This is a genomic window from Mesorhizobium sp. P2_E9, assembly GCF_056403815.1.
This window is the reverse complement of the sequence record NZ_JBFUET010000009.1, coordinates 334,397-529,874: the sequence shown is the minus strand read 5'-3', so window position 1 is coordinate 529,874 and position 195,478 is coordinate 334,397. Positions and strand designations below refer to the sequence as shown.

The 195,478-nt window shown below is 63.7% G+C and carries 195 protein-coding genes, 1 tRNA gene and 1 pseudogene (1 of these 197 only partly in view); 84 read left to right on the top strand and 113 right to left on the bottom strand.

Annotation, left to right across the window (positions count from 1 at the left end):
* From AC1D05_RS19085 to AC1D05_RS19045, 9 genes are all read right to left on the bottom strand, one after another.
* The coding region (locus tag AC1D05_RS19085; protein WP_477438159.1) for a transposase at window positions 1-194 on the bottom strand (194 nt) is incomplete at its 3' end.
* Window positions 195-293: 99 nt separating this feature from the next.
* On the bottom strand, window positions 294-701 hold the full coding sequence (locus AC1D05_RS19080) for a F0F1 ATP synthase subunit epsilon (RefSeq protein ID WP_477442903.1): 408 nt from the start codon (window positions 699-701) through the stop codon (window positions 294-296).
* Between the two features lie 111 nt (window positions 702-812).
* A complete protein-coding gene (gene atpD / locus AC1D05_RS19075) occupies window positions 813-2,408 on the bottom strand; it encodes a F0F1 ATP synthase subunit beta (protein WP_477442901.1) in 1,596 nt (531 codons plus the stop codon).
* Window positions 2,409-2,478: 70 nt separating this feature from the next.
* Window positions 2,479-3,363, bottom strand: coding sequence for a F0F1 ATP synthase subunit gamma (locus AC1D05_RS19070; RefSeq protein ID WP_477442899.1), 885 nt, complete (start codon window positions 3,361-3,363; stop codon window positions 2,479-2,481).
* Between the two features lie 34 nt (window positions 3,364-3,397).
* A complete protein-coding gene (gene atpA / locus AC1D05_RS19065) occupies window positions 3,398-4,927 on the bottom strand; it encodes a F0F1 ATP synthase subunit alpha (RefSeq protein ID WP_477442897.1) in 1,530 nt (509 codons plus the stop codon).
* A complete protein-coding gene (locus AC1D05_RS19060) occupies window positions 4,927-5,487 on the bottom strand; it encodes a F0F1 ATP synthase subunit delta (RefSeq protein ID WP_477442895.1) in 561 nt (186 codons plus the stop codon). The genes atpA and AC1D05_RS19060 overlap by 1 nt, the downstream gene beginning before the upstream one ends.
* A gap of 246 nt (window positions 5,488-5,733) precedes the next feature.
* Window positions 5,734-6,129, bottom strand: coding sequence for an AGROH133_08824 family phage infection protein (locus AC1D05_RS19055; protein ID WP_069090425.1), 396 nt, complete (start codon window positions 6,127-6,129; stop codon window positions 5,734-5,736).
* A 95-nt stretch (window positions 6,130-6,224) separates the two neighbouring features.
* Window positions 6,225-6,920 carry an aspartate/glutamate racemase family protein gene (locus tag AC1D05_RS19050; RefSeq protein ID WP_477442893.1) on the bottom strand — a complete coding sequence of 232 codons (696 nt, stop codon included), beginning with the start codon at window positions 6,918-6,920 and terminating at the stop codon, window positions 6,225-6,227.
* A gap of 50 nt (window positions 6,921-6,970) precedes the next feature.
* Complete coding sequence (locus AC1D05_RS19045) at window positions 6,971-9,154, bottom strand: primosomal protein N' (RefSeq protein WP_477442891.1); 2,184 nt, start codon at window positions 9,152-9,154, stop codon at window positions 6,971-6,973.
* 89 nt (window positions 9,155-9,243) lie between these two features.
* Here AC1D05_RS19045 and fsa point away from each other — a divergent pair, with 89 nt between their 5' ends.
* Window positions 9,244-9,900 carry a fructose-6-phosphate aldolase gene (fsa, locus tag AC1D05_RS19040; protein ID WP_477442889.1) on the top strand — a complete coding sequence of 219 codons (657 nt, stop codon included), beginning with the start codon at window positions 9,244-9,246 and terminating at the stop codon, window positions 9,898-9,900.
* Between the two features lie 88 nt (window positions 9,901-9,988).
* Here the strand turns inward: fsa and AC1D05_RS19035 are convergent, their stop codons facing one another.
* From AC1D05_RS19035 to leuS, 3 genes are all read right to left on the bottom strand, one after another.
* Window positions 9,989-12,571: a DNA translocase FtsK gene (locus AC1D05_RS19035; RefSeq protein WP_477442887.1), complete on the bottom strand. Its 2,583-nt coding sequence runs from the start codon at window positions 12,569-12,571 to the stop codon at window positions 9,989-9,991.
* 256 nt (window positions 12,572-12,827) lie between these two features.
* On the bottom strand, window positions 12,828-13,412 hold the full coding sequence (locus AC1D05_RS19030) for an LPS assembly lipoprotein LptE (RefSeq protein WP_477442885.1): 585 nt from the start codon (window positions 13,410-13,412) through the stop codon (window positions 12,828-12,830).
* The gene (gene leuS, locus AC1D05_RS19025; protein ID WP_477442883.1) at window positions 13,399-16,023 is read right to left on the bottom strand and encodes a leucine--tRNA ligase; all 2,625 of its coding nucleotides are present in this window, start codon (window positions 16,021-16,023) and stop codon (window positions 13,399-13,401) included. Before leuS ends, AC1D05_RS19030 begins: the two co-directional genes overlap by 14 nt.
* 156 nt (window positions 16,024-16,179) lie before the next feature.
* On the opposite strand from leuS, the gene AC1D05_RS19020 reads away from it, so the two are divergent.
* The 4 genes from AC1D05_RS19020 (at window position 16,180) to AC1D05_RS19005 (ending at window position 18,825) form a co-directional block, all read left to right on the top strand.
* The gene (locus tag AC1D05_RS19020) at window positions 16,180-16,842 is read left to right on the top strand and encodes a YggS family pyridoxal phosphate-dependent enzyme (RefSeq protein ID WP_477442881.1); all 663 of its coding nucleotides are present in this window, start codon (window positions 16,180-16,182) and stop codon (window positions 16,840-16,842) included.
* A 53-nt stretch (window positions 16,843-16,895) separates the two neighbouring features.
* Window positions 16,896-17,150, top strand: coding sequence for a type II toxin-antitoxin system Phd/YefM family antitoxin (locus tag AC1D05_RS19015; RefSeq protein WP_477442879.1), 255 nt, complete (start codon window positions 16,896-16,898; stop codon window positions 17,148-17,150).
* A 150-nt stretch (window positions 17,151-17,300) separates the two neighbouring features.
* Window positions 17,301-18,350: an aldo/keto reductase gene (locus AC1D05_RS19010; RefSeq protein ID WP_477442878.1), complete on the top strand. Its 1,050-nt coding sequence runs from the start codon at window positions 17,301-17,303 to the stop codon at window positions 18,348-18,350.
* 166 nt (window positions 18,351-18,516) lie between these two features.
* The gene (locus AC1D05_RS19005) at window positions 18,517-18,825 is read left to right on the top strand and encodes a hypothetical protein (RefSeq protein ID WP_477442876.1); all 309 of its coding nucleotides are present in this window, start codon (window positions 18,517-18,519) and stop codon (window positions 18,823-18,825) included.
* 35 nt (window positions 18,826-18,860) lie between these two features.
* Here AC1D05_RS19005 and AC1D05_RS19000 read toward each other — a convergent pair whose 3' ends face one another.
* Entirely contained in the window at window positions 18,861-19,586 is a 726-nt protein-coding gene (locus tag AC1D05_RS19000) for a neutral zinc metallopeptidase (protein ID WP_477442875.1), read from the bottom strand.
* A gap of 123 nt (window positions 19,587-19,709) precedes the next feature.
* Window positions 19,710-20,615 (bottom strand): LysR family transcriptional regulator, encoded by a 906-nt coding sequence (locus AC1D05_RS18995; RefSeq protein WP_477442873.1) that lies wholly within the window; start codon window positions 20,613-20,615, stop codon window positions 19,710-19,712.
* A gap of 139 nt (window positions 20,616-20,754) precedes the next feature.
* Between AC1D05_RS18995 and AC1D05_RS18990 the strand changes: the two genes are divergently transcribed.
* The 3 genes from AC1D05_RS18990 to AC1D05_RS18980 are packed head-to-tail and all read left to right on the top strand — an operon-like array spanning window position 20,755 to window position 24,363.
* Window positions 20,755-21,942 (top strand): MFS transporter, encoded by a 1,188-nt coding sequence (locus AC1D05_RS18990; protein WP_477442871.1) that lies wholly within the window; start codon window positions 20,755-20,757, stop codon window positions 21,940-21,942.
* A gap of 60 nt (window positions 21,943-22,002) precedes the next feature.
* Window positions 22,003-23,283 carry an SGNH/GDSL hydrolase family protein gene (locus AC1D05_RS18985; protein WP_477442869.1) on the top strand — a complete coding sequence of 427 codons (1,281 nt, stop codon included), beginning with the start codon at window positions 22,003-22,005 and terminating at the stop codon, window positions 23,281-23,283.
* Between the two features lie 45 nt (window positions 23,284-23,328).
* Entirely contained in the window at window positions 23,329-24,363 is a 1,035-nt protein-coding gene (locus AC1D05_RS18980) for an aldo/keto reductase (RefSeq protein ID WP_477442868.1), read from the top strand.
* A 160-nt stretch (window positions 24,364-24,523) separates the two neighbouring features.
* On the opposite strand, the gene AC1D05_RS18975 is transcribed toward AC1D05_RS18980, so the two are convergent.
* Window positions 24,524-24,796 (bottom strand): usg protein, encoded by a 273-nt coding sequence (locus tag AC1D05_RS18975; RefSeq protein WP_477442866.1) that lies wholly within the window; start codon window positions 24,794-24,796, stop codon window positions 24,524-24,526.
* Between the two features lie 303 nt (window positions 24,797-25,099).
* On the opposite strand from AC1D05_RS18975, the gene acs reads away from it, so the two are divergent.
* The 3 genes from acs (at window position 25,100) to AC1D05_RS18960 (ending at window position 28,785) form a co-directional block, all read left to right on the top strand.
* Complete coding sequence (gene acs / locus AC1D05_RS18970; RefSeq protein ID WP_477442864.1) at window positions 25,100-27,055, top strand: acetate--CoA ligase; 1,956 nt, start codon at window positions 25,100-25,102, stop codon at window positions 27,053-27,055.
* Window positions 27,055-27,804: an MOSC domain-containing protein gene (locus AC1D05_RS18965; protein ID WP_477442862.1), complete on the top strand. Its 750-nt coding sequence runs from the start codon at window positions 27,055-27,057 to the stop codon at window positions 27,802-27,804. Before acs ends, AC1D05_RS18965 begins: the two co-directional genes overlap by 1 nt.
* A 162-nt stretch (window positions 27,805-27,966) precedes the next feature.
* On the top strand, window positions 27,967-28,785 hold the full coding sequence (locus AC1D05_RS18960) for a sugar phosphate isomerase/epimerase family protein (RefSeq protein WP_477442861.1): 819 nt from the start codon (window positions 27,967-27,969) through the stop codon (window positions 28,783-28,785).
* Window positions 28,786-28,804: 19 nt separating this feature from the next.
* On the opposite strand, the gene AC1D05_RS18955 is transcribed toward AC1D05_RS18960, so the two are convergent.
* The 3 genes from AC1D05_RS18955 to AC1D05_RS18945 form a co-directional block, all read right to left on the bottom strand.
* Window positions 28,805-30,067 carry a class I SAM-dependent methyltransferase gene (locus AC1D05_RS18955; protein ID WP_477442859.1) on the bottom strand — a complete coding sequence of 421 codons (1,263 nt, stop codon included), beginning with the start codon at window positions 30,065-30,067 and terminating at the stop codon, window positions 28,805-28,807.
* Window positions 30,068-30,445: 378 nt separating this feature from the next.
* Complete coding sequence (locus AC1D05_RS18950) at window positions 30,446-31,807, bottom strand: pilus assembly protein TadG-related protein (RefSeq protein ID WP_477442857.1); 1,362 nt, start codon at window positions 31,805-31,807, stop codon at window positions 30,446-30,448.
* 311 nt (window positions 31,808-32,118) lie between these two features.
* Entirely contained in the window at window positions 32,119-32,988 is an 870-nt protein-coding gene (locus tag AC1D05_RS18945) for a transglutaminase-like domain-containing protein (RefSeq protein WP_477442855.1), read from the bottom strand.
* A 166-nt stretch (window positions 32,989-33,154) separates the two neighbouring features.
* Here AC1D05_RS18945 and AC1D05_RS18940 point away from each other — a divergent pair, with 166 nt between their 5' ends.
* Window positions 33,155-33,820 (top strand): HAD-IA family hydrolase, encoded by a 666-nt coding sequence (locus tag AC1D05_RS18940; RefSeq protein WP_477442854.1) that lies wholly within the window; start codon window positions 33,155-33,157, stop codon window positions 33,818-33,820.
* Between the two features lie 154 nt (window positions 33,821-33,974).
* Here AC1D05_RS18940 and AC1D05_RS18935 read toward each other — a convergent pair whose 3' ends face one another.
* The gene (locus AC1D05_RS18935; protein WP_477442852.1) at window positions 33,975-34,196 is read right to left on the bottom strand and encodes a DUF1674 domain-containing protein; all 222 of its coding nucleotides are present in this window, start codon (window positions 34,194-34,196) and stop codon (window positions 33,975-33,977) included.
* Between the two features lie 105 nt (window positions 34,197-34,301).
* Here AC1D05_RS18935 and htpX point away from each other — a divergent pair, with 105 nt between their 5' ends.
* The 3 genes from htpX to AC1D05_RS18920 all read left to right on the top strand — a co-directional run bounded on the left by htpX (window position 34,302) and on the right by AC1D05_RS18920 (window position 38,561).
* Window positions 34,302-35,321, top strand: a complete 1,020-nt coding sequence (gene htpX / locus AC1D05_RS18930; protein WP_477442850.1) for a zinc metalloprotease HtpX — start codon at window positions 34,302-34,304, stop codon at window positions 35,319-35,321.
* Window positions 35,318-36,700, top strand: a complete 1,383-nt coding sequence (locus AC1D05_RS18925; RefSeq protein ID WP_477442848.1) for an RsmB/NOP family class I SAM-dependent RNA methyltransferase — start codon at window positions 35,318-35,320, stop codon at window positions 36,698-36,700. Before htpX ends, AC1D05_RS18925 begins: the two co-directional genes overlap by 4 nt.
* A gap of 136 nt (window positions 36,701-36,836) precedes the next feature.
* Window positions 36,837-38,561: a heparinase II/III family protein gene (locus AC1D05_RS18920; protein WP_477442846.1), complete on the top strand. Its 1,725-nt coding sequence runs from the start codon at window positions 36,837-36,839 to the stop codon at window positions 38,559-38,561.
* A gap of 26 nt (window positions 38,562-38,587) precedes the next feature.
* Here AC1D05_RS18920 and AC1D05_RS18915 read toward each other — a convergent pair whose 3' ends face one another.
* The gene (locus tag AC1D05_RS18915) at window positions 38,588-38,896 is read right to left on the bottom strand and encodes a putative quinol monooxygenase (protein WP_477442844.1); all 309 of its coding nucleotides are present in this window, start codon (window positions 38,894-38,896) and stop codon (window positions 38,588-38,590) included.
* Window positions 38,897-39,046: 150 nt separating this feature from the next.
* Between AC1D05_RS18915 and purH the strand changes: the two genes are divergently transcribed.
* Entirely contained in the window at window positions 39,047-40,663 is a 1,617-nt protein-coding gene (gene purH, locus AC1D05_RS18910; RefSeq protein ID WP_477442842.1) for a bifunctional phosphoribosylaminoimidazolecarboxamide formyltransferase/IMP cyclohydrolase, read from the top strand.
* A 38-nt stretch (window positions 40,664-40,701) separates the two neighbouring features.
* On the opposite strand, the gene AC1D05_RS18905 is transcribed toward purH, so the two are convergent.
* Window positions 40,702-42,078 (bottom strand): MFS transporter, encoded by a 1,377-nt coding sequence (locus tag AC1D05_RS18905; RefSeq protein WP_477442840.1) that lies wholly within the window; start codon window positions 42,076-42,078, stop codon window positions 40,702-40,704.
* A 200-nt stretch (window positions 42,079-42,278) separates the two neighbouring features.
* The gene (locus AC1D05_RS18900; protein ID WP_477442838.1) at window positions 42,279-47,069 is read right to left on the bottom strand and encodes an NAD-glutamate dehydrogenase; all 4,791 of its coding nucleotides are present in this window, start codon (window positions 47,067-47,069) and stop codon (window positions 42,279-42,281) included.
* 136 nt (window positions 47,070-47,205) lie between these two features.
* Here AC1D05_RS18900 and AC1D05_RS18895 point away from each other — a divergent pair, with 136 nt between their 5' ends.
* A complete protein-coding gene (locus tag AC1D05_RS18895) occupies window positions 47,206-47,769 on the top strand; it encodes a peroxidase-related enzyme (protein ID WP_477442837.1) in 564 nt (187 codons plus the stop codon).
* A 136-nt stretch (window positions 47,770-47,905) separates the two neighbouring features.
* Window positions 47,906-48,232, top strand: coding sequence for a YciI family protein (locus AC1D05_RS18890; RefSeq protein ID WP_477442835.1), 327 nt, complete (start codon window positions 47,906-47,908; stop codon window positions 48,230-48,232).
* Window positions 48,233-48,241: 9 nt separating this feature from the next.
* Here AC1D05_RS18890 and AC1D05_RS18885 read toward each other — a convergent pair whose 3' ends face one another.
* Window positions 48,242-48,856: a LysE family translocator gene (locus AC1D05_RS18885; RefSeq protein WP_477442927.1), complete on the bottom strand. Its 615-nt coding sequence runs from the start codon at window positions 48,854-48,856 to the stop codon at window positions 48,242-48,244.
* Window positions 48,857-49,055: 199 nt separating this feature from the next.
* Between AC1D05_RS18885 and AC1D05_RS18880 the strand changes: the two genes are divergently transcribed.
* Together AC1D05_RS18880 and AC1D05_RS18875 are read left to right on the top strand one after the other, a co-directional pair.
* Window positions 49,056-49,841 (top strand): alkaline phosphatase family protein, encoded by a 786-nt coding sequence (locus AC1D05_RS18880; RefSeq protein ID WP_477442833.1) that lies wholly within the window; start codon window positions 49,056-49,058, stop codon window positions 49,839-49,841.
* Between the two features lie 445 nt (window positions 49,842-50,286).
* On the top strand, window positions 50,287-50,913 hold the full coding sequence (locus AC1D05_RS18875) for a DUF1062 domain-containing protein (protein ID WP_477442832.1): 627 nt from the start codon (window positions 50,287-50,289) through the stop codon (window positions 50,911-50,913).
* A gap of 63 nt (window positions 50,914-50,976) precedes the next feature.
* On the opposite strand, the gene typA is transcribed toward AC1D05_RS18875, so the two are convergent.
* The gene (gene typA / locus AC1D05_RS18870) at window positions 50,977-52,806 is read right to left on the bottom strand and encodes a translational GTPase TypA (protein WP_172222479.1); all 1,830 of its coding nucleotides are present in this window, start codon (window positions 52,804-52,806) and stop codon (window positions 50,977-50,979) included.
* Window positions 52,807-53,002: 196 nt separating this feature from the next.
* On the opposite strand from typA, the gene AC1D05_RS18865 reads away from it, so the two are divergent.
* Window positions 53,003-53,287, top strand: a complete 285-nt coding sequence (locus AC1D05_RS18865) for a hypothetical protein (protein ID WP_244571407.1) — start codon at window positions 53,003-53,005, stop codon at window positions 53,285-53,287.
* A 211-nt stretch (window positions 53,288-53,498) separates the two neighbouring features.
* Here the strand turns inward: AC1D05_RS18865 and AC1D05_RS18860 are convergent, their stop codons facing one another.
* Window positions 53,499-54,782 carry an MFS transporter gene (locus AC1D05_RS18860; protein ID WP_477442830.1) on the bottom strand — a complete coding sequence of 428 codons (1,284 nt, stop codon included), beginning with the start codon at window positions 54,780-54,782 and terminating at the stop codon, window positions 53,499-53,501.
* A 72-nt stretch (window positions 54,783-54,854) separates the two neighbouring features.
* On the opposite strand from AC1D05_RS18860, the gene AC1D05_RS18855 reads away from it, so the two are divergent.
* Both AC1D05_RS18855 and AC1D05_RS18850 read left to right on the top strand, forming a co-directional pair.
* Window positions 54,855-55,472 carry a TetR/AcrR family transcriptional regulator gene (locus AC1D05_RS18855; RefSeq protein WP_477442828.1) on the top strand — a complete coding sequence of 206 codons (618 nt, stop codon included), beginning with the start codon at window positions 54,855-54,857 and terminating at the stop codon, window positions 55,470-55,472.
* 44 nt (window positions 55,473-55,516) lie between these two features.
* Window positions 55,517-56,110, top strand: a complete 594-nt coding sequence (locus AC1D05_RS18850) for a hypothetical protein (protein WP_477442826.1) — start codon at window positions 55,517-55,519, stop codon at window positions 56,108-56,110.
* Here the strand turns inward: AC1D05_RS18850 and ppa are convergent, their stop codons facing one another.
* The 7 genes and pseudogenes from ppa to AC1D05_RS18815 form a co-directional block, all read right to left on the bottom strand.
* Complete coding sequence (ppa, locus tag AC1D05_RS18845; RefSeq protein ID WP_172222467.1) at window positions 56,111-56,644, bottom strand: inorganic diphosphatase; 534 nt, start codon at window positions 56,642-56,644, stop codon at window positions 56,111-56,113. It abuts the gene before it with no gap.
* A gap of 201 nt (window positions 56,645-56,845) precedes the next feature.
* On the bottom strand, window positions 56,846-57,352 hold the full coding sequence (locus AC1D05_RS18840; protein ID WP_010912199.1) for a GNAT family N-acetyltransferase: 507 nt from the start codon (window positions 57,350-57,352) through the stop codon (window positions 56,846-56,848).
* 269 nt (window positions 57,353-57,621) lie between these two features.
* Window positions 57,622-58,260, bottom strand: coding sequence for a TPM domain-containing protein (locus AC1D05_RS18835; protein ID WP_477442824.1), 639 nt, complete (start codon window positions 58,258-58,260; stop codon window positions 57,622-57,624).
* A gap of 4 nt (window positions 58,261-58,264) precedes the next feature.
* A complete protein-coding gene (locus AC1D05_RS18830; RefSeq protein WP_477442823.1) occupies window positions 58,265-59,158 on the bottom strand; it encodes a TPM domain-containing protein in 894 nt (297 codons plus the stop codon).
* A 4-nt stretch (window positions 59,159-59,162) separates the two neighbouring features.
* Complete coding sequence (locus AC1D05_RS18825; protein WP_477442925.1) at window positions 59,163-59,939, bottom strand: TPM domain-containing protein; 777 nt, start codon at window positions 59,937-59,939, stop codon at window positions 59,163-59,165.
* A gap of 82 nt (window positions 59,940-60,021) precedes the next feature.
* Window positions 60,022-60,492, bottom strand: a pseudogene (locus tag AC1D05_RS18820) (TPM domain-containing protein); the annotation flags it as partial.
* 51 nt (window positions 60,493-60,543) lie between these two features.
* Window positions 60,544-61,182, bottom strand: a complete 639-nt coding sequence (locus tag AC1D05_RS18815; RefSeq protein ID WP_172222459.1) for a LemA family protein — start codon at window positions 61,180-61,182, stop codon at window positions 60,544-60,546.
* Between the two features lie 163 nt (window positions 61,183-61,345).
* Here AC1D05_RS18815 and AC1D05_RS18810 point away from each other — a divergent pair, with 163 nt between their 5' ends.
* From AC1D05_RS18810 to AC1D05_RS18785, 6 genes are all read left to right on the top strand, one after another.
* Window positions 61,346-61,597 carry a hypothetical protein gene (locus AC1D05_RS18810; protein WP_475456011.1) on the top strand — a complete coding sequence of 84 codons (252 nt, stop codon included), beginning with the start codon at window positions 61,346-61,348 and terminating at the stop codon, window positions 61,595-61,597.
* A gap of 13 nt (window positions 61,598-61,610) precedes the next feature.
* Window positions 61,611-62,495: a pyridoxal kinase PdxY gene (pdxY, locus tag AC1D05_RS18805; protein ID WP_477442821.1), complete on the top strand. Its 885-nt coding sequence runs from the start codon at window positions 61,611-61,613 to the stop codon at window positions 62,493-62,495.
* Window positions 62,492-63,262, top strand: a complete 771-nt coding sequence (locus AC1D05_RS18800) for a DUF429 domain-containing protein (protein WP_477442819.1) — start codon at window positions 62,492-62,494, stop codon at window positions 63,260-63,262. The genes pdxY and AC1D05_RS18800 overlap by 4 nt, the downstream gene beginning before the upstream one ends.
* Before the next feature lie 136 nt (window positions 63,263-63,398).
* Window positions 63,399-64,043, top strand: coding sequence for a carbonic anhydrase (locus tag AC1D05_RS18795; protein WP_477442818.1), 645 nt, complete (start codon window positions 63,399-63,401; stop codon window positions 64,041-64,043).
* Window positions 64,040-64,474 (top strand): nuclear transport factor 2 family protein, encoded by a 435-nt coding sequence (locus AC1D05_RS18790; protein WP_477442816.1) that lies wholly within the window; start codon window positions 64,040-64,042, stop codon window positions 64,472-64,474. The genes AC1D05_RS18795 and AC1D05_RS18790 overlap by 4 nt, the downstream gene beginning before the upstream one ends.
* A gap of 98 nt (window positions 64,475-64,572) precedes the next feature.
* A complete protein-coding gene (locus AC1D05_RS18785) occupies window positions 64,573-66,627 on the top strand; it encodes a M3 family metallopeptidase (protein ID WP_477442814.1) in 2,055 nt (684 codons plus the stop codon).
* A gap of 168 nt (window positions 66,628-66,795) precedes the next feature.
* On the opposite strand, the gene AC1D05_RS18780 is transcribed toward AC1D05_RS18785, so the two are convergent.
* The 4 genes from AC1D05_RS18780 to AC1D05_RS18765 all read right to left on the bottom strand — a co-directional run bounded on the left by AC1D05_RS18780 (window position 66,796) and on the right by AC1D05_RS18765 (window position 71,726).
* Window positions 66,796-68,271, bottom strand: coding sequence for a M81 family metallopeptidase (locus AC1D05_RS18780; protein ID WP_477442813.1), 1,476 nt, complete (start codon window positions 68,269-68,271; stop codon window positions 66,796-66,798).
* 81 nt (window positions 68,272-68,352) lie between these two features.
* Complete coding sequence (locus AC1D05_RS18775; RefSeq protein ID WP_027047521.1) at window positions 68,353-69,177, bottom strand: carbohydrate ABC transporter permease; 825 nt, start codon at window positions 69,175-69,177, stop codon at window positions 68,353-68,355.
* Window positions 69,174-70,043 carry a carbohydrate ABC transporter permease gene (locus tag AC1D05_RS18770; RefSeq protein ID WP_477442811.1) on the bottom strand — a complete coding sequence of 290 codons (870 nt, stop codon included), beginning with the start codon at window positions 70,041-70,043 and terminating at the stop codon, window positions 69,174-69,176. The genes AC1D05_RS18775 and AC1D05_RS18770 overlap by 4 nt, the downstream gene beginning before the upstream one ends.
* Before the next feature lie 450 nt (window positions 70,044-70,493).
* The gene (locus tag AC1D05_RS18765; protein WP_477221577.1) at window positions 70,494-71,726 is read right to left on the bottom strand and encodes an ABC transporter substrate-binding protein; all 1,233 of its coding nucleotides are present in this window, start codon (window positions 71,724-71,726) and stop codon (window positions 70,494-70,496) included.
* A 182-nt stretch (window positions 71,727-71,908) separates the two neighbouring features.
* On the opposite strand from AC1D05_RS18765, the gene AC1D05_RS18760 reads away from it, so the two are divergent.
* From AC1D05_RS18760 to AC1D05_RS18750, 3 genes are all read left to right on the top strand, one after another.
* Window positions 71,909-72,679 (top strand): SDR family NAD(P)-dependent oxidoreductase, encoded by a 771-nt coding sequence (locus AC1D05_RS18760; RefSeq protein ID WP_477442809.1) that lies wholly within the window; start codon window positions 71,909-71,911, stop codon window positions 72,677-72,679.
* Between the two features lie 2 nt (window positions 72,680-72,681).
* Complete coding sequence (locus AC1D05_RS18755) at window positions 72,682-73,749, top strand: ABC transporter ATP-binding protein (RefSeq protein ID WP_477442807.1); 1,068 nt, start codon at window positions 72,682-72,684, stop codon at window positions 73,747-73,749.
* Between the two features lie 65 nt (window positions 73,750-73,814).
* The gene (locus AC1D05_RS18750) at window positions 73,815-74,696 is read left to right on the top strand and encodes a MurR/RpiR family transcriptional regulator (protein WP_477442805.1); all 882 of its coding nucleotides are present in this window, start codon (window positions 73,815-73,817) and stop codon (window positions 74,694-74,696) included.
* A 9-nt stretch (window positions 74,697-74,705) separates the two neighbouring features.
* On the opposite strand, the gene AC1D05_RS18745 is transcribed toward AC1D05_RS18750, so the two are convergent.
* Both AC1D05_RS18745 and AC1D05_RS18740 read right to left on the bottom strand, forming a co-directional pair.
* On the bottom strand, window positions 74,706-75,023 hold the full coding sequence (locus AC1D05_RS18745; RefSeq protein WP_477442804.1) for a DUF167 domain-containing protein: 318 nt from the start codon (window positions 75,021-75,023) through the stop codon (window positions 74,706-74,708).
* 7 nt (window positions 75,024-75,030) lie between these two features.
* The gene (locus AC1D05_RS18740) at window positions 75,031-75,327 is read right to left on the bottom strand and encodes a YggT family protein (protein ID WP_477442802.1); all 297 of its coding nucleotides are present in this window, start codon (window positions 75,325-75,327) and stop codon (window positions 75,031-75,033) included.
* A gap of 146 nt (window positions 75,328-75,473) precedes the next feature.
* Here AC1D05_RS18740 and AC1D05_RS18735 point away from each other — a divergent pair.
* The 6 genes from AC1D05_RS18735 (at window position 75,474) to AC1D05_RS18710 (ending at window position 79,102) form a co-directional block, all read left to right on the top strand.
* Window positions 75,474-75,549 (top strand) — tRNA-Ala (locus AC1D05_RS18735).
* A 327-nt stretch (window positions 75,550-75,876) separates the two neighbouring features.
* Window positions 75,877-76,626 carry an XRE family transcriptional regulator gene (locus AC1D05_RS18730; RefSeq protein WP_477442800.1) on the top strand — a complete coding sequence of 250 codons (750 nt, stop codon included), beginning with the start codon at window positions 75,877-75,879 and terminating at the stop codon, window positions 76,624-76,626.
* A 509-nt stretch (window positions 76,627-77,135) separates the two neighbouring features.
* Window positions 77,136-78,194 carry a SagB/ThcOx family dehydrogenase gene (locus AC1D05_RS18725; RefSeq protein WP_477442798.1) on the top strand — a complete coding sequence of 353 codons (1,059 nt, stop codon included), beginning with the start codon at window positions 77,136-77,138 and terminating at the stop codon, window positions 78,192-78,194.
* A gap of 67 nt (window positions 78,195-78,261) precedes the next feature.
* The gene (locus tag AC1D05_RS18720; protein ID WP_027042964.1) at window positions 78,262-78,513 is read left to right on the top strand and encodes a hypothetical protein; all 252 of its coding nucleotides are present in this window, start codon (window positions 78,262-78,264) and stop codon (window positions 78,511-78,513) included.
* Between the two features lie 64 nt (window positions 78,514-78,577).
* The gene (locus AC1D05_RS18715; protein ID WP_477442796.1) at window positions 78,578-78,757 is read left to right on the top strand and encodes a hypothetical protein; all 180 of its coding nucleotides are present in this window, start codon (window positions 78,578-78,580) and stop codon (window positions 78,755-78,757) included.
* Between the two features lie 27 nt (window positions 78,758-78,784).
* Entirely contained in the window at window positions 78,785-79,102 is a 318-nt protein-coding gene (locus AC1D05_RS18710; RefSeq protein WP_477442794.1) for a hypothetical protein, read from the top strand.
* Between the two features lie 6 nt (window positions 79,103-79,108).
* On the opposite strand, the gene AC1D05_RS18705 is transcribed toward AC1D05_RS18710, so the two are convergent.
* The 4 genes from AC1D05_RS18705 to AC1D05_RS18690 are packed head-to-tail and all read right to left on the bottom strand — an operon-like array spanning window position 79,109 to window position 82,351.
* A complete protein-coding gene (locus AC1D05_RS18705) occupies window positions 79,109-80,059 on the bottom strand; it encodes an energy transducer TonB family protein (protein WP_477442792.1) in 951 nt (316 codons plus the stop codon).
* Entirely contained in the window at window positions 80,056-80,520 is a 465-nt protein-coding gene (gene exbD / locus AC1D05_RS18700) for a TonB system transport protein ExbD (protein ID WP_477442790.1), read from the bottom strand. Before exbD ends, AC1D05_RS18705 begins: the two co-directional genes overlap by 4 nt.
* Before the next feature lie 7 nt (window positions 80,521-80,527).
* On the bottom strand, window positions 80,528-81,502 hold the full coding sequence (exbB, locus tag AC1D05_RS18695) for a tonB-system energizer ExbB (RefSeq protein ID WP_477442788.1): 975 nt from the start codon (window positions 81,500-81,502) through the stop codon (window positions 80,528-80,530).
* 57 nt (window positions 81,503-81,559) lie between these two features.
* Window positions 81,560-82,351: an ATP-binding cassette domain-containing protein gene (locus AC1D05_RS18690; RefSeq protein WP_477442786.1), complete on the bottom strand. Its 792-nt coding sequence runs from the start codon at window positions 82,349-82,351 to the stop codon at window positions 81,560-81,562.
* A 273-nt stretch (window positions 82,352-82,624) separates the two neighbouring features.
* Here AC1D05_RS18690 and AC1D05_RS18685 point away from each other — a divergent pair, with 273 nt between their 5' ends.
* Complete coding sequence (locus AC1D05_RS18685; protein WP_477442785.1) at window positions 82,625-83,296, top strand: cysteine hydrolase family protein; 672 nt, start codon at window positions 82,625-82,627, stop codon at window positions 83,294-83,296.
* Window positions 83,297-83,317: 21 nt separating this feature from the next.
* Here the strand turns inward: AC1D05_RS18685 and AC1D05_RS18680 are convergent, their stop codons facing one another.
* Together AC1D05_RS18680 and AC1D05_RS18675 are read right to left on the bottom strand one after the other, a co-directional pair.
* A complete protein-coding gene (locus tag AC1D05_RS18680; RefSeq protein WP_477442783.1) occupies window positions 83,318-84,259 on the bottom strand; it encodes an LLM class flavin-dependent oxidoreductase in 942 nt (313 codons plus the stop codon).
* Between the two features lie 175 nt (window positions 84,260-84,434).
* Entirely contained in the window at window positions 84,435-84,590 is a 156-nt protein-coding gene (locus AC1D05_RS18675; RefSeq protein WP_477442781.1) for a hypothetical protein, read from the bottom strand.
* Between the two features lie 297 nt (window positions 84,591-84,887).
* Here AC1D05_RS18675 and AC1D05_RS18670 point away from each other — a divergent pair, with 297 nt between their 5' ends.
* Window positions 84,888-85,655: an SDR family NAD(P)-dependent oxidoreductase gene (locus AC1D05_RS18670; RefSeq protein WP_477442779.1), complete on the top strand. Its 768-nt coding sequence runs from the start codon at window positions 84,888-84,890 to the stop codon at window positions 85,653-85,655.
* 226 nt (window positions 85,656-85,881) lie between these two features.
* On the opposite strand, the gene AC1D05_RS18665 is transcribed toward AC1D05_RS18670, so the two are convergent.
* From AC1D05_RS18665 to AC1D05_RS18635, 7 genes are all read right to left on the bottom strand, one after another.
* Window positions 85,882-86,826, bottom strand: coding sequence for an ABC transporter permease (locus tag AC1D05_RS18665; RefSeq protein WP_477442778.1), 945 nt, complete (start codon window positions 86,824-86,826; stop codon window positions 85,882-85,884).
* A complete protein-coding gene (locus AC1D05_RS18660; RefSeq protein WP_477442776.1) occupies window positions 86,823-87,878 on the bottom strand; it encodes an ABC transporter permease in 1,056 nt (351 codons plus the stop codon). The genes AC1D05_RS18665 and AC1D05_RS18660 overlap by 4 nt, the downstream gene beginning before the upstream one ends.
* Window positions 87,878-89,389, bottom strand: a complete 1,512-nt coding sequence (locus AC1D05_RS18655; RefSeq protein WP_477442774.1) for an ABC transporter ATP-binding protein — start codon at window positions 89,387-89,389, stop codon at window positions 87,878-87,880. The genes AC1D05_RS18660 and AC1D05_RS18655 overlap by 1 nt, the downstream gene beginning before the upstream one ends.
* Window positions 89,390-89,562: 173 nt before the next feature.
* Window positions 89,563-90,594, bottom strand: coding sequence for a BMP family protein (locus AC1D05_RS18650; RefSeq protein ID WP_477442772.1), 1,032 nt, complete (start codon window positions 90,592-90,594; stop codon window positions 89,563-89,565).
* Between the two features lie 154 nt (window positions 90,595-90,748).
* Entirely contained in the window at window positions 90,749-91,954 is a 1,206-nt protein-coding gene (gene pcaF, locus AC1D05_RS18645; protein ID WP_477442770.1) for a 3-oxoadipyl-CoA thiolase, read from the bottom strand.
* Window position 91,955: 1 nt separating this feature from the next.
* Window positions 91,956-92,762 (bottom strand): CoA-transferase subunit beta, encoded by an 807-nt coding sequence (locus AC1D05_RS18640; protein ID WP_477442768.1) that lies wholly within the window; start codon window positions 92,760-92,762, stop codon window positions 91,956-91,958.
* On the bottom strand, window positions 92,759-93,616 hold the full coding sequence (locus AC1D05_RS18635) for a CoA transferase subunit A (protein ID WP_477442766.1): 858 nt from the start codon (window positions 93,614-93,616) through the stop codon (window positions 92,759-92,761). Before AC1D05_RS18635 ends, AC1D05_RS18640 begins: the two co-directional genes overlap by 4 nt.
* Before the next feature lie 120 nt (window positions 93,617-93,736).
* On the opposite strand from AC1D05_RS18635, the gene AC1D05_RS18630 reads away from it, so the two are divergent.
* Window positions 93,737-94,507, top strand: coding sequence for an IclR family transcriptional regulator (locus tag AC1D05_RS18630; RefSeq protein WP_477442764.1), 771 nt, complete (start codon window positions 93,737-93,739; stop codon window positions 94,505-94,507).
* Window positions 94,508-94,523: 16 nt separating this feature from the next.
* Here the strand turns inward: AC1D05_RS18630 and AC1D05_RS18625 are convergent, their stop codons facing one another.
* The 4 genes from AC1D05_RS18625 to AC1D05_RS18610 are packed head-to-tail and all read right to left on the bottom strand — an operon-like array spanning window position 94,524 to window position 99,613.
* Complete coding sequence (locus AC1D05_RS18625; protein ID WP_477442762.1) at window positions 94,524-95,822, bottom strand: NAD(P)/FAD-dependent oxidoreductase; 1,299 nt, start codon at window positions 95,820-95,822, stop codon at window positions 94,524-94,526.
* 2 nt (window positions 95,823-95,824) lie between these two features.
* Entirely contained in the window at window positions 95,825-97,195 is a 1,371-nt protein-coding gene (locus AC1D05_RS18620) for a glutamine synthetase family protein (RefSeq protein ID WP_477442760.1), read from the bottom strand.
* 5 nt (window positions 97,196-97,200) lie between these two features.
* Entirely contained in the window at window positions 97,201-98,484 is a 1,284-nt protein-coding gene (locus AC1D05_RS18615) for a glycosyltransferase (RefSeq protein WP_477442759.1), read from the bottom strand.
* Window positions 98,485-98,494: 10 nt separating this feature from the next.
* The gene (locus AC1D05_RS18610) at window positions 98,495-99,613 is read right to left on the bottom strand and encodes a GntR family transcriptional regulator (protein WP_477442757.1); all 1,119 of its coding nucleotides are present in this window, start codon (window positions 99,611-99,613) and stop codon (window positions 98,495-98,497) included.
* A 56-nt stretch (window positions 99,614-99,669) separates the two neighbouring features.
* Between AC1D05_RS18610 and AC1D05_RS18605 the strand changes: the two genes are divergently transcribed.
* The 9 genes from AC1D05_RS18605 to AC1D05_RS18565 all read left to right on the top strand — a co-directional run bounded on the left by AC1D05_RS18605 (window position 99,670) and on the right by AC1D05_RS18565 (window position 107,605).
* Window positions 99,670-100,734, top strand: coding sequence for a polyamine ABC transporter substrate-binding protein (locus AC1D05_RS18605; protein ID WP_477442755.1), 1,065 nt, complete (start codon window positions 99,670-99,672; stop codon window positions 100,732-100,734).
* 94 nt (window positions 100,735-100,828) lie between these two features.
* Window positions 100,829-101,671, top strand: coding sequence for an ABC transporter permease (locus tag AC1D05_RS18600; protein WP_477442923.1), 843 nt, complete (start codon window positions 100,829-100,831; stop codon window positions 101,669-101,671).
* Window positions 101,672-101,854: 183 nt separating this feature from the next.
* On the top strand, window positions 101,855-102,646 hold the full coding sequence (locus AC1D05_RS18595; protein WP_477442753.1) for an ABC transporter permease: 792 nt from the start codon (window positions 101,855-101,857) through the stop codon (window positions 102,644-102,646).
* The gene (locus tag AC1D05_RS18590) at window positions 102,643-103,716 is read left to right on the top strand and encodes an ABC transporter ATP-binding protein (RefSeq protein ID WP_477442751.1); all 1,074 of its coding nucleotides are present in this window, start codon (window positions 102,643-102,645) and stop codon (window positions 103,714-103,716) included. Before AC1D05_RS18595 ends, AC1D05_RS18590 begins: the two co-directional genes overlap by 4 nt.
* A 12-nt stretch (window positions 103,717-103,728) precedes the next feature.
* Window positions 103,729-105,003 (top strand): nucleotide disphospho-sugar-binding domain-containing protein, encoded by a 1,275-nt coding sequence (locus AC1D05_RS18585; protein WP_477442749.1) that lies wholly within the window; start codon window positions 103,729-103,731, stop codon window positions 105,001-105,003.
* Window positions 105,000-105,350: a cupin domain-containing protein gene (locus AC1D05_RS18580; RefSeq protein ID WP_477442748.1), complete on the top strand. Its 351-nt coding sequence runs from the start codon at window positions 105,000-105,002 to the stop codon at window positions 105,348-105,350. The genes AC1D05_RS18585 and AC1D05_RS18580 overlap by 4 nt, the downstream gene beginning before the upstream one ends.
* A gap of 17 nt (window positions 105,351-105,367) precedes the next feature.
* Entirely contained in the window at window positions 105,368-105,709 is a 342-nt protein-coding gene (locus AC1D05_RS18575) for a cupin domain-containing protein (protein ID WP_477442746.1), read from the top strand.
* Between the two features lie 22 nt (window positions 105,710-105,731).
* On the top strand, window positions 105,732-106,076 hold the full coding sequence (locus AC1D05_RS18570; RefSeq protein WP_027059488.1) for a cupin domain-containing protein: 345 nt from the start codon (window positions 105,732-105,734) through the stop codon (window positions 106,074-106,076).
* A 20-nt stretch (window positions 106,077-106,096) separates the two neighbouring features.
* Window positions 106,097-107,605: an aldehyde dehydrogenase family protein gene (locus AC1D05_RS18565; RefSeq protein ID WP_477442744.1), complete on the top strand. Its 1,509-nt coding sequence runs from the start codon at window positions 106,097-106,099 to the stop codon at window positions 107,603-107,605.
* Between the two features lie 38 nt (window positions 107,606-107,643).
* Here AC1D05_RS18565 and AC1D05_RS18560 read toward each other — a convergent pair whose 3' ends face one another.
* The 5 genes from AC1D05_RS18560 to AC1D05_RS18540 form a co-directional block, all read right to left on the bottom strand.
* Window positions 107,644-109,716, bottom strand: coding sequence for a 3-hydroxyacyl-CoA dehydrogenase NAD-binding domain-containing protein (locus tag AC1D05_RS18560; protein WP_477442742.1), 2,073 nt, complete (start codon window positions 109,714-109,716; stop codon window positions 107,644-107,646).
* 130 nt (window positions 109,717-109,846) lie between these two features.
* Complete coding sequence (locus tag AC1D05_RS18555) at window positions 109,847-110,794, bottom strand: ABC transporter permease (RefSeq protein ID WP_477442740.1); 948 nt, start codon at window positions 110,792-110,794, stop codon at window positions 109,847-109,849.
* A gap of 3 nt (window positions 110,795-110,797) precedes the next feature.
* On the bottom strand, window positions 110,798-111,778 hold the full coding sequence (locus tag AC1D05_RS18550) for an ABC transporter permease (protein WP_477442738.1): 981 nt from the start codon (window positions 111,776-111,778) through the stop codon (window positions 110,798-110,800).
* A gap of 1 nt (window position 111,779) precedes the next feature.
* Window positions 111,780-113,249, bottom strand: coding sequence for a sugar ABC transporter ATP-binding protein (locus AC1D05_RS18545; protein ID WP_477442737.1), 1,470 nt, complete (start codon window positions 113,247-113,249; stop codon window positions 111,780-111,782).
* A gap of 49 nt (window positions 113,250-113,298) precedes the next feature.
* Window positions 113,299-114,312, bottom strand: a complete 1,014-nt coding sequence (locus AC1D05_RS18540) for a substrate-binding domain-containing protein (RefSeq protein WP_477442735.1) — start codon at window positions 114,310-114,312, stop codon at window positions 113,299-113,301.
* 196 nt (window positions 114,313-114,508) lie between these two features.
* Between AC1D05_RS18540 and AC1D05_RS18535 the strand changes: the two genes are divergently transcribed.
* The 8 genes from AC1D05_RS18535 to AC1D05_RS18500 all read left to right on the top strand — a co-directional run bounded on the left by AC1D05_RS18535 (window position 114,509) and on the right by AC1D05_RS18500 (window position 123,757).
* Window positions 114,509-116,917, top strand: coding sequence for a glucan 1,4-alpha-glucosidase (locus AC1D05_RS18535; RefSeq protein WP_477442733.1), 2,409 nt, complete (start codon window positions 114,509-114,511; stop codon window positions 116,915-116,917).
* Between the two features lie 55 nt (window positions 116,918-116,972).
* The gene (gnd, locus tag AC1D05_RS18530) at window positions 116,973-117,989 is read left to right on the top strand and encodes a phosphogluconate dehydrogenase (NAD(+)-dependent, decarboxylating) (protein ID WP_477442732.1); all 1,017 of its coding nucleotides are present in this window, start codon (window positions 116,973-116,975) and stop codon (window positions 117,987-117,989) included.
* A gap of 22 nt (window positions 117,990-118,011) precedes the next feature.
* Entirely contained in the window at window positions 118,012-119,388 is a 1,377-nt protein-coding gene (gene zwf, locus AC1D05_RS18525; RefSeq protein WP_477442730.1) for a glucose-6-phosphate dehydrogenase, read from the top strand.
* A gap of 14 nt (window positions 119,389-119,402) precedes the next feature.
* Window positions 119,403-120,107 (top strand): ROK family protein, encoded by a 705-nt coding sequence (locus AC1D05_RS18520; RefSeq protein ID WP_477442728.1) that lies wholly within the window; start codon window positions 119,403-119,405, stop codon window positions 120,105-120,107.
* Between the two features lie 212 nt (window positions 120,108-120,319).
* The gene (locus AC1D05_RS18515) at window positions 120,320-120,778 is read left to right on the top strand and encodes a Ros/MucR family transcriptional regulator (RefSeq protein ID WP_477442726.1); all 459 of its coding nucleotides are present in this window, start codon (window positions 120,320-120,322) and stop codon (window positions 120,776-120,778) included.
* Window positions 120,779-120,901: 123 nt separating this feature from the next.
* Entirely contained in the window at window positions 120,902-122,002 is a 1,101-nt protein-coding gene (locus AC1D05_RS18510) for an aminotransferase class I/II-fold pyridoxal phosphate-dependent enzyme (protein WP_477442725.1), read from the top strand.
* Between the two features lie 159 nt (window positions 122,003-122,161).
* The gene (locus AC1D05_RS18505; RefSeq protein WP_477442723.1) at window positions 122,162-123,400 is read left to right on the top strand and encodes an MFS transporter; all 1,239 of its coding nucleotides are present in this window, start codon (window positions 122,162-122,164) and stop codon (window positions 123,398-123,400) included.
* Window positions 123,401-123,448: 48 nt separating this feature from the next.
* Entirely contained in the window at window positions 123,449-123,757 is a 309-nt protein-coding gene (locus AC1D05_RS18500) for an NIPSNAP family protein (RefSeq protein WP_477442721.1), read from the top strand.
* Window positions 123,758-123,825: 68 nt separating this feature from the next.
* Here AC1D05_RS18500 and AC1D05_RS18495 read toward each other — a convergent pair whose 3' ends face one another.
* Window positions 123,826-124,671: an alpha/beta fold hydrolase gene (locus tag AC1D05_RS18495; protein WP_477442720.1), complete on the bottom strand. Its 846-nt coding sequence runs from the start codon at window positions 124,669-124,671 to the stop codon at window positions 123,826-123,828.
* Between the two features lie 8 nt (window positions 124,672-124,679).
* Complete coding sequence (locus tag AC1D05_RS18490) at window positions 124,680-125,573, bottom strand: NAD(P)/FAD-dependent oxidoreductase (RefSeq protein WP_477442718.1); 894 nt, start codon at window positions 125,571-125,573, stop codon at window positions 124,680-124,682.
* 174 nt (window positions 125,574-125,747) lie between these two features.
* Between AC1D05_RS18490 and AC1D05_RS18485 the strand changes: the two genes are divergently transcribed.
* Window positions 125,748-126,395 (top strand): TetR/AcrR family transcriptional regulator, encoded by a 648-nt coding sequence (locus tag AC1D05_RS18485; protein WP_477442716.1) that lies wholly within the window; start codon window positions 125,748-125,750, stop codon window positions 126,393-126,395.
* Window positions 126,396-126,435: 40 nt separating this feature from the next.
* On the opposite strand, the gene AC1D05_RS18480 is transcribed toward AC1D05_RS18485, so the two are convergent.
* The 6 genes from AC1D05_RS18480 to hemC form a co-directional block, all read right to left on the bottom strand.
* Complete coding sequence (locus AC1D05_RS18480) at window positions 126,436-127,152, bottom strand: glutamine amidotransferase (protein WP_477442715.1); 717 nt, start codon at window positions 127,150-127,152, stop codon at window positions 126,436-126,438.
* Window positions 127,153-127,171: 19 nt separating this feature from the next.
* Window positions 127,172-127,651, bottom strand: a complete 480-nt coding sequence (locus AC1D05_RS18475; protein ID WP_477442713.1) for a tellurite resistance TerB family protein — start codon at window positions 127,649-127,651, stop codon at window positions 127,172-127,174.
* Window positions 127,652-127,703: 52 nt separating this feature from the next.
* Complete coding sequence (locus AC1D05_RS18470; RefSeq protein WP_477442711.1) at window positions 127,704-129,305, bottom strand: heme biosynthesis HemY N-terminal domain-containing protein; 1,602 nt, start codon at window positions 129,303-129,305, stop codon at window positions 127,704-127,706.
* 10 nt (window positions 129,306-129,315) lie between these two features.
* Complete coding sequence (locus AC1D05_RS18465; protein ID WP_477442710.1) at window positions 129,316-130,791, bottom strand: COG4223 family protein; 1,476 nt, start codon at window positions 130,789-130,791, stop codon at window positions 129,316-129,318.
* A gap of 110 nt (window positions 130,792-130,901) precedes the next feature.
* Entirely contained in the window at window positions 130,902-131,618 is a 717-nt protein-coding gene (locus tag AC1D05_RS18460; protein ID WP_477442708.1) for a uroporphyrinogen-III synthase, read from the bottom strand.
* 1 nt (window position 131,619) lies between these two features.
* Window positions 131,620-132,546, bottom strand: a complete 927-nt coding sequence (gene hemC, locus AC1D05_RS18455) for a hydroxymethylbilane synthase (RefSeq protein ID WP_477442706.1) — start codon at window positions 132,544-132,546, stop codon at window positions 131,620-131,622.
* A 98-nt stretch (window positions 132,547-132,644) separates the two neighbouring features.
* On the opposite strand from hemC, the gene tsaD reads away from it, so the two are divergent.
* The 7 genes from tsaD to AC1D05_RS18420 all read left to right on the top strand — a co-directional run bounded on the left by tsaD (window position 132,645) and on the right by AC1D05_RS18420 (window position 137,439).
* Window positions 132,645-133,733 (top strand): tRNA (adenosine(37)-N6)-threonylcarbamoyltransferase complex transferase subunit TsaD, encoded by a 1,089-nt coding sequence (tsaD, locus tag AC1D05_RS18450; RefSeq protein WP_477442704.1) that lies wholly within the window; start codon window positions 132,645-132,647, stop codon window positions 133,731-133,733.
* Window positions 133,730-134,746, top strand: a complete 1,017-nt coding sequence (locus AC1D05_RS18445; RefSeq protein WP_477442702.1) for an NAD(P)H-dependent glycerol-3-phosphate dehydrogenase — start codon at window positions 133,730-133,732, stop codon at window positions 134,744-134,746. Before tsaD ends, AC1D05_RS18445 begins: the two co-directional genes overlap by 4 nt.
* A 37-nt stretch (window positions 134,747-134,783) precedes the next feature.
* The gene (locus AC1D05_RS18440; protein ID WP_258588613.1) at window positions 134,784-135,080 is read left to right on the top strand and encodes a YciI-like protein; all 297 of its coding nucleotides are present in this window, start codon (window positions 134,784-134,786) and stop codon (window positions 135,078-135,080) included.
* A gap of 40 nt (window positions 135,081-135,120) precedes the next feature.
* Window positions 135,121-135,546 (top strand): EVE domain-containing protein, encoded by a 426-nt coding sequence (locus tag AC1D05_RS18435; protein ID WP_477442700.1) that lies wholly within the window; start codon window positions 135,121-135,123, stop codon window positions 135,544-135,546.
* A complete protein-coding gene (locus AC1D05_RS18430) occupies window positions 135,501-136,199 on the top strand; it encodes a class I SAM-dependent methyltransferase (protein ID WP_477442698.1) in 699 nt (232 codons plus the stop codon). Before AC1D05_RS18435 ends, AC1D05_RS18430 begins: the two co-directional genes overlap by 46 nt.
* A gap of 70 nt (window positions 136,200-136,269) precedes the next feature.
* Window positions 136,270-136,686 (top strand): DUF1761 domain-containing protein, encoded by a 417-nt coding sequence (locus AC1D05_RS18425; protein WP_477442696.1) that lies wholly within the window; start codon window positions 136,270-136,272, stop codon window positions 136,684-136,686.
* A 15-nt stretch (window positions 136,687-136,701) separates the two neighbouring features.
* Window positions 136,702-137,439, top strand: a complete 738-nt coding sequence (locus AC1D05_RS18420) for a glycosyltransferase family 25 protein (RefSeq protein WP_477442694.1) — start codon at window positions 136,702-136,704, stop codon at window positions 137,437-137,439.
* 28 nt (window positions 137,440-137,467) lie between these two features.
* On the opposite strand, the gene gcvA is transcribed toward AC1D05_RS18420, so the two are convergent.
* The gene (gene gcvA / locus AC1D05_RS18415) at window positions 137,468-138,397 is read right to left on the bottom strand and encodes a transcriptional regulator GcvA (RefSeq protein WP_477442693.1); all 930 of its coding nucleotides are present in this window, start codon (window positions 138,395-138,397) and stop codon (window positions 137,468-137,470) included.
* Window positions 138,398-138,563: 166 nt separating this feature from the next.
* On the opposite strand from gcvA, the gene AC1D05_RS18410 reads away from it, so the two are divergent.
* The gene (locus tag AC1D05_RS18410; protein WP_477442691.1) at window positions 138,564-138,803 is read left to right on the top strand and encodes a hypothetical protein; all 240 of its coding nucleotides are present in this window, start codon (window positions 138,564-138,566) and stop codon (window positions 138,801-138,803) included.
* 114 nt (window positions 138,804-138,917) lie between these two features.
* On the opposite strand, the gene AC1D05_RS18405 is transcribed toward AC1D05_RS18410, so the two are convergent.
* The gene (locus AC1D05_RS18405) at window positions 138,918-139,454 is read right to left on the bottom strand and encodes a L,D-transpeptidase family protein (RefSeq protein WP_477442921.1); all 537 of its coding nucleotides are present in this window, start codon (window positions 139,452-139,454) and stop codon (window positions 138,918-138,920) included.
* 144 nt (window positions 139,455-139,598) lie between these two features.
* On the opposite strand from AC1D05_RS18405, the gene AC1D05_RS18400 reads away from it, so the two are divergent.
* Window positions 139,599-140,282: a response regulator transcription factor gene (locus AC1D05_RS18400; RefSeq protein ID WP_010912284.1), complete on the top strand. Its 684-nt coding sequence runs from the start codon at window positions 139,599-139,601 to the stop codon at window positions 140,280-140,282.
* Between the two features lie 122 nt (window positions 140,283-140,404).
* Window positions 140,405-140,860, top strand: a complete 456-nt coding sequence (locus AC1D05_RS18395) for a cyclic nucleotide-binding domain-containing protein (protein ID WP_477442689.1) — start codon at window positions 140,405-140,407, stop codon at window positions 140,858-140,860.
* Between the two features lie 2 nt (window positions 140,861-140,862).
* On the opposite strand, the gene AC1D05_RS18390 is transcribed toward AC1D05_RS18395, so the two are convergent.
* The 7 genes from AC1D05_RS18390 to tesB all read right to left on the bottom strand — a co-directional run bounded on the left by AC1D05_RS18390 (window position 140,863) and on the right by tesB (window position 149,603).
* A complete protein-coding gene (locus AC1D05_RS18390) occupies window positions 140,863-141,480 on the bottom strand; it encodes a GNAT family N-acetyltransferase (protein ID WP_477442687.1) in 618 nt (205 codons plus the stop codon).
* Between the two features lie 121 nt (window positions 141,481-141,601).
* On the bottom strand, window positions 141,602-142,408 hold the full coding sequence (locus tag AC1D05_RS18385) for an exodeoxyribonuclease III (protein WP_477442685.1): 807 nt from the start codon (window positions 142,406-142,408) through the stop codon (window positions 141,602-141,604).
* Between the two features lie 159 nt (window positions 142,409-142,567).
* Window positions 142,568-143,248: an outer membrane lipoprotein carrier protein LolA gene (locus tag AC1D05_RS18380; RefSeq protein WP_477442683.1), complete on the bottom strand. Its 681-nt coding sequence runs from the start codon at window positions 143,246-143,248 to the stop codon at window positions 142,568-142,570.
* A 134-nt stretch (window positions 143,249-143,382) separates the two neighbouring features.
* Complete coding sequence (locus AC1D05_RS18375; protein WP_477442682.1) at window positions 143,383-146,046, bottom strand: DNA translocase FtsK; 2,664 nt, start codon at window positions 146,044-146,046, stop codon at window positions 143,383-143,385.
* 664 nt (window positions 146,047-146,710) lie between these two features.
* Complete coding sequence (locus AC1D05_RS18370; protein WP_477442680.1) at window positions 146,711-148,072, bottom strand: ammonium transporter; 1,362 nt, start codon at window positions 148,070-148,072, stop codon at window positions 146,711-146,713.
* Between the two features lie 31 nt (window positions 148,073-148,103).
* Window positions 148,104-148,442, bottom strand: coding sequence for a P-II family nitrogen regulator (locus AC1D05_RS18365; RefSeq protein ID WP_010912291.1), 339 nt, complete (start codon window positions 148,440-148,442; stop codon window positions 148,104-148,106).
* A 300-nt stretch (window positions 148,443-148,742) separates the two neighbouring features.
* Window positions 148,743-149,603, bottom strand: a complete 861-nt coding sequence (gene tesB, locus AC1D05_RS18360) for an acyl-CoA thioesterase II (RefSeq protein ID WP_027042889.1) — start codon at window positions 149,601-149,603, stop codon at window positions 148,743-148,745.
* A 99-nt stretch (window positions 149,604-149,702) separates the two neighbouring features.
* Here tesB and AC1D05_RS18355 point away from each other — a divergent pair, with 99 nt between their 5' ends.
* The gene (locus tag AC1D05_RS18355; protein ID WP_477442678.1) at window positions 149,703-150,962 is read left to right on the top strand and encodes a ubiquinone biosynthesis hydroxylase; all 1,260 of its coding nucleotides are present in this window, start codon (window positions 149,703-149,705) and stop codon (window positions 150,960-150,962) included.
* Here AC1D05_RS18355 and AC1D05_RS18350 read toward each other — a convergent pair.
* The 4 genes from AC1D05_RS18350 to AC1D05_RS18335 form a co-directional block, all read right to left on the bottom strand.
* Window positions 150,959-151,357: a GFA family protein gene (locus tag AC1D05_RS18350; RefSeq protein WP_477442676.1), complete on the bottom strand. Its 399-nt coding sequence runs from the start codon at window positions 151,355-151,357 to the stop codon at window positions 150,959-150,961. The two genes, AC1D05_RS18355 and AC1D05_RS18350, sit on opposite strands and share 4 nt — an antisense overlap.
* 278 nt (window positions 151,358-151,635) lie before the next feature.
* Window positions 151,636-152,163, bottom strand: coding sequence for a hypothetical protein (locus tag AC1D05_RS18345; protein ID WP_475455827.1), 528 nt, complete (start codon window positions 152,161-152,163; stop codon window positions 151,636-151,638).
* Between the two features lie 151 nt (window positions 152,164-152,314).
* Window positions 152,315-152,671 carry a YciI family protein gene (locus AC1D05_RS18340; RefSeq protein ID WP_477442674.1) on the bottom strand — a complete coding sequence of 119 codons (357 nt, stop codon included), beginning with the start codon at window positions 152,669-152,671 and terminating at the stop codon, window positions 152,315-152,317.
* Window positions 152,668-153,111: a hypothetical protein gene (locus AC1D05_RS18335; protein ID WP_477442672.1), complete on the bottom strand. Its 444-nt coding sequence runs from the start codon at window positions 153,109-153,111 to the stop codon at window positions 152,668-152,670. The genes AC1D05_RS18340 and AC1D05_RS18335 overlap by 4 nt, the downstream gene beginning before the upstream one ends.
* Window positions 153,112-153,147: 36 nt before the next feature.
* On the opposite strand from AC1D05_RS18335, the gene AC1D05_RS18330 reads away from it, so the two are divergent.
* The gene (locus AC1D05_RS18330) at window positions 153,148-153,573 is read left to right on the top strand and encodes an OsmC family protein (protein ID WP_477442670.1); all 426 of its coding nucleotides are present in this window, start codon (window positions 153,148-153,150) and stop codon (window positions 153,571-153,573) included.
* 167 nt (window positions 153,574-153,740) lie between these two features.
* Here AC1D05_RS18330 and AC1D05_RS18325 read toward each other — a convergent pair whose 3' ends face one another.
* The 7 genes from AC1D05_RS18325 to AC1D05_RS18295 form a co-directional block, all read right to left on the bottom strand.
* Window positions 153,741-154,370 carry a YceH family protein gene (locus tag AC1D05_RS18325; protein WP_477442669.1) on the bottom strand — a complete coding sequence of 210 codons (630 nt, stop codon included), beginning with the start codon at window positions 154,368-154,370 and terminating at the stop codon, window positions 153,741-153,743.
* A gap of 78 nt (window positions 154,371-154,448) precedes the next feature.
* Window positions 154,449-155,228, bottom strand: coding sequence for a succinate dehydrogenase iron-sulfur subunit (locus AC1D05_RS18320; RefSeq protein WP_010912301.1), 780 nt, complete (start codon window positions 155,226-155,228; stop codon window positions 154,449-154,451).
* Window positions 155,228-155,665, bottom strand: coding sequence for a DUF3052 domain-containing protein (locus tag AC1D05_RS18315; protein WP_477442667.1), 438 nt, complete (start codon window positions 155,663-155,665; stop codon window positions 155,228-155,230). Before AC1D05_RS18315 ends, AC1D05_RS18320 begins: the two co-directional genes overlap by 1 nt.
* Before the next feature lie 2 nt (window positions 155,666-155,667).
* On the bottom strand, window positions 155,668-157,503 hold the full coding sequence (sdhA, locus tag AC1D05_RS18310; protein ID WP_477442665.1) for a succinate dehydrogenase flavoprotein subunit: 1,836 nt from the start codon (window positions 157,501-157,503) through the stop codon (window positions 155,668-155,670).
* A 1-nt stretch (window position 157,504) separates the two neighbouring features.
* Window positions 157,505-157,900 (bottom strand): succinate dehydrogenase, hydrophobic membrane anchor protein, encoded by a 396-nt coding sequence (gene sdhD, locus AC1D05_RS18305; protein WP_477442663.1) that lies wholly within the window; start codon window positions 157,898-157,900, stop codon window positions 157,505-157,507.
* 2 nt (window positions 157,901-157,902) lie between these two features.
* Window positions 157,903-158,322, bottom strand: a complete 420-nt coding sequence (gene sdhC / locus AC1D05_RS18300) for a succinate dehydrogenase, cytochrome b556 subunit (protein ID WP_477442661.1) — start codon at window positions 158,320-158,322, stop codon at window positions 157,903-157,905.
* 255 nt (window positions 158,323-158,577) lie between these two features.
* Window positions 158,578-159,018 carry a hypothetical protein gene (locus AC1D05_RS18295; RefSeq protein WP_477442659.1) on the bottom strand — a complete coding sequence of 147 codons (441 nt, stop codon included), beginning with the start codon at window positions 159,016-159,018 and terminating at the stop codon, window positions 158,578-158,580.
* A gap of 250 nt (window positions 159,019-159,268) precedes the next feature.
* Between AC1D05_RS18295 and AC1D05_RS18290 the strand changes: the two genes are divergently transcribed.
* Window positions 159,269-159,631 carry a hypothetical protein gene (locus AC1D05_RS18290; RefSeq protein ID WP_477442658.1) on the top strand — a complete coding sequence of 121 codons (363 nt, stop codon included), beginning with the start codon at window positions 159,269-159,271 and terminating at the stop codon, window positions 159,629-159,631.
* A 63-nt stretch (window positions 159,632-159,694) separates the two neighbouring features.
* Here the strand turns inward: AC1D05_RS18290 and AC1D05_RS18285 are convergent, their stop codons facing one another.
* The 10 genes from AC1D05_RS18285 to rplS form a co-directional block, all read right to left on the bottom strand.
* Window positions 159,695-160,906: a GGDEF domain-containing protein gene (locus tag AC1D05_RS18285; RefSeq protein WP_477442656.1), complete on the bottom strand. Its 1,212-nt coding sequence runs from the start codon at window positions 160,904-160,906 to the stop codon at window positions 159,695-159,697.
* A 74-nt stretch (window positions 160,907-160,980) separates the two neighbouring features.
* Entirely contained in the window at window positions 160,981-162,177 is a 1,197-nt protein-coding gene (locus tag AC1D05_RS18280) for a GGDEF domain-containing protein (protein ID WP_477442654.1), read from the bottom strand.
* Window positions 162,178-162,339: 162 nt separating this feature from the next.
* A complete protein-coding gene (gene leuC, locus AC1D05_RS18275; RefSeq protein ID WP_477442653.1) occupies window positions 162,340-163,749 on the bottom strand; it encodes a 3-isopropylmalate dehydratase large subunit in 1,410 nt (469 codons plus the stop codon).
* A gap of 82 nt (window positions 163,750-163,831) precedes the next feature.
* Window positions 163,832-164,098: a hypothetical protein gene (locus AC1D05_RS18270; protein WP_477442929.1), complete on the bottom strand. Its 267-nt coding sequence runs from the start codon at window positions 164,096-164,098 to the stop codon at window positions 163,832-163,834.
* Between the two features lie 66 nt (window positions 164,099-164,164).
* Entirely contained in the window at window positions 164,165-164,800 is a 636-nt protein-coding gene (locus AC1D05_RS18265) for a class I SAM-dependent DNA methyltransferase (RefSeq protein ID WP_477442651.1), read from the bottom strand.
* Window positions 164,801-164,854: 54 nt separating this feature from the next.
* Window positions 164,855-165,670 carry an amino acid ABC transporter permease gene (locus AC1D05_RS18260; protein ID WP_477442650.1) on the bottom strand — a complete coding sequence of 272 codons (816 nt, stop codon included), beginning with the start codon at window positions 165,668-165,670 and terminating at the stop codon, window positions 164,855-164,857.
* Between the two features lie 108 nt (window positions 165,671-165,778).
* Window positions 165,779-166,579: a transporter substrate-binding domain-containing protein gene (locus AC1D05_RS18255; protein WP_477442648.1), complete on the bottom strand. Its 801-nt coding sequence runs from the start codon at window positions 166,577-166,579 to the stop codon at window positions 165,779-165,781.
* Between the two features lie 158 nt (window positions 166,580-166,737).
* Window positions 166,738-167,274, bottom strand: coding sequence for a MarR family winged helix-turn-helix transcriptional regulator (locus AC1D05_RS18250; RefSeq protein ID WP_477442646.1), 537 nt, complete (start codon window positions 167,272-167,274; stop codon window positions 166,738-166,740).
* A complete protein-coding gene (locus tag AC1D05_RS18245) occupies window positions 167,271-167,684 on the bottom strand; it encodes an organic hydroperoxide resistance protein (protein ID WP_477442644.1) in 414 nt (137 codons plus the stop codon). The genes AC1D05_RS18250 and AC1D05_RS18245 overlap by 4 nt, the downstream gene beginning before the upstream one ends.
* 155 nt (window positions 167,685-167,839) lie before the next feature.
* Entirely contained in the window at window positions 167,840-168,385 is a 546-nt protein-coding gene (rplS, locus tag AC1D05_RS18240; RefSeq protein ID WP_027042867.1) for a 50S ribosomal protein L19, read from the bottom strand.
* 330 nt (window positions 168,386-168,715) lie between these two features.
* Between rplS and AC1D05_RS18235 the strand changes: the two genes are divergently transcribed.
* Window positions 168,716-169,468, top strand: a complete 753-nt coding sequence (locus AC1D05_RS18235; RefSeq protein ID WP_477442643.1) for a sulfite exporter TauE/SafE family protein — start codon at window positions 168,716-168,718, stop codon at window positions 169,466-169,468.
* Here the strand turns inward: AC1D05_RS18235 and trmD are convergent.
* Together trmD and rimM are read right to left on the bottom strand one after the other, a co-directional pair.
* Window positions 169,450-170,148 carry a tRNA (guanosine(37)-N1)-methyltransferase TrmD gene (gene trmD / locus AC1D05_RS18230; protein ID WP_477442641.1) on the bottom strand — a complete coding sequence of 233 codons (699 nt, stop codon included), beginning with the start codon at window positions 170,146-170,148 and terminating at the stop codon, window positions 169,450-169,452. The two genes, AC1D05_RS18235 and trmD, sit on opposite strands and share 19 nt — an antisense overlap.
* Window positions 170,145-170,744: a ribosome maturation factor RimM gene (gene rimM, locus AC1D05_RS18225; RefSeq protein ID WP_477442639.1), complete on the bottom strand. Its 600-nt coding sequence runs from the start codon at window positions 170,742-170,744 to the stop codon at window positions 170,145-170,147. Before rimM ends, trmD begins: the two co-directional genes overlap by 4 nt.
* Before the next feature lie 120 nt (window positions 170,745-170,864).
* On the opposite strand from rimM, the gene AC1D05_RS18220 reads away from it, so the two are divergent.
* Entirely contained in the window at window positions 170,865-171,803 is a 939-nt protein-coding gene (locus AC1D05_RS18220; protein ID WP_477442637.1) for a tyrosine recombinase XerC, read from the top strand.
* A gap of 383 nt (window positions 171,804-172,186) precedes the next feature.
* Complete coding sequence (locus tag AC1D05_RS18215) at window positions 172,187-173,257, top strand: TraB/GumN family protein (RefSeq protein WP_477442635.1); 1,071 nt, start codon at window positions 172,187-172,189, stop codon at window positions 173,255-173,257.
* Here the strand turns inward: AC1D05_RS18215 and AC1D05_RS18210 are convergent.
* From AC1D05_RS18210 to AC1D05_RS18150, 13 genes are all read right to left on the bottom strand, one after another.
* The gene (locus tag AC1D05_RS18210) at window positions 173,254-173,736 is read right to left on the bottom strand and encodes a DUF2867 domain-containing protein (protein WP_477442634.1); all 483 of its coding nucleotides are present in this window, start codon (window positions 173,734-173,736) and stop codon (window positions 173,254-173,256) included. The genes AC1D05_RS18215 and AC1D05_RS18210 overlap by 4 nt on opposite strands.
* Before the next feature lie 684 nt (window positions 173,737-174,420).
* The gene (gene lpdA / locus AC1D05_RS18205; protein WP_477442632.1) at window positions 174,421-175,827 is read right to left on the bottom strand and encodes a dihydrolipoyl dehydrogenase; all 1,407 of its coding nucleotides are present in this window, start codon (window positions 175,825-175,827) and stop codon (window positions 174,421-174,423) included.
* A gap of 23 nt (window positions 175,828-175,850) precedes the next feature.
* Window positions 175,851-176,606 (bottom strand): SDR family oxidoreductase, encoded by a 756-nt coding sequence (locus tag AC1D05_RS18200; protein ID WP_477442630.1) that lies wholly within the window; start codon window positions 176,604-176,606, stop codon window positions 175,851-175,853.
* The gene (locus AC1D05_RS18195; RefSeq protein ID WP_477442628.1) at window positions 176,603-177,082 is read right to left on the bottom strand and encodes a hypothetical protein; all 480 of its coding nucleotides are present in this window, start codon (window positions 177,080-177,082) and stop codon (window positions 176,603-176,605) included. The genes AC1D05_RS18200 and AC1D05_RS18195 overlap by 4 nt, the downstream gene beginning before the upstream one ends.
* Before the next feature lie 98 nt (window positions 177,083-177,180).
* Window positions 177,181-178,464 carry a 2-oxoglutarate dehydrogenase complex dihydrolipoyllysine-residue succinyltransferase gene (gene odhB / locus AC1D05_RS18190; protein WP_477442626.1) on the bottom strand — a complete coding sequence of 428 codons (1,284 nt, stop codon included), beginning with the start codon at window positions 178,462-178,464 and terminating at the stop codon, window positions 177,181-177,183.
* Between the two features lie 30 nt (window positions 178,465-178,494).
* Entirely contained in the window at window positions 178,495-181,482 is a 2,988-nt protein-coding gene (locus tag AC1D05_RS18185; RefSeq protein WP_477442624.1) for a 2-oxoglutarate dehydrogenase E1 component, read from the bottom strand.
* Window positions 181,483-181,618: 136 nt separating this feature from the next.
* On the bottom strand, window positions 181,619-182,521 hold the full coding sequence (sucD, locus tag AC1D05_RS18180; protein WP_027042853.1) for a succinate--CoA ligase subunit alpha: 903 nt from the start codon (window positions 182,519-182,521) through the stop codon (window positions 181,619-181,621).
* A 12-nt stretch (window positions 182,522-182,533) separates the two neighbouring features.
* Window positions 182,534-183,031, bottom strand: a complete 498-nt coding sequence (locus AC1D05_RS18175; protein WP_477442622.1) for a DUF1579 family protein — start codon at window positions 183,029-183,031, stop codon at window positions 182,534-182,536.
* Between the two features lie 2 nt (window positions 183,032-183,033).
* On the bottom strand, window positions 183,034-183,405 hold the full coding sequence (locus tag AC1D05_RS18170) for a cupin domain-containing protein (RefSeq protein WP_477442621.1): 372 nt from the start codon (window positions 183,403-183,405) through the stop codon (window positions 183,034-183,036).
* 4 nt (window positions 183,406-183,409) lie between these two features.
* Window positions 183,410-184,603 (bottom strand): ADP-forming succinate--CoA ligase subunit beta, encoded by a 1,194-nt coding sequence (gene sucC / locus AC1D05_RS18165; protein WP_477442619.1) that lies wholly within the window; start codon window positions 184,601-184,603, stop codon window positions 183,410-183,412.
* A gap of 65 nt (window positions 184,604-184,668) precedes the next feature.
* The gene (gene mdh, locus AC1D05_RS18160) at window positions 184,669-185,637 is read right to left on the bottom strand and encodes a malate dehydrogenase (protein WP_477442617.1); all 969 of its coding nucleotides are present in this window, start codon (window positions 185,635-185,637) and stop codon (window positions 184,669-184,671) included.
* A gap of 352 nt (window positions 185,638-185,989) precedes the next feature.
* A complete protein-coding gene (gene zapE, locus AC1D05_RS18155; protein WP_477442615.1) occupies window positions 185,990-187,195 on the bottom strand; it encodes a cell division protein ZapE in 1,206 nt (401 codons plus the stop codon).
* Between the two features lie 80 nt (window positions 187,196-187,275).
* Window positions 187,276-187,815, bottom strand: a complete 540-nt coding sequence (locus AC1D05_RS18150) for a protease inhibitor Inh/omp19 family protein (RefSeq protein ID WP_172222184.1) — start codon at window positions 187,813-187,815, stop codon at window positions 187,276-187,278.
* 279 nt (window positions 187,816-188,094) lie between these two features.
* On the opposite strand from AC1D05_RS18150, the gene AC1D05_RS18145 reads away from it, so the two are divergent.
* From AC1D05_RS18145 to AC1D05_RS18105, 9 genes are all read left to right on the top strand, one after another.
* Entirely contained in the window at window positions 188,095-189,114 is a 1,020-nt protein-coding gene (locus AC1D05_RS18145) for an MBL fold metallo-hydrolase (protein ID WP_477442613.1), read from the top strand.
* Window positions 189,115-189,185: 71 nt separating this feature from the next.
* Window positions 189,186-189,419: a hypothetical protein gene (locus AC1D05_RS18140; protein WP_477442611.1), complete on the top strand. Its 234-nt coding sequence runs from the start codon at window positions 189,186-189,188 to the stop codon at window positions 189,417-189,419.
* 37 nt (window positions 189,420-189,456) lie between these two features.
* On the top strand, window positions 189,457-189,753 hold the full coding sequence (locus AC1D05_RS18135) for a hypothetical protein (protein WP_477442609.1): 297 nt from the start codon (window positions 189,457-189,459) through the stop codon (window positions 189,751-189,753).
* Window positions 189,754-189,954: 201 nt separating this feature from the next.
* Complete coding sequence (locus tag AC1D05_RS18130; protein ID WP_010912345.1) at window positions 189,955-190,116, top strand: DUF1328 family protein; 162 nt, start codon at window positions 189,955-189,957, stop codon at window positions 190,114-190,116.
* Between the two features lie 73 nt (window positions 190,117-190,189).
* Window positions 190,190-191,074, top strand: coding sequence for a diaminopimelate epimerase (gene dapF, locus AC1D05_RS18125; protein ID WP_477442607.1), 885 nt, complete (start codon window positions 190,190-190,192; stop codon window positions 191,072-191,074).
* Window positions 191,074-192,414, top strand: coding sequence for a tRNA (N(6)-L-threonylcarbamoyladenosine(37)-C(2))-methylthiotransferase MtaB (gene mtaB, locus AC1D05_RS18120; RefSeq protein WP_477442605.1), 1,341 nt, complete (start codon window positions 191,074-191,076; stop codon window positions 192,412-192,414). Before dapF ends, mtaB begins: the two co-directional genes overlap by 1 nt.
* A gap of 12 nt (window positions 192,415-192,426) precedes the next feature.
* Window positions 192,427-194,364 (top strand): signal recognition particle-docking protein FtsY, encoded by a 1,938-nt coding sequence (gene ftsY, locus AC1D05_RS18115; protein WP_477442603.1) that lies wholly within the window; start codon window positions 192,427-192,429, stop codon window positions 194,362-194,364.
* Between the two features lie 44 nt (window positions 194,365-194,408).
* Window positions 194,409-195,083 (top strand): septation protein A, encoded by a 675-nt coding sequence (locus AC1D05_RS18110; protein ID WP_477442601.1) that lies wholly within the window; start codon window positions 194,409-194,411, stop codon window positions 195,081-195,083.
* Between the two features lie 24 nt (window positions 195,084-195,107).
* Window positions 195,108-195,478, top strand: partial view of a pyridoxamine 5'-phosphate oxidase family protein gene (locus AC1D05_RS18105; protein WP_477442600.1) — the 5' portion only. 250 nt of this gene lie beyond the right edge of the window; 371 of the gene's 621 nt are visible here — the first part of the coding sequence; the start codon lies at window positions 195,108-195,110; the stop codon falls past the right edge of the window.

The following is a 195,478-nucleotide window of genomic DNA, read 5'->3' as shown; positions in this document are numbered from 1 at the left end:
AGAGCCTTGAACATCAAGGTCGGGTCGAGCGGCGGGCGGCCATTGTCGGGGCAATACAGCGGCGCGGTCAGATCGTGGATGAAGGAGAAATCGATCAAACGGTCGATCTTGCGCAACAGGTGATCAGCCGGAACCAACTGATCCAGCGTTACCATCTCGAGCGCGGTCTGTTCAGGGGCGGGTCGCTTCAACATGGCCCAGTGAATCAAAAACCCCCGGCAAATGCCAGGGGTTTGTCAGCAGTCTGAAGCGGGGCAAAGCCCCGCTTTTTATCAAGTCATTTGAAGTGGACCTCAAGCCGGGAGCAGCGCGCTTTCCAGCGTGGTGAGCTGGCTAAGGAACTGCTCCGCCTTGCTGCGCGCCTGATCGTCCTTGGCGTCGGCGGCATCTTCCTTGGCTTCCTGGATGCGGCGCGTGAGATCGGCGCGGTCGACATCCTTGACCGCAACAGCCGATTCCGCCAGCAGCGTGCAGCCGGCCGGGACGATATCGGCGAAGCCGCCGAACACGACATAGCGTTCTTCGCCGCCCGACGCGGTCTTCACCGTGACGACACCTGGCTTGATCGTGGTCATGACTGGCGCGTGATGCGCCATCACCGTCATCTCGCCTTCGGCACCCGGAATGACGACGGATTCGACCTGCTCGGAAACCAGCAGGCGTTCCGGCGAGACCAGTTCGAACTTGAAAGCTTCAGCCATGTCAATTTAGTGAGTAGGGAATAGTGAGTAGGAAGTAGGGAGAAACGGCAACTGCCCCGATCACCCGGCTGCTATTCACTACTGACTACTGACTACTCCCTATTCCCTTGATTAAGCCGCTTCAGCCGCCAGGCGCTGTGCCTTCTCGACCGCTTCCTCGATGCCGCCGACCATGTAGAAGGCGGCTTCCGGCAGGTGATCGTAGTCGCCGTTGCAGAGACCCTTGAAGCCCTTGATGGTGTCGGCGAGGTCGACCAGCTTACCCGGCGAACCCGTGAACACTTGGGCGACGAAGAACGGCTGCGACAGGAAGCGCTCGATCTTGCGGGCGCGGGCGACGGTCTGCTTGTCCTCTTCCGACAGCTCGTCCATGCCCAGGATGGCGATGATGTCCTGCAGCGACTTGTAGCGCTGGAGGATCGACTGCACCTGGCGGGCGACGGCATAGTGCTCTTCGCCGACGACCAGCGGGTCGAGCATGCGCGAGGTCGAGTCCAACGGATCGACCGCCGGGTAGATGCCCTTTTCCGAGATCGCGCGGTTCAGCACCGTCGTCGCGTCAAGGTGGGCAAACGAGGTCGCCGGCGCCGGGTCGGTCAAATCGTCGGCCGGCACATAGATCGCCTGCACCGAAGTGATCGAACCCTTGGTCGTCGTGGTGATGCGCTCCTGCAGCGCGCCCATGTCGGTGGCGAGCGTCGGCTGATAGCCGACGGCCGACGGAATACGTCCGAGCAGCGCCGACACTTCCGAGCCCGCCTGCGTGAAGCGGAAGATGTTGTCGACGAAGAACAGCACGTCCTGGCCCTGGTCGCGGAAATATTCGGCGACCGTCAGGCCGGTCAGGCCGACGCGGGCACGCGCGCCCGGCGGTTCGTTCATCTGGCCGTAGACCAGCGCGGCCTTGGAGCCTTCGCCGCCGCCCTTCTGGTTGACGCCGGACTCGATGAATTCGTGATAGAGATCGTTGCCTTCGCGGGTACGCTCGCCGACGCCGGCGAACACCGAATAGCCGCCATGCGCCTTGGCGATGTTGTTGATCAGTTCCTGGATCAGCACCGTCTTGCCGACGCCGGCGCCGCCGAACAGGCCGATCTTGCCGCCGCGCGCATATGGTGCAAGCAGGTCGAGCACCTTGATGCCGGTGATCAGGATCTGCGCTTCCGTCGACTGTTCGACATAGGATGGGGCCGGCTGGTGGATCGAGCGCATCTCGATGCCATCGACCGGGCCTTGCTCGTCGACCGGCTCGCCGATGACGTTGATGATGCGGCCGAGCATGCCAGGGCCGACCGGCACTGTGATCGGCGCGCCAGTGTCATAGACGTCCTGGCCGCGGACCAGACCTTCGGTCGAGTCCATGGCGATGCAACGCACGGTGTTTTCACCGAGGTGCTGGGCGACTTCGAGCACCAGGCGGTTGCCGACATTGGTCGTCTCGATGGCGTTCAAAATGGCCGGCAGGTGATCCCCGAACTGCACGTCGACGACGGCGCCGATGACCTGGCGAACCTTGCCGACCGCGCCGGTTGCCTTGGTGGCGAGAGCCGAAGTCTTGGGGGCCGCGGCCTTGGCGGGCGCTGCCGCCGCCTTGGCTGGAGCCGCCTTCGCGGCTGCTGCCGGAGCCTTGGCCGCCTTCGCGGGCGCTGCGGTCTTCGCGGCTGCGGCCTTGGGGGCCGCCGTCTTGGGGGTCGCTGCTTTCGCCATCGTCTTTACCCTTTTTCGTCCTTTGTTTCTCACGCAGTCCGGTAGCGGGCCGACGGCCCGCAGACCGCGCCTAGAGCGCCTCGGCGCCCGAAATGATTTCGATCAGTTCCTTGGTGATCTGCGCCTGCCGCTGGCGGTTGTAGGTGATCGACAGCTTGTTGATCATGTCACCGGCATTGCGCGTCGCATTGTCCATGGCGCTCATCTTGGCGCCCATTTCGCCGGCGGCGTTTTCGAGCAGCGCCCGGAAAACCTGCACGGAGATGTTGCGCGGGATGAGGTCGGAGAGGATTTCGCCGGGCTCCGGTTCGTATTCATAGACGGCATTGCCGCCGTCCACCGCTGCGGCCGGAGCCGAAGCAACGCCGGCCGGAATGATCTGCTGTGCGGTCGGGATCTGGCTGATCACCGACTTGAACTGCGAATAGAACAGCGTGCAGATGTCGAAACCGCCCTCGTTGAAAAGGTGGATGATCTTCTTGGCGATCGCGTCCGCATTGACGAAGCCGAGCGTCTTGACCTCGCGCAAATCGACACGGTCGATGATCATCGACGCATAGTCGCGGCGCAGGATGTCGAAACCCTTCTTGCCGACGCAGATGATCTTCACCTGCTTGCCATCGGCCAAAAGCCGGCGGATGTGGTCGCGGGCAAAGCGGGCGATCTGCGAATTGAAGCCGCCGCACAGGCCGCGCTCAGCGGTGCAGACGACGAGCAGATGCACGGCATCCTTGCCGGTGCCGGTCATCAGCGCCGGGGCATCGCCACCGCCACCGACGGCCTGGGTAATGTTGGCCAGAACCGCGCCCATCCGCTCGGAATAGGGACGCGCCGCTTCCGCCGCTTCCTGCGCGCGGCGCAGTTTCGCCGCGGCAACCATCTGCATCGCCTTGGTGATCTTCTGCGTCGCCTTGACCGAGGCGATACGGTTACGAAGGTCTTTTAATGAAGGCATGCTTCAAACCTGATCCCGTGCATCCGGCTTCTTCTCAAGCAAAAGTCTTCGCGAAGGCATCGATCTCAGCCTTCAGCTTGGCGCGCAGATCGTCCGACAGCGCCTTTTCCTTGCGGATGCCGTCCAGCACGTCCTTGCCGGCTGCACGCATGTGGCTGAGCAAGCCATGCTCGAACTTGCCGACCTGGTTGAGCGCCAGCTTGTCGAGATAGCCGTTAACGCCGGCGAAGATCACCGCAACCTGCTCTTCGACCTTGAGCGGCGAGAACTGCGGCTGCTTGAGCAATTCGGTCAGGCGCGAACCACGGTTGAGCAGGCGCTGCGTGGCGGCGTCGAGGTCGGAGCCGAACTGCGCGAAGGCAGCCATTTCGCGGTACTGCGCGAGCTCGCCCTTGATCGAACCGGCAACCTGCTTCATCGCCTTGATCTGCGCCGACGAACCGACGCGCGACACCGACAGGCCGACGTTTACCGCCGGACGGATGCCCTGGAAGAACAAATTGGTTTCGAGGAAGATCTGGCCGTCGGTGATCGAGATCACGTTGGTCGGGATGTAGGCCGACACGTCGTTGGCCTGCGTCTCGATGATCGGCAGAGCGGTCAGCGAACCGCCGCCCAGATCGTCGTTGAGCTTGGCGGCGCGCTCGAGCAGGCGCGAGTGCAGGTAGAAGACATCACCCGGATAGGCTTCGCGGCCCGGCGGGCGGCGCAGCAGCAGCGACATCTGGCGATAGGCGACGGCCTGCTTCGACAGATCGTCATAGCTGATCAGCGCATGCATGCCGTTGTCGCGGAAATATTCGCCCATGGTGGCGCCGGTGAACGGCGCCAGGAACTGCATCGGCGCCGGATCGGAAGCGGTGGCGGCGACGATGATCGAATACTCAAGCGCGCCGCGCTCTTCGAGAACCTTGACGAACTGCGCAACGGTCGAACGCTTCTGGCCGATGGCGACGTAGACGCAGTAGAGCTTTTCCTTCTCCGGGCCGTTGTCGTGCACCGCCTTCTGGTTGAGCATCGTGTCGAGAATGATGGCGGTCTTGCCGGTCTGGCGATCGCCGATGACCAGCTCGCGCTGGCCGCGGCCGACCGGGATCAGCGCATCGATGGCCTTGAGGCCGGTCGACATCGGCTCATTGACCGACTTGCGCGGGATGATGCCGGGCGCCTTGACGTCGACGCGCTTGCGTTCGGTCGCCTTGATCGGACCCTTGCCGTCGATCGGGTTGCCGAGCGCGTCGACGACGCGCCCAAGCAGGCCCATGCCGACAGGCGCATCGACGATTGCGCCGGTGCGCTTGACGATGTCGCCTTCCTTGATGTCGCGGTCGGCGCCGAAGATGACGACGCCGACATTGTCGGCTTCGAGGTTGAGCGCCATGCCGCGGATGCCGCCGGGGAATTCGACCATTTCGCCGGCCTGGACATTGTCGAGGCCGTAGACACGGGCGATACCGTCACCGACGGACAGCACCTGTCCAACTTCGGAGACCTCGGCCTCCTTGCCGAAATTCTTGATCTGGTCTTTCAGAATTGCGGAAATTTCCGCGGCGCGGATGTCCATCAGCCGACCTCTTTCAGTGCAAGCTTGAGCGAATTGAGTTTGGTTTTGAGCGACGTATCGATCTGGCGCGAGCCCATCTTGACCACCAGCCCGCCGAGCAGCGACGGATCGATGGTGACGGAGATGGCCACATCCTTGCCGGCAACGCTTTTCAGCGCGGCCTTCAGTTCTGTTTGCTGGGCCGCCGTCAGCTCATGTGCCGACGTGACATCGGCAGTGGTCTCGCCACGCGCTTCGGCAGCAATCTGACGGAACGCCTTGATCATGCCGGGAATGGCGAACAGCCGCCGGTTCTGGGCGACGACGCGCAGGAAATTCCCGGCGAGGCCGGTAATCCCCGCCTTGTCGGCGAGCGCAGCGATAGCCTTGGCCTGGTCCTCGCTGGAGAACACCGGGCTGTTGATCAGGCGGGTAAGGTCGGCACTGCCTTCGAGCATGGCTTCGAAACTGTTGAGGTCGGCCTCGACCTTGGCGACCGAATTTGCCTGCCGGGCGAGTTCGAACAGCGAACCCGCATAACGTTCTGCAACACCTGAGATTGGCGATGACGATTGAGCCACGGACCGTCTTTTCTCTTGTCTGACAGGCCGCAGATTGTTGGCGCGAGCAAAAACTCTGGCTAAATCTTTGACCTTACTGCATTTTTCCAAGCACGGAGACGCGGCTTCCGCTATCCCCGGCCGAAAGTCGATTGCCGTCTAGCACAGGCATTTTAAGACCGCAATGCGTCGTTCCGCATGGTTTTCAGGCACTATTGTCGCATCCGGCAAAAGAGTCCCGTCTCGCGCCCCGGAATAGCTAAGGATTCAAGGCACAAAGCCGAAGGCAAAGGCGAGCGGCAATGCCGCCAGGACCAATTCCACCACAATGGAAACCCAATTGAAAGGTGTGTTGGCGCCATCCGACATCATCGACAGCAGCCGGCCGAAGGCGGTGAACAGCCAGGAGAAGCCGAGCGCCATGTAAACCAGCGGCTGCGCCAAGAGGATGCAGCACAGGCCGACGCCGAGATAAAAGCCCGACATCCTGCCGCGCCCCTCGGCGATCGCCGCCGCTTTCTCGGGCTTGGCCTGCAAGCGCAGGATGCGGAAGGCCAGGCCAGGCGCCAGAAAAAACAGAAGGCCTAGCAGCACGGTGAAGACGGCGCTCGACCAGGCCAGCCATTCACCCTGGCTCGTCGGCCATGGAAGCGCAAAATCCATCTTGTCCCCTCGAAATGCCTGTTTTGAAATTGCGGGCATTCTAGCGGAGGAAAACCGCCGCGCCAGATGGTTCAGGGCACTTTAGGAGCAGCGCATCAGCCGAGCGCGAATTCCACCGCCGCCTCGGCATGGATGCGGGTGGTGTCAAAGACCGGAATGTCGAAATCACGCTGTCCGATCAGCATGGTGATCTCGGTGCAGCCCATGATGATGCTGTCGGCAGCCTCTTCCCGGCGCAGGCGTTCGGCTTCTTCTATGTAAGCCGTCTTCGAGGCGTCTGTGACGATGCCCTGGCAGAGCTCGTCATAGATGACGCGATGCACCATGTCGCGCCCAGCGGCATCGGGCACCACTGGCGAGAGGCCGTATTTATCAGCGAGCCGGCCCTTGTAGAAATCCTGCTCCATGGTGAAGCGCGTCGCCAGCAATGCCGGGCGCTGCATGCCGGCAAGCTTGATCGCGGCCGCAGTGGCGTCGGCGATGTGGATAAGCGGGATGGATACGGACGCCTGCACCTGGTCGGCCAGCTTGTGCATGGTGTTGGTGCACAGAAGCAGACCTTCCGCACCACCCGCCTCGAGCTTGCGCGCCGCTTCGACAAGCAGCATGCCGGCGCCGTCCCAGTCGCCATGATGCTGCCGCTCGGCGATCTCGGCGAAGTCGAACGACCACAGCAGCAATTTCGCCGAATGCAGCCCGCCGAGGCGCTCGCGCACGATCTCGTTGAGCAGGCGGTAGTAGATGGCCGTCGATTCCCAGCTCATGCCGCCGAGCAAACCAAGGGTTTTCATGTGATCTTCCGTTTCTCGCTGGCCTGCACCGTATCGCCGATATCGCGACCTTACAAAAAGCTCTGCGGGTCGATATCGACCTGCACCCGGACCGAACCACGCTGTTTCGGCCCATTGGCCAGCATGGCGCGGATGAAACCTTGCATGTCGGCGCGCCGTTCGCCCTGGATCAGCAGGCGGAAACGATGGCGGCCGCCGAGCAGGGACAGTGGCGCCTCCGCCGGCCCCAGCACGAACAGGTCTGACGCCTCGGGCGCGGCGCGGCGCAGGCCGCGTGCATGGCCTTCGGCTTCCGCCCGCGTCACCGCGCTGACGATGACGCCGGCGAGCCGGCCGAAGGGCGGCAGGGCCGCCCGTTCGCGCTCGGCGATCTCGCGCTCGTAAAAAGCCTCGGCATCGCCGGAGACGATCGCCCGCATGACCGGATGGTCGGGCTGGAAAGTCTGCAGCAGGCCAAGGCTCTTCTTGCCGGTGCGGCCGGCGCGGCCGGTCACCTGACTAAGCAATTGGAAAGTGCGCTCGGCGGCACGCGGATCGCCATTGGCGAGGCCGAGATCGGCATCGACGACACCGACCAGCGTCATATTGGGAAAATTGTGCCCCTTGGCGACCAGCTGCGTGCCGATGACGATATCGGCCTCGCCATCGGCGATCGCCTCCAGTTCCAGCCGCAACCGCCGCACCCCGCCCATCAGGTCGGATGACAACACGATGGTGCGCGCATCGGGGAAATGCGCGACGACCTCCTCGGCGATGCGTTCGACGCCAGGTCCGCAAGCGACCAGATGATCGAGCGTGCCGCATTCCGGGCAGGCTTCGGGGCGGCGCTCATTGTGCCCGCAATGATGGCAGACCAGCTGGCCGCGAAAGCGATGCTCGACCAACCAGGCCGAGCAGACCGGACAGCCGAAGCGATGGCCGCAGACGCGGCACAGCGTCAGCGGCGCATAACCACGCCGGTTGAGGAACAGCAGCGATTGCTCCTTTCTCTCCAGCGTCTTGCGCATATGGTCGAGCAGCACCGGCGACAGGAAGCCGCCCCGAGCCGGCGGCGCTCGCCGCATGTCGATCGACTTCAGCTGCGGCAGTGCGGCCTCGGCGAAGCGGGCGGAGAGAACGGCTCTGCTGTATTTGCCTTGGCTCGCATTGACGCGGCTTTCGACCGATGGCGTCGCCGACGCCAGCACGACCGGAAAACCGCCGATGTGACCGCGCACCACCGCCATGTCGCGCGCATTGTAGAAGACGCGGTCTTCCTGCTTGTAGGCCGGGTCGTGTTCCTCATCGACAACGATCAGGCCAAGCTCCTTGAACGGCAGGAACAGCGCCGAGCGGGCTCCGGCAACGACGCGCACTGTGCCTTCCGCCACTTGTCGCCACACCTTTTCGCGCATCCTGGGCGGCAGGTCGGAATGCCATTCGCCCGGTTTGGCGCCGAAGCGCTGCTGGAAGCGTTCGAGGAAAGCGTGGGTCAGCGCGATTTCCGGCAGCAGGATCAGCACCTGCTTGCCCTGGTCGAGGGCTGCCGCCACCGCCTCGAAATAGACCTCGGTCTTGCCGGAGCCGGTGACGCCGTCGAGCAGCGCGACATTGAACACGCCGGCCGCGACATTGGCGCGCAGCATCGATGCGGCGTCGCTCTGATCAGGCATAAGCTCGGGCACGACGTAGCTGGAGTCAGGCGCCGCCACCACCGGGCGCGGCGGGATCATCACCGTCTCGAACACGCCTTGCGCCTTCAGCCCTTCGATCACCGTCGACGACACGCCTGCCGCATGCGCCAGGCCGGACCGCGTCCAGGCCAGCCCGCCCTCGGCCGTCTCCAGCACGCGCGCTCGTGCGTCCGTTATGCGGTCGGGAACGATGAGCGTGCGCTGCAGCCCCTCGATCCAGGGTTCCGGGTCAAAGGCCTCCGGCGCACGCAGCAGCATGCGCGCCACCATTCCGGGTGGTGACAGCGTGTATTGCGCCACCCAATCGACGAAGCGGCGCATGGCGCGGTCGATCGGCGGGCAGTCGAAAACCTGTTCGATCGGACGCAGCTTTTTCGCGTCGATGTTCTCGACCGCGCCATCCCAGACGATGCCGGCGACCTGGCGCGGCCCGAGCGGCACGCGCACGATCGACCCCGGCACCACGCGCATGCCGGCCGGCACGGCATAGGTATAGGGGCGTTCGGCAGGCATCGGCACCAGCACCGGTGCGGCTGCGACAAAGGGCGAATCTTCGATCATGAGGCGTGACCTTGCCCCGACTTTGGTCTAGATCAAAGGGCAACCCCGAATGTGCATGCCATGCACATGAAAATCTTCAGGAGACCCCCATGAAATTTTTTGTCGACACCGCTGACATCAAGGACATCAAGGAACTGAACGATTTGGGGCTGCTCGACGGCGTCACCACCAATCCGTCGCTGATCCTCAAATCCGGCGGCAAGATCGCCGACGTCACCAAGCAGATCTGCGACATCGTCGCCGGCCCGGTCTCGGCGGAAGTCGTGGCGACCGAATACAAGGACATGATGGCGGAAGCCGAAGTACTGGCCAAGATTGCACCCAATGTCTGCATCAAGGTGCCGTTGACCCTGGACGGCCTGAAGGCCTGCAAGACCATTCGCACCCAGATGAACCGCATGGTCAACGTCACGCTGTGCTTCTCGGCCAACCAGGCGCTGCTCGCCGCCAAGGCCGGCGCCTCGTTCATCTCGCCCTTCGTCGGTCGCGTCGATGACACCGGCTCGGACGGCATGGAGCTGATCCAGGAGATCCGGCAGATCTACGACAACTACGATTTCCAGACCGAGATCCTCGTCGCCTCGGTGCGCACGGTGAACCATGTCAAGCAGGCGGCGCTGATCGGCGCCGATGTCATCACGGCGCCGCCGGCGACGCTGAAGGCGCTGGTCAAGCACCCGCTGACCGACAAGGGCCTGGAACAGTTCCTTGCCGACTGGGCCAAGACCGGCCAGAAAATCGGCTGAGGTCGCATTGCTCCAATGAGAAAAGGCCGGGCGACCGGCCTTTTTTATTGCACTTCCGAAGAAGCCTTGCCGCCCAAAGGGCTGCCACTCAATCCGTGCTCTCGTCGTCAGGCGCGGCCACCGGCGGACGCCGCCCCATGATGATCTCGCGCTTGCCGACATGGTTGGGCGCGCCGACCAGCCCTTCCTTTTCCATGCGTTCGACCAATGAAGCCGCGCGGTTGTAGCCGATGCCGAGGCGGCGCTGGATGTAGGATGTGGAACATTTCTTGTCGCGCACCACCACCTTGACCGCCTCGTCATAGGCGGCATCGCTGTCTTCGGCTGCCACCGATCCCTTGTCGAAGACCGCGCCCTGGTCGTCTTCGATTTCTTCCTCGTCCTCGTCGGCCGTCACGGTTTCCAGATATTCCGGGCGGCCCTGCGCCTTCAGATGCGCCACGACATGCTCGACCTCCGCATCGGAAACGAAGGGGCCGTGCACGCGCGAAATCCGTCCGCCACCCATCATGTGCAGCATATCGCCCTGGCCAAGCAGCTGTTCGGCGCCCTGCTCGCCCAGGATGGTGCGGCTGTCGATCTTGGAGGTGACCTGGAAGGAGATGCGGGTCGGGAAGTTGGCCTTGATCGTGCCGGTGATGACATCGACCGAGGGGCGCTGCGTCGCCATGATCAGGTGGATGCCGGCGGCGCGCGCCATCTGCGCCAGGCGCTGGATGGCGCCTTCGATCTCCTTGCCGGCGACCATCATCAGGTCGGCCATCTCGTCGACGATGACGACGATGTAGGGCATCGGCGCAAGATCGATTTCCTGCTGCTCGAACAGCGGCTCGCCGGTGCCCTTTTCGAAACCGGCCTGCACCGTCATGACGACCGCCTCGCCCTTGTCGCGGGCTTGGGCGGCGCGCTCATTGTAGCCGTCGATGTTGCGCACGCCGAGCCGCGCCATCTTGCGATAGCGGTCCTCCATCTCGCGCACCGCCCATTTGAGCGCAGTGACCGCCTTCTTGGGATCGGTGACGACCGGGGTCAGAAGATGCGGGATGCCGTCATAGACGGAGAGTTCGAGCATCTTGGGATCGACCATGATCAGTCGGCACTCCTCCGGCTTCAGCCGGTAGAGCAGCGACAGGATCATGGTGTTGATGGCAACCGACTTGCCGGAGCCGGTGGTGCCGGCGACGAGCAGATGCGGCATTTTCGCCAGCTCGGCAATGACAGGCTCGCCACCGATCGTCTTGCCGAGGCAAAGCGCCAGCTTGCAGCTGGTCTTGCGAAAACCTTCCGATTCGATCAGTTCGCGGAAATAGACGGTCTCGCGCGTCTCGTTGGGAAGCTCGATGCCGATGACGTTGCGTCCAGGCACGACGGCGACGCGCGCGGAGACCGCCGACATGGAGCGGGCGATGTCGTCGGCGAGCCCGATGACACGCGAGGATTTGACGCCCGGCGCCGGCTCGAACTCGTAGAGGGTGACGACGGGACCCGGGCGAACGTGGATAATCTCGCCGCGCACACCGAAATCCTCCAGCACGCTTTCCAGAAGATCGGCATTCTGCTCGAGCCGCTCCTGCGACATGTAGAAGCCCTGTCCCTCCGGCGGCTGCTGCAGCAACTCTTCCGAGGGAAGTTCGTACGCCTCGCCTGTCGAGGCCGGCACGATCTTGCCGACCAGAGGCAGTGGCGCAGACACGCGCATGGCCGGAGCTTGCACGCTCTCCTCCGCGGCTTGCGCGACCTGTTCTGGAACGCCGTTGCCGGCAGCGGACGGAATTGCAACCTTCACCCGGGTCCGTTGCGGTGCGCTGCTCGCTGCCGGTTGAACCACGGCTTCGTTCGAGTTGGCGGGGCGGACTTCCGGCAAGGTCGACGGAGCCTGCTGGCCTGGAAGGCATTCGATGATTCGGAACAACGCGGTCGGATCGGCCGTGGCGGGGCGGATGTCGACCCGTGGGGAGACGACCGGCACTGCCGGCCGCGAAGCCGGAACCGGCCGCGGCGCCGGCAACGGGCTGTCGATCATGTAAGGCGCCATGAGTTCGAAGAAGACGTGATTCGACAGATAGGGCCAGCGTACGGTTTCGCGGCCTGGTGTTTTGACTGGCGCCGCCATTGCCTGGGCAGACGATGCCGGTGCGGACGCGCGTGCTGTCACCGCTGTTCTCGCACCCACCGGCGCAGCAGCCCTTGCATTTTCGCCAGCATGCCTTGGCGGAACGGCTGCCGCGCCCAATGCTGGCGGCCTCTCATGCGTCACGGCTCTGTTGCTGGCAGGCGGCTGAGTGGGTTGTGGAGCCGAATTCCGGCCTTTCATCGTCGCCGACAATAACGGGGACGAGACTGCGGACGACGTCGCAGCCGCAGCAGGCTGTGCGACGGCTTGTCGCGCCGGCAGCGGATGCGATTCGCCTTGCTCAGAGGCGATCTGGCGCGGCTGGCGTGTGTTGGCTTCATAGTCCGGCGTGCGGGTGAACCGCACGTTGGGCGCCAGGAAGAAATAGTCCTGCCAGGCCGGGCTTTCGTTGCCGCCGAGATCGACAGGCGGCGGGGAATTGCCGGCCCTGGACGCGCCGATTCGCTGGCCATCCGGCTTGTTGTTCAAACGCTCACCCTCGGGATTATCGGGCGAAACTGTCACTGAATTGACCCGAGGAAAACGCTTGGATTCCATTCTCAAGACTCACGCTGAACCGTCTGCTGAGCAATAGGGAGCGAGTGGTTAACAGTTGCTTCCCATCAGCAACGTTGGAGCGACCGAAATGTATCTTTCGCAGCGATGACGGACGAGCCGGATTCTGGCCGCGATCGTCACCCACGATCACCTGCTCATCGACACGCGGAGGGCCAAAAAAGAAAGAGCCTTCGGCAAGCGCAAAGCGGGCCGAGCACTAGGGTCGAGATGGCGTCTTCCGTGAAAGGAAGCGGCGCTAACCAGTCTTCTTGCCGTGCCGGACCAGATCCTGGGCGATCGACAGTTGCAGCGCTTCGGCCAGTTCACGCGCGGCGCGATTTTCGGCGTCGATCTGCGCCCGGTACGAGGCAAATTCCTGGCGCGGCCTGTCGAAGGACGAGGTGATCGCGCGCTTGCCGACCGTGACGACGGCGCCGGTTGTCGCATCGGTCAGCGTATAGCTGGCGGTCAGTGTCACCGAACCGGCGGTCGGCTCGTCCTGATCGGTTTGGACCTGCACCAGGGCCGAGGATTCGACGGCCTCGGTCACGGTGAGATCGAGCGAATAAGCCGGCGAGGCCGGTTCGCCGGCGCCACGCCCGAAGCCGAAGATCAGATTGTTGCGCACCTGCTGGGCATAGCGCGTCTTGACCGGCTTGATGGCGATCGACGCCAGTTCGGAATTGGCTGTGGCGTTCGAGCCGGGCGACAGCAGCGCGTTCGAATAGAGCGGCCGCACCGTGCAGGCCGAAACCAGCGCCAGCGAGCCGATCAGGCCGGCAAGCGCGGCGCGGCGCAGCAAACGGCTCAGCTCTGTCTTTTCCCGATCAGGCAACGACATTGACGATCCTCTGCGGCACGATGATCACCTTGCGCGGAGCCTTACCTTCGAGCGCTTTCTGCACGAAGTCGAGAGCCAATACCGCTTTTTCGACCGCACCTTGGTCCGCGTCGCGGGCAATTGTCAAATCCCCCCGCTTCTTGCCGTTGACCTGCACCGGATAGGTCACTTCATTGTCGACGACCAGTGCCGGATCGAAGACCGGCCACGGCCGTTCGGCGACCAGATCGGTGCCGCCAAGCGTCTCCCAGCACTCTTCGGCCAGATGCGGCATGACAGGTGCGACCAGATGCACCAGGATCTCCACAGCCTGGCGGCAGGCGCCTTTGAGTGCCGGATCGGCCTTGCCCACCGCCACCGTGTTGAGCGGCGTGGTCAGCACATTGGCCAGTTCATAGATGCGGGCGATGGCACGGTTGAAGCCGAGCTTCTCGATGTCCTCGCCGACTGCCTTCAGGATTTTGTGCGTGGCCTTCGATACCGCTCCCGCCTCACCGGCGTCGGCCGCGGCAGGCTTGACGCCTGCCAGCGTCTCGGCCGCCGTCGCCACCAGCCGCCAGATGCGCTGCATGAAGCGATGCGCGCCGGCGGCGCCATCATCGGTCCATTCCACGTCGCGCTCGGGCGGCGAATCCGACAGCATGAACCAGCGCGCCGTGTCGGCGCCGTAGCCGTCGGTGATGTCTTCCGGGCTTACCGTGTTCTTCTTCGACTTCGACATCTTCTCGAGCGGGCCGATGGTAACGGTCTCACCGGTAGCGATGTCGAAGGCGCGGCGTTCGCCGTCGAGGCCCTCCAGCCGCACCTCGGTCGGCGCCAGCCAGCGGCCGTTTGATGCCGAGCCGACACGGTAGGTCTCGTGCACCACCATGCCTTGCGTGAACAGGCCCTTGAACGGCTCGGCCAGATCGACATGGCCAGTCTCGCGCATAGCGCGGGTGAAGAAGCGCGAATAGAGCAGATGCAGGATCGCGTGCTCGATGCCGCCAATATACTGGTCGACCGGCAGCCATTCATTGGCCGCCTTGGGATCGGTCGGCTCATGTGCCCAGGGCGCGGTGAAGCGGGCGAAATACCACGACGAATCGACGAACGTGTCCATGGTGTCGGTTTCGCGGCGCGCATCCCCACCGCATTGCGGGCACTTCACATGGCGCCAGGTCGGATGCCGGTCGAGCGGATTGCCCGGCCGGTCGAAATCGACATCGTCCGGCAGCTTGACCGGCAGGTCGGCCTTCGGCACCGGCACCACGCCGCAATCCTCGCAATGGATCATCGGGATCGGGCAGCCCCAGTAGCGCTGGCGCGAAATGCCCCAGTCCCGCAGGCGGAAATTCACCTTGCGCTCGGCCATCGGCCGGTTGCCGATCGTCTTCTGCTCCAGAAGCTTCGCCACCTCGTCGAAGGCGCGATCCGGCTTCATGCCGTCGAGGAAGCGCGAATTGATCATCACGCCGTCGCCGACATAGGCTTCCTCGGTGATCTGGAAGGTCTTCGCATCGGCGCCTTCGGGCATCACCACCGGAATCACCGGCAGGCCATACTTGTTGGCGAAGTCGAGGTCGCGCTGGTCGCCGGACGGGCAGCCGAAAATGGCGCCGGTGCCGTACTCCATCAGCACGAAATTGGCGACGTAGACAGGCAGCGTCCAGCTGTCGTCAAACGGATGAACGACACGGATGCCGGTGTCGAAACCCTTCTTCTCGGCCGTCTCCAGCGCCGCCACCGAAGTGCCCATATGGCGGATCTCTTCGATGAACTTCGCCAGTTCTGGATTGTTCTCGGCGGCTTTCTTGGCCAACGGGTGGTCGGCGGCAACGGCCATGAAAGAAGCGCCGAAAATGGTGTCGGGCCGCGTCGTGTAGACTTCCAGCTCATGCTCGCCTGCGATCGGCTCGGCCAGCGGCCAGCGGATCAGCAGGCCTTCCGAACGGCCGATCCAATTCTGCTGCATCAGCTTCACTTTTTCGGGCCACTCGTCGAGGCCGTCGAGTGAATCCAGCAGGTCCTGCGCAAAATCGGTGATCTTGAAGAACCACTGCGTCAGCTCACGCTGTTCGACCAGCGCGCCCGAGCGCCAGCCGCGCCCGTCGATGACCTGCTCGTTGGCGAGCACCGTCATGTCCTCCGGGTCCCAGTTGACCTTTGAGGATTTGCGCGTCACCAGCCCCTTCTCGACGAAATCGAGGAACAGCATCTGCTGGCGGTGGTAGTAATCGACATCGCAGGTGGCGAATTCACGCGCCCAATCCAGCGACAGCCCCATGACCTTGAGCTGCTCGCGCATGGTGGCGATGTTCTGATAGGTCCATTCCTTGGGATGGACCTTGTTCTGCATCGCCGCGTTTTCGGCCGGCATGCCGAAGGCGTCCCAGCCCATCGGGTGCAGCACGTTGAACCCCTTGGCCCGCTTGTAGCGCGCCACCACGTCACCCATCGTGTAATTACGGGTATGGCCGATATGGATGCGCCCCGACGGGTACGGGAACATTTCCAGCACGTAGTATTTCGGCTTCGGGTCGTCATTGTGCGCTTCGAACAGCTTCTTGTCGGCCCAGGCCTTCTGCCATTTGGGCTCTGACGCGCGCGGATTGTATCGTTCGGTTGCCATGGGACGTTTTTCACTTAAAAGCAGGCGCGAACCGCGCGCGACTGGCTCGGCGGTTCAGGGAATGTGGTCCGGGTGTTCACCATGGTTTGGCAAACCCGTCAACCATATGGGCATCGCGGCGGCTAAAAACGCGGGTCAAAACAGCGGGATTTGCATATGGGTGACACCGTTCAGCAGTTTTTCGCGGTCAAGGCGAAGATCGCCGCCGCCGAGAAGGAGGCCCACCGCGAAGCTGGCGCGGTGACGCTGGTCGCCGTCTCCAAGACCTTTGAGGCCGCCGACATCCAGCCGGTGATCGAAGCCGGCCAGCGCGTCTTCGGCGAGAACCGCGTCCAGGAGGCGCAAGGCAAATGGCCCGCGCTGAAGGCGGCATTCCCGGATATCGAACTGCATCTCATCGGCCCGCTGCAGTCGAACAAGGCGAAAGAGGCAGTGGCGCTGTTCGACGTCATCGAAACGGTCGACCGCGAGAAAATCGCCGCCGAACTCGCCAAGGAAATCGCCCGGCAAGGCCGCACCCCAAAACTCTATGTCCAGGTCAACACCGGTTCCGAGCCGCAGAAGGCCGGCATCGAGCCGCGCGACGCCATGGCCTTCGTCACCCGCTGCCGCGATGTCCACGGCCTCGCCATCGAAGGCCTGATGTGCATCCCGCCCGCCGATGAAAACCCCGGCCCCCACTTCGCCTTGCTGGAAAAGCTTGGGCGTGAGGCCGGCGTCGCCAAACTGTCGATGGGCATGTCCGGCGACTACGAGACGGCCATCGCCTTCGGCGCCACCAGCGTTCGCGTCGGCTCGGCGATTTTCGGCAGCCGGTAGTCCCTCCGCAGCGTCTGATATATGCTTGCCAAGCTAATCAGCGAGCAGTCCTCATGAACTGGGATATTCAGAGCGCAAAGAGCAATCTCTCGGAGCTGTTAAGGCAGTTGCGAGAAAAGGGGCCGCAAACCATTTCGGTGCATGGAAAGCCAGCTGCCGTCGTGCTGGCTGTTGAGGACTATGAACGGTTGATTGGGGCAAAACCTTCGCCAGCGGAATATCTTCTTTCGGGTCCTGAGTGGGATGACGGCTTCGCCGAGGAGGTCAATCGCCGCTCCAACACGATGATCCGAGTCATCGATCTCTGATAAATTCTGACACCGCCATCATAAATGCAGCGGTAGTGACGGTCGACTGTGGATGGTCCAGGCAGAAAGGCTCATTGCACCACCACTTGAAACGAAACGTACCGTTCCTATTTGTTTTGTGTCATCACATAGTCTACTGGAGCCTTCGCCATGCGTTACAACCAGCTTGGAAATACGGGGATGTTCGTCTCCGAACTGTGCCTTGGCACCATGACCTTCGGCACCGCCGGCGAAAATGCCCAATGGGGCCTGATCGCCAGCCTCGAGCAGAAGGGTGTCAACGAGATCGTCGGCCGTTCGATCGCCGCCGGGGTCAATTTCTTCGACACGGCCGACGTCTACTCCTTCGGTCAGTCCGAGCGTCTGCTCGGCCAGTCGCTGCGGGATCTCGGCGTCGCCAGATCGAGCGTGGTCATCGCCACCAAGGCGCACGGCGCCATGGGCGATGGGCCGAACCAGCGCGGTTCGTCGCGCGGCCACATCATGGATGCGGTCGATGCCAGCCTCGAACGGCTGCAGCTCGATCACGTCGATCTCTATCAGCTGCACGGCACCGATACGGTGACACCGATCGACGAGACGCTGCGAGCGCTCGACGATCTCGTTGCCAGCGGCAAGGTCCGCTATGTCGGCGTGTCGAACTGGGCGGCGTGGCGGATCGCCAAGGCTCTCGGCATCGCCGACCGCAAGGGCTTTGCCCGCTTCGAGACCATCCAGTCCTATTATTCGATCGCCGGCCGCGACCTCGAGCGCGAGATCGTGCCGCTGATCAACGAGGAGAAACTTGGCCTGATGGTGTGGTCGCCGATGGCCGGCGGCCTGCTCTCCGGCAAATACGGCCCCGGCGCGCCCGGCAATGGCGAAGGTCGCCGCGCGTCCTTCAATTTCCCGCCGGTCAACGAGGACCGTGCCTGGGCGGCGGTCGCCGTCATGCGCGAGATCGCGAAAAAACATGATGTCAGCGTTGCCACGGTGGCGCTGGGCTATGTCCTGGCCAAGCCTTTCATGATGAGCGTCATCATCGGCGCCAGCCGCATGGAGCAGCTCGAACAGAATCTTGCCGCGACTGAACTGAAGCTCGACGCTGACGATCTCGCCAGACTCGATGAGGTCAGCGCGCTGCCGTCCGAATATCCCGGCTGGATGCTAGAGCGCCAGGCGGCTGGCCGGCGCCCTGCCCCCTTCGTGCCGAAGGCGTAATCCGTCTTCGGCTCGAGGCGATTTTCCGTTTTTCCGCAAGCCGCGTGTCCCTTCGGGCGCGCGGCTTTTTCGCGCTTTCGTCAGGGCCGCAGGGTCGCCTTGTACCGGACACGATTTCGCAGCTACCATCATGACGCCGGGGCAGCATACCGGGATGTCAGGGGCGATGATCGCACCATCCGCTGAGCAATTTCGAGAGAGGATTGTCGCGATCATGGCTGATCGCCAAGCCGCGGCTTCTGCCAGCCCTTACGATTGGAAAGTGTGCGTCGGCGCGGTCAGTGCCGCGCAGGCCGAATTCGAGAAGGTCGTTGTCGATGGCACCGCGCACGACTACGGAGCCGCCGTCATTTCTCGTTTGGAGCGGCTGCGGGACGCATATTATGACCCGGATGGAGAATACACGTCAGGGCGATCGGATATCGGGACCGTCATTGAAAACATCAGGAAAGCATTGAGGCTCGTCGGCCAGTGATGGCCCAACTCAGCCGGTGACGGACAGTCCCAATGTCACGGCGGATTGGCAGAGGTATTGCAGTCCGCGATCGCTTTTCCGGCTAGGCCCCGATCATACCAGCGGATCCTCTGTTCTGAGGTGCCGTACCGCTTTGCCGTCGAATTATTTGAGGCATTCGCGACCTGATCATCTCCGAGAGATCGCAGCAGCGCCCTGGCCTCAGTCAGATCGGTGTCGTCCAGCAACCCCTTGTCCCAGACATAGCGGCTCCATAGCCCGGCAAAACAATCGGCCTGGAGCTCCACCTGTTCCGATCGGATGATGGCGGCTTGCTGGTCGCCGGCGGTGACATCAAGGTGCGGAACGCCAGAGACGTTCTGCACGTGGTGCCCAACCTCTCGGGCCACAATCAACGCCTTGGCGAAATCTCCCGTCGAACCGATCTGTCGAAGCTCGGGGAACGCCGGATCGAGATAAATTTTGTGGTCCGCCGCACAGTACAATGTCCCTGAAACAGGGCCGCATGCTGTGGCGATAGTGCCGGTATACAGCACCAGCTTGGGCTCCTCATATTTCAATCCGCCGGCTTTGAAGGTGGCGCCCCAGAAATCCTCGGTTTCAGCCAAAGCCACGGAAAGGAGCCGCTTGACGTCATCCGGTTGGGCGTTTGGAGCGGGCACCGCAGCTGTCGAGACCTCGGCTGCCTCGGAGATCGTTGAAGCATGCAGCAATGTCGCGATGGCAAGCAGGAATGCCGTGACCAAGGACAAGCGGACCAATTCACGCCTCCTGAATTGCCAACGCTCCCGGAGCCTGAGCGCCGAGGCGCCTGCGATGACCGGACGGGAGTCCATATCTTGCCCCTGTTGGGTTGTCGAACAGGCCTTGAAAGCCGCGCTTCGTCAGAGCCGCGCAGTCTCGGCCAGGAAATCGAGAAAAGCCCGCACCCGCGCCGGCAGGTGGCGGCCCTGGCCGACATAGACGGCGTGGGTCGCCTCCTCGTCGCCCGGATTGAAATCCTCCAGCAGCGGCACCAGCCGACCGTCGGCGATATCGGCCGCCACGTGCCAGCGCGCCAGCCTGGAGATGCCGGAACCGGCCAATGTCATCAGCCGCATCGCCTCACCGTCGCTGACCAGCGTGTTGCCGATGATCGGGATCATGATGGCGCGGCCCTCCGCGTCGCGGAACGGCCAGCCGTCGATATGCCTGACGAAGCCGAAGCCCATGCGGTTGTGGCTGTCGAGATCGGCCGGCGTCAGCGGTATGCCATGCGTTTCGAGGTAGGAGGGTGCCGCAACCACGACCACCGGGCTCTGCCCGAGCTTGCGCGCCACCAGCCGTGATTCGCCGAGCGGACCGGCGCGGATGGCAACGTCCGCGCGTTCGGCCATCAGGTCGATGACGCTGTCGGTCAGCACCAGATCAACCGAAATCTCGGGGTAGCGTTCGAGGAAACGCGGCAGCAGCGGGATCAGCCGGTGCACCCCGAACGGCACATAGGTGTTGACGCGCAGCCGCCCACGAGGTGCGGCACCCGCCGCCGCCTCGCGCTCGGCCGCCGCCATATCGGCCAGGATACCCAGCCCGCTGTCGTAGAAAGCCGACCCTTCCGGCGTCAGCTGCAGCTTGCGCGTCGAGCGGCTGACCAGCCGCGCGCCAAGCCGGGCTTCCAATCGCGCGATCAGCTTGCTCACCGCCGATGGTGTCATGCGCAGCGCACGCGCCGCGGCGGAAAAACTGCCCGCCTCGACGACGCGGACAAAAACTTCGATCTCGCCGGAGCGGTTGATGTCGGATCTCGCCATCTGTGAATCTATTTCACAGAAAATGTGCCCAACGCAAGTCTGGTTCATAGAGCGTGGCGGCACGATCTTTCGGGTCGGGGCGCGGGTTTGGACAAGGCGCTCGTCGCCTTAACGGCCCGTCTTGGAAGTGGAAACAGCCATGCCTCTTGCTCTCTACGCCCTCGCCGCCGGTGCCTTCGGCATCGGTGTCACCGAATTCGTCATCATGGGTCTGCTGCTCGATGTCAGCAAGGATCTCGGCGTCTCGATCTCGGCCGCCGGACAGCTCATTTCGGGCTATGCGCTGGGCGTCGTCATTGGCGCGCCACTGCTCACCATCGCCACCGGCAACTGGCCGCGCAAGACCGTGCTGCTGGCGCTGATGGCGATCTTCACGCTGGGCAATCTCGCCTGTGCGCTGGCGCCCGACTACTGGACGCTGATGGGCGCCCGCATCATCACCGCCTTTGCCCACGGCACCTTCTTCGGCGTCGGCTCGGTCGTCGCCACCGGTCTGGTCGCGCCCAACAAGAAGGCCTCGGCGATTGCATTGATGTTCACCGGCTTGACCATCGCCAACATCCTCGGCGTGCCCTTCGGCACCTGGCTCGGCCAGGCCTTTGGCTGGCGTGCGACCTTCTGGGCAGTGACCCTGGTCGGCCTGGCGGCCTTCGCCGTCATCCTTGCGCTGGTACCGCGCAGCCAAGAGGCCCCCGAGAAGAGCGATCTGCGCGCCGATCTCGCCGTGCTGCGCCGCACGCCCGTCTTGCTCGGCCTCGCCACCACCGTGCTTGGCTATGCCGGCGTCTTCGCCGTCTTCACCTACATCGCTCCGCTGCTGACCGAGATCAGCGGCTTCAAGGAAGCCGCCGTATCGCCGATCCTGCTTGTCTTCGGTGGCGGTCTCATTGCCGGCAATCTCGCCGGCGGCAAGGTCGCCGACCGCTGGCTGGTGCCGGCCGTGCTCGGCAGCCTCGTGGTGCTGGCCCTGGTGCTCGCCACCATGAGCTTCGCCATCCACAGCCAGGTCATGGCCGTGATCTATGTCGGCCTGCTCGGAGCCGCCGCCTTTGCCACGGTGGCGCCACTGCAGATGTGGGTGCTGGACAAGGCGCAAGGCGCCGGCCAGAGCCTAGCCTCGTCCTTCAACATCGCCGCCTTCAACCTCGGCAATGCCGCCGGCGCCTGGCTTGGCGGCGCGGTGATTGCCCATGGAATGGGGCTCGGTTCCCTCACCTGGGTCGCCGCCTTGCTGCCGGTCGCGGCGCTCGGCGTGGCCGGACTGGCCCTGCGTCTCGACAGACGCGAAGAGCGGCTGCTCCCGGCAACGGCCACCTCCATGGAATGACGGCGGACCCAGGACCCACCTTCGGCATGACGGAAGGCAGAACCCAAGAGGAGAGCCCCAATGAAACATCCTATGCGCCGTACCATCATCATCTTTGCGGCAAAGCGTTTGACCCTCGCCGCGCTCGCCTTGGCGACCACGTTGATCGTCAACCCCGCAATGTCAGGCGAAAGACAGGACTGGGTCGGCACCTGGACCGCCAGCCCGCAACCGACATGGGGTCCCGACTTCGCCTTGCCGGTGAAGATCGCGCCGAAGCTTGAGAACCAGACCATACGCCAGACGGTCCGCACCAGCATTGGCGGCAAGCAATTCCGCATCGTGCTGTCGAACGAATATACCAACACACCTATTCAGATCGGTGAAACGCATGCCGCGATTGCAGGTGAGGGTTCGAAAATCGTCGCCGGCACCGACCACGTCGTTACCTTCGGCGGCCAGACCAGGGCAATAGTCCCGGCGGGGGCACCTCTGGTCAGCGATCCGGTGGACCTGCCTCTCGGCGCTTTGAGCCATCTGTCCATATCGATCTATCTGCCTCGGGTGACGCCGATCACCACCTTCCACTGGGATGGCAAACAGACCGCCTATATCAGCGACGGCAATCAGACGGCTTCGGCAGCACTCGTGGCCGCGAAGACCACCGACGCACGTATGCTGGTCAGCGAAATCCTGGTCGATGCGCCGGCAAATCATGGGGCGGTGATCGCGATCGGCGATTCGATCACCGACGGCAATGGCGCCACGCTGGACGGCGACAATCGCTGGCCGGACTTCCTGGCGAGGCGTCTCGCTTCGAAGCATATTGCGGTGCTCAACGCGGGCATATCAGGCGCGCGGCTGCTCGACGACGCGATGGGCGTGAAGGCGTCGGCGCGCTTCGACCGCGACGTGGCGGCCCAGCCCCGCGCAAGGGCGGTGGTGCTGCTCATCGGCATCAACGACATCAGCTGGCCCGGCACGCCCTTCGTGTTTGGAAAGTCCCTGCCATCATTGGCGGCACTCACCGACGGTTATCTGCAGCTCGCCGCCCAGGCTCACGCCCACAATCTCATCATCCTCGGCGGCACATTGACACCTTTCGAGGGCGCGCTGAGCGGCACGCCGCTCGACGGCTACTACACGCCGGAGAAGGACGCGCTGCGCCAGAAGGTCAACGACTGGATCAGAACCAGTGGCGCCTTTGACGCGGTCGTCGACTTCGATGTGCTGCTTCGCGATCCCAAGCATCCGACACGCCTGCTGCCGGAATTCGATTCCGGCGACCATCTGCATCCGGGCGAGAAGGGAAACCGGGCCATGGCCGAGGCCATCGACCTTGGCCAACTGATCGGGAACTGAGCAGATCGGCACCCGGCTTAGAATTGCAATTGAAAGGATAAAACCATGGATTATCGACGTCTCGGCGCATCGGGCCTGAAAGTGCCCGCGCTCTCGTTCGGTGCGGGAACCTTTGGCGGCTCCGGCCCGCTGTTTGGCGCCTGGGGCAACAGCGACGCCGTCGAAGCGCGGCGGCTGATCGACATTTGCCTGGAGGCCGGCGTCAATCTGTTCGACACGGCCGACGTCTATTCAAACGGCGCTTCCGAAGAGGTGCTCGGCGAAGCGATCAAGGGCCGCCGCGATGCCGTGCTGATCTCGACCAAGACTTCTTTGCCGATGGGCGACGGCCCGGCCGATTACGGCTCGTCGCGTTCGCGGCTGATCAAGTCGGTGGATGCCGCGCTGAAGCGCCTCGGCACCGATTACATCGACCTGTTGCAACTGCACGCCTTCGATGCGGGCACGCCGATCGAGGAGGTGCTGTCGACGCTGGACGACCTCGTGCGCGCCGGCAAGCTGCGCTATGTCGGCGTTTCCAATTTCTCCGGCTGGCAGGTGATGAAGTCGCTGGCCGAGGCCGACAAGCATGGCTACCCGCGCTACGCCGCACATCAGGTCTACTACTCGCTGGTTGGCCGCGACTATGAGTGGGAACTGATGCCGCTCGGTCTCGACCAGGGCGTTGGCGCGCTGGTGTGGAGCCCACTCGGCTGGGGTCGCCTGACCGGCAAGATTCGCCGTGGCCAGCCTCTGCCGGAAAAGAGCCGGCTGCACGACACGGCAAGCTTCGGTCCGCCGGTCGAGGACGAACATCTCTACCGGGTGATGGATGCGCTTGACGCGGTGGCGCAGGAAACCGGCAAGACCGTACCGCAGATCGCCATCAACTGGCTGTTGCGGCGCCCGACCGTTTCCTCCGTCATCATCGGCGCCCGCAACGAGGAACAACTGCGCCAGAACCTCGGCGCCGTCGGCTGGTCGCTGACGCCGGAGCAGGTGAAGAAACTCGACGCGGCAAGCGAAGTTACCGCGCCCTACCCGTACTTCCCCTATCGCCGCCAGGAAGGCTTTGCCCGGCTCAACCCGCCGGCGGTGTGAGCGCCACGCGCCGAAGCTAAGGCGTGTTGAGATTCAGGTCAGGCCGAGTCGAGAATGGTGGCTTCCGAGAACCGGAGCGGAGCGTACTTTTCGTACGTGAGCACCGGAAGCGCAGGAAGCCGCCATTCGCAGGCCGGCCTCACCTGAATATCGACATGCCTTAATGCAGCACGAACTCGCCATCCACCTTGCGCCATTCATTCGGCGCGATCAGCTTCTGGTGCGTGTAGACAACCGAATGCAGCGGCCCGTCGAGCTTGGCCTGCCAGAATTCGATGAACTTGATCAGCACCGGAAACTTCGGCGCCAGGTCGTAGTCCTGCCAGATGAAGCTCTGCAGCAGGTGCGGATGATCGGGAAAATGATAGAGAATCTTGGCCGTGGTCAGCCCATAGCCTTTGAGCATCAGGTCCATTTCGGCATGGTCGCGCATAGCGGTCCCCAGGTTGATTAACCTCGCCTCCCAACGCAACATTGTGCGCGCCGTTGCTTAACTGTCTATTGATTTTTCCTGATCGAAACAGGCTTTTCGACGCGAAAACATACAGTTAGCAGCGAGCTAACCCGAGTGCTGACAACCTATGACAATGCCCCTGCGGCATCCCGCCGCGCGAATCCAACGTCTAATGTTGCCGTCACGGCGGAACTGGTAATAATGCCGCCAAATTCGCGGCCGCTTCGCCGCGATCCCGCCGGAGGTTCAAGCCGGCGGATTGGTTCGGGAGGAAAATCAGGAATGTCCGAAGTTCATGTCCATCGCGTCCAGCCAGCTTGGAAGAAGAACGCGCTAATCGACAACGACACGTATCTCAAATGGTATGCCGACAGCATCAAGAACCCAGACAAATTCTGGGGCAAGCACGGTAAGCGCATCGACTGGTTCAAGCCCTACAGCAAGGTCAAGAACACCTCCTTCGACGGCAAGGTGTCGATCAAATGGTTCGAGGACGGGCTGACCAATGTTTCCTACAACTGCATTGATCGCCACCTGAAGAAGCGCGGCGACCAGACCGCCATCATCTGGGAAGGTGACAACCCCTACGACGACAAGAAGATCACCTACAACGAGCTTTACGAGCATGTCTGCCGGCTCGCCAATGTGATGAAGAAGCACGGCGTCAAGAAGGGTGACCGCGTCACCATCTACATGCCGATGATCCCGGAAGCCGCCTATGCGATGCTCGCCTGCACGCGCATCGGCGCCATCCATTCGATCGTCTTCGGCGGTTTCTCGCCCGACGCGCTGGCCGGACGCATCGTCGACTGCGAATCGACCTTCGTCATCACAGCGGACGAGGGCCTGCGCGGTGGCAAGCCGATCCCGCTGAAGGAAAACACCGACAAGGCCATCGACATCGCCGCCAGGCAGCATGTGATGGTCAAGAACGTCGTCGTCGTGCGCCGCACCGGCGGTAAGATTGGCTGGGCTCCGGGCCGCGACGTCTGGTACCACGACGAGGTCGCGACGGTGAAGGCGGAGTGCAAGCCTGAAAAGATGAAGGCGGAGGATCCGCTGTTCCTCCTCTACACATCGGGCTCGACCGGCAAGCCGAAGGGCGTGCTGCACACCACCGCCGGCTATCTCGTCTATGCCTCGATGACGCACCAATATGTCTTCGACTATCATGACGGTGACATCTACTGGTGCACCGCCGATGTCGGCTGGGTCACCGGCCACAGCTACATCGTCTATGGCCCCCTCGCCAACGGCGCCACCACACTGATGTTCGAGGGCGTGCCGAACTATCCGTCGCAGTCGCGCTTCTGGGAAGTCATCGACAAGCACAAGGTCAACATCTTCTACACCGCGCCGACGGCGTTGCGTGCGCTGATGGGCGCCGGCAACGATCCGGTGACGAAGACCTCGCGCAAATCGTTGCGTGTGCTCGGCTCGGTCGGCGAGCCGATCAACCCGGAAGCCTGGGAGTGGTATTTCAACGTCGTCGGCAACGGCAAGGTCCCGATCGTCGACACATGGTGGCAGACCGAGACCGGCGGCATCCTGATCACGCCGCTGCCCGGTGCCACCGATCTCAAGGCAGGCTCGGCGACGCGGCCCTTCTTCGGCGTCAAGCCGCAGCTGGTCGACGGCGAAGGCAAGGTGCTGGAAGGGGCGGCAGACGGCAATCTCTGCATCACCGATTCCTGGCCTGGCCAGATGCGCACCGTCTATGGCGATCACGACCGCTTCGTGCAGACCTATTTTTCCACCTACAAGGGCAAGTATTTCACCGGCGACGGCTGCCGTCGCGATGCCGACGGCTATTACTGGATCACCGGCCGCGTCGACGACGTCATCAACGTCTCCGGCCACCGCATGGGCACGGCCGAAGTCGAATCGGCGCTGGTCAGTCATGACAAGGTTTCCGAGGCCGCCGTGGTCGGCTATCCTCACGACATCAAGGGCCAGGGCATCTACAGCTATGTCACCTTGATGAAGGGAGAGGAGCCGACCGAGGAATTGCGAAAGGAGCTCATCGCCCATGTCCGCAAGGAGATCGGCGCCATCGCGTCGCCCGACAAGATCCAGTTCTCGCCAAGCCTGCCCAAGACGCGCTCGGGCAAGATCATGCGCCGCATCCTGCGCAAGATCGCCGAGGATGATTTTGCCGCCCTTGGCGACACCTCGACGCTGGCCGATCCCGCCGTCGTCGACGACCTCATCGCCAACCGGCAGAACAAGAAGGGTTGATGCGGGACGAGGCGGCATTGGGCTCTGTCACCCAGTTGTGGCGCTATCCGGCGAGTTCGCTCGCCGGCGAGCGTCAGGATGCCGTCGTGGTCGGACCGGCGGGCATGGCGGGCGACCGCATGTTCGGCCTCGTCGATACCTCGGACAACGAGATCGCACGGCCCGACCGCGAGCCGAAATGGCACAAGGTGCCGCGCATCCGCACCCGGCTGACCAATGATCGCGACCTGGAGGTCGCCATCCCCAATGGCGATTGGCTGAGCGCACCCAGTGTGGAATGCGACCACGCGGTATCGGCCTATCTCGGCTTCGCTGCCTCGATCCGGCCGTTCGGCCGGGAGAATGCGCCGCCGGCCTATGCCGGTCCGGTGACCGCGGCCCGCTATACCAAGGCGCCGATCCATCTCTTGACCACGGCCTCGCTGGCGCGCTTGAAGGCGCTGCATCCGGATGGCGCCGCCGACCCGCGCCGCTTCCGCCCCAACATCGTCGTCGACATGGCAGCGGTCGAAGGTTCGTTTCCGGAGACGGAATGGATCGGCCGCAAGCTGGCGATCGGCGAATTGCTGCTGACGATTTCCGAACCATGCCGCCGCTGCGGCTTCACCATCATCAGCCAGGACGGCTTCGAGCACGATCCCGGTATCCTGCGCAACCTGGTCCGCCACAACGCCCACAATCTCGGCGTCTATTGCACGGTCGACCGGCCGGCCCGCGTCGAGATCGGCGCGCCGATGCGCTTCGTCTAAATCATATCGCCAACGCCAGGCCACATAGCGGCGGCATGACCCCTGCACCTCGCGGAGGCTTGGCACGGCGTGTAATACGCATGACAGAAAACGGCGTCATACAGCCTCGGCCCGATCCGTCTTGCCGCCCGACACCTTGAAATCACACCACTCGGAGTGCCTATGACTTCCCTGCCCATTCTTGGCGCCGCCATGACCCTGGACGACCTTGAAATTCATCGCGACTGGCTCTTCGAAAAGCAGCGCGACCTGGAATTGCAAAGTTTTGCCGAGGCCAGCGTTCTCAATGGCGACTGGGCACCGCTCGCCGCCCGCGCCAGAAAGCTTCTCGACGGCCATCAGGGGCGGCTCGGAATTCACGGCCCTTTCTGGGGTTTCACCATTGCCTCGCAGGACCCCGATATTCGCGATGTCGTCAGCAAACGGCTGGTCCAGGGTATCGAGGTCTGCGCCGCCATCGGCGCGACGCAGATGGTTGTCCACAGCCCGTATTCGACCTGGTCCTATAACAATCTCGACAACAATCCCGGTGAGCGCGAGAAAATCGTCGGGTATTGCCAGCTCACCTTACACGATGCCGTCAGGCGGGCGCAGGACATCGGCTGCACGATGGTCCTGGAGAACATCGAGGACAAGGATCCGCATATTCGCGTGGCGTTGGCCAACAGCTTCAACTCCCCCGCGGTCGCCGTCTCGATCGACACTGGCCATGCCTACTATGCCCATGGCTCGACCGGTGCTCCGCCGGTTGATTACTATGTGCATGCTGCCGGCAACCGCCTGCAGCACATCCATTTGCAGGATGCCGACGGCTACGCCGATCGTCACTGGAGCCTCGGCGAAGGCACGATCCAATGGCGCTCGGTCTTTGCCGCGCTGGCGAAGCTCGAAAGCAATCCGCGCCTGATCATCGAGATCAGGGACAAGTCCAAGATCCCCGCTTCGGCGGCGTACATCGCCTCACTTGGCATCGCCGAGTAAGGCGCGAGCGTGTCTCGCACTACCGGTACAGATCGGCCCGCGTCGGCGGCAGGCCGCTCGGGCCACGCGCGCGCTTGGTGACGACGGTCTGGAAAATCTGCGCCGAACCGCGATCGAAAGTGATCGAACAGCCCGTGAGGTAAAGCAGCCAGAGCCGCGCCTTGGGTTCGCCGACCTCGGCGATCGCCTCGTCGAAGCGGGCGTGCAGGCGCTCGGCCCACAGCCTGCAGGTGCGGGCATAATGCTCGCGCAGGTTCTCGACATCGGCGACGAGAAAACCGTGCGCCTCGAGATTGCCAAGCGTCATGCCGATCGTGTCGACCTCGCCGCCAGGGAAGATGTATTTGATCAGCGCCTTGTATTCCGCGCCCTTGCGCAGCGTCTTGCGCGTGCCGCCCTTGCCGCGCCTTGTAATGGCATGATGCAGGTAGATGCCGCCCGGCTTCAAGAGCCGGTGGACGGTCGAGAAATAGGTGGCGTGGTTGGCGAGACCGACCGCCTCGAACATGCCGATGGACGAGATCTTGTCATAGCTGCCGTCGAGATCGGTGTAGGACTTGATGTCGATGGTGATCTTTTCCTCCAACCCCTCGGCGCGGATGCGCTCGCGCGCCAGCCGGGTCTGTTCCTCCGACAGCGAGACACCATGGCCGATGGCGCCATAGTGCTTGGCGGCATGGATCAGCATCGCGCCCCAGCCGCAGCCGATGTCGAGCAGCCGGTCGCCCGGTTTCAGCCTGAGCTTGCGGCAGATATGGTCGAGCTTGTCCTGCTGCGCCTGGTCGATGCCATTGGCGAAATCGGTGAAGTAGGCGCAGGTGTAGACCATGCGCTCATCGAGGAAGAGCCGGTAGAAGGCATTCGAAATATCGTAGTGATGTTCGATCGCCTGCTTGTTGGACCCGCTGACGAAGGGATTGCGGCCGGCCAGATCAGCCCGTTTCGTCATCTGTCGTCGCGAGAACAGCACGGCGGGCAGGTCGCGCAGGATCGCCAGCTTCGGCAACGCCTTCAGCCTCAGCTTTCCCTTCGAAGGCAAGGCGTAGAGGTCGAACAGCGACCCGTCCTCGACGTCGATCGTCCTCGAAATCCACATCTCCAGCAGCGTCGAGAAATTCGGCCGGCGGGCCAATTGCCAGACGATGTCCTGATCGTTGATGGCAAGCACCGGTCCGTCGGCGGGACCGATCCGCTCCCCGGTCCACAGCCGGACGGCAAAGCCCGGCTTCAGCGCCTCGATCACCGTTCGAACGATGCGCGCGGCTCTTTCGGTGGCGTCCATGCTCCTTCCCCCACGGCCCGATGGGACGATCTTGTCCGTTTGGGCCATGGATCGCAAGCCGCAGCACGTGGATCAGGCTGGGCGGCATTTTCGGCAGGTTGCCTTTTTCAGTCAGGCATCTTGTCATTTGCTGCAACGCACCCCATCATGTCTGTGTGTTCAACAAATCGAAAGGAGGTGATCCGATGTCGAGTGATTTCGTTTTCCAGAACGTGGCCTCAGCGGATTGCACTTTCGGGAAGCAGTCTTCCCGTTAAGGCGCGAGATGCGCGGCAGGTAACCCGAAGGGGTTGCCGCCACAGGCCGCGCCATGGACGGAAACACGGAAGGCCGCCGGCTTCTAAAGAAGCGGCGGCCTTTTCCTTTTGGGCCTAGGCCTTACTTCGTCAACGCAAGGGTTTCGATGTTGCGGGCGATCGTCTGGAAGGCCGTATCCAATTCGACGCCGTCGGCGGCCTGGTAGAAGTGCTTGGCCGAACCGGTATCGGGACTGGCACAGGTTTGCAGTGTCGTAACTGCATTGGCCTCTTCAAGTTTGAAGCCGATCGTGAAGATCTCTATGCCTTTGTCGCGCATAGCGGCGCAGAGTTTCGTCGCTGCCGTGCGGGTCGTTTCCTTGCCGGCATCGTTGTAAACCCCGTCGACATTGCTCGCGTCGAAATAGGACAGGTTGAACTCGCCGTCCGTCATGAGGATCGCGTACTTGCCAACCTTCTTCGGATCAGCCTTGGCCGGCCGCTGCGAAGCATTGAGCACGCTGCCCCAGCTTTCCGAGAGCATGTACCAGGTCCACTGGACGCCGATGTGGCCGGCGGTGCCGCCAGAGGCAACAAGATCCTTGATGACATTCTTGAGTGTGGCGGCGTCGGCCGTCAAAGGCACGAGCGCTGCTACCGGGCAAGCAGCGGTGCGTGTGTTCGCTGCAAAGCCTGACAGCAGATAGTCGCGATTGACCATGCTGGAGTCGGGACCCGCGTCCGAATATTGGTCGGCACCCTTGCGTTCGGTGCCGCAATTGTCGGGGCGCGGCGACGCCGAAGCAAGTTGGGCGCTTGCATTGCCGGGCGCCTGCTTGCGCTGGCTGGCGTTGGTTTCGACGTAAACGCTGCTGGCGGCAAGCTGACCGGCATTGACCGAATTGGCATAGGGCACGATCGAAACGCGCACCCGCGGCTTGTTCGGATCCTGGTTGCCCAGGAAACTGTCCACCGCATTGGCCGCTGCGGTCTTCAGGTCCTTGATCTTCTGACCGGCCATGGATCCGGTCACGTCGAGCATCATCGCCACTTCGATGGTCTTGTCCGAATAAAGCGATGTCGTCGACGCGGTGACACGCTTCGTATCGCCCATGCCGAAAATCGGGAAGAACAGGCCGACATCGACATGAGCGTCGACCTGGACCGTTTTCGCGATCTTGTCGACGATCAGCCGGTCAAGGACGACCTGGCCTGCCTGCAGAATTCCAGCGGTGTCGTTGGCGTCGAGAAAAGCCTTCACCGAATTGTTGGCATCGGCTTCCTTGATGACCCCTGTCGTCAGGTCGCGTGCTGTCGATGTCACCGCCGCGTCGACCACGCTCTGCAGGCTCGATTTGGCATTGTAGAGTTGTGAGACGTTGACCGAGAAGCCGCCCGCTAGCGCCAAGACCGAGGCAGCAAAGCCGAACAGGACCGCGAAATTTCCACCGCGATCTCTGGCGAACCCGCCGACCGCGTGAACAAGACCCCCGTAATTTCGCATCCTACAGCCTCCACATGCCTCGGCCTCGTCGCCGCAATGAGGGAAATGCAGGATTCCAGCCGAACGACGCGGGTTATGCGCCGGAGCTGGGCTATCAATCTCAACACATTGTTTTTGTTGAATTTCACCGCGTGCAAAGGTGAACGACTGGTAAACGGGAACCGCGGTTTCGGCGGTGTTTACGGACCGCTTACCATGCTCGAATCCAGGCAGTTGCGGGATGCTCAGCGACGTCCTGTTGCGGCACAGGGGCTATGTGCCGATCCGGAGCAACTGTCCCGAGATTGCGGGACGCGAAACGGTGCGATGGACTATGCTAGCATCTGCGCGCTGGCAGTCCGGTCGATGCCGTGATGGGGCGGATTGAACAGATTGCGTTCCTGTTCATAGGTCCACACCTTGAACAGGCTGAGCCGGTGCGGGCCGAAGCTGTGGAGCAAAGGTACGTCGGTGGCGTCGCGACCGCGCGCGATGACGACGCGGCCGGTCCTTGGCTGGTTGTGGCGCGGGTCGAACGTGTACCACTTGCCGTCGAGGAAGACTTCCATCCAGGCCGAGAAATCCATCGGCGCCGGATCGACCGGCACGCCGATATCGCCGAGATAGCCGTTCACATAGCGCGCCGGAATATTCATGCAGCGGCAGAGCGTGATCGCCAGATGGGCAAAGTCGCGGCAGACCCCCACCCGTTCCTCGTGCGCCTGCGCCGCCGTGCGGGTCGAACGGGCATAGCCGTAGCCGAACGATAGCCGGTTGTGGACATAGTCGACGATCGCCTGCACCCGCGCCCAGCCGGAGGGCAGATGACCGAACAACTGCCAGGCGAGATTGCTGAGGTGATCCGTCTCGCAGTAGCGGCTGCCAAGGAGATAGCCGAGCACCTCGTCCGGTAATTCGGCCACCGGCACTTCCCTCGCCAGTGTGTTGACCGCGTCCGTCTCGCCACTGTCTTCGATCACCGCATCGTAAAGAATGCGGAAGGTGCCGGCTGGTGCGGTGAAGCGGCGGCAGCCATTGCCATGCAGGTCCTGGTAGAGCTTGGTCGGCACCGAAGGCGATGTCAGCACCCGCGTCTGCCGCTTGATGTCAGCCTGCCTGTCCTTGTGGATCTCGAGCAGCGAAATCACCGGAGTGGCCTCGATGCATTCAATGGCTATTTCGTAGCCGAGCCGGATCAGCATTGCAGGTCCCCTTCGATCGTCATGGAAAATAGTTTTGCTCAAACGTCGCAGCTGTGCCCTGGTTCCCTGGATCGTCCCAAAATACGCCTCGTGCCTTTCCATGTCAGCACCTTGACGTTACGGTTGCGTCCTCCCTCGACACACTCCCCGGACTTCAAGGAAAATCATGTTTGCTGGCAGAAAATTCGCCGCCTTTCTTTTCGACATGGACGGCACCCTCATCAATTCCATCGCCTCGGCGGAGCGGGTGTGGAGCGATTGGGCACGCCGGCACGGCCTCGACGTCGCGGCCTTCCTGCCGACGATCCACGGCGTGCGGGCGATCGAGACTATCACCAACCTTGCCCTTCCAGGCGTCGACCCGGCGCATGAGGCCGACCTGCTGCTGAAGGCCGAGGCCGCCGATCTGGATGGCATTGTCCCGATCCCCGGCGCCGTGGCGTTTCTCAAGGCGCTGCCGGGCGAAAGCTGGGCGATCGTCACCTCGGCGCCACGCTCTTTGGCGCTTGCACGCATGCAGGCTGCCGGCATTCCTGTCCCTGCGGTCATCGTTGCGGCGGAAGACGTTTCCCGTGGCAAGCCGGCCCCCGACTGCTTCCGGCTTGGCGCACAACGGCTCGGCGTCGATGCGCGCGACTGCCTGGTGTTCGAGGATGCCCCGGCCGGCATCGCGGCGGCTGAAGCGGCGCAAGCTTCGGTCATGGTGATCAACGCCACTCACGCGCACCCACTGCCAACCCCGCATGCCGCGATCGCGGGCTATGACAATGTCGGCATCACCATCGACGAACGCGGCTGGCTGGCGCTCGAAGCACAGCGCAGCGCTGCCTAAGCAGCGTTGGCCAGGGTGTGATGAGATTCAGGTCAGGCCGAGCCGAAAATGGCGGTTTTCGAGAACCGGAGCGGAGCGTACTTTTCGTACGTGAGCACCGGAAGCGGAGGAAGCTGCCTTTTGCAGGCCGGCCTCACCTGAATATCAACGCACCCTAGAAGTCGCTGGTCAGGCCTTTGACCTCCCAGTCGCCGTAGCGGCCGGGCTCCTTGCCACCGCGGCCGCCGATTTCCCGGGGCAGTGTGGCTTCCTTCTCGCGATACTCGGTACGCCGGGCCTCGGCCTCGGCCAGCGCCCGTCGTGCGGCGGGCGTCAGCTCCTTCGGCGAGGCGTCGCCATCGGTTTCAGCGGGCGTTTTACTGGTTTCGTCGGTCATGCGATATTCCCCACGGATTGAAACAGGGGCAGGCGTTTACCATCATATAGCGATGAACCCACAGGGATCGACCCCCTTTCACCACCGGTTGGACAGGAGCAGACGATGAACACTTTGCGCACCGCCATGCTTCTTGCCGCGATGACGGCGCTGTTCATGGGCGTCGGCTTCCTGATCGGCGGTTCGGGCGGCATGATGATCGCATTTGTGATCGCCGCCGGCACCAATCTGCTCAGCTACTGGAATGCCGACAAGATGGTGCTGTCGATGAACCGCGCCGTCGAGGTCGACGAGAAGAACGCGCCGGAATATTACGCCATCGTCCAGGCGCTGGCCAAGCAGGCCGGGCTGCCTATGCCCAAGACCTATCTGATCGACAATCCGCAGCCGAACGCCTTCGCCACCGGCCGCAACCCGCAGAACGCCGCGGTCGCCGCCTCCACCGGCCTGTTGCAGCGGCTGACCCATGAAGAGGTCGCGGCTGTCATGGCGCACGAGCTCGCCCATGTCCAGCATCGCGACACGCTGACCATGACCATCGTCGCCACCTTCGCCGGCGCCATCTCGATGCTTGGCAATTTCGCCTTCTTCCTCGGCGGCAACCGCGACAACAACCCGTTCGGCTTTGTCGGCGTGCTGGCGGCGATGATCGTGGCGCCGTTTGCCGCCATGATCGTGCAGATGGCGGTCAGCCGCACCCGCGAATACGAGGCCGACCGGCGCGGCGCCGAAATCTGTGGACACCCGCTCTGGCTGGCATCCGCGCTTGACAAGATCGCCCGTGGAGCAGAACGCATCCCCAACCCCGATGCGGAGCGCAATCCGGCGATGGCGCATCTCTTCATCATCAATCCCCTGCATGGCGAGCGCATGGACAGTCTGTTCTCCACCCACCCGAGCACCGACAACCGCATCGCCGCGTTGCAGGAGATGGCACGGCAGATGGGCGACGGTGCATCGCGGACGGCGCCGCGCCAGACGCCAATGCAACCGCAGGCGGAAGAACAGCAGCCGTCCGGCCCGTGGGGTCAGGCAGCGCAGCCCGAGCAGCCGGCAGAACCGGCCGAACCGAAGTCCAATCCGTGGGGTCGCAACCCGACCGGGCCCAAAGGCCGGTGGTCGTGAGCGTGGCGGTACCTCGACGCACAGGCTCAGGCGATCAGGATCACAAGGACGGTGGCGAATTCGTCGCCGGTCTCGCCGCCCGCAAGGCGGCGGCGCGCCTGCTTGCCGCCGTCATCGATGCCAGGACGCCGCTCGACGGCCTGACCGACCACGAGAACGGCCACCCGCAATACAAGGCGCTCGATTTGCGCGACCGTGGCCTGGTGCGCGCCATCCTGGTCACCGCCCTACGCTTCCGCATGACCATCACGGGGCTGCTGGCGCGGCGCCTGGAAAAGCCGCTGCCACCCAACGCCACCGCTTTGTCGCACATACTGCATGTGGCGGCAGCGCAAATCCTGTTCCTCGACATTCCCGACAGCGCCGCCGTCGACCTGGCGGTGACGCATGCCAAGTCCGATCCGCGCACGCAGCGCTTTTCCGGCCTCGTCAACGGCGTGCTGCGCACGCTCGCGCGGATCAAAGAGAGCGAGCTTCCGACAGCCCTTGCCGCCACCGACGAAGCGCCAAAATGGTTTTCCGACCGGCTGAAGGCCACCTATGGCGCAGATAAGGCCAGGCAGATCCTCGAAGCCCATCGCGTTGAAGCGCCGGTCGATTTCTCGGTCAAGGCAGATCCCGAACTCTGGGCCGAAAAACTCGGCGGCATTGTCTTGCCGACCGGCACGGTGCGCGTGGAAAATCTCGCCGGCGCCGTCACCGAACTGCCCGGCTTCGCGGAAGGCGCCTGGTGGGTCCAGGATGCCGCGGCCAGCCTGCCGGCTCGGCTGTTCGGCGATGTCACAGGATTGCGCGTCGCCGATCTCTGCGCAGCGCCGGGCGGCAAGACCGCGCAGCTCATTCTCGCCGGCGCCAAGGTTACCGCGGTCGATACCTCGAAGAACCGGCTGGCACGGCTGGCGCAGAATCTCGATCGCCTCGGCCTGTCGGCCGAAATCGTCCAGGCCGACCTCATCAAATACGAGCCGGAAGAACTGTTCGACGCCGTACTGCTCGATGCGCCGTGCTCGTCGACCGGCACGGTGCGCCGGCATCCCGATGTGCCATGGACCAAGACGGCCGCCGATGTCGAAAAGCTCGCCGACCTGCAAAGGCGGTTGCTCGCCCGCGCTGTCACGCTCGTCAAACCCGGCGGCCGCATCGTCTTTTCCAATTGTTCGCTCGACCCGCTCGAAGGCGAGGAGCTTTATCTCGCTTTCCTCAAAGGGACGCCGGCGGTGGTCGACGATCCGCTGCGGCAAGGCGAGATCGCCGGCATCGATTCGTTCCTGACGGCGCAAGGCACATTGCGCACCACGCCCGCCGATCTCGATCTCGGCGCGCCGGAGCGCTCGGGGCTGGATGGCTTCTTCGCGGCGCGCATGCGCCGAGCCGGCTAAAGACTTAACTCACAGGATTTGCTGACTTTTTTAGGGAGGGTATGGGGCACCGGACCCCTTCCCAGGAATTCGCCTTCGCACGAGTCGTTCAATCATGTAAACTCGACGCCGGGGTAGAGGACGTTCAGGAGGGGTTTTGGCACTGGTTGCCAGCAACACGACGCGTCTGTGGACGCTGGTCGCGAAGGAGTTCTGGCGCAAGACGCGCCGGCGCCTGCGTGCCGGGCCGGTCTATCGTTGGCGCTATTCCGGCCGCACGCCCGAACGTGTCCTGATCGCGCCACCGGACCTGCGCCTCGCCGACCCGCAGATCGCGCTTGAGATCTATTACGGCCGTTATCCCTTGTCGGGGCATCTGGTCGAGACCGGCGGCAAGTCGCCTTTCCAGATCAACGTGCCCAATCATGGCTGGCAGAAGACACTGCACGGCTTCCGCTGGCTGCGCCACATGCGCGCCGCCGGCACCGAGCTTGCCGCCGCCAACGCGCGTGCCCTGGTGTCCGACTGGATCGCCATGCACGGCAACAACATTGCCGGCATCGCCTGGGAGCCTGGGACGACGGCCAAGCGCATCATCGCCTGGCTGCAACATTCCTCCGTCGTGCTGCAGGGTGCCGAATTCCCCTTCTATCGCGCCTTCCTGAAATCGCTCGCCGTCCAGATCCGTTACCTCAGGTCGATGGCGCGCGAAATGCCCGATGGCAAGGACCGGCTGCGCGCTCGCATAGCGCTTGCCTTCGCCGCCCTCTCCCTGCCGGCGCCGGCTTCGGCGCTGCGCGGCGCCACCCGCAACCTAGCCGAGGAACTCAACCGCCAGATCCTCGCCGATGGCGGCCACATCTCACGCAACCCGATGGCGGTGCTGGAAATCCTCGCCGACCTGCTGCCGTTGCGACAGACCTATGCCAACCAGGCGGAAACCCCGCCGCAGGCGCTGATCGGCGCCATCGACCGCATGCTGCCGGCGCTGCGCTTCTTCCGCCACCAGGATGGCAGCCTCGCCCGCTTCAACGGCATGGGCGCTACCATCCATGACCGCATCGCCACCATATTGCGCCATGACGACACCGCCGGCGCGCCGCTGCTGCACGCGCCGCATTCTGGCTACGAGCGGCTGTCGATGGGCGGCGTCACCGTCATTGCCGACACCGGCCTGCCGCCGCCGGTCGACGTTTCCAACGCCGCGCACGCCGGCTGCCTTGCCTTCGAACTGTCGTCCGGCCGCCAGCACTATATCGTCAATGCCGGCATCGACACCTATGGCGCCGCCGAGTTCCGGCCGCTGGCCCGCGCCACCGCGGCGCACTCGACCGCCACCATCAACGACACCTCTTCGGCACGCTTCAGCCATTCGATACGGGTCAACGACCTGCTCGGCTCGCCGCTGATCGGCGGCCCGCAGAACGTGCAGTGCAAGCGCATCGACCAGAAGGGCGTTCACGGCTTCATCGCCCGCCATGACGGCTATGTCCCGCGTTTCGGCTTCCTGCATGAGCGCGAACTGAAGCTATCATCGGACGGCAATGTGCTGGCCGGCAGGGACCGGTTCCAGCGGCCCGGCAATGCCGCGATCCGCAACAACGGCCGTGACTTCATCACCGTGCGCTTCCATGTCCATCCCGACATCACCCTTTTGCAGGACGAGCACGACCGCCTGGTGCTGACCGCCGATCAGGCCGACAGCTGGGTGTTCACGGCAAGCGAAGTCGTGCCGGAAGTCGAGGAATCGATCTATTTCGCCGGTCTTGGCGGCCCGCGCCGCAGCCGGCAGATCGTGCTGGCCTTCAAGGCCTCCGACCTGTCCGAAGTCCACTGGCAGCTGACGCGCACCAGCATCGCCGGTTATCCGGAAAACAGTTGATTGCCGCGCGAAGGCGGCCGGCTCGCTCAATCCTGCTGCGGGATACCGAAGGCGTCATAGGTGCTGAGCGTCGGCGGACCGGCGAAGGCGAAGCGGATCTTGTCGACCATCACCGCCGCCTGTCCGCTGCGGTCGTAGCGCTCCGCGTCCTCGACAGTGCTCCATACGGTGATTGCCATGAACGCGTCGCGCGCCTGGTGCTGCTGCAACAGCACGGCGCTGATGTTGCCGGTTGCGGCCCGGATAGCGGGGATCGCCTCGGTTTCGTAGATCGCCCGCAACCGCTCCGTCGTATCCGGTAACGCCGTGAACTGGCCAATTCGGACAAATGCCATCGGTGTTCCTCCATCGCGAAGAGATTAGACTATACCCGAGGCCGGCAAATTGCATATCAAACCGCCGAATGGTGCACGACGCTTGATTTCCTGATGTCATGTGCTACGGCGCGGGCATCCACCACACCAGCCGTGAAAGGCCGCCAGCCCATGGCCGTCGCCGCCAAGAACATTCCAGCACCGGATCTCGTTCCCGTCCGCCGTGCCTTGCTCTCCGTTTTCGACAAGACCGGCCTCATCGACTTCGCCAGGGCATTGGCCGCGGCCGGTGTCGAACTGGTCTCGACCGGCGGCACCGCCAAGGCGATCGCCGAGGCAGGTCTCGCGGTACGCGACGTCTCCGAGCTCACCGGCTTTCCCGAGATCATGGATGGCCGCGTCAAGACGCTGCATCCCTCGGTGCATGGCGCGCTGCTTGGCGTGCGCGACGACCCGGAACACGCGGCGGCGATGCGCAAACACCACATCGAACCGATCGATCTCCTCGTCTCCAATCTCTATCCGTTCGAGGAAGTCCGCCGCTCCGGCGCCGACTATGCCGCGATCGTCGAGAACATCGACATTGGCGGCCCGGCAATGATCCGCGCCTCGGCCAAGAACCACGCCTATGTCGCCATCGTCACCGATCCCGGTGACTACGCCTCGGTGCTGAACGCGTTGGAGATGAACATCGGCTCGCTGTCGCTGGACTTCCGCAAGAAGCTGGCGGCCAAGGCCTTTGCCCGCACCGCCTGCTACGACGCGGCGATTTCTGGCTGGTTCGCCGAGGCGCTGGAGATCGAGCATCCGACCTGGCGCGCCTTCGGCGGCAGGCTGACCGAGGTGATGCGCTACGGCGAGAACCCGCACCAGAGCGCCGGCTTCTACGTCAATGGCGACAAGCGACCGGGCGTTGCCACCGCGCGCCAGTTGCAGGGCAAGCAGCTCTCCTACAACAACATCAACGACACCGACGCTGCCTTCGAACTGGCCGGCGAGTTCGATCCCAGCCGCTCCGCCGCTGTCGCGATCATCAAGCACGCCAACCCGTGCGGCGTCGCCGAGGGCGCTTCGCTCAAGGCTGCCTACGCTAAGGCGCTGGCCTGCGACCCGGTGTCGGCCTTCGGCGGCATCGTCGCCGTGAATCGCACCCTCGACGCCGAAGCGGCGCAGGAAATCGTGAAAACCTTCACCGAGGTCATCATCGCGCCCGACGCGACCGACGAGGCGGCGGCAATCGTCGCGGCGAAGAAGAACCTGCGCCTGCTGGTTACCGGTGGCCTGCCCGATCCGCGCTCGCCCGGCACGACGGTCAAATCCGTGTCCGGCGGCTTGCTGGTCCAGGGCAGGGACAATGCCGTGGTCGACGACCTCGAACTGAGAGTGGTCACCAAGCGCGCGCCGACGCCGGCCGAAATGGCCGATCTCAAATTCGCCTTCCGCGTCGCCAAGCACGTCAAGTCGAACGCCATCGTCTACGTCAAGGACGGCGCCACAGTCGGCATCGGCGCCGGCCAGATGAGCCGGGTCGATTCCTCACGCATCGCCGCCCGCAAGGCGCTCGATGCGGCCGAGGCCGCAGGGATGGCTGAACCGCTGACCAGGGGCTCGGTGATCGCCTCCGATGCCTTCTTCCCTTTCGCCGATGGCCTGCTTGCAGCAGTCGCAGCCGGCGCCACCGCCGTCATCCAGCCCGGCGGCTCGATGAACGACAAGGACGTCATCGCAGCCGCCGATGAACATGGCATCGCGATGGTGTTTACGGGGGTTAGGCATTTTAGGCATTGAGCGCGTTTACCCTCCCCGCAAAGGGGGGAGGGTAAAGCTCACTCCACCGGCTGGTCCGCCGGATACGGCGTCTTGATCAATATCGCCATGCCGATCGCCAGGAACAGGATGATCACCGCCATGCCCAGCCTAGCCGAGTCACTCACCGCGGTGATGGTCGCCACCAGGAACGGCGCCAGGAAGCTGGTCGCCCGGCCGGCCAGTGCATAGATGCCGAAATAGCGGCCGGATTCCGCCGCCGTGACGCTGCGCGCCATGTAGGAGCGCGACGACGCCTGCACCGGGCCGAAAGCCAGCCCGATCAGCAGGCCGTACATGATGTAGGCCTTCTCGGCCGCCGTGCCGAACAGGCCGCCCGAATCGGTGGTCGAGAGCTGGATCAGGCCGAGCAGCGTGAAACCCGGGCCGGTCGAAACGACGCCGACCGTGGCGACGGACAGCATGACCAGCGAAATCATCACCACCGCCTTGGAGCCAAGCGCGGTGTCGAGCTTGGCGGCGATCCAGCAGCCGAAGATGGCGACGACGTTCAGAATGATGCCGAACATGCCGATCTCGGTGATCGACCAGTGGAACATGCCCGCAGCGAATGTGCCGCCGAGCGCCAGCAGCGCGTTGACGCCGTCCTGGTAGATCATGCGGGCGACCAGGAAGCGGAAGATGCCGCCGCGCTTGCGCACCTCGGCCAGTGTCGATTTCAATTCCGACAGGCCCTCGCGCACCGCCGGCCCGATCGGGATGCCCTTGATGGCGTCGGGCGTGAAGAAGAACATCGGCAGGATGAACAGGAAGTACCAGCCGGCAGACAGCGGCCCGGTGGCACGCGCATCCTCGCCGAGCTTCGGGTCGAGCCCGAACAGCGGGTCGATGCCGATGATCGTCTTGCCGGTCTCCGGCGAGCCGGCGAGGCAGGTGACGACGAAGATCAGCGCGATCATGCCGCCGAGATAGCCGAGGCCCCAGGCCGTGTTGGAGATGCGGCCGATCTCGCTCTTCGGTACCAGCCGCGGCATCATGGAATCGTTGAACACGGTGGAGAATTCCGCCGCCACCGAGGCCAGCGAGAACAGCGCCACGATCAGGAACAGGTTCGAGCCGGGCGCCGCGAACCACAGCAGAATGAGACTGCTGATCTTGATCGCGGCGAAGAAGGCAATCCATGGTTTGCGCGGCCCGGTCTGGTCGGCGATCGAGCCGAGGATCGGCGACAGTATCGCGATGACCAGCCCGGCCGCGGCAATGCCATAACCCCAGACGGCCTGGCCGGTGTTGGGATCGCTCGCCATGCGCGAAACGAAATAGGGACCAAAGATGAAGGTGGTGACGACCGTGAAGAACGGCTGCGCCGCCCAGTCGAAGAACATCCATCCCCAGATGCCGCGCCCGGACGCACGCTGCACTGCTACCTCGGCCATATCCCCTCCACTCGCCTCATGTCGCTGGCGGTTTGCGCCATGTCTGCATGTTTTCCGATGGTCATGCAAACGAACAAGCGTCGCGGGCACCAACCCTTACTTCCCCTTGTGGGGAGGTCGGACCGACGGTCCGGGCGGGGGTCGGCGCCCCCCACCCCACTGCTTCGCAGCGACCCTCCCCGCAAGGGGGGGGGTAAGCCTCACATCCCCGTCAGATCGCTCATCAGCCCGGACGCCACGGACAGCCGCGACACGGTGATGTCGCCGCCTTCGGTCAGCGCCTGCAGCCGCTCGCGGATGCGCGCCACGCGCTCGCCACCGGCTTCCAGCCAGGCCGCCACCGGGTCCGCCGTCTTGGCATGGCCGGTGAGTGCCGCCACCGCGATGCCGCGCCGTGCAGCACCAATCGTGTCGGTGGCGCGCGACAGGGCAAGCTGGTCATAGTAGTCCGACGGCGTGATCGAGCGTGCCGCGTCCTCGACACGCGGGATGCGGAAGGCATCGCTGACCGCGAAGAACGCCTTGGCAGCGGCGACGATGTCGGCATTTGCCATCCGCGCGGTCAGCGCGATGTCGGGGATCAATTCCGCCACCTCGCTCAGCGCCAGCTGCTCGGCGAGCTTTTCCGGTGCGCCCGCCTTGAACAGCCCGTGCCGCTTCTCCTCGATCCGCTCGCGCGAGAAGGCCGGCAGCAGTGAAACGAGTTTCGGCTCCAGCGCCTTGCGGGCGTCCTGCAGCTCGGCGATGCGCTGGCCCAGAGGGGCCGTGCCGGCATCGTTCTTCAGATACCAGCCGCTGGTCACGTAGATCAGCCGGCTCACCATCTGGTAGAGATCGAGCTGCACCTGGCCGTCGATCTGGTTATCGAGCGCGTCGATCTCGCGGTAGAGCGCCGGCAGTGCAAAGCCGTCGCGCACCACGGCGAAGGTGCGCACCACGTCGGCGGCGGTACGCCCAGTGGCTTCCTGCAGCCGGTTGACGAAGGACGGGCCGCCGCGATTGACGAGGTCATTGGCGATGACACGGGCGATGATCTCGCGGCGCAGCCTGTGGCCGTGGATTTCAGCGGCGTATTTCTTTGCCATCCGGTCGGGGAAATAGCCCATCAGGTCGCGGTCGAAATGCGCATCATCCGGCACGTCGCTGGCGACGATGTCGGAAAACAGCACGATCTTGGCATAGGCGAGCAGCACGCCAAGCTCGGCCCTGGTGAGCGGCTCGCCACGCGCCTCGCGCTCGGCAAGTGCGGCCGGTGACGGCAGCGTCTCGACCACGCGGTCGAGCAGGCCGCGCGCTTCCAGCGCCGTCATGAAACGGCTCTGATGCGCGATGTCGGCAAGGCCGCGCTTGCGCGCGATCGAAAGAGCCAGCGTCTGCTGATAGTTGTTGGACAGCACCAGCCCGCCGACCTCATCGGTCATCTCGGCCAGTAGCTTGTTGCGGGCCGGACGCGTCAGCGATCCCTTGCGCATGGCCGACGCCAGCGCGATCTTGATGTTGACCTCGACGTCGGAGCAATTGACGCCGCCCGAATTGTCGATGGCGTCGGAGTTGCAGCGCCCGCCATTCATGCCGAACTCGATGCGCGCCCGCTGCGTGACGCCGAGATTGGCGCCCTCGCCGATCACCTTGGCGCGCACGTCGAGCGCCGTGATGCGGATGGCATCGTTGGCACGATCGCCGACCTCGGCGTTGGTTTCGGTGGAGGCCCGCAAATACGTGCCGATGCCGCCGAACCACAACAGGTCGACCGGCGCCTTGAGGATGGCGGTCATGATCTCGACCGGCGTGGCGGTCGTCTTTGCCAAGCCAATCGCAGCCGCTGCCGCGGCCGGCAAGGTGATCGATTTCTGACTGCGCGAGACGATAATGCCGCCTTCCGACAGCTTGCTCTTGTCATAGTCCTGCCAGCTCGAACGCGGCAGCGCGAACATGCGCTCGCGCTCGGCCATCGAGGCCGCCAAATCCGGATCGGGATCGATGAAGATGTCACGATGGTCGAAGGCGGCGATAAGCCTTGTCTGCGGCGACAACAGCATGCCGTTGCCGAACACGTCGCCCGACATGTCGCCGACACCGACGACGGTGAAGGGCGAGGTCTGGATATCGCGGTTGATCTCGCGAAAATGCCGCTTGACCGCTTCCCAGGCGCCCTTGGCGGTGATGCCCATCTTCTTGTGGTCGTAGCCGGCCGAGCCGCCGCTGGCGAAGGCGTCGTCGAGCCAGAAGCCATGCTTCTCGGAGATGGCGTTGGCGGTATCGGAGAAGGTCGCCGTCCCCTTATCGGCGGCGACGACGAAATAGGGATCGTCCTGGTCGCGCCGGATGACGCCAGCCGGCGGAATGACGCCGTCCAGGCCGATATTGTCGGTGATCGACAACAGGCTGGAGACGAAGTTCTTGTAGGCCGACGTGCCGGCCTCGAAGATCGCGTCGCGGCTGCCGCCCGCCGGCAGGCGCTTGGGGAAGAAGCCGCCCTTGGCGCCGACCGGCACGATGACGGCGTTCTTGACCTGCTGCGCCTTGACCAGGCCGAGCACCTCGGTGCGATAGTCCTGGGCGCGGTCCGACCAGCGGAGGCCGCCGCGCGCCACCGGACCGAAGCGCAGATGCAGGCCCTCGACCTCGGAACCGTAGACGAAGATCTCGCGCCACGGCCGTGGCGCCGGCAGCCCTTCGACCGCCTGCGATTCGAGCTTGATCGCCAGCGACTGGCCTTTCTGCTTCGTATCGGCAACGAAATGATTGGTGCGCAGCGAGGCCTCGATCAAATTGAGATAGCGGCGGATGATGGTGTCGTCATCGATGTTGGGCACATCCTCCAGCGCGTCCTTGATCTTGGCCTTGAGGTGCTTTGCCGCCACCACGCCTTCGCCCTCGGCCGTCGGCCCAAGCCTTGCGATGAACAGCGCGTGCAGGCCGCGCGCGATGTCGGGATAGCGGTTGAGCACCGCGGCGATGAAATCCTGACTTTGCGGAATTCCGACCTGCTGCAGATAGCGGCCATAGGCGCGCAGGATGGTGATTTCGCCCGACCACAAGCCGGCGGTCTGGGCAAGGCCGTTATAACCGTCATTGTCGACGTCGCCGCGCCACACAGACAGGAACGCATCCTCGAACAGCGCGCCGCCATCGCTAAGGTCGATCGGTTTGCCGTAGCTGTTCTCCAGCTCCATGTCGTGGATGAAGACCAGCCCGGACTGGTCGTCGCCGACCTCGAAGGTACGCTCGCTGATGACGCGGAAGCCGATGTTTTCCAGCACCGGTACGCGCCGCGACAGTGCCACCGGACTGCCGTGGTGATAGATCTTCAGCGCCGCCTGCTGCGGCTTCTGCTCGGCACGTCGATAATAGTCGATGGCGATCGGATTGCCGGCGCTGATTTTGGCGATGCGCCCGGCATCGACCAGCGCCACCGCGGCGCTGAACGAATCCCGGTAGCTCTCCGGCAGCCTTGCGGCGATGGCCTTCAACGCCTGGTCGCCGCCATTGGCGTCCGCCGCATCGGAAAGGGCGTCCTCCCAGGTCCGCACGATGTCGCGGATCGCCGCCTCGATCGTCGCCTGCTCGACCTTCGGCGTCTTGCCGCCGGAGCGGCCAATGATGAAATGCACGCGCGCCAGCCCGCCTTCGGGGAAGGCCGGGTAATAGGCCGACAGCCGGCCCTCGAACACGGTTTTCAGATAGGCGCCGATCTTCTCGCGCACCACGCTGTCGTAGCGGTCGCGCGGCACGAAGACGAGGATCGAGACGAAGCGGTCGAACTGGTCGGCTCGCACCAGCGCCCGCACCCGCGGCCGCTCGACCAGGCCGAGAATGGCCGCGGCGTGCTTGCGCAGGATCGGCACCGGCACCTGGAACAGTTCGTCGCGCGGATAGCTCTCCAGCACGTTGATCAGCGCCTTGCCGGAGTGGTCGTGCCGGTCGAAGCCGGACTTGGCGATGATGGTTTCGGCCTTTGACCGCAGATACGGGATCTTCATCACCGAGCGCGTGTAGGCGGTCGAGGTGAACAGGCCGACCATGCGCAGTTCGCCGGCAAGCGCACCCTTCGGGGTATAGGTCTTGACGCCGATGTAATCGAGATAGATGCGGCGGTGCACGGAAGACTTGGCATTGGCCTTGGTGACGATCAGCGGCTCCGGCCCATGCAGGAAGGCGCGGATTTCGGGCGTTGTCGTCACCGCTTCGGTGCCGCGCCGCAGCACCAGCACGTCGGGATCGCTGAGGATGCCGAGGCCGGGCTTGTCGGCGCGCTCCAGATTGCCGCTTTCCTCGCCGCCGGTGTATTTGAACTCGCGCATGCCGAGGAAGGTGAAATTGTCGTCGCGCAGCCATTCCAGGAAGGCGATCGCCTCGGCGACGCTTTTCTTGTCGAGCGGCACCGCCGAATAGCGGAACTCGGAGATCGCCTGGTCGAGCCGGGCCAGCATCGGCCTCCAGTCGTTGACGGCGGCATGCACCTGGCCAAGCATCTTGCGCAGCCGTTCGGTCAAGCCGTTCGCCGCCTCCGCCGTCAGGCGCGGAATATGGACATGGATGACGCTCAGCCGATCATGTCCACTGTCTTCCTTGGCGAAACTGCCGTCGCCGAGGATTTCGTCGACGCCGCCCTTGCCGTGACGAACGGTGATGACCGGATGGGTGACCAGGGTCGGCTCGCCGGATGTCTCGGTGATCTCACCGAGAATGGAATCGAACAGGAACGGCATGTTGTCGTTGACGACCGTGATGACCGTCATTGGCCGGCCTTCACGGGCGACGCCCGAATCGGCCTCGACGGCAACGACGCACTCGCCCTTCTTGTGTCCGGCGACGGCCTTGCCGGCGAGGTCGGCGGCACGTTCGAGGTCGGCCGCTTCATAGGTGGCGATGTCTTCGGCCGGTGCCCGTGCGAGCAGATAATCGGCGAGCCTGGCTGGCCTTTCCTCACCTTTTGATGCTGCTGTGGCTTTTTTCTTCGGCTTAGCTGCGGATTTCACGCTGGCCATGACGCTATTCCCTCCCGTCGAATGCTTTTACGACTATCGTAGCAGATGACCGCTGTTTGGCGACAAAGGTTTGACGGCTTGCCAAGAATTATCCGAATTCGGCGGCAAGCCACCGCCCAACGAGGAGAAACGACCCATGACCGGCAAAATATCAGCGCTTGACCTTGGCTCGGGAGAGCCGAGCGAGGCGACGAAAACCTATTTCGCCAAATGCGAGGAGAAGCTTGGCCTGGTTCCCAACGTGCTCAAGGCCTACGCCTTCGACGACAGGAAGCTGCGCACCTTCACCGATATGTACAATGATTTGATGCTGGGAGAGTCCGGCCTGTCGAAGCTGGAGCGCGAGATGATCGCGGTCACCGTTTCCTCGATCAACCACTGCTACTACTGCCTGACCGCGCATGGCGCGGCGGTGCGCCAGCTGTCCGGCGACCCGGCGCTCGGCGAGATGATGGTGATGAATTTCCGCGCCGCCGATCTGTCCCCGAAGCAGGCCGCAATGCTCGAATTCGCCGTCAAGCTGACCGAAGCGCCGGCGAAGATCGTTGAAGCTGACCGGGCCGCGCTGCGAAACGCGGGCTTCAGCGACCGCGACATCTGGGACATCGCCTCGACCGCGGCCTTCTTCAACATGTCGAACCGGGTGGCGGCGGCAATCGATATGCGACCGAACGACGAATACCACGCCATGGCGCGATAGCGGATCGCTGCTGCTGCTCACCGCGCCATATATTAGCAATCGCGCATTCCCGTTGCTTGTTTGTCGGTTTGGTCCGATGATCGGCGCGCGGCATGACCGCATGCCGGTTCGATGCCGCTCATCAAGGGAGGAGAACATGGCGAAGTTTCTCTACGTCTATCACGGCTCCGGCAAGATGCCGACGAGCGACGCCGAGCAAAAGGCGATGACCGACGCCTGGACCGGCTGGTTTGGAAAGCTTGGTTCGGCCGTTGTCGACCCGGGCAATCCGGTCGGCATGTCGAAGACCGTCCTGCCCGGTGGCAAGATAGAAAACAATGGCGGCAGCAACCCGACCGGCGGCTACTCGATCATCGAAGCCAGGGATATCGACGATGCCGCCGAGAAGGCCAAAGGCTGCCCGATGCTGGCCATGCCAAACTGCAACGTCGAGATCGCGCCGATCATCAATATGATGGGCTGACGCTTCGCCTCAGGATCGTGCCGCGATCGCCGCGGCAGCGCCGGCCATCGTCGTGGCGCTGACGCGGTTGGCGATCCTCATGGCGCGCTTGCTCTTCAACAGCTTGCGCGCCTGCGAGGCGGCGAGCACCCAGGCGAGATCGATTGCGATCAGCACCACCGCCATGGTCGCCGTCAGCTCGACCCAGCCGACGATGCTGACCGAGGCGAGATCGATGATGGTCGGCAGCAGCGCCAGGTAAAACATCATGATCTTGGGGTTGCCGAGCGTCACTGCCATGCCGGCAAAAAACAGCTTGATCGCCGAATCCTCGCGCGGCATCTCGCCTTCCTTCGCCTCGACAGGCGCCGTCCACATCTTCCAGGCAAGGTATGCCAGATAGGCAACACCCACCCATTTCACGACAACAAAGGCGAAGTGAAAAGTCTGCGCCACCACAGCCAGCCCGAACACCGCCAGCGACAGCCAGATGCCCTCGCCGATCCACATGGCGAGCAGGAACGGGAACACGTCGCGAAAGCCCTTTGAGATGACACGTGCGACGAGCGCGGCGATCGATGGGCCGGGAGAACCGGCGGCAACGAACAGGGCGGCGGCGAAGATCAGGAGCGAGGTGAAGTGCATGGCAGTGCCTTCCAAGCGGTTGAAGGACGGACGATATCCGATCGACATCACCGCTTGCAACGTTGGCGGCAGGCTCCGCGTTCGGCCATGCCCTTGACTGTCATGCCTGACTTGCAGTCAGGTTGATCTTGCCGAACAGGCGGGAGGAGGAGTTTTCGTGGTTGTGCAAAGTTGGCGCACGGTCGTTCGACGGTTCTCCATGCTGGCTGTCCTGGTAGCCAGCATGGCGCTGAGCGGAATGCCCTGGGCCGTAGCATCGTCGAGGAAGCCGCCGAAATATGATCACGTCGTTGTCGTGATCATGGAGAACCACACCTTTGAGCAGATTTCTCTGGCGGGAAGAGCTGCTCCCTATTTGAACAAGTTGGCAAAAGGCGGCGCGCTGTTCGATCGATCCTACGGGGTTGCTCACCCCAGCCAACCCAATTACCTCGCGCTGTTCAGCGGCTTGACACAAGGCGTCCATGACGATGGCATGCACAGCTTTGCAGCGCCCAACCTGGCCGCTCGTCTTCGGGCTCATGGCAAGACGTTTGCGGGCTACGTCGAAGCCGGGTCGCCCCGAAAACATAATCCCTGGGAATCGTTTGCCGACGCGAAGGGCTATGAGAAGTCGTTGGCCCAGTTGCCTCGCGACTATGCGAAGCTACCTTCCGTCAGTTTCGTGATCCCCAATCTCGAAAATGACATGCATGACGGCACAATAGGGACGGCTGACACTTGGTTGAAAACTCACCTTGGAGGCTACGCCGCCTGGTCGAAGAAAAACAACAGCCTTTTGATAGTGACTTTCGATGAAGACGATTACCGTACAAAGAATCATATATTTACGGTATTATACGGATCTGGAATCGAACCAGGACGTTACTCTGAACGGATCGATCACTATTCGGTCTTGCGAACCATTGAAGACATAGAGAGCATACCCCCCTTGGGCACCAGCGTCATCAGAAGGGTGATCGCAAGTGGCTGGAGCCGACGGTAATTGCGAACTGGGCATGTCACAAGCACCGATCGCCGGCGGCGTCGCCAGTCGCTCCTGTCTGTCACCTCGACAATTGGTCATCTCCAAACAAGTTGGAAAGCCATCATTCGTTTGAAGCCAATAGCACCCTTGCAGTGCTCATTGGCTACGGCTAGAAGACCCGCCGCGAAACAATTTTGAGCTTCACTTTGCCTCAGTAACCGCCGGTCTCGTCAACTCCCCCGACACACTTGCATGGCGCCGCATTCGTGGTGCCTGTTTCATGTTCACGTGTTCTTCTGGGCGGCGGTTCGAGACCGGTTTGGCACTGCTGAACCGTTGTCGCGCGCTTTCCGCCGGCGACACCTGACTTTCACATCTCCGCAGCCTACCGCCACGCCGCGCCCGCATGGGCATCTCGACATTGCCGACCTGATGAACTTCCCGACGGGAAGGGCCTATCGGCATGTCTTCTGCCCTGCGCGTCCATTGGGCGATCACGCCTGCAATCGCACCTCAACCGCTGATAAACTGCAATCGCTGCGGCGGCGTGAAGGCCTATCGCTGCAGCGGAAAATTCCGCGTCAACGCCAACGGCAAGCGCATAGACGTGTGGCTGATCTATCGCTGCGTCGATTGCGACAATTCCTGGAATTTTGGCATTTTCGAACGCTGCAACCGCCGCGACATCGAACCGGCGCTGCTGCAGGCGCTCGAAAGCAATGATCCGGGACTGGCGCGGCGCCATGCCTTCGACATCGTCGCCTTGCGCAACCAGGTGGGGCGTGTCGAGGAGTTTGCCGATGTCGCCGTGCACAAGCGGCTGCTCGGCGGTGCCAGGGAAAGCGCGGCGGTTCTGGAACTCCAGCTTGGGCTGGAGATGCCGACATCACTCCGGCTCGACCGTCTGCTTGCCAATGAACTCGGCATTTCGCGGTCGCGGCTTCAGGCGCTGGAGGAGCGGCACCTGCTGGTCATCGGTCCGGACGGAGCCAAAGCCCTGCGCAAGCCGGCCCGCGCCAGAACAACGATCCGCATCGATCTGGCTGGCGAGCCGGATCACCAAGCCATCATCCGCGCGGCCGGCGGGTGAACGAGAGAGGGGCGAAGCATCAGCTGCTCCGCCCCTCTCACACACAATCAGAAGTCAGAAAAATTACGCCGCGCCGACCACCTTGGCCGACTTCTCGAAACGCTTGCGCTCGTTCGGGTCGAGATAGAGCTTGCGCAGGCGGATGGTCTTCGGCGTCACCTCGACCAGTTCGTCGTCCTGGATCCAAGCCAGCGCGCGTTCCAGCGTCATGCGGATCGGCGGGGTGAGCTTGACCGCCTCGTCCTTGCCGGCGGCGCGGATGTTGGTCAGCTTCTTGCCCTTCAGCACGTTCACTTCGAGGTCATTGTCTCTGCTGTGAATGCCGATGATCATGCCCTGATAGACCTTGACGCCCGGATCGATGACCATCGGGCCGCGGTCTTCCAGGTTCCACATGGCGTAGGCCACGGCCTCGCCCTGCTCGTTGGAGATCAGCACGCCATTGGTGCGGCCAGGCAGTTCGCCCTTGTAGGGCTCATAGGCATGGAACAGGCGGTTCATCACGGCGGTGCCGCGCGTGTCGGTCAACAGTTCCGACTGGTAGCCGATCAGGCCGCGCGTCGGCGCGTGGAAGACGATGCGCTGGCGGTTGCCGCCGGAGGGGCGCAGTTCGACCATCTCGGCCTTACGCTCCGACATCTTCTGCACGACGATGCCGGCATGCTCCTCGTCGACGTCGATGACGACTTCCTCGACCGGCTCCAGCAATTCGCCGTTCTCGCCCTTCTGCATGACGACGCGCGGACGCGACACGGCGATTTCAAAACCTTCGCGGCGCATCGTCTCGATCAGCACGGCCAGCTGCAATTCGCCGCGGCCGGAAACGAAGAACGAATCCTTGTCGGGCGATTCCTCGATCTTCAGCGCGACATTGCCTTCGGCCTCGCGCAGCAGGCGGTCGCGGATGACGCGGCTGGTCACCTTGTCGCCTTCGGTGCCGGCGAGCGGGCTGTCGTTGACGAGGAAGGACATGGTCACGGTCGGCGGATCGATCGGCTGCGCATGCAGCGCCTCGGTCACCGCCATGTCGCAGAACGTGTCGGCGACGGTGCCCTTGGACAGGCCTGCGATAGCGACGATGTCGCCCGCCTGGGCCTCCTCGATCGGCTGGCGCTCGAGGCCACGGAAGGCAAGGATCTTGGAAATGCGGCCGGTTTCGATCTGGGTGCCGTCATGGTGCAGCACCTTGACCGCCTGGTTCGACTTCAGCGTGCCGCTCTCGATGCGGCCGGTGATGATGCGGCCGAGGAACGGGTTGGCTTCCAGGATGGTGCCGATCATGCGGAACGGGCCGGGATGAACGGTCGGTTCCGGCACATGCTTGATGACGAGATCGAACAGCGGCGCCAGGCCCTGATCCTTCGGGCCCTCCGGGTTCTCGGAGACCCAGCCATCGCGACCCGAACCGTAAAGAATTGGGAAATCGAGCTGGTCGTCGGTGGCGTCGAGCGCTGCGAACAGGTCGAACACCTCGTTGACCACCTCGACATGGCGGGCGTCCGGGCGGTCGATCTTGTTGATGACGACGATCGGCTTCAGGCCGACCTTGAGCGCCTTGCCGACGACGAACTTGGTCTGCGGCATCGGCCCTTCGGCGGCGTCGACCAGCACGATGGCCGAATCCACCATCGACAGGATACGCTCGACCTCGCCGCCGAAATCGGCGTGGCCGGGCGTGTCGACGATGTTGATGCGCGTGTCCTTCCAGTCGACCGAGGTCGCCTTGGCCAGGATGGTGATGCCGCGTTCCTTTTCGAGGTCGTTGGAATCCATGGCGCGTTCGGCGACGCGCTGATTGTCGCGGAAGGAGCCGGATTGCCGCAGCAATTGGTCGACGAGGGTGGTTTTTCCATGGTCGACGTGCGCGATGATCGCGATATTACGAATTTTCATGTTCTGGTCTCGGAAGCGTTGCAGGCAGCAGGCCAAAGGCGCTGCCTCTTTCGGTTGCGCGGCTCATACAGGGTTTTTCGCAGTTGCGAAAGAGGACGCGCGACACCAAATACTCATCAAATCTTAAGCATCTGCGTGTGAGATGATTTTGTTAACCAAGGCGGGAACCTTTCAGGGCCCGGGCAGTTCGACCATCATGACCGACAAACTCAACCGATTTTGGCCACTCATCGCTTCGGTGGCCTTTGCCTTGCTGCTGGCGGCCAACGCCGCACAGTCGGCTGCCGCGACGCAGAAGGGTGCGCGCGCTGTTGCCCAGTCCGACACCCAGACCGCCGAACAGGCCTTTGCCGATGCGCCCGATGGCGTTGACCCGATGGTGACGGGACCGGTCAGCACCGCCTTCAAGCAGAGACAAGCCAGCGCCAACTGCGACAGCGCCGTGTGGCCAAACATTCCGATGGTCTGCTACCCGGATTGAGAATCGCATCGCAGAACTAGCGGCGAGGTCGACGCTGCTAATCTCCCTCCTTGAGGGGGAGATGGCCGGCAGGCCAGAGGGGGTCGGTTCGACCGGGCTCAGCTCATTATCGCAGGCTCAGGAGGTCAGCGCTTCACGCGCGAGGACCCCCTCTGTCGCCTTCGGCGACATCTCCCCCCTCAAGGGGGGAGATTATAGAGCTCTTCGCGTCCTATGCCGGCTGCGGTTCCGGATCGAAAGCCGGTCGGCTGGTGCTGATCAGCAGCGAGATACAGGCCGCCGCGATTGCCGTCATGCCGGCGATCAGGAAGGCCAGTTCGTAATTGCCCTGCAGCTCGCGCATGGTGCCGCCGAAGGCTGCCGCCGTGGCCGCACCCACCTGATGGCCGGCAACGATCCAGCCGAACACGATTGGTCCGCTGCGGTCGCCGAACGCCTCGTTGGCGAGCCGCAGCGTCGGCGGCACGGTGGCGATCCAGTCGAGGCCATAGAGCACGGCGAAGATGATCAGGCTGGTTGCCGAGAAGCCGGAATAGGGCAGGTAGATCAGCGACAGGCCGCGGATGGCATAGTAGACGCCGAGCAGCTTGCGCGGGTCGAAACGGTCGGTGAGCCAGCCCGACAGCGTCGTGCCGATCAGGTCGAAAATGCCCATCATCGACAACAGGCCGGCGGCCTGCACCTCGCCGATGCCCATATCGCCGCAAAAGGCGATCAGATGCGTGCCGACCAGCCCGTTGGTGGTGAAGCCGCAAACGAAGAAGGTGGCGAACAGGTACCAGAACACCCGCGTGCCGGCGGCGCGGCGCAGCGTGTTGAGCGTATGCGCCAGGAAATTGCCTTGCGATGCCGGCGATGTCGGCGGCACGTCATCGGCCTCGGCGCCATAGCGCACCATGCCGATCGAGGCCGGCCGCTCCGGCACCAGCAGCCAGACGAACGGTATCATAGCCGCCGTGGCGACCGCGACCGCAATGGCAACCGGCTGCCAGCCACCCGATTGCGCCAATGCGGCGATCAGCGGCAGGAACACCAGCATACCCGACGCGCTGGAAGCCGACATCAGCCCCATGACGAGACCGCGATTGGTCTTGAACCAGCGATTGACGATGGTGGCGCCGAGTACGCTGGCGACGGCGCCCGAGCCGATGCCGGAGAAGACGCCCCAGGTGATGAAGAGATGCCAGGGCTTGGTCATCAGCAGGCTGAGCGCCGTCGAGCCCGACATGATCACCAGCGAGGCAAGCAGCGTGCGGCGCAACCCGATGCGCTCCATCAGCGCGGCGGCGAACGGACCGGTCAGACCATAGAGCAGGATGCCGACGCCGGCGGCCAGTGAGATGACGTCGCGCCGCCAGCCGAAGCTGTTTTCGAGCGGCAGCATCATGACCGAGGGTGCCGAACGAAGCCCGGCCGCGACCAGCAGGCAGAGGAAGATGACGCCGACCACGACGAAAGCGTAGCGCTGGCCAAAGGGACGGGATCGAGCTATCATGTTACTGACCGGTACGTTGCAGGGTGAGAACATCTACACGTACCGATCGGTACACGTCAATCGAGTTACACCATGCCAATGGACAAAAATATTGAACTGACCATCAGCGGCGATCATGGATCGGCGCCGCCGAAGGCCGCCAAGAAGATCCTCGACGTCGCCTATGACCTGTTCTACCGGCGGGGCATCAGGGCGATCGGCGTCGACGAGATCGTCAAGCGCGCCGGCGTCACCAAGCCTAGCCTCTACCGCAGCTTTCCCTCCAAGGACGAATTGGCCGCTTCCTACCTCCGGCAATACGACCTTGAATACTGGGAGCGTTTCGATGAGGCAGTGGCCGCCCATCCCGGCGACCCGCGCGCACAGATCAAGGCTTTCCTGACCCGTATCGGCAAGCGCACGCAAGTGGCGGATTATCGCGGCTGCGGCATGACCAATGCCGCAGTCGAGTACCCCGAACACAGCCATCCGGCCCGCGTCGTCAGCGAGGCCAACAAGCAGGAGCTGCGTCGCCGGCTGCGCGCCATGGCCGCCGCGATGGGCGCACAAGACGCCGACACGCTGGGTGACGGGCTGCTGCTGTTGATCGAGGGCGCCTATATCAGCGGCCAGTTGTTCGGCCTCGGCGGTCCCGCGCAGTCTGTCGCCCGCAACGCCGATCTGCTGATCGAAGCGAGCTTGAAGAAATAACGATTGGCGGTACGCTGCCCCGGCCCGAACCGGAGGTCTCCGTCATGCGCGCCATTCTGATCTCGCTTGCCCTTGCCGGTCTCTGCCAGGTGGCACACGCTGGCGGCATATCCAGCGCCTACACCGATCTCGACTGGAAAAAAGACTGCGTGACCTACGCGCAGGCCGGAGAAGGCGATGGCGACTGGGCTGATCTCGCCTGTTCCGGCTATCGCGGCTATCCCGTGCTGATCGCCTATGACGACGCCCGCGAATCGCTGTTCTACGGTTTTCCACCCGGCGGCGACATGATGTCCGCCTGGGAGAGTTTTTCAGGTTTCAATTCGTCCGGCGCCAAGGTCGAATGGCGCATCGAAACCACAGGCGACAAGGCCGTGCCCTTCGCGGTCATCCACCGCCGCACGATCAGCAATGGCGAGGACGAGAACAAATCGACCGACGTGCTACTTGTCGCCAAGGTCGGCCAGATGGATGCGCGAGAAAGCTGCACGGTCGGCCTTGTCCTGGCCACCGGCAACCCGCAATCCAACGACCAGGCGCGAAAACTCGCCGACGAGAAGGCGCGAACCTTCGCCTGCGGCAAGGACCGGCACACCGTCATAGGCAATGTGCCGGCCTTCGGCCGAGTGGATAATTGACTACTTGCTTGCCTTCGCCCGCGCGATCGCGTCGACGATCATCTTCTTGGCATATTTGGAATCGTGCCAGCCTTCGATCTTGACCCATTTGCCGGGTTCGAGATCCTTGTAGTGCTCGAAGAAATGCTGCACCTGCTGACGCGTGATTTCGGGCAAATGCGTGTATTCGGTGACGTTTTCGTAGCGCAGCGTCAGCTTCGGCGACGGCACCGCGATGACCTTCTCGTCCTGGCCGGCATTGTCTTCCATCACCAGCACGCCGATCGGCCTGACATTGATGACGCAGCCCGGCACCAGTGCGCGCGTGTTGCAGACCAAAACGTCGATCGGATCGCCGTCACCCGACAGCGTGTGCGGCACGAAGCCGTAATTGCCAGGGTAGCGCATCGAGGTGTGCAGGAAGCGGTCGACGAACAGCGTGCCGGCCTCCTTGTCCATCTCGTACTTGATCGGCTCGCCGCCGATCGGCACTTCGATGATGACGTTGATGTCCTCAGGCGGATTCTTTCCGATGGCTATGGCTTCGATGCGCATGGTTTTGTCCCTCTCTCGGTTGGGGAGGAGATAGCGGGCGGCGCAGAATGGCGCAATGCGGCGAATCGTATTCACGGACGCCAGGCGAGACGCGATGCCATCCGACGCGTTCAATCATCGGCACAAGATGTTTCAGCGTCGTGATTTCACGGGGATACGCGCGGCGTATCGGCTTTGGCCGCCGCGGTCATTCCCAGGCGGTCATTCCCAGACGAAGGCGACCTTCTTCAGCGCTTTCTGTTCGAAGATCTCGACACCCTCGGCGACATCGCGGCCGCCGGCGCCGGCATAGAAGGCCAGCGCGTTCTGATTGTCTTCCAGCGCCCACACCACCATGCCCTTCAGGCCATGGTCGGCGAGCCGCGCCCTGGCTGCCGAAAACAGCCGACGGCCGAGACCGATGCCCTGATATTCCGGGCGCAGGTACAATTCGTAGATCTCGCCTTGCTGCTTGAGTTCCCGGGCGCGGTTCTTGCCGATCGTCGCATAGCCGGCGATGGTGCCGCCGATTTCGACGACCAGAACGGTCGCGGCACGGCGAATCGCATTCGCCCACCAGTCGGCGCCGCGACGATTGATCATCGATGTCAGCGTGCGATGCGGAATGATGCCGGAATAGGCGCCGCGCCAGGCTTCCAGGTGCACTTCGGCGATGGCGCCAGCGTCGCGCGGGTCGGCTTTTCGGATGTCGATCGTCAGCGTATTCATGATTTGTTAACCATAAACCCGCATCGCCCGATTGCAAGAGTCCGGACGGCTCGCCGACCGCTTTCTCACAGCCGATCCTGACACTGCTGATATCGTGCGAAAGCCTGTCTAAAAACGCGCTCAGCCGAGGCGGATGGCGTGGCTTTCGAGAACCGAAGCGCAGCGGACTTTTGGGTCCGTGAGCTCAGTTCTACTGAGACGCAGTAGAACGGGGAAGCGCAGAAAGCCGCGTCAGGCGCCCGGCTGAGGTGCGTTTGCAGGCGGGCTTTTCAGATTTCGACCAGGTGGTCGTCCAGCTCGTTGGTATCGCCTGTGGTGGCCGGGAAATGCTCGGCCAGCACCGCCCCCACCTGCTCGATCGCCTTGACGAAACCGTCGGCAAGCCGGTCGTCGCCGGCGTGCGCGGTGAGATCGCGCACCACACCGTCCCAGACATGCTGTCCGACCTTGGCGTCGATGCCCGAATCGGCAACCACCTCGGCATAGCGCTCAGTGATCGAGACGAAGACCAGCACGCCGGTGCGCGCCGTGGTGCGGTGGACGTTGCGGGCGAGGAACTGCTTGATCGCATTGGCATGCGCCGCCTGATAGCGCAGGCGCCGCGGCACCATATGGATGCGCAGGCCGGGCAACGCCCACAACAGGGCCAGCACGCAGGCCAGCGCCAGCAATTGGGCGATGACGAAATGCGGCAGGCGGATGGTGAGCCACCAGGCTTCCAGCCCGTAGGCGACGGCGAGGCTGACGATCAGCATGCCAAGCGTCGCCATCAAGGCGGCGGGAGCGAAATAGCCGTCGCTGGCATGGGCGACGACGCAGTAGATCTCGCCGTCGGTTTTGGCCTCGGCGGCACGGATCGCATCGGCTATGCGCTCATGATCCTGCGGGCTGATCGGTCGTGTTGCCATTGTCTCACCAGCTTCCTGAAGAACCGCCACCACCGGACGAGCCGCCGCCGCCCGAAAATCCGCCGCCGCTGCTGCTTGACCCGGACGACCAACTGCTGCCGGAACTCCCCGACGACCAGCCGCCACCCGACGAACCTGACGTCCAGCCGCTGCTGCCAGACGATCCGCTTGGCCCGCGACCGTAACGAAACGTCATGCCCAGCCATCTATACACGCCCGGCGACAGCTTGGTGCCGAACATCGGCGGCAGGAACGCCATCGCGATGCCGCCGAAGAACATCGTGCCCCACAAGATCAGGAACACCGCGACGATCGGGTCGATGGGGGTGCTGCTGTCGGCGGGATTGCGCTTGCCGCGCGCTTCGAGCTCTTCGGGATTGCCCTGCAGCACCATGACCATGTCGTCGACGGCCTTTGAGATACCGCCGGAGAAATCGCCGGCGCGGAACGCCGGGACCATGTCGTTTTCGATGATCAGCTTGGTGTGCAGGTCGGTCAGCGTGCCTTCCAGCCCATAGCCGACTTCGATGCGCATCTTGTGGTCGTTCTTGGCCACCAGCAGCAGCACGCCGTTGTTTTCACCCGCCTGGCCGAGCTTCCAGAAGCGGAACAGCCGGTTGGCGTAGGGCTCGATCTCCTCGCCATCGAGACTGGGAATGGTGGCGACGACGATCTGGTCGGAACCCTTTTTTTCGAAATCCGCGAGTTTCTGCGTCAGCGCCGCCTTGGTCCCGGCATCGATGATGCCGGCATTGTCGACGACGCGGCCGGTCAGGACAGGCAGTTCAGCGGCGAAAACCGAAAAGCAGGACAACAGCAGCGCCAGCGCGGCCAGGAGAGCATGGATCGCCGGGTTGAAATGGCCAGGCCCCAACAGGCTGATGGTGCGTGTCGTCATGCCGTCACCAGCTTCCCGAGGAGCCGCCACCGCCGGACGAACCACCGCCGCCGGAAAACCCGCCGCCGCCGCCACCCGAAGACCAGCCACCGCCAGAACTGCCCGAGGACCAGCCGCCACTTGACGAGCGCCGCCCGGGCTCGAAGGTCATGCCGAGCCAGCGATAGCGCCCGGGCCCGAGTTTTTGGCCGAAGATCGGCGGCAGGATGGAGGCTGCCATGCTACCGAAGAAGATGATCGCCCAGATGCCGATGAACACTGCGAAGAACAGATTGTCGGTATTGAACGGTGCTTTCTGGTTGCGCTCGCCTCGCGCCACCAATTCCTCAGGATTGCCTTCCAGCACCATGACCATGTCATCGACGGCCTTGCTGATGCCGCCGGAAAAATCGCCGGCGCGGAAGGCCGGCACCATGTCGTTTTCGATGATCAGCTTGGTGTGCAGATCGGTCAGCGTGCCTTCCAGCCCGTAGCCGACCTCGATGCGCATCTTGCGATCGTTCGGCGCGACCAGCAGCAAAACGCCGTTGTTTTCCTTGGCCTGGCCTAGCTTCCAGAAGCGGAACAGCCGGTTGGCATAGGGCTCGATCTCCTCGCCGTCGAGGCTGGGGATGGTGGCGACGACGATCTGGTCGGAGCCCTTGGTCTCGAAGTCGGCGAGTTTTTGCGTCAGCGCCGCCTTGGTCCCGGCATCGATGATGCCGGCATTGTCGACGACGCGGCCCGTAAGCGCCGGCAGGTCCGCAGCGAAGGCTGTGAAGCCGACGAGCATGACCGCCATGGCCAACAAGGCAGCGCCTGTCAGGGTCACGAAACGGCTGCGCCGGGAGGGGCTGATGATGTAAGCGGTCATGTCGTCACCCGCTGCCTTCCAGCACCATGGCAATGTCGTCGACGGCTCTGGAAATGCCGCCGGAGAAATCGCCGGCGCGGAAGGCCGGCACCATATCGTTTTCGATGATCCGCTTGCTCTGCAGATTGGTGAGCGTGCCTTCCAGCCCATAGCCGACCTCGATGCGCATCTTGCGATCGTTCAGCGCCACCAGCAACAGCACGCCGTTGTTCTCCTTCGCTTGGCCGAGCCTCCAGAAGCGGAACAGCCGGGTGGCGTAGGGTTCGATCTCCTCGCCATCGAGGCTGGGAATCGTGGCGACGACGATCTGGTCGGAACTCTTTGCCTCGAAGTCGGCAAGCTTTTGCGTCAGCGCCGCCTCGGTCGCGGCATCGATAATGCCGGCATTGTCGACGACACGGCCCGTGAGCGCCGGGAGATCGGCGGCGAAGGCCGTAAGGGGCAGAAAAAGGATGAGGAGCACAAACGCGAGAACGCGAATGCGGTGCCGCCCCTTATCGGCCTGCAAGATCACGACGGTTGGCTCCGGCTATCAACCGCCCTGTTTCGTGCCGAAATCGACCTTCGGCGGCTGCATCTTGTCTTCGTCGACGGTGAAATTGGCGTAGGGCTCGTTGCTGCGGAACCAGAAGGTGGCCCACAGCACCGACGGGAAGGTCTTCAGCGTCAGATTATAGTCCCTGACCGCCTGGATGTAGTCGCGCCGTGCCACCGCAATGCGGTTCTCCGTGCCCTCGAGCTGCGCCTGCAGCGCCAGGAAATTCTGGTTGGCCTTGAGATCGGGATAAGCCTCCGACACCGCGATCAGCCGCGACAGCGCGCTGGTCAGCCCGGCCTGGGCATCCTGGAATTTCTTGAGGGCTTCGGGATCTTTCAGCGTTTCCGGCGTGACCGTGATCTGGGTTGCCTTGGCGCGTGCCTCGACCACCGCGTCGAGCGTGTCCTTTTCATGCGAGGCGTAGCCTTTGACCGTCTCGACCAGGTTGGGGATGAGGTCGGCGCGGCGCTGATACTGGTTCAGCACCTCGCTCCAGGCCGCCTTGGCGTTTTCCTCCGCCGTCGGGATCGTGTTGTAGCCGCAGCCGGCAAGCAGCGGCAGCACGATTGCCATCATCAGGAAGGCGGGCAGCGTGCGGAATGTCGATGGTCGAGCAAGGCGCTGGGCAAGCATGATGGTGTCCCTCGGTAGAAGTTGCATGCGAAGCATTACCACAATCAGCGCGCAAGAAAACGGCCTCGACCTCTGGCGCAGGCCCGGCATCTATTGCCCTGTCGCAAGGCCCTGTGATTGGCCGCGCGAACGCGATAAGGTCTGGTCAAAACGGGACATCATCATGGCGGAACGCCACGACAGCGAGAGCGAATCGCGCCGCATCCTCGAGCGCGTTGCGCGCGAGACGGATCCGTCCGGCACCTCGTTTGTGGCGCGGACCACGAAAGGCGTGCGCGACCACGTCTCCGCGGCCGATGCCGACCGCGACGATCCGATAGAAGTCTGGGGCACCCGCATTGGCCGAACACTCGGCCTGCTTCTGACGCTGGGCCTGATGGTCTGGCTCGTGCTTTACGTCATTCGGGGCAGTTAGGAATTAAAGAACAATGAGCGCCGAGCAAACCGACGCGCCGCGTGCGGTCATCGTCATTTCCAGCCATGTCGTGCGCGGTTCGGTCGGCAACCGTGCCGCCGTCTTTGCGCTGGAGACGCTTGGATTTCCGGTCTGGGCCGTGCCCACGGTCACGCTGCCCTGGCATCCCGGCCACGGACGGGCGACGCGCATCGTGCCGCCGCTCGACCAGTTCAAGGCGCTGATGGCCGATCTCGAGCGCGCGCCATGGCTGGGCGAGGTCGGCGCCGTGCTGTCGGGCTATCTCGGCGAGGCCGGCCAGGCCGAGGCCGTCGCCTCGCTGATCGCCGCCGTCAAGGCCAGAACGCCGGATGCCGTCTACATCTGCGATCCGGTGATGGGCGATTCCGGCGGCCTCTACGTGCCCGACCCCACCGCCGCCGCCATGCGCGACCGGCTGATGCCGATCGCCGACATCGCCACGCCCAACCGCTACGAGCTGGAATGGATGGCCGGCGTTCCCTTGCCCGATTTGAAATCGGTGATCTCGGCCGCACTCCACGCCGGACCGTCGACCATGCTGGTCACCTCGGCACAGTCGATGATGATTGGCGGCACAGGCAATCTGCTGCTCGACGGCACCCAGGCGCTGCTCGCCGAGCACCGCCTGATCGACAAGCCGCCGAACGGCCTGGGCGACCTGACGGCGGCCGTCTACCTCGCCCGCATCCTCTCCGGCCAGCCGCCGATCAAGGCGCTGCAATCGACCACGGCGGCGGTTTACGAGATCCTGGCGCGCACCGCAAAACGCGGCGGTGACGAGTTGCAGCTCGAAACCGACGCGCAGAGCCTGTCGCACCCGATGGCGATGGTACAGCTGCGCCACCTCACGCATCCGGGGCGGGACCGCAGGGCGTGATCTCGACGGAGGTCGTGCTGGTCGGCGCCGATGGCTGCAAGGCCGGCTGGATCGCCGTGCGGTGTGCGCCCGGCATGGCACCGTCGGTCGAGATCTTCGCCAGTTTCGCGGCGCTGCTCGCAGCTAGTCCCGACGACGCGGTTGTCGCCGTCGACATGCCTATCGGCCTGCCGGAGTTTTCGAGCAAGGGCGGGCGCGGACCGGAGGCGCTGGTGCGCCCACTGCTTGGCGCACGCCAGTCCAGCGTCTTCTCGATCCCGTCCCGCACAGCACTCTATGCCGACACCAGCGACTTCACCACAATGGAAGCCTGGTACGCCGCGCACGTCAGGGCAAGCGCGGTGGCCAGGGCCACATCCGATCCGCCGCGCGGCGTTTCCATCCAGGCCTTCGGCATTTTTTCAAAGATCCGCGAGATCGACACCTTGCTGATCGAGCGGCCCTATTTGCGCCGCCGCATCTTCGAATCGCATCCGGAAGTCGCCTTCTGCCGCCTGAATGGCGACCAGGCGATGCAACTGCCGAAGAAGATCAAGGGCAGCGTCAATCCGGCCGGTATGGCGGAGCGCAAGGCGCTGCTGTGCCGGCACGGCTACGACATGGACTTCCTCGACCAGCCGCCGCCGCGTGGTGCGGCCGCCGACGATTTCCTCGATGCGGCCGTCATGATGCTGATCGCCGAGCGCATCGCCAGCGGCACGGCCAGGCCATTTCCGGACCCGCCGCTGGCTGACGGTTTTGGCATACCGGTCGCCATCTGGGCATGACAGTGTTGGACGTCCCGCTTTGGCGCATGGCATTTATGGCCAGCCCCCACAATTCTGCATTGCTCGCAACAGGCTTTTACCGTTAGAGCCTTTCTCGACCGCAAAGAGCTGCCGCCTCCAACCTGGAAAGCCGCCCATGCCTCATCTTCCCGACCACCTCCTCGCCGGCTACCGCAATTTCATGAATGGCCGCTACCTCACCGAGAGCGGCCGCTATCGCGAGCTCGCCCTCGAGGGGCAGGCCCCGGAAACCATGATCGTTGCCTGCTGCGATTCGCGCGCGGCCCCCGAAGCGATCTTCGACGCCGGGCCGGGCGAACTCTTCGTGCTGCGCAATGTCGGCAATCTGGTGCCGCCCTACGAGCCGGATGGCGAGTTTCATTCGACCTCCGCCGCGCTCGAATTCGCGGTGCAGAGCCTCAAGGTCAAGAACATCGTCGTCATGGGCCACGGCCGCTGCGGCGGCATCCGCGCCGCGCTCGACCCCAATTCGGCGCCGCTGTCCCCCGGCGATTTCATCGGCAAATGGATGAGCCTGATCGCGCCGGCCGCCGAAACCGTCTCCTCCAGCACCTTCATGACGGCGGCGGAGCGCCAGACGGCACTTGAACGCATCTCGATCCGCTATTCGATCGCCAACCTCAGAACCTTTCCCTGTGTCTCGATCCTCGAGGGCAAGGGGCGGCTGTCGCTGCACGGGGCCTGGTTCGACATTTCGACTGGTGAACTCTGGGTGATGAACAAGGAGACCGGCGACTTCGAGCGGCCAGTGGTGGAATGAACGGGACAGTCCGCCAGGTGATGAACGTCCGCTCGGCCGTTTTCACGGCGGCCGCACTGTTGATAGCAATCATTGCCGCCCGCGCCGATGACGGCGCCATCATCGGCCGCTGGTATTCCGCGCTGCTGGTCGCCGACCGCACCGAACTCGCCGACCTGCTCGCCGACGATGTCCGTATCAAACTCGATGACCTCGGCATTGTTCAAAGCAAGCAGGAATTCATCGCGTCGCTCGACGAATGGAAAGGTGCGGTTGCCGGTGCCGCAATCCGCCACCGCATCGAAAAGAGCGAGGGCAGCGTCACCGCGGTGATCGCCTGCTACGATTTCCCCGATAATGACATGCTGATGCAGGAAACCTTCGCGGTGGCCGACAACCGCATCACCGCCAGCTCGCAGGCGGCAATCGCCGAAAACTGCGAGGGCTACTGACGAAAACCTGACCGTCGGCGCTGTTGCGCGCGGCAAACCAGCGCCCTACATCGGTGGTGACCACCCTTCCCCTCGCCGTCATATCCGAAAGACAGCTCATGACTTCCAAAAAAGCCATCGATCTCGCCGCCCATCCGCTGACCACGTGGCAAGGGCCGCTCGGCCTGCCCGATTTTACGCTCATCGGCGACGGCGACTTTTCCCCGGTCTTCGACGCGGCGCTGAAGGCGCATGAGGCGGAGATCGAGGCGATCGCCGGCAACAAGGATGCAGCGACCATCGAGAACACGCTTGAAGCGCTGGAACTCGGCGGCGAGGCGCTCGATCATGTCTCGTCGATCTTCTGGTGCCGTGCCGGCGCTTACACCAACGAAGCCATCCAGGCGCTGGAGCGCGACATTTCGCCAAAAATGTCCAGGCACTTCTCGGCGATCTCGATGAACGAGAGACTGTTCGCCCGCATCGACGATCTCTATCAGCGCCGCGACAGCCTGGGCCTCGACGCCGAGACGCTGCGGGTGCTGGAGAAGACCTGGAAAGGTTTCGTCCGCTCCGGCGCCAAGCTCGATGCTGACGGCAAGAAGCGGCTGGCGAAGATCAGCGAGGAGCTGTCCTCGCTCGGCACGAATTTCGGCCAGAACGTGCTGGCCGACGAACGCGACTGGGCGCTGTTCCTCGACGAGGCCGACCTTGCCGGCCTGCCCGACTTCGTGAAGAGTTCGATGGCCGAGGCCGCCGAAATACGCGGCCAGAAAGGCCGCTACGCCGTCACTTTGTCGCGCTCGATCTACGAGCCGTTCTCGACCTTCTCGGAACGCCGCGACCTGCGCGAGATCGCCTTCAAAGCCTTCACCATGCGCGGCCAGAATGGCGGCGCCACCGACAACACGTCCGTGGTGCGCGACATGCTCAAGCTGCGCGCCGAAAAGGCGAAGCTGCTCGGCTACGCCTCCTTTGCCGCGCTGAAGCTTGATGACACCATGGCCAAGACGCCGAAGGCGGTGCATGCACTGCTCGACCCGGTCTGGGAAAAGGCGCTGGAGAAGGCCGCCGCCGACCAGAAGGAATTGGAACGGCTGGCTGCGGAAGCCGGCAGCAACGAAAAATTCGCCGCCTGGGACTGGCGCTTCTACCAGGAGAAGCTGCGCGCGGAGAAATTCGCCTTCGATGAGGCCGAACTGAAGCCCTATCTGCAGCTCGACCGCGTCATCGACGCCTGCTTCGACGTGGCGACGAAACTCTTCGGCATCACCTTCGAGGAGAAAAAGGGCATTGCCGCCTGGCACCTGGACGCGCGTGTCTTCGTGGTGAAAAACGCCGATGGTAGCGAGCGCGGCCTGTTCCTCGCCGATTATTTCGCGCGGCCCTCCAAGCGTTCCGGCGCCTGGATGAGCGCGCTGAAGTCCGGTTACAAACTGGGTGGCGGCTCGAAACCGGTGATCTACAACATCATGAACTTCGCCAAGCCGCCGGCAGGCGAGCCGGCACTGCTGTCGGTCGACGAGGCGAGGACTCTGTTTCATGAGTTCGGCCACGCGCTGCACGGCATGCTGACCGATGTCACCTGGCCGTCGGTCGCCGGCACCTCGGTCAGCCGCGATTTCGTCGAACTGCCCTCGCAGCTCTACGAGCACTGGCTAACGGTGCCGGCGGTGCTGGAAAGGCATGCGCTGCACGTCAAGACCGGCAAGCCGATGCCGAAGGCGCTGCTTGACAAGATGCTGGCCGCGCGCACCTTCGGCGCCGGCTTCGCCACGGTCGAGTTCACATCCTCCGCCTTGATGGACATGGCCTATCACGCTCGACCCGACGCACCGGTGGAACCGCTTCGTTTCGAAGCCGAAACGCTCGACAAGCTTGACATGCCCGACACCATCGCCATGCGCCACCGCACCCCGCATTTCGGCCATGTCTTCTCAGGCGACGGCTATTCGGCCGGCTACTATTCCTACATGTGGTCGGAAGTGCTCGACGCCGATGCCTTCGCCGCCTTCGAGGAGACCGGCGATCCCTTCAACCCGGCGCTGGCCGAACGGCTGAGGAAAAACATCTACGCCGCCGGCGGCTCGAAGGACCCGGAAGAACTCTACACGGCGTTCCGCGGCAAGATGCCGTCGCCCGAAGCGATGATGGTGAAGCGCGGATTGGTGTAGCGCTGATAATCTCCCCCCTCGAGGGGGAGATGGCCGCGAAGCGCCCAGAGGGGGTCGGTCCGACCGGACTCGGCCTCCTGCGACACAAGGAAGTTGGCGCTCCACGCGAGAGGACCCCCTCTGTCGCCTTCGGCGACATCTCCCCCTCAAGGGGGGAGATTACCAGCGTTACTCCTTCCAAGGATCCGCCACCCGCGGCCACACCGGCCGTGTCAGCTTCTTGTAATTGGTCACCGCCGGATTACTCGGGTACGAACTCGGCGCGGTGACATAGATAATCTCCGCCGCGATCGGCTCGAAGCCGGCGTAGAAATGATTGGTGGACTTGATCAGCAGCATATCCTTGGCCAACGGATCGACGCCGATGTTGGAAAAAATGTCCGGCTCGAAGGTCTGGGTGCGGTTGGTGTTGAGGATGATGTCGACCTCGGTGCCCTCGATGCGGACCAGCGCGGTCGGTCCGAGCGTCACCCGGCTCGGCCCGAAACTCTGCCAGCCCTCGGCAACGGCCTTCAGCACATGCACGCGCGCATCGATCGGCTCGCCGGCCTGCGGACCGGCCTTGCCGCCGAAGCGCAGGTCGATGACCGCGCCCTCCCCGGCCGCCAGGCAGAAGGTCACGGAGATCGGATCCCAGATCGTCGCCACACCGAATCTGTCCAGGCCGCGCGCCAGCATCTGGCGCAGCACAAAGGTGCCGTCGCCGGGAACACCGCCGCCGGGATTGTCCCAGATGTCGGCGATGACCACGGGCTTGCCGGGATTCTTGGCGCGCACGGCGAGCGCCCGGTCGATGCCATCGGCGGTGTTTAGCATCGTCATCGCCGTCTTTTCGCGCAGTGCGTAGAGTTCGCGTCCCAGCCGCTCGGCCAGCGCATCGCCCTTGGCCTTGTCATTGTCGGTGATCACCAGGATGCGTGTGCCCATTTCCGGCACGTCGGCCGCCATGAAGCCATGGATGACCGAGACCGACAACACGCCGTCCTTACCGTGCAGCGCCTTGATGCGGTCGACGAAGGAACGCATCGGCTCGCGGCTGGTCGGCAGAACCTGGATCATGCGGCAGTCGAAGGTCGAGATGACGGGCTTGATCTCGCCCCGCGCCGCCGCCAGCCCAAGGTCGACGACATGTTCGCCGCGCTCGTAGAAATCGGTGTGCGGGAATTCGAGGAAATAGGCCATGATGTCGGACGCCGCCACGCGCTTGGGCGTCAGATGGCTGTGCGGATCGAACTCCGAGGCGATCACCACGCCGGGCCCGACGATTGCCCGCACACGTTCCAGCAGATCGCCTTCGCAATCGTCATAGCCTTGCGCCACCATGGCGCCGTGCAGGCCGAGGATGACGGCGTCGACCGGCAGTGCCGCCTCGAGCTGGCCGAGAATTTCGTCGCGTAGCGCCTCAAAGGTCTGCCGCTGCACCAGGCCGCCCGGCTCGGCCCAGGTGGCGGTACCCTCGATGACGGTCAGGCCCTCTTTTGCCGCGCGCCGGCGCAAGGCGACGATCGGCGAGGAGCACAGCGTCGGCGTCTCCGGATGCTTGCCCGGCCCGGCATAGAACGCCATCTCGAACGAAGCCCGGTCTGTCGGCACCGGCGAGAAGGTGTTGGTTTCCGTCGCCAGCGAGGCGGTGAAGATGCGCATGAAAGCTCCGCAGTGGACTTTTTGTTTTTCGCAATTCCGGGCGGAAAACCGCTATACACTTATCCTGGAATTGCTGGATTGCTATTTGACCGCCCCGAGCGCCAGTCCCCGGACGAGGTAGCGCTGCAGCCAGATGAACAGGATTGCCACCGGCAGCGTCGCCAGCAGCGTCGCGGCCATGACGTGATGCCACTCGATCGTGTAGCGGCCGGCAACCAGCGAGAACACCTGGATCGGCAGCGTGTAGCTTTCCTGGCTGCGCAGCATGGTGAGCGCGACGACGAACTCGTTCCAGGCGTTGATGAAGGTGAAGATCGCCGTCACCGCGATCGCCGGCAGGCAGAGCGGCAGGAATACCTTGCGCAGCGTCAGCCAACGGCCGGCGCCTTCCATCCACGCAGCCTCCTCAAGATCGCGCGGAATGGTATCGAAATAGCTCTGCAGCATCCACACGGTGAACGCGACGTTGAAGGCCATGTAGATGAAGCCGAGCGCCGTAGTGCTTTCCACCAGCCCCCAGGCCGCCATCAGCCGGAACAGGCCGAGCACCAGCACGATCGGCGAGATCATCTGCGAGATCAGCAGGAACTGCCGGAAGGCGCCATAGCCGGCAAAGCGAAAGCGCGACATGGCATAGGCGGCGGGAACGGAGATGAGGATGGCGCCAACGGTGGCGATAACCGAGACGTAGAGCGAATTGGCCAGCGCCTGGCCGAAGCCCGTCGCCACCCACATGTCGGCAAAATTCGACCAGCGGAACTCGCTCGGCCACCAGGTCGGCGACAGCACTTCCTGCCTTGGCTTGACAGCGGTGAGGAACATCACCGCGAAGGGAAAGATCGTCACCACGATCAAAGGCGCCAGCAGCAGCCAGGCGATGACAGTGCGCTTGAGTTTGCTTGTCATGCGCGCTGCTCCCGCATGGCGAGGCGAACATAGATCATGGTGAAGACCAGCAATATGGCGAACATCACCAGCGACACAGCCGACGCCTCACCCAGTTTGCCGATACGGAAGGCGAGCTTGTAGAGGTGGGTGACCAGGATGTCTGTCGAGTTGGCCGGCCCGCCCTGCGTCATCACCCAGATGATCGGGAACGAGTTGAAGACGTAGATGGTGTTGAGCACGATGGCGATGTTGATGAACGGTTTCAGCAGCGGAAAGGTGATCTCGCGGAACTGCTGCAGCGCCGTCGCTCCCTCAAGAGCCGCCGCCTCATAGAGATCGTCTGGGATCGACGACAGGCCGCCGAGGAAGATCGTGGTGGTGAACGGCACCGTCACCAATATACCGATCAGCACCTGCATCGGGAACGCGGTACTGGCCTGCGCCAGCCACTGGATGTTGTGGTCGATGACGCCGAGGCCAAGCAGCGCCGAATTCAGCATGCCGCTTTCGCCGCTCAGCGCCCAGCGCCAGACCACCGCCGTCATGGTCAGCGACACCGCCCAGGGCAGCATGATGATGACACGGGCGATGCCGCGCCCGTAAAAGTCGGTGTTGAGGATCATTGCCACCGGCACCGACAGCAGCAGCGCGCCGCCGACCACCAGCACGGTCCACAGACCAGTGCGCCAGAGTGCGGCGATGAAATCGGGATCGGCAGCGAGTGCCGCGAAATTGGCAAGGCCGCTGAATTCGCGCAACTGGCCGAAGCGGTTGACGTCATGCGTCGAGATCTGGATCAGGTCCCAGACCGGCCAGAAGATGACGACCGCCGCCAGGAACAGGCTGGGCAAGGTCAGGAGATAGGGCAAGAAACGATGTTGCATCGGCTGGTTTGTACCGCGTTGCGGGTGGAGATTGGATTGCGCTGGCTTAACAGATTGACTTGATCCTACCTCGTTCTTCTCAGGGCACCGCTTCAGAATTCCTTGCAAGCGTCGGCGCTGCCCCTCACCTGCCTGTCCGTCCTCCGCAGCAGTTGCGGAAGCGGGCCCTTCCTCTCCCCCGTCGATCGGGGGAGAGGTGTCGAGCGAAGCTCGACGGAGTGGGGGTCGACCCTAGGGCGCATGGCGAGGCGATGCTTGCGCCTAGTGCCCTTTCCCATGTCCGTTCGCGGCGGTTGCCAGGTGGTTCCCCCACTCCGTCTCGGCTTCGCCGAGCCACCTCTCCCCCCTCCGGAGGGAGAGGAAGGAGCCTGGCTGGGGTAAGGGAGTGGCGCGCCCCGCCTGAGTCTGGGGCGCGCCACGGGCGCAGGGAGATACGCCCTATTTGTTGAGCTACTTCTTCAGCACTGCATTGGCCTTGGCCGCCGCCTCCTTCAGGCCTGCCTCGGGGTCGCCGCCGAGATAGATCTTCTGCATGGCGTCCGAGGTGATCTGGGCGACTTCTTCCCAGCCCGGGATGACCGGCGCGAAGCGGGCATCGGGCAGCAGCGCCGTGAACGCGGCCAGATCGGCGTTGTTGACGTAATAATCCATCTTGGCCTCTTCCTTGTTCACCGGCAGGAAGCCTTCGCCCTGCGTGAACTTGGCGCGCTGCTCGGTGGTGAACAGGAAGTCCATCAGTTTCCAGGCTTCATCCTTGTTCTTGGAGTTCTTGAACATGATCATGGAATCGGTGACGCCATAGGTGCCGCGCGCGCCGGTCGGGCCGGCCGGAATGGCGGCGACGCCATATTTCAGGGTCGGTGCCTCATCCTTGATCTGGTTGGACAGGAAGGGCGCGGTGATCATCATGCCGACCTTGCCCTGCTTGAACAGGTTCTGCACGTCCTCGCGGTTGTTGGAGGTGACGCCGGGCTCGGTCAGCCCCTCGTCGATCATCGACTTGTAGAGCTTGGCGGCTTCGAGCGCGCCCGGTGTGCCGAGGCCAGACGTACCGTCCTTGTTGAGGATTTCGGTGCCCTGCGACCACATCGCATAGTAGTAATAGACGTCGGTCTCGATCTCCTTGCCCTGGAGGCCGAAACCGAAGGTGCCGGATCCCAGCGCCTTGATCTTGCGGGCATCGTCCTGCAACTCGGTCCAGGTCGCCGGCGGCTTGGCGATGCCGGCCTTCTCGAACAGCTCCTTGTTGTAATACATGGCGCGCGCCGAGGCGGCGATCGGCAGGCCGTAGGTCTTGCCGCTCATGATCGACGGCGACAGGAAGGTGTCGATGAAGCGGCCCTTGAATTCGGGCGTGATGTAGCCGTCAAGTGGTTCGGCGACGTCCTGCTGGACGAAGTCGATCAGCCAGCGCGTGCCGATGATCGAGAGATCCGCATTGGTGCCGGCGGTGATGTCGGTGGTCAGCTTCTGCAACAGCACATCCCACGGCACGACTTCGAACTTGACGGTGATGCCGGGGTTCTTGGCTTCGAACTCCTTCTTCACCGCTTCGAAATACGGGCCGGTCTTGGCGCTGTATTCGGCGACGGTGACGCGCACTTCACCCGCATTTGCCTGCGCCGCGAAGGCCAGCATGCTCATTCCGGCCATCAGGCCGACAGTCCATTTCGCAAGGCTCATCTGATCTCTCCCATTTGTTCCGCGCATTTGCGCTCCTTGTGCCGATGGCTGGCACAAGATTTATGTGACTTTCCTACATTATCTAGGAATTTACGGCATGCAAGCGGATTATCATGTTGCTTAATTACATTCCATTCATTAGCCTGCCGACATCTGCCTGACCTGCCGGAGGAGCGAGCGCCGTGGTTTCGAAAGCCGAATTCGAGGGCCGCACTGTCGTTGTCACCGGCGCCGGCGGCGGCCTTGGCTCGGCGATCGTCGCCCTGCTGGCCGCAAGGGGTGCGCGGGTCGTCGGCTGCGACCGGTCCGAGGAGGCGCTGGCGAGCCCGCACCTCGCCTCGCGCCATGTCTTCAACCTTCTCGACCGGGCTTCGATCGAGGCGGGGATCGCAGCCGTGCTCGACAAAGACGGCGTTCCCGACATTCTGATCAACAATGCCGGCTGGACGCGCGCCGAGACGATTTCCGCGCTCAATGCCGACAAGATCGAGCACGAGCTCGACCTCAATTTGACCGGGGTGATGATTTTCGCCGACCCTCTTGTGAAGGCGATGGCGGCGCGCGGTTCAGGCAGCGTCGTCTTCATCTCCTCCGTCAACGCCATCGCCCATTTCGGCAACCCTGCCTATGCCGCGGCCAAGGCCGGCATCAACGCCTATGCCAAATCGATCGCCGTCGAGCTCGGCCGCAGCGGCGTGCGCGCCAATGTCGTTTGCCCCGGATCGATCCGCACCGCCGCCTGGGACCATCGCCTCGCCAAGGACCCTGAAATCTTGGGCAAGCTCAAGCGGCTCTATCCGCTCGGCCGCATCGTCAACGCCTCGGAAGTGGCGGAAGCGGTGGCTTTTCTTGCATCGGATCGCGCATCCGGCATAACAGGCGTGGTGATGCCCGTGGACGCCGGACTGACCGCGGGGTGCCTGCCGTTCATCGACGACATATTGGGAGCGTGAGCATGACCGACGTCGAGTTTCGCGACCTGTCGAAATCGTTCGGGCAGCACAAGATCCTGGAAAACATCAGCCTCGACATCAAAAGCGGCGAGTTCGTCGTGCTGGTCGGCCCCTCCGGCTGCGGCAAGTCGACCCTGCTGCGCATGCTGGCCGGCCTGGAGACGATCAGCTCGGGCGATCTGCTGATCGGCGGCGTCCGCGCCAACGACCTGCCGCCGCAGCAGCGCAACATCGCCATGGTGTTCCAGTCCTACGCGCTGTTCCCGCATCTGAAAGCCTCCGACAATATCGGCTTCGGCCCAAAAATCCGTGGCGAGAACCGCGCGGCGATCGACCAGAAGGTCAAGAAGGCGTCCGGCGTCCTCAATCTCTATTCCTATCTCGATCGTTATCCGCGCCAGCTCTCGGGCGGCCAGCGCCAGCGCGTCGCCATGGGCCGCGCCATCGTGCGTGAACCCTCGGTGTTCCTCTTCGACGAGCCGCTCAGCAATCTCGACGCGCAATTGCGCGTGCAGATGCGCACCGAGATCAAGGCGCTGCATCAGCGGCTGAAATCGACCATCGTCTATGTCACCCACGACCAGATCGAGGCCATGACCATGGCCGACCGCATCGTCGTAATGGACCGTGGCCGGATCCAGCAGGTTGGAGCACCGCTGGAACTCTATGATCGGCCGGCCAACAAATTCGTCGCCGGCTTCCTCGGCTCGCCGTCGATGAGCTTTGTCTCCGGGGCCCTCAAGTCGACGTCTGACAAAACCTGGTTCGAGTCGGCCGGCGGCGGCCGGCTTGCGCTTGCCGGCAAGGCGGTACCGGCAGGCAGCGCCGTGGAGGCCGGCATCCGGCCTGAACACTTCGTCATCGGTGAAGCCACCGACGCCATGGCGATCAAGGTGGATGTCGTCGAGCCGACCGGCTCGGAAACCCATGTCTATGGCGTCATCGGCACGGACACCGTACGCGCCGTGTTCCGCGACAGGGTGCCGGTCAGGCCGGGCGATGTGCTGCCGGTCTCGGTCGATCCCGGCAACATCCATCTGTTCGACAAGGCGACGGGCCTGCCGCTATAACGCCTACCCCTGCGAAGGCAATGGCATGAAGACGAAGCGACAAACATGAAGACGAAAACACGGGCATGAAGACGCCGGCCGACATCATCACGCGGCTGCAGCTGATGTCGCAGGACGGCACCAAGTCGGATCGCCGGCTGGCGAGCCTTGTGCTCTCCGATCTCGATTTCGCCTCCAAGGCAGCGATCTCGGAGATTGCCGCGCGCGTCGGCGTCAGCGAGCCGACGGTGACCCGCTTCTGCCGCAATCTCGGCTGCGAGGGCCTGCGCGATTTCAAATTCTATCTGGCGCAAGCCATCGCCATCGGCGGCCAATATCTGTCTCCCGAGCCGCTGAGCCGCGACGCGCGTGAGCAGCGCATCGCCACCGCCATCACCGAAGCGGCGATCTCGGCCATCCAGCGCGCCAGCGAGAACCTCGACATGACGACGCTGGTCGCCGTCGCCGAGCGGCTCGCGACGTCAGGCAATGTGCTGTGCATCGGCTCCGGCGGCATCTCCTCGATGATGGCGACCGAGATGCAGAACCGGCTGTTTCGGCTCGGCCTGCCGGTGCTGGCGCAGATCGACGGCCAGTTGCAGCGCATGTATGCCGCCGTTGCCACGCCAGAAACCACACTGGTCGCCTTTTCTGTGTCCGGCTATGCGCGATCGGTCATCGAGGCGGTGCAGGTCGCCCAGCAATATGGCGCCACCACGGTGGCCATCACCGCGCCCGATTCGGCGCTGGCCAAGGTCGCCGACACGGTCATCCACCTGCAGCCGCTCGAGGACGGCAACATCTACAAGCCGACATCATCGCGCTATGCGCTGCTGGCGATCGTCGACATGATCGTGACATCGGTTGCCGAGACCCGCGGCCCGAAGGTGCTGGAGAATTTGCGTCGCATCAAGCAGAGCGTGAACACGCTGAAGGTCGACGATCCAAGGCTGCCGCTGGGCGATTGAACGTCAGGCTCAGGATTGACCGCTGAGGGCTTCAATGCTCCGTGCCAGCGCCTCCGGATCGCCCGCTATGCGCAGTGTCTTGAGCCGGGCCGTGCCGCCGGCGACGACCGAGACGGACGATGCCGGCACGCCGAGCGCCTTGGCGACCAGCTTCTCCAGCGCTTGATTGGCGGCGCCGTTTGCCGGCACGGCGCGGACTCGCGCCTTCAAATGGCTTCGCCCGTCCGCCGATGTTTCGACGCCCTCAAACCTGTCCACGGAAGATTTCGGCGTCAGTCGGACAAACAGGTCGATGCCGTTCTCGCGGATGCGGAACGGCGCGCTCATGCAGCCGTCAAGCGCCCAGCAACAGCGGCGCTATCGTGGTGAGAATGAACTGCCGGAGGAAGAACAGGATTAAGAGCAGGATGATCGGCGAAATGTCGACGCCGCCAAGGTCCGGCATGAAGCGGCGGATCGGCCGCAGCGCCGGCTCGGTCAGCCGATAGAGCATGTTGCCGATGCTGCCGACGAACTGGTTTTTCGAATTGACGACGTTGAAGGCATAGAGCCAGGAAAAGATCGCCGAGGCGATGATGATCCACCAGTAGAGGTCAAGCGCCATGACGATGGTTTGAATGAGGGCGAGCATGCCGGTCTCCAATTGTTGCCGACATGTAGCCATTGCACGTCAAACCGGCAAGGGCCGGCAGCCGCAGCACTAGGCAACAAGGATTTCGGCAAAACGCTGCCTTGACAGAAATCCGCCGCGCCCGATAAATGCGCCATCCGTTGGACGGGGCTGTAGCTCAGCTGGGAGAGCGCGTCGTTCGCAATGACGAGGTCAGGAGTTCGATCCTCCTCAGCTCCACCATCGGAACAATCGATTTTCCGCTTTTCTGTCGCGCGGCCAGGGCGCAAGCGCCGTTCCACGCATCGCGACGCGGCGATCAGCGCCAATGTCCCCCAAAAAAACCATAGGCGATTTCGCGGTCTCCGGGGCAAGGCAATTGTCAATTGGACTTATGGCGATGGCCGCTCGCTGGATCGGCGCTATTTTTTTTGCAAGCCGTCCCATTAGACTGGCGCTCTCAAATCAGTTTTTTCTGTGTGTCGTGACAAGGCGTTTCGGCGGGGGGCGACCGAAGGCGCTATATGGATTCCGAGTCGGAATGAAGAAGTCGCCTGCGGAAGCAAATACGTGTCCATTCGCGAGAACCTCGCTGCAAATCTTAGACGGCTCTGCAAGGACCATCCCTCCGTTAGCGCGGTATGCCGTGAGTTGGGTATCAACCGCACGCAATTCGAGCGCTACCTGCAGGGACAGACCGTTCCGAACAAGGCCACTGCCAAGCTGATCTGTGACTACTTCCGCATCGACGAAGCCGAACTGTACCGGGACCCTGGTGTCCCTGAGCCCAGGGCTCCCGGCCTGCCGCCGATTTCCGAAAGCCTGTTCAACCAGATGATCCGCCCACCCGCCCCATCGATCGCGGGCGGCACGTACTTCACCTACTTTTCGATCCCGACCCGTTCCGACCTCCTGATGCGGTCGGTGACCTTCGTGCGTCGCGAGGCCGAACTGGTCACATTCCGCCGGGTCACCGGCTGGTCGGAGCGCCGTGGCTCGACATGGGCGCGGGCACGCGGCAACCACTATGGCGTGGCGATCTCACGCCTGAACTGGATCTATTTCAGCGGCGTCAACCGTCGCCAGACCGGCGAACCGTCCCTGATCTCCGTGCAATGGGCTCCCATCTCCGAGCCGGTGCTGACGGGCAAGGCCATGCTTCTGACCGAGGCTGGGCCGGCATTCGTGTCGGTCATCATGCGGCAGGATATGTCCGGTATCCGGCCACGGCATGCGATCCGCATGGCGCATGTCGTCAGGCTCGATGATCCGGGCATCGATCAACTCGTCGTCAGCCTCGCCCGGGACGGACTGGGCTGAAGCGCGTCGCGTCGCAACGGGTGCGGCGCCCTTCAGGTCTTTGTTTCCGTGCATGTCGTCCTCCCAAAGCCGGGGGCGCCTCTGGGCGACATGCATAAGCCGCCAGCTTACGCTAAATAAGAATAAGAATATCCCGAAAAAGCGTATGCTAGCGATTGCCTACTCCATATTTGAGCAAAATCGATATTTTAGACTTTATCGCCAAGAAAGATATTTTAGACCACGTTGGCTTTACTACAATTTTAACAAAGCATTAACTCTTTCGACCTTACCTTTCTTCTCGCGGATCCCGGTGTGGGGATCTTTCAACAGATCCCATTGGGGTCGGGAAAGGGACAAAAATGGCCAAGAAAGTAAACAATGCCCCGAAGCTGACGGTCGCCGCGGGCACGCAGACCGTCTTCTTCTCGCAGGGCATGCACTACAACAAGCGCTGAAGTCGTTCGGCGCCGATGGGTTTTCGCCTGTCGGCGCCTCACATTCACAAAACGGCATTCAGCATCATGAAAATGCGCTCTTCAAAAACGCTTGTCTTCTATCCCGGGACCAACAAGGTCACGGCCTGCAACTTCCTGACCAGAAGCGTCTTCGAATGCAGCCCCGAGGTGATCGGCCTTCTTGCATCCTGGGACGAATGGGCCTCCACGGCGGAAATCGCGCGCGCCCACGGATGGTCGAAATCTGACCTCAATGCCGTCGTCCCGCAATTGCTTGATTTTTCTGCCCTGGTCACCGCCGGTTCGCCGCTGGCCGAACAGGAAACAAAATTCTCCGGACAGTGGAACTGGGGCATCCCGACCGCGCTGATGCATTTCTGCGTCCAGGACACAGAGTTCATGACCATTGAACAGGCCGAGGCACGCCAGATCGATCGCGCCGGCCACGTCGCGCAGCCCGACCTCCTGCTCAAGAATGCCACCGGCGCCATTGCGCTGCCGAGCGCACTCGACGACAACGAACTTCTGAGCCTGATGGCGCGGCGCCGCACCAACCGCACCGCAGCCGCGCCCACCATCACCGCGCAGCAGCTCTCCGACTGCCTGTTCGCCGGCATGGGCATTACCGGCGAGACCAGCAATTGCGTCGGCGCCCTGCCACTGGGCATGACCCCTTCGGGCGGCGCCCGGAACCCCTATGAGGCCTATGTCGTCGCGCTTGGCGTCGAGGGTCTGGAGCCCGGCGTCTATCACTATTCAGCCGCCGATCACGATCTCGGCAGGATCTCGGCCAACCACCTACCGAAGATCTCCGAACTGGTCGGCGGGCAGGACTGGGCGGAAGCCATGCCTTGCCTGATCCTGCTTTGCGCAAGGCTCGACCGCACCATGTGGAAATATGAGGACGCCAACGCCTATCGCGTCGTGCTGATCGAGGCCGGCCATATCGGCCAGAACATGATGCTGGCGGCGACCAGGCATGGCCTGTCGGCCTGCCCCACGGCAGCGCTCAGCCATTCGGCGATCAAGCGTCTTCTCGGCCTCGACCGCCTCACCGACGCGCCCATCTATGCGTTGACACTCTCGACCCCGGAACCAAGCCCGCATTCGGCGGGTCAGTCACTTAATTAGCCGCCTTATTATGTCCAATGCTGCCAGTACGCGTTCCCTGAGTTCCACCAAATGACAGGAGCAGACCGTGTCAAATCAGACCCTACGTCAGTCAGAGATCGATAGTCTTCAATATATCGCATCGATGAGCAATGAGCTGGTGCAGATGGCCGAAGCAAGCCGTTTTCCCATGATCTCCTATCTCTTGGGCATGGCCTATGCCGAAGCCTTCGATGTTTTGCGCGGCGCACGGCCGGCAAGGCATGCGCAGCTCAGCGGCAACCCGATGCATCCCAAGCCGAATGCGAAGGAAAGCCACGCTCAGCCAAGGAGAGCGTAGCGGATGCAACCATCAGCCTTGTGCGCGCCGGCCGGCTCGCGGCCGAACCGGTGGGAGACCGTCTGTGCGCTGCAAAGCCTGCTGCCCGCTCTTGAAAAAGGCCGCCGCCGATCTTGGCTGCGCCGACATGGTCTACTGGTTCGAGCAGGCCGACGCAGAGCTCGCCAACATCATCAGGGGCCGGCCATCCGACACCGCAGCGATCCCCACCTTGATCGCCCGCAGCCCGCAAAATTCACATTGAGCATCGAGATTTGAGGGGGACCCGCCAATGAACATGATCGCACCCATCAGGAGCGCCGACGCCAGGGACAGCGTATTCGGTCGACTCCAACTCCTGATCGCCAGCCGGCCGGGTTCACCGGATGCCGCGCGCCTCGAGGCCCGGCGGCTGATTTCCCTGGCGATGGCCGACAGCTGGCAGGCCGACAGCCTCTGGGGCGCGGCGGACGCCTTTCATGTCCATTTCGACTTCATGATGCAGACCATCGAGATCAATGGCGCCGACGACCCTAACCTCAGGATCCTGCGCACGAAATGCCGCTTCTACCTGGAGCAGGTCGAAGCGCTGTGTCAGTCGATGAGCTGAGCCGCACTAATCCCGCAAGTTGAACACGAACGGCGCCGTGCGGCTGACGCGCGAGCCGAGTTCCGGCGGCGGTGCCGGCACCGTTGCGCCCTGCAGCACGGCGAGCGCGGTGCGGTCGAGATCAGCATCGCCTGAAGAACGGGCTACGCGCGCTGATATCACCCGGCCGGATGCATCCACCGTGAAGGTCACGTTCACATTGCCCTGCGCGCGCCTGGATTTCGCGGCGCTGGGATAGCGCTTGTGCCGATTGATCCATGCCGTCAGCCGGGATTCCCACTTGGCCGGGCTGACGCCTGACACCCCGGCTGCCGATTTCGGAGCGGCCGCCCTGGCCGCCGGCTTTGTCTCCGCGCTTGCGGTGGCGACCGTCTTTGCCGGCTCGGCTTTTTCCTTCTTTGGCTTCGGCTTGGGCTTTTCGACCGGCTTTTTCGCCTTGGCCTGGACCGGCTTCTTTTCCTTGGGCTCCTCGACCGGCTTTGGCTGCGGCAGCGGAACGACGACCTCTGGCGCCGCGGCCTCGACGACGTCGGGAATGACCTCATCCGGGGGCGGTTGGTCGACCGGTTCGGCCTCGGTTACCTGGGTCGGCTCGGTCTGGTCGGGCGGTACCGTGTCCGGTTGCTCGGCGGTCGGTTCGGCCTGTTCAGTCACTTTCTCGGGCTCGGCCTCGGCGACCTTTTCGGTCTCCTCGACGGGCTCGGTCTGATCGGGCATCGCTGCGTCCAGCATCGCGGCCTGTTCGGGCACGGCCGGCGTCACCACCATCGGCGCCATTTCGATCACCGCGGCCGGCGGCGGTCCGCCATCCGTCTCGATCGGACTGAAGCTCTGCACCGCATAGGCGACCGCGACATGAGCGCCAAGCACCAGCGCCGCCGCACACGTCCACAGGCCAAGATCGCGCCAACCGAAGCGCGACAGCTGCGGAGCGGGCGAGGCGACAAGCTGTATCATGGCGCCGGCGTTCCGGCCGGGCCCGCTGGTGCATCGACCGTGGGCGCCGTCTCCAGGCCGACCAGCGCGATCTTCAGATAGCCGGCGCCACGCAGCAGGTTCATCGCCTCCATCAGGTCACCATAGGCGACCGCCTTGTCGGCGCGCAGGAAGATGCGCGTCTGCTTGTCGCCCTTGGTCCTGCTGTCCAGTGTCGCGGCGAGGGCCGGGCGCGGCACTGTGTCGTTGCCGATCGCCAGCGTGAGATCATCCTTCAAGGTCAGGAACAGCGGCGTTTCGGGGCGGGACGCCGGTGTCGCCGTCGACCCCGGCAGGTCGACATTGACGTCCACCGTCGCCAGCGGCGCGGCGACCATGAAGATAATCAGCAGCACCAGGATGACGTCGATGAAGGGCGTGACGTTGATCTCGTGGCTCTCCTCGAGATCGTCGTCCATGGTCTGTCGAATTCTGCTTCCCATGGCGTCGCTACTCCGCCGCCAGCGCCGTCGCCGGCGCGACCGTGCGGAAATCCAGGTCGCGGCTGACCAGCCGTTCGACACCCGCCGAGGCATCGGCGAGGATCTGCCGGTAGCCGGCTATCGAGCGGGCGAAGACGTTGTAGATCACCACCGCCGGAATTGCCGCGACGAGGCCCATGGCGGTGGCCAGCAGCGCTTCGGCGATGCCCGGTGCTACCACGGCGAGATTGGTGGTCTGCGCCTGCGATATGCCGATGAAGGCGTTCATGATGCCCCAGACCGTGCCGAACAGGCCGACGAAAGGCGCGGTGGAACCGATCGTCGCCAGCACGCCGGTGCCGCGCGACATGCGCCGCGACGCCGCCGCCTCGATGCGCGACAGGCGCGAGGTGACCCTTTCCTTCAGTCCGTCACCGCCGACATGGTCGAGCGCACCGGCCGAGAGTGTGGCCTCTTCCTCCGCCGCCCGCACCAGCAGCGCGCCGGGACCGCCGCTGCGGTCGAGCGCGCGGCTCGCCTGCTTCAGCGTCGCGGCATCGCCGATCGCGCGCACGGCACGGCTGATGCGCAGCTTGCCGCCAAAGATCTCCAGCGATTTGGCCAGCCATATCGTCCAGGTGACGAGCGACGCGAAGGCCAGCCCGATCATCACCGCCTTCACGATAATGTCGGCGGCCATGAACATGCCCCATGGCGACAGGTCGTGCGGCAGATTCAGCTCCATTGCGCCCGCCGGCGCGGCCGCGGCCGGCTGGCCGGCTGGCTGCGCTGGTGCCATCGTGGCCGGCGCCGCAGCCGCCGGCGTGGCGGGCGTCGGTGTGGCGGATGTCGGTGCCGGTACGGCAGCAGGTGCCACCGCTGCAGGCGCCGCAGGAGCCTCGGCCGCAGGGGCAGCGCCGGCCGGTTGCTCCTGGGCCGTGGCGTTGCCACCTGCCAGGATCACCGATGCGACCAACGCCGCCAACAAACGAGTTCTAGACAACAGCTTCTTCCTTGTTCTCACAGCGGCCAGCCGCTTCCGCCACCGCATCAAATCTCGTCACTGCACATAGCCGACGGGTTGGCCGGTGACCGGGTGCGCGAACACGCCCATCTCCACGCCGAAAATGCCCTTGAGCACGTCGCCCCGCATGATTTCGCCTGGCGTGCCGCGGGTCAGCAGCTTGCCGTCCTTGAGCGCGATCAGCTCGTCGCAGTAGCGCGCCGCCATGTTGGGGTCGTGCAGCACAACGACGACGCAGAGGTCGCGTTTGCGGCTGAGTTCCTTGACCAGCCCCAGCACCTCGACCTGATGGCCGATGTCGAGCGCCGAGATCGGCTCGTCGAGCAGCATGACGCCGGCATTCTGCGCCACCAGCATGGCAAGCCAGGCGCGCTGCCGCTCGCCGCCGGACAGTTCATCCACCAGCCGCTCAGTGAAACCGTCCATGTCGGTCAGAACCAGCGCCTCCTCGACATGCCGCCTGTCTTCCGCGCCGAAGCGGCCAAGCGCGCCATGCCAGGGATAACGGCCGAGGGTTGCCAGTTCGCGCACCGTGAGGCCGGTCGCGGCCGGCGTCGTCTGCGGCAGATAGGCGAGCGCACGGGCAAGCTCACGCGCCCCCCATTGCGGCAACAGCCGCCTGGCAAAAGTGATGGCGCCGGAGCTCGCCGGCTGCTGGCGGGCCAGCAGCTTGATCAGCGTCGACTTGCCCGAACCGTTGTGGCCGATCAGCCCATAGACGCGCGAGCGCTGCAATTCCAGCGAGACCGGGCCGAGCAGCGTCCGCTCGCCGACGGCAAACCGCACCGCGTCGATTTGAAAGGCAATCTCAGCTCCAGCCACGGTCATGGTTTTCTCCAGGTCGGCCGCCCGCATTTCCAATTTCTGGTCTCGGCGGTCCGATGCCCGGTTGACTATGAAACATGATCTTACTAGTCAACATTTAAGATGACTGCAACGATCAACAAATCGTCGCGGCAGTCACGTGACGAACCGGCGCGCGGCATCTGCGGACAGACTCCCCTGCGCTCGGCATCCTCGCGTTTAAGACCGTCGCCCGGTAGACGGCCGCACCTTCGCCGGTCAGGATGGGCGTCGCAGTCGGCGAGGAGAGAACCACGGATGATCAGGGCAACACCCTTCGACTTCCCCTACGACGGCAGGCTGATGGCTGAAAACACAGCACTTGTCGTCATCGACCTGCAGCAGGATTTCCTGTCGACGACGGGCTATTTTGCCAAACAGGGATACGACCCTTCGCCGCTGCGGGCGATCCTGCCCACCGTGAACCGGCTGATATCAGCCGCGCGCAAGGCCGGCGTCAGGGTCATCCACACCAGGCAGGGTTACCGCGCCGACATGGCCGATATGACACCTTACGAAAAATGGCGCCGCAAGCGCTCCGGTCTCGACGGCACCGACATCCTGCTGCGCTCCGGCGCCGGATTCCAGATCGTTCCGGAGATCGACGTCGCGCCTGACGACATCATCGTCGACAAGACCTGCAACAGCGCCTTCACCTATACGGATTTCGAGCTCGTTTTGCGCGCGCAAGGCATCACGCATTTGCTGTTTTCCGGATGCACAACCGATGTCTGCGTCCACACCACGCTGCGCGAGGCCTGCGACCGCAATTTCCAGTGCCTGACGATCTCGGATGCCTGCGCCAGCGGCGACAGACAAGCCCACGAGGCGGCGCTGCACATGGTGACTGTCGAGGACGGCGTCTTCGGCGTGCTGGCCGATTCAGCCGCCGTCATCGAGGGCCTGTCGCGGCTTGGCGACAGGCGTTAGACCACAGGAGATTGACGAGCTTCAGCCCGTTGCCCGCGTCTCCAGCCCGGCGCGAGGCGCATAGGCCCCCGGCTGGAATTCGCTGCTTTCGCGGCGCGCCAGGGAGTTGCGCAGCAGGGCGATCGTTTCGCGACCGACTGTCGCGATCTCGCGCGGCGTGTCGACGCCGACGATCATGAATTCATCGATCCCGAGCCCGGCATAGGCAAGCAGCGACAAGGCGACCTGAGCCGGCGGCCCCGACAGGTCGACCGCCTTTTGGCCGGTGGCGGCAGCGCCCCGGTGAATCCGCACCGGCAGCGCGAAGCGCAGCTTGCCCGCCCGGCCATGTTCGGCGGCGGCGCCGCGCACGCGCTCCATCAGCTGCCGGACTTCATCGATCGAGCCCGGCGCCAATTCGAAGACATCGGCATGCCGGCCGGCCACTTTCAGCGCCGTTCCGGACTGTCCACCCATGCGGATGGTCAGGTCGGCGCCATGCGGGCCCTTGCGCGGCACGTAGCCGCCCTTGATGCTGTAGAACGCGCCTTCATGGTCGAAAGGCCGGTCGTTCGACCACAGCCGCTTCAAAAGCACCAGATATTCATCGGTACGCTGCCAGATGACCGTGTGCCCGACCGGCCGTGACTCGGCATCGTCATCGTTCAATGGCTCGCTGATCATCCTGAGCGCCAGCCGTCCGCCGCTCTTCCTGTCTATCGATGCCAGCTGGCGCGCCGCCACGGTCGGTTCGACGACGCCCGCCCAGTGCGTCAGCACGACCTGCAGCGAGGCAGTACGATCCAGCACCTGGGCGGCAAGATCCATATTGGTCAGCAGACCGGCCGAATCGTCGACGACGATCTTCTGGAAGCCGCCGTCCTCGATCAGCCCGAGCTTGGTCGCCGTCTCGGCAAAGTCGTAGAAAAACGGAATGGCGGCATCGGCGGTCTTGCCGGGGACATGCGTGAATTCGATCGGCATTGTCATCTCCTCCATCACTGGAATCATGGATGCGGTGAAATTCGAACCACGGTCGCGCGCAAACGCACCGGAATCCGGTTCATTCAACTCCGATTGCCTGAAAGTATGGGGTAACTTGCCCCAGTCAGCCTGCAGCCTCAGGGCCAGCCTTAAGCCTCAGGGCCAGCCTTAAGCCTCAGGGAATGAGGCCCAGCACAACGGCCCCGGTGAACACAAACGCGAGGGCGAAGACGAGATAGGCGAAAGCGCCGGCATAGGCCGGGCGAAAGGTCTGGGCATTGGCCAGCCTCTGGCCGCTGCTGTCAGTCTGAGCGTTCTGGATATAGTGCATATCGACCTCCGTCTCGCCCGTTAATCTATAAAACTTGTAGACTTTGTCGATTGCTATTTTTCGGCATTTATTGGAACGAATTTCTCCAAATATGAACCGAAATGGTATTTCCGACCGGGATTTAACCCATCCGGGTCTGTTCATCCGACGCAAAAAGCCAGCCGGATCACTGGTTTGCGGTGGTTTCGGCAGGGAATTCGCCGTCTCCGGCGGTTCGCTTGGCCATCCGGAACGCGAGGGATAGCATCGCCATACGATCGAATACGAAAAATCACTGAAACGGGACGGGAGTAGGAAATGGGCGAAAGACTGGCCGGCAAGGTTGCCATCATTTCGGGCGGCGCGACAGGCATGGGCGGGGCGGCTTCGGAGCTGTTCGCGGCCGAAGGCGCCAAGGTGGCGATCATCGACCGCAACGGCGAGGCGGCCGCTGCCACGGCGGCAGCGATACGCGCGCGCGGCCACGTCGCCGAGCATTTTATCGCCGACGTGTCCGATGAGGCGCAGGTTGAAGCGGCGGTGAAAGGCGCGACGGAAAAGCTCGGCCCGGTCACCGTGCTGTTCAACCATGCCGGCACCATCGTGATAAAGCCGTTCCTGGAGACGACGGTGCAGGAATGGGACTGGCTGCATGCCGTCAATGTCCGCTCGATGTTCCTGATGACGCGTGCCGTGCTGCCAGGCATGATCGCGGCCGGTGGCGGTTCGATCGTCTGCACCTCGTCGATCTCGGCGGTGGCGGCGACGCCGATGGAGGTGCTCTACGACACCACCAAGGGCGCCTGCCACATGTTCGCCCGCGCCATCGCCGTCGAATTCCGCGACCGCAACATCCGCTGCAACGCCGTCTGCCCTGGCTTTATCCGCACGCCGCACGGCCTGCGCGAAGTGGCCGACCTCGGCAAGCTTGGCGTCGACGTCTCCGACGCAGCCTTGGCCGCGCAGCAGGGGCGGATCGGCGAGCCGGAAGAGGTGGCCAAGGCCGCGCTCTATCTCGCCAGTGACGAGGCCAGCTTCGTCAACGGCGCGCATCTGTTCGTGGATAATGGCTTTACAGCGATGTGAGGCGTCCCAGAACCTGGGTTCCTCGCCCCAGGACAGCTTGGCGCCCTTCCTCTACCCCGTCGATCGGGGGAGAGGTGTCGAGCGCAGCTTGACGGAGTGGGGGTCGACCCTTGGCGCTGTGCAGGAGGATTCTTGCGCATCCGTTGGCGACGGTTGCCAGGTGGTTCCCCACTCCGTCGCTGCTTCGCAGCGCCCCCTCCGGAGGGAGAGGAAAGGGCACCGGGTCCTACCGCTCTTCCCGCCGGAACGGCTTCAGCAGCGCCGATGGCGCCACCGCGTTGCGCGACATGACCGCCATCGCAACGATGGTGAAGATGAACGGCAGCATCAGGAACGCTTCGTAGGGGATATGCCCGAGCCCGCTCGCCTGCATGCGCAGCTGCAGCGCATCGACAAAGGCGAACAGCAGCGCGGCGCCCGCCGAGCGCCATGGATCCCACCTGCCGAACACGACCAGCGCGATCGCCACCCAGCCGCGCCCGGAGACGACGCCGAAGGTGAAGGCGTTGAACTGCGCCATCGACAGGAAGGCGCCGGCCAATCCCATCAGCGCCCCGCCGAGGATGACGGCCTGGAAGCGGGTGGCAATGACGCTGACGCCAGCCGAGTCCGCAGCGCGCGGGTTCTCGCCGACCATGCGCACCGACAGGCCCCACGGCGTGCGGTAGAGCACGAAGGCGGCGAGCGGTATGGCGATGATCGCCATGTAGACCAGCGCGAACTGGTTGAACACCGCCGGCCCGAGCACCGGAATGTCGGACAGGACGGGAATTGGCAGCGTCTGAAACCCCTTGATGCTTGGCGGCACCGATTGCTGGCCGAAGATCAGCCGATAGAGGAAATAGGCGAGGCCGGACGAGAACAAAGTCACGCCGATGCCGCAGACATGCTGGCTGAGGCCGAGCGCCACCGTGAACAGCGCATGCAGTCCGCCCATCAGCATGCCGGTCAGCACCGCCACCAGCACGCCGAGCCACAGGCTGCCGCTGAGGCTGGTGGCGGTGAAGCCGGTCATGGCGCAGAGCAGCATGATGCCTTCGATGCCGAGATTGAGCACGCCGGCGCGCTCGGAAAACATTTCCCCGAGCGTCGCGAAAGCCAAGGGCGTGGCGATGCGGATGATGGCGGCCAAAAAACCGACCTGAAAAATCTGTTCGAACACCGCGCTCATCGGGCAGCCCCGACGCGGCGGACGCGATAGGCGGTGAACAGCAGCGCTACCAGCATGGCAAGCAGCGCCGTGCCCTGGATGACATCGCTGAGGAAGGCCGGCACGCCGGTCGCGCGCGACATCGCCTCGGCGCCGGTCATCACGGCGGCCAGGAAGATCGCCGCCGGCACGACGCCGAGCGGGTTGAGCCGCGCCAGCATGGCAACGACGATGCCGGAATAGCCGTAGCCCGGCGAGATGTCGCTCATCACCTGGAAATGCACGCCGCCGACTTCGCCGACACCGGCGAGCCCCGCGAGCGCGCCCGACAACAACGCGGTGGAGAGCAGCACGCGTTCAACGTTGATGCCGCCATATCTGGCCGCTTCCGGATTCTCGCCGGTGACCCTGATCTTGAAGCCGAGCGTCGTGCGCGCAATGAGGAACCAGATCAGCGGTGCGGCGATCAGCGCCACGACGACGCCGAGATGCAGCCGCGTGCCTTCGATCAGCACCGGGAAATTGGCCGAATCCTCGATCGGCGGTGAGATCGGATAGCCGCTGAAGGAATCTTTCCACGGCCCTTCGATCAGCGCCATCAGCGCATAATAGATGACCGAATTGAGCAGCAGCGAACTGACGACATCGTCGACCTTGAATTTTACGCGCAGTGTCGCCGGCACAAGCGCAACAGCGGCGCCGGCCGCAGCGCCTGCCACGGCCATCAACAGCATGGCGAGCGGCCCCGGCATCGGTATGGCGCCGACAAAGCAGCTGGCAACCGCACCGGCAAGCAACTGCCCCTCAGCGCCGATGTTCCAGAACTTGGCCCGGAAGGCGACGGCGACCGCCAGCCCGGTGAAGATCATCGGTGCGGCACGCACCAGTGTTTCGGTGATGGCGTAGCTGTCGCCGAGCGAAGCCGAAAACATCACGCCGTAGGATTCGAGCACGCCGGCGCCGGCCAGCGCGATCAGGCCGCTGCACAGCACGAGCGTCGCCGCGATCGCCAGCAGTGGCAAAGCCAGGTTGAACCAGGCGGGCGTCGACGTGCGGACTTCCAGGCGAAACATCAGCTGTGCCCCTCCGCCCCGGTCATCAGCAGGCCGAGCCGCGCGATCGTCGCATCGGCGCTGTCGAGCGTACCGACGATGCGGCCCTCATACATCACCGCGATGCGGTCGCAGAGCACCAGCAGCTCTTCCAAATCCTCGCCGATGACGATGATGCCGCAGCCCTTGGCCCGCATGTCGAGGAATTTTTCATGGATGAAGCGTGCCGCACCGATGTCGAGGCCGCGCGTCGGCTGTGACACGATCAGCACCTTCGGATCGAAAGCGAGTTCACGCGCCAACAGCGCCTTCTGCAGGTTGCCGCCCGACAGCGCCCCGGCGCGGGTCATCGGCCCGGGACACCTGATATCATAGGCCTTGATCTGTTCTTCGGCGAAGGCGCGGATTGCGTCCGGCTTGAGCAGGCCCTTGGCTGAAAAGGCGGCGGTGCCGATCCGCGGCAGCACCATCGAATCGGCGAGCGGCAAATTGGTGACGAGGCCGGTGGTCATGCGGTCTTCCGGGATACGGCCAAGGCCAAGCGCCTGCACCTCGCGCGGCGAAAACCGCGTGACCTTCTGGCCGGCAATCGTCATCCGGCCGGCATCGGGCGCGCGCACGCCGGAGATCACCTCCGCCAGCGCCCGCTGGCCATTGCCCGACACGCCGGCGATGCCGAGGATTTCGCCGGCGCGAACGGCAAGCGATACATCGCGCAGCGCCGTGCCCGAATGTTTTGAAGTGGAAATGCCGTCGAGGGTCAGCACCTCAGCGCCGGGTGTCGACGGTCCCCTTGCCGGCGGTACGATCTCATGGCCGCACATCAGTTGCGCCATCGCCGCCGATGTCGTGTTGGCTGGGTCATCGACACGGCCGGCGACGCGGCCAAGCCGCAGCACCGTGCAGCGATGCGTCAGCGCCCGCACCTCGTTGAGCTTGTGCGAGATGAAGATGATGCCGAGGCCTTGCGCCGCCATCGAGCGCAACGCCGAAAACAGCCCGTCGACCTCGCTCGGCGCCAGCACCGCGGTCGGTTCGTCGAGGATCAAGAGCTTGGCGCCGCGAAACAGCGCCTTAACGATTTCGAGCCGCTGCTGCTCGCCGACCGATAGCGCCGAGACCGGCAGGTCGGGATCGAGCGTCAGCCCATGCTGGCGGCTGATTTCGACGAGTCGCGCCAACCCGCCGGCGCGGTCGAGCCGCCCCGCTTTGCCCGGGATGCCGATGAGCAGGTTTTCCAGCACCGTCAGCCGTGGCGCCAGATGAAAATGCTGGTGCACCATGCCGATGCCGGCGGCCAGCGCATCGGCCGAACTGGTGATCCTGACCGGTTGGCCCTGGATCAGGATTTCCCCGGCATCCGGCGCATAGGCGCCGAACAGCACGTTCATCAGCGTCGTCTTGCCGGCACCGTTCTCGCCCAGCAGGCCGAGGATTTCACCCGGCGCCACGCTCAGGTCGACAGCCTCGTTCGCCTTGACAGCGCCAAAGCTCTTGGTGATGCCGCGCATTTCGATGAGTGGGGCGGGCAAGGGCACTCCTGCGGGGATGCCCCTCCCCCTCGAGGGGAGGGTGCCGAGCGAAGCGAGGCGGGAGGGGTCGCCTCGGCCGCCTCAACCTATGACTTAACAAGATGGAGCGCGGCGCGGCGGACCCCACCCGGCCCTGCGGGCCACCCTCCCCTCAAGGGGGAGGGATATCCGCTCTAGTCCGAAACCGGCGTGTTCTCGTCGACATCCACCCGGAAGTTGCCTTCCAGGATCTCAGCCTTCTTCTTCTCGACCAGATCCTTGACATCCGCCGGAAGCGTCTTGTCGAACTTGTGGTAGGGGGCGAGATACGAGCCGCCCTTGGCCATGCGCGAGAAATCGCCATAGTCCTGCGCGGTGTAGACGCCGGCCTTGACCAGTTTGATCGCCTGCTCGACCGTCGGATACATATCCCAGACCGGGCCGGTGATGACCGTGTCGGGGCCGAGGCTCGACTGGTCCGACATGTTGGAGATGGCGTAGATCTTCTTTTCGACCGCCGCTTCGATGACGCCGAAGCGCTCGGCATAGATGACGTCGACACCGGCATCAATCTGCGCCACCGCCGCTTCCTTGGCCTTGGGCGGATCGAAGAAGGAACCGATGAAGGCGACCTTCTTCTTGATGTTCGGATTGACCTCCTTGGCGCCGGCGAAGAAGGCGTTGACCAGCCGGTTCACTTCCGGAATGCCCATCGCCGCCACCGCGCCGACCGTACCCGATTTCGACATCTTGCCGGCGATCATGCCGGAGAGATAGGCGGGCTCGTGGATCCAGTTGTCGAAGACGCCGAAATTGGGTTCTGCGGGACCGGCACCCGAACCGAATAGCCAGGCGGTCTTCGGGAACTGCTTGGCCGTGCGGCGGGATTCACGCTCGGCGGCGAAGGCATCGCCCAGCACCAGCTGGTAGCCGCCTTGCGCATATTCACGCATGACGCGGCTGAAGTCGGCGGTCTGGACCTTCTCGGACCATTTGTATTCGATGCCGAGTTCCTTCTCGGCCTTCTGCAAGGCGACATGGATCTGGTTGTCCCATGGCTCCTCGATCGGCGTGGCGAAGATCGCCGCCACCTTCAGCTTCTTGTCCTTGCCGAACGCGGCGCCCGGTAGCATCGCGGCAGCCAGGCCAAGCGCGCCCAGTTCCAGCACGTTGCGCCGCGAAAGCCCTTCGCGTTTTATCTGGAATTTGTTCTTGCGGTTTTCCATTGCATTCCCCTCTGTTCGACAGCCGTGTCGAGCCGGCTGTTCCTAGAAATGTCAGACGGGGAACTATGGAACGGGCCCGGACTTTTGTCCACATGGTCAAATTTGGTGGGCCTAATCAGATCTTCGATCTGGCCAACCAAGAAAGGGTCCTTGCTCAGGCCCGTTCTAGCGCGATGGCGATGCCCTGGCCGACGCCGATGCACATGGTGGCCAGCGCATAGCGGCCGCCGCGTTCACGCAGCTCCAGCGCCGCCGTGCCGGAGATACGCGCGCCCGACATGCCCAGGGGATGGCCGAGCGCGATGGCACCGCCATTTGGGTTGACGTGCGGCGCGTCCTCGGCAATGCCGAGCTGACGCAGCACCGCGATGCCTTGCGAGGCAAAGGCTTCGTTGAGCTCGATGACATCGAACTGTTGCGGCGTCAGGCCAAGCCGCGCGCAGAGTTTCTGCGTTGCCGGCGCCGGGCCGATGCCCATGATCCGCGGCGCAACGCCGGCGGCGGCCCCGCCGAGGATGCGGGCGATCGGCGTCAAGCCGTATTTCTTCACCGCTGCTTCGGAGGCAACGATCAGTGCCGCCGCGCCGTCATTGACGCCGGAGGCATTGCCGGCGGTCACCGTACCGCCCTGCCGGAACGGCGTCGGCAATTTGGCCAGCGCCTCGACCGTGGTGCCCGCGCGGGGATGTTCATCTTTGCTGACAACAACCGCATCGCCCTTACGTTGCGGGATGGTCACCACTGTGATCTCCTTGGCCAGCCTTCCATTGGCTTGTGCCGCGACCGCCTTGTCCTGGCTCCGCACCGCAAAGGCGTCCTGATCCGCGCGCGACACGGAAAAATCCTCGGCGACGTTCTCCCCGGTCTCCGGCATCGAATCGACGCCATACTGCTTCTTCATCAGCGGGTTGACGAAGCGCCAGCCGATGGTGGTGTCGTAGATTTCGGCATTGCGCGAAAACGCCGTGTCGGCCTTCGGCATGACGAAGGGGGCGCGGCTCATCGATTCGACGCCGCCGGCGATCATCAACTCCGCCTCGCCGGCCTTGATGGCCCGCGCCGCAATGGTCAGTGCATCCATGCCGGAGCCGCACAGGCGATTGACGGTCGATCCCGGGATTTCCTTGGGCAGGCCGGCCAGCAGCAGCGCCATGCGTGCTACGTTGCGATTGTCCTCGCCGGCCTGGTTGGCGCAGCCATAGACGACATCGTCAACCGCCAACCAGTCGATGCCGGCATTGCGCTCGGCCAGCGCCTTCAGCGGTATGGCACCGAGGTCGTCCGATCGTACCGAGGACAGCGCGCCACCAAAGCGGCCGATCGGCGTGCGGATGTAGTCGCAGATATAGGCCTCGGCCATGTCATGCAGCCTTTGCTTTTCCGGTACCCTCATGCGCCGCCTTGGTGCGGGCCTGCAGGTCGCGCAATGTCTTCAGTTCGAGTTCGCTTGGCGCCGGTGTTTCGTCAAGCGCCTCGGCGAACTTTACGATCCAGCCACAGCTGTCCTGCACCTGCTGGCGCGAGACGCCCGGATGCAGCGACACGACGGTGAATTCCTTGGTCACCGGGTCCGGCTTCCAGATGGCAAGATCCGTGATCAGCAGCGTCGGGCCAGCGGTGTCGATGCCGAGGCGCTTGCGGTGATCGCCGCCCTCGCCATGGCCGAAGGAGGTGAAGAAGTCGATTGTCTCGACCATGCCGCGCTTGGTCTGCGCCATGGTGATGTAGATCTCCTTCGACGACGTCGCGATCTCCGGCGCGCCGCCGCCGCCGGGCAGCCGGGTCTTGGGATGGAAATAATCGCCAATGACCGTGGTGTTGATGTTGCCGAACTTGTCGAGCTGCGCCGCACCGAGGAAACCGATCGAAATACGGCCGCCCTGCAGCCAGTAGCGGAACATTTCCGGCACCGCGACCGTGGTGACCGCGGTCTCGCACAATTCGCCGTCGCCGATCGACAGCGGCAGCACGTCGGGCGCGGTGCCGATCGTGCCGCTCTCATAGATCAGCGTGATATCAGGCGCATGCGTCAGCCGCGCCACGTTGCAGGCGGCCGACGGCGCGCCGATGCCGACGAAGCAGACATCCTCATTCCGCAGCGCTCGGCTGGCGGCGATCGTCATCATCTCGTTGGGGGTAAAGCCCAAGGGGTTTTGATCGTCGCTCATGCCGCTTTCCTCAAATGGTCGACCCGGGCCGCGAAATCGTCGGCGCTCTTCTCGATGACATTCGCCTGCATCCAGGCCTGGAATTTTTCGCGGTCGGCGGCGATGTCATCCCATTCGAGGTAGGCGGCATTGTCACGCGCATAATAGCCGTGAGCGTAGGACGGGTGCGACCCGCCGGGCACGACCGAGATCGCCGCGATGGTCCAGCGTGGCAGCACGGTCAGATTGGGATGCAGATCGTCGAAATTGTCGACCACTTCCTCGACCGTCACCACGGCACGTTTGGCCGCCAGCACGGCTTCCTTCTGGATGCCGATAATGCCTTCGACCAGCACATTGCCTTTTTTGTCGGCCTTTTGCGCATGGATGAAGGAGACGTCGGGCCGGATCGAGGGAACGGCCGCCAGCACCTCGCCGGTGAACGGACAAGTCACCGACTTGATGTTCGGATTGACAGCCGCAAGGCCGGCGCCGCGATAGCCACGGAACACCGCGCAAGGCAGGCCGGCCGCGCCCGCCTCATAGGCGTTGGCCATGCCGGCATGGCTGTGTTCCTCGACCTCGAGCGACCGGGGAAAACCGTTCTCGATGGCGTCGCGGGCGCGCCGCAGCAGGCCGACGCCGGGATTGCCGACATAGGAGAAGACGATCTTCTTCGCCATGCCCATGCCGATCATCTGGTCGTAGATCAGGTCCGGCGTCATGCGGATCAGGGTCAGGTCGCGAAATCCCTGGCGGATCGCCTCATGCGCGGCGGCTGTTGGGATCAGATGGGTGAAGCCTTCGAAGGCGACAGAGTCGCCATTGTTCAAATTCTCCGCAACGGCCTGCTTGAGCGGCAGGAACTTGACCATTGTATCGGCTCCCAGTCCAAAAGTTCGTATTGCGAACTTATGTTTTGTATGCGAAACTTTCTACGCTCGGAGAGGTCGCGGAGTCAATCCTGACGACGATGCCATTTCTGCGGAGGTTCGATGGACGAAGAGGCCGCTTCCCGTGACCATGTCGGCTCGCTCGAGCGCGGCCTTGCCGTCATGGAGATCCTGGCCCACCATCCCACGGGCATGACCTTAACCGAAATGGCCGAGGAAGCCGGCCTGACCCGCGCCGGCGCCCGCCGCTTCCTGCTGACGCTTGTCGCTACCGGCTATGCCACCCAGGATGGCCGTATGTTCTCGCTGTCGCCGCGCCTGCTGACCGTTGCCCGCACATGGCTGGGCGGCGGATCGCTGTGGAGCTTCGCCGCGCCCATTATGCGCACGGTGGCAGCGCAGTTGAACGAGGCCTGCTCGGCGGCGATCCTGTCGGGCCAGGATGTCGTCTATGTCGCCCGCATTCCCGGCCGCCGCATCCTCAGCGTGTCGCTCGATGTCGGCACCAGGTTGCCGGCCTATTGCACGTCGATGGGCCGCATCCTGCTTGCCGGCCTGACGCCAGAGAAATTGGACAAATTTCTGCACCAGGCAGCCATCGAGAGACGGACGCCGAAAACGATCACCGACATCAAGCTGCTGGCCGGCGCCATCGGCAAGGCCAAGGTGGACGGCTTTGCCATCGTCGACGAGGAGTTGGAGCTGGGCCTGCGTTCCATCGCCGTGCCGATCCGCGACCGCGCCGAACACACGGTCGCGGCCATCAACGTCTCGACCCAGTCGGCGCGATTTTCGGTCGCGGAGATGGAGCGGGAGATCCTACCGGCGCTGCTTGAGGCCAGGCAGCGCATCGAGGATTTCTTCGTGGTTTAGGTCGCCTCTCGCGACCTCAATGCTTGATCCGATCCCGCATCGCATACCACAGCATGCCCAGGACATAGAGTGGCCCACGCAGCGCCGTGCCGCCCGGGAAGGGCATCGGTGTCAGCGTCGAGAAGAGATCGAGCCGTGAAGCATCGCCCGTGATCGCTTCCGCCAGCAGCTTGCCCGACAGCGTCGACAGGATGACGCCCTTGCCGGAATAGCCATGCGCGAAATAGACCTCGCCATAGTGCCCGACATGCGGCAGCCGCGACGTCGTCACCGACACCAGCCCGCCCCAGGCATGATCGATGCGGCAGCCCTTGAGCTGCGGAAACGTCGCTTCCATGTGCGGCCGCACGAAGCCGGCAATATCGGCCGGCGGCGATGGCGTGTAGCGCTCGCCGCCGCCGAACAGCAGGCGGCCGTCCGCCGACATGCGGTAATAGTTGACGACGAAGCGTGTGTCCGACACCGCGACATTGGCCGGAATGACGTTGCGTTTGCCTTCCAGCGGCTCGGTCGCGACGATGTAGTTGCCGACCGGCATGATGCGGCTATTGACACGCGGCTCCAGCCCATTGAGCAGCGCATCGCCCGCCAGCACGACATGCTTGGCCCGGACCGAACCCTTTGATGTCGAGACTCGGATCGAAGGCTCGCGCTCCAGTTTCACCGCCACCGAATTCTCGTGGATGACGACGCCGGCCGTCACTGCCGCGCGGGCAAGGCCGAGCGTGTAGTTCAGCGGATGCATGTGACCGCCAAGCGGCTCATACATCGCGCCGTGATAGGGCGTATCGACCTTGGCGCGAGCGTCCGCCGCCGACAGGATCTCGACATCGCGGAATTTCATCACGCTTTCGAGGCACTTTGCTTCGTCCTCGAGGTCTTTGAGGTCGGAGCCGTTGACGGCGCCCACCAGATGGCCGGTGAGCCTCAGATCGCAGTCGATGGCGTGGCGCTCGATGATGTCGAGCACCAGGCCACGCGCTTCGAAGGCAAGGTCGAACAGCACCTTCGCCCGCTCCGGCCCGTAAAGCTTGACCAGGCCCTTGGCGCCCTTGCGCAGGCCGGGGATCATCTGGCCGCCATTGCGGCCCGATGCACCCCAGCCGATCTTGCCGCCTTCGAGCAGAACCACCTTCAGGCCGCGCTCGGCGGCGTGAAGGGCCGCCGACAGGCCGGTGCAGCCGCCGCCGACGACGACCAGGTCGGCCTCGATATCGCCGACAAGCGCCGGATGGTCCGGCGCCGGATTGGCGGTGGCGACATAATAGGATCTGCCGATATCGAGACCGGAATTGAAACCCGTTGAAGATGCCATGATCACACCTTCAGCAGCAAATGGTCGCGTTCCCAGCTTGTCACCACGCTCTGGAACAGGTCGAGCTCGACGCTCTTGACGCGCAGATAGGTCTGGAAAAAATCCTCGCCGAGCAGTTGCCGCACTGGATCGCAGGCAGTGAAGCGATCGAGCGCCTCCTCCATGGTTTTCGGCAGCGTGCTCTTGATCTTGTAGGCATTGCCCGAAGCCTCGGCCGAGCGCGCCAGCTTCTGCTCGACGCCGAGATAGCCGGCGAGTAGCGATCCGGCGATCGCCAGATAGGGATTGGAATCGGCGCCCGGCAGTCGGTTCTCCACCCGTCGCGCGGCGCGGCCACCGGCCGGCACGCGCAGGCCGCAGGAGCGGTTGTCGTGCGACCACTCGATGTTGGCCGGCGCGCTGTGGTTCGGTCTTATGCGGCGGAACGAATTCACGTTCGGCGCGAACAGCGGCATGATCTCAGGGACATATTTCTGCAGGCCGCCGATGAAATGGCCGAACATCTCGGTGTCGGCATCGTTAGTGCTGGCAAACAGCGCATTGCCCGCTTCATCGACAACAGACATGTGCAGATGCATCGAGCTGCCAGCCTGGGCGGCGATCGGCTTGGCCATGAAAGTGGCGTGCATGCCGCATTGCTGCGCGGCCTGCCGCGTCAGCCGCTTGAACAGCAGCACCTGGTCGGCAAGCGGCAGCGCGTCGCCATGCAGGAGATTGATCTCCAGCTGCCCCGTGCCCGATTCATGGATCAGCGTATCGAGCGGCAGGCCGGCGGCCGCGGCATAGTCATAGACGCGGCGGATCACCGGCTCGAATTCTTCCAGCGCCGCCATGTCATAGGGATGCTGCACGCCCTCCGCGCGGCCATTGGCGCCGACCGGCGCGGTCAGCGGCTTGTCCGGATCGGGATTGGGCGCGGTGAGATAGAATTCGAGTTCCGGCGCCACCACCGCGCGCCAGCCGCGCTGGCGGTAGAGATCGAGCACGGCGCGCAGCACATGGCGCGGCGAAGCCATCCACGGCCTGCCGTCCATGTGGAAGGCGTCGGCGAAGACATAGGCCTTCCCCGCACCCGGCGCCAGGCACAGCGTCGAGACATCAGGCACCATGCGCATGTCCGGGTCCGAATAGGCAAAACCCTCGTCGATCGAGCCGGAGTAACGGCCATCGATGCTGACCAGGAAGGCGCTGCTCGGCAGATAAAGCGCGCGGTCTTCCAGCGCCTTGAGGAACTTGGCCGTCGGCAGCGCCTTGCCGCGCAGCACGCCGTTCATGTCGGGCACTAGGCATTCGACCTCGTTGATGCCGTGCTGGGCCAGCCAGGCCTTGGGGTCGGTGGAGGCTATGGCGGTATTCGTTATCTTGTCAGGCATTTCGTTCAAGTCCGTATCAGAGAGAGTATGGCTTGCGCGGCCACGTCCGTTCCGGGTTTCAGCGCCATCTGGGCTGCATTGTCCCTTAGGCGGGCGCGCATGGCGTCGTCGGCCAGCAGGCCGAGAATGGCTCTCTCCAATACTCCTTCGGTCCAGCCGTCACGGCCGATATGATCGCCGGTGCCGGTCTCTTCGGCGCGGCGCGCATTGTCGTGGCCGTCCCAGCAATAGGGCATGATCAGCGACGGCACGCCGAAGCGCAGCGCCTCGCAAAAACTGTTGTTGCCACCGTGGTGGATGAACAGGTCGGATTTCGCCACCACGGAGGGCTGTGGAAACCAGGCGTCGAGATAGACATTGTCGGGAACCGCGCGATAGGCGTCGCGCAGGCCGCCGACATTGACGATGAAGCGCGCCGGCAGCCGGTCGAACACCGCAAGCATGCGCTCGATCAGCCCGACATCCATGGCGCCAAGGCTGCCGAAGGCGACATAGACCAGCGGTCCGCCATTGCGTGGAAACACCGGCACCTCGAACGGCCCTTCCGACCGCACGCAGCCTTCTAGATAGACGAAGCGCTGCGGATCAAGTGGCTCAGCCCGCTCGCGCCGCACGATCGCCGGCGTCAGCAGCAGATTGAGGTCGGGCGAACTTTCCAGGAACAGGCCCTTGGGCAATGGCGTCAGGCCGGCATCGACGCGAAACCGGTTGAAGCGGTCATGCGCCGGCGCCGAGGCCGAGAGATAGCGGGCCTCGAACGCCGCGCGTTGCGGGTCGTCAGCGCCCATTCCTGAAAGGTAGGGCGGCACTTTGGCGTCGGGCAATTCCGTCTCGGCGCAGGAGACGACGCGCACCCACGGGCAGCCGGCGGCGGCGATCGCCGGGAACATGATGACATTGTCGAGCACCACGGCGTCGGGCTTCAGCCGCGCCAGCAATTGGCGCAAAGGCGCCTCGGCATTGACGGCGGTGTCGACGATCGCCTGCCAGGTCGGCGCGACATAGGTCTCGAGCTGGTCGATCGGGCTCAGCCGGAAATGCGGCAAATGCCGGCGCACGAAGGCCTGCCAATAGCTCTGGCGCTCGCTGTCGCTCAGCGGTTCATCGGTCGGCAGCTGGTATTCCTGGAAACCATAGTCGGCAAAGACACCGGAGAAACCGGCATGGCAGATGAAGACGGGCCGCGCGCCCTTGGCACGCAAGGCCTGCGCGATGCCGACGCAATTCAACGCGGCGCCGAAGCTTGCTTCGGGAAACAGCGCGATGGTCGGGCTGGCTTTACGCGTCAATCAATCCTCGTCATTCCGGCCGGCTGATCATGCCGAACAGCGCGGGGGCGCCGCGGCTGGCCGCTTGCGGTCGCTGGTTGCGGGAGAGCCGCAGATGGATGCGAAGCAGATCGGCAGCCACCTCATACTGCCGGCTTTCGAGATGGTCGAGTATGTTCAAATGTTCCAGCAGGGATTGCCGCAGCCGGAAGACGTTGACGCCGGCATAGATGCCCGGCAGCCGGCGCAGCCTGAGATGATCGGCCAGCGCGTCGGTGATGAAGCGGTTGGCGGAACCCTCGGCGATCATGCCGTGAAAATCCATGTCCAGCCGCTGGAATTCGCGCGTGTCGAACGCAGCATCCGGCAGCGCCGACAGTGCGTCCATGCCCTGCCGCAACGCCGCCGCCCGCGCGCCGTCCAGCTGAAAGCCAGGGGTCAGGATCGCAGCGGGTTCCAAGAGCAGACGGAACTCGTAGCTTTCGCCTTGCGCTTCCGGATCGTCGGGCGTGCGGCGGAAAAGCCAGGACTGGCCGGGCGCGCGGTCCAGCAGATTCTCTTCCGTCAGTTTATTAAGCGCTTTTAGTACCGTCTTTCTCTCGGCACTGTACCGCCGCATCAACCCGGCGGCGGTCACTGTCTGGTCCAATCGCCGTGCCGACCGGTCGCGCAGGATCGCTTCGGCGAGCTCGTCTTCCTCCGTGGCGGGCAATTCGGCTGATAGGGCCGACTGCGCGGTAAGGTCGACCGCCAGATGATAGCCGGTATCGGCCTCCCAACGCACGACGCCCCGTTCAGCCAGCAGGCTGAGTGCGGCCCGCACCGGCGTGCGCGAGACATTGCACAGCGAGGCGATCTGCTGCTCCGGGAGACGCGTGCCGGGTTCGAAACCGCGCTGCCGCGCCACATCCAGGATGCGCTGCGCCAGATCGAGATGGTTGGTGCGAGGTCGTCGGGCTGCGGCTTGCATGGACTTGTCTCGGCGGATGGATGGAGCCTTATTGGTTTGGCCGATCGCCGGCACAAGCGCAATCGGCCAGATTCCTCGGTCAGTTGACAAATTATGGATTGACGTACTTTTTTCTGCAATAGTACTGTCAGCACAATCGGCAACAAAAAAGACCGAGGGAACGGATCGGAGCAGCGGCATGGGTCGCGCCGGGTCCAAAGACAGAATTCGACGATCAACCGGAATGGGAGTCTGCCATGACCGCTACCAGCCCGCGGCGCCGTGCGCTCAAGCTATCTTCAATCGCTCTCGGCCTTGCCCTGGCGCTGTCTGCGCCCGCAACCGCTGCCGACCTCGTCATCTCCAACTGGGACGGCTACATGGCGCCCGACGCCATGGCCGCCTTCAAGACCGCGACCGGCGTTTCCGGCGAAGTGGTGGTGCACGCCACCAACGAGGAGATCATGGGCAAGCTGATTGCCGCCGGCGGCAAGGGTTACGACGTGGTCTTCGTCTCATCGCCCTTCGCCGAAGTGCTGAACAAGCTCGGCCTGACCGAGTCGATCGAACACGCCAAGGTCCCCAACCTCGCCAACCTCTACCCGGAAGCGGCCAAGCTGCCGCACGATGTCGGCAACACTTTCTCCGTGCCCTACACCTGGGGCACGACCGGCCTTTGCTACCGCTCGGACCTGGTGAAAGTAGCGCCGACGAGCTGGAGCGATTTGCTCGCGCCTTCCGACGAGCTGAAGGGCAAGACCACCATGCTGGCGACCGATCGCTGGCTGCTCGCCGCCGGCCAGCTCGACAAGGGTTTTTCCGTCAACGAGACCGACCCGGCCAAGATGGCCGAGGTCAAGGACCTGCTGATCTCGGCCAAGAAGACCTTGCTCGCCTATGACGACACCACCTTCTATTCCAAGCTGGTTTCGGGCGAGGCGCTGATGGTGCAGGCCTGGGACGGCTGGTGCAATTACGGCATCGCCGAAAAACCCGAGATCAAATACGTCATCCCGAAAGAAGGCTCGGATTTGTGGGTCGACACGATGGTGGTGATGAAGGCATCCGAGCACAAGGACGACGCCTTCAAGTTCATCAACTTCATGCTCGACGCCAAGAACCATGCCTGGGCAGCACAGAACATCGACTACAAGGTGCCGAACAAGCCGGCGATGGAAAGCCTGCCGGCTGATTTCCTGGCCAAATTCCCCAACATGGCGATGCCGGTGGCCGACCTCGTCAAGTTCGAGCAGCTGCGTGACGTCGGCGAAGCCCAGCGCGACTATTCGAAGATCGTCAGCGAGATCAAGGCCGCGCAGTAAGCGGCGCAGACATCACGGCCGGCGGTGCTTCTGCCGCCGGCCCTGAGCGGTATCCGAGAAATTGTCCCAGACCCGACTTCGTTCCTCCCTGCTGATGGCCCCGGCGCTGGTCTGGTTGACCGCGCTGATGGTGGTGCCGTGCGCGCTGGTGCTGGCGCTCGCCTTCTTCCGGCGCGGTATCTATGGCGGTATCGACTACACCTTCACGCTGGAGAATTTCGGGCTGGTCCTCGACCCGCTCTACGCAGGCATCTTCCTCAAATCGGCGCGTATCGCCGGCACCGCTACCCTGATCGCCGTGGTGATCGGCTATGCCGCCGCCTATGCCATCGCGGCGGCACCGCGCCGGTGGCAGCCGGTGTTCCTGTTCTTCGCCGTGCTGCCGTTCTGGTCGAACTATTTGATCCGCACCTATGCCTGGATCGTGCTGCTCAACCGCGAAGGCCTGATCACGCAATTGCTGCGCTGGTTCGGCTATACCGGCGAGCCGCCGTCGATGCTTTACACCGAAGGCGCTGTCATCGCCGGCCTGGTCTACAACTATCTGCCCTTCGTCATCCTCGCCTGCTACGCGCCTTTGTCGCGCCTCAACCCGGAACTGGCCGAGGCCTCGCGTGACCTCGGCGCTTCCGCAGCCACCACATTCCGCCGTGTCATCCTGCCGCTGACCGTGCCCGGCATCGCTGCCGGCGCCGTCTTTGTCTTCGTGCTGTCGATCGGCAATTTCGTCACCCCGGCACTGCTCGGCGGCGGCCGCTTCCAGATGATTGGCAATCTCGTCTACGACCAGTTCCTGACCGCCAATGACTGGCCGTTCGGCGCAGCGCTCGCCATGGCGCTGATCGCCATCATGCTTCTGGTGCTGATGGCGCAGGCCCTGGCCGCCGACCGCGCCGCTGGGCGTGCTGCTGAGGCAAGAGGTAACGCCGATGGCTGAGCACGTCTTCCTTCCCTTCTCCCCGTTCACGGGGAGAAGGTGCCCCGAAGGGGCGGATGAGGGGCGGCGCCAGCCTTTGCGATGCTCAGCGCTGCCCCTCATCTGCCTGCCGGCATCTTCTCCCCGTGAACGGGGAGAAGGACGCAGTTCGTTCACGCGACTCCAAACCATTGGAGGCCTGCGATGACCCCGTCTTTCACCCGCACCCTCGGCATGCGGACCATCCTCATCCTCGTCTTCGCCTTCCTCTACATCCCGATCGCCGTGCTGGTCGCACTGTCCTTCAACGAAGGCGGACTGCCCACGGCATGGTCGGGCTTTTCGCTGAAATGGTATGTCTCGCTGGCCCACAATTCCGCGATCCTCTCAGCCGCGCTCAACACGCTGATCGTGGCGCTGGTCTCGACGGCAATCGCCACATTGCTCGGCACTTTGCTGGCGATCGGCGTCGAGATGCGACGGCAATATGGCAAGGGGCTCGAAGCCCTGATCTTCGCGCCGATGATCATTCCCGACATCGTGCTGGCGATCGCACTGCTGTCGTTCTTTTCCATGCTCAACCTGACCATGGGCCTGCATACCATCATCCTTGCCCATGTCGTCTTCAACCTCGCCTTCGTCTGCTCGGTGGTGCGCGCAAGGCTGAAGAGCTTCGACTGGTCGATCGTCGAGGCCTCCGCCGATCTCGGCGCCTCCGCGCTCACCACCTTCCGGCGGGTGACTTTGCCGGTCATCCTGCCGGCGGTGATCGCCGGCGCCCTGCTTGCCTTCACGCTCTCGGTCGACGAGTTCATCATCGCCTTCTTCACCGCTGGCGCTGGCCGCGCCTCGACCACGCTGCCGATGCAGATCTACGCCATGATCCGCTTCGGCATCACGCCGGAGATCAACGCGCTGGCAACAATCGTCATGGCGGTCTCGATCACCGCGCTCACCCTGTCACAGCGGCTCAACCGTGGGATTATTGGTCAATGAGCGAACCGCGCACGCTGCTGGCCATCGATCATGTGTCGAAGACTTTCGGCCGGGTCACCGCCGTCGACGGCATCTCGCTCGATATCAGGGAGAATGAGTTCTTCGCTTTGCTCGGACCATCGGGCTGCGGCAAGACCACGCTGTTGCGCATGCTGGCCGGCTTCGAGACGCCAAACGACGGCCGGATCCTGCTCGACGGCAAGGACATCGCCCGAACCCCGCCCAACAAGCGGCCGGTCAATCTGATGTTCCAGTCCTACGCGCTGTTCCCGCATATGAGCGTCCGCGCCAATGTGTCCTATGGCCTCGAAATGGAGCGCTTGCCGGCTAAAGAAATCCGCTCCCGCGTCGACGCCATACTGGCGACCACCGAACTCGTCCCCTTCGCCGACCGCAAGCCGGAGCAACTCTCGGGTGGCCAGAAGCAACGCGTGGCGCTCGCTCGCGCCCTGGTCAAGCGGCCCCGGCTGCTGCTGCTCGACGAGCCGCTTGGCGCCCTCGACAAGAAATTGCGTGGCGCCATGCAACTGGAACTGAAGCGCCTGCAGCACGAGGTCGGCATCACCTTCGTCATCGTCACCCATGACCAGGAAGAATCGCTCGTGATGGCCGACCGCATGGCGGTGCTGAAGGACGGCCGACTGCTGCAGTGCGACACGCCGCATGCAATCTATGAACACCCCGCCGACCGCTTCGTCGCCGACTTCATCGGCGTGATGAATTTCGTCCCGGGCAAGGCGTCAGCTGATGGCGTGATAGCGGCCAACGGCGCGCGCATTGCCGGCAAGGTTCCCGCCACACTCACATCGGACGCATCGGCCGTGGCCTCGGTGCGGCCCGAACGCATCCGATTGTTCCCGTCGCCCGAGACCGCGAACCGCACCAACGGCACGGTTGAGGCACTGGCCTATCACGGGCTGGACCTGCAACTGCATGTCCGCACGCCGCTGTCGCCAAAGCCGTTCCTGGTGCGCGTCACCGCCGATGCCGCCGACCGCCGGCCGGTGTCATCGGGCGACCAGGTCGAAATCGGCTGGGATGCCGCCGATGTCAGAATTTTTGAGGAATAGAGGAGAAGCTTGATGGCGCAGAAGACGATCGCGTTCTTTCCGGAAGCGGCCTATGGCCCGGCGCTTAATTCCGTCGGCATCGCGCAAGCCGTCGAGGCGCGCGGCCACAAGGCTGTGTTCCTGTCGGATCCCGGCTTCGTCGAGGTGTACAGGGGCTACGGTTTCGAAGCGCATCCGGTGAACCTGTCGGAGCCGATGCCGCCCGAGCAGATGGCGAAATTCTGGGAGGATTTCATCAACGGCCACATCCCGAACTTCCGCAAATCGCCCTACGATCAGGTCGACAACTATGTGAAGGATTGCTGGACCGCGATCGTCGACAGCGCGAAATGGGCGCAGAAGGATCTGCCGGGCGTGCTGGCCGCCATCAAGCTCGACGTGATCTGCGTCGACAACGTCATCCTGTTCCCGGCCATCAAACAGTTCGGCAAGCCGTGGGTGCGCGTCATCTCCTGCTCGGAAAACGAGATCGAGGACGAGGACATCCCGCCGCATCTCTCCGGCTGCGGCGAGAACGACCATGCCGGGCACCAGCGCTACCGCGACCACTTCAACGCGGTGATCAAGCCGATCCATGACGACTTCAACGCCTTTCTCACCGCCAACAACGAGGCGCCCTATCCGATCGGCCAGTTCTTCGAGGCCTCGCCCTATCTCAACCTGCTGCTCTATCCCGAGGCAGCAAAGTTCAAGCGTCGCCATCCGCTCGATCCGGCAAAGTTCCAGTATCTCGAAGGCTGCGTGCGGCAGGAAAAACCTTACGCTGTACCGACCTTCGCGAAAAACAATGATGGGCCTCTGCTCTATGTCTCTTTCGGCAGCCTTGGCGCCGGCGACGTCGAGCTGTTGAAGCGCATCATCGCCACGCTCGGCAAGACGCGCTACCGCGCGCTGGTCAATGTCGGCGGCTACAAGGACCAGTATACGGATGTGCCCGGCAACGTCATCGTCGAGAGCTGGTTCCCGCAGCCTTCGGTGATCCCGCAGGTCGATGCCGTCATCCACCACGGCGGCAACAACTCGTTCACCGAGTGCCTCTATTTCGGCAAGCCGGCCATCATCATGCCTTATGTCTGGGATGGCCACGACAACGCCACCCGCGTCGAGGAAACCGGCCACGGCTTCGGCATGCCGCGCTACGACTGGAGCGATGCCGAGCTGGTCGCGAAGATCGAGACCTGTCTGACCGACCCGGCGATGAAGGCGAAGCTGGCAAAAACATCGGCACAGATGCATGCGCAGAACGGGCCTGAAAAAGCGGCTGGTTTGCTGGAGGCGCTGCTGTGACCTCCTCCGCCCCGCACCTCTACCAAGCATCCACCCGCACCGATCTCGTCGACTGGGGCGCCCAGCCTGACGCGCTCGAAGGCGCGTCGCATTCCATTGGCCGGCTTGTCCACAAAGGTCCAAACAACCAGCCGGAATCCGGCATCTGGGTGTGCACGCCAGGCCGCTGGCGGCTCTCGATCCCGCGCGATGAATTGTGCCATTTCGTCGCCGGCCGCGCGACCTACCGGTCGGATGTCGGCGAGGTGATAGAAGTCTCCGCGCAAACCGTGGTCATGTTCCCCGCCGGCTGGACGGGCGAATGCACCGTGCATGAGACCATGCGCAACGTCTACATGCTGGCCTGAACAACGGAGCTAACCACATGTCGACACCGCACTGGCCGCAGGCCGCGAGCGTGGAACTGGAGGATTGGGGCGCGGGCAGCAACACGCTTGCCGGCGCGCCGCGCGCCTCCGGCAAAATCCTGTCGCAGAACCCGGACGGATCGAGCGAATGCGGCCTGTGGTCGTGCACGCCGGGCACCCGCAAGGTCACCTTCGCCGCCGACGAGTTCTGCCACTTCCTGTCGGGGCAAGGCAGCTATGTCCACGACAATGGCGAACAGATTCCGGTCACGGCCGGCACACTGGTGTTCTTTCAAGCCGGCTGGACCGGCATCTCCATCATCACGCAAACGCTGACCAAGGCCTTCATGTGCCGGTGATCACTTTTTCAAGGAATTCCATATGACCACGCCAATTATGCAATCGCCGCTCGCTATCACCGACCTCGTCGACTGGGGCGTCATCCCGACCATGATCGAGGGTGAGTCCCATACTTCGGGCAAGCTGCTCTACAAGGGGCCGGAAGGCCGTTCCGAATGCGGCTTGTGGGTCTGCACCCCCGGCAAATGGCACTGCCACGTCACCCGCGATGAATTCTGCCACTTCCTCGAAGGGCGCTGCACCTATGTCCACGAATCCGGCGAGGTCATTGAGATCGAACCGGACACGGCGGCCTTCTTTCCGCAGGACTGGAAAGGCGTCTGCACCGTCCATGAGACGATCAAGAAGGTCTACATGATCCGCTGAGCGGACCTGAAAGGACGACCATGGATTTCACCCCTGACCGGCCGACCTTCTTCGTCAACCCGGACTACCGGCCGATGGCTGGCACGACCAAGCCGGTGATCGATCCGGCGACGCTCGAAACGGTCGGCGCCATCGCCGCGGCCAGCGATGGCGAGATCGATGCCGTGCTCACCGCCGCAACCAGGGCGCAGGCTAGCTGGAAGAAACTCGACGCCAAGAGCCGGGCCAAGCATCTGCATGCCATCGCCAACGCCATCGAGGCCGCCGACTTCACCCGTTGCGCCGAACTGATGGTGCGCGAGATGGGCAAGCCCTATCCCGAAGCCATCGGCGAGATCGCCAATTGCGCGCCGATCTTCCGCTATTATGCCGAGATGGCGCGTGACGATGCCGGCAAGATCGCCGGCACGACGCAGGCCGGTTCGTTCCAGTATGCGCGCTACGAGCCGTACGGCGTCTCCGTCCACATCATGCCCTACAATTTTCCGATCCTTTTGATGTGCTGGACCGTCGCCGCTTCGCTCGCTGCCGGCAATGCCTGCGTCATCAAGCCGGCCGAAGCGACGACGCTGTCGACGCTGGACTACATGACTGTGTTCCGTTCGCTGCCCGAAGGCCTGATCTCCTGCCTGCCCGGTGGCGCGGCGACCGCGCAGGCATTGATCACGTCCGACCGCACCCACGCCGTAGCCTTCACCGGCTCGGTCGCCGCCGGCAAGGCGGTGGCGGTGGCTTGCGCCGAACGCATGAAGCCATGCGTCATCGAGGCCGGCGGCAGCGATCCGCTGATCATCAGTGAGCATGCGCCGCTGGAGGTCGCCGCGGCCGGCAGCGTCACCGCCGCGTTCCACCTTACCGGTCAGGTCTGCACCTCGGCCGAGCGCTTTTTTGTCGTCGATGCCGTGCATGATCGCTTCGTCGCGCTGTTTGCCGAGAGGACGCGGGCCCTGCGCATCGGCAACGGCATGGACAAGACCGAGATCGGACCGCTGGTCAGCGAGGCGGCTCGCGCCAAGGTCATGCGCCTGGTCGATGACGCCATTCGCAATGGCGCCAAGGCTGTGAACGGCGGGCGCATCCCACCAGCGCACAATGTCGGCTGGTTCTACGAACCGACCATCCTGACCGGAGTCACTCCCGACATGGCGATCGTGCGCGAAGAATGCTTCGGGCCGGTGGCGGCGATCTGCCGCGTGCAAGATTTCGACGAGGCGATCCGGCTTGCCAATGACAGCCCGTTCGGGCTCGGCGCCTCGGTGTTCACCACGGATCTCGCCGAAGCGCATGAGGCGGCCGAACGGCTGGAGGCCGGCATGGTCTGGGTCAACAACCCGCTGATCGACAATGACGCCTTGCCCTTCGGCGGCTGGAAGGCATCAGGCCTCGGCCGTGAACTCGGGCGGCAGGGGCTGGATGCCTTCCGCCGCTCGAAGATGGTCATCATCGACCACAAGCCGGCAATCCAGGACTGGTGGTACCCCTATCCCGACAGCTGGTTCCGCGAGACCGGCGGCCGCAAGCACGTGTGAGGGCAGCGGCGCTCGATACTGCTTTACGGATAGCGCGGTCAGCCCGTTGCCTCGGTCTCCCAGGAACCGGTCTCGGCCATCCGTTTCAGCAGCGGCGCCGGCTTGAAAACATCCTTGCCAGTCTGCTGATGCCAATAGTCGAGCCGCTCGATGATCCTGGCCGCGCCTTCGAGACCGGCCCAGAACATCGGGCCGCCCTTGCCGATGGGAAAGCCGTAGCCATTGACCCAGACGACATCGATGTCGGAGGCGCGCGCCGCTATGCCTTCCTCCAGTATCTTGGCGCCCTCATTGACCAGGGGGTAGAGCGTACGCTCGATGATTTCTTCCGCACCGATCGTGCGCGACTCGATGCCCTTCTCGGCTGCCTTGTCGCGGATCAGCGCCTCCACCTCGGGATCGGCAACGCCCGCCCGCACACCGGCCTCGTAGAGATAGAAGCCACGGCTGGTCTTCTGGCCGAAACGCCCCTGTTTGCACAGCGTGTCGGCGATCACGGCCGTGAGGCCCCGCGCCTTGCGGTTGCGCCAGCCGATATCGAGGCCGGCGAGGTCGCCCATCTGGAACGGACCCATCGGCCAGCCGAAATCGGTGAAGGCCTTGTCGATCTGGCTGGGCGTAGCGCCTTCCAGCAGCAGCGCCTCCGATTCCGAACCACGCGCTGCCAGCATGCGGTTGCCGACGAAGCCGTGGCAGACGCCGACGACGACAGCCACCTTGCCGATCCGCCGCGCCATATCGACTGATGTTGCCAGCGCGTCCGGTGCGGTCTTGTCGGCCCGCACGATCTCCAAGAGCTTCATGACATTGGCCGGTGAGAAGAAATGCAGGCCGACCACATCCTGCGGGCGCGAAATCGAGGCGGCGATCTCGTTGATGTCGAGATAGGAGGTGTTGGTGGCGAGGATGGCGCCCGGCTTGGCGAAGGCGTCGAGCTTGCCAAAGACTTCCTTCTTGACCGCCATGTCCTCGAACACCGCCTCGACGATCAGGTCGCACTCGGCGAGATCGGCATAGTCGGTCGAGCCCTTGAACTGGGCCAGCCGCTGACGCTTGGCATCTTCGGTCAGAGAACCGCGCGAAACGGAGACAGCATAGTTCTTCTCGATCGTCCCCAGCCCGCGCTGTAGCGCCTCCTGGCTGGTTTCCAGCAAGGTGACGGGATAGCCGCCATTGGCGAAGGCCATGGCGATGCCGCCGCCCATCGTGCCCGCGCCGATGACTCCGACGCGCGCGATCCTGCGCTTGACAATATCCTTGCCGGGAGCCTTAGCCGCCTCACGCTCGGCGAAGAACAGATGCCGCTGCGCCCGCGACTGGTCGCTGGCAACCAGCCCAGCGAATAGCGCGCGCTCCGCCGCCAGCGCCTCGTCGAAGGGCAGCGTGACGGCATTGCGCACCGCTTGCGCACAGGCGATCGGCGCTTCGAGGCCCCGCGCCTTCTTTGCAAGATCTGCTACCGCGGCGTCGAAGGCCGTCAGGTCGGTTTCCGCAAGCAAGTCATCGCGATCGCGCACTGGCGTGAAGGGACCCCCCTTGCGGGCGATTTCGCGGACGAAGTTCACGGCATGCGTGGTCAGATCGCCTTCGAAGACAGCGTCGACGAGGCCCGCTCCATGCGCTTCGGCAGCGCCGATCGGCGTGCCCGAGACAATCATCTTCAGGGCCTTCACCGCGCCGACCAGGCGCGGCAGCCGCACCGTGCCGCCGCCGCCCGGCAGGATGCCGAGCTTCACCTCCGGCAGACCGAGTTTGGCGCCAGCATTGGCAACGCGGAAATGGCAGCCGAGCGCCAGTTCGAGACCGCCGCCGAGCGCGGTGCCGTGGATGGCGGCGACCGTCGGCTTGGTGATGGTCTCGAGCATCACGATCAAGGCGCGCAGATCGGGCTGCTGCACCGGCTTGCCGAACTCGGTGATGTCGGCGCCGGCGACAAAAGTCCGGCCAGCGCAGGCGATGACAATAGCCGCGACCGAAGCATCATCGCGCAAGCCGACCAATACCTGCATCAGCGGCTCGCGGACATGAAAGCTCAGCGCATTGACCGGCGGATTATCGATGGTGACGATGGCGACGCCATTCTCGTTCACGACGCTGACGGAACTGGACAAGCGGAGCCCTCCCGAGGCCAACTGCGATCGCGGAAGGGTTTACTAGGCCGCGCCGCGAATGGGAACCCGATGTTGGGCTGGCCCAACGATTGTCCGGGAGCTCAGTGCCGACGCGTCGTGATCCTTCACGCTACCGCACCGCTTTCTCGCCGCCCGCCGCCGTAATCACTCCGACAATGATCAGCCCCGTCAGCAGCAGACGTACGCCGGCGCTGACGCCAAAGGTGTTGAGCATGGTCAAGAGCAGCACCAAAAACAGTGCCGCGCCCCACACACCAGGCACATTGGCCTTGCCGCCAGCGACCGACGTGCCGCCGATGACGACCACGGCGATCGAGGCGAGCAGATATTCATTGCCGATATCGACATTGGCGCCACGGAAATAACCGGCGAGCAACGCGCCGTCGATGCCGCCGAGCGCCCCCGACAGCGTGTAGGTGAGGAAGCGGATGCGGCCGACATTGACGCCGGCGAGCCAGGCGGCGCGGATGTTCTGGCCGATCGCCAGCACCGAGCGGCCATAGATCATGCGCTGCAAGGCGATGGCCGCAGCGATGGTGAACAGCACGGTCAGCAATGCCAGCACGGGAATGCCCAGGATTTGCCAATTGGTGAAATCGGCGAAGCCAGGCGGCGGCTTGATCTGCAGCCCACGCCCATAGCTGATGTCGATCGACTGGATGATGAAGCTCGCCGACAGCGTGGCGATGATCGGCGGAATGCGCAGCGCCCAGATCAGCAGATAGTTGACGGCACCGATCGCAGCACCGCAGGCGAGTGCCGCCAGCAGCCCGACCACAATCATGGAATCGCTGCCGGCCATGACCTTCATGGCGACGGCACTGGCGAGCCCGATATTGGCCGGCAGCGACAGATCGACATTGCCCGGCCCGAGCGTGATGACGAACATCTGGCCGACGCCGACGATAACCGTGAACACGGCGAGTGATAACGCTGCCGTCACCATGCCGCCGGCGCCATAGCCGCCGGTGAAGGCGATCGTTGCCAGCCACACCAACAAGGCGCCGACAAACGACCAGATCCAGGGTTTGGCAACCAGCGATCTAACCAATGCCATCGCTCACCTCTCCCTGCGGCTGATCAGCACCCGCGCCGCCAGCACGATGATCAGGATGGCGCCATTGGCCGCCACCTGCCAGTCGGGCGGGATGTGCATGAAGGTGAGCAGCGGCGAAGCAGCCAGCGCCAGAGTCAGCGCGCCGATCACCGCGCCGATCGGCGACACCCGGCCGCCGACGAATTCGCCGCCGCCGAGGATGACGCCGGCGATCGCCAGCAGCGTGTAGCCATTGCCGATATTGGCGTCGGCCGAGGTGGTGATGCCGATCAGCGCCATGCCCGACAGCACGCCGAACAGGCCGGCCAGCGCAAACAGCACGATCTTGGTCTTCAGCAGCGACCAGCCGGCGCGCTTGAGTGCCGCCGGATTGCCGCCGGAGCCGCGCAGGATGACGCCATAGGAGGTACGCATCAGGCCGAAATGGACGATGAGCCCGATCAGCAGCGCCGCGATGATCGGGAACGGCACGAAAGGCGGCTTGAACGCCATGAGCCCAAGCAGCCAGTCCGGCGCCTTGCCGCCGGGCTTGGGCAGGACGAGGATGGCGAGCCCCTGCCAGACGAAGCTCATGCCGAGCGTCACCACGATCGATGGCAGATTGCGCAGATGGATCAGCGCGCCGAGCAGCGCATAGATGCCGATCGACCCGAGCAGGATGGCGACACCGATCAGCGGTGCGTCCTTCAGCCAGGTCGCGGTGACGCAGCCGACGAAACCGACGAAGGTGCCGATCGACAGGTCGAGCTCATTGCCTGCTATGACGAACATCTGCGCGATCGTCGCCAGCGCGATCGGGATCGCCAGGTTCAGCATCAGGCTGAAGCCGAAATAGCTGATGGCGCGCGGATTGAGCCAGGCGATGGCGAGCAGCACCAGCGTCAGCGACAGCGCCGGCAGCAGCCCGCGCAGCAGCCGGGCGCGGGCCAGCGCCCCACGCTCGGCGGAGTTCTTTCGGCCGGTGTCGAGGCTGGCAGCGGTCATCTCACGCCGCGTCGCCGAAGGAGGACTGGATGATCTTCTCTTCGGTCAATTCGTCGCGGCGCAGATTGGCGACGATGCGGCCGTTCTTGAAGACATAGACATGGTCGCAATTGTCGAGCTCTTCCGTTTCCGTGGTGTACCAGAGGAAGGTGCGGCCATTGCGCGCCTCTTCGCGCACGAGGTCATAGACCTCGAGCTTGGTGCCGATATCGACGCCACGCATCGGATCGTCCATCAGCACGATTTCCGCATCCGAGCCGAGTGCACGGGCAAACAGCGCCTTCTGCTGGTTGCCGCCCGACAGCGAAAAAATGTTGTTGTTCATGTCGGGCGTGCGGATGCCGATCTTCTTCTGCCAGACTGCGGCAAGTTCGGCCTCGCGCTTCGGCGAAATCAGCAGCCCATTGCGCAACCGCGCCAGCGAGCGGATGCCGATATTCTCAGCGATCGACCATTGCGGGAAGATGCCGTCCGACTGGCGGTCCCCGGCGACCAGCGCCACAGGTGCTGTCACCTCGATGCCTGCCTTGGCGCGCGAGGCGCCGCTGAAAATCGCCAGCAGCAGATCGGTCTGGCCGTGTCCGGCCAGTCCGGCAAGGCCGATGATCTCGCCGGCACAGGCGACAAGGTCGGTGCCGTCCTTCTGCGCGGCGGGACGCGCCCGAACCCGCAACGGGCTGGCCGCTGGTTTGGTTGCGGCAATCTCCGCCGCGATTTTCTGGCGCGCTTCCGCACCGCCCATCGCCGTTACCAGCCGGTCGCGGTCGAAGGCATTGGCCGCGTCAGCGACGACCACCTTGCCGTCGCGCATCACCACGATGCGGTCGGCGTTTTTCAGCACCTCGCCCAGCACATGCGAGATCAAGATGCAGCTTTTGCCGCCGGCGACGAAGCGGCGGACAAAGGCCAGCAACTGGCCGGCCGTATGCGCATCGAGCGACGACGTCGGCTCGTCGAGGATGACGAGGTCGAGCCGATCCTGGGTGACCGTGAAGGCGCGCGCCACCTCGACCATCTGCCGCCGGCCGATGGAGAGATCGCCGACAATGTCCCAGGCCGAGATGCCATGGTCCGGAAAGATCTCGTCGAGCTTGGCGGTGATCAGTGCTGCCGCCTTGCGCCGCCAGCCGAAACCTGAAAGCGACGCGTGGTTGATGCGCGTGTTCTCGGCGACGCTGAGATTGGGGCACAGCGACAGTTCCTGGAACACGCAGCGTATGCCGAGTTTTTGCGCCCGCGACACCGAGTAGTTGTCCTCGATGCCGCCATGCACGCCGATCTTGCCGCTGTCGGGCGTCAGCGTGCCCGCCACCATATGCATCAGCGTCGATTTGCCGGCGCCGTTATGGCCGACCAGGCCGACGCACTCGCCGGGTCCGACATGGAAATCCACCCCGCCAAGCGCGCGAACGGCGCCGAAATGTTTTTCGGCGCCGTTCAGTCTGATGATGTCAGCGTTCCCTTCAGGCATGCCTAGAGATATCCGCGCGATGGTACGAAGGGCAACGCTGGCACGACATTCACTTGATATTGGCCTTGATCGCCGCGAGGGCGTCTTCCTGCGTGTATTCGTGGGTTGCGACGCCGCCTTCCTTGATCTTCGGCAGGGCCGCCTCGAAGTCGTCCTGGGTGAAGGCCAGATACGGCACCAGCAGGTCGTGCGGGATGTCCTTGCGGCCATCGAGCACCTGTTGCGCCACCCAGAAGGCGAGTGACGACACGCCGGGCGCGATCGAAGCCGACCAGGTCTTGTAGCCGTCCTTGTCCTTCTGTTCCTTCCACCACTTCAGTTCGTCCTGCCGGTTACCCATGATGATGGTCGGGCGCGGCTTGCCGGCGGCGGCGAAAGCCTGTGCGGCGCCATAGCCGTCACCACCCTGGTCGACGATGCCGACGACATCGGGCAGCGAGGGCAGGATGGTCGCTACCGCTTTCTGCGCCGTCGTCTGGTCCCAGTCACCGGTCACCGAGCCGACGATCTTGAACTCGGGATGGGCAGCGACGCCTTCGAGGATGCCGGCATGGATGGCATCGTCGATCGAGGTGCCGGCCAGCCCACGGATTTCCAAAAGGTTCCCGCCCTTGGGCTGGAACTTGGCCATCTGCTCGACTTCCTGCTTGCCCATATCCTTGAAGTCGACGACGACGCGATAGGCGCAGGGCTCGGTGACGGTGCCATCGAAGGAGACGACGGTGATGCCGGCATCGCAGGCCTGCTTGATGGCACCATTGAGCGCGTCCGGCGAGGCGGCATTGATGACGATGGCGTCATAGCCCTGCAGGATCAGGTTCTGCACCTGCGCCGCCTGCGTCGGCACTTCCTTGTCGGCGGTGGTGAAGATGTCGGCCGCACCGACGATCTTGTCTTCGACCGCCTTCTTGGTGACGATGCCATAGCTGTCGAGCATCGCCTGCCGCCACGAATTGCCGGCGTAATTGTTGGAGAATGCGATCTTCTTGCCGCTGGTGTCGGCAAATGCGGTGCCCGAGGCCAACATAGCCGCCAACGCACCCAGAACGAGCAGTTTCTTCATATGATTTCCTCCCAAAGTTGCTAGTTTTGCCTGATGATCGTTACGCACAGTCCCTGTTTTTTATCTATTGTCAGACAAATTCAGACGAACCGCAAGCTGTCAACTGCAAAGCTTGGCATGCCTTCGATCAACTTGCGGTGCGATGATTGAAAAAGCCGTCGGCACATGGTCTAGGAGCACGACAGGAGACCAATTGATGGCAGTAACGCCGACCGTTGCGAAAGGCGCGCCCGGAATACCGGCCCGCTGGACATCAAGCGCCAAGAGTGGCGTCGGCACCGCGTTTTCAGCCAAGAGCCCGCTCTGGTTCACGATCAGCCACGGCATCTTGAACGAGATCTACTATCCGCGCCTCGACAGTGCCTGCACGCGCGACATGGAGCTGATCGTCACCGGCCCCGGTGGCTATTTCTCGGAAGAGAAGCGCGACGCCGCGCACGCAATAGCGCCGTTCGAGGATGGCGTGCCGGGCTACAGGCTGACCAACACCGCGACGGACGGCGCCTACCGGATCGAAAAGCGCATCATTACGGATCCGAAACGGCCCGTCCTGCTGCAGGAGATCGCATTCGTACCGCTGAAAGCCTCAGTGGCCGACTACCATGTCTACGCGCTGCTTGCGCCGCACCTCGTCAACGCCGGCATGGGCAACACTGCCTGGGCCGGCGAACACAAGGGCCAGCGCATGCTCTTCGCCACCGGGCGCGGCGTATCCCTGGCGCTGGTCTCCTCGCTACCCTGGAATGCCTGTTCGGCCGGCTATGTCGGCTTCTCCGACGGATGGCAGCAATTGCAGAACGGCGGTGCGCTCGATCCGTCCTGCCAACGGGCGGAAGACGGCAATGTCGCTCTGACCGGCGAGATCGGCTTTTCCGCCGGCAAGACCACGGCCTTGCTGGCGCTTGGTTTCGGCGCGTCGCCGGAAGCCGCCGCCGACCTGGCGCTGGCCAGTCTCAAGCAGGGTTTCGACGCCGCCGCGCAAACCTATGTCGAGAACTGGCGGACATTCCAGGCCAGGCTCGAGAAGCTCGACCGCCACACCGCCTCCGGACTGAACGCCTATCGTGTGAGCACGGCGGTCCTGGCCTCGCATCTCTCGGTCGCGAGACCGGGTGCTGCCGTTGCCAGCCTGTCGATCCCATGGGGCTTCAACAAGGGCGACGACGATCTCGGCGGCTACCACCTGGTCTGGCCGCGCGACCTGGTCGAGACCGCCGGCGGTTTCCTTGCCGCCGGCGACGGCAAACAGGCGCTGCAGATCTTGACCTATCTGCGCTCGATCCAGCAGCCGGACGGTCACTGGCCGCAGAATGTCTGGTCGGACGGCACCGCCTATTGGCCCGGCATCCAGATGGATGAATGCGCCTTTCCGCTGCTTCTGGCCGACGCCTTGCGCCGCGCCGGCCACCTGCCACGCGCCAGGCTCGCCGATTTCCTGGCCATGATCGAAACCGCCGCCTCCTATGTCGTGCGCAACGGCCCCGTCACCGGCGAGGACCGCTGGGAGGAAGACGCCGGCTACAGCCCGTTCACGCTGGCCGTCGAGATCGCCGCGCTGCTTGCCGCCGCCGACATGCTGGACGTCGTCGGAAAGAGTGAGCCGGCAAACTACCTGCGCGAAACCGCTGATTGCTGGAACGATCAGATCGAACGCTGGACCTACGTCACGGGCACTCAGCTCTGCATCGACGCAGGCGTCCAAGGCTATTATGTCCGCATCGCGCCGCCGGACGATGCGGGCGCCGCTCCGCCGAAGGACGGCTTCGTGCCGATCAAGAATCGTCCGCCAGGCGACACCGACAAGCCGGCGGAAGCCATAATCAGCCCCGACGCCCTGGCCCTGGTTCGCTTTGGCCTCAGGGCGGCCGACGATCCGCGCATCGTCGATACCGTCAAGGCCGTCGATGCCCTTTTGCGTTGCGATCTGCCGCAAGGCCCGGTCTGGTACCGCTACACCAGCGACGGCTATGGCGAGCACGAGGATGGCACTCCTTTTGACGGCACCGGCCAGGGACGCGCCTGGCCCCTGCTCACCGGCGAGCGGGCGCATTACGAGCTGGCGGCCGGCCGCAAGGAGAGAGCCGCGGAGCTTCTCGAGACCTTCGAACGCTCGGCGGGTCTAGGCGGGCTGCTGCCGGAACAGGTCTGGGACAGCCCGGATCTGCCGGATCGCGAACTGTGGCTGGGCAAACCGTCCGGCAGCGCCATGCCGCTGGTCTGGGCGCATGCCGAGCACATCAAGCTGTTGCGATCGCTGCGCGACGGCGCGGTTTTCGACATGCCGCCGCAAGGCGTCGAGCGCTACATCAAGGGCAAGACAAGCTCGCCGCTCAGGATATGGCGCTTCAACAACAAGATCCGCTCCATCCCCGCCGGCAAGGTTTTGCGCGTCGAGCTTTCGGCGCCCGGCGTTGTCCATTGGAGCAGCGACAATTGGCTGACGATCCAGGACCACAAGGCCAGGGAAAACGCTTTCGGCGTCCATCTGGTCGACCTGCCGGTCGCCGAACTGGCGCAGGGGAGCACCCTCGTCTTCACTTTTTTCTGGCCCGATGCGATGCGTTGGGAGAATGTCGACTTCAGCGTCGGCATTGACGCATCATGATTAAAGCAGCCGGGCCGATAGATTTTTCCTTTCCTCAAGCAATCGGGACGAAACCATGCAGATCGGAATGATGGGACTGGGCCGGATGGGCGCCAACATGGTGCGGCGCCTGATGCGCGACGGCCATGAATGCGTCGTCTACGACATCAACGCGGCAAGCGTCGCGGCCCTGGTCAGCGACGGCGCCCTGGGAGCGGCATCCCTGACGGAATTCGTCGGCAAGCTCGCCAAGCCGCGCTGTGTCTGGCTGATGCTGCCGGCAGCCATCACCGGCAAGATCATCGATCAGGTCGCGGCCCTGATGGAGCCCGGAGACATCGTCATCGACGGCGGCAATTCCTACTATCACGACGCCGTCGACCAGGCCGCGAAACTGGCCACCAAAGGCATCCATCTGGTCGATGTCGGCACCAGCGGCGGTGTCTGGGGCCTGGAGCGTGGCTACTGCCTGATGATCGGCGGTCCCGACGTGGCGGTGCAGCACCTCGATTCGGTCTTCGCCACGCTGGCGCCGGGCGCCGATGCGGGCGCGCCGACCCCGGACAAGGCTGCTGGGACGGCGCCCTTCGGCTACCTGCATTGCGGACCGAGCGGCGCCGGCCACTTCGTCAAGATGGTGCACAATGGCATCGAATATGGCGTCATGGCCGCCTATGCCGAAGGCATGAACATCCTTAAGTCGGCCAATGCCGGCAAGCGGCAACGCATGGCGGATGCCGAGACCAGCCCGCTGGAAAACCCGCAATATTATCAGTTCGACATCGACCTCCCCCAGGTGGCCGAGGTCTGGCGCCATGGCAGCGTCATCGGCTCCTGGCTGCTCGATCTCACCGCCGGCGCGCTGAAGAGCGATCCGGGCCTGGCGAATTTCGGCGGCCGTGTTTCGGATTCCGGCGAGGGCCGCTGGACGCTGAAGGCGGCGATCGACACCGGCGTGCCGGCGCCGGTGCTGTCCTCGGCGCTGTTCGACCGCTTCTCCTCGCAAGGCGAATCCGAATTCTCCGACAAGCTGTTGTCCGCCATGCGCTATGCCTTCGGCGGCCATGTCGAAAAGCCGAAGGCCGGCAAGTGACGCCACAGCGGGAGACGCACGCATGAGCCAGGAACGGTCCGATACGCTGGTGCTCTTCGGGGCGACCGGCGACCTCGCCCACAAGAAGATATTTCCAGCGCTGTACCAGATGGTCGCCAAGGGCACGCTCACCGAACCGGTGATCGGCGTCGCCTTCGACGCCTGGGATTTGAAGCAGTTGCAGGACCGCGCCCGCGACGGCATCGTCCATGCGCTCGGCGCCATCGACGAGACGGTGTTCGCCAAATTCGCCTCGCTGCTGCGCTATGTCAGCGGCGACTACCGCGATCCGGCCACCTTCGAGAAGCTGAAGACGGCACTGGGCAGCGCCCAGCGGCCGCTGCACTACATGGCGGTGCCGCCGACCATGTTCGAGACGGTCGTGCAAGGGTTGGAACAGTCGGGCACCGCGCATGGCGCGCGGCTGATGGTGGAAAAGCCCTTCGGCCACGATCTGCAGTCGGCACGCTGGCTGAACCGGGTGCTGCATCTGGTGTTCGACGAGCAGTCGATCTTCCGCATCGACCACTATCTCGGCAAGGAAGCGATCCAGAACCTGCTCTATTTCCGCTTCGCCAATTCTTTCCTCGAGCCGATCTGGAACCGCAATTACGTCGAGAGCGTGCAGATCACCATGGCCGAGGATTTCGGCGTCGAAGGGCGCGGTAAATTCTATGATGATGTCGGCTGCATCCGGGACGTCATCGAGAACCATCTGCTCAACATCCTGTTGCTGCTGGCCATGGAGCCGCCGGTTGGCCGCTCCGCCGACGATCTCATCGACGAGAAGGTGCAGGTGCTCCGCGCCATCCGCACCTTGACCAGGGACGATGTCGTGCGCGGCCAGTTCACCGGCTATCTCGCTGAGCCCGGCGTTAAGCCGAACTCGCCGGTCGAGACCTTCGCGGCGGTGCGCTTCTTCGTCGACACCTGGCGCTGGCAGGACGTGCCGTTCTTCATCCGCGCCGGCAAGAACATGCCGGTGCATGTCACCGAGGTGGTGGTGCGGCTGAAGCGGCCGCCGCTCGACGTCTTCGATCCGATCAAGCCCGCCGACCAGAATTATGTCCGCTTCCGCATCGATCCGCAGGTGGTGATCGCCATCGGCGCCCAGCGCAAGGCGCCCGGCGACGACATGGTCGGCGAGCAGGTGGAACTGACCGCGCTCGACGACAGCAAGGCCGACATGCCGCCCTACGAACGGCTGATCGGCGACGCCATGAACGGCAATGGCCAGCTCTTCACCCGTCAGGACGCCGCCGAGCTCGCCTGGCGCATCGTTGGCCCGGTGCTTGGCGACACCACGCCGCCGCACCTTTACGAGCCGAAAACATGGGGGCCGGCGGACGCCATGGCCGGCTTTGGGCCACCCAATGGCTGGATCGACCCGGTAGCATGAGTGGAGGGGACGCGATGGCCAAGGCAGTGAAGCAAACAGCATCCGATGCCGAGCAGATCGTGCTGGCGATCGACATTGGCGGCTCGCACGTCAAGATCCTGACCAGCGCCGGCGGTGCCGAGCGCCGGGACGATTCCGGCCCGGACCTGACGCCGCAGCAGATGATCGACAAGGTGAAGAAACTGGCCGAAGGCTTGTCCTATGACGTCATCTCGATGGGCTATCCCGGCCCGGTGCGTCACAACAAGCCGGTGCTCGACCCGATGAATCTCGGCAAGGGTTGGGCCGGCTTCGATTTCGCCGCGCAGTTCGGCAAGCCGGTCAAGGTGGTCAATGATGCGCTGATGCAGGCCATCGGCAGCTATGAGGGCGGCCGCATGCTGTTCCTCGGCCTCGGAACCGGCCTCGGCGCGGCGATGATCGCCGACCATGTAGGCCTGCCCATGGAACTCGCCCACCTTCCTTACAAGAAGGCCAAGAGTTTCGAGGATTATGTCGGTGAACGTGGCCTTGAAAGGCGCGGCAAGAAGAAATGGCGCGAATCTGTCTTCGACGTCGTCAACCGGCTGCGCGCCGCCCTGCAGCCAGACTATGTCGTCATTGGCGGCGGCAATGTCGACAAGCTCCACGAGTTACCGGCCGACTCCAGGCGCGGTGACAACACACGTGCCTTCGAAGGCGGATTTCGTCTGTGGCGAGACAAGGCCTTGATCGTCTGATAGTATTACAGTTTAGTATAGTTGTTCAAAATAACGTGTGACGCCGCGCTAAATCATTGCGTTATGCAGATTTGCCGACTAGGAATTTCGCGCACTGCCCGCGTGCTCCACTGGATACGCTAAAGACGCTTCAGCATTTTTTGATTTTTGTGCCTCGTCCTTTCGAAAACGATCCCCATTTTCGAGGCTGGGCGCCATAGACGGAGGAAACATTGACCGACGATAGCAACGACGCTCGCACCGATCTTCTCGAGCTGACCGCCCACATCGTGTCCGCTTACGTTGAGAAGAACCGCCTGCCCGTCTCCGGCCTGGCCGACCTCATCGCCAGCGTCGCCACCTCGATCGGCGGGCTCGGCAAGCCGGCCGTGCCGGTGGCAGAACCGCTGGTTCCCGCGGTCAACCCGAAGAAGTCGGTGACGCCGGATTTCATCATCTGCCTCGAAGACGGCAAGAAGTTCAAATCGCTGAAGCGCCATCTCGGTGTGCATTTCAACCTGACCCCGGACGCCTACCGCGCCAAATGGGGTCTGCCATCGGACTATCCGATGGTTGCTCCCAACTACGCCGCCTCGCGTTCGCAGCTGGCGAAGTCGATCGGCCTCGGCCGCAAGGCCGTCGAAGTGGTGCCCGTCAAGGCCAAGGGCCGCAAGGTCAAGGTTTCAGCCTGAGCAATTCAGTCCTGAGCCAATAGTTAGGACGACTGGAACAGAAGCCTGCCGGCGAAACCGCCTTGGCAGGCTTCATGTTTTTGTGGCTTGGATACCCCAGACAAAGATGATCTGGGGGAAGCCATGAACTACACCAGGATGGTGATCGAGAAGGAAGCGCCGGAGGAATACGGCTACGACCGTATCCGCTACAATCTTTCCGAAAGCTCGATCGCCGACCAGAAACTCTCCGACATCGGTCTTTCGCTGCCTGATCTGACGCTCTTCTACGGCGAGCATCGCGGCGACAAGGACTTACGCGCGTTGATCGCCGCGCAGGACGCCGGCGTTTCGCCCGGTGATGTCCTGGTCACCGCGGGAGCCGCCGGTGCGCTGTTCATCATCTCGACATCGCTCTTGTCGGCGAGCGATCACCTCGTCGTCATCCGGCCCAATTACGCCACCAACATCGAAACCCCGCGGGCGATCGGCTGCGCCATCAGCTTCGTCGACCTCGCCTTCGAAGACGGCTTTGCCATTGATGTCGAGGCCATCAAGGCGGCGATTAGGCCGAACACAAAACTGATCAGCGTCACCTGCCCGCACAACCCGACCGGTACGATGATGAGCCGCGCCGAACTCGACGCGCTGGTGGCGCTCGCGGAAAGCAGCAACTGCCATCTGCTGGTCGACGAGACCTATCGCGACCTCTCCTATGGCAGGCGCCTGCCGTCGGCGGCCTCGCTAAGCAAGAAGGCGATCAGCGTTTCGTCGCTGTCGAAAGCCTTCGGCATCCCCGGTATCCGCATCGGCTGGCTGACCACCAGGGATACCAGCCTCCAGGAGACATTCCTCGCCGCCAAGGAGCAGATCGGCATCTGCGGCAGCGTCATCGACGAAGGCATTGCGCGCGGCATGCTGGAGCGCCGTGACGCCTTCTTGGGCGTGCTGCTGCCCGAAATGGCGAAGCGTCGCGACATCGTCCAGGCCTGGATCGACCGCGAGCCGCTGGTCGACTGGATCAGGCCCGAAGGCGGTGTCGTCGGCTTCCCACGCCTCAACGTCGAACCCGGTTTCGACCTCGATCGGTTCTATGTCGATCTGCTGGAAAACCATGGCACCTATGTCGGACCGGGCCACTGGTTCGAAATGGAAAAACGCTTCTTCCGCGTCGGTTTTGGTTGGCCGACGGAAGCCGAATTGCGAGGCGGTCTCGACGCCATTTCGGCCGCGCTGCGACGGTAACTTCCTTGTGCGATCGAAGGAACAGCCTGAAAATCCCTTGATCCAGGGGTGGTTTTAACGCACATCCCGCCGCGAACTTTGTTAGACGTTCCATTGGTCGGACCAGCGCCCATCCGGGAAGTGCCCCGCCGATCAATGCCATCACAACGGGGCCTCTCCATGACATCACTACAGACTTCACCGGAGCAGCGTTACGCCGCCTTCCGGCACAAAGCCTTCCTCAGCTACTGGACGGCGCGTTTCCTCACCACTTTCGCGACCATGATCGTCTCGGTTGCCGTCGGCTGGCAGATCTATGATCTGACGCGCGATCCCTTCGATCTCGGCATTGTCGGCATCGTCCAGTTCCTGCCGTCACTGCTCTTGGTGCTGGTCACCGGCGTCGTCGCCGACCGCTTCGGCCGCCGGCTGATCATGGCGCTGGCAACGGTGGTCGAGGCCGGCTGTGCGCTCGTTCTCCTGTACTTCACGCTGCGCGGCCTCGTCAGTCCGCTGCCGATCTTCGTCGTTCTGGCGCTGTTCGGCATGGCGCGTGCCTTTTACGGACCGGCTTCGTCGTCGCTGTTCGCCAATCTGGTGCCGCCGGAGGATTTCGGCAATGCGATTGCCTGGAACTCGTCCGCCTGGCAGACGGCGACGATCATCGGCCCGGTCGCCGGCGGCCTGCTCTATGGCGTCTCGGCCGAAGCCGCATACGCCGTCGCCTCTGTGCTGATGCTGGTGGCCGGTCTGCTGATCTTCACCATTCCCAAGCCTGCCCAGCGGACCGCCACCGACAAGCCGACGATGGAGACGCTGTTTGCCGGCTTCCGCTACATCTGGAGCGAGAAGATCGTGCTGGGTGCCATCTCGCTCGACCTCTTCGCCGTGCTCCTGTCCGGCGCCTCGGCGCTGCTGCCGGTCTATGCGCGCGATATTCTTGAACTCGGCCCTTGGGGCCTCGGCCTGCTGCGCTCGGCGCCCGGTATCGGCGCCATCTGCGTTGCGGTCTGGCTGGCCGGGCACCCGCTTCGCGACAATGCCGGCAAGATCATGCTCGGCTTCGTCGCGGCATTCGGCGCCTGCACCGTATTGTTTGGCCTGTCGACCGTCACCTGGCTGTCGATCGTCGCGTTGGCGCTCCTCGGCGCCACCGACATGTTCAGTGTTTATATCAGGGAGACGCTGATTCAGTTGTGGACGCCGGACGAGGTGCGCGGCCGCGTCAACGCCGTCAACCAGGTTTTCGTCGGCGCCTCCAACGAAGTCGGCGAATTCCGCGCCGGCACCATGGCAGCGCTGATCGGTACTGTGCCGGCTGTCGTGATCGGCGGTGTCGGCGCCATCGCGGTTGCAGGCCTGTGGGCCTACCTGTTTCCGCAATTGCGCAAGGTGCGCCATCTCAACGGGCGCAACTGACGCTGCCGATGGTCAGCAACATACATCACCCTGTTCACAGGAGCTCCCATGATCACCTGTTACCTGAAATATGTCATCGACCCTTACAAGCTTGCCGAGTTTGAAGAATACGGCCGTCGCTGGATCGGTCTGGTCAATCGCCTGGGCGGAAACCATCATGGCTATTTCCTTCCGAGCGAAGGAGCGAACAATATCGCCTACGCCATGTTCAGCTTTCCGAGCCTTGCCGACTACGAGGACTATCGCAAGCGGATGGCTGCCGACCCGGAATGCCAGGAAGTGTTTGAAACGGAAAAGCGCAAGCGCAGCATTCTCAGCTATGAGCGCAGCTTCCTGCGGCCGGTGCTCGAACCCTAGGGCGACGGAGCTATCGCACCACCGCTGATCTGCTGGAGTAGGCGCTCCGCCAAGACGAACGTGATCCGCTACCCGGCCCATGCCGCAATCCGTTCCGCAATCGCCTCGGGGGCCTCGATGTGCAGGAAGTGACCGACGTCGGGAACGACCTCCAGCGCGTGCGGGGCGGCGAACCGATGTCGGTCGTCGACCTGCGCGGGGAGGATGCAGCCGTCATTGGCACCGTGAAGCTGCAACAGGGGCACCGTGATCGGCCGAGACATACGGCGCGTCGCCCCAAGCATGCCGGGCCGCAGCATCGCCCGGTAGTACTTTAGAGGCGCGGGCATGCTCGCCCGCAGGTGCTCGTGTAGCTCCGCCTTGAGAGCAGGATCGAGCGAGAAGCCGGGCGACCACTGACGCCAGAGGCGGTCAATGAGGGCGAGATCGCGGGCGGTGGCGATCCAGCCGCTTCCCGGCAGTTGAAAGAGCCCCATGTACGAGCTCCGGCGCAACTGAGCGGGGTCTATCAGCCGGCTCATGAAGGTGAGTGGGTGCGGGATTGCGAGCGTGACCGCGCGTTCAATCCGCTCCGGCGCGGTGACGCAGGCATCGTATGTGATCAGGGCGCCCCAGTCGTGGCCAATCAGCTCCACGGGTCGCCCCGGAGACCAGCAGTCGACCAGCGCGAGCACGTCGCTGGTGAGGGCTGCGAAATCGAACGGCCCCGCAGTCGGGGACGGCGCGTAACCGCGAAGCCAGGGTGCAACGACGTAACGTCTACGGCGACCGAGCTCGGCAAGGAAGGGCTTCGCGGTCGGCGGATGGTCCGGGAAGCCGTGCAAGACGATCGTCGGTTGGCCATCGGGATCACCACCCTGCAACGCGTGAAAGGTGCCGTGTGGCAGGTCGAAAGTGACTTGTTCGAACTCCATATGGCTTCTCAAACCAGCATCGACTGCTGCGCAAAGATACCCGCCATCGCGCCTTGCCATGTTGCCGTGGTGACCGAGGGGATTCCGGGGTTGGCGAGGTCGCCGGCGGCGTAGATGCCGGGCCTGCTGGTTTCGCGGCGCTCGTCGGTCTTGATAGCGATGCCGACTGGCGTATCGACAGTGGTGAGGCCCAGTGATTCATGCAGGCTTGCGGACGGCTTGTTACGCGGATGCGCGAACAGGATATCGACGGCGACATCGGGGCCGGTATCGAGCTTGATAGTGGCATTGTGGTCCCCGTGACGGGCGATCCCGGTGATCCGGCCATCAACGACAGGTACCTGTCGGTGCGCCAGATCGGCCCGGATATCGGGTGAAATGTCGTGACCATCGGCGAAGACCGTCAACCTGTCGGTCCAATCGTGGAACAGCCTGACCTGATTCATCGACTGCGGACCCGACCAGACGAGGCCCCAATGCTGGCCAGCGACTTCGAAGCCGTCGCAATAAGGGCATGGGATGATGGATGTGCCCCAGCTTTCGGCATAGCCCGGAACATCAGGCATCTGGTCAACAACGCCATAGCTCAGGATCAGGCGGCGCGCGCCAATGCTCTCGCCATCGCCAGTGAGGACGGAGAAATTGTCGATGGTACCGGAGATGCTGTCGGCCCGAGCATTGAGCAGCCTGATCGCGGGATAACGCGCCAGTTGCTGCCGCGCCTCGGTCAGGATGTCCGATGGTGGCTTGTGATCGTGGCCGAGCACTCCGTGCGAGCGGCCTGCGAAGCGATTGCGTGGCAGGCCGGTATCGAGAACGGTGACCTTGCGGCGGGCACGGCCGAGCTGCAGGGCGGCGGCGAGACCGGCAAAGCTGCCGCCGATGATGATGACGTCATCCATGATGATGGGCTCCGTGTTGCGGATAGAGGGGGTTGGGTTTGGTGTGGCGCGAAAGCGGCCCAGGGAAACTCGGTTTGGAGGACAGGGTAAAATCCATTCTTTGGCTTGCATATTTCAGATACTGTATGGTATCGTAATTCAAGAATAACGATACTGTCAAGGACTGGAATTGTGGTGACCGAAAACAGCCAGGCCCGGCGCGGCCGGCCCGCCAACGAGGCGCTTGGCCAAACGATAGTCGACGCCGCGGGCGAACTCTTCGTGGAATTGGGTTTTCAAGCGACGACATTGGACAAGGTCGCCCAGCGAGCGAAGATATCCAAGCTCAGCATCTATCGGCACTTCGACAACAAGGAGGCGCTGTTCGGTGCGGCCATCGCGGCCCACTGTCATCGGTTTGCACCACAGGCTCTTATCGAAGGCGTCGACGGTTCGGCAGAACATCAGCTCATGGCGGTGGGAACATCCCTGCTTCGCACGCTGTTGAGCCCGGACGTCCGCAGTGTCGAGGCCATGATCATGGCCGACAAGACGAACCAAAAGTCGTTAAGCAAGCTCCATTACGAAGCCGGCCCCGCCTATGTCATCGCCCAGATCGAGGCCCTGTTGCGTCAGTTGCACGCGAAGGCGGTTCTGAACGTGCCCGATCCTCTCCGGTCCGCCCGCTTGTTTGCCGCGCTTTTCAAAGGATCCGATCTCCTGATTATCGCCCGCTTCGATCAGGCGAGAGCAGAAGACGACAACGAAATCGAATCCTATTGCCGGTCCGCCGTCGCCATGTTCGTCGCCGCATACGGTGGAAACGACCACGCGGGCGGATAGCCTGGTCAAGTTCGGTTGTTCAAACTAATTGGGTTTCACTCTATAACTCAGCCGGCCTGCCGAACACCATGCGCAAAAACTCGTCCAGCCAGCGTTTCAGGTGCATGTCCCAGATCAGCCGGCCGCCAAGGTGATCGCGGCCGGGCTGCGCGCCCGGCAATTCGAAGCGGTGGGCGCCGCGCACCACCCAGCGCTGCATCATCACCCTTGTCAGTTCGCCATGGAACTGGATGCCCCAGGCATTGTCGCCATAGCGAAAGGCCTGGTTGGGATAGGTATCGGCCGTCGCCAGCAGCGTCGCGTCCCTCGGCAATGAAAAGCCCTCACGGTGGAACTGGTAGACCATGTCCGGCCAGTGCATCAGTTTTCTGCCGGCCTCGGTCGCCTTGAGCGGATACCAGCCGATCTCGACCAGCCCTTCTCCGTGCCCCTCGACCTTGCCGCCAAGATGGTTGACCAGCATTTGCGCGCCGAGGCAGATGCCTAGGCATGGGCGATTTTCCCTGAGCGGTATTTCCAGCCAGTTGGTCTCGCGGCGGACGAATTCGTCGTCATCATTGGCGCTCATCGGCCCGCCGAACACCACCGTGCCGGCATGGCCATCCAGCGTTTCCGGCAAGGCGTCGCCGAGCGGCGGCCGGCGGATGTCGAGTTCAAACCCCTCTTCGAGCAGCATGTGGCCGACGCGTCCGGGGCTCGAATTCTCCTGATGCAGCACGATCAGGATTTTTGGCTTCGAACTCGTTCTGCGCGGCATCGTCAGGCGAGATCCCCGTCTATTCGTCGCTCGACGTTCCACGCGCGCCCGGCGCCTGCGCCGCCGCCTTGCGGCGCGCCTCGACCCGGTCGTGACGCTCGACGCCGATCAGCTCGGCGACGCGCCACACCGTATTGTCCTCCAGTTCGTGCAGCTCGCCATCGGCATAGACGATCTCCCACATCAAGCCGATGAACGCCTTGCGTCCTTCCGCGTCGAGATGGCGCTTGAGCACGCTGGTGAAGGCATAGAGGTCGATCGCCTCATTGTCGGCCCGCTCGCCGGCGGCGACGAGCGCTTCGAGTTCGGCGCCGCTGATCGAGTAGCTCTCGGAGAGCACGGCCTTGAAGCGCTCCCATTCGACGTCCTGGCGCACGCCGTCGGCATTCATCACATGGTAGAGCAGCGCCGAGGCTGCGACGCGCGGATCATCCGTGCTGGCATGCGCGCTGGGGCTGGCCGGTAAATCCCTCAGAAACGACAGAACGCGTTCGAACATCAATCCATTCCCAAACGGCCCAAAGGCCAAGTCAAATCAGCCGATGGCCAAATCAAAACAGCCGGAACCGGCGTGGCGACTTTTCCGCTTCCTCGTCCGGATCGACACCCGGATCGTCCGGCAAGCGCGCCAGTTCTTCCGCCGGCTCGACGGCCTCGGCATCCGCCGGGACCGCCGCGAAGGCTGCGGCCGTGACTGGCGTGACGTAGTCTTCGCTTCTATCGGTTCCTTTGCCCGTTGCCTCGCTGCCCTGGACAGCATGATCGACGACGTCGATCGGCTTTTCCGACACCGGTCTGGCCGGCGCTTCGATAGCGACAACCGTGGCGTCCGGCGCGTCCTCGCGGCTGTCGATCAACTGGCCAAGCCGCTCCATCGGCGCGCGCCATTCGAAGGCGTCCAGCCGGCCGCTGACCGGCGATACCGGCGCCCAGCGCTCCGAAACGACGCCATCGGCGACCCAGGCCGGGTCGCGCGGCGCCCGCACCGCCTTGGACAGCAGCTGCCGTACCTTGCCCTGGTCGCCGGTCTCGGCCTCCTCGATATCGGCCAGCAGCAAATAGGCACCCTCGCGGCGGTCCATCCGGATCGCGGCCTCAGCCTCACGGCGGGCAGTCGGGAAATCCTGCGCGTCGAGCGCCGCACGCGCCACCGTCATCGACGATTCGGCGTGGTTCCTCTTCATTTCCTGCAGCTTCTTGGCCCTGTTGAGCCGGTCAAGCACGGCATCGCCCGGCCTTGCATGGGTATAGAGCTCGGCGATCTCGGGATGCGGCTCGGCCTTCCACGCGGCTTCGAGGATCTTCGAGCCCTTGCGCACATCGTTCTGCTTGAACAGTGCGGCGGCGGCGGCAACGGCGGCAGGCGCGAAATCCGGCTGCAGCTTGTTGGCCTCGAGCGCCGCTGTCCTTGCCGTGGCAGGATCGCTGCCGGCGAGCGCCTGCGCCTTGGCGGTCAACAGCACGGCCCGGCGGCGGTTGGCGGCGTCGCGTTCGATTTGCCGCGTCGACTTCTGCGCATCGACCAGTTTCAAGGCCCCATCCCAATCGCCGCGCGCGGTCAGCTCTTCCAGCGTCGATTCGGCGGCCCAGGCCAGTTGCGGCGCAACGGCGGCGGCACGGCCGGCATAGTGCCTGGCGGCGTTGCGGTCGCCAAGCCGTTCGGCTTCGAGATAGAGCCCGCGCAGGCCGAGCAGCCGCATTTCGGGATCGTCGAGCATGCTCTCGAACTTTTGCCTGGCGCCTTCATGGTCGCCTTCCAGCAGCGACGCCTGCGCCTCGAGCAGATGAATCAGCGGTTCCTGGTCGGAACGGATCAGCTTCGCCGCTTCCTTGGTCTTCTTGCGGGCCAGCGCGCCGTCACCGGCACCGGCGGCGATCATGCCGGTCGACAGCGCCTGATAGCCACGGTCGCGGCGGCGCACGCGGAAATAGCGCGAGATGGTATAGGGGCTGTTCCACAGCGACTTGATCAGCCACCACAGGATCATCACAGCGGCGACCACGGTGACGACGGCCACAGCCGCCACCATCAGGCTGACCTGGTACTGGTAGCCGTTGAAGGTGACGACCATGTCGCCCGGCCGGTCGGCCAGCCAGGCAAAGCCCAGCCCGAGCGCGAAGACGACGATGAGGAAGGCGAGCAGGCGGATCATCGTGTTGCCCTCATGCCTTCATCGCGCCGGAGATCAGCGCGTCGACCTGGGTTTCGACATCGATGCGCGCCTTCAGTTTGCCGGCAAAATCGGCGCCCGCCGCCTTCACCGCTTCCGGCAGCCTGTCATATTCGCTGAGCGCCTTGGCATAGTCGCCCTGGGTGACCGCCACTTCCATGCGCGCCACGGTTTCTGGTGCACCGGCGCCCTCGACGGCACCGATCGGGCGAACCTTGACCAGCGATTCGGCACTCGACATCAGGTTCTGCAAGAAGCCGGCATTCTCATCGACCGGCGTTGCCGCGGCGACCATGGCATTGGCGGCGGCATCCATCTGCGAGGCGATCTCGGTGCGGGTGGGCACACCCTTTTCGGCATAGGGCCGCAAAGTCGCGATCTGAGACGCATTGGGTGAAATCGCGGCCAGCGTATCGAGTTCGGCCGAGAACGGCGCGCCGCGTTCAAGCGCCGACTTCAACGCCGACGCGGCGATGGCGAGCGCGATCTTCGGCTGTCCTGCCGCCGCCTCGACCTTGCCGGAAAGCTGCGACACCGACTGCTCCAGCGCGGTGAGTCTACCATCCTGCGCCTTCGCCGCCTCGCCTGTCGATTTCACCAGCGCATCGAGATCGGCCAGCTTTTCGTTGAGCGGGCCAAGATCGACCGGTGCCGCGCTGCCGGCCTTGCCGAGAGCGGCGACCGCGGTTTCGATCTGCTTGACCTTGTCGCCAAGGGCGGCAAGCCCGGCATTGTCGCCCGCACCACCCTGTTCGACCGCCGATTTCAGCGCCGCTATATCGGCCTTTACCTGCTCCAGGCCCGAGGAAAGCCCGACCACCTTGGCCGCTGCGTCGTTGTTGCCGCCGGCTTCCCTGAGGCCGGCGATGTCGCTCTTCAGCGAAGCGATCTCGCCATTGACGCCATCGAGCGACACGCCCGAACCGGAACCCGGTGCGCCGAGCAGACCGGCAAATTGCAGGCCGCCGGCGCCGACCAGTGCGATGACACCACCGATGATGCCGGCGGCGATGCCGTTGAGGCCGCCACGTTTTGCCGCAGCAGGTGTGGGCGCCATCTTTTCGTCCCGCGTCTGAGTTTTCGGCTGACTGTCGTCGGTGCGCTTCGCCGATGCATCCTCGAAATTGTAGTCGGAGGCCTTGGCGCGGTTGGCTGGCGCATCGGAGCCGGGATAGGGCAGCTCGGGTTCAGTCGCTTTGGCCTCCCCGGACGGCTCGGTCCCGGCCTGCCCCGGGGCGGCGTCGGCATGCTCCCAGGGTTCGAGATCGGTCTGGTCGGCATGCACCGGCTCTTCGGGCGTCTCCGGCTGCGAGGCGCTAGCGGCTTCTTCAGCCTTTGCCTCGTCGGTCTGCGCCGCGGCCTTGGCGGCATCCTCGTCGACGACGCGCGATACGGCGCCGGGCTCGAGATCGATGGTCACCGGCTCACGGCGGCTTTTCGAGTGTCGCATCTTCGGCGTCTTGACCATGCCGGGGCTCCGCAAAATTCGCTTCGTCTCAACGCCTGGCGGCGCGTGATGGTTCAGAAAGGGTCTAGCACATCACCAAGCGGTGAAAAGGGGCGGTGTGATGACGCGGCTCAGGGCAGCACCCGCAAAAGCGCCAGCAGCGCCTCCTCGTCGGGCTGTGCGGCAATGCCGATTGCTTTGCCGGCGCGGTCGTCGAAGGCAGCGGCGATGCGCGCGGAAAGAGCGAAAAAACGCGTCTTTTCAAAGACCTCTTGCAGAGCCGGCCGGTTGGTCAGAACCTGCATCGCGGCGGCCGCCTTGGCCGAATAGAGCAGCACCGCATCGACCGGTTGGCCGGACAGCAGCGCAAGGATAGCCTCGTCGGAATACCGCACCGGCAATGTGTCATATGTCTCCACGGCGGAGACTTGGACTCCAGCCGCTTCCAGCCTCTGCTCAAACATCGGAAATCGAACGCGTCCGCAGAGATAGACGATAGCCTCGCCGGAAAGCGCCGCCGCGATACCATTGGTCAGCGTCTCGGCATCGCCGGAGCCTTCAATGACCGACGAAAAGCCCATCCTGCGCGCCGCTTCGCCGGTTCTCGCTCCCACGGCATGGCAAGGCAGAGCAGCAAGCGCCGCGATCACCTCTTTTGAAGCATGGCGCACGGCATTGGCGCTGGTGACGGCAACGGCAACAGCCTCATCTAGAATGAGCCCGGCATCGACCGGCAAGACCACAGTTTCGGTCAGCGGCAGAACAACCGGTTGGAATCCCATGTCCTGAAGCCGCCGCGCCGTGCGCGATGCGCCCGGTTCCGGTCTGGTCACCAGGACGCGAAGCATCTCAGAGCCAGCCGTCGAAGAATTTTTCGCCGGCCTTGGACCGCACCGTCCGGGCGGCCTCATCGCCGATGCGGGCGGCATCCTGTGCCGGCCCCTGGAGCTCGACCGTGTGCGACTGCGTGCCATCAGGCGAGATGATCAGCCCGGAGAAAGAGAGCTTTCCGGCCTCGATCGCCGCATAGCCGGCGATCGGCGTGCGGCAGGAACCGTCGAGCGCCGCCAGGAAGGCGCGCTCGCAAGCCAGCGCCTGTCCGGTCGGCACGTCATGGATCGCCACCAGCATCTTTTCGACGTCACGATCGCCGATGCGGGTCTCGATGCCGATCGCGCCCTGTCCGGGTGCAGGTGGAAAGATGTCCAGCGGTATTAGGTCGGTAACGACATGTTCGAGCCCCAGCCGCTTCAGTCCGGCATAGGCGAGGATGGTACCGGCGGCGACCCCTTCGTCGAGCTTGCGCAACCGCGTCTGCACATTGCCGCGGAACATCACCACGTCGAGATCCGGCCGCATGCGGCGGATCAGCGCCTGCCGCCTGAGCGACGACGAGCCGATTTTTGCACCGTGCGGCAATTCGGCGATCGTCGTTGCCGCCTTGCCGACAAAGGCGTCGCGCGCGTCCTCACGCGGCAGGAAGGCAGCGAGTTCCAGGCCATTGGGCAGTCGCGTCGGCATGTCCTTCGACGAATGCACGGCGATGTCGATCGCGCCGGCGAGCAGCGCTTCCTCGATTTCCTTGGTGAACAGGCCCTTGCCGCCGGCTTCCGACAGCGGCCGGTCCTGGATGCGGTCGCCACTGGTCGAGATGACGACGACCTCGAAGGCTTCCGCCGGCAGGCCATGCGCGGCCATCAGCCGCGCCTGCGTTTCATGCGCCTGGGCCAGGGCCAGCGGGCTGCCGCGTGTTCCGATTTTCAAGATTGTTTGCATGGCGCGCGGTCCGTGATAACCCCCGGCTGGCTTTGCGTTTCCGGCACTCTCCCTAACGAGGAACGTACGGCTACACAATCTCTAGGGATAGCGACGAATTGATCCGCGTTCTGGGCATTGAGACGAGTTGTGACGAGACCGCCGCCAGCGTCGTGGCGCTGGAAGGCGATGCCGCGCCGAAAATCCTGTCCAACGTCGTGCTTTCCCAGATCGAGGAGCATGCGGCCTTCGGCGGTGTCGTGCCCGAGATTGCCGCGCGCGCCCATGTCGAGGCGCTGGATGGCATCATCGAGGCGGCCCTTGCCGATTCGGGCACAAGCCTTGCCGATATCGATGCGATCGCCGCCACCGCAGGGCCCGGCTTGGTCGGCGGCCTGATCGTCGGGCTGATGACCGCCAAGGCGATCGCCGCGGCGGCGGGCAAGCCGCTGATCGCCATCAACCACCTCGAAGGCCACGCCTTGACGGCGCGGCTGACCGACGGGCTCGATTTCCCTTATTTGCTGCTGCTGGTCTCCGGCGGCCACACGCAGATCCTGGCCGTGCGCGGCGTCGGCGACTATCAGCGTTGGGCCACCACCATCGACGACGCGCTCGGCGAAGCCTTCGACAAGACCGCCAAGATGCTCGGCCTGCCCTATCCCGGCGGGCCGAATGTCGAGAAGGCGGCACAGACGGGCAATGCCTCACGCTTTGCCTTTCCCCGTCCCATGAAAGGTTCGGCGCAGCCCGATTTCTCCTTCTCCGGTTTGAAGACCGCCGTGCGCCAGGCGGCGACGGCGATCGCGCCGCTGAGCGACCAGGATGTCGCCGACATCTGCGCCTCATTCCAGGCGGCGGTCGCCGATGCGCTGGCCGACCGCGTTTCGCGCGCGCTGGCGCGCTTCAGCCAGACATTTCCCGGCACGAGAAAGCCCGCGCTGGTCGTCGCCGGCGGCGTCGCCGCCAACCGCACCATCAAGGCAACGCTGGACCGGCTCTGCACCGACGCCGGTTTCACCTTCGTCGCGCCGCCGCTTAAACTTTGCACCGACAATGCGGCGATGATCGCCTGGGCCGGCATCGAACGGCTGCGGGAAGGCATGGCGCAGGAGAACGGCTTCGATTTCGTGCCGCGATCGCGCTGGCCGCTGGACAGCATCTCGGCGCCGATGGTCGGCTCCGGCCGGCGCGGAGCCAAGGCATGACCGGTCGAGCCACGAACAATCCGAGCAAAAGCGGCTGGCGAGTCACCGTGCTGGGCGGCGGTGCCTGGGGCACAGCGCTCGCGCTGGCGATGCTGCGCGCCGGCCATGCGGTGCGGCTGTTCGCGCGCGACCCGGAAACCGTGGCCGCGATCGGCCGTGGCGAGAACCCGCGCTACCTGCCCGGCATTGCTATTGCGCCCGGCATCGAGGCGACATCAGACATCAAGGCAGCGCTCGCTGGCGCCGATTGCGTGCTGGCGGTGACCCCGGCGCAATCCTTACGGGCGACGCTGACAGCCGCGAAGGACCATATGCCTTCTGGCATCCCGCTTGTTCTCTGCGCCAAAGGCATCGAGCGCGACACTGGTGCCTTGCTGTCGGCAATCGTCGAGGAGATCCTGCCGCAAAATCCGATCGCCGCGCTGTCCGGCCCGAGCTTCGCCACCGATGTTGCCAGGGGATTGCCGACAGCGGTGGTGGTCGCCGCTGGCGACGAGGCGCTTGCCGCCGACCTTGCCGCCCGTTTTTCGGCAGAAAATCTGCGCTGCTATTCGAGCGACGACCTGATCGGTGTCGAGATCGGCGGTGCCTTGAAGAATGTCTTTGCCATTGCCGCCGGTGCGGTCACCGGCGCCGGGCTTGGCGCCAGCGCCCAGGCCGCCATGGTGACGCGCGGCTTCGTCGAACTGCGCCGCATCGGTGCCGCCTTCGGCGCCAGGCCCGAGACCTTGATGGGGCTTTCCGGCCTTGGCGATCTGCTGCTGACCTGCTCGTCGGCGCAATCGCGCAACTTCGCCTATGGGCTGGCGCTCGGGCAAGGCAAGGCGCTTGCCGGACTGCCGCTGGCCGAGGGTGTGCCGACGGCGGCGATCGCCGCCCGCATCGCCGCCGAGCGCGGCATCGACGCGCCGATCATCGCCGCCGTCGCTGCCATACTGGACGGCACGATCACCATCCGCCAGGCCGTGACGGCCTTGATGACCCGGCCGCTGAAGACCGAAACCAACGATTGATCCCCCCAACCTCAATCCCGAGAGCCAGGAGAAGACCATGCTGTTTGCTTTTGTTTGCAAGGACAAGCCGGGAAGCCTGCAGATACGCCTCGACACGCGGCCCGTGCACGTCGCCTTTCTCGAAGGGCTGAATGCGGAGAAGAAACTGGCCTTTGCCGGTCCGTTCCTCGATGCCGACGGCAAGCCCAATGGCAGCCTCGTGGTCGTCGAGGCGCCGGATCTGGCCGCAGCCCAAGCCTTGTCGGCCGCCGACCCCTATGCCAAGGCGGGACTGTTCGAAAGCGTCGAAATCCGCCCGTGGAACTGGACGTTCAACAAGCCGGCGGCTAGTTAATTTCCGGTCGCCCGCAACTGGCCCGCAAGGAGGAGAAAACATGAACTACTGGCTGTTCAAATCCGAACCCTCGGTTTTCTCCTTCGAGGCGTTGAAGGCCAAGGGCAAGGCCGGCACGCAATGGGACGGTGTGCGCAATTACGCCGCCCGCAACAACATGAAGGCGATGCAGATCGGTGATCTCGGCTTCTTCTACCATTCCAATGAGGGGCTGAACGTGGTCGGCATCGCCGAGGTCTGCGCGCTGGCTCATCCGGACACCACTGCGGATGACCCGCGCTGGGAATGCGTCGACATCCGCGCCGTCAAGGATGTGCCGAACCCGCCCACACTGGAACAGGTCAAGGCCAACCCAAAACTTGCCGACATGGCGTTGGTGCGGCTCGGACGGCTTTCCGTGCAGCCGGTGACCCCGGCGGAATGGAAGGAAGTCTGCCGCATGGGCGGCCTTACACCTGCTCCGTGACGGTACTCACGCCGAACAGCGCGCAAAAATTCATCCTCGAAAACACGGCGCTGATGGCGCCGCCGCATGTGCCTGAGATTGTTCTGCACCTCGCCGATGAAGCGCACGATCTTTGGCAGCGCACCGAGGACGAATTGGTCGAGATCGGCCTGCCGCCGCCCTTCTGGGCCTTTGCCTGGGCCGGCGGCCAGGGCCTCGCCCGCTATGTCCTGGACAATCCCGACACGGTGCGAGGCAAGCGCGTGCTCGACTTCGCCTCGGGCTCCGGCCTTGTCGCCATCGCCGCCGCCCAGGCGGGTGCGGCTCAAGTGATCGCCGCCGACATCGACCCGTTCTGCGCCACGGCGATCCGCCTCAACAGCGAGGCTAATGGCGTCGGCATCGAATTCCTCGGCACGGACTGCATCGGCACCGATGCCGGCTGGGACGTGATTCTCGCCGGTGACGTTTTTTACGACAAATCCTTCGCCGACAGCCTGATGCCGTGGTTCGCGACGCTCAAGGCGCGCGGCGCGGCGATCTTCGTCGGCGATCCCGGCCGGTCGTATATGCCCAAAGCGGGCCTGGAGCCGCTTGCGGTCTATGAGGTCGCCGTCACCCGGGCTCTGGAGGATTCCCTGGTCAAGCGCACCACCGTCTGGCGCTTTGCTTGACGCCATCGCCGAAGCGCCTGATACAACGTGCAGGCATGCCGTACGGCCTGCGTCTGGAGGGGGAAAGCTCATGGATTTTTCAGCAGTGAACTGGCTGGCGGTGATCGCCGCCGCCGTCTTGGCCTGGCTGTTCGGCGCCGCCTGGTACATGGCGTTGAGCAAGCCGTGGCTGAAGGCCGCCAAGCTCGATCCGGCGACGATGAAGAAATCGCCGCTGCCTTTCGTCATCAGCTTCATCGCCGAACTGCTCATGGCCACCATCATGGCGCTGGTTGTCGGCGCCATGACCGGTGGTGAGCCGACATGGCTTGCCGGGCTTATCTTCGGCTTCGTGCTTTGGCTGGGTTTTGTCGCCACGACGCTGTCGGTCAACCATCGCTACGAGAATTTCGGCTGGGACCTGACCCTCATCGACGGTGGCCACTGGCTGGGTGTCCTGCTGATCATCGGCGCGGTGATCGGCTGGTTCGGCGCCGCGGCAAGCTGAGACGGTGCGTTGACGATGGCAGCCGGATTTCCACGCGACCTGGTGTTCACCCGGATCTGCCACGTCAAGCAGGGCTATGACGATCGGCGCCGCCACATTGTCCGCGAATTCGAGCGGCGTGGCGTGCCGGTCTATTTTTATACGGACTGGGACCGGCCCGATATCACCCCGGAGATTCGCAACGAGCTGGTCGCGCCTGCCTTTACCCACCCGCCGGCCGTCTCGCTGGCGCTGAAGCATGTCGGCATCTGGCGCGATTTCCTCGAGACCGACCTGCCCTATTGCCTGGTCTTCGAGGACGACGTCTTCCTCGCCCGCGACTTTGTCGGCAAGTTCCGGCAGGGGCTTTCCGAACTCGGCGGTCCGACGCGCAAGGCCGTCATCTATCTCGGCAATGGCAGCAACTACTACACGCCGAGCTGGAAATTGCGGAAGGGTCAAAGGCTCTACCCGGCACTGCACGCCCGATGCACCGATTCCTACCTCATCACCCGCCCGGTCGCTGAAGCGCGTTGTGCCTGGATCGAGCAGAACAAGATATACACCTCGATCGACCACCAGGTCGAACAGATGGACGAGAAGCTCGGCATTGAAATGCTGTGGTTCGAGCGGCCGATTGTCGAACAAGGCAGCGAAAACGGCGCTTTCCAGACGTCCATTTCGGCGAAAAACTATCCGCGTTTGTACAAAAGCGTGAAATGGAAATGGAAGAAATACACCCGCATGATCTTCGGCCATAACGCCCGGTCGTGACCGAAAGACCGGGCTCGGCGCAGCCGGCTCATGCCTCCGTGCCGTGCGTCTTTGCCGCCTCCTCGAGAAGCCATTCGCGAAACGCGACGATGCGTGCGTCGTCCTTCACGGTTTGCGGATAGACCAGGAAATAGGCGAACTCCGGCGCGACCTTGATGCCGAGCTCGAAGGGACGGACAAGCCGCCCTTGCGACAAATCGTTGGCGACCATGGCGAAGTCGGCCAGCGCCACGGCGTTGCCGTCGAGTGCTGCCTGCGTGGCATCGGTCGAGGAGCCGAAGACGAGGGTGCGGCTGTCATCGAAATCGTCAACGCCGGCCGCCTGCATCCACATGCTCCAGTTCGGCCAGGTGACGCCTTGCCGCGACCATTCGATATGCGCCAGAGTGTGCCGAAAGAGGTCGCGCGGTTCATTGAGCGGCGGCCCCGACGCCAAAAGCGCCGGGCTGCACACCGGGATGATGATGTTGTCGAACAGCCGATGCGCGCAAAGCCCCGCATATTTGCCGGTGCCGAAGCGAATGCCGATATCGACGTCGTCGCGCTCGAAGTCCCTGACATCGTAGGTGATGTCGAAGCGCAACTCGATGCCCGGCTTTTGACGGCGGAAATCATCGACGCGCCGCATCAGCCATTTTGTCGCGAACTGCGCGTCGAGCGTCACTTTCAGCAGCGCCGTGCCGCGCGTCACCTTGCGGGCGCGGGACACCGCCCGGTTGAGCAAGTCGAGCGCGTCGATCGATGCCTCGAACAGAACGTTTCCCGCTTCCGTCAGCCGCATGGTGCGGCTGGTGCGCGTGAACAGCACCAGTTCGAGCTGCTCCTCGATTTCCTTGACCTGGTGGCTGACCGCGGCCGGCGTCAGCCCAAGCTCGTCGGCGGCGCGGGTGAAATTGAGGTGACGCGCGGCCGCCTCGAAGGTCCTCAGCGCACGCGTTCCGGGCAGGAGGCGAGACATCAGCGCATAATTTCGAAAGAGCGGATCATGGCGTCTCGATCCTCAAACAAAACTTGATGATTGAGCAAAAACTACTCGTTTCCTCCCAAGATTTCAATCAGGCATGATGCGAGCATCGAAGTACCATTAAACCGGATTTGAAGTCCGGAGAGAAACGGATCGCATCATGTCTCACGTCGCTCTTCACCCCGCATACACCGCCCGGCCGGCCTGGCTGTCGGCGGTCCGCGATTGGCTCCGTCAGGCCAGGGTCGCGGTCAATCTTCCGCACCAGAACGTCGAGGACCTGTCCGATCGGCAGCTGCGCGATATCGGCGCTGGCCGCAAGGATATTGGCCGGGCCATGGACCGCGAGATCGGCCGGCTGGACCTGCTCGACATCGGCTGGCAGCAGCCAAGGAAGTAGGGTTGGGCAGTAGGGAACAGGCAGTAGGCCTCAGAAAGAGAACCCTACTGCCTACTGCCTACTGCCTACTGCCTACTGCCTACTGCCTACTGCCTACTGCCTACTGCCTACTGCCTACCTCACCACCCTCACCACCATCCGGTCCGACAGCAGCGGCAAGAGCCGCTTCATCGTCCGCGCGGTCACCGCGACGCAGCCTTGCGTCGGCGTGAAGCCGGGACGTGCCAGGTGGAAGAAGATGGCGCTGCCACGTCCCCTGCGGCGCGGCGAAATATTCCAGTCGAGCACCAGGCAGGCGTCGTAGAGCCGGTCGTCGCGCCGCATGCGTTCATGGCTGGCGCCGTAGGGAATCTTGACCGGCCTGTTGTAGTTGCGGTCGTCCGGTACTTCGCACCAGCCGAGATCGGGCCCGATCGGCGTCATCGCCAGCCGCGTCCGGCGGCCACCGGAAAACTGATCTCCCCGAAAATAACCCGACAGTATCCGCATCGAGCCAAGTGGCGTGGCGCCGTCGCCCTCGCGCTTGTCGGCCGAGATGCCGCCGCGCCCCAGCGCGCAGGCAAACACCGTATTTCCGGCCTGCAGCAGGCCCTGGCTGGGGTGGCCCGGCCTTGCCCGAACGGTCAGCACACGCAGCCGTTTCAGCAAAATTGCGCCGGCTGCATTGCGATCGAGTTTTTTCTTGTATGATCGTGCCACGGAACAAATCACTGTGATCGGCTATTGTGTCGGCCAGCTTCCGCATAAATACGCAGCGGTCAACTGAATTCGCTTTTCAAAACAACGGATTGATCCATGACTTCACGCACCATTCTAATCGTCGACGACGATGACGACCTGCGCGGCACACTGGTCGAGCAACTCGCCCTCTATGAGGAATTCGACGTGCTGCAGGAAGCGACTGCGGCAAAAGGCGTCACCGCGGCACGCGGCGGCCTCATCGACCTGCTCATCATGGATGTCGGCCTGCCCGACATGGATGGCCGCGAAGCCGTCAAGATCCTGCGCAAGGGCGGCTACAAGGCGCCCATCATCATGCTGACCGGCCACGACACCGATTCGGATACGATTCTGGGTCTTGAGGCCGGCGCTAACGATTATGTGACCAAGCCGTTCCGCTTCGCGGTCCTGCTTGCACGCATCCGCGCGCAGCTGCGCCAGCATGAGCAGAGCGAGGACGCCACCTTCTCGGTCGGCCCCTACACCTTCAAGCCCAGCCAGAAGCTGCTCATCGACCCGCGGGGCGGCAAGGTGCGGCTGACGGAGAAGGAAGCCTCGATCATCAAATATCTCTACCGCGCCGACCAGAAGGTGGTGACGCGCGACGTGCTGCTGGAGGAGGTCTGGGGCTACAATTCCGGCGTCACCACGCACACGCTGGAAACCCATGTCTACCGGCTGCGCCAGAAGATCGAGCGCGATCCTTCCAATGCGGAAATTCTTGTGACAGAAAGCGGCGGCTACAAGCTGGTTCCTTAAACATTTCATTATCCAATAAGCGGTCTGGGCGGGGCCGCGTTCGGGTGCGATCCTGTTGGAGGAGATTCAGGGTCGACTCGTGAAGGAGGGATTGGACTGACCGTTCGGGGACGCAGCTAGAGATGGCGTTGGATGACGACATCCGCATCCTGTCCGCCGTGAGGCTCTTCGAGGGTTTCACGCAGGAACAGCTACGCCTGCTCGCGTTCGGCGCCGAGAACACCCTGCTGCAGGCCAACCACAAGCTTTACCGCGAGGACGACGAGGCCGATTCGGCCTACGTCGTGGTCAGCGGACGCATCGTGCTGTACCGCGAGCAGAGTGACGAACGCATCCCGATCGGCACCGCCGGCCCCGGCACCATCCTGAGCGAACTGGCATTGATCGCCGACAGCAACCGGCTGACCAGCGCGTCGGCCGAAATCGATTCGGAAGTGATCCGGCTGAGCCGCAAGATGTTCCGTCGCATCCTGGAGGAGTATCCCGACGTGGCGGTGAAACTACACCAGCGCATCCTCGACGATTTCCAGGCCATGATCGCCCGCATCGAGAAGCTGGCGCCGCGGTTTGGCGGGTAAATCTAATTGCCATCTCGAACGGGTTTTGGCCTGAACAGGCACCAGAATGGCTTCCCGGGCGCAAGTTCACCTTGGCCGAGGAGTTGAAACCCGCAGTGCCCATAGAAAGCCAAATTCTTGCGTTGTGCGGTTTCGAGAAACGTCCCTGCCGAGACAGGATCTCTTTCGGCAAGATCGCAATAAGCCTTGACGAGCGCGCCGCCGGCCCCCTTTCCCTGCATCGAGGGGTGAACGCCAAGGACCCCAAGGTAGAAATGCGGTTCCTGCGGCTTGTATTCCTCACTGATGGCGTCCGCCCTCTCGAAGCGCGAAGCCATCGATGCCTGTCTTTGCTGAAGCAAAGCCCATCTTTGCTGGTGCGCCGGAGGCCATTCAGGCCGCTGCGTATCATAGCCCATCACCGCACCAAGGATGCGACCCTCGCTCTTTAACAGCAGCACAGGCATGCCAAGCGCCAGGCGCGCCGCCATCAGGATCGAGAAGAACTCTGTCACCAGGTCCTGACGCTGCGGAGGATCGCCCGTGAAGAAGAAAGCCATCTGCGGATCATCGGCAAAGGCAGCCGCCAGACATTCGGCCGCCGATGTCACATCCGGCTCTCGTGCTGCCACTATCTCCATTCAACGATCCCTTTGGCCTCCTAGAGCAATTCCAGGAAAAGTGTGAGCGGTTTTCCGTCAGGAATTGCGTCAAAACAGAGAGTTAGAGCGGTTCGTCGTTTCCATGAAACGGTGAAACGCTCTAATCCAGATCGAACCGCGCAATCACCGGCACATGGTCCGACGGCCGGTCCCAGCCGCGTGCGGCGCGCAGGATCTCGTAGCCGGCAAAACTGGGCACCAGGTTCGGCGACGACCAGACATGGTCGAGCCGACGGCCGCGATTCGACGCTTCCCAATCCTGTGCGCGATAACTCCACCAAGTGTAGAGCTTCTGCTCCAGCGGCACGTTGAGCCGCATCAGGTCGACCCAGTCGCCGGCCAACCGCATGGCCTCGAAATTTTCCGTCTCGACCGGCGTGTGGCTGACCACGTTGAGCAATTGCTTGTGCGACCAGACGTCGTGCTCGAGCGGCGCGATGTTGAGGTCGCCGACCAGCACCGAGGCGGACACCTCGCTATGTTCGGCGCGGATGGCGTTCATCTCGGCGACGAAATCGAGCTTGTGCTTGAACTTCTTGTTGATCTCGGGATCCGGTTCGTCGCCGCCCGCCGGAACGTAGAAATTGTGCACCAGGATCGTCTTGCCGCCGGCCCGCACCGTCACCGACAGATGCCGGCTGTCCTCGATCTCGCAGAAGCGGCGCTTTTCGACCACCTCGATCGGCCGCCGCGCCACCGTCGCCACGCCGTGATAGCCCTTCTGGCCATGGAACACGATGTGCTGGTAGCCTAGCCTGCGGAATGCCTTTTCGGGAAACAGCTCATCGGGAACTTTCGTTTCCTGCAGGCACAGCACATCGGGGGCGTACTCATCGAGCAGCCGCTCGACGATCGGCATGCGCAGGCGCACGGAGTTGATGTTCCAGGTGGCAATCGAAAAGGGCATTGGCAATCCGGAGGCAGCGTGCTCCCAGCCAGGACCGATGAACCCTGACGGAGAAGACGCCTTTTGAGGGAGTCAGCCCGGAAACTGCCAGCCTGGCGCCGCAAAGACAAGCCGGGCTATGCTTGGAAACCCGCTGAGGCGCGACCTAAGGTGCGTACCTCAGCGCGTCTTGGAGTTCAGCTCGCGGTTGGCCGTATAGTCGATGGCAAACGTGTCTGGGGCGAAGCTGACGCCTTCCTTGGTGTTGAAGATCATCACCGTGGTATCCTTGCCTTGCGCGTCGGTGATCGTCCACTGGCGCAGATCATAGGTTTTCGGATCGAACATCATGGTGATCATCGCATTGCCGAACACCGACTTGTCGGAAAGCTTGATGGTGGTGAGGTCGTCTTCTTCCTTGACGCTCTTGACGCGGTCGCCTGAGAGGTCGATGCGGTCGTCGAGCAGCAGCTTGAGCGGCGTCTTCGACAGCGGATAGAGATCGGACGTCCTCATTTTCTTGTTGAGGATGACCACCGACTTGCCGTCCGAAATCACCTTGAAATTCGACGCCCCGTCATAGTTGAAGCGGATCTTGCCCGGCCGTTCCAGGAAGAACTTGCCACCGGTCTGCTCGCCCTTGGGACCGAACTGGACGAATTCGCCGCTCATCGATTTGACCGAGGAAAAATGGTCCGCGATTTTCTGCGCGGCCGGGGGCACGGCCGCCTGAGCCGAGGCCAGCAATTCGAAGCCGGGTATCACATTGAGGGCGGCTGCACCCGCAATGACAACGCCAAGGCCGAGCAGTTGGCGGCGGGTGGGAGCAAAATCCCTGAGTGCGGAAAGATGGTTCTTCATGTCGGTCACTCGCTTGATGATTCCTGTATCTGTCGCTGTCGTGAACCCCCAGTTGGGCTGAAGTTTGGCGGTAGCGCGGCGCTGCTTCGCCTCAACGCGCCAGCGGGTTCAAAGTTGCCGTGAGCTCCCTGCCATCAGAATTTGTCGTCCTCGGTCGGTACAAGGATCTCGCGTTTTCCGGCATGGTTGGCCGGCCCGACAATGCCTTCCTTCTCCATCTTCTCGATGATCGAGGCGGCCCTATTATAGCCGATGCCGAGACGGCGCTGGATGTAGCTGGTCGACGCCTTGCCGTCGCGCAGCACCACGGCGACCGCCTGGTCGTAGGGGTCGTCGGAATCCTCGAAATTGCTGTTACCACCGCCGCTGGAGCCGCCGCCCTTGCCGGACGGTTCGTCATCGTCCTCGTCATCATCCTCGGTGATGGCGTCGAGATATTCGGGCACGCCCTGCAGTTTCAGGTGCCCGACGATCTTCTCGACCTCGTCATCGGAGACGAACGGGCCGTGCACGCGCTGGATGCGGCCGCCGCCGGCCATATAGAGCATGTCGCCCATGCCGAGCAGTTGCTCGGCGCCCTGCTCGCCCAGAATGGTGCGGCTGTCGATCTTCGACGTCACCTGGAAGGAAATGCGGGTCGGGAAGTTGGCCTTGATGGTGCCGGTGATGACGTCGACCGACGGGCGCTGCGTCGCCATGATGACGTGGATGCCGGCGGCACGCGCCATCTGCGCCAGGCGCTGCACCGCGCCTTCAATGTCCTTGCCAGCGACCATCATCAGGTCGGCCATTTCGTCGATGATGACGACGATATAGGGCATCGGCTCGAGATCGAGATTCTCCGTCTCGTAGATCGCCTCGCCGGTCTGGCGGTCGAAGCCGGTCTGCACTGTGCGCGATATCTTCTCGCCCTTCTTCTCGGCCAGCTGGACCCGCGCGTTGAAGCCGTCGATGTTGCGCACGCCGACCTTGGACATCTTGCGGTAGCGGTCCTCCATCTCGCGCACGGTCCATTTCAGCGCCACCACCGCCTTCTTCGGATCGGTGACGACGGGCGTGAGCAGATGCGGGATACCGTCATAGACGGACAGTTCCAGCATCTTCGGATCGATCATGATCAGCCGGCATTCCTGCGGCGTCAGCTTGTAGAGCAGCGACAGGATCATGGTGTTGATGGCGACCGACTTGCCGGAGCCGGTGGTGCCGGCGACCAGAACGTGCGGCATCTTGGCGATGTCGACGATGACCGCCTCGCCATTGATGGTCTTGCCCAGCGCCAGCGCCAGCTTGGACTTGGTGGTTTCGAAATCGCGGCTGGCCAGTATCTCCCTGAGATAGACCGTTTCGCGCTTGGCATTCGGCAGTTCGATGCCGATGGCGTTGCGGCCCGGCACCACGGCGACGCGACAGGCGATCGCGCTCATCGAGCGGGCGATGTCGTCGGACAGGCCGATGACGCGCGACGATTTGATGCCGGGCGCCGGTTCGAGCTCATAAAGGGTGACCACCGGGCCGGGCCGTACGGCGATGATCTCACCCTTGACACCGAAATCCTCCAGCACGCCCTCGAGCAGGCGCGCATTCTGTTCCAGCGCGTCCTTCGACAGGCTCGGATCCTTCGCCACGTTCTTCGGTTCCGACAGGAAATGCAGCGACGGCATTTCGAACGTGTCCGAGCCGATCAGCGAGGTCTGCGCCTCGCGCTGGACGCGCGCGCCCGGCACGGGGCGTGCCGCCGGCGCCTCGACGCGGGTGGCGGCGTCGGAGCGGAACTGCTGCACCTTGGCCGTTGGTGCCGCACGGCGCTGGCTGACGGGCTCCTCGTCGAAATCCATGTCCTCGTCATCGCGCTCGAAGATATCGTCATCGTCCGGATCGACGGAAACGCTGCGGTCATTGACCATGGCGGCGAAGAATTCCGGTTCGACACGGGCGCGGCCGTCCTGGCTCATCCGCGACTCGGCGAACTCGGCCGATTCGACCCTTTCGGCGGCGCGGCGCCAGGCGGTGGAGCGCTGCTCCATCTGTGGCTCGTATTCGTCCCGTTCCTGCCTGCGGCGCACGGCGCGGCGATGCATCCACGCGCGCAGCGAGAGCCACCAATGGGTGATGGCGCCGAGCGCCAATATGCCCTCGTCGCCCTCGTCCTCGTCATTGTCGAACAGAAGATCATCTTCGCGTGGATCGGCGGCGGCAGGCTCTTCCATGACGGCGAAGCCGTTCTTGCGACCGATCAGCGCCGCGCCATAGGCGAACAGCCAGAGCGTCGGCGCGGCCAGCAAAACGGCAAGCACGCTGGCGATCAGCCCGGTCGGGTAGCCGCCGATGAGGACGCCGGGAATCTTGAGCACCATGTCGCCGAACACGCCACCAAGACCGGTGGGCAGCGGCCAGGTCTTGGGCGGAACGATGCAGCCGGCGATCGCGGCGGCGAGCAGCGCGAAACCGAACCAGAACAGCCCGCGCTTGGGCAGCCTGTCGACGCCGCGCGCCGAAAACAGGAGATACCCCCAGATGACGGCGGGGACCAGCGCGGCAACCGCGGCAAGGCCGAAGAACTGCATGGCGAGGTCGGAGAACACGGCACCGGCATAACCCATGGCGTTGGTGACGGTGTTGTTGGTGGCGTGCGAGAAGCTTGGATCGGCAACGTTCCATGTAGCGAGGCTGGCGACCCCAAAGGCGACAGCCAGGAACAGACCGGCGCCGACCAGCCGGCCGACCTGGCGCCGCGCGAAAGCCTGGATGCCGTGCCCCGTATCGGCCAGCGCGAGCGGTGCTGAAGCCCCTGAACGCATGCTCTTCCCCGTCAGATTGCCTGGCCGGAGCGCATGACGCACTCCGGCAGATTCGGAGGTCAGACTAGCCGTGGGAAGGTTAAGGCCGCATTAACCATGGCTTTTTACCGACGCCTCATCCAGACAGGGATGGCGGGCCGTGAAGCCCGCCATCCCTGTCTTGAAACGCCGGAGCGATCGGGCCCTTCCGGACCCGATCTCGCGCAATCACTTGTGGCCGGCATACGGCGCCATGTTGGTGGGCTCGTCGAGCGCGCCAGCAAGTGCAACACCGCTGAGCATCGACAAAGCCAGCGCTCCCAGGAAGATGTTCTTAATGTTCATCAGTTGGTTCCTTCCCTGTTGGTAGCGAGCGCCAGGACGGCGCTCGCTACCCCCAGTACGGAGCCGGAGAGCCCTCCGTTTCTTCCTGTTGGCACATTCGGCGAACGTGATCACGTTGAAAAACGATTCACCCTTCGTCTTTTCCAAGCGTACGATTTTCCAAAAAAAGAGGCCCGAATTGCTTCGGGCCTCAATGCGTGAGCCTCTTTCGAGAACGTCACGACGGGATCTCTTTTGGCAACTCCTGGGAAATCCGGACTGCGGTTTTCAGGCATGAGTTGCGGGAGGAACCATGGGACCGGCGGGAGGAGGATCCGCCGGCCCCTTGGCGAGGCTGGCCTTACGGCACCACTTCGCCATGCTGGGAGATGTCGAGGCCTTCGACCTCTTCCTGGGTCGTCGGACGCAGGCCGACCAGCGCCTTGACGATGTAGAGGATCACGAAGGTGGCAACCGCCGTCCACAGGATGGTGAAGGCGATGCCATAGAGCTGCTTGCCAATCGAAGCGTCTTTGCCGAGCGCATTGATCGCCGGATCGGCGAGCACGCCGGTCAGCAACGCACCGACCACACCGCCGACACCATGGACGCCGAACGCATCGAGCGAGTCGTCATAGCCGAACATATGCTTCACCTTGACCGCCGAGATGTAGCAGACCACGCCGGCGACGATGCCGACGATGAAGGCGCCGGTCGGGTTGACGAAGCCGGAAGCCGGCGTCACCGCCACCAGGCCGGCGACAGCACCCGAGATGATGCCGAGCACGGAAGGCTTCTTGGCGACGATCCATTCGGCGAACATCCAGGCCAGTGCCGCAGCGGCGGTGGCGACCTGGGTGTTGAGCATGGCAGCACCGGCAAGACCGTCAGCCGCCAGTTCCGAACCGGCATTGAAGCCGAACCAACCGACCCACAGCAGCGAAGCGCCGATCACCGAATAGACCAGGTTGTGCGGCGCCATGTTGGTGGTGCCGTAGCCTTCGCGCTTGCCGAGAACCAGCGCGCAGACCAGACCGGCGACACCGGCGTTGATGTGGACGACCGTGCCGCCGGCGAAGTCGAGCACGCCAGCCGCGCCAAGGAAGCCGCCGCCCCAGACCCAATGCGCGATCGGCGCATAGACGAACACCAGCCACAGCGCCATGAAGATCAGCAGCGCCGAGAACTTCATGCGCTCGGCGAAGGCGCCGGCGATGAGGGCAGGCGTGATGATGGCGAAGGTCATCTGGAACATCGAGAAGACGAATTCAGGAATGTTCGCCACCCCCGGCAACCACAGCGTCGAGACCGTGATGCCGTGATGGAAGAACCTCGAGAAGCCGCCGATATATTGGTTCAGGCCGGCGGAATCATTGGTGGTGAAGGCGAGCGAATAGCCGAACATGAACCACAGCACCGTCACCAGGCAGGTGATGGCAAAGCTCTGCATGATGGTGGCGAGCACGTTCTTCTTGCGCACCATGCCGCCGTAGAACAGCGCCAGGCCCGGGATGGTCATCATCAGCACCAGCGCCGTCGAGGTCAGCATCCAGGCGGTGTTGCCGGTGTCGAGCACCGGCGTGGGAGCGGCGGCCGGTGCGGCAGCGGCAGCGGCCGGAGCTGCTTCCTGCGCGAAGGCGGCGACGCTGCCCAATGCTGCGAGAGTAAGCGCGCCCAGAAGGGCCGCCCGTCCCGTCGTCTTCAAGGTGGAAGGAATATTCATTGAACTCTCCATTGGAATACGTGTTCGCCGCTCAGAGCGCGTCGGTGTCTGTTTCGCCGGTGCGGATGCGCACCGCCTGGTCGATGCCGAAAACGAAAATCTTGCCGTCGCCGATCTGGCCGGTCTTGGCGGCGGCGGTGATGGCTTCGACGGCCTTGTCGACCGTGTCGGCACTGACCGCGACCTCGATCTTGATCTTCGGCAGGAAACTGACCGCGTATTCCGCTCCGCGATAGATTTCCGTATGCCCCTTCTGACGCCCGTAGCCTTTGACTTCGGTGACGGTCAGGCCCTGGATGCCGACGGCGGTAAGCGCTTCGCGTACCTCGTCGAGCTTGAACGGCTTGATGATTGCCATCACGATTTTCATAAGGTTTCACCCTTTGCTGTTGCGGTCCCCCGCGTTTGCACGACTTCACCGATCCCAAAGAGCCGGAGAGTGCTCCCAAGAATTCAAGCTTCGTGCCAAGTGCCGAAGCAGCATGTTAACCTGTTGTAAACAAAGGGAATGGAGTGGCCGGAGCCAGCAGGTGCCCGTGCCTGCGACACGCCACATGCTCAAAAATTATGCAATTTTTCGAATTTGCCTAATTTGCCGGCTTTGGGCATGGCGCCGAAAACCGGAGCCCGGTTTTTGGAAATGATCCTGCTCAAACATGACTCGCAATGCTCAACGCTTGAGCCGGATCAACCCTTCCTGGGCCATCGAGGCGATCAGCGTGCCGTCGCGGGCATAGAGCGTGCCGCGGCTGAAGCCGCGCGATCCCGAGCTCGACGGGCTGTCCTGCGCATAGAGCAGCCAGCCGTCGAGCGAATGCGGCCGGTGGAACCACATCGAATGGTCGAGGCTCGCCGCCTGGATGTCGGGATCGAATAGGCCGCGCCCATGCGCGAAGGTCGAGGTGTCGAGCAGCGTCATGTCGGAGAGATAGGCGAGCAGCACCGACTGCAGCGCGCGATCGTCGGGAACCGGCCCAGCGAGGCGGATCCAGACGTTTTGCCGGGGCGGCAGCTTGTCGCGGCTTTCATAGTGCTGGAGATTGACCGGCCTGAGCTCCAGAGGCCGCTCACGCGCCCAGAAGCGGCGCACCGCCTCCGGCACACGCTCGGCCCTCTCGAGCAGCTGCCGCTGCGTCTGCAGCCCTTCCGGCGGCGGCACGTCATCGGGCAGCGCGAACTGATGCTCGAGCCCCTTCTCGTCGACCTGGAACGAGGCTTCCAGCGAAAAGATCGCCTGGCCGTGCTGGATTGCCAGCACGCGGCGGGTGGTGAAGGAGCCGCCGTCGCGGATGCGGTCGACCTCGTAGACGATCGGCACCCTGATGTCGCCCGGCCGCATGAAATAGCCGTGCAGCGAATGCACGAAGCGGTCCGGCTCCACCGTCCGCTGCGCCGCCACCAGCGCCTGGGCGATCGTCTGGCCGCCGAACACGCGCTGCCATTCCACCTGGGGGCTGCGACCACGATACAGATTGTGTTCAAGCCTCTCGAGGTCGAGAATGCTCAGAAGCTCGTCCATGGCCGCCGTCATGTTTTGTGACCTCGCCGCAAAATTGCTATGGCGGTTTCCGACAGGAAGAACGAACCGTCAAGGGCGCAGGCCCGGGCCGGCGCGCAAGGAGCCAAGACAATGGAACGCAAGGCGGATGCCAAGACCAGATCCGGGCTCGATGTCCTCGTCGCCGGCGCCGGCTATGTCGGCCTGGCCACCGCCGTCTCGCTGAAGCAGGCGCGGCCCCATTTGGCGGTGGCGCTGGTCGATGCCGCGCCCGCCGGTGCCTGGCAACGGGACGGCCGCGCCTCGGCCATTGCCGCGGCCGCCTGCCGCATGCTCGACCAGCTCGGCGTCTGGGCCGAGATCGCGCCGCAGGCGCAGGCCATCACCGAGATGATCATCACCGATTCGCGCAGCGCCGATCCGGTGCGCCCGGTGTTCCTGACCTTCGGCGGTGAAGTGGCGCCGGGCGAGCCCTTCGCGCATATGGTCGCCAACAAGTCCTTGAACGGCGCCTTGCGCGCCAGGGCCGAGAAGCTCGGCATCGACATCATCGAAGGTGTGGCGGTGCAGGGTTTCGAGACCAATGGTGCCGGCATATCCGTGCATTTGGCCGACGGGGCCGCGCTGACGGCACGGCTGCTGGTCGCTGCTGACGGCGTCAATTCGAAGCTGCGCGACATGGCCGGCATCAAGACGGTGAAATGGGATTACGGCCAGTCCGGCATTGTCTGCACGGTTGCGCATGAACGCCCGCACAATGGCCGCGCCGAAGAGCACTTCTTGCCCGCCGGCCCCTTCGCGACGCTGCCGCTGAAACCCGACGAGGACGGCACCAACCGCTCGTCGATCGTCTGGGTCGAACGCGCGGAAGATGCAAAAACGCTGGTTGAAGGCGACGATCTCGTCTTCGAGCATGAACTTGAACAGCGTTTCGGCCTGAAGCTCGGCGAAATCCGCGTTGCCGACAAGCCGCGCGCCTGGCCGCTCGGCCTGACCATCGCGCGCGCCTTCGTCGCACCGCGCGTGGCCCTTGCCGGCGATGCCGCCCACGGCATCCACCCGATCGCCGGACAGGGCCTCAATCTCGGTTTCAAGGATGTGGCGGCGCTTGCCGAGGTGATCGTCGAGGCCGACCGGCTCGGCCAGGACATCGGCGCGCTCGACGTGCTCGAGCGCTACCAGCAATGGCGCCGTTTCGACACGGTGCAGATGGGCATCACGACGGATGTGCTGAACCGGCTGTTTTCCAACGACATCACCCCGCTGCGCACCGTCCGCGACATCGGCCTTGGCCTGGTCGAGCGCATGCCTCGCCTCAAGGAATTCTTCATCCGGCAGGCATCGGGCCTGTCCGCCGGGACGCCGAGGCTGTTGAAGGGCGAGGCGATCTAGTTTTTCGTATAGTCAGGCCCAACAGGTGTCGGCAGTCCGTCGGCGAGTTTCAACCAAGGAAGCTTCTCCTCAAAAGCGACATGCAGCGTTGGTGCAAATTTTTCCGGCTCCTCCATCGCCGCGGCAAAAAAATGCATGACACCGGACATGTTCTTTGAGCGGAAGGACAGCGGCGAGCCACAGTGATCGCAAAATGTTCTTTCCACACCGGGAGAAGAGTTGAATACCTTCGGTGGCTTTCCCAGCCATCGCCATTGGCTGTCCAAGACGCCAATGTAGGTGGTCATCGGCGCAGAACATTGCCGCCGACAACTTTCACAATGACAGCTCACGCATGCTTGTGCCGGGCCATCGACTTCAAAGGCAATGGCGCCACATAAACAATGACCACGCATGCAAAGTCTCCTTGCGTCGGCTGACCTGACCAATAATTTATACCGGTCGTAATGAGGGGGTCGGCATGAAATGCGCTGAGCTGGCGCTCAATTCCGACACCGTGTCGAGAACGGTCGTTTTTGAGAACGGAGCGGAGCGTACTCAAAGTACGGGACCATTGGCCTACGCCGGCCGTAGCCTTAACTGCAACGCCACTCATGAGTGCTTCGGTCGGCGAAGGCCGGAAGCGCGGGAAGCGGTCGTTTGCAGGCCGGCCTCACCTGAATATCAACACAGCCTAGTTCACTTCGAAACCCAGCTTTTGCCGCAGCCGCAGCATGCGCTGGTCGGCGATCTCAAGGCGCTTCTCGCCGCCCTGGGCGGCGCGGTTGACCATCTGCAGCAGGTCGTTTCTCTCCGCCACATCAAGGCGTTCACGCAGGAACGGCGCCAGCTTGTCGATGACGACCGTGGTGTCGTCGATCTGTGACGCCGCCCATTTGGCGTAGATCACCGCCTCGTCGGTCTTCTTCTTGTCGGCGATCTCGGAAATGACAGCGCGGATGACGGCCTCGCGCTGCGGCAGGATCGGCCCGCTCTCGGAGACGATCGATGTAATCAGCGTCGCGGCGGCCACCACCGGATCGTCGATCGCCGTCAGCGGCGACAGGGCCGCCTGCTTGCGCAGCTTCTTGCGCCTGATGTTGCCTTGCACGCGCCCGACGACATCGGCGACCTCGCGCGCGGCGTCGTTCATTGCCTTCATCCGGTACCACCAGAACGCCGCCGCTCCGAGCACGCCAAGGACAGCAATCAGAAAAGGCATGTCGACATCCCCCTGGAATCCGCGCGACGATAGGAGAACTGTCGCGTTGCTTCAACACGCAAGAGTTGCCTGCGGCCAGGAAAATTCAATTTGCGGCTGGTGCGATTAACAAACCGATCTGCGACCCCCAACCGCCAAAGCCAGGCTCCACCTATGATCCTGGTATGTCATAGATCGCCCGCACCTCGATCGTGCCGAGTTCGGCCAGCGGAATGCCGGCGGCGATGTCCAGCGCTTCGTCAAGAGTATCAGCCTCGACCATCACGAAGCCAAGCAGCTGCTCCTTGGTTTCGGCGAAGGGACCGTCGGTGACAAGGCGCTTGCCCTCGCGCCGTCGCACCGACTTCGACGTCCTCACCGATTGCAGCGCCTGCGCGATGATCAGCCTGCCCTCTTGGTCCAGGGACCTGTCATAGGCCAGCGAATCGGCGTCGAGCTTGGCCCCCTGATCGGGCGTCAGCCCATAGAGATCTTTCTCTTCACCATAGACCAGGCAGACATATTTCATTTCCAGCTCCCTTGCTGCGATGAACCATAGGATGCGGTGACGAGAGTGTCAGCCTTGCCATCGACCGCCGCGGCATGGTCGAGAAAGCATGCCGCGACCCCGATGATGGCAACAGCCGCCAGCAGCCTGCCGAGGATGGGCGCCGGCGGATCCAGCCAGAAGTCTTCCTGTCGCCCGGCCCTATGGCCTGGCCTCTTCCACAGCGCAAAAAACAGATTGTCCATGTGAACCTCCATCCGGCCACAAATCCCTTGGCCGCCCGCAGGACGGCCGGGCCGGATGGAAGTCGACATTTTTGCCCGAATATTTTTCCGGAGAGCCAAAATATTTTCCGCAAGGAATGAACCGTCATCGCGCGCTGGCCCAAACAGCGCAGTGGTCTTCGCGCCCGCCCGCGCTATAGTTGAGCGGACGCCGGGGCTCACCCAGGCCAAGTTCACGACAACCCCAAGTTTACGACAACCAAGGAGGACTTCATGGACCGCACTGCAAACGCCGTCTGGAAAGGCAATCTGAAAGAAGGCAAGGGCACGCTCGACAGCCAGAGCGGAACGCTCAAGGGCACGCCCTATTCGTTCAAGGCTCGCTTCGAGGACGAGAGCGGCAAATCCGGCACCAACCCGGAAGAGCTGATCGCCGCGGCGCATGCCGGCTGCTTTGCCATGCAGTTCTCGCATTTCCTGGCCGAGAACGGCACGCCCGCCGACCAGCTCGACGCCAAGGCGGTGGTGACGCTGGTTCCCGGCACGGGGATCACTGGCAGTGCCCTCACCGTGGTCGGCAAGGTGCCGGGCATCGATGCGGCGAAGTTCAAGGAATTGGCCGAGAAGGCCAAGGCCGAATGCCCGGTCTCCAAGGCGCTCGGCGCGATAAAAGTGTCGCTCGACGCCAAGCTTGGCTGAGAACGACGACCTGAAGCGACAAACGCCGGCCTGAGAGCCGGCGTTTTCATGTCATTGCTGGGGGCCAAGAGCAATTCCAGGAAAAGTGTGAAACGGTTTTCCGTCAGGAATTGCGTCAAAACAAAGAGTTAGAGCGGTTCGCCGTTTCCATGAAACGGTGAAACGCTCTAAGCGCCCAGCGCGTCAAGCCGGGCGCGCAATGCGGCGACTTCCTGCTCCAGCGCCTCCACTCTCGCTTCCAGGTCGGAGTGAGGCATGGCCGGCGCACTGCGTTGCGCCGATAGCGCTGCAACATCCACCGGGCCAGCGAGGAGATGCACGTAGCGGTCTTCGCGCTGGCCTGGCCCGCGCGGGATTTCCTGGATCAGCGGCGGCCGGCGGCCAATCAGCATGTCGAGTTCAGCGCGCAGGTCTTCGATCGACGAAAACCGCGCCATGCGCTCGGCTCGCGCCAGCAGCTCATGCGCTGTCTGCGGCCCGCGCAACAGGAGCAGGCCGAGCAAGGCGGTCTGCGGCGTCGTCAGCGAGAAGCGCTGCGCCATCTGATGCTCATAGCGCTCGACGCGCGAGCCGAACATCTGCCGCACCAGCCCCTTCTGCTCGAGCAGCTTCAGACCCCGGTGCACCTCTGTCTGCTCCAGCGCCATGACAGGCTCGCGTGCCGTCTTCTGGTTGGCGGCGGCAAGGGCTGCGTTGAGCGTCAGCGGATAGACATCCGGCGTCAGCTCCTTCTTCTCGATCAGGCAACCGAGCACGCGCGCTTCGATCGGGGAGAGGATGGGAAGGTCTTCGCTCATTGGATTACAATCCTTTCTGAGGCTGGCGGCACAGCGCCCAAGGATCGCTACGTCCGAGATGCAGCAAATCTGCTCCGCCTAAACCCGTCTCTCCACCATCATCTTCTTGATCTCGGCGATCGCCTTGGCCGGGTTGAGGCCCTTGGGGCAGGTCTGCGCGCAGTTCATGATGGTGTGGCAGCGGTAGAGCCGGAACGGGTCTTCGAGATTGTCGAGCCGCTCGCCCTTGGCCTCGTCGCGGCTGTCGATCAGCCAGCGATAGGCCTGCAGGAGGGTTGCCGGACCGAGGTAGCGATCGCCGTTCCACCAGTAGCTCGGGCACGAGGTCGAGCAGCAGGCGCACAAGATGCACTCATAGAGCCCGTCGAGCTTCTCGCGGTCCTCATGGCTCTGCAGCCATTCCTTGGCCGGCTGCGGCGACACCGTCTTCAGCCACGGTTCGATCGAGGCGTGCTGGGCATAGAAATTGGTGAGGTCGGGCACCAGGTCCTTGACCACCTGCATATGCGGCAGCGGATAGACTTTCACGGCGCCGGAAATGTCGTCGCAGCCCTTGGTGCAGGCCAGTGTGTTGGAGCCGTCGATGTTCATGGCGCAGGAACCGCAAATGCCTTCGCGGCAGGAGCGGCGCAAGGTCAGCGTCGGGTCGATCTTGTTCTTGATCCACAGCAGGGCGTCGAGCACCATCGGCCCGCAATCGTCCATGTCGACGAAATAGGTGTCGATGCGCGGGTTCTCGTCATCGTCTGGCGACCAGCGGTAGATGCGGTATTCCCTGAGATTCGTGGCACCTTCCGGCTTCGGCCAGGTCTTGCCTTGCTGAATCTTCGAATTCTTGGGGAGCGTCAGTTCGACCATTACCTCAGGTCCTTTCGGATGACGAGCTTCAGCCCGGACCAGATTTCATTGACGGCGGCGACCTTGACGTCGACAAGGTCGCGCTTCAGCGCTTCAGTGCGCACAACACCCTCGGTGACGTCGGTCGGCACTTTCGATGCCTTCTTCGGCCAGGACACCCAGACCATGCCGTTACGCTTGATCGCCGCCTCGACATCGCCGAGGCGATCCTCGATTTCGGCGCGCTGTTTGGTGAAGGCATGAACGGCGTCGTATTTCAGAACAGCCCCTGAAATCTGTGACCAATCGGCGAGCCGATTGACTTCGGCAAAGGCTACGGCGTCGACCAATTCGTCGAGTTCCGCTGGCAGCGCGATGAAGGCGGCGGTCATGCCGTCCTTCAGGCCGAGCTTGGCCGGAAGGGGCGTACCGGAATATCCCGAACCCGCCGGCGCCATCGTCAGTACACCCTGGCCTTGGGCGCGATCTTGGCTGGGTTGATACCGCCGTCGGCTTCCTTGAGCCGCAGTTCGGTGTGCACCGGCCGATAGCTGAGCGTCACCTTGCCGTCTTCGCTCACCTTGGCCAGCGTGTGCTTGCGCCACACCTTGTCGTCGCGGGCCGAAAAGTCCTCCCGCGCATGTGCGCCACGGCTTTCCTTGCGCGCCGCGGCGCCATAGACGGTGGTGATGGCGTTGGCCATCAGGTTTTCCAGTTCCAGCGTTTCGACCAGATCCGAATTCCAGATCATCGAACGGTCGAACACCTTGATGTCCTTGAGCTCGGTCCAGATCTGCGAAATGCGCTTGCAGCCATTATCGAGCGATTCCTGCGTACGAAACACCGCCGCGTCTTCCTGCATCGCCTTCTGCATCTTTTCACGCAGGACCGCCGTCGGCGTCGAGCCATTGGCGTGGCGCAGCCGGTCGAAACGATCCATGATCTTCTCGACCGAGGCTTCATTGGGCGAAGGGATCGCCGAATTGCGGTCGATGACCTGGCCGGCGCGGATCGCCGCGGCGCGGCCGAACACCACAAGATCGATCAGCGAGTTCGAGCCCAGCCGGTTGGCGCCATGCACCGAGGCGCAGCCGGCCTCGCCGACCGCCATCAGGCCGGGCGACACCCGGTCGGGGTTCTCTGCCGTCGGGCTCAGTACCTCGCCCCAGTAATTGGTCGGCACGCCGCCCATATTGTAATGCACCGTCGGCAGCACCGGGATCGGCTCCTTGGTCAGGTCGACGCCAGCGAAGATCTTGGCCGATTCCGAAATGCCGGGCAGCCGCTCATGCAGGACAGCCGGATCGAGATGGTCGAGATGCAGGAAGATGTGGTCCTTCTTCGGGCCGACGCCGCGGCCTTCGCGGATTTCCAGCGTCATGCAGCGCGACACCACATCGCGTGAGGCAAGGTCCTTGGCCGACGGCGCATAGCGCTCCATGAAGCGCTCGCCTTCGGAATTGACGAGATAGCCGCCCTCGCCGCGCGCGCCTTCGGTGATCAGGCAGCCGGCGCCGTAAATTCCGGTCGGATGGAACTGCACGAACTCCATGTCCTGCAGCGGAAAGCCGGCGCGCGCCGCCATGCCGCCGCCGTCGCCGGTGCAGGTGTGCGCCGAGGTCGCCGAGAAATAGGCGCGGCCGTAACCGCCGGTCGCCAGCACCACCATCTTGGCCGAAAACCGGTGGATGGTGCCGTCATCGAGGTTCCAGGCAACGACGCCGGTGCAGGTGCCGTCCGGCTCCATGATCAGGTCGAGTGCGAAATACTCGATGAAGAACTGCGCGTTGTTCTTCAGCGACTGGCCGTAGAGCGTGTGCAGCATGGCGTGGCCGGTACGGTCGGCGGCGGCGCAGGTGCGCTGCACGGGCGGGCCTTCGCCGAAATTCATCATCATGCCGCCGAACGGCCGCTGATAGATCTTGCCCTCTTCGGTGCGCGAGAACGGCACGCCGTAATGTTCAAGCTCGTAGACGGCGGCGGGCGCCTGCTGGACCATGTATTCCTGCGCATCGATGTCGCCCAGCCAGTCCGAACCCTTGACGGTATCGAAGAGATGCCATTGCCAATTGTCGGGTCCCATATTCGCAAGCGAAGCGGCGATGCCGCCTTGCGCCGCCACCGTGTGCGAGCGGGTCGGGAACACCTTGGTGATGCAGGCGGTGCGCAGACCCTGCTCGGCCATGCCGAGCGTGGCGCGCAGACCCGCGCCGCCAGCGCCGACGACCACCACGTCGAATTTGTGGTCGACAAAGGTGTAGCCTGCCGTGTTGGCTGATTTCGCGTCCTTGGCCAACTCAGCCTCCGAATGCCAGCTTGAGCAGGGCGAAGATCGAGGCGACGCCGACCGCTACGGTGAAAAATGTGTTGAGCGCGATCAGCGCCAGCTTCATGCCCTCGCCATGCACGTAATCCTCGATGATCACCTGCATGCCGAGCCGCATATGGATAAGCCCGGAGATGAGCACCAGGGCCAGCACCAGCGCCACGAACGGATTGGCGAGCGCTGCCCGCACCTCCACATAGCCGGCGCCATTGAGCGCGATCAGGAAGCCGACGAAGAACAGCGTCAGCGGGATATTGGCGAGCGCCGTCAGCCGCTGGCGCCAGAAATGCCCGGTGCCTTCGCGGGCGGAGCCGAGGCCGCGGACTTTCGCCAGCGGCGTGCGCATGTCGGTCTTGCCAGTGCTCATGGTCAGGCTCCCCGTGCCATGTAGCCGGCGATCCAGATCAGCAGCGTGAGCAGGATCGAGCCGGCCAGCGTCGCCCAGGCGATCTTCGAGGCCGTCTGCTTTTCGAGACCGGCGCCGGTATCCCAGACCAGGTGCCGGACACCGCCCAGCATGTGGTGCATCAGCGCCCAGGTATAGCCGAACAGGATGAGCCGGCCGAGCCAGGTGCCGAAAGCCCAGTTGACCCAGTCGAAGGTCGCCTGCGAGCTTGCCGCCGCCATCAGCCACAGCGCGACCAGCAGCGTGCCGAAATAGAGTGCGCCACCGGTGATGCGATGGATGATCGACATCGTCATGGTGATCGGCGGCCGATACACGCTCAGGTGCGGCGAAAGTGGCCGCTCACGTCTGGCAACTGCGCGGGTGGCTGGTGATTTGCTCATGGCTCCCCCAGTTCGATGTCCGGAGCCGCGACGGAAAGCGGCATTTGCCGCCCTTATGTATGACTTCGGACAGCCGGTTTCTAATGCTCTTTTTGCACCGCGTCAAAGCCGGAAAATCGTTTTGGAAACGTCATTTAGTCTGACAAAAAGGCAGGCTCGGGCTTCAATCGATTAGGGGCTGGTGGCCGCAAGCCGGCTCGATATCGCTGCAGTGCAGCATATCTGGTCTAGAGCCCGGCTGTGCCAAGAGTCGAACTATCGCTTGCAGGTCTGCGGCGTCGAACCTCTCTTCATCACCAGCGCCTCACGCCCGTCGATCACGATTGCGTTATGCGTGGCGGCCTCCTGGTAGCGGCTGGACTGGTTGGCGGGCGACGCCACAAACTCTTCGGTCGCGCCACCCGGCTCGATCACACGCAACGACGAGCCGAGATTCTGAATGGTGATCGCACTGCCATTGCCGCATCCATAGGTCGCTGTACCCACTATGGATCGCGGTGCAGTGAGATCGGTGGTGATTTTGGTCGCCGGTGCTGGAGACGTGGATGCCGGGGGCGCCGCGGCTGCGATGGACTGTTGAGCCGGCGCGACCGAGACGGTATTGGCCGCCTTCGGCGCGCCATCCTGCGGCACACAGGCCGCGACGATGACGAGCAATGGGAAAACGGACACCCAAACCGTCCGGCGTAGCGCCATATGCTGTCCTCCCATGCGACAAGCTAGCCGCGATGCTTTGCCAAGATCAAGGGCACCCACCGCTGTCGCATTCGGAGCCGACCGCGATGGAGCGGCCAAGCATGGCCGAATGATGGCCGTCGGGTTTTCCCCCAGTCGGAAATTAACCATGTTTGACGAGACATCACCGCGCAACGCGCCAGCCTCTTAACAAAGGTTAAGAAAAGGTTAATTTTCTGATTCGAGGAGGCTCCTCGAAAAGGAAGACACCATGCGTTCGAACTCTGGCAGATTGCGCCTCGCAGCGCTCATTGTGGCGGCCTCGGTCGCCGGCTTGGTGACACCCGCACTTGCCGGCGCGCGCCATCAGGATCGCGTCTACGCCGATTCCTTCGGCAATCTCGTCATCGAAAGCGCCGCCGGCTACAAGCGCATCATCGTCGGCGAAGGCAAGCTGGCCAAACAGCTGTCCGACTACACCGGCGCCGGCCAGCCCAAGGTGATCTACCAGAACGAATCCGACGAGATTTCGGGCTACAACGACTGCTACCGGCCGCCGGTCTTCGTCAAAGGCCGCAGCTACATGTACGGGCTGTCCGACGGCGAAATGCCCGAACTCAGCCCGTGCCGCTAGAGCAATTCCAGGAAAAGTGGGAACCGGTTTTCTCGGACAAACGGGTTCCCGTTTGTCCGGAGATCATCCTGATCTAGAGCTCATGACAATCGCGTTGGACGACCACTCGCCTCCCGGCCCGGCCGAGACACGCACGCAGTCGCGCCCGGCATTCTTCGCCAGATAAAGCGCCTCGTCCGCGCGCCGCATGAGATCGGCGATGGTTTCGCTGGGATGAAGTTCCGCGACACCGAAACTCGCTGTGCAGCGATTGTCCGCCGGCAGCCCATCAATGGGCAGCGTGCCGAACGCGCTGCGCGTGCCCTCGGCGAACAGCCGAGCGGCGGCAAGGTTGGTCCCCGGCAGGATGATGGCGAATTCCTCGCCACCGATACGGCCCGCGACATGGTGCCCGGCGGCGGCCTCGCGCAGGAAACCGGCAAAGGTCTCGATCACCCGGTCGCCGGAGGCATGGCCGAAATTGTCGTTGATGCTCTTGAAATGGTCGAGGTCGGCGATGACCAGCGTGACCGGAACGCCTTGCCGCACGGCGCCAAGCATGGCCTGCTCGGCCTGACGCGTGAAGGCACCGCGATTGAGCAGCCCTGACAGCGTATCGGTCTCCGACCTCGACGTCACTTCAGCCAGCACCTCAAGAACCAGAATGGCCAGTATCAGCAGCGCCAGCGCCAGGGCAAAGACGGTGCCGAGCGATTGCGACACCAGCGCGTAGTTGCTTTGCAGATAGGCCTGCGGATTGGCGCCCCAGCCACCGAGCGCATGCGCGATGAACGGCTTGGACGCGAACTGCACAGCGCTGGCGGCGAGCACCGCCATCAGGATGCGATCGAGCCGGCCTCGCCTTTGCCTGGACGACCAGACGATGGCCAGGCCGACGAATTGCATGACGGCATAGGGAAGCTGGTAGGCCATCATGCGGGCCAGCGACTGGCGCGGCAGGTCCTGGACGACATAGACGGCGATGGTGGCGGCGACCAGGAAGAACAGCATCGGCGGCCATGGCGGCGCAACGCCGTATTTACGGGCGAGTCCGGCATTGAAGGCTATTGTTGCGCCAAGGAAGACCGCGAAGGCGGTGACCACCGGGATCCGGGCATCGGTGAAGGCGGGAATGCTGAATTCGATCGCCGAATAGGCCATGCCCAGGACATAGCCAAAGGCAAACCAGCGCGCCGGGGCGCGGCCGACATCGTGGAACGCGACCGCCATGAAGGATGCCGCCAGCAGGCCGGCAACCGACAGATTGATCAACAGGATGAAGTTCGCGCCGCTCATCTCTTTCGCACCCGTGCCTCAGCTAAGCATCGACGGGCGAAAAAGACGTTAACGTGAGCTAAAGTATGCGGGTGTCAACCGGTCCTGGACGGCTCCGGCACGAACACCATTTCCGGCCGTTCGTAGGAAAGGCGCACGCTGTCGCGGCCGTTTTTCTTGGCCTTGTAGAGCGCCTCGTCGGCGCGGCGCATCAAGGGCTCCAGTGCTTCGTCGCCGCTGCGGGCGGCCACGCCGAAACTGGCGGTGACCTTGGTGCCGGGGGGCAGCCCGTCGACGCCGCCTGCGGAGTAGAGCGTGCGTACAGCCTCGGCGAACAGCCGCGCGGCCGCCAGATCGCTCAACGGCAAGAGCACCGCGAACTCCTCGCCGCCGACGCGCCCGGCAGCCCCGCGCGCGCCTGCGGCCGCGCGCAGCTTGGCGGCGAAATCGGCGATCACCCGGTCGCCGGCGGCATGTCCGTGCACATCGTTGAGCGCCTTGAAATGGTCGAGGTCGGCCAGCACCAGCGCCACCGGAAACCTGGCCGCCGCGCAGTGTTGCAGCAGCTGGGCCGCGCGCTCCTCGAAGCCACGCCGGTTGAGCAGGCCCGACAGCGGATCGGTGTGGGTCTCGGCTTTCAGCGCCTTCATGACGTCGAGGGCCGCGGCGGTGAACAGGCAAAGCGCGATCAGCAGTGACAGCAGCGCGTGCGACAGCAGCGCCGTCGTCCAGTAGGAGGAGCCGTAGAACCCATCATAGCTGGTGAACGGACCGTGTGCGATGACGACGACAAGCGTGCGCACGAAGAAGTTGAGGCCCGACAGCAGCGACAGCACGAACAGGATTTTCTCGGTCGGGCCGTTGTTGCGCACCGGCCGCAATTCGGCGGCGACCAGAAGGCTGATGCCGCCGAAGGCGAAATTCATCGCCAGGATACGCCAGGTGAGGTCCGACTCAACGGGCAGGAACCAGCAAAACGATGCCAGGCCACCACCTGCCAGAACGCCGATCCCGACATAGGGCACCTTGCGGCCATAGCGAGCGACGATGGCGCCCGACAGGCAGCAGCCGGCGATGGTGAAGCAGATGTTGGACACCAGCTTGGTCAGCGCCATGCCGATGGGCAAGGTGAAGTACTGGAACAGAAAGCCGGGCGCCGAAACACAGTAGCTGAGCGCCAGCACCGCCAGATAGGGCCGGTGGCGCTGATAGGCCCATAGAACGAGGAAGGCCGCGCCGAGGGCCAGCGCGATCGTCGGATTGAGCAGCGCTATGAACAGACCGGTGTCCAACGGACGGTGACTTCCCCTCGCTTGACGTCAGGGAAGAGCTTAGAGCGCAAGCCCGAACAAGCGGTTAAGCTTGGGCGAATATGTCGGCCGCGTAAATGAAAAGACCCCGGAAGCGCAAGGCGATCCGGGGTCCGGCAATCGATAAACCGTGTAGACGGGACGTTATTTCCAGTCGCGGATGTCGACGAAGTGGCCGGCGATCGCCGCCGCCGCCGCCATCGCCGGCGACACCAGATGGGTGCGGCCCTTGAAGCCTTGCCTTCCCTCGAAATTGCGGTTCGAGGTCGAGGCGCAGCGTTCATGCGGCTTCAGCCGGTCGTCGTTCATGGCGAGACACATCGAGCAGCCCGGCTCGCGCCAGTCGAAACCGGCGGCGAGGAAGATCTTGTCCAGACCCTCGGCTTCCGCCTGTTCCTTGACCAGGCCGGAGCCCGGCACGATCATGGCGTTGACGCGCGGATTGACGGTCTTGCCCTCGATCACCTTGGCGGCGGCGCGCAGATCCTCGATGCGGCCATTGGTGCAGGAGCCGATGAAGACGCGGTCGAGCGCGATGTCGGTGATCTTGGTGCCCGGCGTCAGACCCATATAGTCGAGCGCGCGCTGCTTGGAGGTGCGCTTGTTCTCGTCGGTGATATCGTCCGGGTTCGGCACGATACCTTGCACGGAGACGACATCCTCGGGCGAGGAGCCCCAGGAGACGATCGGCGGCAGTTTGGCCGCGTCGAGCACGATCACCTTGTCGAAATGCGCGCCTTCGTCGGACTGCAGCGTCTTCCAGTATTCGAGTGCCGCATCCCAGGCCGCGCCCTTCGGCGCGCGCGGCTTGTCCTTGACATAGGCGAAGGTGGTCTCGTCGGCCGCGATCAGGCCGGCGCGCGCGCCACCCTCGATCGACATGTTGCAGATCGTCATGCGACCTTCCATCGACAGTGCGCGGATCGCCTCGCCGGCATATTCGATGACATAGCCGGTGCCGCCGGCGGTGCCGATCTCGCCAATGATGGCCAGGATGATGTCCTTGGCGGTGACGCCTTCCGGCAACTGGCCGTCGACGCGCACCAGCATGTTCTTGGCCTTGCGCTGGATCAGAGTCTGCGTCGCCAGCACATGCTCTACCTCCGAGGTGCCGATGCCATGCGCCAGCGCACCGAACGCACCATGCGTCGAGGTGTGGCTGTCGCCGCAGACGATGGTCATGCCGGGCAGCGTAAAGCCCTGCTCGGGGCCGATAATGTGGACGATGCCCTGGCGGATATCGTTCTCGGAATAATATTCAACGCCGAAATCCTTGGCGTTCTTGGCCAGCGCCTCGACCTGGATGCGGCTTTCCTCGTTCTTGATGCCGAACTTGCGCTCGGGCGAGGTCGAGACATTGTGATCGACGACGGCCAGCGTCTTTTCCGGATGCCGGACCTTTCGGCCGCTCAGGCGCAAGCCTTCGAAAGCCTGCGGGCTGGTCACTTCATGGACGAGGTGGCGGTCGATATAGAGCAGGCAGGTGCCGTCGTCCTGGCGGTCGACGATGTGGTCGTCGAAAATCTTGTCGTAGAGGGTGCGCGGTGCGCTCATGTGCGTAAATCCGTCGATATGAGAATGGGAAAGAGCAAAGCCGGCAAGCTTCGGTCCGGCGCGGAGACCTGGACAGGTCGGCCTAGCTAAGTCGGCTGGTCAGCGCGCCGCAGACGCGCGCCGAGAAGCGTGACGGCAGGCGTTTTCTGTCCTGCAGCACGAAACCTTTGTAAGCCGGATCGCCAAAAAGCTCTTCCATGGCGTGGCTCATACCAATGTTTTGGCTTTTCGGCAATTGCGGCGTGCTTTGGCTTTCCCTTCCCCCCTTGTGGGGGAAGGTGGATCGGCGCGCAGCGCCGAGACGGATGAGGGGTGCGCGAAGGATCGCCGCCTTGCCAAGCTGGAGCACCCCTCATCCGACCTCGCTTCGCGAGGCCACCTTCTCCCACAGGGGGAGAAGGGAAGATGGCGCCGCTCAGATCACCTCAAACACAAAAGTCTTCACCAGCGCTTCAGGCTCGGCGATGGCATAGCAGCGGAACCACGGGCTTTGTTCGACGAGCCGCCATTTGCCCGCCTGCTCCAGCTCATCGAACACTGCTTGAAAGCCGCCGCTCTCAAACACCTGGTCACGCACGGTGAAGATGGCGTGGCCGCCCTTTCTGGTGATGCGCACCAGTTCGTGCAGACCGGAGGCCGGCGCATGGCTGATGGTGAACACCCCGGTCGAGAAGAAGGCGCGGAAATGGCTGTCCGGCCATGGCAACGGGCCGCCCAGCATCGCCTGTTTCAGCTCGCTATAGGCGTTGCGGCTGCCGGCGATCTTCAGCATGTCGTCCGACAGGTCGAGCCCGGCAATGTCGCCATAGCCGAGCGCCTTCAGCGACGGCCCCGACAGGCCGGTGCCGCAGCCGGCATCGAGCAGCGGCCCTGTGCCAGCCGGCACATGGCGCGCCACCCAGGCGGTGATCAGGAACGGCAGCAGATAGCCGAGCGAGGCGGTCTCGCTGTCATAGGTCGCGGCCCAGGCGGCGTAGGCCTGCGCCAGCGTTTCCGGCGTGTCGGCGCCATAGACGGAGTCCAGCGCCGCATTGGCCTTGTCGACGATCATGAGGCCTCCTCAACGAAATATGCCGGGGATCGTAGCGCCGTCTTCGCCGGAAAACTATTCCTGATGCTGGTTTCGCAGCCGCCGCTCCAGCGCCCTGAGCGCCAGCGACAGGCTGACGGTCAAGATGAGATAGATATAGGCCGTTATCGAATAGGTCTCGAAGAAGCGGAACGAGCCGGCGGCATAGACCTTGCCCATCTGGGTGATGTCGGCGACGCCGAGCACCGAGACCAGCGAGGAATCCTTGACCAAAGCGACGAAATCATTGCCGAGCGGCGGCAGGATGGTGCGGATCGCTTGCGGAAACACGATCAGCCGGAAGCGCTGTGAGCGGCTCAGGCCGAGCGCCTTCGCCGCCTCGATCTGGCCCTTCTCGACCGCCTGGATACCGGCCCGAAAAACCTCGGAGATGAAGGCGGAGTAGCCGATGGTCAGCGCCATGATGGCGCGCCATAACAGCGACACGTCGCGCACCAGAAGCTCGCCGAGATAGCCCGCACTTTGCAGCGGCGCGGTCAGCGCGTTCCAGGCCGCGACGAAGGCCGGCGCGCCGGCAAAGGCGATCCAGAACAGCAGCACCAGGATCGGCACACCGCGGATGATCTCGACATAGAAGCGGGCGACCTGCCGCAGCCAGGGCGAGCCGGACAGGCCCATCAGCGCAATGCCGAGACCGATCATCGACGCCAGCGCGAAGGCCACCACGGTGACGAAGACGGTGACGCCGATGCCCTTGGCGACGGTAGCGAAGACCTGGGCATAGAGGTTGCTGGTGGCGATCGACAGTGCCGCGATAAGCGCCAGCGCAGCGGCAACGGCAAGCCACCAGGGGAAGTCGGGTTTGGTAGAAGAGGACGAAGGCGGTGCCATCAGGCGATGCTGGCAAGGCAGATATCGCGAAGGTTAGGCGCCAGGGCATTCAAGCGCAAAATCAGCGTGAATTTCAGTGCATCAAAACACGCTCGCACCAAGATCGTCCTACTGCCCCATCTTGTAATCAAGAAACCACTTCTTGTTCAGCGTATCGAACGTCCCATCCGCCTTCAGCGCCGCGATCGCCGCGTTGACCGGCTTCACCAGGTCCGACCCCTTCGGGAAGATGAAGCCGAAATCCTCGGTGCCGAGCGGTCCGCCGATCAGCTTCAGCTTGCCCTCGGAAGCATCGACATAGCCCTTGCCGGCGGTGCCGTCGGTCAGCACGACATCGACATCGCCGGACTTCAATGCCTGGACCGTGGCGCCGAAGGTCTCGAACAGTTTGATGCGCGGGTTCTGCTCATTGCCGTCGAGCACGCTGTAGACGGCGGTGTAGAACGGCGTCGTGCCGGCCTGCGCGCCGATCAGCCCGTCCTTGAAGGCGCCGAAAGTCTTGGCGTCGGTGAAGCGGCTTTCGTCGCCGCGCACCAGCATGAACTGTTCCGAGCGCATATAGGGGTCGGAGAAATCGACCTTCTGCTTGCGGTCGTCCTTGATGGTGATGCCGGTCATGCCGATGTTGTACTGGTTGTCGGAAACCGCCTGGATCATCGCGTCCCAGGAGGTGTTCTGGTACTCGACCTTGAAATTCAGCCGCTTGGCGATCTCGTTCATCGCGTCATATTCCCAGCCGATCTGTTTTCCCGTCTTGGGATCGATGAACTGCAGCGGCGGATAGGCGTTTTCGGTCACCACAACCACTTTTTTGCCGGCGAGATCGGGCAGCGCATCGGCCGCCCATGCGGCGACGGGCGCAAGCATGAGGGCAAGCAGGCCGGCCAGCAGCAGTTTCGACTTGGTCATGACACACTCCCGAAAATTGAAAGCGCCCGGATGGGCTTAAAGGAAAATCCGGCGCCGACTTTAGCTTTCCGCATGCGTCATGCAAGACGGTCCGCTGCGTCAGCGCGCGTGAAAAGGGATTCCGATGCCCTGAATTCAGGGATTTCTGGACGAACTGGTTATGTCGAGCCGGAAACCAACGCTTCCGCATCTGCCGACGGGTCTTCCGTTGCGGCGTTGCGCAGACCGGCAACAAGCTGGGTAAGCGTTGCGTGCAGCGCTTTCGCTTCGCCAGGCTCCAGCGGCACGCTGCAGGCAAGGGCTTCGGACACATCCTTGATGCGCGCGCGCAGCGCCTGGCCTTTGGCCGTCGGTTCGACCAGCACGCGGCGCTCGTCGGCGGCATCGCGGCGACGTGTAATGAGGCCGCCTGCCTCCATCCGCTTGAGCAGCGGCGTCAGCGTCGCGGAATCCAGACCAAGCGCTTCGCCAAGCGTGCCGACCGTGCTCGGCGCGTGCTCCCACAGCGCCAACATCACCAGATATTGCGGATAGGTCAGGCCGAGCGGATCGAGCAGAGGCCGATAGAGCTTCGTCATCAGCCCGCTCGCCGAATAGAGCGCGAAGCACAGCTGTTGGTCGAGCCGCGGGACCCGGATCGTCCCGGCTGCTTCCGCCGGGACGTCGCTGGTGCTCTTTGTGGTCTTTCCCGTCATGCGGCCTTTACCGAAAGCTCCACCTCGATATTACCCCTGCTGGCATTGGAATAGGGGCAAACCTGATGCGCTGCCGATACAAGCGCTTCCGCCGCCGCCTGATCAAGGCCTTTCGTTTCCACCGCGAGTGCGACGCCGAGTTTGAAGCCCTCGCCATTGGGAAGCAGGCTGACGGTGGAGGTTACCCCGGCATCCGTGAGCGGCAGCTTCTGTTTGCGCGCAATGAAGCGGACCGCGCTTTCGAAGCAGGCGGCGTAGCCGATGGCGAAAAGCTGCTCGGGATTGGTGGCGCCCCCCGGCCCGCCGAGCTCCTTGGGCATCGCCAGATCGACCTTGAGCAGACCGTCGCTGGTCTCGCCATGGCCGGCGCGGCCGCCGGTGACATGAGCCTGTGTGGTGTAGAGTGCCATATCAAATCTCCAATTATCTTGTGCACGATTATTTAGTACACAAGATAATATGCCGTCAACCGCCCGATCCTGTCTGCGGGGCTGAAAGCGATCACAGTCTGGTGAAACGAAAAAAGGCGGCCGAAGCCGCCTTTTTGAATGGTATTTCCGAAATCTTATTCGGCCGGGGTCGCTTCAGCGGCCTTGGCGGCCTCAGCCTCGGCGGCTGCCTTCTTCTCGGCGGCTTCCTTGGCAGCCGTCTCGGCGGCCAGCGCCTGGGCAGCAGCGACCTTCTCGGCCTCGATGCGGGCCTTCTCGGCGTTCAGCGCATCGCGCTCCTCATCATTGAGCTTGCGGGCGCGCACGCCGGTGTTTTCCGAAATACGGGCCGACTTGCCGCGACGATCGCGCAGGTAATAGAGCTTGGCGCGACGCACCTTGCCGCGACGCACGATCTCGACGCCTTCGACCATCGGCGAGTAGACCGGGAACACGCGCTCGACGCCTTCGCCGTAGGAGATCTTGCGGACGGTGAAATTTTCCTGGAAGCCGGAACCGGCGCGGGCGATGACGACGCCCTCATAGGCCTGGACGCGGGTGCGGGTGCCTTCGGTCACGCGGACCTGGACGCGCACGGTGTCGCCGGGCTGGAATTCGGGAAGCTTGCGCTTGGCTTCGATCTTGGCGGCCTGCTCGGCCTCGAGCTGACGGAGAATATCCATCTCAATAGTCCACTTCTTGTTCTTCCGACAGTCAGAGCGCCCTGCGCTCGCCTTGCAGTTCCATTGACCGCTCGGCTATGTCCTTTGTCTCTGAGACATTTTTGTCTCTAAGACATCGGACAGGGGCGACTACACCGTCATTGTTGACGGGTCCGGCAGATTCTTCTGTCCGGTACGGGCGGGCACATACAGCTATTTCAGCGCTTTGTCACGCCCGCGCACGAGTCTTTTTTGTCGGCATGGCACCATCGTAATCGCTTCGTGCCGGGTTGCGCCGCTGCCTGGGGCTTTCTAAGCCTGACATAACACAGTTTTCCGCGGCGGCATTGCATGTCTGTCTTCGACGCCATCCTGCTGTTCCTGGCAGGCTTTCTGTCCGGCGCCGCCAACGCGGTCGCTGGTGGCGGCACCTTCATCACTTTCGGCGCCATGACATTGGTCGGCGTGCCGCCGATCGTCGCCAACGCGACCTCGTCTGTCACGCAATTCCCCGGCTACATCACCTCGACGCTCGCCTACTGGGCCGATATCAGGCACTTCTGGCGAGGTGCCCTGCTGCTTTGCGCCATATCGGCGATCGGTGCACTGGCCGGCGCGCTGATCCTTCTGGCGCTGTCCAACCCGTCCTTCCGCGCCTTGGTGCCCTGGCTGCTTTTGGGCGCAACCGCCCTGTTTGCCGCCGGTCCGTGGCTGAAGCCAGCGCCAAAGCCCGGCCATGAGGCGGCGGTCGGCTCGCTCGCCGGTTCGCTGGCGCAGTTCGTCACTTCCATCTATGGCGGGTTCTTCGGCGCCGGCATGGGCGTGATGATGCTGGCGACGCTCGGCCTGACCCAGGCCGGCGACTACCATCGGCTCAACGCGCTGAAGAACATGCTGGCCGTGGTCATCGCGGCGGTCGCCATCATCGTCTTCGTCTCGGGCGGCGTCGTCGCCTGGCCGCAGGCGATCATCATGATCCCCGGCGGTGCGCTCGGCGGCTATGCCGGAGTCTGGATCGCCAAGCGCGTGCCGCAAAACGTGGTGCGCGGCTTCGTCATCGCGGTTGGTCTGTTTCTGGCTTTCTACTATTTCAGCAAGGGCTGAGCGCTGAGCAGATCAGGCCGTCTCTCCCTGGTCAGCCTCTCGGACTGCTCCCGACGCCAGGTCGCGATCTTCTTGTGATTGCCCGAGATCAGCACCTCGGGAATCTCTCTCCCCTCGAACTCCTGCGGCCGCGTGTAATGCGGATGTTCGAGCAGGCCGTTTTCAAAGCTTTCTTCCTCGCCGGACACGGCGTTTCCCATCACACCAGGCAAAAGCCGAACCACCGCGTCGAGCAGCACCAGCGCCGCCGGCTCGCCGCCGGAGAGGATGAAATCGCCGATCGAGACTTCCTCTAGTCCCCGCCCGTCGATCAGCCGCTGGTCGACGCCCTCGAAACGGCCGCACAGGATGACGGCGCCCGGCCCGGCGGCCAACTCGCGTACGCGCGCCTGGGTCAGCGGTTTGCCACGCGGGCTCATCAGCAGGCGCGGACGCGCATCGCCCGCAGGCGAGGCATGGTCGATCGCCCTGGCCAGCACATCGGCGCGCATCACCATGCCGGCGCCACCGCCGGCCGGCGTGTCGTCGACGGTGCGGTGCTTGTCGGTGGCGAAGTCGCGGATCTGGATCGCTTCCAGCGACCATGTGCCGGCCTCCAGCGCGCGGCCGGCCAGCGACAGGCCGAGCGCGCCCGGGAACATCTCGGGATAGAGCGTCAGTACCGACGCGGCAAAACTCACCGGTTGCCCCCGGCGTCGCGCGGGCCGCGCGGCCTGCCCTTCGGGTCGAAATTGTCGTCGTGCGGCGCATCGCCATCCTCGTCCTCGACCAACCCGGCCGCCACCGGGTCGATGCGGACAAAGCCTTCGGCGATCGACACATCAGGCACGGCGGCCTGCGTGAACGGGATCAGCACGCCCTTGCGGCCGGCGAGCGTCACATCGAGAATATCGCCGCCGCCGAAATTGTGCACGGCGACCACCTTGCCGAGCGCGACCCCGGTATCGTCCCGAACCTCCAGTCCGACGAGGTCGGCATGGTAGAATTCATCCTCCTCGCCATCGTCGGGCAGCATCGAACGGTCGACGAACAATTCCGTACCGGCGAGCGCCTCGGCGGCATTGCGGTCGGCAATGCCTTTGAAGCGCACCACGACAACCGTGTTGGCGGGGCGGATATCGATGATCTGGAAGGCGCGGCCGTCCCTGGCATAGAGCGGCCCATAGTCGGCCAGCGCCAGCGGCTCGCCGGTGAAGGTTTTCACCCTGAGTTCGCCCTTGATGCCGTGGGCGGCGCCGATGACGGCCATCTGGACAGGGTTCTGGGGCTTGCTCATGGCATGAAATCCTTTGGCTTTGCTCTAACCCCAGCCCGGCGTCATTTCAATGATCGCCCCTTGTCATTTCAATGACGGGCTCTTCACCGCTTCCTAACCCGAATACCCCAAAATGCCGCCATGCAGGAATTCCTCATCCCGGCGAAACCCGATCTCCAGGCGGCGCGCGAAAGCTGGCTGAAGATGCTGGCGCGGGAACGTCGCCTGTCACCCGAGACAGTGGAAGCCTATGAGCGCGATACGCGCCAGTTCCTGCATTTCCTCACCGGCCATTGTGGCGGCTCGCCCGGCATTTCGGATATCGCCAATCTGCGCCCGGCCGATCTGCGCGGCTTTCTCGCCGCGCGCCGCAACAGTGGCGCCGGTGCGCGCACGCTCGGCCGTGGGCTGGCCGGCATCCGCTCGCTGCTGCGTTTCCTCGAACGGCGAGGTCTCGCCAATGCGGCTGGTGCCGCAGCACTTCGCGCGCCGCGCCAGCCGAAATCGCTGCCGAAACCGCTGACGGCGAGCGATGCCAAGCACGTCGTCTCCATCGAGGGCCAATTGGCCGAGGAACCTTGGATCGCCGCCCGCAATGCTGCCGTGCTGACGCTGCTTTACGGCTCCGGCCTGCGCATTTCCGAGGCGCTCGGCCTCGCCGGCGCCGATCTGGCGTCGGAGGCCGACACCGTGCTGCGCGTCACCGGCAAGGGCGGCAAGACGCGGCTGGTGCCGGTACTGCCGGTGGCGCTCAGGGCAATCGCCGCATACCGCCGGCTCTGCCCCTACCATCTCGATCCGAAAGGCCTGCTGTTTCGCGGCGCCCGCGGCGGCCCGCTCAACCCGGCCATCATCCAGCGCGACATGGCCAAACTGCGCTCGGCGCTCAACCTGCCGGACACCGCGACGCCGCACGCGCTGCGCCATTCCTTCGCCACCCATCTGCTTGGCCGTGGCGGCGATCTGCGCACCATCCAGGAACTGCTCGGCCACGCCAGCCTGTCGACGACGCAGATCTACACCGGCGTCGACACCGCGAGGCTGCTGGAAATCTACGAATCGGCGCATCCGAGAGCGTGATCGCCCGGCAGCGCCTCACAGTTTCGGTGGCCTACTAAAAACATTCGCGATTAGCCGTAGCCTTCCCAACTTCGTCATCCTAGGGCGAAGCAGGAGCGAAGCTCCGTCGCGGAGACCCTGGGAACCATTCCGTGACCTTGCCATGGAGTGCAACGGAGCGAAATTCTGCACCGATGCGGCGTTCCAGAGTCCCGGCATGGATCCTCGGGTCTGCGCCGCGTCGCTACGCTCCTTGCTCCGCCCGTGGATGACGAAAAATTGGCGTTCCCGCCAGTCGCTGGGCATGAGGCTCATCAACGGTAGCTAACGACGATAGCCGGTCGAAGACAATTTCGTACCCCCAATTAACCGTTTTGCCGCTTTTCGGTCCTAGGAATAGGATCATGAAACGCGTCATCGCCATCGCCGACCGTGCAGCTTCCCTGTCGCTGAAGCTGCTTGTTGCGCTCAACGTGCTGTTTTTCCTGTCTTTCCTTGCCGTCCTTTTGTTCGCGGCCGGCAGGGCGCATGCGGAAGTCCCGACCTGCAGCGGCGCCGACATGCTGTCGGCCCTGCAGACGAGCAGCCCCGCCACCTACAGCAAGATCGAGGCGGAAGCCGCCGCCACGCTGAACGGCAAGGGCCTGCTGTGGAAGCTGGAAAAATCAGGCGAACAGCCATCCTATTTGTTCGGCACCATGCACATGACCGACCCCCGCGTCACCACGCTGACGCCGCAAGCACAGAAGGCTTTTGACGCCGCCGGCACCCTCATCATCGAAACCACCGATGTGCTCGACAAGCAGAAGATGATGACGGCGATGCTGAAAGAGCCGGACCTGATGATGTTCACCGACTCCACGACGCTGTCGTCCTTGCTGACGCCGGACGAAGCAGCGGCGATGAATGCCGCGCTCGACGCACGCGGCATCCCGCCGGCAACGGTCGCCAAGATGAAGCCGTGGATGCTGTCCGCCATGATGGCGCTGCCGGCTTGCGAACTCGCCCGCCAGTCCGGCGGGGCGCCGGTGCTCGACGTCAAGCTGGCCGAGAGTGCCAAGGCCGCCGGCAAGTCGGTGGAAGGTCTGGAAACGGCCGAGAGCCAGTTGCGCGCCATGGCCTCGCTGCCGCTCGCCTTTCACATGAAGGGCTTGGTCGACACGCTGAAGCTGGGCGACAAGGTCAACGACATCAACGAGACGATGATCATCCTCTATCAGCGCGGCGACACCGGTATGTTCTGGCCGCTGGTCCGCGCCGCCATGCCGGACGAGCAGAACGATCCCGCCGGCTATGCCGCCTTCGAGGAAACCATGATCACCAGCCGCAACAAGGTGATGGTCGATCATGCCGAGCCGATCCTGGCCAAGGGCAACGCCTTCATGGCGGTCGGCGCCCTGCACCTTCCCGGTCCGCAGGGACTGGTCGAGGATTTCCGCAAGGCCGGCTACACTGTCACGGCAGTGGGGCTTTAACCTCTATTGATCAAGACCTGAGCCAACATCGCCGGAGCGATGATGCGGTGAAACGGCATGATGATGGCGAGATACGTCCGCCCAAGCAGATTGTGTGTCTTCACGATCGTCGACACAGCCACCTCCTGCCGGCCCGCGCCAAGGTCGTCCACCTCCACCAGGAGGCGGAAATCGAGATGCCGGTCGTCCAGACCAAGGACGACCCTGCCTTGTGTCTGGCTGATGAGCGGAAAGATGCCGATCTTGCTTTCCGGCGGCGCGTCCGGTTCCGCCCCCGGTTTCAGCCCAAATGGCCTCACGGCGAGATTGCGCAACTGCGTAAGCCGGCCGACCCATCGCGGTGACCGCCCCAGGACACGTTCGGCCGCGCCAATGGCGGTCAGGGCAAGACCATCGGTTGTCAGCACGTATCGGTCGGCGAACTGAGCGCCGGCAAGAGCGCTCTCGGGATCGGGAAAAGTCTGTGCAGTGGGTGTCATACCGGCAACTCCCTCACAACCAACGATAGCATCGGTGGGCTCGGCTCGCTGCGTGGCGAAACGCCGCCGCCCGGCGAAGCACTCGAAATCAAGCTGGCGGAAGGGCCACCTTCCCGGTCCCGAGGGACTGGTCGAGGATTTCCGCAAAGCCGGCTATACTGTCATCGCCGTCAATTGAGTCGGATGGCATCGGGGGGAGCAAAACGCCGCGTTTCCGGCGGTTTCCTTCGCTAGCGTGAAACCCATTCAACGGTTGCGCGTTGATGGCTGTTGATTGATCATTTTCATCCACGGAGGACACTTTTATGGCGAATCCATCAAACGACACTCCCAGGCCAAGCGGCGGTGGCGGCAGCCCTTGGCTGATTGCGCTGGTCGTCGTTATCCTGGCGATTGTCGCGTATTACGTTTTCGGCAGAAGCGGCGAGCATCCGGCACCCGCCGAGCCGCCAGCGGCCAGCACACCGGCCCCGGCGCCCGCGCCGGCAGAACCGATGAAGCCAGCCGAACCAGCTCCTGCCCCAGCACCCGCGCCTGCGCCCGCTCCGGCACCAGCGCCTGCTCCGGCACCCGCTCCGGCGCCTGCACCGGCCAACTGATCGGCGCGACATCAAATACGAACGGCCCGCTGAAAAGCGGGCCGTTTTGTTTGCAACGACGGTGAAGAGGCCTTTATAAAAGGCCTCAGATGTGGATCGGCTTGAAGAAGGTCGCCAGCGCCGCTTCCTTCACCGCTTCCGACATTGTCGGATGCGCGTGGGTGGTGCGGGCGAGATCTTCCGACGAGCCGCCGAACTCCATCAGCACCGCCGCCTCGTGGATCATCTCGCCGGCGCCGAAGCCGACAATGTGCACGCCGAGCACCCGGTCGCTCGCCTTATCGGCGAGGATCTTCACGAAGCCGTCCGTGTGCAGCATGGCGCGTGCCCGGCCATTGGCGCTGAACGGGAATTTGCCGACCTTGTAGTCGATGCCGGCCTTCTTCAGCTCTTCCTCGGTCTTGCCGACCGAGGCGATTTCCGGGCTGGTGTAGACGACGCTCGGAATGACGTCATAGTTCACATGGCCGGCCTGGCCGGCGATGGTTTCGGCCACCGCGACGCCCTCGTCTTCGGCCTTGTGCGCCAGCATCGGCCCGGCGATGACGTCGCCGATGGCATAGATGCCCGGCACATTGGTCTTGAGATGCGCGTCGGTCTTGACCCGGCCGCGCTCGTCGACCTCGACGCCGGCTTCTTTCAGCCCGAGCGTGTCGGAGAAGGCGCGGCGCCCGGTGGCGATCAGCACGACATCGGCAGCGATGGTTTCAGCCGCACCGCCTTTCACCGGCTCGAAGGTGACGCTGGCGCCCTTCTTGGCCTTGGCCACGCCGGTGACCTTGGCGCCGAGCTTGAACTCGAAACCTTGCTTGGAGAGCAGCCGCTGGAACTGTTTTGAGACCTCGCCATCCATGCCGCCAAGGATGGTGTCGAGGAACTCGACGACGGTGACCTTGGCGCCGAGCCGCGCCCAGACCGAGCCGAGTTCGAGCCCGATGACGCCGCCGCCGACCACCACAAGGTGGCCTGGAACCTTGTCCAGCGACAGCGCGCCGGTCGACGACACGATGACCTTCTCGTCGATATCGACCTTGACGCCGGGAATGCCAGCGACATCGGAACCGGTGGCGATGACGATGTTCTTGGTCTCGATCTCCTCGACCTTGCCGTCTTCGCCGGTCACCGACACCTTGCCGGGCGCAAGCACCTTGCCGGTGCCACGAAAACTGTCGATCTTGTTCTTCTTGAACAGGAAGGCGACGCCGTTGACGTTGGACGACACCGTCGCATCCTTGTGCGCCATCATCTTCTTGAGGTTCAGCTTGGGTGCCGCGATCTCGACGCCGAGCGTGTCGAAGGAATGGCCGGCTTCGGCGAACATCTCGGACGCGTAAAGCAGCGCCTTCGACGGGATGCAGCCGATGTTGAGGCAGGTGCCGCCGAAGGTCGCGTTCTTTTCGACCACCGCAACCTTCAGCCCAAGCTGCGCCGCCTTGATGGCGCAGACATAGCCGCCGGGTCCCGATCCGATGATAACGACGTCATAAGCCATGTTTCTTTCCCTTTGTTTGGCGCTCAGCGGCCGCCGCTGACATTCAGGATAGCGCCCGTCGTATAGGACGCGGCGTCGGATAGAAGATAGAGGACCGCGGCGGCGACTTCATCCGCGGTGCCCGCCCTTTTCATCGGCAGCGTGTCCTGGATCAGCGCCACCCGGTCCGGCTGCCCGCCGGAGGCGTGGATATCGGTGTCGATAATGCCCGGCCGCACCGCGTTGACGCGAATGCCTTCCAGCGCCACCTCGCGGGCAAGCCCGATGGTGAACGTGTCGATGGCGCCCTTGGACGCGGCATAGTCGACGTAATTGTCCGGCGCGCCCAGCACCGCCGCGGCCGAGGAAAGGTTGACGATCGATCCGCCCGACCCACCGTGACGGGTCGACATGCGCTTGACCGCTTCGCGGGCGCAGAGAATGGACCCGACGACATTGATGCGCATCATGCGTTCGAGCCGTGCCGCGCTCATCTCGTCGACCCGCGCCTTGGCATCGACAATACCGGCATTGTTGACGAAAGCGTCGAGCCGGCCACAAATGCGATCCACCGCCTCGAAGATGGCCAGGATATCGGCCTCGCTGCCGACATCGCCCTTGACCGCAAAAGCATCGCCGCCAGCGGCCTTGATGTCGCCGACCAGCGCGTCGGCGGCAGCCTGGTTCGAGGCATAGTTGATTGCCAGGCGATAGCCGGCCTTTGCCCCGAGCCGGCAGACGGCGGCGCCAATGCCGCGACTGCCACCGGTGACCAGCAGCACCTTTTGCGCCTCGCTCATTCCTGGCATCCCTTCAGCGTAAACACATCCGACGGCACTTTCGAAAATCCGCCGCCGCCATAGGCCAGTGAATGCCGCAATGACGGCCCAAGGTCGGGCATGATCAGCGTCTTCGGCGCATCGACGCCTTGCGCCGGCAACAGCCCGATCGCGCCCTTGTCATCCGACGCATAAATCACCCCGTTCCACAGCGTGCAGGCGGCAAGTTCGCCGCCGGTGACGTCGCCCTCAGGGCATTTGTACATCAAGGAGCCGTTCGGCCGCGCTTCACCCGAGCTCCACATCACAATGCCGTTCAGCACCACATTGTTGTCGAGGATCGTGCGAAAGCTGTTGGTGACAACAGCCGATGCGCCGGTCGGCGTAAACTCGATCTCGCTGCCGCTTTGGGTATCACCATAGACGGCGAGTTCGATCGGGCAGGCGGCATACGCGTTGGCTGCGGCCAGCACGATACCGCCCGCGATGGTCGACATCAGAACGCTCCTTGGAAGGTTAAGGGGACGAGTCGTCATCCTGCTGCGCAGATCCCTTCCTCCGGCTTGCAGTGTAAACTCCGGCTCAGCACCAACCCCTAGAGATCGAGCACCAGCCGTTCCGGATCCTCAAGGCTTTCCTTGACGCGCACCAGGAAGGTCACGGCTTCCTTGCCGTCGACGATGCGGTGATCGTAGCTCAGCGCCAGATACATCATCGGCCGGATGACGATCTGGCCGCCGACCACGACGGGCCGGTCCTGGATCTTGTGCATGCCCAGAATGCCCGACTGCGGCGCGTTGAGGATCGGCGTCGACATCAGCGAGCCATAGACGCCACCGTTGGAAATCGTGAACGTACCGCCCTGCATGTCGGCGACCGACAGCTTGCCGTCACGCGCGGCGATGCCCAGCCGGCCGATGTCCTTCTCGATTTCGGCGATCGACATCTGGTCGGCGTCGCGCACGACCGGCACGACGAGGCCCTTCTCGGTGCCGACAGCGACGCCGATATGAGCATAGTTCTTGAAGATGATGTCGGTGCCGTCGATCTCGGCGTTGACCGAGGGGATTTCCTTCAAGGCATGGGTGACGGCCTTGGTGAAGAAGCCCATGAAGCCGAGCTTCACGCCGTGCTTCTTCTCGAACACGTCCTTGTACTTGGTCCTGAGCGCCATCACCGCTGACATGTCGACCTCGTTGAAGGTGGTCAGCATGGCGGCGGTCGACTGCGCTTCCTTCAGCCGGCGCGCAATGGTCTGGCGTAGCTTGGTCATGCGCACGCGCTCTTCGCGCGAGGCATCGTCACCGGAGGATGGCGCCCGCACGGCAATCGGTGCAGGTGCCGGCGCAGCCTTGGGCGTCTCGGCCGGCTGCGAGGGCGCACCCTTGGAGATGGCGTCGAGCACGTCGCCCTTCAGCACCTGGCCGCGCTTGCCGGAACCCGAGAGCTGGTCGACCGCGAGATTGTTCTCGGCGATCAGTTTCGCCGCCGCTGGCGCCGGTGGCATGCTGCGCGGCTCGACCGCGCCGGCATCGCCGGCAATCTTGGCGGTCTCGGCCGCGGCCTGCTTGGTGGTGGAGGCCGCATCCGGCGAGGAGGCCTGCGACACCGCTTGTGGCTTGGTCGCCGGGGCAGCAGCGCCACCGGCGGAAATCGAGCCCAGCAAAGCACCGACAGCGACCGTCTCGCCTTCCTTGGCGACGATTTCGCCCAGCGTGCCGGCAGCGGCGGCAGGCACCTCCACCGTCACCTTGTCGGTTTCGAGTTCAACCAAGGGCTCGTCGACGGCAATGGCATCGCCGACCTTCTTGAACCATTTGCCGATGGTCGCCTCGCTGACGGATTCGCCGAGAGTGGGAACGCGGATTTCGGTAGCCATTGTGCCTGTCCGTTTTCTTGTCGTGTTCTGTTATTCGCCGAGCGCGTCTTCGAGCAAGGCGGCGAGCTGGGCAAGGTGCTTGGACATCAAGCCGGTCGCCGGCGAGGCGGCAGCGGGACGGCCGGTGTAGCGCACCCGCTGATGCTTGGCGTCGATATGCGCCAGCACCCATTCCAGATATGGGTCGATGAACGACCAGGCGCCCATGTTCTTGGGCTCCTCCTGGCACCACACCATCTCGGCGTTGCGGAAACGCGACAGTTCGGTGATCAGCGCCTTGGCCGGGAATGGGTAGAGCTGTTCGACGCGCAGCAGGTAGATGTCGTTGATGCCGCGCTTCTCGCGCTCTTCATAGAGGTCGTAATAGACCTTGCCCGAGCACAGCACGACGCGGCGGATCTTCGAATCCTTGACCAGCTTGATCGCTTGGCCGGAGAGCAGTTGGGCGTCATCCCACAGCAGCCGGTGGAACGAGCTTTCGCCCGAGATTTCCGGCAGCGTCGACACCGCGCGCTTGTGGCGCAGCAGCGACTTCGGCGTCATCAGGATCAGCGGCTTGCGGAAGTCGCGCTTCAACTGCCGGCGCAATATGTGGAAGTAGTTGGCCGGCGTCGTGCAGTTGGCCACTTGCATATTGTCTTCGGCGCAAAGCTGCAGGAAGCGCTCGAGCCGGGCCGAGGAATGTTCCGGACCCTGGCCTTCATAGCCATGCGGCAATAGGCAGACGAGGCCCGACATTCTGAGCCACTTGCGTTCGCCAGACGAGATGAACTGGTCGAACACCACCTGGGCGCCGTTGGCGAAGTCGCCGAACTGCGCTTCCCACAAGGTCAGCGCCTTGGGTTCGGCCAGGCTGTAGCCATATTCGAAGCCCAGTACCGCCTCTTCCGACAGCATCGAGTTGATGACTTCGTAGCCGGCCTGCGCCGCCGACAGATTGTTGAGCGGGATGTAGCGGGTCTCATCGCGCTGGTCGTAGAGCACGGAATGGCGCTGGGAGAAGGTGCCGCGTTCGGAATCCTGCCCTGACAGGCGGATCGGATTGCCGTCGAGCAGGATGGCGCCGAAGGCCAGCGCCTCGGCCGTCGACCAGTCGATGCCTTCGCCGGAATCGATCGCCTCGCGGCGGTTTTCAAGGAAGCGGATGATGGTCTTGTGCGCCTCGAAACCCTTCGGCACCTCGGTCAGCTTCTTGCCGATTTCCTTCAGCGTCTTGACCGGCACGGCGGTCTTGCCGCGCCTCTGTTCGTCCTGGTTGTCGGCCGTGCGCAGGCCCGACCAGGCGCCGTCAAGCCAGTCGGCCTTGTTGGGCTTGTAGTGCTGGCCGACTTCCCACTCTGATTCCAGGTGTGCGCGCCAGTCGGCCTTCATCTGGTCGAGCTCGGCCTGGCTGATGTGGCCCTCGGCGATCAGCCGCTCGCCATAAATCTGCACCGTCGTCTTATGGGTGCGGATGTTGCGGTACATGATTGGCTGGGTGAAGGCCGGTTCGTCGCCCTCATTGTGGCCGAAGCGGCGGTAGCAGAACATGTCCACGACCACCGGCTTGTGGAACTTCATGCGGAATTCGATCGCCACCTTGGTGGCATGCACCACGGCTTCCGGATCGTCGCCATTGACGTGGAAGATCGGCGCCTCGATCATCTTGGCGACATCTGACGGATAGGGCGAAGAACGCGAGAAGCGCGGATTGGTGGTGAAGCCGATCTGGTTGTTGATGATGAAGTGCAGCGTGCCGGCAACGCGGTGGCCGCGCAGGCCGGACAGGCCGAGGATTTCGGCGATCACGCCCTGGCCGGCGAAGGCGGCGTCGCCATGCAGAAGCAGCGGCAGCACCTTGGCCCGCTCTTCCAGCGGCACGATCTCCTCGCGGCCGCGGCCGAACAGATAGTCCTGCTTGGCCCGTGCCTTGCCCATCACCACCGGATCGACGATTTCCAGATGCGACGGGTTGGCGGTCAGCGACAGATGCACCTTGTTGCCGTCGAACTCGCGGTCCGACGAGGCGCCGAGATGGTACTTCACGTCGCCCGAGCCTTCGACCTCGTCGGGTGCGGCCGAGCCGCCCTTGAACTCGTGGAAGATGGCGCGGTGCGGCTTGGCCATCACCTGGGAAAGCACGTTCAGCCGGCCGCGATGCGCCATGCCGAGCACGATCTCCTTCATGCCGAGCTGACCGCCGCGCTTGACGATCTGCTCCAGTGCCGGGATCAGCGCTTCACTGCCGTCGAGGCCGAAGCGCTTGGTGCCCTTGTACTTGACGTCGATGAACTGCTCGAAACCTTCCGCCTCGACCAGCTTCGAGAGGATCGCCTTCTTGCCGGTGGCGGTGAACGAAATCTCCTTGTCGGCGCCTTCGATGCGCGCCTGGATCCAGGCCTTCTCCTCGGGATCGGAGATGTGCATGAACTCGACGCCGAGCGTCGAGCAGTAGGTGCGGGTCAGGATCTCCAGCATCTGCCGGATGGAGCCGAATTCGAGCCCCAGCACATTGTCGAGGAAGATCGGCCGGTCGTAGTCGGCTTCGGTAAAACCGTAATTCTCCGGTGACAATTCGTTGTAGTCCTCGAGCGGCTTGGCGATGCCGAGCGGATCGAGATTGGCGTGCAAATGGCCGCGCATGCGGTAGGCGCGGATCATCATGATGGCGCGCACCGAATCGCGCGTCGCCTGGTGCACGTCGGCGTCGGACAGGACGACGCCGTTGGTGACCGCCTTGTCCTTGACCTTCTTTTCCAGGTGCTTCTCGACGATGCCCCAATTGCCGTCGAGCGCCGACACCAGCTCGCCATTGGCCTGCAGCGGCCAGGAGGGTTTTGCCCAGGAAGCGCCCTTGGCGTTCCTGCGCACATCACCGGCATCGTCCTTCAGCCCGGCGAAGAATTCCTGCCACTCCGGATTGACCGACTCCGGATCATCCTCATAGGACGCATAAAGCGCGTCGATGTAGTCGGCGTTGCCGCCATAGAGGAAAGAGGTGAGCGAGAATTGGTCGTTGGCCTGATCTTGTCTTGCCATGTCGTTTCAGCGGAGCCTGGCTCCGTCTCCTTGCGTTTGCGGCAGGGCCGCGATAGTGGGCGGTTCACCCGCCCTTCTTGTCCCCTCAGAGCCAACGAACCGTCGTTGGCTCTCATTCCAACAATCAGCGCGCGGTTCAGCCCTTGATGGCCTCAACCAAGGTCGTGCCCAGCCGCGCCGGCGACGGCGAAACTTTTATCCCGGCCGATTCCATCGCAGCGATCTTGTCCTCAGCGCCGCCCTTGCCGCCGGAGATGACCGCGCCCGCATGGCCCATGGTGCGGCCGGCCGGTGCGGTGCGCCCGGCGATGAAGCCGGCCATCGGCTTCTTGCGGCCACGCTTGGCTTCGTCCTTGAGGAACTGCGCGGCGTCTTCCTCGGCCGAACCGCCGATCTCGCCGATCATGATGATCGACTTGGTCTCGTCATCGGCGAGGAACATCTCGAGCACGTCGATGAACTCGGTGCCCTTGACGGGGTCGCCGCCAATGCCGACGGCGGTGGTCTGGCCGAGGCCGACATTGGTGGTTTGGAACACTGCCTCATAGGTAAGCGTTCCCGAGCGCGAAACAACGCCGACCGAACCCTTGCGGAAGATGTTTCCGGGCATGATGCCGATCTTGCATTCGTTGGGGGTGAGCACGCCCGGGCAGTTCGGGCCGATCAGCCGTGAGGTCGAGCGGTCGAGCCGCGCCTTGACCTTGATCATGTCCATCACCGGAATGCCTTCGGTGATGCAGATGATCAGCGGGATTTCCGCCTCGATCGCTTCCAGGATCGCTTCGGCGGCGCCCGCTGGCGGCACGTAGACGACGGACGCGTTGGCGCCGGTCTTTTCCTTGCCCTCGGCGACGGTGGCGAAGATCGGCAGGCTCTCGCCCTTCGACCCGGTCCAGGTCTCGCCGCCCTTCTTGGGGTGGATGCCGCCCACCATCTTGGTGCCGTGATAGGCCAGCGCCTGTTCGGTGTGGAACGTGCCGGTCTTGCCGGTCAGGCCCTGCACCAGCACCTTGGTGTTCTTGTCGACGAGAATGGACATCGGAGCCCTTTTCTAAAAACCGTTGATCGAGGAAGGCGAGACGCGCTTGTAGACGCCGCTCACCATGTCTTGCCAGGCATCGCTGCCGGCAGGTTTGAAATGCAGTCGCATGCGGTAGATGTCGGCGTCGTCAAAAATATACGTCACCCGCGCCGAGCCACGCAGCGACGACCGCTCCAGATTAAGCTCGTTGCCGTTCCAGTTGCCCATGGCCGGCGCAACCGGCACAAAGCCCATCGAATCGAACTGGTGCATGGTGACGAGACTGTTCAGTTGGTCGAAGCCGAACACGCTGTGCGCGCCGAAGGAAATCGTGCCGTCGCGGCGCTGGCGATAGCGCCGCACCACGAACAGACCGCCGAACTGTGCCTCTGCCAGCACTTCGGAAGTCGCCGTGCCGCCATCGGCCCATTGTGTGTCCGCCACCTCTTCCTCGCCGCGCCACGCACCGACCAGCGCCTGCAAGCGCTGGTGATCGGGCGAGAGCGAAGAGAAGGATGCAGCGTTCATGGTCAGAGCCGCTTCAGGTCGGTGACGGTGAGGTCGCTCTTGGCGTTGCCGGTGTTGAGCGTCGTCGCCGGTTCGAACATCAGCACCACGGGCTCGGCGGTCAGCGAGCGCGGCCGGTGCTCGACGCCGCGCGGCACGACGATGAAGTCGCCCTCGCCGAGCTCGACCGGACCATCGCGGAAATCGATGGCGATACGCCCACGAAGCACCAGGAAGGCTTCGTCCTCATGATCATGCGCATGCCAGTCGAAGGCCTCGCCGAACTTGGCGACCTTCGCCTGGCTGTCGTTGACGTCGCCGGCGATATGCGGGTCGAAGACCTTCTTGATCTTCGCGTCCGCCGCCTCGACGAGGTTTATCTTGCGCGGAGGCACAGGCTCAGCCCTTCACCGCCGCCACGATCTTCTTGGCTGCGTCGTCGAGATCGTCCGCCGACACGACGTTGAGGCCGCTGTCGTTGATGATCTTCTTGCCGAGCTCGGCATTGGTGCCTTCGAGGCGCACCACCAGCGGCACCTCGAGCCCGACTTCCTTGACCGCGGCGATCACGCCCTCGGCGATGATGTCGCACTTCATGATGCCGCCGAAGATGTTGATCAGTATGCCTTTGACCGCCGGGTCCTTGGTGATGATCTTGAACGCCGCCGTCACTTTCTCCTTGGACGCACCGCCGCCGACGTCGAGGAAGTTGGCGGGCTCGGCACCATAGAGCTTGATGATGTCCATCGTCGCCATGGCAAGGCCGGCGCCATTGACCATGCAGCCGATATTGCCGTCGAGCGCGACATAGGCGAGGTCGTATTTCGACGCCTCGATTTCCTTCTCGTCCTCTTCGGTGGTGTCGCGCAGTTCGAGCACGTCGGGGTGGCGAAACAGCGCGTTGTTGTCGAACGACACCTTGGCGTCGAGCACGCGCAGCCGGCCGTTCTTCATGACGATCAGCGGATTGACCTCGAGCAGGCTCATATCCTTCTCGACGAAGGCCTTGTAGAGGATCGGGAACAGCGTATCGCCGTCCTTGGCCGCGTCGCCGTCGAGCTTCAGCGCGCCGTTGAGCGCCTTCAGATCGGCCGATGTCACGCCCTTTTCCGGATCGATGGCGACGGTGATGATCTTTTCCGGCGTGTCATGCGCCACCGCCTCGATGTCCATGCCGCCTTCCGTCGAGACGACGAAGGCAACGCGGCCAACGGAACGATCGACCAGGATCGACAGATAGAGCTCGCGCTCGATGTCGGCGCCGTCCTCGATGTAGAGGCGGTTGACCTGCTTGCCGGCCGGGCCAGTCTGCTTGGTCACCAGCGTGTGGCCGAGCATTTCGTTGGCATTGGCGACGACGTCGGCGACAGACTTCGCCAATCGCACACCGCCCTTGGCGTCGGGGCCGAGCTCAGTGAATTTGCCCTTGCCGCGGCCGCCGGCATGGATCTGGCTCTTCACCACATAGAGCGGGCCGGGCAGTGCCTTGGCGGCGGCTTCGGCCTCGCTTGCCTTGAACACCGGCACGCCTTCGGCCACCGGCGCGCCAAAGCTCTTCAGCAGCGCCTTGCCTTGATATTCATGGATGTTCATTGGGAACTATCTCCAAGTCTTTTTGCCAGGATTGCCGTTTGCCGGGATTGACGTTTTGGCGGGATTCACTTCGAGGCGAGCTGCGGTGCGATCTTGACGCAGGCCTCGGTCAGGCCCTGCACGGTCGCCACCGAACTGTCGAACATCTTCTGCTCGGTCTTGTTGAGGTCGATCTCGATGATGCGCTCGACACCGCCGGCGCCAATCACCACGGGCACGCCGACATAGGTGCCCTTGACGCCATACTGGCCGGAGAGGAACGCCGCGCAAGGCAGCACGCGCTTCTTGTCCTTGAGGTAGGCTTCGGCCATCTGGATCGCCGAGGCGGCCGGCGCGTAATAGGCCGAGCCGGTCTTGAGCAAGCCGACGATCTCGGCGCCGCCATCACGGGTGCGCTGCACGATCTGGTCGAGCTTCTCCTTCGAGGTCCAGCCCATCTTGACGAGATCGGGCAGCGGAATGCCCGACACCGTCGAATAGCGGATCATCGGCACCATGGAATCGCCGTGGCCGCCGAGCACGAAGGCGGTGACGTCCTCGACCGAGACCTTGAATTCCTCGGCCAGGAAATAGCGGAAGCGCGCGCTGTCGAGCACGCCGGCCATGCCGACGACATGGGTCTTGGGCAGGCCGGAAAACTTCTGCAGCGCCCAGACCATGGCGTCGAGCGGGTTGGTGATGCAGATGACGAAGGCCTTCGGTGCATACTTCTTCAGACCGGCGCCGACCTGTTCCATGACCTTGAGGTTGATGCCGAGCAGGTCGTCGCGGCTCATGCCCGGCTTGCGCGGCACGCCGGCGGTGACGATGCAGACGTCGGCACCCTCGATGCCGGCATAGTCGTTGACGCCGGTCAGCCGGGAATCGAAACCATCGACCGGCGACGACTGCGCGATATCGAGCCCCTTGCCTTGCGGAATGCCCTCGGCAATATCAAACAGCACCACGTCGCCGAGGTCCTTGAGGCCGATCATGTGGGCGAGCGTGCCGCCGATCATGCCCGAGCCGATAAGCGCTATCTTGTTGCGTGCCATGTGAGGATGTTTTCCCTTTGTCTGTGACTGCGCCCAAATCTTTGACGACTTGATGACGGCATCGAGGAAGAGGCCGGAATGCAGCGGAAACCCGCGAGATTTCGCCGCACCCAATAGCCCCGGTGCAAGATAAATTCAAACGATTATTTTGGGGTGAGCATTTTCAATCGGTTAGATGGTTTGGGATTTACGTAAACGTCAAAGTTTGTAAGCCGGCTTGCCAGAGAATATACAACTAGGGTGGCAATCAGAAGGCTTGAAGAGGCGATGACGCCCTTGTGATGCGGGCCGCCGGGAATGTGTTCGACCTGTAGGCGCCGGCGGCACAGCGCGGCCTTTCCAGGGATTATCTTTACGCCTGCGCCTGCTGGACATCCGGCGTCGCCTTCGCCTTCGCCTTGCGCCGCTCTGCCCAGTCTTCCAGCCAATCGCGGCTCTGCATCTCGATCAGCCGCGAGGCCGTACGTTCGAACTCGAACACCTCGACGCCGCGCTTGGCCACATAAAGCTCTTGCGGTGGCGCCTGGGCACTCACCACCAGCCGCACGTGATGATCGTAAAGCGTGTCGATCAACAGGATGAAGCGCTTGGCCTCGTTGCGCTTGCCTTCGCCCAGCACGGGGATGTGATCGATGAAGACGGTCGAGAAGCGCCCGGCAATGGCCAGGAAATCCCGTGCGCCGTGCGGCTTTTCGCAGAGATCGGCGAAGGAAAACCGCGCCGTGTCGCCGGCCGCGGCCGGCACGACGACTTGCCGGCCCTTCAGCGTCAGCGATGTCGCTTCTGTCGGCGCGCCGCGCGTCATCGTCCGCCAGGCCTCATCGAGCGCCCGGTCGGCTGCCGCGTCCGCCGGCATGACATAGACCGGCGTGCGGGCGAGCTTTTCCAGCCGGTAATCCTTGTCGCTGTCGAGCGACAGCACCTGCGCGTGCCGTTCCAATATGCTGATGAACGGCAGGAACAGCTGGCGGTTCAGCCCGTCGCGATAGAGATCTTCCGGCGCCACGTTCGAGGTGGCAACAAGCACAACGCCATTGGTGAACAACGCCGAAAACAGCCGCGACAGGATCATCGCGTCAGCGATGTCGGTGACCGAGAATTCGTCGAAGCACAGCACCCAGGCCTGCTCGGCCAGGGCCTTTGCCACAGGCGGGATCGGATCGTCTTCTTTGGCGTCACCATTCTTGCGCGCCTGCCGGTGCTTCTGGATGCGGTCCTGCACGTCGGCCATGAAGTCGTTGAAATGGACGCGGCGCTTGCGCCGGACCGGCAGCAGCTCGAAGAACATGTCCATCAGCATGGTCTTGCCGCGGCCGACGCCGCCATGGATGTAGAGACCCCTGACGAGGTCCCGCGTCTCGCGCTTGCGGGCGAACAGCCAGCCCAGCGCACTGGATTTGTGCGCCAGCCGTTTTGCCGAGATTTCCGATGTCAGCCGGTCGAGCGCGGCGGCGATGCGTTCCTGCGCCGGATCGCGCTCGATCGCGCCGGTGTCCACCAGATGGTGGTAGCGCTGCCTGACGGTCGCATGGGTCTGGAGGCCGTCACGCAGATGCATCGGTCACGTCGTTTGTTCTTATGCATGTCGTTGACCCAAAACCGGGGCGGGTTTTGGGCGCATGCACCGGGAAGTCGGGCTTATCTTGTAAGCGAAATCGGCTGACCGCTGGAAGTCTGGCCATCGAATTTCGAGCCGCCCGAGGAATAGAGCCGCGCCAGCGAGCCGCCATTCTCATCATAAAGCGTCAGTTGCTTGCCAGCGACGTTCCACGACTTGATGCCGTCGATCGGGGCTGGGCAATGCAGCGGCCCGGCGCGGAAGCCGGCACCGAACTTGGTCTGCGGCGTCGCGATCTTGCAGCTCTGGCCGGAAACGCTGGCGTTCCAGACGCCGGCGACCGCTGCCGCGCTGAGATCCGAGGCACCGGCGGGCGCCGAGCCGTCCGGCGGCAAGGACGCAACCTGCGTGTTTGCCGGTGCGGTCGGGAATTGCGACGGGTCGGTGGTGCCGGGCGAGGCCGGCGGCGGCAGCTGGTTGGAACTCACTTGGCCGGCCGGAGCCGCAGGCAGCGGCGCGGGTTGCTGGTCGTCCATCGACGAGAAGCGTGTGGTCGAGCAGCCACTCGCAACGAGCGCAGCCAGCGATACGGCCACAAGGCCGCTTTTCGAAAAATTCATTCCAACCTCCGTCGGATCCGGCTGGGGGGATGCCGTCCGCGCAATCTCACCTCCACCAAGATGGAGAAGGTGGCGAAATTTCAACCTGATATGGTTAAAATAGGGTTTGCGGCAAGAATTGTTGCAAATTTATCGCAATCAGGATGGGTCCTGCTGCTCGCTGCTCAGCCTCCGAGAGCTCAACCGATGAATTCCCCGTCTTCGCCATTTGGCCGCCAGCGCTTGCGCCAACCCGCGAACGACCTATGTCAAGGAGCCGAAACCGCTGGAGCGCAGACCTTGGCCGCAGGAAAGAAAGCCGCCAACCGCTATTACAGCGGTCCGCCCAGCGACCATTTTGATGGCACTTTGTTTTTCAATCCCGGCGGCCAGATGCCCGGCCGCTTCACCGATCTGCTGAAATGGCAGTTCAACGGCCAGCGCGCGAAATGGCCGGCGACCAGCCCGAGCCCCTTTCCGCAGGCAAAGCCAGCCGCGCGGGTCGAAGGTTCCGATCTGACCGTCACCATGGTCGGCCATTCGACCTTGCTGATCCAGACGGCCGGGCTGAACATCCTCACCGATCCCGTCTGGTCGCAACGCACCTCGCCGTTTTCCTTCGCCGGACCCAAGCGCATCAATCCGTCGGGAATCGCCTTTGACGATCTGCCGCCGATCGACCTCGTGCTGGTCAGCCACAACCACTACGACCATCTCGACCTCGCCACGTTGAAGCGGCTGAAGGAAAACCACGATCCGCTGGTGGTGACGCCGCTCGGCAACGATGTCCTGATCGGCGAGGCGGTTCCCGATATGCGGCTGTCGGCACATGACTGGGGCGACAGGATTGAGATCGGCAATGGCATTTTCGTCCACACCGAGCCGGCGCATCACTGGTCGGCGCGCGGCGCCCGCGACCGCCGCATGGCGCTGTGGGCCGGCTTCGTCATCGAGACGCCGGGAGGAAAGATCTATTTCGCCGGCGATACCGGCTTCCACGACGGCATCAACTACCGGCTGATGGCGCAGAAGCATGGCGGCTTCCGCTTCGCCATCCTGCCGATCGGCGCCTACGAGCCGCGCTGGTTCATGGCGCCGCAGCACCAGAACCCGGAGGAGGCGGTGCAAGGCATGAAGCTGTGCAATGCCGCCTTCGCCGCCGGCTGCCACTGGGGCACTTTTCAGCTCACCGACGAACCCATGGACGAGCCGGTCCGCAAACTGGCCGAGGCGCTTGAGGTCGAGGGCCTGCCGCAGGAGCATTTTCGCGCCTTGCGGCCCGGCGAGGTCTGGAAGGTACCGGAGGTCGAACAAGGCTGAGATCTTGCATTGGCCATTTACGGCACCGTCATTTTCGCCGATGGTCCGGCCAGCAAAAAGGGGGACTTCGGATGAAATCGATCGTTGCAGCTCTGATGGCGCTGGCAATTTCGGCACCGGCGGCTTTCGCGGGTGAAATCACCGATCGCGCCGCCGAGGCCGAAAAGGCGCTGCAAGCCGGCGATGGCGCCGGGGCGCTGGAGAAATTCCGCGGCGCGGAGGAGGCCTTGTGGCAAGCGATGCCGCTTGCCGTGCAGAACGTCAAACAGGTCGACTCGGCCGGCGGTTTCGGCATCTCCAGGTGAACGCCCCAATCACATTTATAAGCCAGGCGAGAAGGTCGTGCTCTACATGGAGCCTGTCGGCTATGGTTACGGCTCGGACGGCCTCGGCAACAGCCAGATCGCGCTTTCCGTCGACCTCACCGTGCTTTCGGACACGGACGAAGCTTTGGGCACGTTCGAAAAGATCGGCAGCGTCCAGATCGCTTCCCGCTCGCACAACCGCGAACTCTTCTTCAAGCTCGACCTGTCCCTCGATGGCCTGCCGGCCGGGAAATACAAGTGCAACTTCCTCATGCATGACCAGAATTCGACCAAGACGGCACCGTTCAGCACCGACATCGAGATCGCCGGCTAATGCATGTCGCCCAGAAGTGACCTCGGTTTTGGGAGAACGACATGCATAAAAAGAACGACCCAAAGCGCGTCGCATGAATCCGTTTCAACGCGACGCGCTTTAGGTCCTGCCACGGACATAGCCTCGCAGCCCACGGAACCCAAGCGCGACAGCCGCGTTTTCGTGCGGTCTTTAAAATCTGTCGGTTTGCGAGGCATTGCCATGATCAAATGGATCATCATTCTGCTCATCGTCGCCGCCGCGGCGAGCCTGCTCGGCATGCCGGCGCTGGCGGGTGCGGCCGCCACCGGCGCCCGCATCCTCATCGGCATCGTTCTGGTCATCTTCCTGCTGGTGGTGCTCGGCATTTTCGCCGTCACGTAAAACGCCTGCAGACTGGTAATTCCCGCCCGTTTCCGCCATATAGCGCCAAACGGACATGGAATTTCGCGGAGCTATGGCAAGCACTGCCCCTTTCGCCAAGATGAACGGCATCGGCAACGAGATCATCGTTGCCGACATGCGCGGCCGTGCCGATCAGGTGACGGCGGCGGCGGCGCTTGCGCTGAACGCCGATGCCGCGACCCGCTTCGACCAGATCATGGCGATCCATGATGCGAAGACACCGGGCACCGCCTATTATGTCGATATCCTGAATTCCGACGGCACCAGCGCGCAGGCCTGCGGCAACGGCATGCGTTGCGTCGTCCAGGCGCTCGCCGCCGAGACCGGCCAGAAGACCTTCACCTTCGAGACGCGCGCCGGCATTCTTAACGCCAGGGAACATGCCGATGGCTCGATCTCGGTCGACATGGGCATGCCGCATTTCGGCTGGCAGGAGATTCCGCTGGCGGAAGAATTCCGCGACACCCGCATGATCGAATTGCAGATCGGTCCGATCGATGCGCCGGTGCTGCATTCGCCCTCCGCTGTCTCGATGGGCAATCCACACGCCATCTTCTGGGTCGACCGCGACGTCTGGTCCTATGAGCTCGAACGCTTCGGCCCGCTGCTCGAAAACCACCCGATCTTCCCCGAGCGCGCCAACATCACCATCGCGCAGGTGACGTCGCCTGAAACCATGATCATCCGCACCTGGGAACGCGGCGCCGGCCTGACCAAGGCCTGCGGCTCGGCGGCTTGCGCATCGGTGGTGGCCGCGGCCCGCACCAGGCGGACCGGTCGCAGCGTCAACCTGCTGACCCCGGGCGGCGGCACGCTGCATGTCGAATGGCGCGACGACGACCACGTCATCCTGACTGGGGCCGCCGAATGGGAATTTTCAGGCAGTTTTGATCCCTCGACCGGCATTTGGGCCCGCGACACCGAAAGCGCGGCCTGATGTCGGCTGCTCTATCCAAGAGCCCGGACTTCGACGGCTCCCTTTCCGTGGCCCCCAGCCGCATTGATGTGGTGACTTTCGGCTGCAGGCTGAACACCTATGAATCCGAAGTGATGCGGCGCGAGGCCGAAACCGCCGGTCTCGGCGCGCTGGAAGGCGGCGCCGTGATCTTCAACACCTGCGCCGTCACCGGCGAGGCGGTGCGCCAGGCCAAACAGGCGATCCGCAAGGCGCGCCGCGACAACCCGCAAGCGCGCATCATCGTCACCGGCTGCGCCGCCCAGACCGAGCCAGAAAAATTCGCCGCCATGGACGAGGTCGACCTCGTGCTTGGCAATGAGGAGAAGCTGAAGGCGCATTCGTATCGCGCGCTGCCGGATTTCGGCGTCAACGACACGGAAAAGGCGCGCGTCAACGACATTTTCTCGGTGCGCGAGACCGCCGGCCATATGGTCGACGCCATCGAGGGCCGCGCGCGTGCCTTCGTCCAGGTGCAGAATGGCTGCGACCACCGCTGCACCTTCTGCATCATCCCCTACGGCCGCGGCAATTCCCGCTCGGTGCCGATGGGCGCCGTGGTCGAGCAGGTCAAACGGCTCGCCGGCAACGGCTATGCCGAGATCGTGCTGACCGGTGTCGACATGACCAGCTTCGGCGCCGACCTGCCAGGGGCGCCCAAGCTCGGCAGACTGGTGAAGACCATTCTGAAACAGGTGCCCGACGTGAAGCGTCTGCGCCTGTCCTCCATCGATTCGATCGAGGCCGACGACGATTTGCTCGACGCCATCGCCACCGAGCCCAGGCTGATGCCGCATCTGCATCTGTCGTTGCAATCGGGCGACGACATGATCCTGAAACGCATGAAACGCCGCCATCTGCGTGACCAGTCGATCCGCTTCTGCGAGGACGTGCGCAAATTGCGTCCCGGCATCGTTTTTGGTGCCGACATCATCGCCGGCTTCCCGACCGAGACCGAGGCCATGTTCGAGAATTCGGAGAAGATCGTCGAGGAATGCGGCCTGACCCATCTTCACGTCTTCCCGTTCAGCCCGCGCGAGGGCACACCCGCCGCGCGCATGCCGCAGCTGCGCCGCGAAGTGGTCAAGCAACGCGCCGCGCGCTTGCGCGCCGCCGGTGAAGGTGCATATCGGCGCCACCTGTCCTCGCTGCCCGGCACCCGTCAATCGATCCTGATCGAACGCGACGGGCTTGGCCGCACCGAAGGCTTCACGCTTGCCACACTCGGCACCGGCACGCCGGGCGAGATCGTCGAAGCGACAATTACTGGCCACGATGGTATCAGGCTGATCGCAGCCCGGCTTGCCGCACGCGCCGCCTGAGAAACGCAAAGCATGGCTGGTTTTTTCAAGAAGATATTTTCGTTCGGCAAGAAAGAAATTGTCGAGGAGCGCGTCGACGAGACCGCGCCGCTGCCGCCGATCAAATGGGATCAGCTCGATGCGCTGAAGCCGGCGGCCGAGCCAGCGCCCCACCCTCCCCTCGATGGGGAGGGTCGCCACGAAGTGGCGGGGAGGGGTGATGGCGCCGACGCCAGCGCCAGTCACCCCCACCCCCAAGCTTCGCTTGGGACCTCCCCCATCGAGGGGGAGGTAAAGCCTGCGCCTCAGCCGGCACATGAAGAGCCAGCACCCGAGCCCGCTCCAACCATTCCGACTCAGCCGGAGCCGATCGTTCCGTCCGAACCGGAACCGCTGCCTGAGCCTGCTCCTGTAGAAGAGCCCGAACCTGAGACACCTGCCGAGCCACCGGTGCCGGAGGAAGTTCCTACGCCGCCCGCTGCTCCGGAGTCTGTTCCCGAGCCGCCGCCGCAAGAAGTGCCACCGGCACCGGTCGAGCCGGAGATCGAACCGTCGCGCCCGGAACCGCAGCCTGAGCCTGCTCCCGTCGAGGTGCCGACGCCTGCCGAGACACCTGCAGAGCCGGCCGCCCCGATCGAGGTTCCGGTCGCGCCTTCGGAGCAGCCAACGTCAGAGGCCACCGCCGCCCCTCATCCGCCTGCCGGCACCTTCTCCCCGTATGGTGACGGGGAGAAGGAAGATGCGCCAACGCCCCACCCTCCCCTCGATGGGGAGGGTCGCCACGAAGTGGCGGGGTGGGGTGACGACGCCGACGCTGGCGCCAGTCACCCCCACCCCCGGGCTGCGCTCGGGACCTCCCCCATCGAGGGGGAGGTAAAGCCCGCGCCGGTCGCGCCGCAGCCCGTCATTGCCGAGATCGCGCCCGAGCCGCAGCCCATCCCGCCACCGGCCCCACAACCCCTGCCGGAGCCGAAGCCCGCACCCGGCAAGGTGACCGTCACCAAAAAGGTCGAGAAGAAGGCCGAGCCGGTGAAAGCACCGGAGCCGGCACCGAGGCGCTCCTGGTTCCAGCGCATGCGGGACGGGCTTGCCCGTTCGTCGCGCGAACTCACCGGCAACATTGCCGGCGTCTTCACCAAGCGCAAGCTGGACGAGGAAACGCTGCAGGACCTCGAGGATGTGCTGATCCGCGCCGACCTCGGCATGGAAACCGCGCTTCGTATCACCGACGCGCTGGCCGCCAGCCGCTACGGCAAGGACGTCTCCGATACGGATGTCCGCACCGTCATGGCGGCCGAGGTGGAGAAGGTGCTGACCCCCGTCGCCCGGCCGCTGGAGCTCGATCTCTCGCACAAGCCGCATGTCATCCTGGTGGTCGGCGTCAACGGCACCGGCAAGACCACCACCATCGGCAAGCTGGCGGCCAAGCTGACCGATGGCGGCCTGTCGGTGATGCTCGCCGCCGGCGACACGTTTCGCGCTGCCGCGATCGAGCAATTGAAGATCTGGGGCGAGCGCACCAAATCGCCGGTCATCGCCTCCAAGATCGGCGCCGATGCCGCCGGCCTCGCCTATGATGCCTTCGAACGGGCAAAAGCGGCCGGCTCCGACGTGCTGATCATCGACACGGCCGGGCGGCTGCAGAACAAGACCGAGCTGATGGCGGAGCTGGAAAAGATCGTTCGCGTGCTCGGCAAGCTCGACCCGGAAGCGCCGCACACCGTGCTGCAGACGGTCGACGCCACCACCGGCCAGAACGCGCTCAACCAGGTCGAGATCTTCCGCAACATCGCCGGCGTCAACGGCCTGGTGATGACCAAGCTGGACGGCACGGCGCGCGGCGGTATTCTGGTGGCAATCGCGGCAAAGCACAAACTGCCGGTCTATTTCATCGGCGTCGGCGAACAGGTCGACGACCTCGAGCCTTTCTCGGCAAGCGAATTCGCCAGGGCGATCGCTGGAGTGGCGTAACGGCATGATCCCTTTGAACGGGACCGTGTGTAAGAAGGAAGATCATGAACCCACCCATTCTCGAACGCGATCCGTCCGACCCGCAGAAAGAGAAGAAGGAAGGCGTCAATCCCGTGCTCAAGCTGGTGCTGGAGCTGGGACCCCTGCTGGTCTTCTTTTTCGCCAATGCGCGCGGCGAATGGCTGGTGCAGAAATTCCCTGTTCTCGGTGAATTCGGCGGTCCGATCTTCGTCGCCACAGGCCTGTTCATGGCCGCCACGGCTGTCGCGCTGATCGCCTCGTGGCTGCTGACGCGCACCTTGCCGATCATGCCGATGGTGTCGGGCGTCGTCGTCTTCATCTTCGGCGCGCTGACGCTCTATCTGCAGGACGACATCTTCATCAAGATGAAGCCGACCATCGTCAACACGCTGTTCGGCGGCGTGCTGCTCGGCGGCCTCTACTTCGGCAGGTCGCTGCTTGGCTATGTCTTCGATTCGGCCTTCAAGCTCGATGCCGAAGGCTGGCGCAAACTCACCTTCCGCTGGGGCCTGTTCTTTATCTTCCTGGCCGTCGTCAACGAAGTGATGTGGCGCAATTTTTCCACCGACGCCTGGGTTACCTTCAAGGTCTGGGGCATCATGCCGATCACGCTTCTGTTCACCTTCAGCCAGATGCCGCTGATCCTGCATCATTCGCTGGACGACAAGGCGAGCGGGGAAGAAAAGCCCGGTAAGTAGAGCCGGAAAATAAAGGGGAGAGCCATGGAATTCGTCACCACGCGCGACGAGCTGAGGACGATCTACAAGACGCCCCGGCCCACCGATGGCTCGATCCGCAAGGAATTGAAGGCACTCGATGGCCATTGCCGCTCCTTCATCGGCAAGAGTCCGTTCGTGCTGATCGGCTCCTCCGACGGCGAAGGCAATGCCGATGTGACGCCGAAGGGCGACAAGCCCGGCTTCGCCGCCATTCTCGACGACAGGACCATCGCCATCCCCGACCGGCCGGGCAACAACCGGCTGGATACGCTGGAGAACATACTGCGCAATCCTTCGGTCGGGCTGCTCTTCCTCATCCCCGGCATGAACGAGACGCTGCGCGTCAATGGCGATGCCCGCATCACCGTCGACGC

What these genes read in the sequence shown, in the direction of transcription:
- AC1D05_RS19080 (WP_477442903.1), bottom strand. Translation starts at nt 701, where the DNA reads ATGGCTGAAGCTTTCAAGTTCGAACTGGTCTCGCCGGAACGCCTGCTG.
- atpD (WP_477442901.1), bottom strand. Translation starts at nt 2,408, where the DNA reads ATGGCGAAAGCAGCGACCCCCAAGACGGCGGCCCCCAAGGCCGCAGCC.
- AC1D05_RS19070 (WP_477442899.1), bottom strand. Translation starts at nt 3,363, where the DNA reads ATGCCTTCATTAAAAGACCTTCGTAACCGTATCGCCTCGGTCAAGGCG.
- atpA (WP_477442897.1), bottom strand. Translation starts at nt 4,927, where the DNA reads ATGGACATCCGCGCCGCGGAAATTTCCGCAATTCTGAAAGACCAGATC.
- AC1D05_RS19055 (WP_069090425.1), bottom strand. Translation starts at nt 6,129, where the DNA reads ATGGATTTTGCGCTTCCATGGCCGACGAGCCAGGGTGAATGGCTGGCC.
- AC1D05_RS19050 (WP_477442893.1), bottom strand. Translation starts at nt 6,920, where the DNA reads ATGAAAACCCTTGGTTTGCTCGGCGGCATGAGCTGGGAATCGACGGCC.
- AC1D05_RS19045 (WP_477442891.1), bottom strand. Translation starts at nt 9,154, where the DNA reads ATGATCGAAGATTCGCCCTTTGTCGCAGCCGCACCGGTGCTGGTGCCG.
- fsa (WP_477442889.1), top strand. Translation starts at nt 9,244, where the DNA reads ATGAAATTTTTTGTCGACACCGCTGACATCAAGGACATCAAGGAACTG.
- AC1D05_RS19035 (WP_477442887.1), bottom strand. Translation starts at nt 12,571, where the DNA reads ATGGAATCCAAGCGTTTTCCTCGGGTCAATTCAGTGACAGTTTCGCCC.
- AC1D05_RS19030 (WP_477442885.1), bottom strand. Translation starts at nt 13,412, where the DNA reads ATGTCGTTGCCTGATCGGGAAAAGACAGAGCTGAGCCGTTTGCTGCGC.
- leuS (WP_477442883.1), bottom strand. Translation starts at nt 16,023, where the DNA reads ATGGCAACCGAACGATACAATCCGCGCGCGTCAGAGCCCAAATGGCAG.
- AC1D05_RS19020 (WP_477442881.1), top strand. Translation starts at nt 16,180, where the DNA reads ATGGGTGACACCGTTCAGCAGTTTTTCGCGGTCAAGGCGAAGATCGCC.
- AC1D05_RS19015 (WP_477442879.1), top strand. Translation starts at nt 16,896, where the DNA reads ATGAACTGGGATATTCAGAGCGCAAAGAGCAATCTCTCGGAGCTGTTA.
- AC1D05_RS19010 (WP_477442878.1), top strand. Translation starts at nt 17,301, where the DNA reads ATGCGTTACAACCAGCTTGGAAATACGGGGATGTTCGTCTCCGAACTG.
- AC1D05_RS19005 (WP_477442876.1), top strand. Translation starts at nt 18,517, where the DNA reads ATGATCGCACCATCCGCTGAGCAATTTCGAGAGAGGATTGTCGCGATC.
- AC1D05_RS18995 (WP_477442873.1), bottom strand. Translation starts at nt 20,615, where the DNA reads ATGGCGAGATCCGACATCAACCGCTCCGGCGAGATCGAAGTTTTTGTC.
- AC1D05_RS18990 (WP_477442871.1), top strand. Translation starts at nt 20,755, where the DNA reads ATGCCTCTTGCTCTCTACGCCCTCGCCGCCGGTGCCTTCGGCATCGGT.
- AC1D05_RS18985 (WP_477442869.1), top strand. Translation starts at nt 22,003, where the DNA reads ATGAAACATCCTATGCGCCGTACCATCATCATCTTTGCGGCAAAGCGT.
- AC1D05_RS18980 (WP_477442868.1), top strand. Translation starts at nt 23,329, where the DNA reads ATGGATTATCGACGTCTCGGCGCATCGGGCCTGAAAGTGCCCGCGCTC.
- AC1D05_RS18975 (WP_477442866.1), bottom strand. Translation starts at nt 24,796, where the DNA reads ATGCGCGACCATGCCGAAATGGACCTGATGCTCAAAGGCTATGGGCTG.
- acs (WP_477442864.1), top strand. Translation starts at nt 25,100, where the DNA reads ATGTCCGAAGTTCATGTCCATCGCGTCCAGCCAGCTTGGAAGAAGAAC.
- AC1D05_RS18965 (WP_477442862.1), top strand. Translation starts at nt 27,055, where the DNA reads ATGCGGGACGAGGCGGCATTGGGCTCTGTCACCCAGTTGTGGCGCTAT.
- AC1D05_RS18960 (WP_477442861.1), top strand. Translation starts at nt 27,967, where the DNA reads ATGACTTCCCTGCCCATTCTTGGCGCCGCCATGACCCTGGACGACCTT.
- AC1D05_RS18955 (WP_477442859.1), bottom strand. Translation starts at nt 30,067, where the DNA reads ATGGACGCCACCGAAAGAGCCGCGCGCATCGTTCGAACGGTGATCGAG.
- AC1D05_RS18950 (WP_477442857.1), bottom strand. Translation starts at nt 31,807, where the DNA reads ATGCGAAATTACGGGGGTCTTGTTCACGCGGTCGGCGGGTTCGCCAGA.
- AC1D05_RS18945 (WP_477442855.1), bottom strand. Translation starts at nt 32,988, where the DNA reads ATGCTGATCCGGCTCGGCTACGAAATAGCCATTGAATGCATCGAGGCC.
- AC1D05_RS18940 (WP_477442854.1), top strand. Translation starts at nt 33,155, where the DNA reads ATGTTTGCTGGCAGAAAATTCGCCGCCTTTCTTTTCGACATGGACGGC.
- AC1D05_RS18935 (WP_477442852.1), bottom strand. Translation starts at nt 34,196, where the DNA reads ATGACCGACGAAACCAGTAAAACGCCCGCTGAAACCGATGGCGACGCC.
- htpX (WP_477442850.1), top strand. Translation starts at nt 34,302, where the DNA reads ATGAACACTTTGCGCACCGCCATGCTTCTTGCCGCGATGACGGCGCTG.
- AC1D05_RS18915 (WP_477442844.1), bottom strand. Translation starts at nt 38,896, where the DNA reads ATGGCATTTGTCCGAATTGGCCAGTTCACGGCGTTACCGGATACGACG.
- purH (WP_477442842.1), top strand. Translation starts at nt 39,047, where the DNA reads ATGGCCGTCGCCGCCAAGAACATTCCAGCACCGGATCTCGTTCCCGTC.
- AC1D05_RS18905 (WP_477442840.1), bottom strand. Translation starts at nt 42,078, where the DNA reads ATGGCCGAGGTAGCAGTGCAGCGTGCGTCCGGGCGCGGCATCTGGGGA.
- AC1D05_RS18900 (WP_477442838.1), bottom strand. Translation starts at nt 47,069, where the DNA reads ATGGCCAGCGTGAAATCCGCAGCTAAGCCGAAGAAAAAAGCCACAGCA.
- AC1D05_RS18895 (WP_477442837.1), top strand. Translation starts at nt 47,206, where the DNA reads ATGACCGGCAAAATATCAGCGCTTGACCTTGGCTCGGGAGAGCCGAGC.
- AC1D05_RS18890 (WP_477442835.1), top strand. Translation starts at nt 47,906, where the DNA reads ATGGCGAAGTTTCTCTACGTCTATCACGGCTCCGGCAAGATGCCGACG.
- AC1D05_RS18885 (WP_477442927.1), bottom strand. Translation starts at nt 48,856, where the DNA reads ATGCACTTCACCTCGCTCCTGATCTTCGCCGCCGCCCTGTTCGTTGCC.
- AC1D05_RS18880 (WP_477442833.1), top strand. Translation starts at nt 49,056, where the DNA reads ATGCTGGCTGTCCTGGTAGCCAGCATGGCGCTGAGCGGAATGCCCTGG.
- AC1D05_RS18875 (WP_477442832.1), top strand. Translation starts at nt 50,287, where the DNA reads ATGTCTTCTGCCCTGCGCGTCCATTGGGCGATCACGCCTGCAATCGCA.
- typA (WP_172222479.1), bottom strand. Translation starts at nt 52,806, where the DNA reads ATGAAAATTCGTAATATCGCGATCATCGCGCACGTCGACCATGGAAAA.
- AC1D05_RS18865 (WP_244571407.1), top strand. Translation starts at nt 53,003, where the DNA reads ATGACCGACAAACTCAACCGATTTTGGCCACTCATCGCTTCGGTGGCC.
- AC1D05_RS18860 (WP_477442830.1), bottom strand. Translation starts at nt 54,782, where the DNA reads ATGATAGCTCGATCCCGTCCCTTTGGCCAGCGCTACGCTTTCGTCGTG.
- AC1D05_RS18855 (WP_477442828.1), top strand. Translation starts at nt 54,855, where the DNA reads ATGCCAATGGACAAAAATATTGAACTGACCATCAGCGGCGATCATGGA.
- AC1D05_RS18850 (WP_477442826.1), top strand. Translation starts at nt 55,517, where the DNA reads ATGCGCGCCATTCTGATCTCGCTTGCCCTTGCCGGTCTCTGCCAGGTG.
- ppa (WP_172222467.1), bottom strand. Translation starts at nt 56,644, where the DNA reads ATGCGCATCGAAGCCATAGCCATCGGAAAGAATCCGCCTGAGGACATC.
- AC1D05_RS18840 (WP_010912199.1), bottom strand. Translation starts at nt 57,352, where the DNA reads ATGAATACGCTGACGATCGACATCCGAAAAGCCGACCCGCGCGACGCT.
- AC1D05_RS18835 (WP_477442824.1), bottom strand. Translation starts at nt 58,260, where the DNA reads ATGGCAACACGACCGATCAGCCCGCAGGATCATGAGCGCATAGCCGAT.
- AC1D05_RS18830 (WP_477442823.1), bottom strand. Translation starts at nt 59,158, where the DNA reads ATGACGACACGCACCATCAGCCTGTTGGGGCCTGGCCATTTCAACCCG.
- AC1D05_RS18825 (WP_477442925.1), bottom strand. Translation starts at nt 59,939, where the DNA reads ATGGCGGTCATGCTCGTCGGCTTCACAGCCTTCGCTGCGGACCTGCCG.
- AC1D05_RS18815 (WP_172222459.1), bottom strand. Translation starts at nt 61,182, where the DNA reads ATGCTTGCCCAGCGCCTTGCTCGACCATCGACATTCCGCACGCTGCCC.
- AC1D05_RS18810 (WP_475456011.1), top strand. Translation starts at nt 61,346, where the DNA reads ATGGCGGAACGCCACGACAGCGAGAGCGAATCGCGCCGCATCCTCGAG.
- pdxY (WP_477442821.1), top strand. Translation starts at nt 61,611, where the DNA reads ATGAGCGCCGAGCAAACCGACGCGCCGCGTGCGGTCATCGTCATTTCC.
- AC1D05_RS18795 (WP_477442818.1), top strand. Translation starts at nt 63,399, where the DNA reads ATGCCTCATCTTCCCGACCACCTCCTCGCCGGCTACCGCAATTTCATG.
- AC1D05_RS18790 (WP_477442816.1), top strand. Translation starts at nt 64,040, where the DNA reads ATGAACGGGACAGTCCGCCAGGTGATGAACGTCCGCTCGGCCGTTTTC.
- AC1D05_RS18785 (WP_477442814.1), top strand. Translation starts at nt 64,573, where the DNA reads ATGACTTCCAAAAAAGCCATCGATCTCGCCGCCCATCCGCTGACCACG.
- AC1D05_RS18780 (WP_477442813.1), bottom strand. Translation starts at nt 68,271, where the DNA reads ATGCGCATCTTCACCGCCTCGCTGGCGACGGAAACCAACACCTTCTCG.
- AC1D05_RS18775 (WP_027047521.1), bottom strand. Translation starts at nt 69,177, where the DNA reads ATGACAAGCAAACTCAAGCGCACTGTCATCGCCTGGCTGCTGCTGGCG.
- AC1D05_RS18770 (WP_477442811.1), bottom strand. Translation starts at nt 70,043, where the DNA reads ATGCAACATCGTTTCTTGCCCTATCTCCTGACCTTGCCCAGCCTGTTC.
- AC1D05_RS18765 (WP_477221577.1), bottom strand. Translation starts at nt 71,726, where the DNA reads ATGAGCCTTGCGAAATGGACTGTCGGCCTGATGGCCGGAATGAGCATG.
- AC1D05_RS18755 (WP_477442807.1), top strand. Translation starts at nt 72,682, where the DNA reads ATGACCGACGTCGAGTTTCGCGACCTGTCGAAATCGTTCGGGCAGCAC.
- AC1D05_RS18750 (WP_477442805.1), top strand. Translation starts at nt 73,815, where the DNA reads ATGAAGACGCCGGCCGACATCATCACGCGGCTGCAGCTGATGTCGCAG.
- AC1D05_RS18745 (WP_477442804.1), bottom strand. Translation starts at nt 75,023, where the DNA reads ATGAGCGCGCCGTTCCGCATCCGCGAGAACGGCATCGACCTGTTTGTC.
- AC1D05_RS18740 (WP_477442802.1), bottom strand. Translation starts at nt 75,327, where the DNA reads ATGCTCGCCCTCATTCAAACCATCGTCATGGCGCTTGACCTCTACTGG.
- AC1D05_RS18725 (WP_477442798.1), top strand. Translation starts at nt 77,136, where the DNA reads ATGCGCTCTTCAAAAACGCTTGTCTTCTATCCCGGGACCAACAAGGTC.
- AC1D05_RS18710 (WP_477442794.1), top strand. Translation starts at nt 78,785, where the DNA reads ATGAACATGATCGCACCCATCAGGAGCGCCGACGCCAGGGACAGCGTA.
- AC1D05_RS18705 (WP_477442792.1), bottom strand. Translation starts at nt 80,059, where the DNA reads ATGATACAGCTTGTCGCCTCGCCCGCTCCGCAGCTGTCGCGCTTCGGT.
- exbD (WP_477442790.1), bottom strand. Translation starts at nt 80,520, where the DNA reads ATGGGAAGCAGAATTCGACAGACCATGGACGACGATCTCGAGGAGAGC.
- AC1D05_RS18690 (WP_477442786.1), bottom strand. Translation starts at nt 82,351, where the DNA reads ATGACCGTGGCTGGAGCTGAGATTGCCTTTCAAATCGACGCGGTGCGG.
- AC1D05_RS18685 (WP_477442785.1), top strand. Translation starts at nt 82,625, where the DNA reads ATGATCAGGGCAACACCCTTCGACTTCCCCTACGACGGCAGGCTGATG.
- AC1D05_RS18680 (WP_477442783.1), bottom strand. Translation starts at nt 84,259, where the DNA reads ATGCCGATCGAATTCACGCATGTCCCCGGCAAGACCGCCGATGCCGCC.
- AC1D05_RS18675 (WP_477442781.1), bottom strand. Translation starts at nt 84,590, where the DNA reads ATGCACTATATCCAGAACGCTCAGACTGACAGCAGCGGCCAGAGGCTG.
- AC1D05_RS18670 (WP_477442779.1), top strand. Translation starts at nt 84,888, where the DNA reads ATGGGCGAAAGACTGGCCGGCAAGGTTGCCATCATTTCGGGCGGCGCG.
- AC1D05_RS18665 (WP_477442778.1), bottom strand. Translation starts at nt 86,826, where the DNA reads ATGAGCGCGGTGTTCGAACAGATTTTTCAGGTCGGTTTTTTGGCCGCC.
- AC1D05_RS18660 (WP_477442776.1), bottom strand. Translation starts at nt 87,878, where the DNA reads ATGTTTCGCCTGGAAGTCCGCACGTCGACGCCCGCCTGGTTCAACCTG.
- AC1D05_RS18650 (WP_477442772.1), bottom strand. Translation starts at nt 90,594, where the DNA reads ATGGAAAACCGCAAGAACAAATTCCAGATAAAACGCGAAGGGCTTTCG.
- pcaF (WP_477442770.1), bottom strand. Translation starts at nt 91,954, where the DNA reads ATGGCCGAGGCCTATATCTGCGACTACATCCGCACGCCGATCGGCCGC.
- AC1D05_RS18640 (WP_477442768.1), bottom strand. Translation starts at nt 92,762, where the DNA reads ATGAGCGACGATCAAAACCCCTTGGGCTTTACCCCCAACGAGATGATG.
- AC1D05_RS18635 (WP_477442766.1), bottom strand. Translation starts at nt 93,616, where the DNA reads ATGGTCAAGTTCCTGCCGCTCAAGCAGGCCGTTGCGGAGAATTTGAAC.
- AC1D05_RS18630 (WP_477442764.1), top strand. Translation starts at nt 93,737, where the DNA reads ATGGACGAAGAGGCCGCTTCCCGTGACCATGTCGGCTCGCTCGAGCGC.
- AC1D05_RS18625 (WP_477442762.1), bottom strand. Translation starts at nt 95,822, where the DNA reads ATGGCATCTTCAACGGGTTTCAATTCCGGTCTCGATATCGGCAGATCC.
- AC1D05_RS18620 (WP_477442760.1), bottom strand. Translation starts at nt 97,195, where the DNA reads ATGCCTGACAAGATAACGAATACCGCCATAGCCTCCACCGACCCCAAG.
- AC1D05_RS18610 (WP_477442757.1), bottom strand. Translation starts at nt 99,613, where the DNA reads ATGCCGCTGCTCCGATCCGTTCCCTCGGTCTTTTTTGTTGCCGATTGT.
- AC1D05_RS18605 (WP_477442755.1), top strand. Translation starts at nt 99,670, where the DNA reads ATGACCGCTACCAGCCCGCGGCGCCGTGCGCTCAAGCTATCTTCAATC.
- AC1D05_RS18600 (WP_477442923.1), top strand. Translation starts at nt 100,829, where the DNA reads ATGGCCCCGGCGCTGGTCTGGTTGACCGCGCTGATGGTGGTGCCGTGC.
- AC1D05_RS18595 (WP_477442753.1), top strand. Translation starts at nt 101,855, where the DNA reads ATGACCCCGTCTTTCACCCGCACCCTCGGCATGCGGACCATCCTCATC.
- AC1D05_RS18590 (WP_477442751.1), top strand. Translation starts at nt 102,643, where the DNA reads ATGAGCGAACCGCGCACGCTGCTGGCCATCGATCATGTGTCGAAGACT.
- AC1D05_RS18585 (WP_477442749.1), top strand. Translation starts at nt 103,729, where the DNA reads ATGGCGCAGAAGACGATCGCGTTCTTTCCGGAAGCGGCCTATGGCCCG.
- AC1D05_RS18575 (WP_477442746.1), top strand. Translation starts at nt 105,368, where the DNA reads ATGTCGACACCGCACTGGCCGCAGGCCGCGAGCGTGGAACTGGAGGAT.
- AC1D05_RS18570 (WP_027059488.1), top strand. Translation starts at nt 105,732, where the DNA reads ATGACCACGCCAATTATGCAATCGCCGCTCGCTATCACCGACCTCGTC.
- AC1D05_RS18565 (WP_477442744.1), top strand. Translation starts at nt 106,097, where the DNA reads ATGGATTTCACCCCTGACCGGCCGACCTTCTTCGTCAACCCGGACTAC.
- AC1D05_RS18555 (WP_477442740.1), bottom strand. Translation starts at nt 110,794, where the DNA reads ATGGCATTGGTTAGATCGCTGGTTGCCAAACCCTGGATCTGGTCGTTT.
- AC1D05_RS18550 (WP_477442738.1), bottom strand. Translation starts at nt 111,778, where the DNA reads ATGACCGCTGCCAGCCTCGACACCGGCCGAAAGAACTCCGCCGAGCGT.
- AC1D05_RS18545 (WP_477442737.1), bottom strand. Translation starts at nt 113,249, where the DNA reads ATGCCTGAAGGGAACGCTGACATCATCAGACTGAACGGCGCCGAAAAA.
- AC1D05_RS18540 (WP_477442735.1), bottom strand. Translation starts at nt 114,312, where the DNA reads ATGAAGAAACTGCTCGTTCTGGGTGCGTTGGCGGCTATGTTGGCCTCG.
- AC1D05_RS18535 (WP_477442733.1), top strand. Translation starts at nt 114,509, where the DNA reads ATGGCAGTAACGCCGACCGTTGCGAAAGGCGCGCCCGGAATACCGGCC.
- gnd (WP_477442732.1), top strand. Translation starts at nt 116,973, where the DNA reads ATGCAGATCGGAATGATGGGACTGGGCCGGATGGGCGCCAACATGGTG.
- zwf (WP_477442730.1), top strand. Translation starts at nt 118,012, where the DNA reads ATGAGCCAGGAACGGTCCGATACGCTGGTGCTCTTCGGGGCGACCGGC.
- AC1D05_RS18520 (WP_477442728.1), top strand. Translation starts at nt 119,403, where the DNA reads ATGGCCAAGGCAGTGAAGCAAACAGCATCCGATGCCGAGCAGATCGTG.
- AC1D05_RS18510 (WP_477442725.1), top strand. Translation starts at nt 120,902, where the DNA reads ATGAACTACACCAGGATGGTGATCGAGAAGGAAGCGCCGGAGGAATAC.
- AC1D05_RS18505 (WP_477442723.1), top strand. Translation starts at nt 122,162, where the DNA reads ATGACATCACTACAGACTTCACCGGAGCAGCGTTACGCCGCCTTCCGG.
- AC1D05_RS18500 (WP_477442721.1), top strand. Translation starts at nt 123,449, where the DNA reads ATGATCACCTGTTACCTGAAATATGTCATCGACCCTTACAAGCTTGCC.
- AC1D05_RS18495 (WP_477442720.1), bottom strand. Translation starts at nt 124,671, where the DNA reads ATGGAGTTCGAACAAGTCACTTTCGACCTGCCACACGGCACCTTTCAC.
- AC1D05_RS18490 (WP_477442718.1), bottom strand. Translation starts at nt 125,573, where the DNA reads ATGGATGACGTCATCATCATCGGCGGCAGCTTTGCCGGTCTCGCCGCC.
- AC1D05_RS18480 (WP_477442715.1), bottom strand. Translation starts at nt 127,152, where the DNA reads ATGCCGCGCAGAACGAGTTCGAAGCCAAAAATCCTGATCGTGCTGCAT.
- AC1D05_RS18475 (WP_477442713.1), bottom strand. Translation starts at nt 127,651, where the DNA reads ATGTTCGAACGCGTTCTGTCGTTTCTGAGGGATTTACCGGCCAGCCCC.
- AC1D05_RS18470 (WP_477442711.1), bottom strand. Translation starts at nt 129,305, where the DNA reads ATGATCCGCCTGCTCGCCTTCCTCATCGTCGTCTTCGCGCTCGGGCTG.
- AC1D05_RS18465 (WP_477442710.1), bottom strand. Translation starts at nt 130,791, where the DNA reads ATGGTCAAGACGCCGAAGATGCGACACTCGAAAAGCCGCCGTGAGCCG.
- AC1D05_RS18460 (WP_477442708.1), bottom strand. Translation starts at nt 131,618, where the DNA reads ATGCTTCGCGTCCTGGTGACCAGACCGGAACCGGGCGCATCGCGCACG.
- hemC (WP_477442706.1), bottom strand. Translation starts at nt 132,546, where the DNA reads ATGCAAACAATCTTGAAAATCGGAACACGCGGCAGCCCGCTGGCCCTG.
- AC1D05_RS18445 (WP_477442702.1), top strand. Translation starts at nt 133,730, where the DNA reads ATGACCGGTCGAGCCACGAACAATCCGAGCAAAAGCGGCTGGCGAGTC.
- AC1D05_RS18440 (WP_258588613.1), top strand. Translation starts at nt 134,784, where the DNA reads ATGCTGTTTGCTTTTGTTTGCAAGGACAAGCCGGGAAGCCTGCAGATA.
- AC1D05_RS18435 (WP_477442700.1), top strand. Translation starts at nt 135,121, where the DNA reads ATGAACTACTGGCTGTTCAAATCCGAACCCTCGGTTTTCTCCTTCGAG.
- AC1D05_RS18430 (WP_477442698.1), top strand. Translation starts at nt 135,501, where the DNA reads ATGGAAGGAAGTCTGCCGCATGGGCGGCCTTACACCTGCTCCGTGACG.
- AC1D05_RS18425 (WP_477442696.1), top strand. Translation starts at nt 136,270, where the DNA reads ATGGATTTTTCAGCAGTGAACTGGCTGGCGGTGATCGCCGCCGCCGTC.
- AC1D05_RS18420 (WP_477442694.1), top strand. Translation starts at nt 136,702, where the DNA reads ATGGCAGCCGGATTTCCACGCGACCTGGTGTTCACCCGGATCTGCCAC.
- gcvA (WP_477442693.1), bottom strand. Translation starts at nt 138,397, where the DNA reads ATGTCTCGCCTCCTGCCCGGAACGCGTGCGCTGAGGACCTTCGAGGCG.
- AC1D05_RS18410 (WP_477442691.1), top strand. Translation starts at nt 138,564, where the DNA reads ATGTCTCACGTCGCTCTTCACCCCGCATACACCGCCCGGCCGGCCTGG.
- AC1D05_RS18400 (WP_010912284.1), top strand. Translation starts at nt 139,599, where the DNA reads ATGACTTCACGCACCATTCTAATCGTCGACGACGATGACGACCTGCGC.
- AC1D05_RS18395 (WP_477442689.1), top strand. Translation starts at nt 140,405, where the DNA reads ATGGCGTTGGATGACGACATCCGCATCCTGTCCGCCGTGAGGCTCTTC.
- AC1D05_RS18390 (WP_477442687.1), bottom strand. Translation starts at nt 141,480, where the DNA reads ATGGAGATAGTGGCAGCACGAGAGCCGGATGTGACATCGGCGGCCGAA.
- AC1D05_RS18385 (WP_477442685.1), bottom strand. Translation starts at nt 142,408, where the DNA reads ATGCCCTTTTCGATTGCCACCTGGAACATCAACTCCGTGCGCCTGCGC.
- AC1D05_RS18380 (WP_477442683.1), bottom strand. Translation starts at nt 143,248, where the DNA reads ATGAAGAACCATCTTTCCGCACTCAGGGATTTTGCTCCCACCCGCCGC.
- AC1D05_RS18375 (WP_477442682.1), bottom strand. Translation starts at nt 146,046, where the DNA reads ATGCGTTCAGGGGCTTCAGCACCGCTCGCGCTGGCCGATACGGGGCAC.
- AC1D05_RS18370 (WP_477442680.1), bottom strand. Translation starts at nt 148,072, where the DNA reads ATGAATATTCCTTCCACCTTGAAGACGACGGGACGGGCGGCCCTTCTG.
- AC1D05_RS18365 (WP_010912291.1), bottom strand. Translation starts at nt 148,442, where the DNA reads ATGAAAATCGTGATGGCAATCATCAAGCCGTTCAAGCTCGACGAGGTA.
- tesB (WP_027042889.1), bottom strand. Translation starts at nt 149,603, where the DNA reads ATGACGGCGGCCATGGACGAGCTTCTGAGCATTCTCGACCTCGAGAGG.
- AC1D05_RS18355 (WP_477442678.1), top strand. Translation starts at nt 149,703, where the DNA reads ATGGAACGCAAGGCGGATGCCAAGACCAGATCCGGGCTCGATGTCCTC.
- AC1D05_RS18350 (WP_477442676.1), bottom strand. Translation starts at nt 151,357, where the DNA reads ATGCGTGGTCATTGTTTATGTGGCGCCATTGCCTTTGAAGTCGATGGC.
- AC1D05_RS18345 (WP_475455827.1), bottom strand. Translation starts at nt 152,163, where the DNA reads ATGCCTTTTCTGATTGCTGTCCTTGGCGTGCTCGGAGCGGCGGCGTTC.
- AC1D05_RS18340 (WP_477442674.1), bottom strand. Translation starts at nt 152,671, where the DNA reads ATGAAATATGTCTGCCTGGTCTATGGTGAAGAGAAAGATCTCTATGGG.
- AC1D05_RS18330 (WP_477442670.1), top strand. Translation starts at nt 153,148, where the DNA reads ATGGACCGCACTGCAAACGCCGTCTGGAAAGGCAATCTGAAAGAAGGC.
- AC1D05_RS18325 (WP_477442669.1), bottom strand. Translation starts at nt 154,370, where the DNA reads ATGAGCGAAGACCTTCCCATCCTCTCCCCGATCGAAGCGCGCGTGCTC.
- AC1D05_RS18320 (WP_010912301.1), bottom strand. Translation starts at nt 155,228, where the DNA reads ATGGTCGAACTGACGCTCCCCAAGAATTCGAAGATTCAGCAAGGCAAG.
- AC1D05_RS18315 (WP_477442667.1), bottom strand. Translation starts at nt 155,665, where the DNA reads ATGGCGCCGGCGGGTTCGGGATATTCCGGTACGCCCCTTCCGGCCAAG.
- sdhD (WP_477442663.1), bottom strand. Translation starts at nt 157,900, where the DNA reads ATGAGCACTGGCAAGACCGACATGCGCACGCCGCTGGCGAAAGTCCGC.
- sdhC (WP_477442661.1), bottom strand. Translation starts at nt 158,322, where the DNA reads ATGAGCAAATCACCAGCCACCCGCGCAGTTGCCAGACGTGAGCGGCCA.
- AC1D05_RS18295 (WP_477442659.1), bottom strand. Translation starts at nt 159,018, where the DNA reads ATGGCGCTACGCCGGACGGTTTGGGTGTCCGTTTTCCCATTGCTCGTC.
- AC1D05_RS18290 (WP_477442658.1), top strand. Translation starts at nt 159,269, where the DNA reads ATGCGTTCGAACTCTGGCAGATTGCGCCTCGCAGCGCTCATTGTGGCG.
- AC1D05_RS18285 (WP_477442656.1), bottom strand. Translation starts at nt 160,906, where the DNA reads ATGAGCGGCGCGAACTTCATCCTGTTGATCAATCTGTCGGTTGCCGGC.
- leuC (WP_477442653.1), bottom strand. Translation starts at nt 163,749, where the DNA reads ATGAGCGCACCGCGCACCCTCTACGACAAGATTTTCGACGACCACATC.
- AC1D05_RS18265 (WP_477442651.1), bottom strand. Translation starts at nt 164,800, where the DNA reads ATGATCGTCGACAAGGCCAATGCGGCGCTGGACTCCGTCTATGGCGCC.
- AC1D05_RS18260 (WP_477442650.1), bottom strand. Translation starts at nt 165,670, where the DNA reads ATGGCACCGCCTTCGTCCTCTTCTACCAAACCCGACTTCCCCTGGTGG.
- AC1D05_RS18255 (WP_477442648.1), bottom strand. Translation starts at nt 166,579, where the DNA reads ATGACCAAGTCGAAACTGCTGCTGGCCGGCCTGCTTGCCCTCATGCTT.
- AC1D05_RS18250 (WP_477442646.1), bottom strand. Translation starts at nt 167,274, where the DNA reads ATGACGGGAAAGACCACAAAGAGCACCAGCGACGTCCCGGCGGAAGCA.
- AC1D05_RS18245 (WP_477442644.1), bottom strand. Translation starts at nt 167,684, where the DNA reads ATGGCACTCTACACCACACAGGCTCATGTCACCGGCGGCCGCGCCGGC.
- rplS (WP_027042867.1), bottom strand. Translation starts at nt 168,385, where the DNA reads ATGGATATTCTCCGTCAGCTCGAGGCCGAGCAGGCCGCCAAGATCGAA.
- AC1D05_RS18235 (WP_477442643.1), top strand. Translation starts at nt 168,716, where the DNA reads ATGTCTGTCTTCGACGCCATCCTGCTGTTCCTGGCAGGCTTTCTGTCC.
- rimM (WP_477442639.1), bottom strand. Translation starts at nt 170,744, where the DNA reads ATGAGCAAGCCCCAGAACCCTGTCCAGATGGCCGTCATCGGCGCCGCC.
- AC1D05_RS18220 (WP_477442637.1), top strand. Translation starts at nt 170,865, where the DNA reads ATGCAGGAATTCCTCATCCCGGCGAAACCCGATCTCCAGGCGGCGCGC.
- AC1D05_RS18215 (WP_477442635.1), top strand. Translation starts at nt 172,187, where the DNA reads ATGAAACGCGTCATCGCCATCGCCGACCGTGCAGCTTCCCTGTCGCTG.
- AC1D05_RS18210 (WP_477442634.1), bottom strand. Translation starts at nt 173,736, where the DNA reads ATGACACCCACTGCACAGACTTTTCCCGATCCCGAGAGCGCTCTTGCC.
- lpdA (WP_477442632.1), bottom strand. Translation starts at nt 175,827, where the DNA reads ATGGCTTATGACGTCGTTATCATCGGATCGGGACCCGGCGGCTATGTC.
- AC1D05_RS18200 (WP_477442630.1), bottom strand. Translation starts at nt 176,606, where the DNA reads ATGAGCGAGGCGCAAAAGGTGCTGCTGGTCACCGGTGGCAGTCGCGGC.
- AC1D05_RS18195 (WP_477442628.1), bottom strand. Translation starts at nt 177,082, where the DNA reads ATGTCGACCATCGCGGGCGGTATCGTGCTGGCCGCAGCCAACGCGTAT.
- odhB (WP_477442626.1), bottom strand. Translation starts at nt 178,464, where the DNA reads ATGGCTACCGAAATCCGCGTTCCCACTCTCGGCGAATCCGTCAGCGAG.
- AC1D05_RS18185 (WP_477442624.1), bottom strand. Translation starts at nt 181,482, where the DNA reads ATGGCAAGACAAGATCAGGCCAACGACCAATTCTCGCTCACCTCTTTC.
- sucD (WP_027042853.1), bottom strand. Translation starts at nt 182,521, where the DNA reads ATGTCCATTCTCGTCGACAAGAACACCAAGGTGCTGGTGCAGGGCCTG.
- AC1D05_RS18175 (WP_477442622.1), bottom strand. Translation starts at nt 183,031, where the DNA reads ATGAACGCTGCATCCTTCTCTTCGCTCTCGCCCGATCACCAGCGCTTG.
- sucC (WP_477442619.1), bottom strand. Translation starts at nt 184,603, where the DNA reads ATGAACATCCATGAATATCAAGGCAAGGCGCTGCTGAAGAGCTTTGGC.
- mdh (WP_477442617.1), bottom strand. Translation starts at nt 185,637, where the DNA reads ATGGCACGCAACAAGATAGCGCTTATCGGCTCGGGCATGATCGGCGGC.
- zapE (WP_477442615.1), bottom strand. Translation starts at nt 187,195, where the DNA reads ATGCATCTGCGTGACGGCCTCCAGACCCATGCGACCGTCAGGCAGCGC.
- AC1D05_RS18150 (WP_172222184.1), bottom strand. Translation starts at nt 187,815, where the DNA reads ATGAATTTTTCGAAAAGCGGCCTTGTGGCCGTATCGCTGGCTGCGCTC.
- AC1D05_RS18140 (WP_477442611.1), top strand. Translation starts at nt 189,186, where the DNA reads ATGAAATCGATCGTTGCAGCTCTGATGGCGCTGGCAATTTCGGCACCG.
- AC1D05_RS18130 (WP_010912345.1), top strand. Translation starts at nt 189,955, where the DNA reads ATGATCAAATGGATCATCATTCTGCTCATCGTCGCCGCCGCGGCGAGC.
- dapF (WP_477442607.1), top strand. Translation starts at nt 190,190, where the DNA reads ATGGCAAGCACTGCCCCTTTCGCCAAGATGAACGGCATCGGCAACGAG.
- mtaB (WP_477442605.1), top strand. Translation starts at nt 191,074, where the DNA reads ATGTCGGCTGCTCTATCCAAGAGCCCGGACTTCGACGGCTCCCTTTCC.
- ftsY (WP_477442603.1), top strand. Translation starts at nt 192,427, where the DNA reads ATGGCTGGTTTTTTCAAGAAGATATTTTCGTTCGGCAAGAAAGAAATT.
- AC1D05_RS18110 (WP_477442601.1), top strand. Translation starts at nt 194,409, where the DNA reads ATGAACCCACCCATTCTCGAACGCGATCCGTCCGACCCGCAGAAAGAG.